The organism is Ktedonobacter sp. SOSP1-52, from assembly GCF_016587395.1.
Genome location: NZ_BNJH01000002.1, coordinates 57,672 through 288,357 on the forward strand (window position 1 = coordinate 57,672; position 230,686 = coordinate 288,357).

The 230,686-nt window shown below is 54.3% G+C and carries 207 protein-coding genes, 11 pseudogenes and 1 other annotated feature (1 of these 219 running past the window's edge); of the genes and pseudogenes, 87 read left to right on the forward strand and 131 right to left on the reverse strand.

Going from position 1 to position 230,686, the window contains the following annotated elements; all coding sequences use genetic code 11:
* Both JMJ16_RS15905 and JMJ16_RS15910 read right to left on the reverse strand, forming a co-directional pair.
* A protein-coding gene (locus JMJ16_RS15905) for a group II intron reverse transcriptase/maturase (protein WP_201383010.1) crosses the window boundary here: on the reverse strand, positions 1-495 show its 5' portion. The gene continues 1,353 nt to the left of window position 1, outside the view; only the first 495 of its 1,848 coding nucleotides appear in the window; its start codon is at positions 493-495; the stop codon falls past the left edge of the window.
* Between the two features lie 965 nt (positions 496-1,460).
* Positions 1,461-2,120 carry a hypothetical protein gene (locus JMJ16_RS15910; RefSeq protein ID WP_201383012.1) on the reverse strand — a complete coding sequence of 220 codons (660 nt, stop codon included), beginning with the start codon at positions 2,118-2,120 and terminating at the stop codon, positions 1,461-1,463.
* Positions 2,121-2,354: 234 nt separating this feature from the next.
* Here JMJ16_RS15910 and JMJ16_RS15915 point away from each other — a divergent pair, with 234 nt between their 5' ends.
* Positions 2,355-3,599 (forward strand): hypothetical protein, encoded by a 1,245-nt coding sequence (locus JMJ16_RS15915; protein ID WP_201383014.1) that lies wholly within the window; start codon positions 2,355-2,357, stop codon positions 3,597-3,599.
* 37 nt (positions 3,600-3,636) lie between these two features.
* Here JMJ16_RS15915 and JMJ16_RS15920 read toward each other — a convergent pair whose 3' ends face one another.
* Together JMJ16_RS15920 and JMJ16_RS15925 are read right to left on the reverse strand one after the other, a co-directional pair.
* Positions 3,637-4,035: an ankyrin repeat domain-containing protein gene (locus tag JMJ16_RS15920; RefSeq protein WP_201383016.1), complete on the reverse strand. Its 399-nt coding sequence runs from the start codon at positions 4,033-4,035 to the stop codon at positions 3,637-3,639.
* 89 nt (positions 4,036-4,124) lie between these two features.
* The gene (locus JMJ16_RS15925) at positions 4,125-4,970 is read right to left on the reverse strand and encodes an AraC family transcriptional regulator (RefSeq protein ID WP_201383018.1); all 846 of its coding nucleotides are present in this window, start codon (positions 4,968-4,970) and stop codon (positions 4,125-4,127) included.
* A 672-nt stretch (positions 4,971-5,642) separates the two neighbouring features.
* Between JMJ16_RS15925 and leuA the strand changes: the two genes are divergently transcribed.
* A complete protein-coding gene (leuA, locus tag JMJ16_RS15930) occupies positions 5,643-7,325 on the forward strand; it encodes a 2-isopropylmalate synthase (protein ID WP_374229070.1) in 1,683 nt (560 codons plus the stop codon).
* 16 nt (positions 7,326-7,341) lie between these two features.
* On the opposite strand, the gene JMJ16_RS15935 is transcribed toward leuA, so the two are convergent.
* From JMJ16_RS15935 to JMJ16_RS15955, 5 genes are all read right to left on the reverse strand, one after another.
* Positions 7,342-8,076, reverse strand: coding sequence for an HAD family hydrolase (locus JMJ16_RS15935; protein ID WP_201383022.1), 735 nt, complete (start codon positions 8,074-8,076; stop codon positions 7,342-7,344).
* A gap of 213 nt (positions 8,077-8,289) precedes the next feature.
* Complete coding sequence (locus tag JMJ16_RS15940) at positions 8,290-9,978, reverse strand: DEAD/DEAH box helicase (RefSeq protein WP_201383024.1); 1,689 nt, start codon at positions 9,976-9,978, stop codon at positions 8,290-8,292.
* Between the two features lie 488 nt (positions 9,979-10,466).
* On the reverse strand, positions 10,467-12,827 hold the full coding sequence (locus JMJ16_RS15945) for an LUD domain-containing protein (protein ID WP_201383025.1): 2,361 nt from the start codon (positions 12,825-12,827) through the stop codon (positions 10,467-10,469).
* A gap of 55 nt (positions 12,828-12,882) precedes the next feature.
* Entirely contained in the window at positions 12,883-13,455 is a 573-nt protein-coding gene (locus tag JMJ16_RS15950; protein WP_201383027.1) for a lactate utilization protein, read from the reverse strand.
* A 30-nt stretch (positions 13,456-13,485) separates the two neighbouring features.
* Positions 13,486-14,520 (reverse strand): Gfo/Idh/MocA family protein, encoded by a 1,035-nt coding sequence (locus tag JMJ16_RS15955; RefSeq protein ID WP_201383029.1) that lies wholly within the window; start codon positions 14,518-14,520, stop codon positions 13,486-13,488.
* A 154-nt stretch (positions 14,521-14,674) separates the two neighbouring features.
* Here JMJ16_RS15955 and JMJ16_RS15960 point away from each other — a divergent pair, with 154 nt between their 5' ends.
* A complete protein-coding gene (locus JMJ16_RS15960; protein WP_201383031.1) occupies positions 14,675-15,319 on the forward strand; it encodes a ThuA domain-containing protein in 645 nt (214 codons plus the stop codon).
* 143 nt (positions 15,320-15,462) lie between these two features.
* Entirely contained in the window at positions 15,463-16,110 is a 648-nt protein-coding gene (locus JMJ16_RS15965; protein ID WP_201383033.1) for a TetR/AcrR family transcriptional regulator, read from the forward strand.
* On the opposite strand, the gene JMJ16_RS15970 is transcribed toward JMJ16_RS15965, so the two are convergent.
* Positions 16,019-17,095 carry a zinc-binding dehydrogenase gene (locus JMJ16_RS15970; protein WP_201383035.1) on the reverse strand — a complete coding sequence of 359 codons (1,077 nt, stop codon included), beginning with the start codon at positions 17,093-17,095 and terminating at the stop codon, positions 16,019-16,021. The two genes, JMJ16_RS15965 and JMJ16_RS15970, sit on opposite strands and share 92 nt — an antisense overlap.
* Positions 17,096-17,388: 293 nt before the next feature.
* Here JMJ16_RS15970 and JMJ16_RS15975 point away from each other — a divergent pair, with 293 nt between their 5' ends.
* Positions 17,389-18,213 (forward strand): family 16 glycoside hydrolase, encoded by an 825-nt coding sequence (locus JMJ16_RS15975; protein WP_201383037.1) that lies wholly within the window; start codon positions 17,389-17,391, stop codon positions 18,211-18,213.
* A 507-nt stretch (positions 18,214-18,720) separates the two neighbouring features.
* On the opposite strand, the gene JMJ16_RS15980 is transcribed toward JMJ16_RS15975, so the two are convergent.
* Positions 18,721-18,882, reverse strand: a complete 162-nt coding sequence (locus JMJ16_RS15980) for a hypothetical protein (protein ID WP_201383039.1) — start codon at positions 18,880-18,882, stop codon at positions 18,721-18,723.
* Positions 18,883-19,009: 127 nt separating this feature from the next.
* The gene (locus tag JMJ16_RS15985) at positions 19,010-20,329 is read right to left on the reverse strand and encodes an MFS transporter (RefSeq protein WP_201383041.1); all 1,320 of its coding nucleotides are present in this window, start codon (positions 20,327-20,329) and stop codon (positions 19,010-19,012) included.
* Between the two features lie 600 nt (positions 20,330-20,929).
* On the opposite strand from JMJ16_RS15985, the gene JMJ16_RS57120 reads away from it, so the two are divergent.
* Both JMJ16_RS57120 and JMJ16_RS15995 read left to right on the forward strand, forming a co-directional pair.
* The gene (locus JMJ16_RS57120) at positions 20,930-21,307 is read left to right on the forward strand and encodes a hypothetical protein (protein WP_201383043.1); all 378 of its coding nucleotides are present in this window, start codon (positions 20,930-20,932) and stop codon (positions 21,305-21,307) included.
* Positions 21,308-21,578: 271 nt separating this feature from the next.
* Complete coding sequence (locus tag JMJ16_RS15995; protein ID WP_201383044.1) at positions 21,579-22,046, forward strand: CBS domain-containing protein; 468 nt, start codon at positions 21,579-21,581, stop codon at positions 22,044-22,046.
* Between the two features lie 172 nt (positions 22,047-22,218).
* Here the strand turns inward: JMJ16_RS15995 and JMJ16_RS16000 are convergent, their stop codons facing one another.
* The 13 genes from JMJ16_RS16000 to JMJ16_RS16060 form a co-directional block, all read right to left on the reverse strand.
* Positions 22,219-23,466, reverse strand: a complete 1,248-nt coding sequence (locus tag JMJ16_RS16000; protein ID WP_201383046.1) for an FAD-binding oxidoreductase — start codon at positions 23,464-23,466, stop codon at positions 22,219-22,221.
* A gap of 138 nt (positions 23,467-23,604) precedes the next feature.
* A complete protein-coding gene (locus tag JMJ16_RS16005) occupies positions 23,605-24,669 on the reverse strand; it encodes a S9 family peptidase (RefSeq protein ID WP_201383048.1) in 1,065 nt (354 codons plus the stop codon).
* Positions 24,670-24,705: 36 nt separating this feature from the next.
* Positions 24,706-25,428 (reverse strand): ABC transporter ATP-binding protein, encoded by a 723-nt coding sequence (locus JMJ16_RS16010; RefSeq protein ID WP_201383050.1) that lies wholly within the window; start codon positions 25,426-25,428, stop codon positions 24,706-24,708.
* Positions 25,429-25,432: 4 nt separating this feature from the next.
* On the reverse strand, positions 25,433-26,164 hold the full coding sequence (locus JMJ16_RS16015; RefSeq protein WP_201383052.1) for an ABC transporter ATP-binding protein: 732 nt from the start codon (positions 26,162-26,164) through the stop codon (positions 25,433-25,435).
* Entirely contained in the window at positions 26,161-27,222 is a 1,062-nt protein-coding gene (locus tag JMJ16_RS16020) for a branched-chain amino acid ABC transporter permease (protein WP_201383054.1), read from the reverse strand. Before JMJ16_RS16020 ends, JMJ16_RS16015 begins: the two co-directional genes overlap by 4 nt.
* Positions 27,149-28,096: a branched-chain amino acid ABC transporter permease gene (locus tag JMJ16_RS16025; RefSeq protein ID WP_201383056.1), complete on the reverse strand. Its 948-nt coding sequence runs from the start codon at positions 28,094-28,096 to the stop codon at positions 27,149-27,151. Before JMJ16_RS16025 ends, JMJ16_RS16020 begins: the two co-directional genes overlap by 74 nt.
* A gap of 171 nt (positions 28,097-28,267) precedes the next feature.
* Entirely contained in the window at positions 28,268-29,518 is a 1,251-nt protein-coding gene (locus tag JMJ16_RS16030; protein WP_201383058.1) for an amino acid ABC transporter substrate-binding protein, read from the reverse strand.
* 194 nt (positions 29,519-29,712) lie between these two features.
* On the reverse strand, positions 29,713-31,017 hold the full coding sequence (locus JMJ16_RS16035; protein WP_201383060.1) for a dihydrolipoamide acetyltransferase family protein: 1,305 nt from the start codon (positions 31,015-31,017) through the stop codon (positions 29,713-29,715).
* An 86-nt stretch (positions 31,018-31,103) separates the two neighbouring features.
* Entirely contained in the window at positions 31,104-32,405 is a 1,302-nt protein-coding gene (locus tag JMJ16_RS16040) for a Xaa-Pro peptidase family protein (RefSeq protein WP_201383062.1), read from the reverse strand.
* A 24-nt stretch (positions 32,406-32,429) separates the two neighbouring features.
* The gene (locus tag JMJ16_RS16045; protein WP_201383064.1) at positions 32,430-33,443 is read right to left on the reverse strand and encodes an alpha-ketoacid dehydrogenase subunit beta; all 1,014 of its coding nucleotides are present in this window, start codon (positions 33,441-33,443) and stop codon (positions 32,430-32,432) included.
* Complete coding sequence (locus JMJ16_RS16050; RefSeq protein WP_201383065.1) at positions 33,430-34,443, reverse strand: thiamine pyrophosphate-dependent dehydrogenase E1 component subunit alpha; 1,014 nt, start codon at positions 34,441-34,443, stop codon at positions 33,430-33,432. Before JMJ16_RS16050 ends, JMJ16_RS16045 begins: the two co-directional genes overlap by 14 nt.
* Before the next feature lie 18 nt (positions 34,444-34,461).
* Positions 34,462-35,343 (reverse strand): NAD(P)-dependent oxidoreductase, encoded by an 882-nt coding sequence (locus JMJ16_RS16055; protein ID WP_201383066.1) that lies wholly within the window; start codon positions 35,341-35,343, stop codon positions 34,462-34,464.
* 53 nt (positions 35,344-35,396) lie between these two features.
* Positions 35,397-36,095, reverse strand: coding sequence for a FadR/GntR family transcriptional regulator (locus JMJ16_RS16060; RefSeq protein WP_201383067.1), 699 nt, complete (start codon positions 36,093-36,095; stop codon positions 35,397-35,399).
* A 281-nt stretch (positions 36,096-36,376) separates the two neighbouring features.
* On the opposite strand from JMJ16_RS16060, the gene JMJ16_RS16065 reads away from it, so the two are divergent.
* The 4 genes from JMJ16_RS16065 to JMJ16_RS16080 all read left to right on the forward strand — a co-directional run bounded on the left by JMJ16_RS16065 (position 36,377) and on the right by JMJ16_RS16080 (position 44,587).
* Positions 36,377-38,752, forward strand: coding sequence for a xanthine dehydrogenase family protein molybdopterin-binding subunit (locus JMJ16_RS16065; RefSeq protein ID WP_201383068.1), 2,376 nt, complete (start codon positions 36,377-36,379; stop codon positions 38,750-38,752).
* Between the two features lie 443 nt (positions 38,753-39,195).
* The gene (locus JMJ16_RS16070; RefSeq protein ID WP_201383069.1) at positions 39,196-40,446 is read left to right on the forward strand and encodes an MFS transporter; all 1,251 of its coding nucleotides are present in this window, start codon (positions 39,196-39,198) and stop codon (positions 40,444-40,446) included.
* Between the two features lie 572 nt (positions 40,447-41,018).
* The gene (locus JMJ16_RS16075) at positions 41,019-42,812 is read left to right on the forward strand and encodes an ABC transporter ATP-binding protein (RefSeq protein ID WP_201383070.1); all 1,794 of its coding nucleotides are present in this window, start codon (positions 41,019-41,021) and stop codon (positions 42,810-42,812) included.
* Positions 42,809-44,587 (forward strand): ABC transporter ATP-binding protein, encoded by a 1,779-nt coding sequence (locus JMJ16_RS16080; protein ID WP_201383071.1) that lies wholly within the window; start codon positions 42,809-42,811, stop codon positions 44,585-44,587. Before JMJ16_RS16075 ends, JMJ16_RS16080 begins: the two co-directional genes overlap by 4 nt.
* Before the next feature lie 70 nt (positions 44,588-44,657).
* On the opposite strand, the gene infA is transcribed toward JMJ16_RS16080, so the two are convergent.
* From infA to JMJ16_RS16105, 5 genes are all read right to left on the reverse strand, one after another.
* Positions 44,658-44,897, reverse strand: a complete 240-nt coding sequence (gene infA, locus JMJ16_RS16085) for a translation initiation factor IF-1 (RefSeq protein ID WP_007903704.1) — start codon at positions 44,895-44,897, stop codon at positions 44,658-44,660.
* A gap of 21 nt (positions 44,898-44,918) precedes the next feature.
* Positions 44,919-45,338: a pentapeptide repeat-containing protein gene (locus tag JMJ16_RS16090; RefSeq protein WP_236601593.1), complete on the reverse strand. Its 420-nt coding sequence runs from the start codon at positions 45,336-45,338 to the stop codon at positions 44,919-44,921.
* Positions 45,339-45,913: 575 nt separating this feature from the next.
* On the reverse strand, positions 45,914-46,354 hold the full coding sequence (locus tag JMJ16_RS16095) for a GNAT family N-acetyltransferase (RefSeq protein ID WP_201376683.1): 441 nt from the start codon (positions 46,352-46,354) through the stop codon (positions 45,914-45,916).
* Between the two features lie 79 nt (positions 46,355-46,433).
* A complete protein-coding gene (locus tag JMJ16_RS16100; protein ID WP_201376682.1) occupies positions 46,434-46,958 on the reverse strand; it encodes a DinB family protein in 525 nt (174 codons plus the stop codon).
* A gap of 200 nt (positions 46,959-47,158) precedes the next feature.
* Complete coding sequence (locus tag JMJ16_RS16105; RefSeq protein WP_201383073.1) at positions 47,159-48,238, reverse strand: SIS domain-containing protein; 1,080 nt, start codon at positions 48,236-48,238, stop codon at positions 47,159-47,161.
* 145 nt (positions 48,239-48,383) lie between these two features.
* Here JMJ16_RS16105 and JMJ16_RS16110 point away from each other — a divergent pair, with 145 nt between their 5' ends.
* The 3 genes from JMJ16_RS16110 (at position 48,384) to JMJ16_RS16120 (ending at position 53,697) form a co-directional block, all read left to right on the forward strand.
* On the forward strand, positions 48,384-49,871 hold the full coding sequence (locus tag JMJ16_RS16110) for a PLP-dependent aminotransferase family protein (RefSeq protein ID WP_201383075.1): 1,488 nt from the start codon (positions 48,384-48,386) through the stop codon (positions 49,869-49,871).
* Between the two features lie 256 nt (positions 49,872-50,127).
* Positions 50,128-52,167 carry a prolyl oligopeptidase family protein gene (locus JMJ16_RS16115; RefSeq protein WP_201383077.1) on the forward strand — a complete coding sequence of 680 codons (2,040 nt, stop codon included), beginning with the start codon at positions 50,128-50,130 and terminating at the stop codon, positions 52,165-52,167.
* A gap of 234 nt (positions 52,168-52,401) precedes the next feature.
* On the forward strand, positions 52,402-53,697 hold the full coding sequence (locus JMJ16_RS16120) for an MFS transporter (protein ID WP_201383079.1): 1,296 nt from the start codon (positions 52,402-52,404) through the stop codon (positions 53,695-53,697).
* A 214-nt stretch (positions 53,698-53,911) separates the two neighbouring features.
* On the opposite strand, the gene JMJ16_RS16125 is transcribed toward JMJ16_RS16120, so the two are convergent.
* On the reverse strand, positions 53,912-54,652 hold the full coding sequence (locus JMJ16_RS16125; protein ID WP_201383080.1) for an SDR family NAD(P)-dependent oxidoreductase: 741 nt from the start codon (positions 54,650-54,652) through the stop codon (positions 53,912-53,914).
* Between the two features lie 304 nt (positions 54,653-54,956).
* Between JMJ16_RS16125 and JMJ16_RS16130 the strand changes: the two genes are divergently transcribed.
* Complete coding sequence (locus JMJ16_RS16130; RefSeq protein WP_201383083.1) at positions 54,957-55,364, forward strand: helix-turn-helix domain-containing protein; 408 nt, start codon at positions 54,957-54,959, stop codon at positions 55,362-55,364.
* A gap of 354 nt (positions 55,365-55,718) precedes the next feature.
* On the opposite strand, the gene fabF is transcribed toward JMJ16_RS16130, so the two are convergent.
* Both fabF and JMJ16_RS16140 read right to left on the reverse strand, forming a co-directional pair.
* Complete coding sequence (gene fabF / locus JMJ16_RS16135) at positions 55,719-56,957, reverse strand: beta-ketoacyl-ACP synthase II (protein ID WP_201383085.1); 1,239 nt, start codon at positions 56,955-56,957, stop codon at positions 55,719-55,721.
* Between the two features lie 104 nt (positions 56,958-57,061).
* A complete protein-coding gene (locus JMJ16_RS16140; protein ID WP_201383087.1) occupies positions 57,062-57,691 on the reverse strand; it encodes a TetR/AcrR family transcriptional regulator in 630 nt (209 codons plus the stop codon).
* Between the two features lie 542 nt (positions 57,692-58,233).
* Between JMJ16_RS16140 and JMJ16_RS16145 the strand changes: the two genes are divergently transcribed.
* Together JMJ16_RS16145 and JMJ16_RS16150 are read left to right on the forward strand one after the other, a co-directional pair.
* On the forward strand, positions 58,234-58,806 hold the full coding sequence (locus JMJ16_RS16145; RefSeq protein ID WP_201383089.1) for a transcriptional regulator: 573 nt from the start codon (positions 58,234-58,236) through the stop codon (positions 58,804-58,806).
* Entirely contained in the window at positions 58,803-60,026 is a 1,224-nt protein-coding gene (locus JMJ16_RS16150) for an MFS transporter (RefSeq protein WP_201383091.1), read from the forward strand. The genes JMJ16_RS16145 and JMJ16_RS16150 overlap by 4 nt, the downstream gene beginning before the upstream one ends.
* 99 nt (positions 60,027-60,125) lie before the next feature.
* On the opposite strand, the gene JMJ16_RS16155 is transcribed toward JMJ16_RS16150, so the two are convergent.
* The 4 genes from JMJ16_RS16155 to JMJ16_RS16170 form a co-directional block, all read right to left on the reverse strand.
* Positions 60,126-60,722: a GNAT family N-acetyltransferase gene (locus JMJ16_RS16155; RefSeq protein ID WP_201383093.1), complete on the reverse strand. Its 597-nt coding sequence runs from the start codon at positions 60,720-60,722 to the stop codon at positions 60,126-60,128.
* Between the two features lie 155 nt (positions 60,723-60,877).
* Complete coding sequence (locus tag JMJ16_RS16160; protein ID WP_201383095.1) at positions 60,878-61,852, reverse strand: ABC transporter substrate-binding protein; 975 nt, start codon at positions 61,850-61,852, stop codon at positions 60,878-60,880.
* Between the two features lie 31 nt (positions 61,853-61,883).
* Positions 61,884-63,194 carry an RNA-guided endonuclease IscB gene (gene iscB / locus JMJ16_RS16165; protein ID WP_201383097.1) on the reverse strand — a complete coding sequence of 437 codons (1,311 nt, stop codon included), beginning with the start codon at positions 63,192-63,194 and terminating at the stop codon, positions 61,884-61,886.
* Positions 63,195-63,470: 276 nt separating this feature from the next.
* The gene (locus tag JMJ16_RS16170) at positions 63,471-64,391 is read right to left on the reverse strand and encodes a sucrase ferredoxin (protein ID WP_201383099.1); all 921 of its coding nucleotides are present in this window, start codon (positions 64,389-64,391) and stop codon (positions 63,471-63,473) included.
* Between the two features lie 190 nt (positions 64,392-64,581).
* Between JMJ16_RS16170 and JMJ16_RS16175 the strand changes: the two genes are divergently transcribed.
* The 3 genes from JMJ16_RS16175 (at position 64,582) to JMJ16_RS16185 (ending at position 69,631) form a co-directional block, all read left to right on the forward strand.
* Entirely contained in the window at positions 64,582-65,211 is a 630-nt protein-coding gene (locus tag JMJ16_RS16175; RefSeq protein ID WP_201383101.1) for a TetR/AcrR family transcriptional regulator, read from the forward strand.
* 69 nt (positions 65,212-65,280) lie between these two features.
* Entirely contained in the window at positions 65,281-68,505 is a 3,225-nt protein-coding gene (locus JMJ16_RS16180; protein ID WP_201383103.1) for a bifunctional cytochrome P450/NADPH--P450 reductase, read from the forward strand.
* Between the two features lie 457 nt (positions 68,506-68,962).
* Positions 68,963-69,631 (forward strand): NUDIX hydrolase N-terminal domain-containing protein, encoded by a 669-nt coding sequence (locus tag JMJ16_RS16185; RefSeq protein WP_201383105.1) that lies wholly within the window; start codon positions 68,963-68,965, stop codon positions 69,629-69,631.
* Between the two features lie 15 nt (positions 69,632-69,646).
* On the opposite strand, the gene JMJ16_RS16190 is transcribed toward JMJ16_RS16185, so the two are convergent.
* Positions 69,647-70,381 (reverse strand): FadR/GntR family transcriptional regulator, encoded by a 735-nt coding sequence (locus JMJ16_RS16190; protein WP_201383107.1) that lies wholly within the window; start codon positions 70,379-70,381, stop codon positions 69,647-69,649.
* A 235-nt stretch (positions 70,382-70,616) separates the two neighbouring features.
* Here JMJ16_RS16190 and JMJ16_RS16195 point away from each other — a divergent pair, with 235 nt between their 5' ends.
* Complete coding sequence (locus tag JMJ16_RS16195) at positions 70,617-71,774, forward strand: mandelate racemase/muconate lactonizing enzyme family protein (RefSeq protein ID WP_201383109.1); 1,158 nt, start codon at positions 70,617-70,619, stop codon at positions 71,772-71,774.
* A 60-nt stretch (positions 71,775-71,834) separates the two neighbouring features.
* Here JMJ16_RS16195 and JMJ16_RS16200 read toward each other — a convergent pair whose 3' ends face one another.
* Positions 71,835-72,218: a zinc-ribbon domain-containing protein gene (locus tag JMJ16_RS16200; protein ID WP_201383111.1), complete on the reverse strand. Its 384-nt coding sequence runs from the start codon at positions 72,216-72,218 to the stop codon at positions 71,835-71,837.
* A gap of 2 nt (positions 72,219-72,220) precedes the next feature.
* Positions 72,221-72,487, reverse strand: a complete 267-nt coding sequence (locus tag JMJ16_RS16205) for a hypothetical protein (RefSeq protein WP_201383113.1) — start codon at positions 72,485-72,487, stop codon at positions 72,221-72,223.
* 596 nt (positions 72,488-73,083) lie between these two features.
* Here JMJ16_RS16205 and JMJ16_RS16210 point away from each other — a divergent pair.
* Positions 73,084-73,443, forward strand: a complete 360-nt coding sequence (locus tag JMJ16_RS16210; RefSeq protein ID WP_201377796.1) for an HU family DNA-binding protein — start codon at positions 73,084-73,086, stop codon at positions 73,441-73,443.
* A gap of 113 nt (positions 73,444-73,556) precedes the next feature.
* Here the strand turns inward: JMJ16_RS16210 and JMJ16_RS16215 are convergent, their stop codons facing one another.
* The 4 genes from JMJ16_RS16215 to JMJ16_RS16230 form a co-directional block, all read right to left on the reverse strand.
* Positions 73,557-74,363, reverse strand: a complete 807-nt coding sequence (locus tag JMJ16_RS16215; protein WP_201383116.1) for a hypothetical protein — start codon at positions 74,361-74,363, stop codon at positions 73,557-73,559.
* Positions 74,364-74,623: 260 nt separating this feature from the next.
* Positions 74,624-75,577, reverse strand: a complete 954-nt coding sequence (locus JMJ16_RS16220) for an RluA family pseudouridine synthase (protein WP_201383118.1) — start codon at positions 75,575-75,577, stop codon at positions 74,624-74,626.
* A gap of 40 nt (positions 75,578-75,617) precedes the next feature.
* A complete protein-coding gene (gene lspA / locus JMJ16_RS16225) occupies positions 75,618-76,172 on the reverse strand; it encodes a signal peptidase II (RefSeq protein WP_201383120.1) in 555 nt (184 codons plus the stop codon).
* A gap of 169 nt (positions 76,173-76,341) precedes the next feature.
* Positions 76,342-76,743, reverse strand: coding sequence for a TraR/DksA family transcriptional regulator (locus JMJ16_RS16230; RefSeq protein ID WP_201383122.1), 402 nt, complete (start codon positions 76,741-76,743; stop codon positions 76,342-76,344).
* Positions 76,744-77,031: 288 nt separating this feature from the next.
* On the opposite strand from JMJ16_RS16230, the gene glgB reads away from it, so the two are divergent.
* Entirely contained in the window at positions 77,032-79,023 is a 1,992-nt protein-coding gene (glgB, locus tag JMJ16_RS16235; RefSeq protein WP_201383124.1) for a 1,4-alpha-glucan branching protein GlgB, read from the forward strand.
* Positions 79,024-79,496: 473 nt separating this feature from the next.
* Here glgB and JMJ16_RS16240 read toward each other — a convergent pair whose 3' ends face one another.
* Complete coding sequence (locus JMJ16_RS16240) at positions 79,497-80,504, reverse strand: TIGR00730 family Rossman fold protein (protein WP_201383126.1); 1,008 nt, start codon at positions 80,502-80,504, stop codon at positions 79,497-79,499.
* 368 nt (positions 80,505-80,872) lie between these two features.
* Between JMJ16_RS16240 and JMJ16_RS16245 the strand changes: the two genes are divergently transcribed.
* Positions 80,873-81,502: a LysE family translocator gene (locus JMJ16_RS16245; protein ID WP_201383128.1), complete on the forward strand. Its 630-nt coding sequence runs from the start codon at positions 80,873-80,875 to the stop codon at positions 81,500-81,502.
* 77 nt (positions 81,503-81,579) lie between these two features.
* On the opposite strand, the gene JMJ16_RS16250 is transcribed toward JMJ16_RS16245, so the two are convergent.
* Together JMJ16_RS16250 and JMJ16_RS16255 are read right to left on the reverse strand one after the other, a co-directional pair.
* On the reverse strand, positions 81,580-82,509 hold the full coding sequence (locus JMJ16_RS16250) for a DMT family transporter (RefSeq protein ID WP_201383130.1): 930 nt from the start codon (positions 82,507-82,509) through the stop codon (positions 81,580-81,582).
* A gap of 23 nt (positions 82,510-82,532) precedes the next feature.
* Positions 82,533-83,669, reverse strand: a complete 1,137-nt coding sequence (locus JMJ16_RS16255; RefSeq protein WP_201383132.1) for a class II histone deacetylase — start codon at positions 83,667-83,669, stop codon at positions 82,533-82,535.
* Positions 83,670-84,162: 493 nt separating this feature from the next.
* Between JMJ16_RS16255 and JMJ16_RS16260 the strand changes: the two genes are divergently transcribed.
* Positions 84,163-85,800 carry a serine/threonine-protein kinase gene (locus JMJ16_RS16260; RefSeq protein ID WP_201383134.1) on the forward strand — a complete coding sequence of 546 codons (1,638 nt, stop codon included), beginning with the start codon at positions 84,163-84,165 and terminating at the stop codon, positions 85,798-85,800.
* A gap of 100 nt (positions 85,801-85,900) precedes the next feature.
* Here JMJ16_RS16260 and JMJ16_RS16265 read toward each other — a convergent pair whose 3' ends face one another.
* From JMJ16_RS16265 to JMJ16_RS16290, 6 genes are all read right to left on the reverse strand, one after another.
* On the reverse strand, positions 85,901-86,986 hold the full coding sequence (locus JMJ16_RS16265) for a phosphotransferase enzyme family protein (RefSeq protein ID WP_201383136.1): 1,086 nt from the start codon (positions 86,984-86,986) through the stop codon (positions 85,901-85,903).
* Positions 86,987-87,001: 15 nt separating this feature from the next.
* Positions 87,002-87,916 (reverse strand): sulfurtransferase, encoded by a 915-nt coding sequence (locus JMJ16_RS16270; protein ID WP_201383137.1) that lies wholly within the window; start codon positions 87,914-87,916, stop codon positions 87,002-87,004.
* A 17-nt stretch (positions 87,917-87,933) separates the two neighbouring features.
* Complete coding sequence (locus tag JMJ16_RS16275; RefSeq protein WP_201372290.1) at positions 87,934-88,476, reverse strand: DUF6391 domain-containing protein; 543 nt, start codon at positions 88,474-88,476, stop codon at positions 87,934-87,936.
* A gap of 27 nt (positions 88,477-88,503) precedes the next feature.
* Entirely contained in the window at positions 88,504-89,928 is a 1,425-nt protein-coding gene (locus tag JMJ16_RS16280) for an FHA domain-containing serine/threonine-protein kinase (RefSeq protein ID WP_201383139.1), read from the reverse strand.
* A 285-nt stretch (positions 89,929-90,213) separates the two neighbouring features.
* On the reverse strand, positions 90,214-91,506 hold the full coding sequence (gene odhB / locus JMJ16_RS16285; RefSeq protein ID WP_201383141.1) for a 2-oxoglutarate dehydrogenase complex dihydrolipoyllysine-residue succinyltransferase: 1,293 nt from the start codon (positions 91,504-91,506) through the stop codon (positions 90,214-90,216).
* Complete coding sequence (locus tag JMJ16_RS16290; protein ID WP_201383143.1) at positions 91,496-94,348, reverse strand: 2-oxoglutarate dehydrogenase E1 component; 2,853 nt, start codon at positions 94,346-94,348, stop codon at positions 91,496-91,498. The genes odhB and JMJ16_RS16290 overlap by 11 nt, the downstream gene beginning before the upstream one ends.
* A gap of 434 nt (positions 94,349-94,782) precedes the next feature.
* Positions 94,783-95,094, forward strand: a binding site (T-box leader).
* A gap of 51 nt (positions 95,095-95,145) precedes the next feature.
* Here JMJ16_RS16290 and JMJ16_RS16295 point away from each other — a divergent pair.
* From JMJ16_RS16295 to JMJ16_RS16305, 3 genes are all read left to right on the forward strand, one after another.
* Positions 95,146-95,871 (forward strand): alanyl-tRNA editing protein, encoded by a 726-nt coding sequence (locus JMJ16_RS16295; protein ID WP_201383145.1) that lies wholly within the window; start codon positions 95,146-95,148, stop codon positions 95,869-95,871.
* Positions 95,872-95,944: 73 nt separating this feature from the next.
* Positions 95,945-99,241: an isoleucine--tRNA ligase gene (ileS, locus tag JMJ16_RS16300; protein ID WP_201383147.1), complete on the forward strand. Its 3,297-nt coding sequence runs from the start codon at positions 95,945-95,947 to the stop codon at positions 99,239-99,241.
* 457 nt (positions 99,242-99,698) lie between these two features.
* Positions 99,699-100,205: a DinB family protein gene (locus tag JMJ16_RS16305; protein WP_201383149.1), complete on the forward strand. Its 507-nt coding sequence runs from the start codon at positions 99,699-99,701 to the stop codon at positions 100,203-100,205.
* A 165-nt stretch (positions 100,206-100,370) separates the two neighbouring features.
* Here JMJ16_RS16305 and JMJ16_RS16310 read toward each other — a convergent pair whose 3' ends face one another.
* The 5 genes from JMJ16_RS16310 to JMJ16_RS16330 form a co-directional block, all read right to left on the reverse strand.
* Positions 100,371-101,204 carry an HAD family hydrolase gene (locus JMJ16_RS16310; protein WP_201383151.1) on the reverse strand — a complete coding sequence of 278 codons (834 nt, stop codon included), beginning with the start codon at positions 101,202-101,204 and terminating at the stop codon, positions 100,371-100,373.
* 105 nt (positions 101,205-101,309) lie between these two features.
* Positions 101,310-102,047, reverse strand: coding sequence for an HAD family hydrolase (locus JMJ16_RS16315; protein WP_201383153.1), 738 nt, complete (start codon positions 102,045-102,047; stop codon positions 101,310-101,312).
* 1 nt (position 102,048) lies between these two features.
* Positions 102,049-102,609, reverse strand: coding sequence for a hypothetical protein (locus JMJ16_RS16320; RefSeq protein ID WP_201383155.1), 561 nt, complete (start codon positions 102,607-102,609; stop codon positions 102,049-102,051).
* A 906-nt stretch (positions 102,610-103,515) separates the two neighbouring features.
* Positions 103,516-104,457 (reverse strand): recombinase family protein, encoded by a 942-nt coding sequence (locus tag JMJ16_RS16325; RefSeq protein WP_201383157.1) that lies wholly within the window; start codon positions 104,455-104,457, stop codon positions 103,516-103,518.
* 395 nt (positions 104,458-104,852) lie between these two features.
* Entirely contained in the window at positions 104,853-104,996 is a 144-nt protein-coding gene (locus JMJ16_RS16330) for a hypothetical protein (protein ID WP_201383159.1), read from the reverse strand.
* Positions 104,997-105,030: 34 nt separating this feature from the next.
* Between JMJ16_RS16330 and JMJ16_RS16335 the strand changes: the two genes are divergently transcribed.
* Together JMJ16_RS16335 and JMJ16_RS16340 are read left to right on the forward strand one after the other, a co-directional pair.
* Positions 105,031-105,186 (forward strand): alpha-L-rhamnosidase N-terminal domain-containing protein, encoded by a 156-nt coding sequence (locus JMJ16_RS16335; protein WP_201386106.1) that lies wholly within the window; start codon positions 105,031-105,033, stop codon positions 105,184-105,186.
* 16 nt (positions 105,187-105,202) lie between these two features.
* Positions 105,203-106,873, forward strand: a pseudogene (locus JMJ16_RS16340) (family 78 glycoside hydrolase catalytic domain).
* A gap of 862 nt (positions 106,874-107,735) precedes the next feature.
* Here JMJ16_RS16340 and JMJ16_RS16350 read toward each other — a convergent pair.
* Positions 107,736-109,334, reverse strand: coding sequence for an ISL3 family transposase (locus JMJ16_RS16350; RefSeq protein WP_201383165.1), 1,599 nt, complete (start codon positions 109,332-109,334; stop codon positions 107,736-107,738).
* Positions 109,335-109,493: 159 nt separating this feature from the next.
* Here JMJ16_RS16350 and JMJ16_RS16355 point away from each other — a divergent pair, with 159 nt between their 5' ends.
* The 4 genes and pseudogenes from JMJ16_RS16355 to JMJ16_RS16370 form a co-directional block, all read left to right on the forward strand.
* Positions 109,494-109,988: a RidA family protein gene (locus JMJ16_RS16355; protein ID WP_201383167.1), complete on the forward strand. Its 495-nt coding sequence runs from the start codon at positions 109,494-109,496 to the stop codon at positions 109,986-109,988.
* A 125-nt stretch (positions 109,989-110,113) separates the two neighbouring features.
* Positions 110,114-110,977, forward strand: a complete 864-nt coding sequence (locus JMJ16_RS16360) for an alpha/beta fold hydrolase (RefSeq protein ID WP_201383169.1) — start codon at positions 110,114-110,116, stop codon at positions 110,975-110,977.
* 130 nt (positions 110,978-111,107) lie between these two features.
* A complete protein-coding gene (locus tag JMJ16_RS16365; protein ID WP_201383171.1) occupies positions 111,108-111,680 on the forward strand; it encodes a DinB family protein in 573 nt (190 codons plus the stop codon).
* A gap of 865 nt (positions 111,681-112,545) precedes the next feature.
* A pseudogene (locus tag JMJ16_RS16370) lies at positions 112,546-112,878 on the forward strand (DUF3224 domain-containing protein); the annotation flags it as partial.
* 147 nt (positions 112,879-113,025) lie between these two features.
* Here the strand turns inward: JMJ16_RS16370 and JMJ16_RS16375 are convergent.
* Positions 113,026-113,688 (reverse strand): helix-turn-helix domain-containing protein, encoded by a 663-nt coding sequence (locus JMJ16_RS16375; protein ID WP_201383174.1) that lies wholly within the window; start codon positions 113,686-113,688, stop codon positions 113,026-113,028.
* A 264-nt stretch (positions 113,689-113,952) separates the two neighbouring features.
* Here JMJ16_RS16375 and JMJ16_RS16380 point away from each other — a divergent pair, with 264 nt between their 5' ends.
* Both JMJ16_RS16380 and JMJ16_RS16385 read left to right on the forward strand, forming a co-directional pair.
* Complete coding sequence (locus JMJ16_RS16380) at positions 113,953-114,366, forward strand: hypothetical protein (protein WP_201383176.1); 414 nt, start codon at positions 113,953-113,955, stop codon at positions 114,364-114,366.
* A gap of 13 nt (positions 114,367-114,379) precedes the next feature.
* Positions 114,380-114,775: a plastocyanin/azurin family copper-binding protein gene (locus tag JMJ16_RS16385; RefSeq protein ID WP_201383178.1), complete on the forward strand. Its 396-nt coding sequence runs from the start codon at positions 114,380-114,382 to the stop codon at positions 114,773-114,775.
* A gap of 526 nt (positions 114,776-115,301) precedes the next feature.
* On the opposite strand, the gene JMJ16_RS16390 is transcribed toward JMJ16_RS16385, so the two are convergent.
* Positions 115,302-116,003, reverse strand: coding sequence for a helix-turn-helix transcriptional regulator (locus tag JMJ16_RS16390; protein WP_201383180.1), 702 nt, complete (start codon positions 116,001-116,003; stop codon positions 115,302-115,304).
* Between the two features lie 170 nt (positions 116,004-116,173).
* Between JMJ16_RS16390 and JMJ16_RS16395 the strand changes: the two genes are divergently transcribed.
* On the forward strand, positions 116,174-116,818 hold the full coding sequence (locus tag JMJ16_RS16395) for a flavin reductase family protein (protein ID WP_201383182.1): 645 nt from the start codon (positions 116,174-116,176) through the stop codon (positions 116,816-116,818).
* Positions 116,819-117,130: 312 nt separating this feature from the next.
* Here JMJ16_RS16395 and JMJ16_RS16400 read toward each other — a convergent pair whose 3' ends face one another.
* The 3 genes from JMJ16_RS16400 to JMJ16_RS16410 form a co-directional block, all read right to left on the reverse strand.
* The gene (locus JMJ16_RS16400; RefSeq protein ID WP_201383184.1) at positions 117,131-117,571 is read right to left on the reverse strand and encodes a DoxX family protein; all 441 of its coding nucleotides are present in this window, start codon (positions 117,569-117,571) and stop codon (positions 117,131-117,133) included.
* 30 nt (positions 117,572-117,601) lie between these two features.
* Positions 117,602-118,015 carry a hypothetical protein gene (locus tag JMJ16_RS16405; protein ID WP_201383186.1) on the reverse strand — a complete coding sequence of 138 codons (414 nt, stop codon included), beginning with the start codon at positions 118,013-118,015 and terminating at the stop codon, positions 117,602-117,604.
* Positions 118,016-118,124: 109 nt separating this feature from the next.
* Complete coding sequence (locus JMJ16_RS16410; protein WP_201383188.1) at positions 118,125-118,781, reverse strand: TetR/AcrR family transcriptional regulator; 657 nt, start codon at positions 118,779-118,781, stop codon at positions 118,125-118,127.
* Positions 118,782-119,030: 249 nt separating this feature from the next.
* Between JMJ16_RS16410 and JMJ16_RS16415 the strand changes: the two genes are divergently transcribed.
* Both JMJ16_RS16415 and JMJ16_RS16420 read left to right on the forward strand, forming a co-directional pair.
* Positions 119,031-120,176: a winged helix DNA-binding domain-containing protein gene (locus JMJ16_RS16415; protein WP_201383190.1), complete on the forward strand. Its 1,146-nt coding sequence runs from the start codon at positions 119,031-119,033 to the stop codon at positions 120,174-120,176.
* 3 nt (positions 120,177-120,179) lie between these two features.
* Positions 120,180-120,329, forward strand: coding sequence for a hypothetical protein (locus tag JMJ16_RS16420; protein WP_201383192.1), 150 nt, complete (start codon positions 120,180-120,182; stop codon positions 120,327-120,329).
* Positions 120,330-120,466: 137 nt separating this feature from the next.
* Here JMJ16_RS16420 and JMJ16_RS16425 read toward each other — a convergent pair whose 3' ends face one another.
* The 6 genes from JMJ16_RS16425 to JMJ16_RS16450 form a co-directional block, all read right to left on the reverse strand.
* The gene (locus JMJ16_RS16425) at positions 120,467-121,168 is read right to left on the reverse strand and encodes a type 1 glutamine amidotransferase domain-containing protein (RefSeq protein ID WP_201383194.1); all 702 of its coding nucleotides are present in this window, start codon (positions 121,166-121,168) and stop codon (positions 120,467-120,469) included.
* A gap of 217 nt (positions 121,169-121,385) precedes the next feature.
* A complete protein-coding gene (locus tag JMJ16_RS16430; protein ID WP_201383196.1) occupies positions 121,386-121,718 on the reverse strand; it encodes a hypothetical protein in 333 nt (110 codons plus the stop codon).
* Positions 121,715-122,065 (reverse strand): hypothetical protein, encoded by a 351-nt coding sequence (locus JMJ16_RS16435; RefSeq protein ID WP_307813168.1) that lies wholly within the window; start codon positions 122,063-122,065, stop codon positions 121,715-121,717. Before JMJ16_RS16435 ends, JMJ16_RS16430 begins: the two co-directional genes overlap by 4 nt.
* A 138-nt stretch (positions 122,066-122,203) precedes the next feature.
* On the reverse strand, positions 122,204-122,425 hold the full coding sequence (locus tag JMJ16_RS16440) for a hypothetical protein (protein ID WP_201383200.1): 222 nt from the start codon (positions 122,423-122,425) through the stop codon (positions 122,204-122,206).
* A gap of 166 nt (positions 122,426-122,591) precedes the next feature.
* Positions 122,592-123,143: a DUF3995 domain-containing protein gene (locus JMJ16_RS16445; protein ID WP_201383202.1), complete on the reverse strand. Its 552-nt coding sequence runs from the start codon at positions 123,141-123,143 to the stop codon at positions 122,592-122,594.
* 206 nt (positions 123,144-123,349) lie between these two features.
* Positions 123,350-123,676, reverse strand: a complete 327-nt coding sequence (locus JMJ16_RS16450; RefSeq protein ID WP_201383204.1) for a hypothetical protein — start codon at positions 123,674-123,676, stop codon at positions 123,350-123,352.
* A 57-nt stretch (positions 123,677-123,733) separates the two neighbouring features.
* Here JMJ16_RS16450 and JMJ16_RS56030 point away from each other — a divergent pair.
* Positions 123,734-123,878 (forward strand): annotated as a pseudogene (locus JMJ16_RS56030) (sigma factor); the annotation flags it as partial.
* 22 nt (positions 123,879-123,900) lie between these two features.
* Complete coding sequence (locus tag JMJ16_RS16460; RefSeq protein ID WP_236601685.1) at positions 123,901-124,179, forward strand: helix-turn-helix domain-containing protein; 279 nt, start codon at positions 123,901-123,903, stop codon at positions 124,177-124,179.
* Between the two features lie 229 nt (positions 124,180-124,408).
* On the opposite strand, the gene JMJ16_RS16465 is transcribed toward JMJ16_RS16460, so the two are convergent.
* Complete coding sequence (locus JMJ16_RS16465; RefSeq protein ID WP_201383205.1) at positions 124,409-125,389, reverse strand: hypothetical protein; 981 nt, start codon at positions 125,387-125,389, stop codon at positions 124,409-124,411.
* Positions 125,390-125,649: 260 nt separating this feature from the next.
* Positions 125,650-125,916: a hypothetical protein gene (locus JMJ16_RS16470; RefSeq protein WP_201383207.1), complete on the reverse strand. Its 267-nt coding sequence runs from the start codon at positions 125,914-125,916 to the stop codon at positions 125,650-125,652.
* A 495-nt stretch (positions 125,917-126,411) separates the two neighbouring features.
* Here JMJ16_RS16470 and JMJ16_RS16475 point away from each other — a divergent pair, with 495 nt between their 5' ends.
* Complete coding sequence (locus JMJ16_RS16475; RefSeq protein WP_201383209.1) at positions 126,412-126,951, forward strand: hypothetical protein; 540 nt, start codon at positions 126,412-126,414, stop codon at positions 126,949-126,951.
* Between the two features lie 86 nt (positions 126,952-127,037).
* Here JMJ16_RS16475 and JMJ16_RS16480 read toward each other — a convergent pair whose 3' ends face one another.
* Complete coding sequence (locus JMJ16_RS16480) at positions 127,038-127,553, reverse strand: transposase (RefSeq protein ID WP_201383211.1); 516 nt, start codon at positions 127,551-127,553, stop codon at positions 127,038-127,040.
* A gap of 23 nt (positions 127,554-127,576) precedes the next feature.
* On the reverse strand, positions 127,577-127,990 hold the full coding sequence (locus JMJ16_RS16485) for a hypothetical protein (protein WP_201383213.1): 414 nt from the start codon (positions 127,988-127,990) through the stop codon (positions 127,577-127,579).
* A gap of 610 nt (positions 127,991-128,600) precedes the next feature.
* On the opposite strand from JMJ16_RS16485, the gene JMJ16_RS16490 reads away from it, so the two are divergent.
* Together JMJ16_RS16490 and JMJ16_RS16495 are read left to right on the forward strand one after the other, a co-directional pair.
* Complete coding sequence (locus JMJ16_RS16490; protein ID WP_201383215.1) at positions 128,601-129,011, forward strand: MerR family transcriptional regulator; 411 nt, start codon at positions 128,601-128,603, stop codon at positions 129,009-129,011.
* 70 nt (positions 129,012-129,081) lie between these two features.
* Positions 129,082-129,858, forward strand: coding sequence for a dienelactone hydrolase family protein (locus JMJ16_RS16495; protein ID WP_201383217.1), 777 nt, complete (start codon positions 129,082-129,084; stop codon positions 129,856-129,858).
* A 375-nt stretch (positions 129,859-130,233) separates the two neighbouring features.
* Here JMJ16_RS16495 and JMJ16_RS56415 read toward each other — a convergent pair.
* The 9 genes and pseudogenes from JMJ16_RS56415 to JMJ16_RS16535 form a co-directional block, all read right to left on the reverse strand.
* Positions 130,234-130,437 (reverse strand): annotated as a pseudogene (locus tag JMJ16_RS56415) (RNA polymerase subunit sigma-70); the annotation flags it as partial.
* A complete protein-coding gene (locus JMJ16_RS16505) occupies positions 130,382-131,053 on the reverse strand; it encodes an SDR family NAD(P)-dependent oxidoreductase (RefSeq protein ID WP_201383219.1) in 672 nt (223 codons plus the stop codon). The gene JMJ16_RS16505 and the pseudogene JMJ16_RS56415, both read right to left, overlap by 56 nt.
* A 44-nt stretch (positions 131,054-131,097) precedes the next feature.
* On the reverse strand, positions 131,098-131,727 hold the full coding sequence (locus JMJ16_RS16510) for a DUF2182 domain-containing protein (RefSeq protein WP_201383221.1): 630 nt from the start codon (positions 131,725-131,727) through the stop codon (positions 131,098-131,100).
* A gap of 115 nt (positions 131,728-131,842) precedes the next feature.
* A pseudogene (locus tag JMJ16_RS57125) lies at positions 131,843-132,001 on the reverse strand (DUF899 family protein); the annotation flags it as partial.
* 37 nt (positions 132,002-132,038) lie between these two features.
* Positions 132,039-132,350 (reverse strand): annotated as a pseudogene (locus tag JMJ16_RS57130) (hypothetical protein); the annotation flags it as partial.
* 223 nt (positions 132,351-132,573) lie between these two features.
* On the reverse strand, positions 132,574-133,299 hold the full coding sequence (locus JMJ16_RS16520) for an SDR family NAD(P)-dependent oxidoreductase (protein WP_201383223.1): 726 nt from the start codon (positions 133,297-133,299) through the stop codon (positions 132,574-132,576).
* Positions 133,300-133,539: 240 nt separating this feature from the next.
* Positions 133,540-133,926 carry a helix-turn-helix transcriptional regulator gene (locus tag JMJ16_RS16525; RefSeq protein ID WP_201383225.1) on the reverse strand — a complete coding sequence of 129 codons (387 nt, stop codon included), beginning with the start codon at positions 133,924-133,926 and terminating at the stop codon, positions 133,540-133,542.
* Between the two features lie 76 nt (positions 133,927-134,002).
* Positions 134,003-134,464: an SRPBCC family protein gene (locus tag JMJ16_RS16530; protein ID WP_201383227.1), complete on the reverse strand. Its 462-nt coding sequence runs from the start codon at positions 134,462-134,464 to the stop codon at positions 134,003-134,005.
* 169 nt (positions 134,465-134,633) lie between these two features.
* Entirely contained in the window at positions 134,634-135,401 is a 768-nt protein-coding gene (locus JMJ16_RS16535) for an SDR family oxidoreductase (protein ID WP_201383229.1), read from the reverse strand.
* Positions 135,402-136,080: 679 nt separating this feature from the next.
* Between JMJ16_RS16535 and JMJ16_RS16540 the strand changes: the two genes are divergently transcribed.
* Complete coding sequence (locus tag JMJ16_RS16540) at positions 136,081-136,995, forward strand: AraC family transcriptional regulator (RefSeq protein WP_201383231.1); 915 nt, start codon at positions 136,081-136,083, stop codon at positions 136,993-136,995.
* A gap of 313 nt (positions 136,996-137,308) precedes the next feature.
* Here the strand turns inward: JMJ16_RS16540 and JMJ16_RS16545 are convergent, their stop codons facing one another.
* Both JMJ16_RS16545 and JMJ16_RS16550 read right to left on the reverse strand, forming a co-directional pair.
* Complete coding sequence (locus JMJ16_RS16545; RefSeq protein ID WP_201383233.1) at positions 137,309-138,829, reverse strand: ribulokinase; 1,521 nt, start codon at positions 138,827-138,829, stop codon at positions 137,309-137,311.
* 21 nt (positions 138,830-138,850) lie between these two features.
* The gene (locus JMJ16_RS16550) at positions 138,851-139,090 is read right to left on the reverse strand and encodes a hypothetical protein (RefSeq protein WP_201383235.1); all 240 of its coding nucleotides are present in this window, start codon (positions 139,088-139,090) and stop codon (positions 138,851-138,853) included.
* Between the two features lie 198 nt (positions 139,091-139,288).
* On the opposite strand from JMJ16_RS16550, the gene JMJ16_RS16555 reads away from it, so the two are divergent.
* Entirely contained in the window at positions 139,289-139,723 is a 435-nt protein-coding gene (locus JMJ16_RS16555; RefSeq protein ID WP_201383237.1) for a UPF0158 family protein, read from the forward strand.
* On the opposite strand, the gene JMJ16_RS54390 is transcribed toward JMJ16_RS16555, so the two are convergent.
* Entirely contained in the window at positions 139,720-139,992 is a 273-nt protein-coding gene (locus tag JMJ16_RS54390; RefSeq protein ID WP_236601594.1) for a hypothetical protein, read from the reverse strand. The genes JMJ16_RS16555 and JMJ16_RS54390 overlap by 4 nt on opposite strands.
* Between JMJ16_RS54390 and JMJ16_RS57135 the strand changes: the two genes are divergently transcribed.
* On the forward strand, positions 139,885-140,244 hold the full coding sequence (locus tag JMJ16_RS57135) for an SEC-C metal-binding domain-containing protein (protein WP_374229071.1): 360 nt from the start codon (positions 139,885-139,887) through the stop codon (positions 140,242-140,244). The two genes, JMJ16_RS54390 and JMJ16_RS57135, sit on opposite strands and share 108 nt — an antisense overlap.
* On the opposite strand, the gene JMJ16_RS16565 is transcribed toward JMJ16_RS57135, so the two are convergent.
* Entirely contained in the window at positions 140,135-140,557 is a 423-nt protein-coding gene (locus JMJ16_RS16565; RefSeq protein WP_255553219.1) for a helix-turn-helix domain-containing protein, read from the reverse strand. The two genes, JMJ16_RS57135 and JMJ16_RS16565, sit on opposite strands and share 110 nt — an antisense overlap.
* 51 nt (positions 140,558-140,608) lie before the next feature.
* On the opposite strand from JMJ16_RS16565, the pseudogene JMJ16_RS57140 reads away from it, so the two are divergent.
* A pseudogene (locus tag JMJ16_RS57140) lies at positions 140,609-140,912 on the forward strand (winged helix-turn-helix transcriptional regulator).
* A gap of 560 nt (positions 140,913-141,472) precedes the next feature.
* Here JMJ16_RS57140 and JMJ16_RS16575 read toward each other — a convergent pair.
* The 5 genes from JMJ16_RS16575 to JMJ16_RS16595 form a co-directional block, all read right to left on the reverse strand.
* Positions 141,473-144,094, reverse strand: a complete 2,622-nt coding sequence (locus JMJ16_RS16575; RefSeq protein WP_201383243.1) for a family 43 glycosylhydrolase — start codon at positions 144,092-144,094, stop codon at positions 141,473-141,475.
* A complete protein-coding gene (locus tag JMJ16_RS54400) occupies positions 144,073-144,618 on the reverse strand; it encodes a transposase (RefSeq protein WP_236601595.1) in 546 nt (181 codons plus the stop codon). Before JMJ16_RS54400 ends, JMJ16_RS16575 begins: the two co-directional genes overlap by 22 nt.
* Positions 144,536-144,862: a hypothetical protein gene (locus JMJ16_RS16585; protein WP_201383245.1), complete on the reverse strand. Its 327-nt coding sequence runs from the start codon at positions 144,860-144,862 to the stop codon at positions 144,536-144,538. The genes JMJ16_RS54400 and JMJ16_RS16585 overlap by 83 nt, the downstream gene beginning before the upstream one ends.
* 76 nt (positions 144,863-144,938) lie before the next feature.
* On the reverse strand, positions 144,939-148,184 hold the full coding sequence (locus tag JMJ16_RS16590) for a lantibiotic dehydratase (protein ID WP_201383247.1): 3,246 nt from the start codon (positions 148,182-148,184) through the stop codon (positions 144,939-144,941).
* Between the two features lie 148 nt (positions 148,185-148,332).
* The gene (locus JMJ16_RS16595) at positions 148,333-148,545 is read right to left on the reverse strand and encodes a hypothetical protein (protein ID WP_201383248.1); all 213 of its coding nucleotides are present in this window, start codon (positions 148,543-148,545) and stop codon (positions 148,333-148,335) included.
* Between the two features lie 211 nt (positions 148,546-148,756).
* Between JMJ16_RS16595 and JMJ16_RS16600 the strand changes: the two genes are divergently transcribed.
* Entirely contained in the window at positions 148,757-151,186 is a 2,430-nt protein-coding gene (locus tag JMJ16_RS16600; RefSeq protein ID WP_201383250.1) for a helix-turn-helix domain-containing protein, read from the forward strand.
* Positions 151,187-151,213: 27 nt separating this feature from the next.
* Here JMJ16_RS16600 and JMJ16_RS16605 read toward each other — a convergent pair whose 3' ends face one another.
* On the reverse strand, positions 151,214-151,357 hold the full coding sequence (locus tag JMJ16_RS16605; protein WP_236601596.1) for a helix-turn-helix domain-containing protein: 144 nt from the start codon (positions 151,355-151,357) through the stop codon (positions 151,214-151,216).
* Between the two features lie 353 nt (positions 151,358-151,710).
* Here JMJ16_RS16605 and JMJ16_RS16610 point away from each other — a divergent pair, with 353 nt between their 5' ends.
* Complete coding sequence (locus JMJ16_RS16610; protein ID WP_201383252.1) at positions 151,711-152,373, forward strand: class I SAM-dependent methyltransferase; 663 nt, start codon at positions 151,711-151,713, stop codon at positions 152,371-152,373.
* Positions 152,374-152,543: 170 nt separating this feature from the next.
* Positions 152,544-153,236: a class I SAM-dependent methyltransferase gene (locus tag JMJ16_RS16615; protein ID WP_201383254.1), complete on the forward strand. Its 693-nt coding sequence runs from the start codon at positions 152,544-152,546 to the stop codon at positions 153,234-153,236.
* A gap of 138 nt (positions 153,237-153,374) precedes the next feature.
* Here the strand turns inward: JMJ16_RS16615 and JMJ16_RS16620 are convergent, their stop codons facing one another.
* Positions 153,375-154,559, reverse strand: coding sequence for an MFS transporter (locus JMJ16_RS16620; protein WP_201383256.1), 1,185 nt, complete (start codon positions 154,557-154,559; stop codon positions 153,375-153,377).
* A 189-nt stretch (positions 154,560-154,748) separates the two neighbouring features.
* Positions 154,749-155,975, reverse strand: a complete 1,227-nt coding sequence (locus JMJ16_RS16625; RefSeq protein ID WP_255553220.1) for an MFS transporter — start codon at positions 155,973-155,975, stop codon at positions 154,749-154,751.
* 130 nt (positions 155,976-156,105) lie between these two features.
* Between JMJ16_RS16625 and JMJ16_RS16630 the strand changes: the two genes are divergently transcribed.
* The 7 genes from JMJ16_RS16630 (at position 156,106) to JMJ16_RS16660 (ending at position 162,533) form a co-directional block, all read left to right on the forward strand.
* The gene (locus tag JMJ16_RS16630) at positions 156,106-157,002 is read left to right on the forward strand and encodes a LysR family transcriptional regulator (RefSeq protein ID WP_201383260.1); all 897 of its coding nucleotides are present in this window, start codon (positions 156,106-156,108) and stop codon (positions 157,000-157,002) included.
* 790 nt (positions 157,003-157,792) lie between these two features.
* Positions 157,793-158,128, forward strand: coding sequence for a PadR family transcriptional regulator (locus JMJ16_RS16635; protein ID WP_201383262.1), 336 nt, complete (start codon positions 157,793-157,795; stop codon positions 158,126-158,128).
* Positions 158,129-158,168: 40 nt separating this feature from the next.
* Positions 158,169-158,504: a hypothetical protein gene (locus JMJ16_RS16640; RefSeq protein ID WP_201383265.1), complete on the forward strand. Its 336-nt coding sequence runs from the start codon at positions 158,169-158,171 to the stop codon at positions 158,502-158,504.
* A 159-nt stretch (positions 158,505-158,663) separates the two neighbouring features.
* Complete coding sequence (chrA, locus tag JMJ16_RS16645) at positions 158,664-159,896, forward strand: chromate efflux transporter (protein WP_201383267.1); 1,233 nt, start codon at positions 158,664-158,666, stop codon at positions 159,894-159,896.
* 546 nt (positions 159,897-160,442) lie between these two features.
* Positions 160,443-160,664: a hypothetical protein gene (locus JMJ16_RS16650; RefSeq protein WP_201383269.1), complete on the forward strand. Its 222-nt coding sequence runs from the start codon at positions 160,443-160,445 to the stop codon at positions 160,662-160,664.
* A 157-nt stretch (positions 160,665-160,821) separates the two neighbouring features.
* Entirely contained in the window at positions 160,822-161,277 is a 456-nt protein-coding gene (locus tag JMJ16_RS16655) for a DoxX family protein (protein ID WP_201383271.1), read from the forward strand.
* A gap of 263 nt (positions 161,278-161,540) precedes the next feature.
* The gene (locus tag JMJ16_RS16660) at positions 161,541-162,533 is read left to right on the forward strand and encodes a methyltransferase (protein ID WP_201383273.1); all 993 of its coding nucleotides are present in this window, start codon (positions 161,541-161,543) and stop codon (positions 162,531-162,533) included.
* A 385-nt stretch (positions 162,534-162,918) separates the two neighbouring features.
* Here JMJ16_RS16660 and JMJ16_RS16665 read toward each other — a convergent pair whose 3' ends face one another.
* From JMJ16_RS16665 to JMJ16_RS16680, 4 genes and pseudogenes are all read right to left on the reverse strand, one after another.
* Positions 162,919-163,638, reverse strand: a complete 720-nt coding sequence (locus JMJ16_RS16665; RefSeq protein WP_236601598.1) for an aquaporin — start codon at positions 163,636-163,638, stop codon at positions 162,919-162,921.
* 64 nt (positions 163,639-163,702) lie between these two features.
* Positions 163,703-164,128, reverse strand: coding sequence for an arsenate reductase ArsC (locus JMJ16_RS16670; protein ID WP_201383277.1), 426 nt, complete (start codon positions 164,126-164,128; stop codon positions 163,703-163,705).
* Positions 164,125-164,907 carry an ArsR family transcriptional regulator gene (locus JMJ16_RS16675; RefSeq protein ID WP_201383279.1) on the reverse strand — a complete coding sequence of 261 codons (783 nt, stop codon included), beginning with the start codon at positions 164,905-164,907 and terminating at the stop codon, positions 164,125-164,127. The genes JMJ16_RS16670 and JMJ16_RS16675 overlap by 4 nt, the downstream gene beginning before the upstream one ends.
* A 192-nt stretch (positions 164,908-165,099) precedes the next feature.
* Positions 165,100-165,282 (reverse strand): annotated as a pseudogene (locus JMJ16_RS16680) (zinc ribbon domain-containing protein); the annotation flags it as partial.
* A gap of 181 nt (positions 165,283-165,463) precedes the next feature.
* Between JMJ16_RS16680 and JMJ16_RS16685 the strand changes: the two are divergent.
* Complete coding sequence (locus JMJ16_RS16685; RefSeq protein ID WP_201383281.1) at positions 165,464-165,892, forward strand: VOC family protein; 429 nt, start codon at positions 165,464-165,466, stop codon at positions 165,890-165,892.
* A gap of 154 nt (positions 165,893-166,046) precedes the next feature.
* Positions 166,047-166,877: a hypothetical protein gene (locus tag JMJ16_RS16690; protein ID WP_201383283.1), complete on the forward strand. Its 831-nt coding sequence runs from the start codon at positions 166,047-166,049 to the stop codon at positions 166,875-166,877.
* Between the two features lie 99 nt (positions 166,878-166,976).
* Here the strand turns inward: JMJ16_RS16690 and JMJ16_RS16695 are convergent, their stop codons facing one another.
* The 3 genes from JMJ16_RS16695 to JMJ16_RS16705 all read right to left on the reverse strand — a co-directional run bounded on the left by JMJ16_RS16695 (position 166,977) and on the right by JMJ16_RS16705 (position 170,998).
* On the reverse strand, positions 166,977-167,489 hold the full coding sequence (locus tag JMJ16_RS16695; RefSeq protein ID WP_201383284.1) for a DUF6398 domain-containing protein: 513 nt from the start codon (positions 167,487-167,489) through the stop codon (positions 166,977-166,979).
* A 78-nt stretch (positions 167,490-167,567) separates the two neighbouring features.
* Complete coding sequence (locus JMJ16_RS16700; RefSeq protein ID WP_307813170.1) at positions 167,568-169,280, reverse strand: ISL3 family transposase; 1,713 nt, start codon at positions 169,278-169,280, stop codon at positions 167,568-167,570.
* Between the two features lie 593 nt (positions 169,281-169,873).
* A complete protein-coding gene (locus JMJ16_RS16705; protein WP_201383285.1) occupies positions 169,874-170,998 on the reverse strand; it encodes a pentapeptide repeat-containing protein in 1,125 nt (374 codons plus the stop codon).
* Positions 170,999-171,622: 624 nt separating this feature from the next.
* Here JMJ16_RS16705 and JMJ16_RS16710 point away from each other — a divergent pair.
* Positions 171,623-171,875 (forward strand): annotated as a pseudogene (locus JMJ16_RS16710) (DDE-type integrase/transposase/recombinase); the annotation flags it as partial.
* Between the two features lie 97 nt (positions 171,876-171,972).
* Here JMJ16_RS16710 and JMJ16_RS16715 read toward each other — a convergent pair.
* From JMJ16_RS16715 to JMJ16_RS16735, 5 genes are all read right to left on the reverse strand, one after another.
* A complete protein-coding gene (locus tag JMJ16_RS16715; RefSeq protein ID WP_201383286.1) occupies positions 171,973-172,488 on the reverse strand; it encodes a hypothetical protein in 516 nt (171 codons plus the stop codon).
* A gap of 56 nt (positions 172,489-172,544) precedes the next feature.
* Entirely contained in the window at positions 172,545-173,288 is a 744-nt protein-coding gene (gene aroF / locus JMJ16_RS16720; protein ID WP_201383287.1) for a 3-deoxy-7-phosphoheptulonate synthase, read from the reverse strand.
* A gap of 501 nt (positions 173,289-173,789) precedes the next feature.
* Entirely contained in the window at positions 173,790-174,386 is a 597-nt protein-coding gene (locus JMJ16_RS16725; RefSeq protein WP_255553221.1) for an IS701 family transposase, read from the reverse strand.
* 150 nt (positions 174,387-174,536) lie between these two features.
* A complete protein-coding gene (locus JMJ16_RS16730; protein ID WP_201383288.1) occupies positions 174,537-175,394 on the reverse strand; it encodes an SDR family NAD(P)-dependent oxidoreductase in 858 nt (285 codons plus the stop codon).
* Positions 175,395-175,425: 31 nt separating this feature from the next.
* Positions 175,426-176,337 (reverse strand): SDR family NAD(P)-dependent oxidoreductase, encoded by a 912-nt coding sequence (locus tag JMJ16_RS16735; RefSeq protein WP_201383289.1) that lies wholly within the window; start codon positions 176,335-176,337, stop codon positions 175,426-175,428.
* Positions 176,338-176,502: 165 nt separating this feature from the next.
* Here JMJ16_RS16735 and JMJ16_RS16740 point away from each other — a divergent pair, with 165 nt between their 5' ends.
* The 3 genes from JMJ16_RS16740 (at position 176,503) to JMJ16_RS54410 (ending at position 178,316) form a co-directional block, all read left to right on the forward strand.
* Positions 176,503-177,105 (forward strand): TetR/AcrR family transcriptional regulator, encoded by a 603-nt coding sequence (locus JMJ16_RS16740; RefSeq protein WP_201372686.1) that lies wholly within the window; start codon positions 176,503-176,505, stop codon positions 177,103-177,105.
* A gap of 204 nt (positions 177,106-177,309) precedes the next feature.
* Positions 177,310-177,801 (forward strand): winged helix-turn-helix domain-containing protein, encoded by a 492-nt coding sequence (locus JMJ16_RS54405; protein ID WP_236601427.1) that lies wholly within the window; start codon positions 177,310-177,312, stop codon positions 177,799-177,801.
* Positions 177,756-178,316, forward strand: a complete 561-nt coding sequence (locus JMJ16_RS54410) for an IS630 family transposase (protein ID WP_236601428.1) — start codon at positions 177,756-177,758, stop codon at positions 178,314-178,316. Before JMJ16_RS54405 ends, JMJ16_RS54410 begins: the two co-directional genes overlap by 46 nt.
* Here JMJ16_RS54410 and JMJ16_RS16750 read toward each other — a convergent pair.
* From JMJ16_RS16750 to JMJ16_RS16770, 5 genes and pseudogenes are all read right to left on the reverse strand, one after another.
* Positions 178,313-178,891 (reverse strand): hypothetical protein, encoded by a 579-nt coding sequence (locus tag JMJ16_RS16750; RefSeq protein WP_201383290.1) that lies wholly within the window; start codon positions 178,889-178,891, stop codon positions 178,313-178,315. The two genes, JMJ16_RS54410 and JMJ16_RS16750, sit on opposite strands and share 4 nt — an antisense overlap.
* 38 nt (positions 178,892-178,929) lie before the next feature.
* Positions 178,930-179,208, reverse strand: a pseudogene (locus JMJ16_RS16755) (alpha-hydroxy-acid oxidizing protein); the annotation flags it as partial.
* Entirely contained in the window at positions 179,204-179,539 is a 336-nt protein-coding gene (locus tag JMJ16_RS16760; protein WP_201383292.1) for a hypothetical protein, read from the reverse strand. The gene JMJ16_RS16760 and the pseudogene JMJ16_RS16755, both read right to left, overlap by 5 nt.
* Before the next feature lie 48 nt (positions 179,540-179,587).
* Positions 179,588-179,893 carry a hypothetical protein gene (locus JMJ16_RS16765; protein ID WP_201383294.1) on the reverse strand — a complete coding sequence of 102 codons (306 nt, stop codon included), beginning with the start codon at positions 179,891-179,893 and terminating at the stop codon, positions 179,588-179,590.
* A gap of 56 nt (positions 179,894-179,949) precedes the next feature.
* Complete coding sequence (locus JMJ16_RS16770; RefSeq protein ID WP_201383296.1) at positions 179,950-180,168, reverse strand: MbtH family protein; 219 nt, start codon at positions 180,166-180,168, stop codon at positions 179,950-179,952.
* A gap of 465 nt (positions 180,169-180,633) precedes the next feature.
* On the opposite strand from JMJ16_RS16770, the gene JMJ16_RS16775 reads away from it, so the two are divergent.
* The 5 genes from JMJ16_RS16775 to JMJ16_RS16795 all read left to right on the forward strand — a co-directional run bounded on the left by JMJ16_RS16775 (position 180,634) and on the right by JMJ16_RS16795 (position 186,517).
* Positions 180,634-180,804, forward strand: coding sequence for a hypothetical protein (locus tag JMJ16_RS16775; protein ID WP_201383298.1), 171 nt, complete (start codon positions 180,634-180,636; stop codon positions 180,802-180,804).
* Positions 180,805-180,968: 164 nt separating this feature from the next.
* Complete coding sequence (locus JMJ16_RS16780) at positions 180,969-181,742, forward strand: ABC transporter ATP-binding protein (protein ID WP_201383300.1); 774 nt, start codon at positions 180,969-180,971, stop codon at positions 181,740-181,742.
* A 29-nt stretch (positions 181,743-181,771) separates the two neighbouring features.
* The gene (locus JMJ16_RS16785) at positions 181,772-184,153 is read left to right on the forward strand and encodes an ABC transporter permease (RefSeq protein ID WP_201383302.1); all 2,382 of its coding nucleotides are present in this window, start codon (positions 181,772-181,774) and stop codon (positions 184,151-184,153) included.
* A gap of 167 nt (positions 184,154-184,320) precedes the next feature.
* Positions 184,321-185,850 carry a histidine kinase gene (locus JMJ16_RS16790; RefSeq protein WP_201383304.1) on the forward strand — a complete coding sequence of 510 codons (1,530 nt, stop codon included), beginning with the start codon at positions 184,321-184,323 and terminating at the stop codon, positions 185,848-185,850.
* Positions 185,851-185,866: 16 nt separating this feature from the next.
* Positions 185,867-186,517, forward strand: a complete 651-nt coding sequence (locus JMJ16_RS16795; protein WP_201383305.1) for a response regulator transcription factor — start codon at positions 185,867-185,869, stop codon at positions 186,515-186,517.
* Positions 186,518-186,526: 9 nt separating this feature from the next.
* Here the strand turns inward: JMJ16_RS16795 and JMJ16_RS16800 are convergent, their stop codons facing one another.
* Positions 186,527-186,706, reverse strand: coding sequence for a hypothetical protein (locus JMJ16_RS16800; RefSeq protein ID WP_201383307.1), 180 nt, complete (start codon positions 186,704-186,706; stop codon positions 186,527-186,529).
* A gap of 1,226 nt (positions 186,707-187,932) precedes the next feature.
* Positions 187,933-188,673: a metallophosphoesterase gene (locus JMJ16_RS16805; RefSeq protein WP_201383309.1), complete on the reverse strand. Its 741-nt coding sequence runs from the start codon at positions 188,671-188,673 to the stop codon at positions 187,933-187,935.
* Between the two features lie 432 nt (positions 188,674-189,105).
* On the opposite strand from JMJ16_RS16805, the gene JMJ16_RS16810 reads away from it, so the two are divergent.
* Both JMJ16_RS16810 and JMJ16_RS16815 read left to right on the forward strand, forming a co-directional pair.
* Positions 189,106-189,684 (forward strand): metalloregulator ArsR/SmtB family transcription factor, encoded by a 579-nt coding sequence (locus JMJ16_RS16810; RefSeq protein ID WP_201383311.1) that lies wholly within the window; start codon positions 189,106-189,108, stop codon positions 189,682-189,684.
* Between the two features lie 2 nt (positions 189,685-189,686).
* Positions 189,687-190,199, forward strand: a complete 513-nt coding sequence (locus JMJ16_RS16815) for a GNAT family N-acetyltransferase (protein WP_201383313.1) — start codon at positions 189,687-189,689, stop codon at positions 190,197-190,199.
* Positions 190,200-190,269: 70 nt separating this feature from the next.
* On the opposite strand, the gene JMJ16_RS16820 is transcribed toward JMJ16_RS16815, so the two are convergent.
* Positions 190,270-191,718 (reverse strand): NAD(P)/FAD-dependent oxidoreductase, encoded by a 1,449-nt coding sequence (locus tag JMJ16_RS16820; RefSeq protein WP_201383315.1) that lies wholly within the window; start codon positions 191,716-191,718, stop codon positions 190,270-190,272.
* A gap of 262 nt (positions 191,719-191,980) precedes the next feature.
* On the opposite strand from JMJ16_RS16820, the gene JMJ16_RS16825 reads away from it, so the two are divergent.
* Positions 191,981-192,481 carry an MFS transporter gene (locus JMJ16_RS16825; RefSeq protein ID WP_201383317.1) on the forward strand — a complete coding sequence of 167 codons (501 nt, stop codon included), beginning with the start codon at positions 191,981-191,983 and terminating at the stop codon, positions 192,479-192,481.
* Positions 192,482-192,673: 192 nt separating this feature from the next.
* On the opposite strand, the gene JMJ16_RS16830 is transcribed toward JMJ16_RS16825, so the two are convergent.
* Entirely contained in the window at positions 192,674-193,309 is a 636-nt protein-coding gene (locus JMJ16_RS16830; protein ID WP_201383319.1) for a nucleotidyltransferase domain-containing protein, read from the reverse strand.
* A 694-nt stretch (positions 193,310-194,003) separates the two neighbouring features.
* On the opposite strand from JMJ16_RS16830, the gene JMJ16_RS16835 reads away from it, so the two are divergent.
* Positions 194,004-195,155, forward strand: a complete 1,152-nt coding sequence (locus tag JMJ16_RS16835) for an aminotransferase class V-fold PLP-dependent enzyme (protein WP_201383321.1) — start codon at positions 194,004-194,006, stop codon at positions 195,153-195,155.
* A gap of 185 nt (positions 195,156-195,340) precedes the next feature.
* Here the strand turns inward: JMJ16_RS16835 and JMJ16_RS16840 are convergent, their stop codons facing one another.
* Both JMJ16_RS16840 and JMJ16_RS16845 read right to left on the reverse strand, forming a co-directional pair.
* A complete protein-coding gene (locus JMJ16_RS16840) occupies positions 195,341-195,808 on the reverse strand; it encodes a GNAT family N-acetyltransferase (protein ID WP_201383323.1) in 468 nt (155 codons plus the stop codon).
* 136 nt (positions 195,809-195,944) lie between these two features.
* Entirely contained in the window at positions 195,945-196,562 is a 618-nt protein-coding gene (locus tag JMJ16_RS16845) for a hydrolase (protein ID WP_201383325.1), read from the reverse strand.
* 228 nt (positions 196,563-196,790) lie between these two features.
* Here JMJ16_RS16845 and JMJ16_RS16850 point away from each other — a divergent pair, with 228 nt between their 5' ends.
* Complete coding sequence (locus tag JMJ16_RS16850; RefSeq protein WP_201383327.1) at positions 196,791-196,943, forward strand: hypothetical protein; 153 nt, start codon at positions 196,791-196,793, stop codon at positions 196,941-196,943.
* Between the two features lie 97 nt (positions 196,944-197,040).
* Here the strand turns inward: JMJ16_RS16850 and smc are convergent, their stop codons facing one another.
* Positions 197,041-200,814, reverse strand: coding sequence for a chromosome segregation protein SMC (smc, locus tag JMJ16_RS16855; protein WP_201383329.1), 3,774 nt, complete (start codon positions 200,812-200,814; stop codon positions 197,041-197,043).
* A 599-nt stretch (positions 200,815-201,413) separates the two neighbouring features.
* Between smc and JMJ16_RS16860 the strand changes: the two genes are divergently transcribed.
* Both JMJ16_RS16860 and JMJ16_RS16865 read left to right on the forward strand, forming a co-directional pair.
* Positions 201,414-203,021, forward strand: a complete 1,608-nt coding sequence (locus JMJ16_RS16860) for a glycosyltransferase family 39 protein (protein WP_201383331.1) — start codon at positions 201,414-201,416, stop codon at positions 203,019-203,021.
* Between the two features lie 178 nt (positions 203,022-203,199).
* Positions 203,200-203,928, forward strand: coding sequence for a GH25 family lysozyme (locus tag JMJ16_RS16865; protein ID WP_201383333.1), 729 nt, complete (start codon positions 203,200-203,202; stop codon positions 203,926-203,928).
* 148 nt (positions 203,929-204,076) lie between these two features.
* Here the strand turns inward: JMJ16_RS16865 and JMJ16_RS16870 are convergent, their stop codons facing one another.
* Entirely contained in the window at positions 204,077-204,793 is a 717-nt protein-coding gene (locus JMJ16_RS16870; RefSeq protein ID WP_201383334.1) for an MgtC/SapB family protein, read from the reverse strand.
* 329 nt (positions 204,794-205,122) lie between these two features.
* Here JMJ16_RS16870 and JMJ16_RS16875 point away from each other — a divergent pair, with 329 nt between their 5' ends.
* Positions 205,123-206,178 carry a Gfo/Idh/MocA family protein gene (locus tag JMJ16_RS16875; protein WP_201383336.1) on the forward strand — a complete coding sequence of 352 codons (1,056 nt, stop codon included), beginning with the start codon at positions 205,123-205,125 and terminating at the stop codon, positions 206,176-206,178.
* A complete protein-coding gene (locus JMJ16_RS16880; RefSeq protein ID WP_201383338.1) occupies positions 206,175-207,068 on the forward strand; it encodes a sugar phosphate isomerase/epimerase in 894 nt (297 codons plus the stop codon). The genes JMJ16_RS16875 and JMJ16_RS16880 overlap by 4 nt, the downstream gene beginning before the upstream one ends.
* A gap of 56 nt (positions 207,069-207,124) precedes the next feature.
* Here the strand turns inward: JMJ16_RS16880 and JMJ16_RS16885 are convergent, their stop codons facing one another.
* The 3 genes from JMJ16_RS16885 to JMJ16_RS16895 all read right to left on the reverse strand — a co-directional run bounded on the left by JMJ16_RS16885 (position 207,125) and on the right by JMJ16_RS16895 (position 210,584).
* Entirely contained in the window at positions 207,125-208,090 is a 966-nt protein-coding gene (locus JMJ16_RS16885; protein ID WP_201383340.1) for a TerC family protein, read from the reverse strand.
* Between the two features lie 192 nt (positions 208,091-208,282).
* On the reverse strand, positions 208,283-209,926 hold the full coding sequence (locus JMJ16_RS16890; RefSeq protein WP_201383342.1) for a cell wall metabolism sensor histidine kinase WalK: 1,644 nt from the start codon (positions 209,924-209,926) through the stop codon (positions 208,283-208,285).
* Positions 209,910-210,584: a response regulator transcription factor gene (locus JMJ16_RS16895; RefSeq protein WP_201383344.1), complete on the reverse strand. Its 675-nt coding sequence runs from the start codon at positions 210,582-210,584 to the stop codon at positions 209,910-209,912. The genes JMJ16_RS16890 and JMJ16_RS16895 overlap by 17 nt, the downstream gene beginning before the upstream one ends.
* Before the next feature lie 258 nt (positions 210,585-210,842).
* Between JMJ16_RS16895 and JMJ16_RS16900 the strand changes: the two genes are divergently transcribed.
* The 3 genes from JMJ16_RS16900 to JMJ16_RS16910 all read left to right on the forward strand — a co-directional run bounded on the left by JMJ16_RS16900 (position 210,843) and on the right by JMJ16_RS16910 (position 214,368).
* Entirely contained in the window at positions 210,843-211,937 is a 1,095-nt protein-coding gene (locus JMJ16_RS16900; protein ID WP_201383346.1) for a Gfo/Idh/MocA family protein, read from the forward strand.
* Between the two features lie 145 nt (positions 211,938-212,082).
* Complete coding sequence (locus JMJ16_RS16905) at positions 212,083-213,132, forward strand: sugar phosphate isomerase/epimerase (protein WP_201383348.1); 1,050 nt, start codon at positions 212,083-212,085, stop codon at positions 213,130-213,132.
* A 90-nt stretch (positions 213,133-213,222) separates the two neighbouring features.
* Entirely contained in the window at positions 213,223-214,368 is a 1,146-nt protein-coding gene (locus JMJ16_RS16910) for a Gfo/Idh/MocA family protein (RefSeq protein WP_201383350.1), read from the forward strand.
* Between the two features lie 323 nt (positions 214,369-214,691).
* Here JMJ16_RS16910 and JMJ16_RS16915 read toward each other — a convergent pair whose 3' ends face one another.
* Positions 214,692-215,117 (reverse strand): hotdog domain-containing protein, encoded by a 426-nt coding sequence (locus JMJ16_RS16915; protein WP_201383352.1) that lies wholly within the window; start codon positions 215,115-215,117, stop codon positions 214,692-214,694.
* Positions 215,118-215,390: 273 nt separating this feature from the next.
* Here JMJ16_RS16915 and JMJ16_RS16920 point away from each other — a divergent pair, with 273 nt between their 5' ends.
* Entirely contained in the window at positions 215,391-216,362 is a 972-nt protein-coding gene (locus JMJ16_RS16920) for a threonine/serine dehydratase (RefSeq protein WP_201383353.1), read from the forward strand.
* A 53-nt stretch (positions 216,363-216,415) separates the two neighbouring features.
* Here the strand turns inward: JMJ16_RS16920 and JMJ16_RS16925 are convergent, their stop codons facing one another.
* The 3 genes from JMJ16_RS16925 to JMJ16_RS16935 all read right to left on the reverse strand — a co-directional run bounded on the left by JMJ16_RS16925 (position 216,416) and on the right by JMJ16_RS16935 (position 219,961).
* Positions 216,416-217,693 carry a family 16 glycoside hydrolase gene (locus tag JMJ16_RS16925; protein ID WP_201383355.1) on the reverse strand — a complete coding sequence of 426 codons (1,278 nt, stop codon included), beginning with the start codon at positions 217,691-217,693 and terminating at the stop codon, positions 216,416-216,418.
* Between the two features lie 700 nt (positions 217,694-218,393).
* A complete protein-coding gene (locus tag JMJ16_RS16930) occupies positions 218,394-219,677 on the reverse strand; it encodes an ATP-grasp domain-containing protein (RefSeq protein WP_201383357.1) in 1,284 nt (427 codons plus the stop codon).
* Positions 219,678-219,682: 5 nt separating this feature from the next.
* Positions 219,683-219,961 (reverse strand): hypothetical protein, encoded by a 279-nt coding sequence (locus tag JMJ16_RS16935; protein ID WP_201376347.1) that lies wholly within the window; start codon positions 219,959-219,961, stop codon positions 219,683-219,685.
* A 191-nt stretch (positions 219,962-220,152) separates the two neighbouring features.
* Between JMJ16_RS16935 and JMJ16_RS16940 the strand changes: the two genes are divergently transcribed.
* Positions 220,153-220,824 carry an HAD family hydrolase gene (locus JMJ16_RS16940; protein ID WP_201383359.1) on the forward strand — a complete coding sequence of 224 codons (672 nt, stop codon included), beginning with the start codon at positions 220,153-220,155 and terminating at the stop codon, positions 220,822-220,824.
* A gap of 111 nt (positions 220,825-220,935) precedes the next feature.
* Here JMJ16_RS16940 and JMJ16_RS16945 read toward each other — a convergent pair whose 3' ends face one another.
* On the reverse strand, positions 220,936-224,073 hold the full coding sequence (locus JMJ16_RS16945) for an alpha-mannosidase (RefSeq protein WP_201383361.1): 3,138 nt from the start codon (positions 224,071-224,073) through the stop codon (positions 220,936-220,938).
* A 311-nt stretch (positions 224,074-224,384) separates the two neighbouring features.
* On the opposite strand from JMJ16_RS16945, the gene JMJ16_RS16950 reads away from it, so the two are divergent.
* On the forward strand, positions 224,385-224,855 hold the full coding sequence (locus tag JMJ16_RS16950) for a Mov34/MPN/PAD-1 family protein (RefSeq protein ID WP_201383363.1): 471 nt from the start codon (positions 224,385-224,387) through the stop codon (positions 224,853-224,855).
* 10 nt (positions 224,856-224,865) lie between these two features.
* On the opposite strand, the pseudogene JMJ16_RS57145 reads toward JMJ16_RS16950, so the two are convergent.
* Together JMJ16_RS57145 and JMJ16_RS16965 are read right to left on the reverse strand one after the other, a co-directional pair.
* Positions 224,866-225,893 (reverse strand): annotated as a pseudogene (locus JMJ16_RS57145) (acetylxylan esterase).
* A 357-nt stretch (positions 225,894-226,250) separates the two neighbouring features.
* The gene (locus JMJ16_RS16965; RefSeq protein WP_201383367.1) at positions 226,251-226,814 is read right to left on the reverse strand and encodes a GNAT family N-acetyltransferase; all 564 of its coding nucleotides are present in this window, start codon (positions 226,812-226,814) and stop codon (positions 226,251-226,253) included.
* A gap of 310 nt (positions 226,815-227,124) precedes the next feature.
* On the opposite strand from JMJ16_RS16965, the gene JMJ16_RS56045 reads away from it, so the two are divergent.
* Together JMJ16_RS56045 and JMJ16_RS16970 are read left to right on the forward strand one after the other, a co-directional pair.
* The gene (locus JMJ16_RS56045) at positions 227,125-227,256 is read left to right on the forward strand and encodes a hypothetical protein (protein ID WP_255553222.1); all 132 of its coding nucleotides are present in this window, start codon (positions 227,125-227,127) and stop codon (positions 227,254-227,256) included.
* Positions 227,257-227,482: 226 nt separating this feature from the next.
* Entirely contained in the window at positions 227,483-228,748 is a 1,266-nt protein-coding gene (locus JMJ16_RS16970; RefSeq protein ID WP_201383369.1) for a PD-(D/E)XK nuclease family protein, read from the forward strand.
* Here the strand turns inward: JMJ16_RS16970 and JMJ16_RS16975 are convergent.
* Positions 228,721-229,068 carry a hypothetical protein gene (locus tag JMJ16_RS16975; RefSeq protein ID WP_201383371.1) on the reverse strand — a complete coding sequence of 116 codons (348 nt, stop codon included), beginning with the start codon at positions 229,066-229,068 and terminating at the stop codon, positions 228,721-228,723. The genes JMJ16_RS16970 and JMJ16_RS16975 overlap by 28 nt on opposite strands.
* Before the next feature lie 278 nt (positions 229,069-229,346).
* On the opposite strand from JMJ16_RS16975, the gene JMJ16_RS56420 reads away from it, so the two are divergent.
* The gene (locus JMJ16_RS56420) at positions 229,347-230,633 is read left to right on the forward strand and encodes a zinc ribbon domain-containing protein (RefSeq protein ID WP_201383373.1); all 1,287 of its coding nucleotides are present in this window, start codon (positions 229,347-229,349) and stop codon (positions 230,631-230,633) included.
* Positions 230,634-230,686: the final 53 nt, after the last annotated feature.

Here is a 230,686-nt window from a genome sequence, read left to right on the forward strand (position 1 = left end):
GCGAATATCTCCTTCGATAAGCCAATTAGCGGCAGACCATTTCCGCCTAATTTCACGCAAAGCTGTGTGACAACTGTGGTTCTGTCTGAAGCCATGACTTGTCTCCCTGAAATAGGGTGTGTTCGGGCTGTCGTAAATCGTCGTAAGGATCAAATACATGACCTGTTGGACAATTTTGTCCCTTACACACGGAATACCCAACTTTCTCATCTTGCCATTCGCCTTTGGGATGAAGGTGATTCGCACAGGCTTGAATTGAAATTTTTCGGTCTTCATTTCCTGAATGATTTCTCGAATGGTTTCTAGAGAAAACCCATCGAGTGTTTCCTCATCTGTTCCAGGGGTCATGTTTCCAGGTTTCGACTTGATCTGTTCGTAGGCGAGAATATACAAGTCTTCTTTGTACATCAGCCTGTACAGATCGCGGTTTTTCCATTGTCTGTTACTGTTCAACGTCCGTAGGCGTTCCAGTCGCTCAAAGGTCTTGTAACTCATCCAAGTCAACCTCAATGAATGGAACTTCCTCTCTAGAACCCTTCCCCCTGTCTCAGGCATTGCCCTGAGCGTTTGGGTACTATGGTTCCTCCGTCGCCTTGCGCCTCACGGCGTGTAGGCGATCCCCAGGTTACACGAGAACTCTGGTTCGTCCTTAGGTACGCATTACGTCTCTTCCCATTCCCTATGGGCTGGTTCTGATGGAGAGTTCATACACCAGGAAACTTTTGGTTGTGACATCAGAAATCGGGCAGCGATACCATTTGCGCCCGATGGGCCGCGTTTTCCCACCAAGACTTGCGTTTAGGCAATCAGCTTTTACCATAGACGACCTACCTGACCGACATCTGGCCCGTGGTATTCGGGCTTCGCCGGCCTTTTGGCATCATGCTCCTGTCCACTCTCCCCTTTCGGTTCGAGGTAAGATGCTGGTTTAGCTACCTTCTCTCAGTAGCACCATCCTCCGATGGCAAGAGTTCTCGCGCCTCTCTGGGCGCACGGTTCCTCCGCGTGCTCGTGGCAACAGTCATTCATGCTGGACGCACCCCGATCAGCTTTGAGGTCGAACTGAGAGTATCAACGTGAGCACCGATCACTGACGCTCATCACCCCCATCAGTATAGTCCATTTTCATTCGCTTTCATGTCGCTCCGCGACATCACGCTTTGTGGGCAAAACTGACTCACATGGAAGGTCATTTACCAGCAACAAAAGATATTTTCTTCAATCATATAAGAATAGTAATTGCCAAACTCTTGTTTATTGATGAGTTTGTGGCGTTCTTCTGGGGTACACAAGAAATATCATCTCTCACTTGCTTACTCCAAAAATGCACAGCACACTCCAGTGCAAACTCAGCATACTCCAGCGCAAAGTCAGCATCACTCCAGTGCAAAATCAAAATCTACAGTTGTATTTTGCCCAAGTTATAAAGCTGGCCTTGGGCTTTAAGGCACTCAGGTTTACTATCCTTCCTCTCGCTCATAACAAGTCCCAAGAATACGCGTGCCCAATGTCTCCCAGGGCTGTGGTTCCAGAACTGGCAAACCCCAGCGCATTGCCTCATGCGCGAGCCACTGCCCATAGAGCCATTTTGCCCTGGCCTCTGTGCGCAATTCCTCCTCACTCATGCCAACAGTTCCCCTCCCCCGCTGCGTTATATTGATAGAAAGCTGCTTTTCGTCGGGTTCTTGGAGAAAAACAACCTGGAGTCGCCCCCTGTTCTTATACTGGTGCATCAATGGATTTTCTAGTAATGATGGAAGAATGCTGTCTCCCTCCAGGATCAAGGGGGCGTCAATGTCGATATGGTTGGCAATCACAATTTCCAGGGCGGGACGCAGTGTTGCTCCGACCGCGATCAGGGCCTGGCTGAGTGCTTCTGGTGAGCCGCGCCAGATCCCTGGCCGGGTGAAGAAGTACAGCGCATCGGTGTGGGCCTGTTTGGGGAAGGAGATGCGGCTATTTTGCAAGGCTAGGCGTAGATCGTCAACCTGGAGCCAGGATATTGCCAGCTGCGCCGCAAGCTGCCTGGCAATGCTGCTCTTACCTGTTCCAGATGAACCACCTATTAGGAGGACGCGCCAGCGCTGTTGCAGCTCTTGCCTTCGTTGAGAGGTAGACATATACTTGTATACTCCATAGCTTGAAGAACTAAAAGTACCAGCGTATCCGCCTTCTTAGCCATGCAATCGAGGACTTCGCCAATATCACAGATATACTGTATATTGCAAGAGGATTGGAGCAGGTATGGAGGCGAAACTACAATCTTGTACGCGTACAATGGCCTCTTGTGACTGTATTTCTACTTCGAGCTTCTTTGTGCGAAATGTGTTTTCCTATCTGAAGGATATAGACAAGTGACACACGATATGTTAGAGCATCCTGCTTTCGATACACAGGAACGCTATGTCGATGAACTGGTTGACGAGCACGACTACTGGCTCTCGCTTACTGATGCGGCGCGTGTGACACGCCGCCAGGATGTGACCATCCGTCGCTGGGTTAAGAGCGGTTTACTGCCCGTACGTCAACAGAATGTTGGCCTCAATCAGCGTACACGCCAGGTGCGAGCCAGCGACCTGGCTCAGTTGACGCCTATCATCGATAACTCCGCGGTCATTACTAGCGAGCAGGCTCAGTTAAACCTGACGAACATCTCCGGCGAGCAAGCGGCGCTTCGTGAATCGCACCAGCGTATTTTACAACAGCTTGAGGAGCTTCACCAGGAATTGGAGGCACAGGGTAAACAACACTCTCAGGCCCTGGCGGAACAAGCTCAGCAACAGCGACAGGCATTGAGCCTCTTTCATGACCAGGTAAAACAGCGCCTGGATACCCAGCAAGAAGAGATGCTGGGCCAGCTTGAAGAGCAGGCTCAGACACTGCGCCATGTTTTAGACAGCCAGAAGCAGCAGTTTGAACAGGTCCAGCAGCGTATCTCGGAGCAGACCCAGCGCCTGGACACTCAGGAGCAGTTCACGACCCAACTTCGGGAGACAGTGGAACAGTACCAGGCAACCTCCACTCAAACCCAGCAGGAACTAACACAGCAACAACAGGAGATCTTTCGCTTCCTAGAGGAACAACATACCCTGTTTACTGAGCTCGCCACACAGCAGAAGCAACTTGAGGAGCGTACGGGGCAACTTGACGAGGTGGTGCAAACGCTCTCCACCCAGATTGTCTGGCAGGGAGAACTGGTTCAGCAACAATATCAGAATCTGACCACGAGCCTGGCAACCTGGAGTGAGCAGGCCGATACCTGGCAGCAAGAGACCGCAACGCGCCTGGCACAACTGCAAAACGAGCTTCAGCAAGCGGCGCGCGCCCACGAGGACGCTCTGCAACAGCGGCAACAGGCCTTCGATGAAAGTGTTGCCTTGCTCCGCGAACAGGTCGTGGTCAGCCACCTTGAACTCGAACGTATTGTACAGGAGTTGACGGGGCGCTACGAGGAAGAGACAAAGCAGCACACGACGGAACAGCAGCACCTTCAGGAGACGCTGAATCAGCAACAGGCCGTCATCGCGAGCCTGAATGTACGCCTACAGCACCTGGAGGCACGCGTACGCCTGCAAGACAGACTGGAAGACCAGGAGTGAGGCCCGACGCTGCGAAAGCACGCGTCGGGCAAGGACGCTATTGCGAAAGAGATTGCAGGAACGTAAGAACGAGAGCTGCTTCTTCTCCTCCTGCTTTGGCATGGTCCAGGAGCGAGATACCATGTGGGCCTTTCTCCTGGACCATACCAGGGAAGGCCTGCAAGAGGGTTTGCACAATCTCTACCTGCCCAAGCATGGCCGCCGCGAAGATATCTATGCGCGCGCCATGCTTGAGCAGGTAGAGGGCAATATCTCTCCTGCCCATGTGGGACGCAGCTCCAAGGGCCGTCTCCCAGTCACCTCCACCCCAATCCCAGGCTGCATTCAACAATGCAGGTTCTTGCGCTAAGAGTTCCTGGACGCGCTGCAAATCACCATGTGCGTTCGCGACAAACTCATGCACCATCTCCGCGGACAATGCGGGCCTCTTCTCCATGCGTGCTTCTCCAATCATTTTCGATCTATTGATACCAATCAGGGTGAGGCTAGTATCTCATAACGAAGAGGCAGCATGCTTCTCCAAAATCACCTTTTTGCCTGGCGATAGGCGGATGGTGAGCAACCCAGGCGCTGGCGGAAGAGCCAGCTAAAGGACCCCAGGCTCTCAAAGCCCAGGGAGAAACAGATGTCAGTCACCTGGCGGTCGGTGTGGAGAAGCAGGTGCTGGGCACGCTCCAGGCGAACACCGATGAGGTATTGGTGTGGTGTCTGCTGGAAGACCTGTTTAAAGGTGCGCAGAAAATGCGTGGGGGAGAGGTTGACGACCGTGGCCAATTCTGTAATCTCCAGGGGACGATCAAAAAAGGCGTACATATACTCTCTGGCCAGGTAGAGGCGGCGATACAACTCCTCTCGCGTTGCTGAGCGTGCCGCAGGCAACGCCTCCATCTCCTTATAGACATTCATATGGACCTGGAGTAAGCTCACGGCCAGGTCGTACATCGCCTCGGCCAGGTCTATGGATACAAACTCATGATCTGAGGATGTAAGCCGCAAACGTGCCAGGGCAGAGGCTATTTGCGGATCACGGGTGTGCGTACGTTCAAAGAAGTGGAGTTTGCGATCAAGAGGCCAGGTTGGCTCATCAAGGAGCATCTTCATGGGAGTAACCAGGCCACGTTGGGCATCTTCCAAAAAACCTGGCTCAAAAAACACACACAACGACTCGACTGGTTGCTCCGCCTCGATGGCAATCGTATATGGCTGATCCTGATTGACGAGCAAATAACACGTATCATCGACGGCATAGTAGCCTTGCCCGAGCGTGTATAGAGCGCGCCCTGCGTAAAAGGATTTTAGTGATACATTCCCCTGCCCCTCCCAATAATACTCCCGCGCCTGTTCGTGCAAAAGGACACCAGGGAACGCCATAGAGTTACCCCCAGTCTGCCAGATACGCTTGACTATTAGCGAACAAACGTCCCAAACGCTCCTCATTATAGCACATCTATCCTCAGTGCTCTTTTTTTATTGACAAATGCTTGTGCTGGTGTTACAGTTAAAGCAAGAAAACAGACAGCGAAGGATTCTACTTTGCACATGACAGATGCTACACAACAATTAAAAGTACATGAGCTTACACTCCCTGGACTTGGCCTCCTCCTTATGCGGGTCGTCCAGGGTCATATGGTTCATCTGTCGTAAGTGGTTGCTTTAACCACTCCGTAGAATCAATCATATCCCAGGGCCGTGGACGACCAGAAAATTAAAGCGTCCACGGCTTTTTGTTGTTATACAAAGAGACGCAGAAACAGCCGTGATTGGTATCCATCACGGCTGTTTTTTTAGGCAGAGATCAGGTGAGTCAACGACGACTGACTGGTAATTCAAGGATGTTCTCCCTGCCTCCTAAAATCTTATTCCGAACCCCACCCCCCCCCCATTCGGGGATAAATGCTCAGGGGAGTCGGAGAAGAAGTAAACTTTTTTATGAGAAGCAGGTGCGCAAGCACGACACAATGTTTCATTTGGAGGCATACGATGATTTCGGATCAGATGCGTAACACACAGGCAACCAAAACCGCCGTCAACCGTCACGGGGGGATGCAGCAGGGTTCTGTCACGAAGTACCGCGCATTCCCTCCAATTGAACTACCCGAGCGTCAGTGGCCCTCGCGCTCCATCACCACCGCTCCCACCTGGTGTAGCGTTGATCTGCGCGATGGCAACCAGGCCCTACCCATTCCAATGAGCGTTGAAGAGAAGCTGAAACTGTTTGATCTCCTGGTCTCGGTTGGTTTTAAGGAGATTGAGGTTGGTTTTCCCTCCGCCTCGCAGATAGAATTCGACTTTATTCGCCGGCTCGTAGATGAAAATCGCATTCCCGATGATGTAACGGTGCAGGTGATCACCCAGGCACGCGAGGATTTGATTCGCCGCACCTTTGAGTCTATCCAGGGCATGAAAAAAGTCATTATCCATCTGTATAACTCCACCTCGCCCGCCCAGCGCCGCCTGGTCTTTGGCCTGGATAAAGCCGGTATTATCGATATCGCCACCCGTGGGACACAACTCATCAAGGATCTCGTACCCACCATTCCAGAGACGCAGGTGATCTTCCAATACTCACCCGAGAGCTTCGCGCTCACCGAGATCGACTTCTCGCTGGAGATCTGTGAGGCCGTGGTGGATATCTGGCAGCCCACGCCTGAAGCCAAAATCATTTTGAACCTGCCCGAGACGGTGCAGATCGCGACCCCCAATATCTATGCCGACCAGATTGAGTGGTTCTGCCGCCATATGCGCCACCGTGAGAGCGCTATCATCAGCCTGCACACCCATAATGATCGCGGTACAGGCGTCGCGACAACCGAGCTAGGTTTGATGGCTGGTGCGGAGCGCGTCGAGGGGACCCTCTTTGGCAATGGTGAGCGTACCGGCAACGTGGACATCATTACGGTTGCGCTCAATATGTATATGCAAGGCATCAACCCACACTTGAATTTTGGCGACATCGACGCGATTCGCGCGGTGTATGAGGAATGTACCCGCATGCAGGTTCCCGTACGCCATCCCTACTCTGGCGAACTGGTCTTCACGGCCTTCTCTGGCTCCCACCAGGACGCGATCCAGAAAGGCATGGCAGCCTGGGATGGTGCCCTGGATGCCGTGTGGGAGGTTCCCTACCTGCCCATCGATCCCAAGGATATCGGACGTACCTACGAGGCCATTATTCGCATTAATTCGCAGTCGGGCAAGGGCGGCGTCGCCTATGTGATGGAGAGCGAGTTTGGCTTCCAGTTGCCCAAGGCCATGCGTGTCGAGTTTGGCAAGATTATTAACGCCATCGCCGATGACCGGGGCGACGAGTTGACGCCCCAGCAGATCTATGATGCCTTCGAGCACGAGTATCTCCAGCGCACCAGCCCCTTCTCGCTCGAGGCCTTCCACGCGGAAAAGGCTGGGGCAAGCTCTCCCGACGAGGTGGTATGCCGCGCACGTGTGATCTTGAACGGCGAACTCTACGAGTTGAGCGGAAGCGGCAATGGACCCATCGATGCCTTTGTCCGTGCTTTGAACCAGGCTTCACTGGCCAACTTCACTGTACGCTCCTATACTGAGCACTCGCTCAATCATGGCTCGGATGCTCGCGCTGTCGCCTACCTCCAGATCGAGACCCCCTCTGGGCGTACCTTCTTCGGTGCTGCTATCGCAACCAATATCGAACAGGCTTCGATCAAGGCCGTCCTCAATGCCGTGAACCGCGTACAGGCAACGATGGGCTAGCTATTCAGCCGAAGAACTAGCTGGTGAGCTGACTCACCAGTTGTGGTAACGCGGCCAAATTATTGAGGCACATTGTTCTATCGAGCGCCTCCTGTTCAGGAGTGATGAGCACAGTCATCGCGCCGAAGTCTCTAGCCCAGGCAAGAACGCGTGGGGTGTCGTCAACGATCAAGACATCGCGGGGCACGATACCAGCGTTGGCGAAGAGGCGTTCGTAGTACTCTGGCGTCTCTTTGAGGATGCCGAGCAGGTCGGCGCCGTAGAGCCGTCCGAAGTAATCGCGCACGCCCATACCCGTCAGGTAACCATGGAGGTGAAGCGAGGATTCGCCTGACGCGGTATGCAGCGTGTATCCTTGAGCGTGTAGCTCGTGGAGAGCCTCGATCACACCAGGAAAGACAGAGCGCACCCGAGGAGTAATGTAGGTTTCGGCCTGGCAAGCCAGTTCGATACACGCTTCCTCTGATGGGACCGCCACATTGACGAGCCGACACATACCGCCCAGCCAGTCGCACCAGTAGGTACGCTCGAAGCTGGCATAATCGGTTGCAGCTTGTATTCGCGCCTGCCAGTTTGCCGGCCCAAAGATGTCCATCATCAAGACGCGGTTGGCCTCAGCCCAGGCGGCAGGTGTGCCTCCAAGCCGGGGCGCGAAAAATTCACCTACCAGGCGTTGCCACTGTGGGGCACGCAGGCGATTATCATTCATCACACCGCCGTCGTCCAACAAAATAATGGGTTTTGTTGCCATAGTTGCATCCTTTGCTGTACTACAGGTAGAGCTCTGCAAAGAAGCCTATGGTAGCATAGATAGACATGGGCTTTCAAGAGGTCGTTGGAAAAAGAGAGAGAGATCACACCAGCAAGGAGTCGATGAGCAAACGCATCGAACTGGTAGCAATACGCGTAAGCTGAGAATTTTTCTCAGCTTACGCGTATTGCTACCAGTTCGATGCTAGAAGGTTTACCGGCTAGAGATGCGGTCCCGCGTGCGGGCAGCGCCCCCGGATGTGCGTTTCCCCGGGCGTGTATCAAAGGAGGAAAACGCGGGCTTCCTGCCTTTGCCCTCACCTCTTCCAAAGCTCGAGGGCTTTCCTGTGCCTCTCTTGTACTCTCGCGTCTTGTCTGTGGATGGTTTCTCAAACGTCGCTGCGCGGCGCTCCTGTCTGCGAGCAGGAAGCTCAGGCTCAATAAAGAGTTCCGCGCGCTTGGCGCGGGCGTGTGCCTGTCCCTCGGTCTCTACAAACACTTCTGTATGTCGTACACGTGAGCGAGCAGGGCGCTCGGCGTCGGCAAAGGTGTCAGTGCTACGTTCTGGCTTACGCGCTGAGAACTCATTACGCATGCGCTCATACGGGCGTTTCCTCGGATAGGTTCTCTGTGTCTCCTGGAATCTGGAGCGCTCCCGCCTGGGACGCTCGTTCAACGTCACCACCTGAGTGTCCTCATCTTCCAGCAAGGCCTGCTCGCTATCGCGCTCCAGGTCGCGTGCCTGCTTTCCCTCTGACATTACCATAGGCCGGGCCAGAGCGGCCTCATCATTCAGAGCCATTTTTTGCACGGCAACGGGCTGCCCGAAGCTACGTGACATACGTCGCCATTTGCTCATATCGGCGGGCGCGAGGAGCGTGACGGCCTTGCCATAGCGTCCCATGCGTCCCGTACGGCCAATGCGGTGCGTAAAGAGTTCGTCGGAGTCGGGAAGCTCATAGTTGATGACCTGGGTAATGCCGCGAATATCGAGTCCACGCGCGGCAACGTCGGTGGCGAGCAGCATCTGCACCTGGCCCCGGCGGAAGGCCATCAATACATCTTCGCGGGCACGCTGACTCTTATCGCCATGGAAGGTCCCAACGGCAAAACCAAGATTACTGAGCTGTTCTCCCAGTCGTTCGACGCCCATCTTGGTACGGCCAAAGATCAGGCTGATCTCGCCCTGTGTGGAGCCCAGAAGTGTGCAGAGTGCCTCTACTTTCTTGCCCCGCGGCACCTGGTAGGCAATCTGTTCAATCGTGCTTTGCGTGCCTGCCTCCGGGGTAATCGTTACCTTGACGGGGTCTTTGAGAAACTTCTCCTGCAACTTCGCGATCCAGGTAGGCATAGTCGCTGAAAAGAGCGCCATCTGACGATCCTCAGGCGAGGTTTCCAGGATCTGCTCAATCTCGGGTCCAAAGCCGCTATCGAGCATCTGGTCAGCCTCGTCGAGCACACAGATGCGGATGTCGCGCAGGACCAGGTTGCCTTGCTCCAGGTGATCTTTGATACGCCCAGGGGTACCAATGATAATCTGCGCACCATAGCGGAGGGCGGAAATCTGTTTCTCATAGCGTCGGCCACCCACCAGCAAGGCCGTTGTCAGGCGCCGGGGCGCGGCAAATGTGCTGAGCACTGAATTGACCTGCACAGCCAGTTCGCGTGTGGGAACCAGCACAAGCGCCTGCGCGACGCGTTTATTTTTTGCCAGGCGTTCGATCAGGGGAATACCATAGGCAAGTGTCTTGCCGGAGCCAGTCGCGGATTGCCCTATTACATCCTTACCAGCCAGCAGGGCTGGAATCGCCTCGGCCTGAATAGGGGTCTGCTCTGTAATCTGCATTGATGCCAGCACCGCACGTGTTGCGGGCTGCAAAGGAAGGTCTTGAAAAGAAGGCATGTTTTATCCTTTCGGCCACTACGAAATCTCGTTACGAAATTGCGTAGTATACTCACTCAGGTCATGAAAAAAATGTTGTGAGAGGTCCCCACCTCGGCAGGAGGATCTACCTCCTGTGCCTTCCCCTGAGCCTGGTAATGCTCCACTTCGTGGGTGTTTCTAAACTCCCTGAAGTCACGGTGTCTTTAAAACGTACCAGGAGCGAGCCGTAGGATACAAAAGCAGGGCTGCTTGCTGATATCAAATCGAACGTGTGTGCAGGAAGAAAAATCTAAAGAGGATTGCGGAGAACTCTTCTGCGTCCTTGCTGGGGAACAGGATATACGAGCGGCCTGTCCCATCGCTATAGCCCTTGCAGTGTACCTCTTCTATCCTTATTCGTCAAGTCCAACAGCACATTCGTCCCAGTGCGAGAGCTGATTTATAAACAAAGGGTGGCACACATGCAGGGGTGAGAGCAGGCTAGCCTGTTCTCACCCCTGCATGTGTTACTCTTCTTGCAAACGCTCGGCAACGACTTCGGCCAGGTGTAGGACGCGCAGGCGTTTCCCCTTGGCGTCTGCCCCGCCACGCAGGTGCATCAGGCAGCCGGGGTTATCGGCGATGAGGATTGCAGCCCCCGTCTCTTCCGCATTCTGCAGTTTGTTGTTTAAGAGGCGTTCGGCAACCTCGGGCTGCTCAATTGAAGTCGTGCCGCCAAAGCCACAGCAGACATCTGACTGGGCCATCTCACGCAGGTCAACGTGCAGGAGATCCTGCAAGACGTGGCGTGCCTCAGAACGCAAGCCCAAACAGTTACACGATTGGCAGGAGTCATGATAGGTCACCACGACGTCACTTGCCTTCTCCTCGCGTACTGGAAGTTGCACGCCGCTGGGGATGACGACACGGTCCATGAAGCCTGCAAAGTCGATGACGCGATCCGCCAGGGCCTGGGTCCGTTTAAGCCAGGTTGTCTCGTGAAAGTCCTCGAAGAGGCGCAGGTAATCCTGAATGATGGTCACGACACAACTGGTCGAGCCACTGAGGATATAGTCGGCTCCGCTCTCCTCCAGCGATTGCTCCAGCGTGGTAATGGTCTGCTTGGCCATACGTAGTCCATTGCGCCGGTCGCCGGAGTTCAGCGCGGGCAGGCCACAACAGTTCTGCTGCTGGGGGAATACAACGTGCACGCCGATGCTCTCCAGGACCTTGATCACGGCCTCCCCCATTTCAGGATAGAGGCGGTCGGTCATACACCCCGCAAAGTAAGCCACCGTCACATGCAACTGACCCTGAGTAGCGAGGGGCTTGCCATGACTATAAGACTTGCTGCGGGCCTTGACCCGGTCACGCAGGGGGCGTGACGCCAGGGCTGGAAGGCTGCGCCAGCGCGCCTGATCCGCGATCCCCTTGAGGAAGGGCAGCTTGCCCAGGGGACCAAAGTAGCGCGAGCGCACAAAATGGCTACCCCAGGTCAGGGGCAACTGGCCCCAGCTCCCCAGGCGTGCTCCCAGGTTAAAGAGCCAGGGGCGCGCCATGGCCTCGAAGATGATCCTCTTTATCGGATGCAGGCCCTTTTCCTCTGCCACACGATGGCGCACATCCAGAATGAGGCTGGGCAAGGGAATTTCAACCGGGCAGACGGTTTCGCAGGCATTGCAGCTCACACAGAGGCTCTGTGGACCCGCCCCCGCTTCCAGGCTATGATGGAACGGGGTGACGACCAGGCCAATCGCGCCGCTGTAGATATGGCCAAAGGCATGTCCCCCTACCTGCTGGTACGGTGGACAAATATTAGCGCAGGCGGCACAGCGTATACAGCGCAGGGCATCTTTAAAGTGCGGGTCTGCGCGCATCTCGCTGCGTCCATTGTCCAGCAAGACGATATGCATTTCCTGGTTGGGAGCCGAGGGACCGGTGATAAAGGTTGAATAGCTGGTCATGGCCTGCCCGGTCGCGCTTCTGGCCAGTAGGCGCAGCTGGGTCATGGCGTCGGCGAAGGTCCCCAGGAGTTTATCGTAGCCGGCAATGACGACATGAACCGGCGGGAGCGAGGTCACCAGACGCCCATTGCCCTCGTTGGTCGTCATCATGACGGTTCCGTTTTCCGCGATGAGGGCGTTAGCTCCGCTCACCCCCATGCCCGCGGTCAGGAAGGACTTGCGATGCTCGGTGCGAATAACCGCGACCTGCTCAGCGACGTCATCACGCGAGATCTCACGCCCGGTGGCCCTGGTCAACGTCTCGCCTACCTGCTGGCGCGTCTTATGGATAATGGGCATGACCATGTGGGAGGGACGTTCGTGGTCGAGTTGCGCGACCCACTCCCCCAGGTCAGTCTCGATAGCCGTGATGCCTTGCTCTTCCAGGTAGGCGTTGAGTTCGATCTCCTCGCTGGCCATGGTCTTAGCTTTGACGACCAATTCAATGCCTTTACGCTGGCAGAGTCCGTAAATATAGCGGTTGGCGTCCTCGGCGGTGCGCGCCTGGTACACGATGGCGCCTGCGGCCTCGGCCTGGCTTGTAAAGCGTGCAAGCAGTTCTTCCTGGTGCTCGATGGCGTCGTCCTTGGCCTGGCGCAATTGTGTCCGCAGGTTCGCGAAACTAAACTCATCGCCATAGGCCTCTTGCTCTTGCTGGAAAACTTGCAGACGCGAGGCGCGCCAGTTGGGGGCAAAGCGCTTGAGCGCGCCCTGCAAGTTGGTGTCGTGCAGGGCATGGGTCAGGCGCGCTTCAAATGGCTGGTGTTCGTGAGTTGTGTTGGCCTGCTCCTCGGTCACGACCTGTTGCGGTGTGAGCGTCCCTGTCAGCGCGACCTGCGCGGGCTGAAGGGTATCATGTTGAGAAGACGATTGTGGCTGCTCCATAAAAAAACGCTACTCCGATCTGTGACCACTCACATCATTGTGGTAAAGACAATCGTTAGTTGCTCTCAACGAACAAAACATAAAATACTCTCGGTCCCTGAACACCTATTGTGAGGGTGCGCTCGATATCGGCTGTGCGGCTGGGGCCGGTGACCAGGGTCATATGATGTTGCTGCTCAGTTCCAGGCGTGGAGAGCTGGCGCAGGCGCTCACCCGCGCTCTCCAACATGGGATAAAGCTCTCGTGCTTGCACCAGTACAAAATGGGCGATGGTCAACATGGTCACGGCACGCGCCGCCAGGTTGTTCTCGGCGACCAGCACCGAACCGGTCTCGGCAATGGCCAGGTGGGCGTCTGAGAGCCCGGCGGGCGCATCAGCGATCTCGCGAGGTCCCTCCGCCTCTTCGAGAGTGATCCCTCGCGCTTCTAACAGAGGCAGGAGCGCTCCCCATGGCTCACGTTGTGCGAAGCCTGGAGGAAGCATGATGAGCTTCTCAGTCAGCGCGGGATGCTCCACGATCAGGCGGGCGGCCTCTTCGAGAGAGTCCGCATAGTGTGATTCGCCGCCTGCCGCGCGTAGGCGACGTTCAAATTGGCTGTAGAGAGTTCGTTGCTCTTGGATCTGCATGCGTTCCTCTTCTTTGACTACCTTCTTGCGCTACCAGGAAACGGCGACGCGCTTGCCGCTTTCAGCGCTTTCAATGGCGGCAAACACCATCGCCAGGCTTTTTATGTTATCTGTACCACTGGTCTGGGGCGCTCGTCCCTCGCGTACACAGGCGATAAAATCCCTGATCGCGCTGGAGTGTCCTTGTGTCCGCTCTGTGCGCTCTACAAGATCTGGCTCAACGTCGTCAAAGGTGGAGAGAAAGCCACCTGTCTCCTGGACCTGCTGAATCCGTATGTCCTCTCCTCCATCCCAGGTTATGCTTCCACGCTGGGCAATCAAACGCCAGTCGCTCTCCCAGGTGGTCGCCAGGCCCTCCGCGCACCAGCTCCCGCGATAGGTATACATCAATCCGCCTGTCATCTCAAAGATGGCAATTGCGGAGGCCTCATGATCGTACCAGGAACCAGCAGGATTCCACTCATGGCAGTAGACGGAGACAGGATCGGCCCCGGTCAGGAAGCGTGCCGCGTCAAAGGTATGGATGGCCATATCCAGGAGCAGGACATGGCGCATATGGTCGCGAAAGCCCCCGAAATGCGCGCCAATATAGAAATCGCTATTGACCGTCGTGAGCGCTCCCAACTTGCCCGAGGCCAGAGCGTGGTGTACGCGCAGGATATTCGCATCATAACGCCGATTCTGCATAACCGCGAAATATCTATCAACGCGTTGCGCGGCCGCTACCAGGGTGCGCGCTGCCTCTAGTGAGGCGGCCAGTGGCTTCTCACTCAGCACATGACAGCCTGCCTCTAGCGCCTGGAGGCTTGTTTGCAGATGAGCCTCTGGGATAGTGCAATTAAAGACAATATCGGGGCGTGTACGCTCCAGGACCTCGCCCAGATCCGTACCAATCATGACCTGTGTCAACTGCAACTCACGCGCCCTGGCATGCGCGGCCTCCTCATAAATATCGACCAGTCCCACGACCTCGACGCCAGCAAGCTCGGTCGCGGTCTGTAGCCAGGCACGACTCATGGCACCGCATCCAACCAGCACAATGCGCAACATATCTTTCTGCTCCATAAAGATTCCTTTCCTCCCTTTTGCTTGCAATTATATCCTCTCTACAGGTTGCTTGCCCAGGGGCTCTCGGGACATAATAGCAGTAACACGTCAAAATGTGGAGACTCTGATCTGTACCAGGTCAGAGTCCGGACCATAAGAAAGGACTTCTTTAATGAAATCAGCATTACTTGTCTGGGGCGGATGGGAAGGCCATGAGCCAGAGAAGGGCGCAGCCCTCTTCGCGCCCTTCCTGCGCGAGCAGGGATACGAGGTCGAGGTCTCCGACACGCTGGATGCATATTTAGACGAAGCCAAAATGCAGCAGCTCGATCTCATTGTACCTATCTGGACCATGGGCACGATTACTCCTGAACAGGAACAGGGCCTGTTGCGTGCCGTCCAGAGTGGCGTTGGTATCGCGGGCTGGCATGGCTGCATGGCCGATTCCTTCCGCAACAGCACAGAGTATCAATTTATGGTTGGTGGCCAGTGGGTCGCGCATCCCGGCAATATCATTGACTATGAAGTCAACATCACTCACCATGAGGACCCCATTACTGCCGGTTTGCAAGATTTTCACATGCATTCGGAACAGTACTATATGCACATTGATCCCATCAATGAAGTCCTGGCCACAACTACCTTTAGCGGCGAATATGCCCCCTGGATTGCGGGCAGCGTCGTGCCGGTGGTCTGGAAGAAACGCTGGGGCCAGGGACGCGTCTTCTACTCCTCGCTAGGACATGTCGTCAGTGATTTTGAGGTACCCGAGGTTCTCGAAATCATGAAACGCGGCATGCTCTGGGCCAGCCGCTAAAGCGGTAGTGCGCTACTGACGTACGCGCCTACGCCTCCGTGCCACATTGTAGACACCCAGCGTAGGCGCGTACGTCAGTAGCGCACCCAGGCCTTTTTCTGATACAATCACCCTGTAGCCGAAGAGGAAGAGAGGTGTTACCTATGCCAGTCGAAGGGCGCTCGATGCGCGAAAATATTCTCGCCGCTGCGGTCCAACTCTTTGCCGAGTATGGATATCACGCCGCACCCCTGCGCGATATTGCTCGCCTGGCGGGAATTCAGGCGGCCAGTATTTATCATCACTATCCCAATAAGCAATCGCTGCTGGTTGAGATTATGGAGACGTATATGAAGCGTCTGAACGGCCAGCTAGAGACGCTCCTGCGTACCTATGATGATCCCCGTGAGCGCTTGCGTGAGGCCATCGCCAATCATATCCGCCTGCATACCAGCAACAAGGCCGAATTCTTTATCATTGATACCGAACTTCGCTCCCTGGAGGGCGAGCAGCGCGCGCACATTGTCGAGCTACGCGATATCTATGATGGCCTGCTTCAGGGCATGCTCCAGGATGGGATGGAGCGCGGTGTCTTTCGCCCGAGTGATACCAAAGTTACATCCTATGCTGTTATCGCCATGTGTACACAGGTCTCGTCCTGGTTTCACCCTGGAGGACGCCTGAGCGTGCAACAGGTTATTGATATTTACTACCAGATCATCAGTCAGGGCTTACTGCTCCATCCAGAAGGGACGCGAAGGCCGGAGGAATCAGTGCATATTTTACCCCCTTCTTCTGCGTTAGGAGACTGATAGCCTCCAGGGCCGCATTCAGAGGCAGACGCCGGGTGACCAGAGCCTCCACATCTATCTGACGTTCAGCAATCAGGTGCAGTGCCTGAGCGTAGTAGCTTGGGGTATGATGAAAGACGCCCTTGATGGTAAGCTCGCTATAGTGCAGGGGACGCGTTTCCAAGGTCACCTGGGTGCCCGAGGCGCAGCCCCCAAAGAGGTTGACCAGGCCGCCAGGGCATGCCAGCTGGGCCGCCTGTTGCCAGGTCTCGGGCGTGCCAATGGCCTCGATGACCACGTCGGCACCTCGCCGCTTCTCCGTCTGGTCGCGTACCACTTCGTACTGCTCTTGCGGCGTCATGCCAGTGACATCAATCACACATGAGGCGCCAAAATAGGTTCCCAGGCGTAGGCGCTCCTCACCCCGGCCTGTGAGTACAACTCGCGCGCCACGTAGCGTCGCGGCGGCGGTGAGCAGGAGGCCAAGTGGACCTGAACCTAATACAATGACAGTATCTCCCGCGTGAATATCGCTGGCTCCAACGCCGTGGAGAGCACAGGCGAGGGGTTCAGCCAGGGCCGCCGCGATAAATGAAGTATCCGTTGGGAGAGGATAGAGGTTATGCTCGACGATGCGCGCGGGCACCAGCAGGTATTCGGCGTAGGTGCCATTGAGGAGTAGCAGGCCTTCGCAGAGGCTATAGCGGCCACGCTTACAATAGAAACACTGGTAGCAGGGGGCCGAGTTGGCCACCGCGACGGCGTCACCTTCACGCACCTTTGTCACACCGACGCCTGTTGCGGCGACTGTGCCAGAGACTTCGTGTCCAAAGCCGGCTGGCGTATGGCGAAAGAGCAGGGGATGTCCCCGGCGAAAGGTTTTAAGATCGGTACCACAGGTCGTGGCTGCCGCGACCTGGAGCAGGACCTCGCCTGGCCCTGGCTGCGGAATGGGACGCTCCTCCAGGCGTAGATCGCCTGGCGCGTAAAACATAGCTGCCAACATAGCTGTATCGCTCGACTTTCTTTGGCTCTTGATGAGAGGTGTATGTTTCTATCATATGGCGCCAGCATCTTCCATCTCAAGGGGGGAAGTGCATACGAAAAAATTACTACTAGCCAAAAATACGAAACAATCTGCGCTACAATACGTCTTTATATATGCACATTGAGAGAATTCCATGGACTGGAGCCAGTCCCCCCACCTGGCAAAGAGGCAAGCTACAAGATTGATGGAAAAGGAGTCGCGCAGTTTCCGGCGCGCAGTTTGTGAGTATGCCGTTACAGAGAGAGAGAGACATGATAGGCGAAGAAACTCAACAAGAGCAGACAGCGCACTCCAACACACGACGCAGACACATGTTCACTATCGTGGGTCTGATGGGTATCGTATGCCTGGCCCTGTTGCTTACCGTAGGTGGCCTGTATCTCTTTCCTGCAGGCAATCATACCCAGAGCGCGCCAACTCCGACCCCGACGCCCTCCCCCTCACAGGCCCAGCTCACTGCCACCGCAATGGCTTCACACCATTTATTTATCGATGATTTTACTGATAAAAACACATACAAAGACTGGTTCACAGGTTCGACGCAGGACTATGAGCGGCAAATTGGGCAACAGGGCTTGAGCCTGACCGCGCTCAATCACAAGGTCCTCATTGAAAGCCTGCCCCCCAGCCGCAATTTTGATGATTTCCAATTGACCACCGAGTTTACGTTTCAACAAGGGGACGCCGACGACAGCATCGGCATTTATTTGCGCGGTGATGGAAATCTAGATCATGATTATCGCATCGACATTCATGGGAATACCACCTATAGCATCGTCAAGGAATCCTGGGACACCAAAACCCAGAGCGCCCACAATGATTACCTGGTTCCAAACAAGGTAAGCCCTCACCTGCATCCCATGGGAAGCAAAAACACATTGACCGTCTCATTGCAAGGCTCTTCCCTCTCCCTGATACTCAATGGCAGCCAGGTGGAGCAGATTGAAGATGCAAGCTATGCCAAGGGGCAGATCGCGCTCTTCGTCCACAACGGCGCGACCTCGTCACAGGCGCGCGCCCTCTTTAGCAAGGTCGTCGTGGACCCCCTGCCACCCATCGCAACGCCCACTCCATAATCCCCACCGCGAAGCAAACGTTATGGGCGTGATTTGGGGCAGATGCCCCAAATCACGCCCATAACGTTTGCTTCGCCTCAAGCGCACAAGGTCATACCTGAAGCGAGCTTTTGAAAGGGGACGACCAGGCTCGCTCACGAAATGTCCATCCTGCCACGCATACTCCTGTTAACGCCATTTGTCTGTTTTCCTTATCGCTGCTGTACTTATTGATGTTGGGTGATCTGGTTGGATAATCGAGGATGAAGCCCCCAACTTCCCTTGAAGGAGGCATATAGGGCCTCTGAGTATTAATGGAACGTCATGCGCTGCTGGCGGAGCTCACCACTCCGCATGAAAATTACTAATGAGCTTTCTTGCGGTGTTTCAGAATATACTGTTGCTAAATTCGCTGGTCTAGCTTGACAAGAAAGTGCTGACCTTCTCAATGTGAGCTTGAACAACCTGCCCAAAAGGATGAGAAGTGAATTTAGCAACAGTATACATTAATACTCAGGGGCCTATGTTTTACCTGCGGTAATCTCGTGACCCCTCATTGACCTCGACGATGCATCTATCCGCATAGGCATGATGAAACACCATGCTTTGCATACGAAAGTGAGGAACTTCCTGAGCAAGAACCTGTTTCACCTCTGCTTCCGTGACGTGTTTCAAGAGCTTAAACATCATTTGACCTCCTTTGAAAAATGAGGAGATGTGCGCAAAAACAGATATGGATGCCGTTCTCCTGGCGACGTGCAGCGAGGTCCGATCACTCTTTAACCAGACCTTGCAGTGATCCTGCCTGATGCTGATCCTACCCAGGCTCTTTGCGTGCCAGCTCGCTCAGCGATGGAATGGCGCGCAATCGACGGTTCAAGGTGGTGAACAGCGCAATGAGAGCTTGAGGCACAAAGAGCAGCACAACCGTCTGACCCGGGCCAATCCATTGAATCAACAGCCCGGTGAGCGCGAGGCCCAGGGGCTGGCTGCCAAGAGAAAGGAGACGGAACACGCTCTGCACACGCCCCTGTAAATGGTCCGGGATCGCGATCATGCGATAGCTGAGCTGGACTGAGTAAAAGATGGGCACGACAATGAAGCTCACTCCGTTAGCGACCCCTAACACCCAGAGATTCGGCGCGGCGGCCAGGGCGAGCCAGGAAACGGCCCAGACCCAGGCTGAACCGATCGTTAACTGCCCAAAGGTAAAACGCTTCTGCAAGGGACTACTCAGCACTGCTCCGACAATGCTGCCCACACCGCCACTGGCGAAGAGCATGCCGATGGCAAGCGGCGTGGCATGCAGGTTCTGCGCCAGCACAATCAGGATCAGCGTAAAGCCAATCGTGGAGAAGACTAGGACCAGGGTCAGCAGGGCCAGGAAACGCAGGACGTGCTCGCGCCAGAGCCAGAGAAGCCCCTCGCCGATCTCGTGCCAGATTTTGCGCGGCTCCTCCGTGCGCTCCTCTTGAAAACGCGCGCGCATCAAAAAGATGCTGAGCACCGAACAAACGTAAGAGATCGCATCGGTCAAGAACGGGACAGCGTGCCCCATACCATAGAGAAAGCCGCCCAGAAATGGTCCCAGCGTCCAGGAGGTCGAGTTGATGGCCTGATTCTGCGCGCTGGCGGCGGTGATCTGCGCTTTGGGCACCACGTGCGGCAGGCAGGCAATCTCGGCCACCGAAAAGAAGGTCATCAGCGTCCCCTCGATCAGCGCGACCAGGCAAAGTTGGAGAAGGCCCAGGCGGCCCAACCAGAGCGCGACGGGAATGCTGCCCAGGGCAAGCGCGCGCCCGGTATCGCAGATCAGCATCACCCGCTTGCGATCCCAACGGTCGATGAGCGCGCCCGCGGGCAGGCAGAGCAGAGCAAAAGGCAAACTATCCAGCGCGCCAACCAGGCCGGCCTGAGTCGCTGAGTGTGTAATGCCCAGGACCAGCAGCGGAAAGGCCAGCAGCGAAACCTGGCTGCCGACGCTTGAGAGGAGTTGGCTGCTCCAGAGCAGCATAAAATCGCGGTTGCGCCAGAGCGACGGATAGCGCGGCGTCTCCGCCACTTCTGCTGGCGTTAAAATGAGTTCAGAAGAGCGCGAGCTTTCCACGCCGCCTGGTTGATCGTGTATTTGAGCCATATTCATTGCTCCATCAAAAAACGGGGAAACAGCAGTCACGCTCAGCACAAAGATTGACCTCGACAGCAAAGCGCCTCTCTTCCCATGTCTCTGTGACCCCAGCACCCCACGGCACCTGCGCTTTCCTCATCAGGCCAACAACTGCCTGACGAGCATAGACGACGCAGACGGCCAGTATATGCGGGAGCAGGAAGAGTTACAAGCGTTTTCCCCGCAACGATTGGGCAGACGATACCATCCCCATGAGGAATCAAAGTATGAACAGGCGTCTGCGCGAATCGCATATCTGATAGTGCTACCAGGATTGGCAGCTTTGAGGGGTCGCGAACATCACAACGAGCATGCACTATGCAACAAGGTACAGGAGCAACTACTGGAACAGATTGTCGTTCTCTGGCAAGAGCTGTTCTTTTTGCTCGATGAACGTCGCATATTCAGAAGTGACAGGCTCCCTCGCACATGAAGTCCTGTACGTGAGGATGAAGCGTTAGAAGACCTTCATCGCGAAGGTGGAGGTAGTAATCATGTTTGTTCCTTTCGCGTAGTAGGCCAAGCATAGCAAAGAAAATCCCATCAGTCAAGAGGCCGCCAGCCAAAACTGTGACGGATCGGCATACCCTATTTGCGGCCCGTCGGTACGATGCGAGGGAACACGCCAGTGTCGGCGAGCAGTTGGCTGTCCGGCAGACCGAGACGCAATTGGGGCGAGTGTTTGAGCGACTCCACATCACCTCGATTGCCGCGCGTTCTCCCCAAGCCAAGGGCCGCGTGGAGCGCTTGTGGGGGACGTTTCAAGATCGGTTGGTGAGCGAATTACGCTTGGCTGGGGCCTGCACGCTGGATGAGGCCAATGCGCTCCTCGTAAAGCCAGATGCCTTGACGAAACAAGGCGTTCACCGCGTCATCGACATTCACGCCGGTCGGAACCCCCTTTTCACGGGCAGCGGTACTGGGCACGCCTCGTGCCTGATGCGCTGACAAGGCTGCTTTCCTGGTATGAGGAGGGGGCGTTGACTCTACGGCGACCGCACATTGCGCTCCTGTCCAATGGTGGGAATATGCTCCAGCGCCTCGTAGATCATCAAATCCACGAGAAAATCGTGTTGGCTACCAGGATATGAGTATTGGCGCACCTGTCCGATAGGCAGAATGCTTCACTCTGACACGCCAGAAAAAACTCAACGGCATGTTACAATAGAAACAAGAGATGGCTGTTTCGCGATGGGTTACCAGAAGGAGACAAACATCGATGAAGGTTCGCAATGTAATGACTAAGGATGTCATTGTGGTCAATGAAGACCAGGCAATGCAACAGGCAGCTCACCTTTTGTCTGAATACAAAATCAGTGGGATGCCTGTGGTAAACAGCGACAACGTTATCGTAGGAATCGTTACGGAGTTTGATGTTATTGCCAGAAAAGGGCAACTGGTGCGCGATATCATGACGCGAAGCGTCATTACCGTCAGTGAGGAGACCGAGCTGGAAGAGGTCAGTCGTATTCTCGTCCATGAGCGCATTCGGCGCCTCCTGGTCGTGAGTCGAGGGCGGTTGGTGGGCATCATCAGTCGTGCTGACCTGGTCAAGGCCGTCGCGGCCCACTGGTTCTGCTCCATCTGTGGCGAGGTCATGCGCGCGCTTGAGCCACCCACAACCTGTATGCGCTGTGGCGCCCAGGCCTATGCCAGCATGACCGAACCAGTAGCACCCGGCTTTTAACGATTTCGAACGGCTTCGAAAAACTGAAGCTCATACGTTTCATCACGCCTTCATCGCGTCACAGCCACAAGCTATTGTTTACTATCAAACACATTCGTATTCAATGTACATAGAACGCATCTGTGGCGAAGGCTTTCGCCACAGATGCTCTTTTTTAATCCCATACCTTTGCTCAGGAGAGAAGCGTCGAGCGCTTCAGGCGGAAGGGCTCAAGGGCGGCGGCGCGCCGTGGCTGATCAAGCGACTCCGCAAGGAGTTGGCCCACGCGCATGGCAAAGGGCATACCATGTCCTGTAAAGCCACCTACACCCCAGACACAGGGCAGAGCCGGCTCTCGATCAATAATGGGGATGTAATCCGGGGTAAAGGCCATCGTTCCGCCCCAGCGCTGCGCCACGCGCAGGTGTGCCAGGTCAGGAAAGAGCGTGGGAATCACTTGCTCAAGGGTGCCCTGCACCTCAGACGATGTCGTCTGCTCGCGTATGTTCACATCACGTCCAGGTGCTATGGCCCGACAGCCTCCGATGACGATAGAGCCATCCAGGGTCTGCTGCCCATATTCCTCGCTTGGCGTGAACGCGGCAAAGATGCCTGATTCAAAAATGCGCTGGGGAAACGACTCATAGGCCAGCATCTGCCCGCGAACTGGTGTAATCAAGGGACGGAATGCGGGTAAGAGATCGCCCACCCAGGCGTTGGTCGCCACGACCACCTGCCGGGTACGTATGCTTCCCTGGGCCGCCCGTACCACGACGTCCTTACCCTCGCTCGCCAACTGCCCAACCTCGGCCTGCAGGAAGCGCGCCCCGTGGCGTTGTGCCGCTCGCGCCAGTTCATGCACCAGGCGCGCCGAATGCACCAGCCCGCCCTGCGCCCACAAGGTCCCGCCCAAAATACGCTCTCCCAGGCGTGTGTGGATACGTTCCTGCACCTCCTGGCGCGTCAATACCTGTACCTCGTAGCCATCGGCCTCCTTGGTGGCGGCGGCGTGTGCCAGGTGCTCCAGTTCCTGCTCACTCAATGCCAGCCCGATATGGCCAGTTTCGCGGTACTGGCAATCAAACTGCTCTTCGGCTATAACCTGGCGCAAGAGCGCCTGGTTCTCCAGGGTGAGGCGTAAGATCGCCTGCGCGACCTGGGCGCCATGGCGCTTGATGGCGGAGGGATAGCCTTCCGCGAGGCCGATGGCGACAATACCCCCATTGCGACCCGTCGCGCCGTAAGCCAGGTGCGCGCGCTCCAGCAACACTGGCGCTCTGCCTGCCCTTGCCAGCCAGTAGCTGAGCGCGACGCCCACGATGCCGCCTCCAATAATTACGATATCGGCCTTAGCAGGAAGCTGACTCTCAAGCGGCAGAGTCTCTACAGTTTGCTGCCAATAGGAAATAGATGTGTGTTCGGGGTCCACTGGGGTTTGCAAGCGGCCTACTCCTTCCTCATGAGCGCGAGCGGCTCTGACTCATCAACAGTTATCACGCCACAAGCATAGGGCACTAGCGTCCCCTCGTCAAGGGAAGGTGCAACCGATATGATGGATACCACTGTTCTATACGCCCCACTAACTCAACTGCTTCCGCATCCAGTCCGCCTGCTGTGGGCGATGCTTATAGGGGATGTTGTTGCAGACATGATTCCCATCTGCAAAGAACCAGAGTTCGGCGTTTGCTCCGGCCTCGGCCGCAATACGCTTTCCATGCTCTGGAGAAACCAGCCCATCCTGCCCTCCCTGAATGACGAGCAATGGGCCTTCCACGCATCCCGCAACTCCTTGCAGGGAGAACTGTTCCAGTCTTTTGACTGCCTCTTCCTCGCTTGTGGCCTTGAGACGAAAAACCATGGTATCGCGACTGAGCTGTGGGCGTCCGCGAAAGTTCTCAAGCTGATTGTAGGCACCACAATTTTCAATTGTGGCCTTGATGCGCTTTTCAAAGGCCGCGGCCCGCACAACGTAATGGCCTCCAAAACTTACTCCCATCAAGCCCACACGCCTGGCGTCTACATCCGGGCGACGCTCTAGGTAGTCAATCGCATAGCGAATGGGTACCTCATAGTCATGACGCATAGCGTGCTCAAACTCCATCTCGCCCTGACCAGGGCCGTCAATGGCGAGGACTGCCATTCCGCGTCGCAGGAAGTCCTCGCCGTAAACATGCAATTCCTCTTTTACTGAGTCTAGACCTGGTACCAGGATGACAACCGGGGGGCGAGGCGTATGCCAGGGTTTGCGCAAAATGCCATACATGGTGCTGCCCCCCTCATAGGGAATGGAGACTCGCTCGCCGGGAAAGAGAAAGTATGGTAATGCGCGCTGATAGTCACGCACCACATGCTCGTGGGCGTTCCGCAGTTGCCGCGGATCCTGGACAAAGAGATACTTACCAAAGTGATAGCACATGGCCGCGTGGAAATAGTGCTCACCCGCAGTCTCATAGTATCCGCTGGCTTCAGCGTCGGCACCCAATTGTTCGTGTATGGCGCCGCAGTCAGCCCATGTCTGACACCATGCATCCCATCTCTCAATACTGTTCGTGACCCGTGTGAAATCATTGACGTCAATGCCATTAGCAACAAAGCGAGGTGCCCAGTTTGTAATGGCACTTTGAACACGTGCGTCTCTCTCCATCTCACGCTCCTTTATGCGATTGCTTGCTCCGTCTGCTCAGGCATTCGAAAGAGTTCCGCCCAGGTACAAGCGCGCGATCTCGGGATTGTTCAGGACTTCGGTGTGTGTTCCCGTCAAACGCACTTGCCCGTTTTCCAGCACAATACCCTGATCCGCCAGGCTCAGGCCAGTGCGTGCATTCTGTTCCACCAGCACAATTGTCCTGCCGGTGCTCTGCAAGAGGCGAATTGTCTCAATGACGTGTTTGAAGGTATGGGGATCGAGACCCATTGATGGCTCATCTAGCAGGATTACGCGCGGATCAAGCATCAGGCAGCGCGCGAACTCAACAAGGCGTTGCTGCCCTCCCGATAAGGTCCCAGCCTTCTCACGCGCCCGCAGTTTGACGAGTGGAAACAACGCTTGAATTTCTTGCAGGCGACTCCTGATGAGCCGAGCATCCTTGAGCAGGTAGGCCCCAAGTTCGATGTTTTCATGCACGGTCATGCTGGGAAAGAGGCTATGGCTTTGCGGAACCTGTACGATACCTAGAGCCAGGATCTGGCGTGGCGAGAGGCCTACAAGCGAGCGCCCATCGAAGGAGATAGCGCCTTTCCGTGGCTTCAACAGGCCACTAAGTGCCCGCAAGACCGTCGATTTTCCTGCGCCATTTGGCCCGACGATACAGGTCGTGGTTCCTTGCGCTATGGCTATGTCAACCCCTTTGAGAATGTCTCCTCCATCGTAACCAGCATAGACATCACGAAGTTGTAGTAGCATCTCCTTAGTCTCCCAGGTAGGCTTGTAGGACGCCGGGATTGGCTCGCACCTCTGCTGGCGTTCCTTCGGCAATGCTGGTTCCACGATGCATGACCGTGACCCGGTGGCATAATTCCATCACAAACTCCATATTGTGCTCAACGATTAGAAAAGTCACCCCTCGTTGATTGAGGGTACGAATACGGTCGGCCAGGTAATTGACCATGGTGGGGTTGACTCCTCCTGCTGGCTCATCCAGGAGAATCACCTGCGGCTCAGCAATCAGGATAAAGGCGAACTCCAGTAATTTTCGCTGCCCAAAGGACAGATTGCCCGCGGGCAGATTCTTGAACGTGTGCAAGCCCACAAACTCCAGCAGTTCGAGCGCGCGTTGCCGCTCATGGGATGCGCTCCACCAGCGAAACATCCCCCTGAGATCTGTGCGTTGCACGGCCACGTGCATGTTTTCGAGCACCGTGAGACGCGGAAAGATACGCGTCAATTGAAAGGTGCGCCCTATCCCCAGGCGAAAGATTGTGTCAGGCGCTTTATTTGTGATATCCTGGGCCTGGAAACGTACCTGCCCACTATCTGCCCGCTCGTAGCCAGTAATAATATTAAACAGCGTGGTCTTGCCCGAGCCATTGGGACCAATCAGTCCGGTAATCGTCCCCTGCGCCATCGAGAGCGAGCACCTGTCCAGGGCCTGAATGCCGCCAAAGGCTTTGTGCACATCCTGGATTTCTAAGCAATTCATAGATTGGCTCCCTCTTTCGTTTCCACCTCCGGGCTTCCATCTTCCCCTGCTGTAGGCCTATGGCTCACCATGCTCATCGTGCGATCTCGTTCCTGCGCTCGCATAGCCTGAAATTTGCTCCACCTCACCTGTAGCGAGGGGACAATGCCCTGGGGTAAAAGCAGGATCACCACCAGGAAGAGTGCGCCATAGACGATTAGATAGTAGCCGTTTTGCCCGTACGCCAACGCAAAATATTGCTGTGTTGGTTCCAGGATCAAGGCCCCCAGGAGTGGACCTGTAATGGTGCCCAGCCCCCCGAGAAAAGCCATCAAGGCGATGGCAATATCGAATAAGGGATCAAAGGCCGTCGCGGGATAGACCGCTTCGACAAAATACGCCCAGATGGCGCCCGCCATCCCAACGATCAACGCGGCAAGCGCAAAGGCGAGTAGCTTGGATATGCCAGTCTTTACTCCAAGGCCAAGCGCGCGATCCTCGTCATCGCGAATTGCCAGCAGACCCAGCCCATATTTTGAGTGGCGTACTCCCCAGGAGACCGTCAACGTGAATAGGAGCAGCGCCAATGTCACATAGTAGAAGGGAATATTAAAGAAATCACCGCCCCAATCGAGAGGAATGGGGAGGCTGAGACCAGTAGAGCCTTTCGTAAGCCAGGAGAGATTATAGGCCAGTAATTGGATGATAAAAAACATGGCAATCGTGATCACCACAAAGGTATGGCGCCGTACCCGTAATGCAATCCAGCCCAGAGGGATGGCAATCAATGCCGCAATGAGCCCTGCCAGGGGAACCAGGAGAAAGGGTGCGTAACCACCAGCAATATGCCAATCCTGGCAGAGGATAGCCAGTGCATAGGCACCCAGGCCAAAGTAGGCGGCATGGCCTAGGGCAACATAGCCCGTATACCCGGCGAGAATATTCCACCCACTGGTTGCGACCGCGAAGATCAGCGTGAAGACCGCGATTGTGGTCACGGTAGGATCAGAGAAGAGGAGTGGGAAGGCGCAGGCAAAGACCAGGAGTATTCCTCCTCCCGCAAACGTGGCGATCCTCATTGTTTTCTTCCTTCCCTCCGTCCAAACAATCCCTGGGGCGCAGCACCAGGATGAGCACCAGCAAGAGAAAGAAGACGATATTGGCCCAAACTGGGGACCAGGTGACGGCGGTGACGTCCTCGATCACCAGCATGCCCACAGAGGCCGCAAGAGCACCGGTTAAACTTCCCATCCCTCCAAAGATGATAATCGCGAGCAGGCGTGAGATCAGGTCATAGGCGCTCCCGGCGTTGAAAGTATTGGTCGCGCCAAAGGCCATGCCCCCGGCGGCAGCTAGCGAGATCCCAATGCCAAAGGTAATCATCGAAACACGCTCGACATCGATGCCAATCAGTTCAGCCGCTGTCCGGTTCTCCATGGCCGCGCGCATACTGCGTCCAAAGCGTGTGCGATAGAGCAGCAGGTAGAGCGTTCCCAGCAGTAGCACCGCCAGTAGGAAGCAAAATACATAAATATAGGGAAGGTAGAAATTGGCTATACGAAACGACTCAGTTACATACCAGGCGTGTAACTGGATATAGTCCGCTGAGAAGAGTAGGTTGAGGATACCTTCGATGATGAGGGCAATGCCAAACGTTACTAGGATAGACAACATGGTGCGATCCCGCCTGATCGGGCGAATAAAGAACCACTCAATCAGCATGCCCAGGAGAAACAGGCAGGGCATCGTGATGAGCAGGCCCAGGAATAAATCGATGTGTAATTGTTGCTCCAAAACATAACTCAGGTACGCTCCCAGGATCACAAGCGCCCCCTGCCCGATATTGATAATATCCATCACGCCAAATATCAATGTCAGCCCTGATGCCATTAAGGCATACACGCCACCCGTTAAAATTCCCGTAATGATGGCCTCTATAATAATGCCAACCATACAGCCTCCTTCTATGGGCTGGAAGATAGGTAATCCCTCCCGATTAGCGCAAAGCGTTATCAGGGATAAAGCATCTGTAGAGATGAGCGCGCCTGCCATCTGTTCAGTACTCGGAAGATGGCAGGCACCACTCCTACCAAGCGCGTCGTTGTGTCTGGCAGAAACAGCATACTAGGGCCAGTTCGGTTTAGGATAGACAGGTTTCGCCGTGGCAATGCTAGCCGGATAGACGCGCTGCACGGAACCCCCCTGCCACTGGAAGGTAAAGCCCTTGCCATCGACGTTCTCGCCTACGTCGTTGAACTTTACATCCCCTTGCAGCGTCTGGAAGGTGTTGCCCGCGTGCAATGTGGCGAGCAATTGCTTATTGTCGATGCTATGAGCCTTGTTCACGGCTTGTGCCAGGACCTGCCCTGCCGCGTAGGCCTCCGCCGTATCGGCGCTGATCTGGTCAGCTGTCCCGCCATATTTAGCGATATAGTCTTGGACCATCTGCGCATTTTGATAGGTCGTCAGACCCGGAGCCCAGGCATTGGGAAAGAAGATGCCTTCCGCAACAGAGGCTCCTCCTATGGGGCCGGTAAATTGCGCTCCCTGGTCAGGCCCCGCGGAGGCAACAATAGCCTTGGGGTTAAAGTGCTGCTGCTTGAAGGCCTGCACATACGCGGTCGCGTCGGGGAGCATCGAACCTAACACGACGAGTTGCGCATTAGAGGCGATGATCTTCTGCGCGATGGGGGTGAAGTCGGTGGTTTCTGCCGGGTACATCTGGTATGAAGCGGTTTTTACGCCCCCCTGTTCCAGTAGCTGGCGCGCCCGGTCGATCATGGGCTGTGTAAAGGGATCGTCTTCCGTCGCATAGGCCACCGCCTGTGGCCGCTGGTCAGCTGGCAGCGAGAGGATATATTCGACAAAGCTATCCATCTGATTCACAATAGGGGCGGTGACATCAAAAATATTATGTAAGCCCTGGGTAAAGACTGAGGGACCGCCACCAGAACCTTCCAGCATGGCATAGCCATAGCGATTCGCTACCACGGATGCTGGCTTGGTTAAGAGCGTTGAATAGGGGCCAAAGACAAGGTCGTCATGGTTATTGGTAATCAGCTTCTGATAGTTGGTAACAACCTGGGTTGTATTGCTCCCATCAGAGAGAAAATCTAGCTTTACCTGGCGCCCGAGCAGCCCACCATTTTTATTCACGGTATCAGCCCATAGCTGATAGCCTTGCTCGGTCGCCTTGCCATCGGCGGAGAAGTCGCCTGAGAGCGAGACAGAGACGCCAATTTTGATGGGCGCCTGAGACTGGCCATTCGTGGCTGTATTATTCTGCGTGCAGGCGCTGCACATCAGCAACACTATCATCAAGAGCGCCAACAGTGGAAACCTGTTGCGTTGCCAGAAAGTGTGTCGTCCTACCACGGGTGTTCTCCTTAGTAATGCACAATAATCGTCAAAAGATTGCCAGGGGACACTAGCGCCTGGCCTGACATCGTGGGAGTTATCATGCGCAATTGGGATGTGCTATGAATGACAAGTGGTGCCTTGTATGTCCGCTTGTATGTCCGCTTGCTTTCCCTCCTTTCATGCCTCGCGAGCCTACGGTATGGGAATCACTACTGCAATAGCCCTAGCGGCTCCTCAATGAGATCCGCGAGCAGCGACAAAAATTTGGCTCCCAACGCGCCATCGACGGCGCGATGGTCGCATGAGAGAGTCAGCATCATCGTAGGTTGAACCATGGGCTGTTTCTGCACAGGCACCACGCGTTCCGCGATACGGCCCACTGCCAGAATCGCAACCTGTGGCGGCTGAATAATGGCGTTAAACGCGTCGATGTTGTACATCCCCAGGTTGCTAATCGTAAACGTTGCTTCACGCAGGTCTTCTGGTCGCAGTTTTCTGGCCAGGGCCTTGGCTACCAGGTCTCTGCGTCGCCGGGTAATCTCTTGCATACTCAATCTATCTGCCTGGTGAATGACGGGCACAACCAGCCCATGCTCGGTAGCCACGGCCAGACCTATATGGATAGCTTGCTCTAGATGCAACGTTCCTTCGCTCCATGAGGCATTGAGCCGTGGCGAGGTACGTAGCGCCAGCGCCACAATTTTTACCAGCAGATCGGTGTAGCTTGCCTGCTCGGCTGCGTGCTTGCGTCTATGGTGATACCAGGCCTCTAAGCGACTGGCATTGACCTCGCGCACCAGGTAAAAATGAGGCACGCTCGTCCAGCTCTGGGTTGTGCGCTCAGCCATGATACGCCAGATGGTGCTCAATGGCTGATCCTGCTTTTCATGTACTGCCGCAACTTGAGGCATAGATACGACATCTGCCGCCAGTACGGCCCCTCCTGGTCCGCTCCCTTTGATCTGCGCGAGATCTTTTCCCTGCTCTGCCGCTAATCGTCGTGCTTTGGGCGAGGCCATCGTCAAACGCGGTGTCGTCTGGGCTATTGGAGTGGTGGGTTGCTGCCTATGGGCTCCCTGCTGATTGCGCAAATAGGTCATGACGTCCGCCTTTTGAATGCGTTTGCCCTCGGCCTGAACAAGGCTCAGATCCAGGTTGTGCTCAGCGGCGATGCGCGACGCCAGGGGGCTGGCAGGCAGAGACGACGGCCGGAGCGTGTGTTCTCCCAGGGAAGGCAGCGAGGCATGTGTTGCCTCCCCGGCACTGGCTGCCTTTTCGCCTGGAGCAAGGATCGTGGCAATGACCTGCCCTACCGGAACCTCCTTGCCAGGCCCGGCTACGATCTGGTCGAGCACGCCATCGGCGGGAGCTCCGATCTCGACCGTGGCTTTGTCGGTCTCGATTTCTACCAGGGGTTCTCCCTTTGTGACCTGCTCGCCACTAGCTTTGAGCCAGGTAATGATCTTCCCCGTGTCTTGTGACATTCCCAATGCTGGTAAGATAACTGGTGTCATCACCATGGACCTCCTAGAAAGCGTGGGAAGCGAGGGCTTTATAGCCACATACACACCCTTTTCTTCTCACTGGACATCGCATGTGTTCACTGCTTCGACTGGGCATTGAGATTGGACTGGGATTCACGTATAGCAGCGAGGGGGCCTGTCGCAGTGTAGTAGTGCGCTCCAGCCACCAGCAATTGTTCCGCGGGGAAACGCGTAATGACCTCGCAGCCATCATGGGTCACTACCAGTTGCTCTTCGATGCGCGCCGCGGACCAGCCATCTGAAGCGGGCCAGAAGGTTTCCAGGGCAAAAACCATCCCTTCCTCAATGACCTCGGGATGCTCAAGCGAAACCAGGCGGCTAAAAATAGGCTTCTCCCAGATCGAGAGACCGACTCCATGCCCATATTGGAGTGCGAATGCAGCCTCTTCGTTGGGGAAACCGAACTCCTCGGCTTTGGGCCAGAGCTTGACGATATCAGCTGTGGTAACACCCGGCTTGATGGCATTGATGGCTCGATCCAGGATCTCTCGACACCGTTTATAGGCATCGACCTGGGCGTGGGAGGCGCTCCCCACGACAAAGGTGCGGTAGTAACAGGTGCGATACCCGTTGTAGCTATGCAAGATGTCAAAGTAGGCCGGATCGCCCGGTCTCAAGGCGCGATCCGTATAGACGTGCGGGTGGGGGCTGCATCGCTCGCCCGAGATGGCGTTAACGCCCTCGACATGCTCCGAACCCAGATCATAGAGCACTTTGCTGACCAATCCAACACACTCATTCTCGCGAATCCCCGGTTTTAGCGCTCGATAGAGCTCGTCATATGCCGCATCGACCATCATACAGGCCGTCGCCAGGAGCGTAATCTCATCTTCTGTCTTGATTAAGCGCGCCTGTTGCAGTAATTGCTGTCCATCGACCACCTGAATACCCTCGGCCTGCAAGGCGAAGAGCACCGGCAATTCGACCACATCCACTCCCAATGGCTCGTGGAGGAGCCCACGTTCCTCTAGCTCGATACGAATTTTGCGCGCGACATCTTCAGCGCGGCCAGACTCTGGCGACATGGCACCGCGTTGTGTGGAGATGCCCGCGCGCGAACGCTCACTTAGCCACGGCGCATATAGTTGGTGATGGCGCGCGGCTGAGCCGAAGTCCCACATGATCGGCTCATCGTCCTGGGGTAAAAGCGAGAAACGGGCCAGCTTATCCATGGCCCAGGTCCCAATGTGGGTTGCCGTAATGTAGCGAATGTTATTCATATCGAAGCAGAGAAGCGCCCCCATCTCCGATGCTTTCAGCAGGTGTTTGATCCGCGCAAGGCGCGCGGTACGTAAGCGCTCAAAATTCGCGCGCTCCTCCCAGTCTACGCCCATCAAGCCATAGGTTTTGATCGCCATATCTCTCTCCTTCGTTGGAAATGTCTAGACACGACCACATAACGTTTTGGCTACATCTACCACCGCAGCAGCGGTAGGGACTGTGAGGTCCTCCAGGACGGGAGAAAAGGGTACCGGCACATTCATGGCGCCCATGCGCCTGACCGGGGCATCCAGGTAGTAGAACGCGCCCTCGGCAATGACTGCGGCAAGTTCCGCGGTGACGCCATAGCGTTCGTACCCTTCATCGACTACAATCACACGACTGGTCTTTCTGGCTGAGTCGATCAAGGTCGCGCTATCCAGGGGAACAGTCGTACGTGGATCAACCACCTCCGCCCTTATCCCCAGCGCCTCAAGCTTCTCCGCCGCCTCAAGCGCGACCTGTACCATGCTGCTAGTCGCGACCAGGGTAATATCGGTTCCAGCGCGTTTGATATCCGCCACCCCAAAGGGAATGGTATAGTCGCCTTCGGGTACAGGGCCTTTCAACTGGTACATCATCTTGTCTTCGAAGAAGATGACGGGGTTCTCATCGCGAATGGCCGTCTTGAGCAACCCCTTCGCGTCGTATGGCGTGGATGGCAGGGCGACCTTTAAACCCGGAATATGACTCACCCAGGCGTGCAGGCTCTGACTATGCTGGGCTGCGGTGCGACGGGTCGCCCCCAGGGTCGTGCGCACGACCAGCGGGACCTTGAGCTTCCCCCCGGACATATAGTGAACCTTGGCCGCCTGGTTCACGATCTGGTCAAGGGCGAGGGTAATAAAGTCGCCAAACATAATGTCGATAATGGGGCGCATGCCTGTCATTGCGCCGCCGACTCCTATGCCTGTAATTCCAGCTTCCGAGATGGGAGTATCGATGACACGCGCGGGTCCAAACTCCTCAACGAGGCCTGAGAGGACTTTGAATGGCGTCCCGGCTTCGGCCACGTCTTCGCCCATGATGAAGACACGCGGATCTCGACGCATCTCCTCGGCCAGGGCCTCGCGAATCGCCTGCCCAAGCGTGGTCTCCTGGACCTTCTGGTTGGCTGTGGTGCTAAGCGTAGACATCTTGTTCCACCTCGCCTGGCTGGGGAAAAGGTGCCGAGAGTGCGAAGCGCTCGCCTTCCGCAACCTCGGCTCTCACACGCTGTTCGATCTGCGTAAACGTTTCATGCCCGGCGAAACCCTCTGTGCTCAACCATTCGGCGAGGAGCTTGAGGGGGTCGCGGTGTTGTATCCAGTGCTCCTCTTCTTCTTTCGCTCGGTAGTAGGAGCGCTGAATATCGCCGACATGGTGTCCAAAGTAGCGATAGGTATCACACAGGATGAAGGCAGGCCCCTCGCCCTGGCGCGCTCGCTCAACCACGCGGTGCGCGGCTGCGTAGACAACGCGCACATCCTGCCCATCAATCTCTTCAGTCAAAAGACCAAAGGCCCTGGCCCGGTTCGCCATCTCGCCTGCTGTGGTTTCAGCATTGTGTGTGTATTCGTTGTACTGGTTGTTTTCGCAGACATAGACCACGGGCAGATTCCATAAGGACGCCATATTCATGACTTCGTAGAGAAGTCCCTGCCCAAGCGCACCGTCGCCAAAGAAGCAGACCGCAACCTGGTCGCTCCCCCGCATCTTACTGGACATCGCAGCCCCGGTGGCAATGCCAGCACTTCCACCGACAATGGCGTTGGCGCCCAGATTCCCTGTGTCCTGGTCGGCGATATGCATGGACCCGCCCTTGCCCCGGCAATAGCCCGCCTCTTTACCCAGCAGTTCCGCAAACATGCGGTCGACTCTGGCCCCTTTGGCGAGACAATGACCATGCCCCCGATGTGTACTGGTGATGTAGTCATCGCGTCGTAAGGCCTGGCAGATGCCAACCGCTATCGCCTCCTCTCCACTATAGAGGTGCGCCAGGCCAGGCATTCTGGCGGTGCGATAGAGTTCGTTGACATGCTCTTCAAAGACGCGAATCTTGAGCATCTGTTCATACATAGCCAGCCAACGAGCCTGCCCCTCATCTCCTTGCGTGTACTCTGGATGGACAGAATTGGATGCCTCTGGCTGTAACATGGCGTTCTCCCATAGCTATTACAGATCGATGCCGGACATACGAGCCAAAACCTTGTAGACGATGGCGAAATCATGTTTGGCCAGGCCCTGGGCGCGGGCCGCCGTCAGTAACTGATTGCTGAGCGCAACACTGGGAAGCGCCACATCGAGTTGCCGCCCCAGTTCTTCCGCTAGCAACATATCTTTTTGCATCATGTTTACATCGAACCAGGCCTCTTCAGGCATGTTGAGGATAAAGGGAGTGCGATACTTGAGAGAGGGAGAGGCAACAACGCTATTGAGCATGACCTCAAGCGCCGTCTCCAGGGGGATACCTCCCTTTACGGCTAAGAGTAAGCCTTCATAGAAGCCCTCTATTTGCACCTGCAAATTCAGGTTAATAGCGATTTTCATCAAGACCGCCAGGCCATTTTCGCCGACGTAGTTGACGGTTGGGCCGATGTCCTGCAAGATCGGTAGCACCTGCTCAAAAATAGCTTTTTCGCCCCCAACCATCAGCGAGAGTTTCCCTTGCTCAAGCGTAATGACACTCCCAGACACGGGTGAGTCGAGCATATGCGCTTCCTTTGCGGCCACCTGGGTGGCCAGGTGACGCGAAGCCGAGGGGCTGACCGTACTCATATCAATGTAGATTTTTCCAGCGCTTAAGCCGGACAGAATGCCATCAGGACCATGAAATACCTGGTGTAATGCGTTAGTATTGGTGACCATAGTAAAGAGAATGTCTGCCGCCTCAGCCACCGCTCGCGGAGAGTCACCCCAGCGCATGCCAGCATCGAGAAGCCATTGTGCCTTCGACCGGGTGCGATTATACCCGGTCACCGTATGCCCGGCATCCAGAAGCCGTTTTGTGACACGGCCTCCCATTGCCCCTAGCCCGATAAAGCCAAGATGAGCCATAACGTCCTCCAAATGCAACACACAGCGTAAACAGGATCATACAAGACAAATTGCTATGCAGGATCAGCACTATCTTCGCGCACCTGGCGTAAATGCTCTCGCATGGCTGCACGCGCGGCCTCCGCATCACGCTTGATGACGCTATCAAAAATACGCTTATGATGAATTTGCCCGCGTTGAGGGCCTCCCGCAACGGAGAATATCTGTTTGCGTTGCTCACTCAGCAGGTTCACAATCGAGTTGGTCAGGAGTAGGATTAAAATATTTTGTGTGGCCTGTGCCAGGGCCTCGTGGAAACGATTGTCCGCGGCAATAAACGCGTTGACATCATGCATATGTGCATCCATGACTGCTATCGCTTCACGCATCGCTGTAATCTCTGTCTCTGTGGCACGCTCCGCGGCGATTGCAGCAATCTCCGTCTCCAGGATTTCGCGTACCTCCAAAAGATTCTCTGACCCTCCCATCTCCCCCAACTTCAACTTCATGACCAACCCAAGTGAGCTCTGGAGCGCAGTATGAGCGCCATCAATGACAATTGTTCCGCGCCCCGGTCGCGTATCCACCAGCCCTTTCTGGGCCAGCGTTTTCATGGCTTCACGCACAGCGGTTCGGCTGACATGAAACTGTTTCGCCAGCTCAAGCTCTGTCGGTAGCCGATCTCCGTTGCGCAATTCGCCATTGAGAATGCGCTGCTCAATTTGTTCAGCAATCTGCTTGAAAACTTTAGCCGTTTGAATTGGCTCATACATAAGTGCTATATTTCCTGAAAAGTTCCTAGAAATACATGCTACTCAAATCTACAGAGATAGGATGATATAATCATCATACTAACTATATAAATAAAAGTCAATGATAAACAGCGTCATATATTTTTTATATCCAATAAGTACATATGATTATAATCATATGTACTCTAAGCAAGCAAAGGATATTCTCTTTTTACAGTTCAATCATTATTTTGTGCTGAGTGATATGAAAATCTCCCTGATAATGACAGAGGCTACTTACCCACTAGGAAAGAGAGGGCGCTATGCAGAAACCTTTTCAACCATTTCAAGCGGGGCGCCGCAGAGAGGATTATGGGGCGCTAACGGGCAACGCCCGCTATGTTGATGACCTTAGATCACCTGCAGGGCGCCCTCCGGCGCTACACATGCTGGTGGTACGCAGTCCATACGCTCATGCCAGGATTGTGAGCATCCATTTAGATAAAGTTCGCTCATTGCCTGGGGTCGTGGGCGCTTTTACGGGCGCTGAACTGGTGCATGGGATGCCCACATTGCCTATCGGCCCAATGCCGGGTGTCTTCGATCCCGGGCGGCATCCATTGGCAGTAGAGCGAGCACACTACGTTGGCGACCCCGTTGCCGTTATCCTGGCTGAGACCCTGCCCATCGCAGAGGATGCGCGCGACCTCGTTGATGTGGAGTACGAGGTGCTGCCAGCCGTGGTTGATCTAGAGCAAGCCCTGGAGGCGGAGGCACCTCTCCTCTACGAGGGTCTTGGGTCGAATGTGGCCTTTGTGCATCACCTGCGTGGTGGGGAGAGCGAAGTCACCTTTGCACGAGCCGATCATGTCCTACACCTGCGTCTGGAGAATCAGCGGCTCGCGCCCAGTTCTCTTGAGTCGCGGGCCTGTATGTTTGACTTTGACCCGGGCAGTGGACAACTTTCAGCCTGGGTCTCGTCGCAAGCAATTTTTCGTGTCCGCGAGACGCTGGCCATGTTCCTGGGGCTGGATACCGGGAATATTCTCGTACACAATGCCGAGGTTGGAGGCGCCTTTGGAGCTAAGAATGTCTTTCTGGGTGAAGAAGTGGTTGCCGCCTACCTGGCGATGACGCACAAGCGCCCGGTCAAATGGATTGAGCAACGTGATGAAAATTTGCAGGCTCAGTCCCAGGGGCGTGGGCAGGTACACGATATTGAAGCCGCCTTTCAGGCAGATGGAATACTACTTGGCTTAAAGCTGCGCTCCCTGGCCGATCTGGGCGCCTTTCTCGTTGCAACTACAACAATGGTGCCTACACGTGTTCCGCTCATGCTATGCGGACCATACCAGGTACAGGCGGTTGAGAGCGAGGTAATCGGCGTATTTACGAACAAGGCCACCACTGCTCCCTACCGGGGAGCAGGCCGACCCGAGGCGACCTATATTGTGGAACGCGTCATGGATCGCATTGCACACGAACTGGATATCGATCCTGCGGAGGTGCGCCGTCGTAATTTTATCGCCCCCCAGGATTTTCCATATCGCACAGTCACAGATGTTATCTATGATAGCGGCAACTACCAGGCCATCCTTGAGCGTGTCCTGGAATTGGGCGATTACCCAGACTGGCGCGCTAGGCAACGAGCATATCGAGCGAGTGTACATCCCAGGCTGTTGGGCATCGGCCTCGCCTCCTTTATCGAACTGTCAGGCGATAGCGTGGCTTCTCCCGCCCATATGCCACGCGAAGCCGCCACTGTACGCGTCAGACGTGATGGTACCATCCTGGTACAATGCGGCGTGGCCCATAATGGTCAGGGCCACTTCACTACCCTTGCCCGTATCGCGGCTACTGTCTTCCAGCTGCCAGTTGAGCAGGTAGAGGTATATATGAATGATAGTAGCCTACCTGGCTATAGTGTGGGGACCTTTGGGAGCCGTATTACCCAGGTAACCGGCTCGGCTGTTCTGCTGGCTGCGGAAGCCGTTAGAGACAAAGCGCTTCACTGTGCCGCATGTCTCCTGGAGGCTTCCGCAGCCGACATGGTACTGGAGCAGGGGAGTATCAGTGTTCGTGGGACACCTGCGCGGGTTATCACACTTGGAGATGTGGCTCGCCAGGTTGAGGAACAGCCTGAACTGATCGAGCGTGAAGTCCCCAATCCCGCCAATGGGACAGCAATTGAGGGACTCGCCGCCTGGCGTGAGTATAGTCCCGCTGGTGCGGCCTATGCTTCGGGGGCGCATCTCGCTGTCGTGGAGATTGATCCTGATACTGGCGAGATACAGATACTCAACTATGTTGCCGTCGATGATTGTGGGCGTGTCCTCCAGCGTGAGCTGGCGGAGGCACAGATCCATGGCTCTCTAGCCCAGGGTATTGGGCAGGCGTTATATGAAGAAGTCGTCTATGATGAGGATGGACAGCTTCTCAGTGGTACGCTCCTGAATTACGCCTTGCCCCTTGCGCATATGCTCCCTGCCTTTATCACCGATTTCGTCGAGACGCCCTCGCCGTTTAATCCCCTGGGGGCTAAGGGCGTGGCTGAGTCAGGCTGTATTGGTGCGCCACCAGCTATCGTCAATGCCGTGCTGGATGCTCTCTTCCCTCTTGGTATTACCACCATTGACATGCCGCTTACACCAGAGAAGATCTGGGCATTGCTCCATATCAGGCGCCAGAGAGACGTATAAGTCCCGCCTTTCAGCAGTGGAGCTTGTTTGACTGCCAGGCAGAGATATGCTATCATTCGGCTTATCTCAATGCACGACTCCAGTAGCAAAGCAAAGAAAGGGATATTGATGGCTAGCGCGACGATACAGCCCACCAGTGCGTGGTGCTTTCGCTCTCGTTACGCGTGTGTTAACGCGTTTCGTGTCGCCCAGGGCCTCACTATGCCCTTTTCCAGGGAGCCATTGACACGAAGCTGGAGAGAAAGAAAATAGCCAGAACGTCAATTGCACAAGCCGTGGGCGACACACACAGGTCTCGCTCACGGCTTTTCACTTCCATCCCTCAGCGATAACAAGGCCATGGGCGAGCCATATGTCTTTGCCCACGGCCTTTTTCTATGCAGGGAACGCCCATATAAGGGTATCTCCCCTGCCCCAATATCGTGAGAATGGAGTTTTATTACATGCTCTCTCATAAAGAGAACGCGACCTCCACGCAGCCTCTCTGGCGCAATCGTGACTACCTGCTCTTGCTGAGTGGTCAGCTTGTTTCGTTTGTTGGCGATCAGCAACAATTTATCGCGCTCCCGCTGCTGATCTTAGCCCTCACTGGTTCGGCCCTCCAGGCTGGTATCGCCGTAAGCTTGAGCACCATAGCCATGCTGGTGGTCGGCCCCATCGCGGGCGTGCTTGTGGACACCTGGGACCGTAAACGCGTCATGCTGCTCTGCGACGTCGGGCGCATGCTCTTGATCCTGAGTATTCCCCTGGCCTTCTGGTTCCATGTGCTGACCATGCTCCACATCTATATCATGGTGACGCTGGCAGGCGTGCTCGGTACACTGTTTAGTGTCGCGAACGCGGCCTCGTTGCCCAATGTGGTGACACAGGAGCAGCTTCCTGCCGCTCTTTCCCAGTCCCAGGCGGCGTACTCGGGAATACGCACCTTTGGCTCGCTCCTTGGGGGAACACTCTATAGCCTGGGGAGCGCCTTCCCCTTCCTGGCGAATGCCCTTTCCTTTGGCGTGTCGGTCTTTTCATTGCGCCTTATGCGCGGAAATTTCCAGAGCAGTCAACAAGAGGGGACGCGGCTTCCATGGCACCAGTCCCTCGCCGAGGGCTTTTCCTGGCTGTGGCAACAGCCCTTGCTCAGATTTCTCACCCTCGTCAACGGCGCGGACAGCCTGCGCTATGGCGCCGGGTACCTGGTGATCCTTATCCTGGCGCAGGAGCTTCATACCTCTCCTGGCGGGATCGGGGCCATCTTCACAGCGGCAGCGATTGGAGCGGTGATCGGGAATCTCGCCAGCAACTGGATACGCCGACGCTTCTCCTTCGGCACTATCGCGATCAGTATGCTCTGGCTCGAAGCCTTGATGTTCCCCCTCTACGCAATCGCACCAAACGCCATTGTGATGGGTTGTATCGCTGCCGCGGAAGAACTGGTTGCTCCCATCTACTCCATCGCGCTTGACACGTACCGTCTCACAGCGACCCCCGATACAATGCGGGGCCGCATGAGCAGCACGGTGCAATTGATGACCCGGGGCGCGCAATCTCTGGGCGCCATTCTCGGTGGATTGCTTATTCAAAGCATGGGTGCCAAGGTGAGCGCATTGCTTCTGGGAGGCTGGCTGATTCTCCTTGCCATCGCGACCACTCTGAATAAGCGAGTTCGCCAGGCCTCACTACCTGTGCCTGACGCGGCTCAGTAGGAATGCAAACAGAGGTGATGCGCGACTGCGCATCACCTCTGCCTATGGCTGAATACTTGCAAAGCGCCGATGGTGATCGCTCCCTTGCAGAAAAACATCGCTATAATGGGTGAGTGTTTTGATCCACCGCTCAATTTCGACTTGACTTTCGAGTAAGCATGGGTTATTATGAGTTTATCTTATTTTTGGAGGTCCAATCTACCATGCACTTAATCACAGCTAAGGTGTTGCTAAACGAAGTGAGCTGTGTCTACAACTAGGTAAGGTCGTCTCTCCGCGAGTCATTGCGATGATTGCGCGCTTCAATATACGGCCATACCCTTCTTCGAGAAGCTACAGATAGTTTTCCGCTCTTCTGTAGACGTTCTTTTCACGCTTCAGAATCGGCCCACTTCGCCTCAGAGGGCTACTTTTGCTTGCCTGCGTATCGCACGCGGCTACACATTGTCTCCCCTTCAGCATCACCGCTTCCCCACCACACATAGCCTTACCTTGTCGTAGGCTATGCTCTTATGCTGCACACGTGTACCGTGTGTCCTCATGTTCCGCAATAGACAAAGGAAGAAACAAGTTTGATATACGTTCAGTTAAGACGCTACTGGCGCTTCCTGACCACTTACCTCTTTCATGCTCTCAATCGTTACTGGCGGCTGTTGGCCCGCTATCTGCGCCCCCAGTGGCCGCGCATGGCCCTGCTGGCTCTGATCCTGGTTGGCACCATTTCTGTACAGGTGATGACACCGCTGGTCGCAAGCTACTTTATCGATCAGGCCACCTCGGGCGGGGATCTGCATAATCTGATCGTTCTGGCACTGTTGACCATGGTCCTGGCCCTGGCGGGGCAGGGCCTGGCTGTCGCCGAAACCTATGTGGCCGAAAATGTGAGTTGGACGGCCACCAACGCGTTGCGCGCCGACCTTGTGGCTCACCTGCTCAGGCTGGATGCCTCTTTTCACACGGCCCATACGCCGGGCGAGTTAATCGAGCGCGTGGATGGTGATGTCGCCACCCTGGCGCGCTTCTTCTCTCGTTTTGTGGTGTATGTGCTCGGCAACGCCGTCTTGCTGATAGGCGTCCTCGGGTTACTCTATCACGTGGACTGGCGAGTAGGCCTGGGTATGAGCGTCTTTGTCGTACTGGCCCTGACGGGTATGCTGCGCATCCGCGCTGTTGCCACACCATCCTGGGCCGCGGAGCGCCAGGCCAGCGCTGATTTCTATGGTTTCCTGGGTGAATACCTGGCTGGCCTGCAAGATATCCGCTCCAGCGGGGCAGGCGCGTTTGTCCTGCGCCGCTGTGCCGAGGTGATGCGCTCATGGCTGGCCATCACACGTAAGGCACAGATGTGGGGCTATGGCCTGGGCGCTACCAGCCAGGGGTTGTTTGCCCTCGGCACGGCGGCCGCGCTCGCCCTAAGTGCAATGCTGTTTACATCCGGCACACTGACCATTGGCGCGGTCTACTTGATCTTTCAGTGTACCGAGATGCTGCGCCAGCCGACCGAACAGATCCGCAACGAAGTACAGGATCTACAACAGGCAGACGCCAGCATGGCACGTGTCGAAGCGCTCCTGAATACCAGGCCACGCGTGATCGATGGTCCTGGCGTGGTACTACCGTCAGGACCGCTGGCGGTGGAATTCGAGAAAGTTTCATTTAGTTATGCGGAGGATGCGCCAGTCCTGCGTGGCGTTAACGTGTCGCTTGCGCCAGGTCGTGTGCTGGGCGTGGTGGGACGCACGGGTAGCGGGAAGACAACGCTGACGCGGCTCCTCCTGCGCTTCTACGATCCTGTGGCGGGTGCAGTGCGCCTGGGAGGAGTGGACCTGCGGGAAGTTCATCTCTCGGCATTGCGCTCGCGCATTGGCCTGGTCACGCAGGAAGTAAACATTTTCCATGCCAGTGTACGCGACAATCTGACGCTCTTTGATGACAGTGTGCCTGATGAGCAAATTCGCGCCGCGTTGGATACTCTGGGTTTGGGGAACTGGCTACAGGAACTGGCGTGTGGGCTGGATACCCAGCTCTTGCCCGATGGGGCAGGGCTCTCCGCCGGGCAGGCTCAGGTGCTGGCATGCGCCCGTATCTTGCTGCTCGATCCAGACCTGGTCATCCTGGACGAGGCTTCCTCGCGTCTGGACCCGGCCACGGATCGGCTGGTGCATACAGCACTGGGGCGGTTACTTGAAGGCCGTACCGGCATCATCGTGGCCCACCGGCTGGCCACTATCGCATATGCTCACGACGTCCTGGTCCTGGAGGATGGGCAGGTACGCGAATACGGGCCACGGCTGGCTCTTGCTGCCGACCCCACTTCACGCTTTGCCGATTTGTTGAGCGTTGCCACTGAGGAGGTCTATCAATGAAGCAACTTCCAACCTGGCGTTACCTGATGCAAATGGTTCGCTATCGGCCCTGGCTCTACCTGCTGCACGCAACATTATGGGGCACCTTCGACATGTCGGCGCTGCTGGTAGGCCTGATTGCTCGCTCCTTCTTCGATACGCTCACCGGACAGGCTCACCTGCCTGGTGGGGTGGCGGGACTGATCATACTACTGGTAGTGATCGCCGTGTGCCGTGTGGCCTTGTGGCTCACCGCTGGTTTTGTTGAAATTATGATGCGCTTCACGATGAGTGGGCTACTACGCCGCAACCTGTTGCGACACATCCTGAAGCGGCCAGGAGCCAATGCGCTCCCCTACTCCATCGGCGAGACCATCAGTCGCTTTCGCGACGATGCCTATCAGGGTGAAGATGCTGTAGATTGGAGCGACGAGATTACGGTCTCGGGCCTGTTCGCCGTGGTGGCATTTCTAGTGCTCCTGCATATCGACGCCCGTATGGCCCTGATTACTACGCTGCCTCTCGTAGTCGTGACAATCGTCGCGCGCTGGGCGAGCAATAAGCTCGGCCGCTACCGTGAAGCCAGTAGCCAGGCCACCAGTCAGGTCACTGGCGCCCTCGGCGATATCCTGGCTGCGGTACAGACCGTGCAGGCCACAGGCGCCGAAGAGCGAATCCTGGCGCGCTTCCGCCGACTGAATGAGCAGCGCAGGACAGCGATGCTGGCAGATCGCCTGGCGACACAGGCCCTGGACGCCATCACCGAGAACACGGTGAGCATAGGCACAGGCCTGATCATGCTGCTGGCTGCTGGCAGCTTGCACGGTGGTAGTATGACAGTAGGTGACTTTGCCCTCTTTGTCGCCTACCTGAGCTTTATCGCCGGCTTTACCTCCAGCCTTGGCCGGTTTCTGGCCCATTATCAGCAGACCGGCGTCGCTTTCGCCCGCATGGGTGCTTTATTGGAGGATGCTTCGCCATCAGCTCTGGTAGAGCATACACCGTTGCACTTGCGCGGACCTTTGCCCGAGGTCCCGCCTCCAGCGCGCAGTGTGACTGATCGGTTATTCCTCGTGGAGGCGCGAGGACTAACCTATCGCCATCCGCAGTCGGAGCATGGTATCTCTGCGGTAGACCTCTGCCTGCCGCGTGGCACCCTGACGGTGGTGACGGGGCGCGTCGGCGCGGGCAAGACAACGCTTCTCCAGACACTCCTGGGCCTGCTGCCCAGTGAGGCAGGCGAGATCCGTTGGAACGGCGACATCGTGGAGGACGCGGCTACCTTCTTTGTGCCGCCTCGTGCGGCATACACGGCGCAGGTGCCACGCCTGTTCAGCGAGACGCTCAGGCAGAACATCCTTCTAGGGCTACCAGACGACTCTGCGGTCCTGACCGCTGCCGTACGGGGCGCTGTTTTAGAGCGCGATGTGCAGGCACTGGAGGAAGGTTTGGAGACACCAGTGGGTACTCGCGGCGTCAAGCTCTCGGGGGGACAGATGCAGCGCACGGCGGCGGCGCGTATGTTGGTGCGCGGCGCCGAGTTGCTGGTAATCGACGACCTCTCCAGCGCGCTGGATGTCGAAACTGAACGCACCCTCTGGGAACGCATCTTTGAGCGCGAAGATACGACCTGCCTGGTCGTCACGCACCGGCGCGCCACCCTGCAACGTGCCAATCACATCATTCTGCTCAAGGATGGCCATGTCGACGCTGAAGGAAGACTGGACGAACTGCTCGCAACCAGTGAGGAGATGAGGAGGCTCTGGCAAGAAGACGATGGGAAGGTATATGAATAACAAATAGGGACTAAGGAACCTGGCCAGGCTTTCGGATTTTTCTGAAAGCCTGGCCAGGTTCAGTTGTGTTTTAGCGGGGGCCACGACCTTCGTTGATGCGCCAGGTGATCCGGCCTCGTGTCAGGTCGTAGGGCGAGAGCGCAACTCGCACCTTATCGCCCGCCACAAGACGTATATTTGACAGCCGCAAACGTCCCGCAGGCACTGCCAGTACATGATGCTGCTCATCGATTTGGATTTTAAACAAGGCGTTGGGAAACACTTCAACCACTTCCCCAACGACCAGAATGTCATCTCTCTCTTTTGCCATATTATCCTTCCTTTGCCATGCTCAGTTCAGCACGGTCTCTTCAAGAACCGCCTTTTGCAGATTCGTCTCGCTGAGGTTCGCGTCGCGCAGGTTTGCTCGATACAGCAATGTCCCATTGAGGTCTGCCCCACACAGGTTCGCGCGACAAAGATGGGTGCCACTCAAGTCCGCGCCGCTGAGATTGGCTTGGCTGAGGTTGGCTCTGATCAAGTTGGCCCGATAGAGATCGGCCCAGGTGAAGTCTACGCCGCTGAGATCTACTCCGCTCAAGTCGGCATTGCTCAAACAAGCCCAGGCTAAATCGGAGCCGCTGAGATCAGGCCGAATATCCGAATGCTCTTGCCTCCACTGATTCCAGGTGTGGACACTCTGTTTGAGAAGGTCAAGATGTTGCTGATTCGCCAATTGGTTTACCTCCAAATGTGTCTCTGTTACACGCATGATGATCCATCCCATTCAGCTTGATTGGAATGTAACTCCTCTCCAGGCGAGCGAGCAAAAACACGCTCATTCTCCTCAAATCGAGCAAGAAGAACATCTTCAAGCGTTCGTTCGATCCGAAGAAAAGATGTGGCTCGCACGGAGTAAGAATAATCAGAAAGAGCACAGAGAGGTGGTGCAGCAAAAGAGGAAGATCGATAGTGGCTCTGTTACACGATACCCTGCTGGGTGTGCAAGACCAGGAGGCACATCGTGTATTGCTGCCCATGCTCTGAAACATGTGCTAACACAATTTGTCTCCTTTCCTAATTGGCTGAATGAGCATCCAGCCTGAAACAATACAAAGGCATCATTGGCTGAACAGGTAACTAGAGTATAGCAGCCATCAGCAAAATTTACAAGAGTTACTCCATGTGCATACGACCAGCCAGTAGGAAAGGTGTGCTTAGTATGTGCCATGCTCTTTAAAGAGGGCTCAGCTTATCTGTCTTGATTTTAAAGGATGTTGCCGCCTAGCATGAAGCGTAGGGTCCATGCCAACATAGACCCTACAAGGTAGCGCCTGTAAGGCTGCACTAACGCGGCAATTCGATCTGATACCGGATGAAGCCACGGTTCTCGGCCATCTTATCGTATAGATACCGTGCCGTGGTGTTGGATTCATGGGTAGTCCAGTATACACGGCAACAGCCATGAGCCCCAGCCCAATCGATGACAGCGGCGATCAACGCGCGAGCCACGCCTTTGCCGCGCGCATCCGAGGCGGTGAAGAGATCCTGTAAATAGCAGACATCTGGTCCCGACGTGCTGGGATGGACGAGGAAATGAGTAATACCGACAAGCCTGCCATCCAGCTTGGCACCGAAGGCGTGCAGGCTCGTATCTGCCTGGAATTCGCGCCACGCCCGGTCGTACATCTCGGGTGACTCAACTCGCTGATAGAAGTCGATATAGGCGCGGAATAGGACTTCCCAGGCAGCCCTATCGGAGGGCATGAGCTTATCAATACTGATCATGTAGTACTCTCCTGATTTATGAACAAAGGGAATCAAGCCCCAATAGGTAAGTGGGATCGCTAGCTTTTCGCGATCCCACTTACCTATTGGGAGCAACAATCTCGTGATCCTGGAAGAAGGCACGCCAGGGGCCACATCCAAGCATGAAGGGTTGTATAAGCGCTCGTTCCGCCTGGATCGTGTGATTCAAATCGTGAGCCGCCCATGTATGAAGGAACTGTGCCAGGGTGACCGTACCAAACTTCGGATGCTGGACAGTCCGCTCCAGATCCTCATCCTTCACTTGCTGAATCAGGACAAGACTTTCTTGACGATGCTGTGCAAACGCAATAGCAAGCTGTTCAAGTGTCTGTGCAGCAAGATCTGGGTGTGGCTCGTTGGGATCGAAATCGCTGAAGTCCTGGCCCGTCAGGAGAGCGCGGAAGCGCACAGGAAAGAGCGCACGTTCCGCATCCACCAAATGCTGTAAGCAACTGCGTGCCGACCACTCCCCTGCGGCTGGCGGATGTATCAGCAGATCATTGGGAAGTGTGCTGACCAATTGCTGCCAGCGCTCTGGAGTAGTAGAGAGGACCGCGTGTACACGCTCTAACATAGTATTCATGAGAACCTCCTTTACTTCCTTTGAGATTTTTTGCCGTTTCTCTGAGTACCTCTTTGGCATCCTCCACCAATTCCATCTTTTTGCTCCTGGAGCTTTTTTGCTTCAGTATATCATGCCTTCTGAGGAACAGTGGAACGCCTTCACTCCCTGCGTGTGCATTCGTTCCGCTGTTTTTCAAACAAAAGCCGACAGCAACTCTTCTACAACTGTACGAGTTTCATTGCTTGGGCGAAGTGGGGATCTTCCAGGCGAAACCCATCGGGATTAGTACCGCGTGCCAGCGCCAGGTGGTAACTAAAGAGTTGGAGCGGGATCAGGCAGGTAAGCGCAGTGAATGGTTCAGGGGCACATGGGATAGTGCACACACCCGCTGCATCCTGCTGGATGCTGATAGCTGTACCATCGCTGACCACGATGAAGGGGGCACCAACCGCCTTAATCATGGTGGCCAGTTCGAGGACACGGGCCTGGGCTGGACCGCCAGGGGCGATGAGAATGAAGAGGTCCTCTGGCTCGACACACTGGAATGGACCGTGCAGCATGACCTCAACCGGCATACCTTCGGCCTGGAGATACGAGGTCTCCTTGATCTTGAGCGCGATCTCCAGGGGCGTGATGCCAGATGGTCCGCCTCCTACGATCCAGATACGGCGGTGCTTCAGATGGGCGCTTGCCAACTCCGCCATCCGCGCATCTGTCTCCAGGCAGGCTCGCAAGATGGTGGGGAACTCTTCTTGCAGGAAGGTGGGCGCGTGGTGCTGCTGACCGAGTGCTTCAGCCAGGCAAGACAGCGCGGCGATGGTGCCAGTGTAGCTAACCGTGTGAGCCGAAGATTTATCCTGCTCGGTGGTCTTGAGAGTGATGTCGGCGTACTGCATGGTGCTGGGAGCGCCCTCGCCCGTGATAAGCAGCGTATAACAACCGGCTTCTCTGGCGCGTTTGATGGCCTCCAGGCTGTAGCGTTTGCCGCCGCGATGACTGATGACGATCACACAATCCCTGGCGCTCAGGTTGGGGCCGTAGAGGGCGAAATCGAACGCGTGCATCGTCTGGATGGGCACCGCTACACCATAATACCTGAACAGGTGATAGCCTACTTCGGCTGCGTGAAACGAGGTTCCGATGGCGACGATGAAGATGCGCTGAGCTTGCGCGAGCCTGGGAGCAATCTGCCCAGTCAGAGGACGAATACGCTGGATAATCGAAGCCCAAGCCTGGGGTTGAGCCATCACTGCGTCATACATGTGAAAGGGATGCTGGGTGCGAGGTTCGGCTGCCATGGGATGATCCTTTCTCTTGTCAGGAATACTCCTGATGTTGGTAAGAGTATGGTATCCTGAGATTGATCTCCCCACCAGGGCCATTTTGTGCTAAAGTGAGAGGACCAATGCAGCATCTGTACATACCACTAGGAAAGGAACGGCATTGACACAATCTGCCTCTATTGTCGCTTCTCTCTGTCTCGTATTGGATCGACAGTTGCCGACACCGCTCTTTCGCCAGCTCTACGCCGGCCTGCGCGAGGCCATCCTATCCGGGCATCTTGAAGGTGGGACGCGCCTGCCGCCGACGCGCGAACTAGCTGAGGAATTAGAGGTTTCGCGCAATACGGTGGTGAATGCTTTTGAGCAGTTGATCGCCGAAGGCTACCTGGAAGGCAAGGTTGGGGCAGGCACCTACGTGACCTCTATACTACCAGAAGATGTCTTCAAGACGAACATCGATGTGAGAAATGCCTCTAGTGGGGTTCCCATGTCTGGCGCGGCCATTTCGCGCTGGGGAGCTTCTCTTACGGCCAAATCGGTCGTGCCGATCCGCTATGCCCGCAATCCTCGTGCTTTCCAGCCAGGTGTGCCTGCAATCGATAGGTTTCCCTTTGATCTCTGGGCGAAGTTGACGGCCCGCTGTTGGCGCTATCCGGCGCGTGAGTTGCTCTCCTATGGCGATCCGCATGGCTACTGGCCCTTGCGTGAGGCGATCGCAGGCTACCTCAAGGCGTCCAGGGGTATGAAATGTGAACCTGAGCAAGTGATCATCATGGCGGGTTCCCAGCAGGCGCTAGATCTGACGGCCAGGGTGCTGCTGGACCCTGGTGATGCCATGTGGATCGAAGACCCTGGCTATCTAGGTGCGCGGCATGTCTTTGCTGGTCTGGGTGTGCGCCTGGTACCCGTTGAGGTCGATAAGGATGGCTTGAATGTGGAGGAGGGTATACGGCGTTACCCTAACGTGCGCATGGCCTATGTGACACCCTCGCACCAGTATCCGCTGGGAGTTACGATGAGTCTGGCCCGGCGGCTGGCGCTGCTTGAGTGGGCGACACGCACAGGAGCCTGGGTGCTGGAGGATGACTATGACAGCGAGTATCGCTATGAAGGACGGCCCCTGGCTGCTCTGCAGGGCTTAGACAATACGGGCCGGGTCATCTACATGGGCACCTTTAGCAAAGTGTTGCTGCCCGCGCTGCGCCTGGGTTACCTGGTTGTTCCGCTTGCACTCGTAGACACCTTCGTGCAGGCCCGCTCGATCGCCGACCGGCACTCCCCGTCGCTGGACCAGATGATCCTGACTGAGTTCATGAACAAGGGGCACTTTGCACGCCATATCCGGCGCATGAAGCACCTCTATGTCGAGCGCCAAGCGGTGTTGATCGAGGCAACCCGCCAGAAGCTAGACGGCCTGCTGCAGATCCAGCCCTCCACAACTGGCTTACACGTCGTGGGCTGGCTGCCGCCACGCTGGGACGATCGTCTCGCCAGCCAACATATTCAACGCCAGGGAGTCGATACTCCGCCGCTTTCGGCCTACCACCTCGCTCCTCAGCAACGTAGCGGCTTGGTCCTCGGCTACGCGGGCGTGGAACCGCAAGCCATACGCACGGCCGTCGAGCACATAGCAAGGGCGCTTAGCTAAGGCCCACTCGGGCGTTTAACCCATCCTCTCTTCTTCGTGTCCAAAAAGAAGCAAAAATTCCTTACTCAGCCGGAAGCATAATATGGTATCCTTTTCAGTGTCAGGAGGCATAGGATTGAAACGAGACATAGGCGTGAGGAACTCGTGGTAGGGGGTATGTCTGCCTTATTTCAGCGAGGCCAAAGAGGCAACAAGTAGCCCAATACACGCGTAATTCGATGTCACGAATGCGCTTTTCATGTAAAGGAGTACAACTTTGCAACCAGCTACTCGTCGTGAAGATACTGTTGAAGATTATCATGGAACCCTGGTCGCCGATCCGTATCGGTGGCTAGAGGAGGTATCGACTCAGGAAACACAGGCCTGGGTTCAGGAGCAGCACAGCGCTACCCGCACATACTTAGATGCTATTCTGGATAGAGACCAGATCAAGCAGCGCTACCGTGAACTCTTTAATTATCCTCGTTACTCAACTCCATACAAGAAGGGAAAGCGATACTTCTTCTCTAAGAACACGGGGTTGCAGAATCAAAATGTGCTCTATACGCAATCTGCTCTGCACACGGATATGCAGGTCGTGCTTGATCCCAATACCCTCAGCGCAGATGGCACAGTCGCCCTCACCAATCAAGCGATGAGCGAGGATGGAAAGTTACTGGCGTATGGAACATCGAAGAGTGGTAGTGACTGGCAGGAAATTCGCATTCGCCGTGTGGACGATGGTCGTGACTATGATGAAGTGATTCAATACTGTAAGTTCGCCTCGATCGCCTGGAAACATGACAGCACGGGCTTCTACTACAATCGATTGCCAGAGCCGGGGACAGTACCTGAAGAGGATCAGACCAACTATAGTAAAGTCTACTGGCACAAGGTTGGTACCCAGCAAGAAGAAGATCAACTCGTCTTTGAACGGCCAGAAGCCAAGGAGTTAAGCTTTTCACCCTTCATCTCAAACGATGGGGTCTATCTGCTTCTCAACGTGTGGTGTGGAACTGACCCGAAGAACCGCATCTATTACCGAGAGGTAACGAGCGATGAGCCCTTCATACGCTTGCTAGACGAGGCCGATGCAAGCTACAACTTTGTGGGAAACGATGGAGTGATATTTTACTTCCAAACAAACCTGGATGCACCTCGAGGAAGAATCATCGCAATTGATACCACAAAGCCAGAACGTACACAATGGCGTGAAATCGTATCTGAACAGAGTGACGTGATGGATTTTGCGTCGATCGTCAATCAGCAGTTTGTGCTCGGTTATATGCATGATGCGCACCACCAGGTGAAGCTCTACAACAAAACAGGCATATTCTTACGTGAAATCGAGCTTCCCACCCTCGGCTCAATCATGGGTGTAAGTGGTGAGCCAGATGACAATGAACTCTTTTTAAGCTTTACCTCGTTTCTCTACCCATCAACCGTCTTTCGTTATGACTTTGAACGCCACGAATTAAAACCGTTGTGGGAGACACCACATACATTTGATCCATCTGGATATGAGACCCGGCAGGTCTTTTTCACCTCAAAGGATGGCACGCGTATCCCCATGTTCCTTACCCATAAGAAGGGGCTTGTGCTTAATAACAATAATCCCGTTCTAATCTACGGCTATGGTGGTTTTGATATCAGTTTGACGCCCAGCTTTGGCATCACCCCACTGCTCTGGGTTGAGCGTGGAGGGATATACGCAACAGTAAACCTGCGCGGTGGCAACGAGTACGGCGAAGAGTGGCACAAGGCTGGAATGCTTGAGAAGAAACAGAACGTTTTCGATGATTTCATCGCGGCTGCTGAGTGGCTGATTGAGAACAAGTATAGCAATCCTACTCGCATCGCTATTGAAGGCGGGAGCAATGGAGGGCTCCTTGTCGCCGCGAGCATGGTCCAGCGCCCTGATTTGTATGGAGCGGTCATCTGCCGCGTGCCAGTCATTGATATGTTGCGCTACCACAAGTTCACGGTCGGGCGCTACTGGATCTCAGAGTATGGTGATGCCGAGCACAACCCAGAGCATTTTAAATTCATGTACGCGTACTCGCCATTGCACAACGTGAAGGAAGGGGTCGAATATCCTCCGACCTTGATCATGACAGCGGATACAGATGATCGCGTTGTCCCTGCCCACGCCTGGAAGTTTGCCGCGACACTCCAACACGCATACCAGGGAAAGAAACCGATCTTGCTGCGCTTTGAGCTGAAGGCTGGACATGGAATGGGGAAACCAACTGCGAAGATCATTGAAGAGGAGAGTGATATATTGGCCTTCTTATTCCAGACCTTTTCTATGCAATAGGGTTGCTACCCGTTGCAGAAAATTGGCAGTGGCACTCCGCCGGCAGTTGAAAATCATGCGGCTTCTTGCGGTTGTACGAGTAATAACATGCAGGAACCGTTTGCAAACGCCACTCTTCCAGTTGATTCAGCGTGTCCAATAGATCATACAGCCTGGTCACGCTGTGATAGCTCATTGCTGTCTGGTTGTTCTAAATTAAACGTTATTTAAAACAATATGGAAAGTTTTTATCGTATGTTCAACAAATTGGCTCTATCAGGGGAACGACTCTCCAGTGTGCTCGCTGGACCTTGGAGCATGAAACTCTTCTATCTTGGCTATTTTTCCGCAATGGGCATTTACCTGCCCTACCTCGGTCTCTATCTAGGGGCCGTTGGACTATCTGGTACACAGATAGGTTTGACCGCCTCGATGTTTCCTCTAGCGGGCGTGGTGATGCCACCAATATGGGGTTTGCTCAGCGATCGCTATAGTTGGCGTAAACAATTGTTGATCGTAACGCTACTGGGCGCGGTAATTACCTCGCTTCTGCTCTGGTTGATTGCTCATTCCTTTCTTGTGCTACTCCTATGTATTATTGTGTTGGCAATATCACTCAGTCCGGTAATTCCGCTGGCCGACGCTATTACACTTCAATGGATCGGCCAGCGTGGTGGCAGCTATGGAACGGTCCGCGTGTATGGTTCTATTGGTTTTCTCGTCGCGGCCATTGCGGCGGGGAGCTTTCTGAATGAAGTTGGCATCACTGCGCTGTTCCTGCTGCTAGCCGTCGTATTTTGTGGTCCTTTTCTCGCCAGCTTCTTCGTGCCCACACAGAGCAAGGTGAGCATGACACATGTAAAAAGGCGTGAGCTGGTAGTACTGCTTCATGATCGCACGCTGCTTCTGTTCCTGCTGCTCTGTATGGTAGGCTATGGCACCTTCGCAGCCTATAATACCTTCTTTGGCCTCTACCTGCGTGGGCTTGGAGTGAGCACCAGGGCCATCGGCCTGGCATCGGGAATGGCAAGCCTGAGCGAACTGCCGACCATGATGCTCTCCGGCATCATGATGAAACGATTAGGCGTTAAATGGCTGCTGCTGATCGGTTTGAGTGTGGCGGTTGTGCGCTGGCTAGCTTATGCGATCTTTACGGACTATAGCGTACTATTCGCCTTCACGCTACTACATGGCATCTCGTTTGCTAGCTTCTATACCGCCGCGGTGACCTTTATCGATCGGTACGTACCGATTCACCTGCGGACAACGGGGCAGACATTGTTCTATGGTACAAGCTTCGGACTGGGTACCTGGGCGAGCACCAACCTGTTTGGCACACTCTATGAACGACTACATGGCAGTGGAATATTTCTAGTGGCTGCAGCCCTCTGCGCCGCCTCTCTCCTCGGTCTGCTCCTGTTGATACCACGCAATCCTGCTCCTGTGAGCAGCGAAATAAGCCAGCGAAGTCGAACGTGTGCACGTGAAAAAGCAACCGCTCTTCCTCAAGAATACGAGCCAAAGGAGGAAAAAGTCGAAGGATCTCATTAACTCGTTGTACATCCCGTGGGTCTAATAATTCCAAGCAACACTTTTTTTGCTGTTCTGGAAGAGGTTATTTCTCTTATTGAAGCGTTTGTGGCACTTGTGTGGACTGGGGAAAAAGCGCGGCTTTTCTCCCCAGTCCACTTCTCGCACTTCTATAGATAGAAGTACGACTATATGAGTTTTCTCCCTGGCAGGAGACAGGAAACAGTGGACGTGTTTAGATGGCGATCCTTCCCCCATCCACCGGAAGGGTCGCTCCGTGGACAAAGTCCGCCTCATCGCTGGCAAGGTAGACGGCTGCGGCTGCTATCTCGGAAGCTTGGGCGACTCTTTTGGCAGGCAGGGCAGCGGCTAACTGATCCAGTCCTTCCGCCATGCCCTCTGTTGCGGGCGTATACGTCGGGCCTGGAGCGATGGCATTGACATTGACCCCCTTGGGTCCAAGCTCAGTGGCCCAGGCCTTGGTCAACAGCGTCAGTGCCGCTTTTGTTGAGCCATAGAGAGACATTGTTGGCTCTCCAACATGGGCAACCATGGTCGTAATGTTGATGATCTTTCCGCTTCCACGTTCCGCCATCTGAGGGGCCAAGGCGGCAGTCAGAAAAAATGGCCCTTTCACATTAATCGCGTAGGTATCGTCAAAGGTGGGTTCATCCACTTGCTCTAATGGAGCGAAGGAGAAGATTCCTGCATTATTGACCAGAATGTCGATCGGCCCAAACACGGCTGTCGCCTCTTTGGCTAAGCGGCGTACCCCCTCTACCGATGCCTGATCGGCGACAATAAAGTTCGCCTGACCTCCTTTGGCTCGAATGGCATCCACAACTGCTTGCCCACGTTGCTCGTTTCGACCGCTGACGACCACGCGTGCCCCTTCCCGAGCAAAGGCTTCCGCTATCGCTTGCCCAATCCCTGAAGTGCTCCCAGTCACCAAAGCCGTTTTTCCCTGTAAACGCATAAGTATCTCCTTTTCACATATATGCTTTCTCGATTTTTAGGCTCTTTCTCTTCAAGAAGACGCGCGCCACTCTTTCCTCTGGCTTCATGGCACCCAAAACTTTCAGCGTAAATGACATATCGTTTTCCGTATGTACGCTCTTGCTTATGTATAAGCCTCACCTTCGGGAAAGAGGCAACTGCCTTGATTGTTCACGCACGTCTCTGCCCTGAATAAGTGTAGTGGGATACATGCGCCCTGACAAGTACGCACAAAATTGTGGTATAGTAACGAAAAAGTAACTGATAAGAATGAGGAAGCAACCATGCGAGAGCCTATCTATACGAGAAACTATCAGTGCTTGATGGAAGCAACCGCTGATGTGATCGGAGGGAAATGGAAAACCCTCATTGTGTACTATCTGCTCGAAACCCCGAGGCGCTTCAACGAGCTCAAACGCCTCTTACCTGATGTGTCACAGCGCATACTGACCCAACAACTACGGGAACTGGAGACCGATGGTATTATCCATCGAGAGATTTACAAAGAAATTCCTCCGAAAGTCGAATACTCGTTAACGGATTTGGGAACCAGCTTGAGGCAGATTATCCTTCTGATGCTTACCTGGGGAGAGCAGTACATGGAGCATTTTGAAGGAACCAGGCCGTGGTGCCCAGGTTTGAAGCAGTCGAGTGAAATTGAGCACATGGAGGAGGGGGAAGCGCAGCAGTGACGAGGCACAGTATTTTTTTGCTGAGTTTGAACCAGACCATTCCTGGCAGGCTGTATGGTGCCCGACTCAACTCTGTGGTTTTGTTCTCCTGCGAGGGAAGAGACGTAAGCACAATCTCGTCGGTTTTATAATGAGTCACTCGCGCTGCGTGGGATTGACCATCCTCCTCCTGAAGGCTAAGGGCGGCAAATGTCCATAATGGCGTTACCACCCCAGAGGAAAGCCAGCCTCTCTTCCCTGCAAGCGTTCAGCTATCCCATGCGAGGTCGCTTACACGAAGCGGTTCAAGCCAACGAGCACTTCCTGTTGAGCCTTGGTTTGAGCAGCATGTCGCCCTCCCTTCATGAGAAAGAGCTACCGCTCATATCGTTTGAAAAGCAGACTGGTATTGTGCCCACCAAATCCCATCGAGTTGGATAGCGCTACCCTTACGTCACTCCGACGAGCCTGATGAGGCACATAATCTAAGTCACAAGCTGGATCTGGGTGGTTCAGGTTAATCGTTGGAGGGATCATCCCGTGAACAATACTCAGCACAGCAATCGCCGCCTCGATGGCTCCGGCAGCCCCAAATGTATGCCCCAGCATCGATTTGGTCGAACTAATAGCCACCTGGTAGGCATGAGCGCCGAAACACGTTTTGATGGCCTGGGTCTCCGTCGCATCATTGAGGAGCGTTGCTGTTCCATGTGCGTTAATATACTGCACCTCTTCAGGACGCAGACCGGCTCCCTGTAACGCGCTCTCCATGGCGCGCACCAACCCCTCACCGCTTGGTGCTGGTTCTGTAATATGGTACGCATCGGCCGTTGAGCCATATCCCACCAGCTCGGCGAGAATGGGTGCTTCACGTTCTAACGCAAAGTCGAGATCCTCCAGCAGCAGCATGCCCGCTCCTTCTCCCATCACAAAGCCATCACGTTCAGCGTCAAATGGGCGGCTGGCTCCTTGCGGATCTTCATTGCGCCGTGAGAGCGCATGCATATTTGCAAACGCAGCCATAGCCAGCGGGGTGACCGCTTTTTCCGCACCTCCTGCCAGCATGGCTCTGGCCGCTCCGCGCCGAATGGTTTCCCAGGCTTCGCCAAGCGCGTTTCCACCGGTTGCGCAGGCAGAAACCGCAGCCCACGCTGGTCCCTGTGCACCAGTGAGGAGTGAGACCATTCCTGGCGCGGCGTTGATCATCATCATAGGCACAAGGAAAGGGCTCACGCGCTTCGGCCCTTTCTCATGCAAGACAGAGAATTGCTCGTGGAGCGTCATCAATCCACCAACACCACTGCCAATGCATACCCCGATGTGGGGAGCCAGGTGTTCAGTAATCGAAAGCCGCGCTTGCTCTAGCGCTTGCCGAGATGCAGCCACAGCCAGATGTGTGAAAGCGTCGTTCCTGCGGATGTCCTTGCGCTCCAAATAATGGCTGGGATCAAAATTTCTGACTTCTCCGGCAAACCTGACCAGGTATTCGCTTGCATCAAACTGAGAGATCGGCCCGATGCCCGAACGTCCCTGGCAGAGTGCCTCCCACGTTTCTTCAACGGTGTGCCCCAAGGCTGTGACCAGCCCCATACCAGTAATGACGACGCGTTTCATTGCTCCTACTCCTTCAAAAAATGTCCGGTCAGTTCTCTTGCTACCTGTGAGGAAAACCACCGGGATGTTGTGAACTATTTAGTCCAGAACAATGGCAAAAAAAATTACGCTTCCGTAGCCCGCGCCTCTTGATCTCCTTGATACTGCATCAAGGCAAGCACCCCCATCCGCAACGTGGCAATTAACGAGGGATTATTGCAACCCTTCGCTAAGAGCATGACACCCTCAAAGTAGGCAAGCAGTTCCTGCGCAGTGAGAGTGGTATCCAGTGTTGCGGGAACGATCCTTTGCTCTTTGGCTTCGTCCAGCATCTGTTCAAAGTAGGTGAGCCATTTCCGAAAAAACTGCTCTACCCGTGTCCGAATCAGTTCATCCTGCGCGCTCATTTCCAGCGTCAGGTTGCCTGCAGGACATCCACGCATATGACCGGTGGCCTGTTGCTGCTCCTGCTGCCTCTCCAATGACAAGTCAAAAAAACGCAAAATCTGTGCCTGCGGAGGCAGGTGAGCAGAGAACGTTGGTGCCAGGACACTCTGTTCAAACCACTGCCACTGACTGTCAATAGCCGTGAGAACGAGTTCCTGTTTGGAAGAGAAAAAATGATAAAAACTGCTTTTATTCACGCCTGCTGCTGTACACAGCTCATCCACACTCACTCCTTCATAGCTGTGCGTGAAAACGACATTTTTCGCCGCCTCGATCAATCGCAGCTTCGCATCACTTGGTCGCCCCATTGCTGGATATCTCCTTATCTCTCTTTCCATTCTGAACTACATAGTTCAAAATACCATAAGGATGAGAAAAAGTAAAGAGGGAGTTGCCAGGAGCAGCATCGCATTTTAGCGTTTGCCGCAATGAACGTACCGAGAACATTCTTTTTCGCTTGCTACGTTGCTAAAAACAACTTCGTGAGAAGCATTTCCACTTGTTGATGGGTTTGTGGCGTTTGACTGGAGCAGGGAGAAAAAGCGCGGCTTTTCTCCCTGCTCCACTGCAAAATTTGCTGGTCCAGTGGAAAGTCAGCGCCGCTCCAGTGGAAAAACAACACTTACATCTGTTGTAAGTGTTGTTTTTCCACTGGGCTGGTTGCGGTAATGTTTTGGACTGGCTGATCTTTATTCAGTCCTCAAACTACGCAGTCCGTTATTTTCAGTTTCAGCCTTTCCCTCCCCACAAGCTTCCTTGACAAAACTCCTTCCATCATTATACTTATCCTTATCAATTAAAATAAACTTTATCAATTTATATAGAGCTGATCATAGAAAGGGAGCCACCAATGCGAGACGAGCTTGTCCTAGAGACGCCCGAGCAGATTCGCGCCCTCGCCCATCCGCTACGGCAGCGCGTACTTGGCCTGTTAACCAACGCACCTTACACCAACAAACAGCTCGCTAATCTGCTACAGGTCTCGCCGCCGCGCCTGCACTTCCATGTGCGCGAGTTGCAGGCGGCGGGGCTGATTGAGATTGTCTCCCAGCAGCCAAAAGGCGGCGTAATCGAGAAATATTACCGCGCCGTGGCGCGCGTAGTACGCCTCGCGCCAGAGACAAAAGAAACAGCTAGAGATCAGGAACTGGTGGAAAGCACGCTGGAGGCGCTGAGCCAGGAGTACATCAGGGCGAACACGTTCTTTAACGGGCACATACCAGAGATGCGGTTCGCGCACGAGCTGGTACGGCTCCCCGCGGATCGGTTGGCGCGTATCCAGGAATTGCTCGACGCTGTGGGTCGCGAAATCTACCAGGCTCTGGAAGATCCGGAGCGGGATACCTATGAACAGTTCGTCGCTGTCAGCTACCTGCTTCACAGGCTGCCACCAGTAAGCATGGAGCGAGAGATGCTGCGATGAAACGGTTAAGTCTTACCCGTATGATCGGCCCTTTGAGTGACCGGGACTTCCGCCTGCTGTGGATTGGGCAGACAATCTCCGCGTTGGGCAACTCCTTCCAGGTGATCGCCGTGACTTGGCTGGTGCTGCAGCAGTTGAAGGGCTCGCCGCTCGATCTGGCGCTGGCAATGCTGGCCCTGTCGATCCCCAGAATTCCGCTGACCCTCGCCGGGGGGATCATTACCGATCGGCTCGACCCACGCACGGTGATGCTCTGGTCCGATGCCACGCGCGTAGCAACCTCGGGCGCGCTTGGTCTGCTGGCGGTTACCGGTTACGCGCCGCTCTGGCTGCTCTGCATGCTTCTCAGCGCGCACAGTGTGGCAACAGGCATCTTCGACCCGGCAGCAGGCAGCATTCCCCCTCACTTGGTACCTCGCGAGCAGCTTGATGGCGCGAATTCGCTGATGGCTCTAATCTCGCAGTTGGGCACCTTGATCGGCGCGCTGCCTGCAGGTTTGGTCGTGGCGACACTTGGTACAGCGGCGGCCTTCGTCATCAACGCCCTCTCTTTCGCCGTCGCGGTACTGGCAGCGCTGCTGATGGCCCCGCTGGCCCGCGCTCTACGGGAGACAAAAAAGTCGTTGCTCCATGATGCGCGCGATGGGGTGCGCTACGTCATGAGCTTCCCCTGGCTGATCGCACTGCTGCTGATCGACACCTGCGCAGCATTGGCAGCGATCGGCCCGACCTCAGTCGGGCTGCCGCTGATTGCGCGGGATGTGCTGCACGTTGGCGCTGAGGGCTACAGCCTACTGCTCTGGAGCTTTGGCCTCGGTTCGGTGCTTGGGTTCATTCTGTCCGGCGTCTACAGCCCGACTCGGGCACGAGGGCGCTTCTTCTGCCTGATACAGATTCTGGAGGCACCGCTGCTGGCCGGGGTAGCCTTCACACCGCTGCCCCTGATGATGTTCTGCCTGGCAGGTGTGGGCCTGCTCAACGGGATGCTGCTCGTGCTTTTCCTCTCGCTCATCCAGGCCAACGTAGCAAAGGAGATGCTGGGCAGGGTGATGAGCTTCGTCATGCTAGCGAGCGTCGGCTTTGTGCCCCTCTCACTTTACGGCTCGGGCGCGATCGCCGGCACCTGGGGAACTCGGATATTGTTTCTTGTTGCGGGTGCGCTCACCCTGGTGAGTGCCACAGCAGGCTTATTCGTCAGGTGCCTGCGCAGACTGGACTAGGGAGAAAAAGCGCGGCTTTTCTCGCCAGTCCAGTGGAAAGTCAGCGCCGCTCCAGTGGAAATACAACATCTACAACAACTTACACGTGCAAAGTGCGTATTAGCGCTGCATCATCTGCTCCAGGCGAGTTTTGACGGAGGGCCATTCGCTATCGATTACACTGTAGTAGACCGAGTGGCGCAGGTAGCCATCTGGCATGATGACGTGGTTGCGCAAGATGCCCTCTTTCACACCGCCGATGCGTTCAATGGCCCGTTGTGATTGCTCGTTGCGGCTATCGGTCTTGAGCTGCACACGAATGGCGCCCAAGGTTTCGAAGGCATGCCGTAGGAGAAGATATTTACATTCTGTATTGATGCCGGTACGCTGTACGCCCGGAGTGAGCCAGGTCCAACCAATCTCCAGACCACGATCCTTGGGGATAATATTTAAATAGCGTGTCGATCCCACTGCCTTGTCTGTTTCCCGACTGACAATGGCAAAGGGCAGTTCATGACCTGCTACCTGGGCCTGCTGAGCGGTCTCGATCCACTGCGCCATGGCTGCAAGTGAGACGCCTGGATTGGTGGACATATAGCGCCAGATCCGCGCCTCCTGGCCAGCGGCATAAAGATCGGTTGCGTGTTTCAGCTGAAGTGGTTCGAGTCTGGCGACCTTCCCTTCAAGGGTGATCGATACGACGTGCATATGCGACATGGGCGTGTTGCTCCTCCGCTACTTTATTTCTGCCTCTATTCTACGGGGCGATTGGATACAAGACAAGTGCCACTTCGCGCTTCTTTTTCATACCACTTTCTTGCTACCTATCTCCAATGCCTGTTTTCGCCATCGCTCACCCCCCCATGCCTACTTTACTGTGCAGGCGCCAGGTCTTTTGTGAGGTCGGCAATAACATGGGTGGCCGCGCCTATCCCCAGGCCTTCCATCCAGGTATCGTCATCAACCTGGTAGACTTTCTTGTCTTTGACGGCGTTTAACTGTTGCCAGTCGGGCTGATTTGTGAGCGCTTTGAGCTGATCATTGCTTCTATCATAGAGCGTCATGAAGATGACATCTCCATCCATCTGGGCGATATTATCGTAGGTGTTGTCCTGGGAGAATTTCTTCTGCTGGTCCTGCCCCACTGGACGGGGAAGCCCGGCATCCTGCAAGATACGACCAATAAAGGTATCCTGCATATAGATACGAACGCGGTCAGGCATAATCCGCAGAACTGAGACATGGGTCTTGCCCAGGCTCTCGCCCTCCTGGGTTTTCAGCACTGTAATGCTCTGCTGATACTGCCGCAGGAGGAGCGTGCCCTCTTGCTCTTTATTTAAAGCTTTGGCATAGAGGGTCAGGTTCTCCTTCCAGGTTGAGCCAACCGTCTCGGTGTAGATCGCGGGCGAGATCAGCGAGAGCTTATCATAAATATCCTCGTGATACTCCTTGCTGCCAAGGATGAGATCGGGTTTGAGCTTTGTAATAGCTTGCAGGTCGGGCTGTGCGGTGGTTCCGACCGTGGGAATCTGGTGGCTCGCCCTCTGGAGATAGTCTGGATAGGACGCGCCTTGTTCGGGTATGACGGCTCCCACAGGAGTAATACCCAGGGCTAGACTATCATCCAGCGCCTCTGTATCGAGCACGACCACGCGTTGGGGTTGAATGGGTATCTGGGTCGTCCCCATGGCGTGCGTGAGTGGGTGAGTACTGATCATGGTCGCGGTCGGCGTACGAGACGCCGTGGGAGGAGTCGATGTATCAGTACAGGCAGTTAGCAAATAGAGCAGAGCCAGGAGCAGCGGCCAGGAGCCTGCCCAGAAGCGACGCGAGACACGTGTATCCATCACACATATGCGTGCAGGAAGCCCCGCGCCTTTAGGCCGGGGAGGAATGCACGCCTCCTTTCTGGTAACTGTATCCATCCGATCGATGCAACGGCGTAAAAAAGCGCACATCCAGCCCTTTGATACGTCCAGCCCTCGTGGTCAGATCAAAGGAACCGCTTGCACGCACCAGCACCCGTCCGCTATACACGCCCTGCTTCTTTCCCGTCGTGACATGTGCTCGAGAGATATCTCCCGTCTGGAATCCGCGCACCTTCTTAGCCCTCTTAGGGGCCGAACAGGGAAAGCCATGGGCATTGACATTGCGCACTCGCCGACACCCGTGCCCCTGCGCACGGATCAGCAGCGGGACCACCCCGCTCATCTGCAGAAGCGTTGGCGTGGAGTGGCCCACACAGGCGGCATCGAGCCAGTGCGTCTTTGGCAGCCCTCGCAGCAAGCGGTTGTATTTGGTGAGCCCCCCCGATCCCACTTCCACGGGCAGCCCCATCGTTCTCAGACGTTCGAAGAGCGCCCAGCGCGTCGCGTTCACCGCGGCGGCATCCTTCAAGGGGGCTTTCGCCTGGGCCTGGATCTGCTTGAGACGCTCCGGTTTCTTCTTGAGGAAATCTTCGAGGTCTTTGTTCCCTTTGGCCTGGTTGCAGGACTCGCAGGCCAGCGTCAAGTTGCTCAGGCGGTTGGTCCCCCCCTTGGCACGGGGCAGGATGTGATCGATCTGCAGCGGGAGGTTGCTCTTGCCACAGTAGGCGCAGCGTCGCTCCCATTTTTCCAGCAGGTACTCCCTCGCCTCGTATCCCGCCAGCGTCCCTTGCTGATACTCCTTCCCCTGGATGGAGGGGTTCTCCAGCAGTTGCATGTCGAAACGCACCAGCTCCTGGCTGATGCAGGTCACCGGCGCGTAGCGACAGAGGCGCTGCACCCAGGTCAGGATGTTGCTCAGGCGGCTCTCCAGCGAGGGTGGCAACCACCCTTTGGGGCGCCTGCGATTGTGGAAGCGAGGTTTGCGGTACCTCGTCTTGCGGGCTCGTCTCCCCCTTCGGGCTCCTCGACGGGTATCCAGGGCTTCCTTGACCTGTTGCCCGCGATGGCTCACCTCAGCGGCAAAGACGATCTTGCCCGAGGTATCATGGACCAGGGCGATGCCAGTGGTACGGCTGCCTGGATCGATCTTGAGACGCAAGGGCTCGGTCTGGGGCTGCTTGGCCTCTTGCTTGAGGATGATGGTGAAAGGGAAACGACGCCACACGGCGGCCTTCCCCTGCTTGAGGAAGCGTCGCGCTTGACCCGGATGTACGGGATCCAGCGGCTGGTGAGAGCTATCCATGACAAACACCTTGGACATTCAAGAATCCTTTCGGATCTCTGCTTGCGCAGGTAAGGTTGGCCTCGACAAGGTTCAGCGACGGTTTGACGCGATGAGCACTGGCTTGACCCCTCTGCCTGTTTAACCCACCACCGTAGAGCAGCGGGCTGGCCTCGCACCCGCTGGTACCTATTTCGTCGCGAACGGAGCTCGGGGCAATCCCCGAACTGAGTCTGCTCATGAGGGCCTGCTCAGCGGCGAACCGTCGAGCAAGCCCCGGTTTTTCAAACCGGGGTTCATGACCAACATCATCCTTTATGAGAGGGCGACGAGTGGGGCATAGCTATAGTGACGCAAGTGGTAATAGGTAATGGTATGCCTCCAGGTCCCCTTGCAGGTGCTATAGCTGGTGACCTCGCGTGGCTCGCATGCGAGCGTAAGTGTATGCCTGCTCTCGTCGCCAGTAGCTTGAAAAACAACGGAGAAGAGCAAGCTCTCGCCCTCCTGGCGTGCTTCAACCAGGCGAAATGCCTGGAGGTTGTTATCGTGACACGCCCGGCGGAGAAAATAATCAGCGGCCTGCTCAACCGCATTATAACAGCTCTGTCCACGATATTTTGCAAGATAGATCTGCTCTTGACGATATGCCTCGACAATGCGCGACACATCGGAGCGAGTGACCTGTCCGTAGTAAATAGCATGCGGGAAACAGACCACGTTGGCAGCAAATTTATCGCCCCCCAGGTGCGAGGCCTGCCAGGCCTGCTCCCCTACCAAGGCATGCAGCTCATTATAAATAGGCAAGCCGAATTTAGCACAGCACTGATCGTGCTTCCCATGCGTACAGACAAGATAGAGTGACTCATCGGTGCGATGGGCCTGGTAGCGTTGAGGATAGCGCGCGATATCTGCCATGTCGAGGGCGAGCAGATCCTCATACTGGCGCAGCTGAAAGCTATAGAGCAGGAAGTGCCCCTCGCGGGCGACGGCCAGAAAACACCTGGGCGCGGCGACCGGCTGATTATGCTGCTTGATTAACTGTACGCGCAGGCACGGTAGCCCTTGACGTTGAGCTGCCACCCACTCATTGATGCTCTCGGGCAGGGTGCTCTCTTCCAGGGCTTTATGATGCCAGGTACCTGTATATTCCAGAAGCAGCCAGGTATCCGCGTGCGTGGCGCTGCCAATGATGGGCTCTTCACGACAAACCTGGGCGCAGAATGTCCTCTCTGTCACGTTCCACAACTTCCAATCCAATAGTGCTTTGTGTACAAAACCTAGTGTACTAGTCGGATATTAGCATAGCCTAATGTCTCCCGTCAAGGTTTCTCTTCCTGGCTCGCAAGCTTGGGCGCCGTAGGCGCGAAGGCCTAAAGATCCTCCCAGATCCTTGACATATCAAAGATAGTGAATTATAATTCAGTTTATGAATGGCAATTCAGTTACACCACACAGCCGAGAGGAAAAACGCGGCTCCCGACGTCGGGCGCGCACCAGGGCCGATATTCTGGCGGCTGCACGCCAGGTTTTCGCGGCTCGTGGCTATCATGCCACGAGCATAGCTGAAATTGCCGAGCGTGCGGATATTGGCGTAGGGACCTTCTACCTGCACTTTCATGACAAGGACGAGGCCTTTACCACCCTCCTGCATGAGTGCTTTAGTGAGACGCGCCAACGCGTCCAGCAGGCCGTCGAGGAGGAGGGACAATCGCTCCTGGTGGTCCTGCAGGCGATTTTCCGCTACGCCCATGCACAGCGCGATCTCTTTCGGATCGCCTTCCACGCGGATATGCAATATGCCCGCATCTCTCGCGTGCAGACGGCCATCGCCGAGATCTTAACGTCGATTCTGACCGCCGCACATGAGAAGGAGCCACTGGTGGGCTACGATTTTTCCATGCAAATTTGCTTTGTAACAGGGATGATTACGCAAGGTATTGCGCAGTGGCTAGAGCATGAGGAGGCCGATCCCGACAAAATTGTGGCGCAAATGCTGTTTCTATTGCGCCACGGGCTTCCTGAACAGGTGCTGACTGGCAACAAGCCGGAGGCGTAAAGCTTCCTGCCTGCTACGTACTACCTTGATCTGGTAACCCTCTACTGCTGAGAGGATTTATATAGACTTATGCAAATAGAAGAAAAGACACTCGCACCTATTCCCCAACCACCCAAAAAACCACTCGTGGGGAACCTGTACTCTCTTGACCATGCGCTTCCCACACTGAGCATGATGGACCTGGCTCGCGAGTTGGGACCTATCTATCAGCTAGAAATCCCCGGTCGCCGCACCATCATCGTCTCAGGCTTTGAGTTAGCCGACGAACTCAGCGATGAGACACGCTTCGATAAACGCGTCTGGCGTCCCCTACAAAATGTGCGCACCTTCGCGGGCGATGGACTCTTCACCGCCTATACCCAGGAGGCGAACTGGCACAAAGCCCATAATATTCTGCTGCCAAACTTCAGTATGCGTGCCATGCAGGGCTACATTCCCATGATGCAGGACATCGCGGAACAGTTGCTAGGCAAATGGGAGCGCATGAATGCTAACGAGGAGATCGACGTAGTCAGCGATATGACTCGCCTGACCCTCGACACCATTGGCCTGTGCGGTTTTGACTATCGCTTCAACTCGTTCTATCGCGAAGATCTCCACCCCTTCATCCAGAGTATGGGTAATGCCCTGGGCGAGTCGATGGCGCGTGGCCGCCGCCTGGCGCTGCAAGAGAAGTTGATGGTCAATAAGCATCGCCAGTTCCAGGCCGATGTGGATTTCATGAATAATCTGGTGGACCAGGTTATTCGTGAGCGCAAGGCCGGTGGCGAGAACGCGCAGAAGAAAGACCTGCTCAGCTATATGCTCAGCGGCGTTGATAAGCAGTCGGGCGAGGGTCTCGACGATGTCAATATCCGCTACCAGATCATTACCTTCCTGATCGCGGGACATGAGACTACGAGCGGCCTGCTCTCCTTCTCGCTCTACTTCCTGCTCAAGCACCCCGAAGTATTGGCGAAGGCCTATGACGAGGTGGATCGCGTGCTAGGACCCGATACCTCGGCCAAACCCACGTTCCAGCAGATCAATAAATTGCAATATGTCTCGCAGATCCTTAAGGAGAGCCTGCGCCTCTGGCCGACCGCGCCCCTCTTCTCGGTCTATCCCTATGAGGAGACGGTCGTTGGCGACAAGTATCGCATGGATAAAGATAGCGAATGGGCCATCCTTATTCCGATGCTCCACCGCGACAAGAGCGTTTGGGGCGAGGACGCCGACGAGTTTAACCCGGATCACTTTAGCCACGAGGCCGAGGCCATCCGCCCAGCTAATGCCTATAAGCCCTTCGGCAATGGCGAACGTGCCTGCATCGGACGCCAGTTCGCCATGCAGGAGGCCACCCTGGTCCTGGGACAGATCCTCCAGCGCTTCAGCCTGCTTGATCCCCATAACTATGAGCTCAAAATCAAGCAGACGCTGACCCTCAAGCCCGAGGGCTTCACGATGAAGGTGCGCAAACGCAGTGATGCCGAGCGCAACCTCCAGGGCTTCGTCAAGCCAGTCGAGGTGACCAATACCAGGGAGGAGAAGAAGGCGCAGGTGGTCGCTAACCAGCATCACACGCCGCTGCTTGTCCTACATGGCTCGAACATGGGGACCTCAGAGGAGTTGGCGCACACGATCATGGAAGATGGCAAGCTGCGCGGCTTCGACGCCCAGGTGGCCTCGCTGGACGACTATACACGTAAGCTCCCCACCGAGGGTGTGGTCGTCGTCGTCACTTCGTCCTATAACGGGACCCCGCCAGATAACGCTGCTGCATTCTGCGCCTGGCTCCAGGAGGATATGGCTGCCAACGCACTCAAGGGTATCAAATACACCGTCTTTGGCAGTGGCAACCATGACTGGTTCGCGACCTTTCAGGCCATTCCGCGCCTCGTCGATAGCCGCCTGGAGCAGTGTGGCGCGCAGCGCGTCTATCCGCGCGGCGAGGGCGATGCCGCCGATGACTTCGATGGCCAGTTCCAGGCCTGGTACCAGTCGCTCTGGAGCGAGCTGGGACAGACGCTCAACCTGGACCTCGGCGCCAGCGATGCGACCACGGGTCCTCGCTACGAGGTAGAGGTCCTGACCGAGACGGAGGCTCCCAATCCCTTTGTCGCCTCGTTCGGCGCGCACGGCATGCGTGTTGTGGCCAATCGCGAGTTGAATAGCAAAGAGGCGGAGCGCTCTACGCGTCACGTAGAGCTAGCGCTCCCCATGGGTAGTGCCTATCGCGCGGGTGACCACCTGGGCATTGTCGCGCGCAACACACCGGAGATGGTCAAGCGTGTCGCAGCCCACTTCCACTTCGCGGAAGATGCCAAGATTCGCCTGCGCCAGGGCGATGAGCGCCGCACGCACTTGCCTATTAATGAGCCGGTGCGCGTCTTCGACCTGCTCGCAGACTATGTCGAGCTTCAGGAGGTCGCAACCCGCACACAGATCAAAGTCCTGGCCGAGCGGACCGAGTGTCCGCCGGAAAAGATGCGCCTGTTGGCCCTCTGTGGCGATGACGAGGCCTGCGCGGCCCGCTATCGTGAAGAGGTCCTGGCCAAGCGCAAGACCCTGATCGACCTCCTGGAGGAGAATCCAGCCAGCGAGCTACCCTTCCACATGTACCTGGAGATGTTGCCGCCGATTCGGCCACGCTACTACTCCATCTCGTCGTCGCCCCTCAAGGACACCGAGCAGTGCAGTATTACTGTGGGCGTCATCGACGAGCCAGCCTGGTCGGGGCATGGTGCGTACCAGGGCGTCTGCTCCAACTACCTGAAAAACCTGGAGCCGGGCCAGATCGCCTACGCCTTCGTGCGCGACACCAAGTCTACTTTCCGCCTGCCAGAGGACGCGCGCACTCCCTTGATCATGGTTGGCCCCGGCACCGGCCTGGCTCCCTTCCGTGGCTTCTTGCAGGAGCGCGCCGCCCTGCGCGAGGCAGGTCAGCCGGTTGGTCCCAGCCTGCTCTTCTTCGGCTGCCGCCATTCGCGCCAGGATTTCCTCTATGAGGACGAACTGAAGGCCTTTGAGCAACAGGGCGTGACAGAGCTGCATACCGCGTTCTCCCGCGAGCAGGAGCGGAAAGTCTATGTCCAGCACCAGCTTTGGGAGCAGCGCGCGCGTGTATGGGAACTACTGGAGCAGGGAGCCATCATCTACGTCTGTGGCGATGCCAGCCAGATGGCACCTGACGTGCAAGCGACCTTCGCCCGTATCTACCACGAGCAGACCGGCAAGGACGCCTCAGAGGCGCAGCAGTGGCTCCAGGAGCTGGTAGATCGCAATCGCTACTTGGTGGATGTCTGGGGCAACTAATATCGATAGACACCTATCGCCCCTATTGTTCACCACCGTTCACCGTGAGGGGTGCATGCGCCATGGCGCATGCACCCCTCATTTTCTTACGCGGAAATAGCCCCTACTGTCTACTCAGCACTTTTCCATTCTTGAAAAACAGTTCTTTTCGAAGGTGAGTGCAGCGGGCAGGATATGAGGAGCGCGCTTCAGAAGCACCGAGGCAACTGTTTATCCTTGCGGTCTGCGATAGATAGTCAGTTCTACAGACGCGAAAGTTTGTTTTCGAAGAGAGCATCAAGAATTAAAAAGCCCTGGAGAGACAGAAGTCCCCCTTTCCATCTTTTGTTTGCATTCCTCATGAAAACTTGGCTATAGTGCACATAAGCACATCATGTTAGGGACTGTCTTTTTTTCAATTGGCCTCCACTTGACCGAATAGTGGAGTCCTATCCCAGGAACGATGTAGAGAATAACCTTGACTACAACCAGCAATGACACGCAGAATACAGCGCAGAAACTATCTCTCTGGGCTGATATTCTACTTACCCGTGCCAATAATGGCCTGCATTTTGCCTCCAACATCTATGATCAGGAACACTACCGCAAGGTACGCGAAATTGCGCTAGAACTGCTGGCACTTGCCTCCGCAAAATCGGTAGAAGATTTTGAGCCATTGCACACTGACCTTTTCGCGCATCACGCACCCATTCCGGTGAGTGACGCCGCGATTATCGATGAGCAAGGGCGCATTCTACTGATTCGTCGGGCCGATAATTTGCGCTGGGCGATGCCGGGTGGTGGATTAGATGTGGGAGAAACTCCGGTTCAGGGCGCGGTTCGCGAGGCGCTGGAGGAGACTGGCCTGGCCTGCGAGCCTGTCGCCCTGGTCGGAGTACATGACTCTCGTCTCTGTGGCACAGTATCAAATGCTCAACTCTACCACTTCCTCTTTCTCTGTCGTCTCAAACCCGGCGTTGAGCGCATTGATCCTCCCACGCATGCTAACGAGATAAAAGAAATGGGCTGGTTCGCCGAGGATGTTTTGCCTGATGATCTTGATCCGGGTCATGCGACGCGTATCCCGGAAGCGTTTCGTGTCTGGCGTGGTGACTCCCGGGCATATTTTGATCCTCACGGCTCATAAAATAAAAATTTTGCTTCATTCGCGTGCTAGCTCGCCCTCCAGGACGCGGGAAATATCTTGCATAGTGAGCTCGATCAGGGTGCGGGCGGCTAGCTCGGCGGCGGCCCCGTCGCGCTGCTGGATGGCCTGTACAATGTTGGTATGTAGCGGCATGGCCTCGCGGTTTCCGCCGGGAATCTGGGCGGTGACCAGGCGGCTGGCGCGCATGGCCTGCGAGAGGGTCTGCATAATGCTGCGCAGGAGCTCATTATGGGCGGCGTCGCAGATGAGCAGGTGGAAGTGTAGATCGATGACGATGTATTTCTCAGCGTCGTCTGTGACCGCTGCCATCTCCTGGCAGCAACTCACAATCTCCGCTATCTCCTCTTCGGTGGCACGCTCTGCCGCCAGGCGTGCCGCCATTGGCTCTAGCATCAGACGCACCTCGGAGAGGGCGCGCAGGAATTCGGTGTCGGGTCCCGCCTCGTAATGCCAGGCCAGGATCTCGGGATCAAGGAGATTCCAGCGCGCACGCGGCAGCACACGGGTGCCGATCTTGGGCCGCGCTTCTACCAGACCCTTGGCGCTCAACGTCTTCAAGGCCTCGCGCAAGACGGTTCGGCTCACATTGAGTTGTACGCTTAGCTCCGGCTCGCTCGCCAGCGCCTCGCCCGGTAGATAGTCCCGGCGTATAATGCTCAGCCCAATCTGGCGCGCCACCTGCTTATATAAACTCGCGCGCTCCAGCGCGGGAAATTCTTTTGCCATCATAGCCTCATTTGTCATACAATAATACATAAGCACTATACCCTGTTGGCAAGGCTCTGTCAATGCGTGGGTTACGCGACCGTTCTTGCCAATGCCAGAGAGATTTCTCTGGCATCATACCAGATTCAGGTGCTGAAATGTTATACGCGAGCACAAATAGCTTGCTTCTTTCGCCAGGAGAGAAGGAGATCAAGGATGAAAGCAGTCCCAGTCGTCCATGAAGAGAAAGGAACAATCAATGAAGATTAGCGGTATTCAAACCCATGTTGTCGGTAGCCCCTGGCGCAATATTACCATTGTGCGTGTAAAGACAGACGAAGGCCTTGAGGGCCTGGGCGAGGTACGTATGCTCAACCATACGGATGCCTTGCTGGGCTATTTGAACGAGGCCGCGACCAACCATATCCTGGGGCATGATCCCTTTAATATTGAGGACCTGGTCCAGCGCATGTACCGCCATGACTTTGCCCGGGCGGGCGAGATCGCCATGTCCGCGATTTCGACGATTGAGATGGCCTGCTGGGATATCGTGGGTAAGGCACTCAATAAGCCCGTGTATCAGCTCCTGGGGGGAGCGGTTCGCGAGCAGATCAAGGCTTATGCCAATGGCTGGTATACCGTCGAGCGCACGCCTGAGGAGTTTCATGCCGCGGCCAAACGTGTAGTGGCGAAAGGCTACCGCGCACTAAAATTTGATCCCTTTGGTGCGGGCTTCTATGAGCTGGAGCGCGAGGAGCGCCTGCGCTCACTCTCCCTGGTTGAGGCCGTGCGCGATGCCGTGGGTCCCGAGGTAGAGATTCTGATCGAGATGCATGGACGCTTCAATCCCACCACCGCCATCGCCATCGCCCGCGAGCTGGAGCGCTTTGAGCCATCCTGGGTTGAGGAGCCAGTACCACCCGAGAACGCCGCAGCCTTGAAGAAGGCGGCAGAGCAGATTAATATCCCGGTAGCCACGGGCGAGCGCATCCATACACGCTTTGACTTCCGCGAGGTCATCGAACTCCAGGCCGCCGACTACCTCCAGGCCGATATTACCCACTTTGGCGGCATTCTGGAAACCAAGAAGCTGGCTGCCTGGGCCGAGAACTACTATATGCTCATGGCGCCGCATAACGTCGGCGGGCCCGTCTCGACGGCGGCGGCACTACACTTCGCGGCCTCGACACCAAACTTCAAGATTCAGGAACACTTCAATGACTTCTCTGATGAGTGGGTAAAGTCGGTCGCGCCCGGCAATCCCGAGGTGATCGATGGCTATTTTGCCCTGCCCCAGGGTCGGGGCCTGGGCGTCACCCTGGATGAAGAGGCAGTTGCGCAGCATCCCCGCCAGGAGGTCTTCTTCGACCTCTTCGCCGACAACTGGCAACGACGCCAGGCGTTGCGCCAATCGTAAATTGATGATGTGGCGTTCCCTGGCAGTCGCCAGCCACAGGGAATGCCACATCATCAACTATTATTGCCTGGATTCCTCGCGTGCGACAGCGTGGCCGCATTTCGCGCAGAAGGCGGCGTCTGGCTTGAGCTGGGCGCCGCACTGCTCGCATTGTTTGGGCGCCTGGGGTTGCGCTTGCTGGAGGGACTTGCCACAATAGGAGCAGAAGGCATCTTCTGCATCATTGAGGGCCTGGCACTGGGGGCAGGGAACCTGCTGGGGTTGCGCTGGTCGTGCAGAGGGTTGTGGTGCCCCCTGGCGCTGCTGTGCCCCCTGAGGCTGGGGACCACGGCCGGTCTGGTGGTAGACCGCGGCATCGAGCGCGTTATAGATCTGGGTCTCCAGGCCCGCCTGGCGAATGAGTCCGGCGCCCGCGGTGATCATCAGGGGCCAGAGGAAGAACATACCTATCGCGCCGACCGCGGCCTTATCAAGCCATTGATGCTCCCGATAGAGGCGGTAACGCCTCCCTGCACTCTTTGCAGCGAGACGGTAAGTGCGGCCTGGAGGCCGACCAGCCCCTCAATTTCTCCCCCCTTGCGGATCTGGACGGCGACCTGCTCGCGTGTGCCAAAGTGCTGCACCTGGTATCCCTGGTGCGAAAACTGGCCTTCCAGGTCACGCGCCAGGCGCTCAAGATCAAGCTGGGGAAGCGGGTAGAAACGATTCTCCATATTTTATTCATTCCTCTTTTCGGCAAAATCTTCTTGCAAACTTCTCAGCGCCCGCGGCGCTTCGCGGAGTTCATAGTGGTCGTGGTTAGCGGCGCGGCCGCGCCGCTAACCACGACCACCAGAAAACAGAAGCATAGTACATACTACATCTTCAATGCTGTGAAGTAGACCACAGCCGCGTAGCTACATATATGCCTTCCTCTTCTATGTACGTTGTATCGGGCAAGAAGTTGCTGATAGTGCGCTGGTAGGTACATGTGCCACAAGGCGGAAAGTTTGCGTCATCATCCAGGTTTGAGGGAAATGTTTCACCTGTATGCAGGCTTGCACGTAGTGTGAATGAGCTTGCATGCCCAGGAAGACAGGTAGGGAATTCGTTGAAGGGATATCTGCTTTTTCTTATGTTACCCATAGCATTTGGTGGGCCTTTGTATAGTGGTAGTGGAAGGTAGCACCATTCCAACGCGCAAAGAAGAAACGTTGTCTGTCACTTTTTACGAGACGGTGACAGACCCGACAGTTGAGCGCGTTGTCGTAATGAGCAGAGGCTCAGCTATGCCCTGCACAAACAACACAGTAGAAGGAGTGACATACAAATGAAAAGCACATCCAAGGAACATACCGTGATTGGTAAAGATGAACTGATTCACCAGGTCGCCGCGAAGGCTGGCATGAATTTGAAGGAGACCAGCAAGATTATTGATGCCTTCACCGACGTGGTGCGCGAGGATGTCGCCCAGGGACACGAAGTACGCTTGATGGGCTTTGGCACCTGGAACCTGCGCGATGTCGCCCCCCGCAAAGTGAAGTCCATTCGCGGTGGCGATCAGATCACCATCCCCGCGCGCAAGCGCGTTGGCTTCTCCGTTGGTGCCGTACTCTCGCAGGCTGCTCAGGGTGAGCACGCCCGCAGCAAGGTTACCACCGCCGAGAAGACCATGAAGAAGAACAAGTAGCACCCGTGGCCCACGCCACATTGCTGCTTCATACTCTGACGTAGAGCCGAGGCGCCCGCTGTGTTATGATGAGACTATCTCACAGCGGGTGCATCGCTTTTTTGGCGTTTGTGTTAAGTTCCAAGCGTATGCAAAGCCTGCTCTATCTGTGGCTCTTCGGCGGGCTGGACCTGGCGGAAGCCCTGGCCGTCATTGAGGAAGACAATCTGCGTTTGCTGGAAGGAGACAATCATATCAGATTTGCGGTCGTTATTGAGGTCGGCGAAGCGCAACGTGACGGGGACAAGGTCGTCACTGGCACCATAGAGCTGGGGTCCCATGTAGATGCGCGCCTTCGCAGCATCGCCTCCCTGTAACTCAATAATTTGAATACGTCGATTGAGATTGATAGCGATAAAATGGCTAGGATGGCCAGTCTGCTCGTTGTGTCCCACCCAGGCATCCGTTTGAAAGGTGCGGGGGCGTCCATAATGCCAGTCGTCCAGAAAGATTGTATACCAGTTCAAGGCCGCGTTCAGTACCATCCAGAGCAACAGCATAGCAAACATGCCCAGCCCTAGATAGAGCAACGGCGATGCAGGCCCCTGCGGGCGTAAACGTTGCCAGGGGGAGAGGCGCCTCGTACTCTTTGGCGGCTGTTTCCGCACAAGCATGCGTGACTTGTCGTTTCTCGCGCCAGCCTGGGTGAAGGGTGTGACGTCTTCGGTTTCTGCTTCGGGCTGCGTGACGGAGTTCTCGGTTGTGGGAACGTCCTGTGTACGAGAGGCTCGTAGGGAAGGAGGTGTCGGTGGCGGTGGTTGAGCGCTCGACGTAGTCTTGCGTTTCTTTGCTGTTTTGTTCTCTGTATGTAGAATAGGCCGGTGCCGCACCAGGCTCCGTGGAGTAATATCCAATTCGTCATCTCTGGCTAAGACTGGCATAAGCGCGTTCTCCTCTCCTCGCGAACGAAAGCTACGTTTTCCTGGCGAAATGCATAGGCAAAAAATATTCTCTCGCCGTAGGGTAAAGTTACCCATAGAAGATAGAGCTTGCGAACCGTCTGTTGAGGAAAAATACTAATTGAGTGAATGTATTGTATTATGAAGTGTCAGGAAAGAGGCACTACAAGAAGATAGGTTGCGTACAGCATTTACTACTACGCAACCTAGTATATCACGATTAACTGGATTTTTCCAGTCGCCTATAAGACAGCCCCGTTATCTAGTACTTTTTGGAGGTCCGCGGGCAGGGGAGCCTCGATATGCAGGGATTCGCCACTGCGGGGATGGGTGAGTTCGAGCTGGTAGGCGTGGAGAAACTGGCGCTCGAGCTTGACGTTGGGGAGGCGATGGCCCGACCCATAGGTCTGATCGCCGGCGACGGGGTGTTTAATGGCCTGAAAATGCACACGGATCTGGTGCGTGCGCCCGGTGACGATCTGGACCAGGACCAGGGTATGTTTTCTGAAGCGCTGCAAGACGCGGAAATGCGTCACGGCGTCGCGTCCCTCCGTGAGCGTCACGGCCATCATTTGCCGGTTGCGCGTATCGCGACCAATGGGCGCATCGATACTTCCCTGGTCCAGCTCGACATTCCCCTCGACCAGGGCCAGGTAGCGCTTAATAATCTTATGCTGCTTCATCTGCTCGATGAGGGCAGCCTGAGATTGGGTATTCTTCGCGACCATCAGCAGGCCGGAGGTATCTTTGTCCAGGCGGTGAATGATGCCCGGGCGCATGTCGCTCTCATCCTGCTGCAATTCGGGATAGTGCGCGACCAACGCGTTGACCAGAGTCCCCTCGTAGTTACCCGGGGCAGGATGCACCACCATGCCAGCGGCCTTATTTACAACCAGGAGGTCGTCATCCTCGAATACGACTTCCAGCGGCAGGTTCTGGGGCGTCACCTGTTTCATTTGCGAGACAGGTGTGGCACGCAGAGCGGTGACCCTATCCTTGAGGCGCAACACATAGCCAGGCTTGCTGGCCTTGTCATTGACCAGGACCAGGTCATCGGCAATGAGTTGCTGAACGCCAGAGCGCGAAACGCCGTCCAGCACCGAGACCAGGAAACGGTCCAGGCGCTGGCCCACCTGCTCACTCTCTATATCCCAATGTAAGAAATTCTCGGTTGTCGTATCTTGACTCGCGGACATGGTTGGCTTTCATCCTTCAATGTACTGGGGAAGCGTCCCCTTATTTCTTTACAACTTCAGTCTGCTGCTGCTCTGTTGTCTTCTGTTCGCCCTCGTTTTGTCGCCACCCACCCAGCAGGACCAGGAAGAAGAGTAAAACGACGCTGACGGAAATGAAAGCATCCGCGACGTTAAAAATAGCGAAGCGGTAGTTAATCTGAGGAATACGGAAGGCCAGGAAATCGACCACATAGCCGCTATGGCGCGCGCGGTCAACCAGGTTGCCCACGGCTCCGCCGACAATTAAGCCCAGAATAATCTTGTAGATTGCTGGACCCGTGTTGATCAGGCGGGCATACATATACACAACCACGGCAATGGCCGCCGAGATCAAGATGATCAACAGCGTGCTATTGGCGAAGAGACTAAAGGCGGCTCCATTGTTCTGAATATATTGAACCACCAGGTAAGGACCGAGTAGCGATATGTCGGGCTTACTTCCAGGAGGGCTGAGGTTCTCCATCACGAGAGCCTTCGTCCACTGATCGAGGCCAATAACGATAAGTGCGGCAAGGAGCGCGCATACATCGTGGAGGCGGGCATGTTTGGCAACCACGTTTTTGTTCTTCCTTTCCCCAACAGAGATGACCAGATGTGTTGATTATTGTACCATAGTCGCTCCCTGCCGCCTACCCATCACACCTTACCCAAGGACTTGAGAAGAGAGTAGGGTATGGTGGCATGATGCATGGGCCACAGACCCATACACCACGCCACCATACCCTTTAGAATTCGCGCCGGTCGCCGTAGAGTTCTTCGCGGCTGAGGTTCTGCTTCTCGATTCTCTCCGCGTCCTGGACGCAGCGTGATGCCCAGGGAATGGCTTGCAGACGCTTTTCGGGAATAGACTGCCCACAGTCGATACAGCGACCATAAGTACCATCCTCAATGCGTTTGAGGGCATCTCTGACTTCTTGGAGCAGGGCCTGCTGGTTTACCATGATCGACTGCTCCTGCTGCGTCTCCAGGAAATCTACCGCGATCTCTTCAAAGTCCTGCGGCCCCTCACTGGCCTGGATGGGATCGACCGGTTCCGGATAGGCCTCTGTCAAACCCGCGATGCTCTCTTGAAGCTCCTTCTCTTTTGCCTGAAGTTGCTCTTTTATATGTTGTAGATCAAGTGTCATCTTCAATCAACCTTTCAGCCAGATTTGGGGCATATGGCCCCCTCTTGCTCTCAACACGTGGAACCAAGGTGAACGGTCTCACCTGCCACTTTTTTTACCAGGGGACGTGATATGATATAGTAATTAAGAAGGATGCTACTCGCCTTTTCTCTCTCCAGGTGCAATTTAATCGTGTAGTAGATATCGAGAACCACTATTTCGGCTTGGATAGACACAATGAGCTTGTCCTATCTGTTATGCTAAACATGTGTATGTCGTCAAGATGCAACTTCATAAGGATTTTCGTGTATGTCGGTATCACAAACGCCTCAAAAACCGGGAGAGTCAGAGCGTCCCTCCCAACCCATAAAGCCTATGCCGGATGTGCCTTCTCTCTTTAGCGACTTTGACTTGTACCTCTTTGGTCAGGGAAAAGACTATCGCATCTATGAGAAAATGGGCGCCCATCCACGCACCGTGAATGGGGTCACGGGTGTCAATTTCGCCCTTTGGGCGCCCAATGCGCGCGCTGTCTCCATCATTGGCGATTTCAATCAGTGGGATCGCAAAGCCACCCCTATGCAGCTACGCCATGGCGACCTGGGAGTCTGGGAATGCTTTGTGCCTGGATTGGAGCCCGGCACGCTCTACAAGTATGCTATCTGCTCGCGCTTTAATAATTACCACGCCGATAAGTCGGACCCCTATGGCTTCCAGTTCGAGCTGCGCCCCAACACCGCCTCAGTTGTCGCTGATATCTCACAGTACCAGTGGCGCGACCAGGAGTGGCTGGAGCAGCGTCCCCAGCGGCAACAGCTGAACTCTCCCATGTCGATCTACGAGGTCCACCTGGGCTCCTGGCGCCATATTCCTGAGCGCCACCAGGAAGGCGCGGTGGAAGAGGACCGCTTTATGACCTATCGTGAGCTGGCTGAGTCGCTCGCGACCTACGTTAAGAAGCTGGGCTTTACGCATATCGAGTTGCTGCCCATTACTGAGTTTCCCTTCGATGGCTCCTGGGGCTACCAGGTGACTGGCTTCTATGCTCCCACCAGCCGCTTTGGTCCACCCGAGGACTTCAAATACTTCGTCGATTATATGCATGAGCAGGGGATTGGCGTGATCCTGGACTGGGTCCCGTCACACTTCCCCAAAGATGGCCATGCCCTGAGCTACTTCGACGGCACCCACCTCTATGAATACTCCGATTCGCGCAAGGGCGAGCATAAGGGTTGGGGCACCTACGTCTTTGACTATGGACGGAGCGAGGTACGCAACTTCCTGATTGGCAGCGCCCTCTTCTGGTTGCGTGAGTATCATATTGATGGTCTGCGTGTCGACGCGGTCGCCTCGATGCTCTATCTCGACTATATGCGCCCATCGGGCGAGTGGAGTCCCAATCACTATGGCGGTCGTGAGCACCTGGAGGCCGTCGACTTCCTGCGCCAGTTTAATGAGGCCGTCTATGACCAGGCTCCAGGCGCGGTGACAATCGCGGAGGAGTCTACGGCTTGGCCGCTGGTGACGCGCCCGACCTATGTGGGTGGCCTGGGCTTCACCTTTAAATGGAATATGGGCTGGATGCATGATATGCTGGAATATATGCACCTTGATCCTATCCATCGCCGCTATCACCACAATAACATCACCTTTGCCCTGATGTACGCCTATAGCGAGAACTTTATTCTGCCCCTCTCCCACGATGAGGTCGTCCACCTGAAGGGCTCAATGTCTACGAAGATGCCAGGCGATCTCTGGCAGCGCTTCGCGAATCTGCGCTCGCTCTATGGCTTTATGTGGGGCCATCCCGGCAAGAAGTTGCTCTTCATGGGTGGCGAGTTTGGCCAGTGGCATGAGTGGAACTTTAAGGAAAGCCTGGACTGGCACCTGCTGGATGCTCCCAGCGATCCCCATCACGCGCAGTTGCAGGACTTTGTGCGCGATCTCAATACGCTTTATAAGCAAGAACCTGCACTGACCACGCGCGATTACGAGGGTGAGGGCTTCTCCTGGATCGACTGCCACGACTCAGATAATAGCGTGATCTCCTTTATGCGGCGTGCCTACAAGGACGAGGAGACCCTGATCTTTGTCTCCAACTTCACGCCCGTACCGCGCTATGGTTACCGCATCGGCGTGCCCTATCCTGGCGTCTATAACGAAGTCATCAACAGCGATGACCTGCGCTATGGCGGCAGCGGCGTTATCAATAACCAGTATATGCCAAGCGTTCCCCGCAACTGGCAGTCCTGCCCGCACTCCATTCTGCTGACCCTGCCCCACTCAGCACGATTGTCTTAAAGTGGCGCCCCTTCGGGGAACATGAAATGCCGCAACCGGAGCTCCCCACCACCTCCGAGACTGAAAGCTAGCATCGGCGACAAGACAAAGAGAGCGATGGGAGTGTTCCCGTCGCCCTCTTTGTCTTTCTTTGTTCTTCTATGTCTTATGTAATCAGGCGAGCAAGTAGCTTCATTGTGACAAGAGAAGATGGTTCTCCCTCCCTTTGCCAGGCCAGATAAGCATAAGAAAGTGGTGGGGAAGTACTGCCTGGTACACTTGGCATAGTAGAGGTACCGCTGGACACGCGCTTCGCCTGGCTGCCAGATGAGAGCAGGGACGCTACACACGTCAGACGAAATTGAACGCGATCCGTAAACTCCAGGAGGGAGGCGCGGCAGCCTCTACAAACGTTTTTGTCAGCAATGCCTCCAGGAGACAAGTACGAGGGGCGAAGACAGTGCCTTCGCCCCTCGTGTTTATTGAATATTGCTCTAACGGATAGATTTCTCCCGGTTGGGATCTTCTTTCTCAAGCTCCTGGTTGCGCTCGTATGCTTCACGGACCAGGTGAGCGATCTCCTCGGGGTTGTCCAAGAGACGCAACAGGTCAAGATCTTCAGGTGAGACCTTACCATCGGGAAGCATTGTCTCGCGAATCCAATGTATCAGTCCACTCCAGTAGCGAGAGCCATAGAGGATCACGGGGAAGTTGCTGACCTTCTTCGTCTGAATGAGGGTCAATGCCTCAAAGAGCTCGTCCATCGTCCCAAAGCCACCTGGAAAGATGATAAAGGCATTAGAGTACTTGATAAACATCGTCTTGCGTACAAAGAAGTAGCGAAAGTCCAGGTCGATATCTAGGTATTGATTGGATGATTGCTCAAAGGGTAGCTCGATATTACAGCCAATAGAGACGTTCTCGCCTTCCTGTGCCCCTTTATTGGCAGCCTCCATCACTCCTGGACCACCACCTGTAATAATGCCGAAGCCAGCCCGTGCAAGCAAGCGCGCCGTTTCAGAGGCAGCCTTATAGACGGGATCATCGGGCCTGGTGCGCGCGGAGCCGAAGATGGCTACTGAAGGCGGAATATGTGCCAGGGCATCGAAGCCATTGATAAACTCGCTTGTAATGCGCATGACGCGCCAGGGATCGGTAATGGTGAAATCAAAATTGAGTGCGCGCTCAGTGGCATGCTCCTCCTGACGCACATGTTCGCTGGGAACTGGTTCAGTGGGTTTGACCAGTGGCTGCGTGGGGCGCCTGAGGAGCCGCTCATCCTCAGTTTCAGGGCGTCCCTTCTTCCTACGTAGCGAGCGGTAATTATCGTTGCCTCTTCGTTGTTGCATTGTATTGCGGGGATACTCGCGTGTGGGTGTCTCCTGTGGACGATGATGGTTTTGCCTGTGTATAACCTGGCCGCCATCACCATTTGAGCTATTATATGCGTGGTGGCTATTGCCCTCATCTGCGTGCTGTGAGGAAAACTCATTGTTACTCATAAGACGTTCTCAATCTCTGGCTATCCTGTATACGTTAACTCTTCAGTTATGGGTGGGCCTATACAGTATAGCATGAAACACGTAGAAAAACGATGCTACTATATCCGGATTTCCCTGTAAGAATTAGCTTATCACCTCCCCTACGCGTCAGGACAGACCTATAAACACATGCATAAGTAGGCGTAGACGGCATTTGAGTATTTCTGTTTTTTCCCATCTACCATACCTAGCATAAATCCGCTCTGTTATATATACGTTAAACGGAAACAAAAAAGTACTTTTTCGCTAGGCCTGGCGCAGCACGGTCATCCATTTCATCGATTATAATCTATATAATATTGGCGTAATTTTTTGCGAAAGGCAGATATATGTTTTATGTACCACAACTGGCACTGCTCATGGGGGTATGGGCGATTGCTGTCATCAGTCCGGGACCCGACTTTGTCGCGACTGTGCATTCGGCGGTATCACGCTCACGGCGCGAAGGTATCCTGGTTGGCCTGGGCGTGACCAGTGGCATCGCGCTCTGGATCATCGCGAGCATGGCTGGTCTGAGTGTGCTCTTTGCCCAGGTAAGCTGGCTGGTCGATCTCTTTCGCCTGCTGGGCGCGCTCTACCTGCTCTACCTGGGCGTGCGCACCCTCTGGAGCGCATATCGTCCTCAACCCTCGGGGGAAATGCTGGACAACGAACCACAATCGCCCAGGCGCGGCTCCTCCTGGCGCATTGGCTTTCTGACGAACGTGGGCAATCCCAAAGCGCTGGCCTTCTTTGGTAGCATCTTCGCCGTCCTGCTGCCCGCGCACCCTCCGCTCTGGTTTCAGTGTGTCTGCGTCCTGCTGATGCTGGGTATGGCGGCAGCCTGGTTTAGCGCCGTGGCCTGCCTCTTCTCTTTCGGCCCAGTTGCGCGCGGCTACCAGCGCTTAAAACGCTGGCTGGACCTGGTCACCGGTGGACTCTTCGTCGTGCTGGGACTACGCCTGGCCCTCTCCAGGTAACGGCTACCCTCCAGGCCCAAGACATGCTCGGACCTGGAGGATATATACAAAGGATCACGACATACGAGAAGTAGGTGCTAATTCGTGCTAGGTGCCGCAATCTCAGGTGCCGCGTCATATTGCAGAACAACCAGGCCAACCAGGACGAGCACACAGCCAATAATCTGCGGCAGGTCCAGCAATTGCCCAAGCCAGAAATAGGCGATGATAGAGCCTGCAACCAGTTCCAGCGTGGTCACAATGCCAATCCGTGTCGCCTCCACATGCCGTAAGGCTCCCAATTCCAGTGCGAAGGGGATGGCCATTCCCGCGATGCCAACCACTGCCATCAGCAAGAGGTTCTGCCAGCTCCAGGTGGCGGCAGGAATCGCCCAGGGTGGCTGGACGCAGAGCCAGAAGACGGCGGCGACAAGCGCTCCATAGGACGTCGCGGGCAGCGAGGGCACATCGCGTCCCACGCGCTTGCCCAGCAGGAGGTAGGCGATAAAGGAGAGCAGCGCCAGAACCGCGAAGAGAAGGCCCAGAGGGTTCAGTCCATTCAAGTTGAGGTGCCAGGCCCCGGTGAGGAGCAACAGGCCGCCCAGCGTACACAGCAGGGCCAGCAGCACCGACCTGGTAGGCAGTTTGCGCCGCCAGAGCGCCTCTCCCAGGGCCATCCAGGCGGCGGCACTAAACTGAATAATCAGGGCCACGGCAATGGGAAGCAGGCTGATGGCCATAAAATAAGTGTAGGTGACCAGGGCCAGGGTCAGGCCAAAGGCGATGATCCAGCCCCACTGGCGGGTATACCACTTCAGGCCCTGCCGCCATCCGACCAGCATCAAGGCCAGCAGGCAGAGTCCCCCAATAAGCATACGAAATTCGACTAGAGTCACCGGGGTAATGCCACCATCAAAGAGCAGGCGCGAGAGATTCCCGTTAAAGCCAAAGAGCAGTGAGGCGCTCGCAGCCATGGCATAGCCCATGGCCTGCCTGGATGAGCCTCCCTGCCGGGAACGTTTGATCATAGAGAGTGAGCTTTCTTTTTCTGCTAGATGTGCCACCATTGGCGATGCCAGGCGCGGGCGGCGTTGAGTGCCTCTCGCGTCTCCTGTGAGAAGCTGTGCTGACACTCCTCAAGCTCGGGGGCGCCAGCGTAGAGGTCAACGATCCCCAGGTCGACGCCGAGCAAGGGCTCAAGGGCGGCGGCAGTGCAGTAGGGGACATAGGCCGAGCTATAGCCACCTGCCTGGAGCATGACCAGGCGCCCGCCGCAGACCTCTTCAGCCAGGTCGACCAGCGATTGTGAGATCGCACGAAACCCGTCCATGCTCATCATCAGCGTGGTCAGGGGATCAAGCCAGCTGGCATCTTGCCCGGCGGTGACAAGAATCAATTCTGGCTGAAACTGGCGTCCAATCGGCACGACGAGCTGCTCAAACAGCTCGCGGTAGCCTCGGTCACCAGTCCCAGGTGGCAGAGGAATGTTGACGGTATAGCCCACGCCCACGCCGCTCCCAACCTGCTCCAGGGTCCCAGAGTCTTTCGGGAACCAGTTCTGCTGGTGCATGGAGAGGAAGAGCACGCCTGGATCATCATAAAATGCCTCTTGAGTGCCATTGCCATGGTGGGCATCCCAGTCAACGATCAGGATGCGCTTAAGTCCAAAGACATTACGTGCATAGTGGGCCGCCAGTGCCGTGTTATTAAAGACACAGAAGCCCAGGGCCTTGTTGCTTGTGGCATGATGGCAGGGAGGACGCAGCAGCCCATAGCAGTTGCGAACTGTGCCATCCATGACGGCCTGTACGGCATTGAGCGCACCACCCGCCGCGTAGAGCGCAGCCTCAAAGGAGCCAGGGCTGAGCTTCGTCTCTTCATCCACTTTGCCCCAGGGACCGTGATCAGGGCCGCCCTGAGAGAAGGCACGTATCCCTTCAATATACGCGGGTGTATGAAAGGCTGTCAGTTCTTCCCGCGTGGCAGGACGCGCCGTGACGGGATGCATCTGCGCGCTTAGGCCCGAGCCATCCAGAAATTCCTTGATTCGTCGCGTAATAAACGCTGACGAAGGATGTGGTTCGGGTGAGAACTCGAACGATCCTTCGCGTAGGTGCACAACTGATTCTGTGCCTGTATCATGCGCGAGGAAGCGTGTATCAAAAACCAGGCCACTACGCTGCGTCATAAGTTGCTTGACCTTTCCCGCGTTTGCTTTTCCTGTCCGTTGTTGTGAACCAGAATACCCAATGCATCTCTCCCCAGGTACGCTTCTACGTGTCACTAAGGAGAGGGCCTCAACGTGATATCCTTTCAGGGGAGTCCCATCTATTTGAGAGAGGCTTAAGACATAGAAACAACGCAAAATATATAGGCATATTTTGTAGATCTAGAGCGTCTTTCTTAAGTAAAGCACATTTTGGGGGTACGCTTCCAAACTTCCCAACGGCCGAACGGCCGAACAGTCGAATGGCTTAAAATTACCATGCTGCCGACAATAACGCAAACATCCCAGAAGCTCTCTTCAGCGTGTACATCAGTCTGGAACTGGTGTATAATGCGATTGCACCTTGGCCAGACAATATGGTAAGCGGAGCAGGCAAACTTTTGGGGACCACGCCTACCTCTAAGTGCTTACAAGGCAGGTACTGTTCGGCAGACATCGGGGGAGACTATTTGTTATGATAGAAACAGTTCCATCAGGTTCCATACTCCACGGACGGTACCGTATTGAGCGCGTTCTGGGGAGTGGTGGTTTCGGACACGTCTACCTGGGAACCAATATTACCAACACCAATCTCTGTGCGGTCAAAGAATACCTGGTTACTGGCGCGAGTGGCCAGGAACAGTTGCGCCACGAAGCCGCGGTGCTCAGCCAGCTGCATCATCCCAATCTGCCTGCCTTCCTGGACGCCTTTATGGAGCGCGGACGCTACTATATCGTCCTCAACTACATTGAAGGAAGCGATTTAACCGACCTGGTCCGCCTGACGCGTCAGCGCGGCGAGGTGATCCCTATCGCACGTGTTACTGGTTGGCTGCTTGCCATCTGTGACGCGGTACATTTTCTCCATAACCAGCGTCCGCCGATCATCCATCGCGATATCAAGCCTGATAATATTCGCATTATGCCCGATGGGACGGCGATCCTGGTCGACCTGGGCAACGCCAAGGCCTCCGCTGACGGAGCGCGTACGCTCTTCTTTATTCGCCACCAGGGTACGCCCGGTTATGCGCCACCAGAACAATATCCGGGTGGTACAGGCACTGATGTCCGCTCCGATACCTATGCCCTGGGGGGCACGCTCTTCTTCGCGCTGACGACGCATGAGCCACCCAGCGTCTCTATTCGCAACCAGTCGATCCAGCAGGGGCGTCCTGATCTCCCTTCGCTGCAAGAGGTTCTGGCCAATAATCCACCTGAAGAGAGCGCTGAAGCGCAGGCCGCGCGCCAGTTTCGCCTGGGCGTCTCCCAACCGGGCAAGCCCGCCCCCCGCCACTCGCGGCATGTGGCGCAACTTGGCGCCCTCCCCCCGCAACTGCTCCAGCAGTTGAATCGGGTGATTCAACGCGCCATGGCGATGCGCCCCAAGGATCGCTATCAGTCGGTTGCGGAGTTCGCGCATGACCTGCAAATGGTGATGTCTCACCTGCCAACGCCGCCTCCCATGCCCGTGAAGCAGGCAACACCGAATCCACATACCACCCAGCCTGACCTGGATGACGTCTATGATCAGATGGTGGCTGATGGCCGTATTCCAGCCGCACCGGATCAGGCGGGACCAGCATCCACGCCACAGCCACAGACACAGTCTCGCTCCTGCACCCACTGCGGTAGTCTGCTACCCACAGGCGCGGCAACCTGTCCCAACTGTGGAGCATCAGTTATCCCAGCCCAGACCAGTAGGGCCAGCGTCAACTCCGTGAGTACTGCCCAGGCGAGGCAGCAAGCAGGGGGGCAAGGTTCCTTTGCGCCCAATAATACGATGCTCAAGCAGGCCGTCTCGAATCCATCTCTGCCACCGATTGCGCAGACGCCCGCACCTGCCAGCACAGAGACACCCAGGCCTGCGCCCTCACAGCAGGGAGTCTATGCCCCACAGCAGCAACAGCAGAGTATGGCGCCACAGACGCGCCCACAACCACACCCTCAGGTGCCCCAGCGTCTAGCCGCTCCCCCTGTCCAGGGGCCACCACCTGCCACAGGAGGCTCCAACGAGCCACAACTGAACCTGCGCATTCTCTTGCCTGTCTTGCTTGGCGCGCTCATCCTGCTCGCCCTCATTACCGTCTTTGTCATAAGCAATACCCACCACTAGACAGCATATATTTTTAGATACAGCGTGCAAGATGGGGACGAAACGTCATGTGCCGCGTTCATCAGCGGTGCATGACATTTCGTCCCCATCTTTGAATCTTTTATGCCCACATTTCCTGGAGTGCCGGGCGGATGCGGTTGAGCCAGGCGGGTAGGGAATTGGCCCACTCCAGGCGCTCCATCAGGCCTTCAATCCGCGTGTCGCTGAACTCCTCCTGCGCGAAGAAGAGATCCTCCAGCGGCCCATTGATCGTCACGATGGGCGCGACAATCGTCAGCGCGTCCGCTAAGAGGGCAGCCTCGCCCTTCACAGGCGGGAAGATCTCACCGTAGGCCTCGAGAAACTGGCGGGCGCGCTCCGGATCAAAGCCGCGCTTCACCAGGGGTGGCGTCAGGATCTCTCCTGGATGCCAGGAGAGGGCGCAGAAGTAGAACAAGGCGTAGGCGACCTCGAAGATGCGCTTCTCCCAGCGCGAGGCCTCCAATCCCATAACAGAGGTGACCCCCTGTGGATCGAAGCGTAGGTTGAGCGCGTGATAGTCACCGTGAATATGGAACTCGGGCAGATCCTTGCCTGCGCCAATCGCCATCATCGAGGCGGGCAGAATCTTCTCCCACTGCTCAGCCCAGGTGGTCAGTGCCATGGCGATGGCCTGGTTATCATATGTGTCCGCACGCTCACGTGCCAGGCCCAGCCAATTCTGGACCATCGCGCCAATATGCGCCTCCGCTGGCCAGCGATACTGCGCGCCCGGATACCGGCTGGATGCCTGGTGTAGACGTCCCAGCATGGCAGCCGCGGACCCGCACCATTGAAAGCTGCGTGGATTGAGCGTGCTAAAGAGCTCGCCTTCAGGCCACTCCTGTAGCTCAAAGCAATCCTCGCCTACGGCAACAAAGGGCGCCCCCTCTGGCGTCTGGTGCAGTGCGGGCAAGGGAATGCCCTGCTCACGCAGGTAACGCTGAAAGGCGTAGCGGTGCCCTTCATCCTGTCCCATCGGACTCTCGGGGCGCTCGCGTAATATGTAGCGCCTTCCTTCGATTCCGACCAGCAGGCCCAGGCTTGTGTCGTTGGAGAACTCGGCCGGGCCGAGGTTTTCCCATGTATGAATGCCAAAGGCCTGCATGACGCCCTGTACGTCAAGCAGGTCCTCGGCAGTGTTCTGCGTTCTCTCTTGCTCTTCCATTGTTGTTTGTGGTCTCTAGATTTCTGTGGGCAAGTCGGCCCGACTGCCCCATTCGTTCCAGGAGCCATCGTAGTTGGTCAGCCGTGGATAGCCAAGCATGGCCAGGCTAAACAGGACCGTGGTGGCCGCTACCCCGCCATTGCAATAAGCAACGACGTGTTGCTCCGGCACCACGCCAGCCGAGGTAAAGATCTGCTGTAGCTCCTCGTTGCTGCGGAACGTCCTTGTCTGCGGATCGATGAGCTCCTCGCGGGGTAGGCTGAGCGCTCCTGGAATATGTCCAGCCCGTCCCTCACCACGTCTCACCTGGCCGCTATACTGACCCGTATCGCGTGCGTCAACCAGGGTCATCCCCTGCTGTCCAAGCATCGCGAGCAACTCTTGCGCCGTCGCGCGCAACTGCGGCTGTGTCACGGGGGTAAAACTCGTTGGCTCATAGGTGTGGACCGTTGAGGTAAGTGGGCGCTGCTCACGTTTCCACTTGGGGAGGCCACCATTGAGCACCACGACCTGGGTGTGACCATAGTAGTTCAACGCCCACCACAGGCGGGTCGCAAACTGCGAGGCCGGGTGCGTATCATAGGCAATTACCAGATGTTGATCCCCGATCCCCAGGCGCCCCAGCACCTCGGCGAAGCGCTCTGCCGGAGCCACTTGAGCCTCTACCGCGTCATCCGGGTCAACGATGTCGCTACTCCAATCAATATACACCGCGCCCGGAATATGCTCCTGCTCATACTCATCACGCGCGCCGACATAGTGCGCGTCCTGAACCTTTGTCCCATCAGGGCCCTCGCGCTCAATGTTGCGGACATAGCCACGCATATCGACGATGCGCAGATGCGGATCATGCAGATGCTCTGCCAGCCAGTCCGTCTCGACCAGAAAATTATGACGCTGTGTCTCCGTCTTCAGGCTCTCCTGCTGCAACGTTTTTTTCTTCCTCTCTATGAGAACAACCTGGCGGCCTCTGGATTATCGGTACTCACAAAATGCGCGGGCGCTCCCAGCACAGTGGTTGGCTTGATTTCCAGAATGCGCATCGAACCATTGGGCGTCTGTGTTGTCACATGGCGCTGGACGACCAGGCCCAGGGGACGAGCCAGGACCAAGGCGGCCGTTGAAGCCAGAATAGCGTTGTTGGCCGTACTATAAGGACGGCGCATCTTGGAAACCATCATCGCCGAGAGGCCCGTCAGCATACCCGCGACCGCCAGATTGGTACCACAGCGTTCATGCACCGCCAATTCGGGCTGAGTGGTACGCAAGAGCTGGAGGGCCTCCTGGGCGGCGGGTAGGATGGCCTCGGTGGGGAGGTCACCAAAAACAAAGAAACCGGCGGCAAAGGAGATGCCAGAGAGACGCACTTCAGGAAACTTACGAGACAGTAAGACAATCGTGGCATGTTCAAGCGCGTGATTCTGACGCACAGCGGGACCCAACGTCAATTGTTGCGCGACTTGAATCAGTGGATTGATCGACGTCATCATATCTTCCTTCCTGCTTATGGCAGCAAACTACGGCCCATATGTTATATTAAACACCACGCCTTCATCCCCAAAATGGATGACATCTCCATCATTTAAGACCACCGGCTGTTGAATCCGTATGTTATTAACCGTGGTGCCATTGACGCTGTTGAGATCGGCCAGAAACCAGCGTCCCTCGGCGAACCAGAGGCGTGCGTGATGACGTGAGACCGTGCGCCCCGAGATGACCAGGTCGCAGCCATTGGTGCGCCCAATCTTGGTCACATCCTGGTGGAAACGGTAGGAGCGCCCAGCCAGGGGACCGCTTTGGAGCGTCAAGCGTGCCAGCACTGGCCGCCCGCTCGCATCTGTATAGCGATCCATGATAGCGCGCTTATTCGTCAGGTCGTCGCCACACGTCGTACAGAAGAGGCGCGCCGCGGGATTCTGCGCGCCACAGCGAAAACACGTCACCGTCTGAGCTGGGCTATTCGCGGCAGGCGTAGAGACCAGCTGTCCCGAGTTCGGCGTCTGCACGAAGCTCTGATCTGGCGAGGACATAGGACCAGAGAGCCGCCGAGAACGAGAGAGCGACAGGTTTGAGGACGCCATGGTGCTGGTCAACGCGGAGATAAAGTCATCCGCCGACTGATAGCGGTCACTGGGCGACTTGGCACACATCTTCTGGATGACCTGAATGATCCCGGGAGGTACATTCTCGGCCTGCAAACGCTCGATGGGCAGAGGATCATTCACATGCTTGAGCGTGATTGAGAGCGGGTTCTCCGCCGAAAATGGAACCTTCCCGGTCAGGCAGTGAAAGAAGACGACGCCCAGCGAGTAGATATCGCTCCGGCGATCAACGGCCTGGCCCGTTCCCTGCTCAGGCGACATATATTGCGGGGTGCCAATGCCTGTCCCCACGCGAGTCAGGTTGGTCGTGCCTTCGAGAATCTTGGCGATGCCAAAGTCAGAGAGCAGGAGGTGTCCATCCTTGCGCAGGAGCATATTGGCTGGCTTGACATCACGGTGAATAATCCCATTGCGATGCGCACAGTCGAGGCCCTCAGCAGCCTGAATCATAAAATCTGCTGCCTCGGCCACAGGTATGGGACCCTTGAGGCGGTCCTTGAGCGTGCCGCTTTCTACGTACTCCATGACGATGAAAGTGATGTTCTCAAGCTCGCCAAAGTCATGAATCTGCACGATGTTAGGATGCGCCAGTTTCGCCACTGAGCGCGCCTCCTGCACAAAGCGCTTGACAAAGATCGGGTCGCGCGCGTGATAGGCGGGCAAGACCTTGATGGCTACATAGCGATCCAGGGTGGACTGATATGCCTTGAAGACTGCCGCCATTCCGCCAGCACCGATGCGCTCTACAATGCGGAATTGGCCTAGTGTTTTTCCAATGAGTGCTCCCGCATCTTCGTTACGACCAGCAGGCTGGCGTGGAGACATATTCTCTGGTTGCATACCCCTGACAACTCCGTTATCCGAAACTTGATGCCTGGTGTGGGTTCCCTCTACGCCAGAAAGATCAGCGCACAAGAACCTGGCATCCCTCGACAGAAAACGCCCATTGTGTTTTCTCTGTCGAAACAGTCTTTCGCTCGTTTTGAAGCGTTCCTGTTTCTCCTTGATTATACAGATAGAAACGTACTCTGTCGAGAGAAATCCAACAAGGTCTGATCCGAAAACCCTGAGCGCGAAGCGCTAGACACACAAGTGACGTTGGGTTTCGGAATAAGATCTAAAACCTTACCCTTCCAACAGAAGTGCTTCTGGGTCTTCTACCAGTTCCTTTACTTTGACCAGGAAGCGCACCGCTTCACTTCCATCAACGATACGATGGTCATAGGAGAGCGCGACATACATCATGGGGCGAATGACCACCTGCCCATCGATGGCAACGGGGCGCTGCTCAATCTTGTGCATGCCCAGGATGCCTACCTGTGGTCCATTGAGGATAGGGGTGGAGAGCATGGAGCCGAAAGTTCCACCATTGGTAATCGTAAACGTGCCGCCTTGTAGTTCCGCCAGCGAAAGCGTATTCGTGCGGGCACGCTTAGCCAGGTCCCCAATCTCCCGCTCAATGGCGGCGAAGGACTTGCGGTCCGCGTCACGAACCACGGGCACTACCAGGCCCTCTTCCGCGCCTACAGCGATCCCAATATCATAATAGTGCTTGAGCACCATTTCATTGCCCTGAATCTCGGCATTGAGGCGAGGGAAGGCTTTGAGCGCGCCCACGACGGCCTTGGTAAAGAAGGACATAAAGCCAAGCGAGACATTATGGCGCTCCTTAAAGGCCTCCTTGCGGCGGCTACGCACATCCATGACTGCACTCATGTCGATCTCATTGAAGGTAGTCAGCATGGCCGCCGTATGTTGGGCCTCGACCAGGCGCTGGGCAATGGTCTGGCGACGGCGCGACATGCGCACGCGCTCCTCACGACGTGAGGCATCCGCTGCGGGCGGTGCCGGAGGTAACACAGGCTGTGCCGCCTGCGGGCGAGCCGCGGGTGTCGTCTGTGGGGCTATCGCTGTTGTGGCTGGAACGGCCTGGCTGGAGCTCTCCTCCAGGTAGCTCATGACATCTTCTTTGGTAACCCGGCCATGCGGGCTACTGCCCCTGACCTGGGAAATATCGACGTTATGCTCGGCGGCGATTCGGCGGGCCAGTGGCGATGGTGGGCGCTGCGACTCGCCTGCGGATGTTAAAGGCTGCGAGGTCGTGCGCTTGATCTCTTCGCTTTGTGGCGCGGGAGCCGTGGCAATGGCACCATTGCTGCTCCCCTTACCACTGACCTGGGCCTCCTGTCCAAGGAACGCGATCACTTCATCCACCTGGACGGTCTCACCCTCGCGCTTGAGAATTTTATGAATCACGCCATCTTGCTCGGCGTTGACTTCGACATTGACTTTATCAGTCTCTAGCTCGGCCAATGTTTCACCCTGGTGGACAGCATCGCCCTCTTTCTTGAGCCAGGTTGCGATGGTGGCATCGACAATCGACTCTCCCAGGATTGGCACACGAATCTCATCGGACATGTTTCCCTCCGGTCTCTTTTTGTGATACTGATACGCCCGCGGCTTCTTTAATGATCTGCTCTTGTTCAGCAGCATGGATGTCCCAGAAACCGGCAGCCGGGCTTGAGCGCTCGGGGCGCGCGATCACACGTAGCGTGGCCTTGCCTCCCAACAACTGTTGTATACGCGGAGCAATGTATTCCCAGGCCCCCATGTTGCGCGGTTCTTCTTGCACCCAGATGAACTCGCTGGCATTGGTATACCCCTCAAGGACTCGCTTCAATGAGCGCTTGGGGAAGGGATACAACAGCTCTACACGCACAATCGCGGTGTCTTCATTATGCATGCGACTCTCGTGTGAAAGCAAGTCAATCGCGATCTTGCCACTACAGAAGACAACCCGGCGCACAGCTTTGGGATCCTGACTGGCGCGTGGATCATTGATGACCGATTGGAACGACCCCTCAACCAGGTCGCTTAAGCGCGATGAGGCAAGAGGATGACGCAAGAGACTCTTCGGCGTCATGATGATCAGCGGACGCGGATAGCTTGGGAGGAGATAGGCCTGCAAGCGTAAGAGGTGGAAGTACTGCGCCGCCGTCGAGCAATTGGCGATACGCCAGTTATCCTCGGCAGCCAGGTGCAGGTACCGCTCCAGGCGTGCGCTCGAGTGCTCTGGCCCATTTCCCTCATAGCCATGCGGCAAGAGCATCACCACGGAGGAGTCCTGGCGCCATTTCGCACGCCCCGAGGCCAGAAACTGATCTATAATGACCTGGGCAACATTGGCGAAGTCGCCATACTGCGCCTCCCACAGGACCAGCGAATCGGGCGCCTGTACACTATACCCATACTCAAAGCCCAGGGGCGCGGTCTCGCTCAGAGGGCTATTATACACCGTAAACGAGGAGCGAGCCTCGGGAAATTTCTGTAGCGGAAGGAAGGTCATGTGGCCCTCCCTACTGTGCAGGACGGCATGGCGATGATTAAAGGTGCCACGCTCACTATCCTGGCCGGTCAGGCGAATCGGCGTTCCACTTGCCAAGATGGTCGCGAAGGCTAGCGCCTCGGCATGGCCCCAGTCGATGCCACCTTCTGGTCCAAGCGCATTGGCACGGCGCTGCATCACGCGCTCCAGCTTAGGATGCGGATGAAAACTCTTTGGCCAGTTTAGGAGCTCCTCGTTGTAGCGTTGCAGCACCTCAGCGGTAACGGGAGGGACCGAGAAATCGATGGGATAGTGGGCCATATCGCCTTGATCAACGACACGCTCAACTTTAATGGCCCCGCTATCGGCTTCGCGCTTCGCCTGCTCTAGCTCATGAATGGCCTGATCCCAGATCTGCTGCGCCTCATCCTGTGTCAGGATCTGGCGCTCGACCAGGCGTTGCGCAAACAGCTCGCGTGCGGTCGGATGGCTGCGAATAATTTCATACATCTGTGGCTGGGTGAAGGCTGGCTCATCGCCCTCATTGTGTCCCCAACGCCGGTAGCCCACCAGGTCGACCAGCACATCCTTATGGAAGCGGTCGCGATAAGCGTGGGCAATGCGTACAGCAGTCAAGCAGGCATAGGGATCATCCGCGTTGACATGAATAATAGGGATGCCAAAGCCCTTGGCCACGTCACTGGCGAAATGAGTTGAGCGCGAGGAATCGGGATCGGTGGTAAAGCCAAGCTGGTTGTTCACAATGATATGGATTGAGCCACCAACCCAGTAGCCGCGCAGGTGCCACATATTTAGCGTCTCGGAGACCACGCCCTCTCCGGGGAAGGCCGCGTCACCATGAATCTGAATGGCCAGCGTGTGGTCGACATCGAGCAGTGGTGAGCCAGAAACGGTGCGAATCTCTTGTGAGGCGCGTGCCATACCGCTTACCACCGGATTGACGAACTCCAGGTGGCTAGGATTGGGAGCCAGGATGACCTTTAGATCAACTGATGCCCCTTCATCCAGGACGTGTTCCGCCCCCAGGTGATACTTCACGTCACCCGTCCACCCATACCCAAAGCTATCGGTAAGGGGCGTACCTTCTTCGTGACGCGCATGGGTAAACTCGGAGAAGATGCTTGCATATGGCTTGTTAAGCACATGCGCCATCACGTTCAGGCGGCCACGGTGGGCCATCCCAATCATTACATTCTTGGTTTCGGAATCAATCGCTGCAGAGATAATCTCATCCAACATCGGCACCAGGATATCGGTGCCCTCAATGGAGAAGCGTTTCTGTGCGGTAAATGCCTGGTGCAAGTAGCGCTCGAAGGCTTCTACCTGCGTCATCCGTTTGAGCAGTTTGCGCGCATCCGCGCCCGAGGGTTCGCGATGGTAGAGATGCAAGCCCACCGCATCGCGCAACCAGCCACGCTCGTCAGGGCTTTTTACCTGGTCGAACTCGTAACTAATTGATCCTGAATACATCGCCCGCAGAGCATTGATCGCCTCTAATGCATTGGCGGCTCCCTCCGCGGAGTGACCGCCAATGATGTTTGGTGGCAATTGCGCCAGGTCATATTCGCTTAACCTATAGGTCTCGAGCATCAAAGCAGGATCTCCTGGCGGCTCATTCCCTAATGGGTCAAGGTGTGCCCCTAGATGCCCGCGCTCACGGATCGCGTGCGCCAGGTTATTGGCGGCCACAATATGAGCCACATTTCTGCCTTGATCTTGAGGAGCGGGAGCACGTGTTTCCACGGGTGCGGTCGTCACAGGCTGCTCAGTAGAAGACCAGGAATCAAAAATGGCCCGTGTGGCCTCATCTATTGCTGCTGGATTCTGTTGATAACGTTCATATAATTCAAGGACATATCCAGCATTTGGTCCAAAAAAACGTTTCCAGGTCGTGCATGGAAGTTCCCTTTTCATTGACACAACGAACCAGGCTGCGTGCCTCTTTGTACTGCGTCTCGTCGTTGAGTGGGTTCCTTGTGTCTGAGTTTTCTGCTATTGTTTTTCTACCATCCCCTATGGTATCATAGCTTTACAATACTTCAAAGTATTTGAGATTAGTTCTCCTTGTGCTATAGTCTGGTCTTAGTCTCGCAAAAATGGGATGACTAAAAACAGTAAAACCCCGAATATATCCGGGGCGAGTCGCCGCAACGAAGGAAAGTACGATGGCTCGTTACTCTTTCTACGAATGAGCATACCGCATCGTCACTTTTTCTCCCTATTTACTGGTAATAAGCCACTTTTCTGGCTGTATTCCTACCAGGATGACTCATGCAAGGGGATGTGCTACCCTCAAGTGGATATACTATCACTATATCTTGTTCACACACTCGCATGAGGCGAGTTACACGAAGGCTTTGACGGAGCCAGTACGCGACCAGATCCTGTTACAGAGAGCCTGAGCTTGCTGCAAATCAGGTACAGAGTGGGTCGCCGAAGATCACTCCTGAGCTGTCTGCCAACGAGAGCCCTCTCTTCACAGGGGACCCTCCAGGCCAGGCCGGTCCCTTCCCGTTATCGTGAAGGACGTAATCCCGCTTGCCACTCACTGTTGAGCGTCGGCCAGGGAATACGAAGAACCGAGTGAGTCAGCACGTCTCTGTCGTACTGTCGTCTGACTAATAAGGGTGGTACCACGGGAGGCTCCTCTCGTCCCTGGCAGGACGAGGGGATTTTTTATTGGGCTTTTGCAACTGAAGGAGCGCAAACGGGTGAAGACGAAGCTACTGTACCAAACAAATAGCTATACGTACGAGTGCTCGGCTAAGGTCGTCGCTGTGAGTGGCGATGAGGTTGCGCTGGATGCCACCATCTTCTATCCCGGTGGGGGTGGACAGATGGCGGATCGAGGCCTGCTGAGCTGGAACCAGGGCGCCAATCAAGCGCACGTGATCTCCATCAGTAATCGCAATGGAACGGTCTGGCATACGCTCGACTATATTCCACCCAAACCAGAGACCGAGGTCATCGAGTCCATCGATTGGAACTTTCGCTATCGCTCCATGCGCACCCATACTGCCTTTCTGCTGCTCTGCAGTGTGATCTGGAGGGAGTTTGGCATTCAGGTCACCGGCGGGCAGATCTATCCCGACCGTGCGCGCATGGATTTCGCCCTGGAATACCTGGAGAAGGACCGCATCGCCGAGATGGAGCAGCAGGTGAACACGCTTATCGCGGCTGACTACCCAATTCATACCTACATGCTGCCCAGGGAGAAGGCCCTCTCGCTCTCGGCCCTGGTACGCGCCAGGATCAACCAGCTTCCTCCCCACCTGGACGAGGTCCGCATGGCCGAGGTCGTCGGCTTTGATGTGCAGGTCGATGGTGGTACCCTGGTCAATCACACACGTGAAATCGGTGGTATTCAGATCATACGCAGCGAGAACAAGGGGAGAATCAATAAACGCCTGGAGATTGTGCTCAAGGAAGCGCTTTAGCCCTCTCCAGGGAAGGTGCCAATATCTTTTTATCTGGTCTTATCTTTTGTTGTAAGACGAGGAGGAGGTTGTCGTGTCTGTGTCATCAACCGTTTTTCGCCCGGTCCCCGATGCCGACCGCGTCGATTATCCAGCCCTGGAACGTTCCATCCAGCAGTGGTGGGATGAGCATCAGGTTCGCCAGCAGTATCTTACGCGTAACGCGCAGAGTGAGAAGAAGTATTCATTCCTGGATGGTCCCATTACCGCCAATAATCCCATGGGGGTCCATCATGCCTGGGGTCGTACCTACAAGGATATCTACCAGCGCTTTAAGACCATGCAGGGCTATAAACAGCGCTATCAAAATGGTTTCGACTGCCAGGGGCTCTGGGTCGAGGTCGAGGTCGAGAAGTCCCTGGGCCTGCAAACTAAGCGCGATATCGAGGCCTATGGGATCGCCGAGTTTGTCGAGCGCTGTAAAGAGCGCGTCTTTAAATTCGCGCAGGTCCAGAGCGAGCAGTCAATTCGCCTGGGCTACTGGATGGACTGGGGTAACGACTACTTTACCCTCTCCGATGAGAATAACTATACCATCTGGCACTTCCTCAAGAAATGCCATGAGCGCGGCCTGATCTACAAAGGGCGCGATGTGATGCCCTGGTGCCCACGCTGCGCGACCGGGCTCTCCAATATGGAGATGGAGTCTGAGGGCTATAAAGAGCTGACGCACCTGAGCCTCTATGTGCGCTTCCCCCTCGTCGAGAAGCCCGGCGAATACCTCCTGGCCTGGACCACCACGCCCTGGACCCTGGCAGCCAACGTCGCTGCGGCAGTGCATCCCGACCTGAACTATGTCCGCGTGGAGCAGGATGGGGAATATTACTACCTGGCGGAGCAGTTGCTGCCCGTCCTCAAGGCTCTCAAGGGCCATGATAAGGGCGACTATCGCGTGACGGAGACCCTCAAGGGCCATAACATGGTAGGCTGGACCTATCGCGGCCCCTTCGATGAGCTACCTGCGGCCAAAGGCATTGTTCACCGTGTCGTCCCCGGAAAAGATGTGAACGCCACTGAGGGTACGGGCATTGTGCATACTGCTCCCGGCTGTGGTCGCGAGGACTTCTTGCTGGCCAAAGAGTTCAACCTAGAGGTCATCGCGCCCGTCGATGAGTTTGGCGTCTATATCGAGGGCTTCGACTGGTTGACAGGCCAGAGCACGGCCAGCGTGGGGCAGCAGGTCGCCGACCACCTGGCACAGAAGGGCCTGCTCTACCGCACCCAGAATTATAAACATCGCTACCCCACCTGCTGGCGCTGTAAGACGGAACTGATCTTCCGCCTGGTCGATGAGTGGTTTATCTCTATGGACCAGTTGCGCCATGAGATCATGGAGGTGGTCAAGCAGATCACCTGGCTGCCATCCTGGGGCTATGAGCGCGAGATGGACTGGTTGCGCAATATGGATGATTGGATGATCTCCAAGAAGCGCTACTGGGGCCTGGCCCTGCCCATCTTTGATTGCCCCGCCTGCGGCCATTTCGAGGTTATCGGCAGCAAGGAAGAGCTCAAGGCACGCGCCGTCTCCGGCTGGGAAGAGTTTGATGGCCATACACCACACCGCCCCTACGTTGACGCGGTCAAGATCCACTGCGCTCAGTGTGGCGCTGAGGTTTCACGCATCAAGGATGTGGGCAATCCCTGGCTCGATGCCGGTATCGTCCCCTACTCCACCTTGCATTACCTGACGGATCATGCCAGCTGGCAGGAATGGTTTCCGGCCGACTTTGTGACCGAGTCATTCCCCGGCCAGTTCCGCAACTGGTTCTACTCCATGCTGGTCATGAGTACAGTACTAGAGCAGACCGCACCTTTTAAGACCCTTCTGGGCTACGCCACCGTCTATGGCGAAGATGGCACTCCTATGCATAAGTCCAAGGGGAACCTGGTGGTCTTCGATGAGGCTGCGGACCGGATCGGGGCGGATACCATGCGCTGGCTCTATAGCAATCATGTCTCCGAGCAGAACCTGAACTTCCCCAATATTCCCACGCCAGAGGAGATGGAGAAGTCCCAGCTTACCGGGCAGCCTATACACCTGAGTGAGAAGTGGATGCTGGTGCGCCGGACCATGGATAAGCTCTGGAATGTCTATGGCTTCTTTATCAAATATGCCAACATCGATAACTTTGATCCGACCAAGCACCAGTTGCCCGTTGCCGAGCGCGATGCGCTGGATCGCTGGATCATCTCCGAGCTTCAGCAGACGATCCAGTCTGTAACCCAGGGTCTGGAGCAATACGATACGACCAAACCTGCCGAGGCCGTGCAATCCTTTCTGGATGACCTCTCCAACTGGTATCTCCGCCGTAGCCGTGACCGTGTGTGGGGTGCTGAACTCGATAAGGATAAGCTCGCCACCTACTTGACACTGTATGAGTGCCTGACGACACTGGCGACCCTGTTGGCGCCATTCATGCCCTTCCTGGCCGAAGAACTCTACCAGAATCTGGTGCGCAACATCAATCCCCAGGCGCCTCTTAGTGTGCACCTCTGTGGTTGGCCGGTGCCCCAACCAGAGCTGATCGATGAGCTGCTTGTACGCGATACTCACCTAGTCATGCAGATCGTGAGCCTGGGGCGTGCCGCCCGTGCCAAGGCACAGATCAAGGTACGCCAGCCGCTCCAGACCATCCATGTCCGTGTGCCGAGCGCGCAGGAGGAAGAAGCTATCCAGCGCCTGCGTGAGCAAGTGCTTGAGGAACTCAATATCGAATATCTGCGTCTCATGCGCCGCGATAGCCGTATGCTGGCCTATACCCTCAAGCCACAATTTAAGATCCTGGGGGCCAAATATGGACCCGTAGTGCAAAAGATCCTGGCTTACTTTAAGACGCTGACGGAGGACGAGGCCCAAGCTGCCGCCGAACACCTCAATACACAAGGCAAGCTTGATCTGACCTTTGGTGAAACCCATGTCTCGCTCACGTCTGAAGAGGTTCAGGTGGTCTCTACGGCTCGCCCCGGCTACGTCGCCGCGGAGGAGCGTGGCTACGTAGCCGCCATCGATACTACGATCACCCAGGAGCTACGTGAGAAGGGCTGGATGCGCGACCTCGTCCACTATGTACAGGATATGCGCAAAAAGGCCGGCCTCAACATCGAGGATCATATCGGGCTGGCGCTCTACACTGATAGCGAACTGGCAGATGTCATTCTTGACTTTGGCCAGGGCATCCGCGCCAATACGCTGGCCGATAACCTGCTTATCTCCATCAGCGAGGAGAAGGATAAACCCGCGTTCGCAGAACTCTACCGCGAGTCCATCTCGCCAACTTCCGCCAAGAAGCTGGACAAATACACCATCGAGGTCGTGATCGGTAAGATGTAGTGCGCTTTCAGCGTAAGGGGACGTCTCTGGTGAGACGTCCCCTTACGCTGAAAGCGCAGGAACGAGGCTGCTTCCTGAACCATTGCAGAGCACATCACTAACACACAGTTGAGCTTTTTGAAAGGCTTGACGGGCTCATCGATACACGTGTATAACGCGGATACATTTACATATTTTTTCGGAGGTTCTACTTCTATGCCAGTGTGCCGCTAACTTCATCCTGTTTCCTGTTCAGTCAGTGAAACAGATCCCACCATTCTTGCCCCTATCGTTCATGCGCCATCTTATCGTGAATGAGCGCTGAATTTTTCTATGCCTGGATGACACGTGGTGTGATTCTTGCGCAACACACTCTCTGGTTTTGCCAGAGAGAGATGTCATATGGGGAAGCAAACAGCAAGATGGGGGAAAAGCCTGATGTTGTTAGAAGGTAAATCATAGAAAGAGAACTATAATCATGACGACGGGACTCCCCGACTTTTTCAAATATAACCTCTGGGCCAACCTGCGTTTGCTCGATGCGTGTGCCCAACTCTCCGATGCCCAACTGGATGCCACTATGATAGGGACATATGGCAGCGTGCGCGAGACCCTCTTCCATATGCTTGGCTCTGAAGAAGGCTATGCACATCACGTCATGGGAACAGCCCCTACTCCTCGCCTAAAGGAACTCACCGCTTTCCCGGGCTTCGACGAGCTACGGCGACGTGCGCAGTTATCAGGTAAAGCCTTAATCACATTTGCTGAACAGGGAGAGCTAAATAGACTCCTGTCTCTTGATGAGGGAACCTACGAGGCTCCTATCATGATTGTATTGATTCAGGCTATCAATCACACTGTCGATCATCGCTCGCAGATAGCTACGCTGTTGAGTCAACAGGGGATCGAGGCACCCGGCCTTGATGGCTGGTCCTATAACGATGCCATGTATGCAGCGCAAGGCAAAAGTAGCCATATCGAGTAATACACTTTAGCTAAGGCAAGAAGAGCGCGGGAGGGTACTTGTCCTCCCGCGCTCTTCTTTCTTTTGCCCTATCTTGTAGGGTCCCTGCTGACATGGACTAAAAAACAGATGAAAGCAGTGTGCCAGCCGCAATGAGAATAGCCCATGCCAGCAGGGACCTTACAACTAGTTCGTCTGCTCCCAGGCTTCCAGATGCTCCAGCAGTTCTGTGAGGGTCTTGATAGTGGCTGAAGGCTTTACGTCTTCGGGTTTGGGCCAGGGATACTCGTTATAGCGCCACACACCGCGCATGCCTGCTCGCTGGGCGCCTCGCACATCGTCGACCATGCGATCTCCAACCATCACACATGCGTTGACTGCGACACCAAGCCGGCGTGCGGCCTCCTGGAAGACATAGGGATGGGGTTTGGAGTAGGGTAAGTCGGACGTATACATGATGACATCCAGTAGCGAAGTTAGGCCATGAGCCGCCAGGTCGGCGTCATGCCAGGCCCCCGCCCACCAGGTGTTCGAGAGCAAACCCAGGCGATAGCCACGCTTGCGCAACTCCAGCAACGTTTCGACCGTTTCCGGGAAAATTGTGGCCCACCCGATGATGGCGTTAGCATAGCCATCCAGGGCCGTCATTAAAGCTTCTTTGCTCACTTCACAATTGAGGCGTTGGAAGCCATCAAGCAACACGACATCAGGGGTATTACTGGTATGCTGCTCGTTAACTCGTTGCCAGTGGGCCTTCTCAGCCTCGCGCATAGCACGCACGTACGCCTCTTTCGTCGGCCACTCCCGCTCGTTGGAGCGTGCAACCAGATGCTCGTAGGAGAGCCCCCAGCGTCGCTCGATATCTTCATCCCAGTCGGGCCAGTCAATTAGTGTTCCGCCCAGGTCGAAGACTATGGCCTGGATGACTCCCTGTCGTGTGGGCAGATTCTCTTCTTGGCCCTCTCCGTTGTGCAGTTGTTCTTGTGGACTGGCCACCGCGTCTTCGCTATGCTCAGGCATGTGTAACCACCCGTTTTAATCTCACATTTCTCATTTTCTTCTTTGTATACGCCTCTTAAGGGGAGGACTGGCATTATATCCTCTCCACCTCGCTTTGTCCAGCAATCAAAGCTCTTCCACCCTGACACCGTCCAGGTGCGCCAGTAGGCCCTTAATACTCTCGATGCGTGCTCCACGCCATGTGCGCGCCTCATGGCAGCGCGGATTATGCTCTTCAGCATAGGGCACACGAATAAGCATTGCCTCTATGCCAATGGCCTGGGCGCCAGCCAGCTCGTTGCTCTCGCCATTCGCGATAAAGAGGCACCGTTCAGGGGCAATCTCCAGGCTTTCGCATGCCAGGTGATAGATACGTGGATCTGGTTTCTTTAACTTTACTGAGCAGGAGAAAATGGGGGCATCAATGTATGCTGCCAGAGGTGTGGTTCTCCAGAGCAGGGGCACTTCGCTACTGCAATCGCTGATGAGCCCTAGTTTATAGCCTGCTGTGCGTAGTGCCTCTAGCGTTTCCAGCGCGTCATGCCGTGGCTTCAACGATTGTCGCGTCAGTTCCAGGCGTCGGTGGACTGCGCGCTGAATTTGCTCTGGCTTTGGCGTAATTCCAAGCTCTGTGCAAATATAGAGAATATTCGCTTCCACGTCGGGGAGATGGCCCGCAGCGCGTAGTGGCCAGGTATCATGCATCCACATCTGGAGGAAGATATCGCGTGGTGCGCCGATGAAACTCGCCATTTCCTCTAGAGTTTGGGTAAAAGGTTCTGTGAGTAGATCATCGACCAGTGTGCCAAAAAGATCGAAGATAATGGCATCGTATGGCAGGTTCGTCCTTGCTTGCCCTACCATACTACTGCACCAGCCCTTTTCTGCGCATCTGTCCCAGGTCGAACTCCGCTGGAGCCAGGGGATCTACGCCCGCGGCCGCGCAGGCCCAGCCAATCAACATAAAACCAATGGTCAGTCCCCTGGAAATAGTCTCTGGCTGATCTGAGGCTACCATACGCGTACACTCTTCGCGCAGTTCTATAACCCGGCTGTCGTTATAACGCCCGTGATAGCCCTCTAGTAAGGCCTGGTGTGGCTCAAAGTCTGGGTAGGGGATGCTGCAACCTGCCGCCAACAGGAAGAGCCAGTACCCAACCTGGCTGCCCTCCAGGACGGTGTCCGACTGGCGCCCACTATGCACATGCTCCCCACTCTGTACCTCCGCCAGTTCCTCCAACTCATCTCCCAACCGCGAGGCGAGATAGCTCTGGCTGCGCTCCTGCAAGAGCCGCGAGGTGTTAGATTCCTCGCTCAGGTCATGATCGCGCAGGTAGATGTACACTCCATATAATTGACGTAATGTATCCTGTAGCTTCTGCTCTGTCTCCACGGAACTCCGAGTTAGCCACTTGTCCTTCTCCATATTGTTTGTATGCCTCCATCACTTTCATGTCTTCAAAACAGTACGTACGAGACTCTTCGTTTCTCAATTTTGTAGAGCTAAATGGTCCTTTGGTAGACAAGCCAAGCGTTCTAATCCGCCTATTGATAACCCATGGAGAGCGCACAGGCAACGCTTGTAGTGTTTCATCTACGCTTGCGTTCTTCTCTAAGCGCTCACGTAAAATCTCGTCTTCCTCGGGCGTCCAAGGCAACTGTGCTGCTCTGGGTCGCTCAATAGCCAATACGGTTGTGCCCCACGCGGGTACCTTCCACTCTATTGCTACTTTGTAGAAGCGAGGCGATAGAGGGTCCAGGTACACTTTGCGGATAGTCGCACGGCAAAGCTCTTGTTGCACATGAGTAGACAGACTTTCCCATGAGTCACGCGCACGTACGAGCAATTGCGATAGAGTGTAGTAGTCACCAGCTTCGGTACCACTCTGCAACGGTGTCGATAAGTCACGTATCTCCTTGCTAATCGCCGTGTGTTTCTCCTTGTACGAATCAAGCAGATCCTTATCCTCGGGGTTGGTAGGGTCAAGTAACGTCATTTGCGTGATAAGGTTCTTCTTTTGCTTTTCGGCCTTCGCCAACAACGTCTTGCGCCGCTTCTCCGCTTCCGTGTAAGATTTCCTGGCTGCTTCCATCTGATCGAACTTCTCCCCTGGCGTAGATAGACGGTAAACCCCTCTTGGTACGTGGCGAGCAGGCGCTTGAGCATACTTTCCTCACCACTTGGCGACTGGGAAAAACGTGTTTGCTTGCCACACTCTTCATTCACGCTCCCATTAAGATTATACGGGCTAAGTTTGCGGAACGCAGGCCAAAACAGTTCTTCCTCCACTATTGGTTCGTGGTTGTGCTCTATAACCTTCCCCTCAAATACTCACGTGCCTATATACGTAGGGTTACACAGGAGACTCTCAAGTCCCGCTCTATGTAGAGTATACCCAACAATCTCTGCGCCTTGCCGAGACTCTTTCGATACACCGAGGGCAGTACCATCTTTCGTTACGGGTGTGACGCGAAGCTTGCCCCTTAACAGGTCTGATGCGGTGTCATCGAGAAGCGGAAACAAAATATACTTTTTCTCCCATATCTCTTTCGCCAACGCAAGCACATCAAGCTGTAGCTCATTATACCGCTCAAATAGCCAGCGAACCACTTCCGCATGAGGGCGATAGGGTATAAACTTGCGGTATGTTGGTGAGTCAGGTTTCTTGTCTACATCATACCCCACTGGTGGGCTACCCAGGCCAGCGTAGTACCCTCTCTGCTGTAAATACTTGCGTGGGTACTGTAGGCGGCTACGCACCTGGAATTTTAGATACATGGCAGTTCTACGGCAGTTAAAAACAAAAATCTCCCTGTGATCCTCGCGCTTGAAGTTGGAAATAAAGTCAGGTGTGATAACAATGACATCGTGCTCATAGCACAGCTCCATGAACGTCGTGTACTGGCTCCCCCATTCATCGCGGAAAAAGCGGTCAACGTCTACTGCCAGCACTGCCTTGACTCGCCCGTTTGTGATATCGTCAATCATGCGGCTAAAGCCAAGACGTTCGTACATTTTCTTGCGGCCAGAGACAACAATATCTTCTTTATAGACGACAATGTGTTCATCCGTCCAGCCAAGTTTTTTGGCAATCTCAACACACTCAGATTGGATAGCTGTAGACACATTTCCGTGCTGTGACGCGCCAGACTGCCGAGGATAAACCCCGACAGCCGCTTGCAGAGGTAGATTATTGCTGTTGGATACAGTAAATGACCACAGGTCACCTTCTGGCTCTTGCCCGATGGCCCTCTCGTACTTGTTTCGTCCCATTCTCAAGCTCCTTTAGCTCTTTCGCTAATTCACACAGTGCCTTGCATATATGACGGTCAACCTGTTCTTTGGTCATGTGCTTTCCTCTTTCATTGTTGTAGGGCGCCCTTACAAGAGACTCCTTATCACGCCACCTTGCTATTGAGGAAAGTATCTCAAAATGACTCACAAGCTGTCCAGAACATTATGTGTCAGCTTCTCATCACTTTTGATGGGTTTCTCTAGGCATATTGGTTTACTTCATCCTCCCCGAAAGACTAAATCCCATTCCTAGCATCTCTAAATCCTCTCCGATTGTTTCATCAAAAATCGCATCCTGACGGGGTTTTGTTTTTAAGATCGCCTCTGCTGGCTTCTCTTGTGAAGGGGGCAGGGATTTTTGATCCCCATAGGCATTAAGTTAAGAGCCAATCGAGACCATCGAGCAGCAACTGAGCCAAGCAGGGTTCAGTCGAGTGAGGATTGACCCGACAGCCCGACTGCATCATTCGAGAGAGGTGATCGACCAGCAGGCGCAAACGGCAGAAGCCACAGAGCACTTCCAATCCCTATGCTGACGGGAGCGAGCAGGTCATTGTTTCCGATGAACGGTGGCGAGCCACGACCGGGCCAATTCTCTCCTCAGACTTGAAAGCAGGCGAAGTCTACGATGCACGCATGGAAATACTAGGCTGGGATCAACCAGGTTTCGACGAAAGCCGTTGGCGTGGTGTACGGGTTGCCGAATAAAGATGGGAATTTCACGATGGATCACCTGGGGATCGAACCGCTCTTTCCAGCGCCGTCTCAGACCGTCTCGTATACGCTGCGAGGTGGAGGTGAAGAGGCCTACACGCCGTTTTTCACGGTTCACGGCTTCCGGTATGTGAATGTTGAGGGCTTTCCCGGCACACCAACCCCGGAGAACTTTACAGGCATCGCGCTCTATTCTGATCTGCCGACAACTGGCACCTTCACCTGCTCAGATCCGCGTCTCAATCAGCTTCAGAGCAACATTCTCTGGAGCCAGAAGAGCATTTTTTTGGAGATCCCTACTGATTGCCCAACGCGTGAGCGGGCTGGTTGGACTGGTGATGCACAGATTTATGCTCCCACTGGTTCCTTCCTGATGCAAACTGCCAGGTTCTTTATGAAATGGTTGCGCGATCTGGCAACTGAACAGGAGCCTAATGGTAGAGTACCTTTGATTATCCCCTCAACTGAAGGCGCGGAGAGCAGTTTGCCGAAGCCTGTTACCTTGCTCAAAGGCTCGGCTGGCTGGGGCGATGCTGCGGTGATGCTCCCCTGGACCCTCTATCAGGTCTATGGTGATCAGCGCATTTTAGAGGAGCAGTACGCGAGTATGAAAGCCTGGGTTGACTATCTGCGGCAACAGGCGCAGGACAAGTCTAATCCTCAAGGTCATACCGCGCCACGTTATCGGGAGCGCGAGCCGCTGGAGTACGAACGTTATCTGTGGGATACCAATTATCACTGGGGCGAATGGTTCGAACCCGATGACCCGGTACCAGGCCTTCTCTTCAGGGAGTGGACCCCAGAAGCGGCGCAGATCATTAGCGCGCCACATATTGCGACGGCCTATTTTGCCTATTCTACCCGCTTGTTAGCACAGACGGCATGCGTCCTGGGCAACAAGGAGGACGCACGAGTATATAGCACGCTCTTTGAGAAGATCCGGCAGGCATTTATCACCGAGTTTGTAGGAGAGAATGGCCAGATGACGCCGGACAAACAGTCGAGCTATGTTCGCGCGCTGGCCTTTGACTTGCTACCTGAGCACCTCTAACCAGCGGCGACGCAACGTCTGGTCGAGTTGATCCAGGAAGCTAGTATGCACCTGGGCACCGGTTTCCTCTCAACTCCCTATCTCTGTCCAGTTTTAGGGAACAACGGTCATCTCGATCTCGCCTATGCCTTGCTCATGCAGGACACGCCGCCATCCTGGCTGTATGCCGTCAAAAAGGGGGCAAAGACGATCTGGGAATCCTGGGATGGCATCGATGAAGAAGGAAACCCGCATAACTCCCTGAACCACTATTCCTATGGGGCTATTGGCAACTGGCTCTACCAGGTTGTCGCGGGCATGGCGCCGGGCACGCCAGGGTATCGGCATATGATTTTCCAGCCACAGCCAGGAGGAGGATTGACCTTCGCATCCGCGACCTATCAATCGCTCTATGGCGAGATTGCCACCAGATGGCAGATCGATGGCGAGCGATTTCATCTCACCGTGACCGTCCCGACGAACACGGCCGCAACTGTGGTCATCCCTATGCGACTGGGCAGAGAGATCACCGAAGGAGGAGTGGCTCTGGAGTCTGCTGTGGGTGTGCGTGGAGTGAGGCGTGAGCAGGAGGCAACATTCATTGAGATTAGCTCTGGCATGTATACGTTTACTGCTATCTCTCATAGTTGAGTTTCTTCAAGGATAGTGTGTATGTGCTATCCCTCAGAAGAGCCGGTGTCGTACTCTCCTCTGCCGAACTGCCGTGGGTATGAAGACTACCCCTTTAAAATCCAGTGGAAAATGGGGGCCTTGTCGCTTGCCGCCACTACCCGGGTGGAAAACGATGTAATCCATAAAAATGAACGACGATGAGGAGAAGCATTACAATCTCAGATACAACAGCACATGTGTTTGTCGTACCTGAGGAAAGATTTCTTCTGATACACGCCCTGAGGTTGGTGCATTTTTGGAGCGCGATTCTATAAGTAATGGAATTACCAAACTTTGGTAATTTCGGGTTTCTTATGAGCGAAGAGCATCATGCCCTTATTCTTGAACATGCTCATCAGTACACCCCATTGCAAACAAGGTAGGATTTGTGCATGAAAGCCACCTAGCTCTGCACTTCAGGTGTCTCTCCGGACTCCTTCCCCAGCCCCTATCGGTAACAACGCAAGAATCTGGTGCTCTTGCGCAAGAATCTGGGCACCTCTCTCCTCGTGCGCGTGCTAGAGTAAGCAGAGAACCGTTCGTTCCTGCTCCTCTTTCAGCGAACTTTTGAGGAGAGGGCGGCAATCGTGGGCTCACGAAAGTGGACCAGACACACAAGTCTCTTTCGCTGCCGTTCCAGGCGGGTCTGCCCAGGAACCGATATGGCGGGTGAGGAACGCTGACTGTGTCATCAGATCGTGCTTCACGCGTCACCTTCTGGCCGCTTTCCGGAGGAGTGGAACGAAAAACGGTTCTGACGCAAAGTTAGTGGTAAGCCTGTCAATAACAATCACTTTCAGCCGAGTGGTACCCATCCAACACACCTGTCTCTTCATGATGGTCAAGCAGCACAAAGGACACGTGTGCGAAGCAGATCAAAATTCGCACGTCCATACATGCTTCGTTTGATGAATTTGAGCCGATTGACGTTCCCCTCCACAGAACCCTGGCTCCACTTCAAGCTCAACCCTGCTCTCACTGCCGCTTCATCGCGCTGTAACCCTTTCGCAAAGCTGATTAATTCTTCAATCCCACTGTTTTGAACCTCCTTGAACCACGGCGTCAGTCCTCGATCAGTCTGCTCATGAAGCAAATGAACGAACGCCTGCGCGAGGCGATAGAGGACGGCAAATCTTGTTGCACCCTGACAGAGCTTCTCGAGTTGTGTCAGCTGCTTCTTCTTGAGGCGCTCGACAGGAAGAAGGAAGCACCACTGCAATGGGCCTGGGGCTGGAAGCGTGGCTTTCAGTGGCTTGGGTTGTCTGCTTTGCTTCCTTCCTGTCATCGCTTTCATGCCTGCCTGCTGACGCAATTGCGTGACGTAGTTCGTGACCACTGAACAACAGCCATCATAGCCACGTGTCCGAATTTCTCGATACAGCTGTGAGGAATTATCACATCCCTCTTCCGTAAAACGATGGGTGAGGTAAGGGATATATGGCAGAAGCTTCGTGGGACGAGATTTATACACAGGTGGATGAGGCGGTCCTTGCAGGAGTTGCCTCACCTTCTTGCGGCTCATGCAAAGTTCTGTGGCAATATCACCCTGGTTGTACCCTTGCTGGGAAAGCGAGATGACTCGCTCGTACACGGTCATTCTGCGTTGCTGGCTCATGTGTTTGTCTGCTTCGTGTCGTTGCAGCGGAAGTGAGCGATCAGGTTGCTGCAGGCGTTGAGCTGTCCCACCGAAGATCTGCTCGATGGTCGGATACTCTCGACGCAGGATACGTTCGAGCGTCTCTCCCAAGTTCTGAGAAAGGTGAAATCGATCAGCAATCTGGGTAGCAAGAGGTGCCGCTTCTCGGGCTGCCTCGGCATAGGTTCCTCCACGGTCACGACTAATGACATCGACTCCCGGATGGGCCTTGAGCCAGGCTGTAACGGTCGCCTTTTCCCTATCCGGTAACAGATCAACCACCTGCCGTTGTTCAAGGTCGACGAGAATCGTGCCGTAGATTTGGCCTTTACGCAGAGCAAAATCGTCGATTCCAAGCACCTGAGGCGTTGCCCGTTCGGGAACCTCAAGTGCTCGAACAAGCCGCAGGAGCGTATCAGAACTCACAGGCAATCCCATACGTTTTGCCAAGAGTGCACCGGCATTTCCTCCGAGCAGGAGACCAATGGTTTGCAAACGAGAAGCGTAGCGGTTGGTCTTACGAGCATACGCTTTGATCGGATCTCCAAGCCGTTCCGCAAACGTACGTCGGGCACACATCGTATTGGAGCAAACGAAGCGGCGCACGTGTAATTTCAGTTGGACCTGGAAGTCAGCCCAACAGAGATCGGTGACAGTACGTGTGTAATAGCAATGGACCTGCCGCGAGGCAGTCTGACAGACAGGGCAACAAACAACTGGGCTTGTGCTCCTCACCATGAGCATGAGTTGTTGATCATGAACATGAAGCTGAGTCAATTTCAGGCCGGGGCAGGATGGTAACAAAAAATCTAGCTCGATTTGAATAACAAAATCCTCCTCACTTCCTCATCATCATAGAAGGCTACTCTATTTACGCATGAGTGCTGAAGATGTTACCACTAACTTTGCGTCAGAACCCGAAAAACAACGCGAAGGAAGCGAAGCTCTGAAAAGGAGAATTCTATGAACACCCCTGTATCTTCTCACATCGTGCAGGCTGGCGCAGAACAGCGGTTGCATGACCACATCATGCAGCTTCCCCCAGTTCCCACACCATTGGGCGCGTATGTGGAGGTCGTGCAAACCGGCAACCTGCTCTTTCTCAGCGGAATGTTGCCGGTAGCGGGCGGCAAGCCCGCCTATCTTGGGCGGCTTGGCGCGGAACTGACCGTAGAGGATGGTCGAAAAGCCGCCGCCATAGCCTGCCTGAATGTGCTATCGGCGGCACGCGGCCACTTAGGCTCGCTCGACAAGGTGAGCCGCGTGGTCAGGCTTGGCGTGTCGATTGCCACGGATGGCGATTTCCGGGAGCATCCGTACGTGGCCGATGCAGCTTCGGAAATACTGGGACACGTTTTCGGGGAAGAGAAACTATCGACCCGGATCGTGCTCGGCGTGGCAAGTCTGCCGCTCGGGATGCCGATCGAGTTGGAAGTGATTTTTGAAGTCACTCCGTAAATGCGAAGGATCATTCCCTTCGGGGCAACCAGGAAAACAGCCATCCTTCTCGTCGCGGCGGTGCTTTTCCTTGCATTGCGGCTCCAGGCCGGGTTCTGGCTCAAGACAATCAAAAGGAGAAACTGATGAAAAATCCCGTGTTTTATCGCAGCGTGCAGGTCGATGGCCTGTCCATTTTCTACCGGGAGGCCGGGCCCAAAGACGCCCCTGTCCTGCTGTTGCTTCACGGCCTACCCTCCTCTTCGCGGATGTATGAGCCGCTGTTGCAGCGCCTGTCCGATCGTTATCACCTGATCGCCCCAGATTATCCAGGGTTTGGTCATAGCGATTGGCCTGATCCTACCACATTCGCCTATACCTTCGACAACATTGCGACCGTGATGGAGCATTTTACCGAGATGCTCGGTCTGACGCAGTACACTCTCTACATGCAAGACTACGGTGGGCCAGTGGGCTTTCGCCTGACTCTTGCTCACCCGGAACGCGTGCAATCGCTGATCGTTCAGGATGCTGTGGCCCATGATACCGGCCTCGGGGAAAACTGGAACCTCCGCCGCGCTTTTTGGGCCAACCGCGCAGCGCATGAGGAGACCTTGCGTACAAATCTGCTCTCGCTTGCAACCACGCGCACGCGGCATGTGGGCAACGATCCCCAGATCGAGCGCTACGATCCTGACCTTTGGACGGATGAATTCCGTTTCCTGAACCAGCCAGGCCAGGCCAACATCCAAAGCGATTTGTTTTACGATTACCAATCCAACGTCGCTGCCTACCCCAAATGGCAGGAATGGATGCGGAAAACCCAGCCTCACCTGCTCGTTCTTTGGGGAAAGTATGAACTCTCGTTCGATGATTCCGAACCGGAAGCATTCCGCTGCGATGTCCCGCAAGCGCAAGTACACAGAGTCGATGGCGGTCACTTCGCGCTGGATACGGCAGCAGATGAAATTTCCGATCTGGTTGACTGCTTCCTGACTGGTTCGAGGTAAATCCCAAAATGAAACTGGCCGCTTTCACAATTGCGGTGTTTCTGCTAATGAAGTAGACAAATCTTCCTTTATTGTAGGAACGTACGTTGTAGCCAGTGCTCCTGACTACAAGAGAATGGAGAGATTTCCTATGCTCGATTTTAGCTCGGTGAAGAACGGCTCCAAAACATTCGCGGAGCTGGCGGCAGGCCTGACCAAAGCTGATCTCTATTGGCTGACCGACGAAATGGTTGATACCATGCAAGAGAGTATCGCCGACGCAGTGAACGCGGATGTGATATTTGTGCCCGATGACCCGCAGGCCAATGATGCCTTTGGCAAGCCTGAAGAGGTTCATCTGCCGTGGACGCTCGGCCACGTCATCGTACACGCCACGGCTTCCTCTGAGGAGGCCGCAGCGCTGGCCCTGGTGCTGGCTCGTGGTCTGCCGGTCGAAGGTCGCTCGCGCTACGAGGTCTATTGGGAGACTGTCAAGAGCGTCGCGCAGATTCGCCAGCGCCTGGAAGAAAGTCGGCGCATGTGCAAAGCCATGCTCGACGCTTGGCCCGACGAGCCGCACCTTGATGTCACCTTCACGCATTCCCGCGTTGGCGAACTCAACGCCATTGGGCGCTTCCTCTTCGGCCTCTCCCACAACGCCGATCACCTCGGCCAGCTCCGTGAAATCATGCGCCAGAGTCGCGAACTTCATCCCCGCGCCTGAAGCTTTTTCAGAGAAGACATGAGTCGTCCCAGACTTTAGGGATAGGCTTGTGAAGGAAGCGGGCATTTCTTGCACAGAAATGGAAGAATGCCCGCTTCGGTGATGTGTGGGAAAAGCAAGCAAAGCGGTGAAGCGATCACAGGTTGCAAGGAGAATGTTTTCCGGGGAAAGAGAGAACAGAAGGAAGACAGAAGCCAAGCACCTTGAGATTTGAATCGATTTGTGGCAACGTCGAAATCGATATGGGCTCCCGACATTTTCTCCCCTCGATTTCCCCCCTCTAAGCAAGAGAGGAAGTCAGCAATTTGAGGAGCATCTGAGGCGAAAATAGAACGCTTGCAAGCATCTTGAAATCACCAGGAAACAGAGAGAAGCGATGTTCCACGAAAATCGGAGGACTCCGGCGAGCTTCGCGGGTCTCTCGAACCAACTTCTCTCCTGAAATCCTCCATCCTCATCTTATGCAAGAATTACACTTACTTAGAGAGGAAAAAGGAAGGAGCCCAATAGTCGCAAAGGAGATACATGCGACATCGTTTTCGTCTAGAACGATTCAGACGTGTCCATCAGATGCGCAAGCTTGGAAGCCGTAACCTGTCACCTATGCAGAGATGACCCAGCAGAGGCTCGAATGGCTGGGAGCAGCATCGGAGGGTAATCCAGCTCATAGGCAGCAGGATCAAGGAGTGATGCGGGCAAATGTATGGCGAAGATCGTATCATGCTCATGGATTTCCCATCTCGCGGGCGTGATATTCTACTTTGTCACATAAAATTACGTACTTGTGTATGTTCTCTTTCTCTTGTACATTTCCTGTATGAACTTTTGGAGATGAAGTTCAAATACATCTTGAAAAGAGGATATTGTGACACAAGCAAATACTACTCGTTCAGTCAAGGACTGGCACCGGAAAACATGGCATGATAAAACAGAGGCTCCAGGCACGAACCTCTTCCGCGTGGAGATCCTTCATCGCTATGAGGGCATCATTGAAGGCGAAGGCAGTATCCAGTATCTCATTGCCGAGAACAAGAATCTTACAGGCAGCACAATTGCACTGGAAAAGGTAACAGGCAGTGTTGGTGGAAGATCGGGCAGCTTTGTCTTCCAACAAATCGGCACGTTTGATCATGGAAAGCTCAAGATGACCTTGACAGTGGTCCCTGGATCAGGCACCGATCAACTGAGTGGTCTATGCGGACAGGCAACGCTTGAAAGCGAACTCCATCAGGAAGTCTATTCTATACCATTCGATTATACGTTTGAAGAGACAAAATAACCTGATGAATGCGCAAGGAAACTGTGACCCTGGGCCTCTTCCCAGCCCAGGGTCACAGTTTCCTTGCTAGCTTGCGCGCGCCACTGGTTCATCCAGCACTGGCCAATCGTAGTCCAGGTCAAGCTGCTCACAAATCCACCTGCCCCAGGCATAGAACTGACGCAGGATCGGCTCTGAGTTTCGTCCCAATTCTGTAAGCGCGTATGCTCCCTTTGTCAATTCCCCAGAAGAGGCATGTCGGTAGAGCACTCCCATCTGTTCCAATTTCCGCAGTTCCAGGGTGAGTACCTGCCGGCTGATCTCGGGAAGCAGCTTCTGCAACTCGCTAAAGCTTTTGGGGCCACTGAACAAATGATACCAGAGCCAAAACGTCCATTTGCCTCCCAGGCTGACCATCCAATCAAACTCCAGATGAACCTGCTCGCCATACCACCTGCCCCAGGCTTCGAGTTGGCGCACCACCGGTTCTGCTTGCCATCCCAATTCCGTAAGCGAGTACTCCACCTTGGGAGGGACCTGTACATACACCTTTCGGCGCAGCACTCCTACCTGCTCTAATTCCCGTAACTCCTGGGTCAGCATCTGTCGGCTGGCTCCCGGGATGAGCCGCTGTAATTCGCCGAAGCGTTTGGTTCCGCTGAGCAGATGATACCAGATCCAGAACATCCATTTGCCTCCCACTCCTACTCCTCCAATCGGGCATGCAGCAGTCTTTTTTACACGTGTCATAAAGAAGTGACTCCATTTTCGTGGGTGAGCATGTGATGGGCGCATCTCCGTCACATAAAATTGCGTACTTGCTCCCCTCTTCCTCTTCCTATACATTCTCATTGTAGCAAATGAGAATGCCAATGACAAAACATGGTCACATAAAAGCAGGGCATTCCAATTTTAGAGGAATTTTGGAGGAAAGCGGGAGGAGAAAAGTGAAAGGCTCTGACATGGGAGAGCGGAGAACAGTTTTCCTCGGCTTTGACAGAAAGGCATAGTTCTATGAAAACAACGGTACATATCTTGCATTGGGTAGGAGGCATAGCAGGCTTGGGAGTGCTGGTGCTCGGGCTCTTCATCTGGATTACCGGAATGAGTACGACCATGCTTCAAATCGTTCACGCGTTGTTTGGTTTGACCTTCGTTCTCGCGCTATTGACGCTTGGGATTATAGCGGTTCTCAATAGAGGAACAAGGCTCCTGGGCGCTGTGAGCCTCGTTTATGCGCCCCTCGTGCCTGTCTTTGGGGTAATCCAGATGACGCTGCTTGTTGGCGATCTCCACTGGCTGATCAGAACCGCCCATCTGCTGGTTGGCTTGGGCGCGCTCGTGTTGTTCGGTACCACCGGTATGCGTTACCTGCGTCTCAAGCAAACAGCCAGTGAGGTAAGCAGGCAGCCGCAGCTTGTACGATAAGGAAGGAGATCCCATGCTGATAAAGAGGCTGCTTCCTTTTCTGGTATTGAGCTGTTTGCTCGTCTCCATCCTGGCGGCTTGCGGGACAGACGGGGCTTCTGCTCACGCTGCGCCGGGGACGGAAGTGCACATGGATAGCGCCAATTTTGTCCAGGCAGAGATCACCATTCAGAAAGGGCAAAGCGTGACGCTGATCAACGACGATCCGCTTACGCCCCACATCATTGCAAATGGAACGTGGGAGAATGGCACCGCAAAATCAGTCAGAGAGCCAAACGCGCCAGAGGTGAATAATATGCAGATCAACGGAAACGCACAAGCCACGATTGGCCCTTTTCCCACCGCTGGGACATTCAGGCTCTATTGTACGATCCACCTTAACATGAACTTGACGGTCAGGATCCAATAAAAAGAAAGTGAGCTCTGCCATGGGAAAACCCTAAAGAAACATACGTCGTGTAGACGGAAAGAAGGAAAACCACTCTCTAGGAGTCCCAGTGTTCATAAAGGGGGATGCCATGACAGTATTGATGGCATCCCCTAAACGCAGCAGTACGGTCCTGATAAGACAAGAACCACTTCCTGCCCCCCTGGATACGACGCATTGTCACTTCTCTCCTTTGTGGAGACATTGGCTTTTTACGCGAGCGTTTGGCAAAGACAGGGAAAATGTCGATTAATTGATTTCCACATTAGGAGGGCACCCCTCGTATGGCGAATTCTCAGGTAACCATCCAGATTACTCCCACTTCTCTGCCCTCAATCCCATCCTGGCTGGGAGAAGAGGAAAAAAGGCTGGAGGTACAGAGAGATTGGTGAGAGTTGTGGCTATGCCGCTTGCTTGACCCCAGTCACCTCATCCCACGCCTGAAATCGGCTCTGTAAAATGGCACGGTCTTCCCTTGCACACAGGAAGAACTCACCTTCTTTCTGCCCTAAAATTGAAGATCGAGCTCTTGCGATAGACCTCTTTGCCCGGCCTCAGAGAGACGGATTGCCCGGCTCCTTGGTACTCGTAAGATCCATCCTTGCTTGAGCAAGTGGGAAGCAAGACTCGCACCAAGCGCCCCCGCAAGATGATGGCGTCTTTCGCTCCAATCCAGACAAGGGACTGCAAATGCTCTTCGCTTCTGTCTCGTCGCAGGCAGATCAATGCCCAGGTGAGTAAACCACTGCTCTCCTTCCGTGGTGAGCACATAGTTGTTGTCGGCTTCTCTGAGGTAGCCGTGTTGGAGCATGGCGTGTGTGATGCGTACGCCAAGTGTTCCAGCCAGATGGTCATAACAGGTGCGTGCAAGGCAGAGCGCTCTGGCTTCTTCAGATTGTCGCAAAGAACGGACCGGGGGACGAGGAGCAATCACCTGAAAGGCTTCGAGCGCCTGTCCGACTTCAGCACTGGCAAGCCGATAGTAGCGATGTCGCCCACGAGGTTCGACCACAAGAAGCCCTCCGGCAACCAGCTTCGCCAAATGTGCGCTCACAGTTTGCTGTGTCAGTTGACATCGGGAGCCCAGTTCGCTTGCTGGCAGAGACACGCCCCCAAGCAGTGCTGTGAGGATCGTGGCACGTGTTGGCTCGCCAATGAGAAAAGCAATGGAAGCAATATCGGGTTGTGTATCCATATTTCGATGGTACACGATATATTCCTGTTTTACAATAGGCACGTACCAACAAGGCGTGAAGGAAGGCAGTTGCCCTGGCGAACATGCAAGGAATCAAGGCCCTCACCAACGCTCCCTTTTTTGAGACAGGAAACAATGATGCTCCCTCATCGCTGTTCAAACGCTTTTTCTCTCTGGAGGATATTATGAAAAATCAGTACATCTCTTTAGAACAAGACCTTGCTCTGAGCTCTGATCATTTTCATGCTATTACGCCATCTATTCTATACTTTGGGACGCCTGTTGTTCTCATCAGTACTCTCAATGAGAATGGGAGTGTGAATCTCGCGCCGATGTCCTCAGCCTGGGCGCTCGGCTATACGGTAGTCCTGGGTCTGGGGGCCACAGGGAAGACCATCGATAATTTGAAACGTACGAAAGAATGTGTCCTGAATTTTCCTACCGACCAATTATGGCAAACAGTAGAGCGCCTAGCTCCCTTAACGGGAAAAAACCCGGTCCCGGCAGCCAAAGCAGCGCAATTCCGCTATGAGCAGGAAAAATTTGCCGCGGCAGGCTTAACTCCTCACCAGTCCGAATGCGTCGCGCCTCCCAGAGTTGCAGAATGCCCGCTGCAGTTTGAGGCAAGCGTTCGCGATATTCGTCCTTTACAGCAGCAAGAAACCGCGTTTCTCGTTGAAGCGGAAGTGCTTCGTATTCATGCTCACGAGAGCATCATTGAGGGTGAGCGACATATCAATCCTGAGGCATGGCACCCCCTCATCTATAATTTCCGCCATTACTTTGGTCTGGGAACAGAACTGGGGAAAACATTCAGAGCGGAGATCTAGTTCCTCATTGCTCATTGTACTGCTGCTGGGCACTGCTATCTTTTTTTAAAAGGAGAACTGCCAGCAGCATCCCCTCCTCTTTTCTTCTACAAAACCGGGCCAATAACAATACGTTTACTTTCATCAATGGAAGAGTATTAGCCTTACAGAAAACAGCCCAGAAAGCCTCATCACAGCGTTTCCAAGCTCACTTTGTAAAATGTGGGTAAAAGACAGGCCTGGGGTGACTGACTACAAAAAATACAAGGCACGTGATTCATGGCAACCAGAAGGATCATCCCAAACCACATGCCTTTCAGATCGGACGACAAGCTATATCAGCGCAGCCCACAGTGCTAGAGCGATGAAGAGCACCTGCATTGGGACGCGTAACCAGAGAGGCATCACCGGTTGGCCCGACAGCGAAATAGCATTGAGCGCAGCGTTGATGTTCGCTGGCAACACAGCGACGAAGAGGATCGCCAGGCAGATGCCAGCTGCCGTTCGGGTAAAAGGGATCAGCAGTCCGATGGCGCCCAGTATCTCCAGGATGCCAGTGACCAGCACGATCTGGCGTGGATAGAGGATTTGCCGCGGTACCATCTTGATGAGATCTTCTTTCCTGGTAGTAAAATGTGCGCTGGCAGTCAAGAGCAGCATCACAGCCAGAGCCCAGAGCGAGGCACCATGCCAGGTTTGGAAAAGAGGCACACCCAGCACGCCCAGGCCACGGAACACCAGTGTAGCAATAATCAGTACCATGAATACAAACATATTGATCTTCCTTGATAGAGGCACAACATTTTAGTTCGAGACAGGAAGCACCGCCAGGCCATAGGCGAGCAAGAGGATACTGGAAGCCAGCAGTAACGCCCCCAACGTGGTCATCAGGTAACCAAAAGAGAGGCGACCACGCTTCTCAACAAGCATATCAATGAAGAATCCTCCCGATTGAGCCAGGGCGCCAAGGACATAGACAAAACAGGCAATGAGCTTCACGGTGCTAGAGAAGCTGGTCTGAGCCAGATAGGTATAGTAGAGCAAAGAGAGTACCAGGAGCGCTCCCGCATGCGCATGTCCAGCGCGAAAAGTGGCCAGGCGTTTAGGCGTGAGCCAGGGATTCGCGCGCACCAGCAGGCTCAGGAGTGAATAGCCACCAAGCATCACGGTTGGCAGAAGTACCCAGGAGATAATGGCGAAGATTCTGGTTGGGTCCATATATGCTTCCTTTCATCTTTTGACCAGCTTTATATACAAGAACAGGTCTCTCGCTATACTGAGATGTGCTCATTAAATTAACACCGTTACTTTATACTCAAAAAAAGACCTACCCCCGATGCAGACCGCGCTCGATCAGCAACCGGGACTCGGCCAGAGCTTGCTGCAGGCGAGTGGCATCGAAGAGTGGCACGCTTATTGAGAGCGAGACCAGGCCATGCATCAGTGCCCAGAGCAAATCGCTGTAGGCTTGAGCACTGCCTGGATGAAGCCTGCCTGCATCTAGAGCCTGCTGCACACCCTCTTTGAGAATATTAAAGGCCTGGATACGCGGCGTGCTTGCGCCCTGTGGGGTCTGCATCAAAAAATCGCTCCGTTGCATAAACATCAACTCATAGTACATGGGATGCTGGATGCCGAAGCTCACATACGCACGACCAAGCGCGAGCAGGCGCTCCCAGGGATCAGCCGTGCTCTGAGCTGCAATCATAAGTTGTTGGCAAAACTGCTCAAACCCCTCATCGATAATTGTAAAGAGCAGATCATCTTTATCTCGAAAGTAGAGATAGATGGTCGTTGGCGAATACCCAATGCGCTCGGCCACTTTCCGCATAGAGAAGCGATCGTAGCCTTGTTCAAGGAACAGTTGGCCCGCAGCGGTCAGGATCGCCTGGCGCAATTCCTGTTTCTCATGCTCTTGCCGACGGCGCATGGCCTGACGGATCCGCTCGCTCTGTGTATCAGGCTGCGTTTTTTGTCTTTTCATAACGGTGCTCCTTAAAATAACACCGTTATTTTAACTTCCTGAAAGGGATTGTCAAGAGGTATTTCAGCGAGTTCTCGTACAAGAAAGGGGAGGCCCTCCACCCAAGGATTGTCGCAAAAATCTTGACGGCACGAAAGTAGCAAGCAAGGAATTGCGCTATGAATGAGGGCGGATTGTGTCTCCCTTTTGAAATATCCTTTGCTTGTACGTAGAAACCAGGCAAGAGAGCAAGGCGAAAAGGAGAGACTGATGGGTGAACGCATCCTCACGCTGCGAGAGCTCAATCGCGCCACTTTGGCGAGGCAGCTTTTGCTGGAGCGGGCGAGTATCACTCCCCTGGCTGCAATCAGACAGGTGGCAGGCTTGCAGGGCCAACTCGCTAATCCGCCATATATGGGGCTATGGAGTCGTTTGCGGGCCTTCCAGAGAGAGGATCTGACAAACTTGCTGGAGCGGCGCGAGGTAGTGAGGACGTCGATGATGCGCCGCACACTGCACCTGACAACTACCGAGGATTATGTGAATTTCCGGCCTGCGCTGGCAACGCTGCATACGCGCCAACTGGAGCGCTTTTTTGGTCAGCCGCTCGCCAACGGTCTCACAAGAGAGCGTCTGCTGGCCGAGATGCAGGGCTTTCTGCGTGAGAAGCCACGCACCAATGTCGAACTGCGTACTCGCCTGGCCGAACTGGTACCGCAAATGGATGAGCGCCTGCTTTACGCTGTGCGCGCAGCTCTCTCACTGATCCAGGTCTTCCCCGGTGGCGCCTGGGGCGTCGGTGGTAGCCCTGCCTATGCCGAGGCTCAGGCCTGGTTAGGGCGCTCATTTGTTCCTCCCGCAGAAGGCCTGCATGCGCTCATTCGCAGCTACCTCTCCGCCTTTGGCCCAGCCAGCACCAAGGATCTGCAAATCTGGTCTGGCCTCAATCACCTCCAGTCAGCAGTCGAGATTCTGCGTCCAGAGCTCACGACCTTCCGTGACGAGCAGGGTCGCGAACTCTTCGACCTACCCGGCGCGCTCTTGCCATCTGCGCATACTCCTACCCCCGTACGTTTTATCCCCGATTTCGACAATCTCATTCTGGCCTACAACGACCGCCAGCGCATCATTCCTGAGCACTACCGCTCCTATGTCACCCCTGGCAGATCCCTTGTCCTGCCTACCTTTCTCGTCGATGGCTTCGTCAGTGGCATCTGGTATATCGAGCGCACCCGGACTATAGCCAGGCTCATTCTCCAGTCCTTTGAGCCTCTTCCGTTGAACATATCGCAGGAATTGCAGGCAGAAGGCCAACGCCTGCTAGCCTGGGCCGCAGAGAAGATTGACACGTTTGAGATTGTGGTCAGCGTATACGATGGAAGCGGAGGCAAACAGAATATGTGGGGACGCTTATAAGCGGTGCCCAATACGTCCCGTCATCCAACCAGTCCCACTGGTGGTCAGAACACCGTCGCTTTCTCCTCGCTAACGACCGACCGCTTCCGTATCCGGTTCGATCATCAGAGCGGTGGTAAATATTCGGGCGTCACTGAGGTGCAATGGTCCTGATGGAGAAATAGAAGAGAGGGGTTTGCTTTGCATAGCCCCATGCGCATTAAGTGAAGAGCCAATTGAGGCCACCTCTTGATGGCCTCAATTGGCTCTTCACTTAATGCGCATGGGATGGATGAGGAGATGCCCCAGCTTTACGCCGTCGCTTCGGATTGACCAGAGCGAAGTAACTGCAATAACGCTTCCGCAGCGGGACCCGAAGATGCTGGGTTCTGACCCGTTACCAGTTTGCCATCAATCTGCACATAAGGCGCAAAAGGTCTGGCTTTGCTATAGATGCCGCCTCTCTCCTTGAGCTTATCCTCTAGCAGAAATGGTACTACTGTAGTCAGGCCCATAGCTTCTTCTTCCTCATTGGTAAATCCTGTCACGTGCTTGCCTCTGACTAGGGGCTGACCATTAGCATCATGTGCATTTATGAACGCGACAGGTGCGTGACAGACGGCTGAAACCGGCTTATTGGCTTTCACTAGGGCCTCAATTAGCGCGATGGAGTGCGGGTTGTCTGGCATATCCCACATCGGACCATGCCCGCCGGGATAGAAAACGGCATCGAAATCGTTCGCCGATATATCAACGAGCTTCCTGGTATGGGCAAGTTCTGTTGCCGCCGCAGAATCGGCGCGGAAGCGTTTCGTCGTTTCCGTCTGGTTTTCGGGCAGGTCGCTTTTCGGATCGAGTGGTGGCTGTCCGCCTTTTGGTGAAGTGAGTGTTATTGTGACGCCAGCATCTTTCAGGACATAATAGGGTGCGGCAAACTCTTCCAGCCAGAAGCCTGTTTTCTTGCCAGTGTCGCCGAGCTGATCATGGGAGGTAAGGACCATCAAAACCTTCATTGCAATCCCCCTTAACTAGGAAACGCTATTAATCTTCTGTATTGTGTACATCATCGCAATAGAGCAGATGTTCGATGATACACAGCCGTATGTGGACGGCGAGCGGATCAACTCGCTTCAAATGAACTGATCCGCTCACTTGAAGCGAGAGCGGGACATTGGTGCTCTGTGCAAGACACCTGATGTTGGGTAGGCTAGACCCAGTGGGGACGATAGCCTAGTAGTGCGCGCCCACGCCTCCCATTGCCTGGAGGACAGGATGGCCTTCTAAGGACTCAACCTGGGCACCCGTATTTGCGGTCCAGCGCACAAGCTCGCTGCGTTGCTTCTCGTCCAGCAGGATATCGTTCGCCAGTATCAGGATATCGGCCTGCCCATGTTCGCGCGCGCCAAGCATTTCCTGCATCCTACTTACCGCCAGCCCGTTCGAGCGCACTCCTTCCACAAGGATGTCGGCCTGATTATGCGACGCCTCCCTTTCCATGTACTGCATCACTGGCTTGATCTCGTCATGAACCTCGTGGCGAGGCGTGCGAATATCGAGATTCAATACCTTTCATGTACCAGTGGCTCTACCGTGCTGGAAAGCTCTTGATGCGGAAGGGGAATGGCTACGGGATCGCCGGCCAGAATGACGCACTGAGTTCCCTCCTGCTGTACAAGGTCTTCAATAGCTGAAGTAGCCTCGCGCGCGAACTCTTTGCGTTTATTCTCAACCCGCCGGTGGTATCGTGCCCGGTTTAAGCATGTGGCGTTCCGTTTGCCATAGCCGGCCGGTGAGTCGTCAGGTCCAGCCACATCTTCAAGGAAGCCCAGGCGTGTCACAAAGAGGCGCGTTGTGTTGGTATCGACCACTGCGGTCACTACCGTCTTCTGCTCGTCAAGCAGGTGAGCCAGTTAAAACAGATCGGGATAGGGTTCAAATGCTATCTGGTTCTGAAATACTGCGCCAGTTTCCAGGGTCTCAAAGAGCCCATGCGCGTCACAGGTGAAGATGGCAACCCATTGTAATCAGGGCTCGGCGTGGTTTTCAAGTTAACGTTGAACTTTTTCCGCATCCTTGCGAAAGCCATCTAGCGCGGGATGACGAGGCAACACTGTTCTCTCAATCTCGCGTAACCTGTTCCTGAGTACAGGGGTAGATGTGCGCCCCCATGGCTGTTTCCCCGACATATGCGGACTCATATCCAGGTAGACACTTAACACCTGCGCTCCATCGGGTTCAAAGGCAGCGAGTTTGTGAAAACAATCTTGCATTCACCACTTTCCTCCCTCCAAACGTTAAACGCTTGCCATTAACGGAATGTAACTCTACCGCATCCTTAACTATTGCTTCTGCAATGTGACACTGATTTAGCCTATGTTGATTATTTTGTCCTATTTGGGGTCAGCTCATCCAAACCTGTGATCATATTGGCCTTCCTTAATGAGATTTTTTACGAAATCGATGTCGATTATGCCAGGCAGCCAGGCCATAAAGTATTCCGCCAAGCAGAAAATAGGCATCTATAGCCGCGCTTGACCAAAGCATATACGCTGTCACGTGGTCATCACCAAAGATCTGCGCATATGTTAAGCCTGTAATCCCATTTGGGAGCAGACCTGTGAAGCGGACCAGGTCGTCCATGTAGGAGGCAAGTGCGCGGAGCGTCAGGATTGCGGAACCAAACCAGCATGCAGAGAGCAAGAGCCAGCCGGGTATAACTCGTCCCCACGCTTGCACTATGGCGAGAGGAACCAGTGTGCCGCCCATGAACAGCGCGTAAACGACGCACGCGTAGATCCATTCAACTCCATTTGTCGGGGCGGGAGGAATCGAATGAGATGCATCTCCAAACCCCAAACGCCCGCCATAGGCCCAATAGATGTGAAATGCAATAAAGACGACAACCCAGAGAAACGCAGCATACCCGGCCCACGCTCTGTGTGCCTGGACTGGCGATCCATAAAAGGATCTTTTTTGATGGGAAACCATTTGTCGCAAATACCTTTCTCAGTAGCTCTTTGTGTTTGGCCTCTGAGGTGTAGAAGAACGAAAATGCACGTTTAGGAGGAAATGACCTTAGCAGAAGTCGAATTTCTGGGTTTTAGAGAGCATTAGCAGAAATAAAACAGATAAATTGGTTGGGTTTATTTCTGCTAATAGAACTTTGAAGAAATGAGAACGTGCTCAAAAGTTCCTTAACGTGCGATATTGTTCCGTTGTTCCTCAGAGACCTTTCTTGTCTTTTGTACATCTTGATGTACATCTTGAAATGAACCGGTTCTGGCCCACTTTCGGTGAAGGATGAGGTTGTTTAGAGAAATGCTCCTCTCCTTTGAGCGCAGAGAAAGGCGTGGTTCTTTCCCTACACAAGAGTTTTCACCAAGATTGTGCCAGAACCGATAAACTGCTGATTTCTTGGCAATTCTTCTGTTGAAAGTATCTCCCCTTCTTTCGCCATCGCGGTTCATCGATGCCTGGGTCGCCCAGTCGGCGGTGAAGGCGGGAATGAGCCTCCCTGTCACATCGGCCAGGTTTCCTTTGTCATTCCTATGACAAAACGAAACGAGAAAATGTGACCGATGATAGAGACACACAACTGGCTGGCGGAGCAATTCGAGGCAGAGCGTCCTCGCCTGCGAGCGATGGCCTATCGCATGCTCGGCTCACTCGCCGAGGCAGAGGATGCCGTCCAGGAGGCCTGGCTGCATCTCTTCCGTTCTGACACGAGGCGTTTGACACCTATAGAATGTGCGCTGCTGTTCACGCTTATGCGCGAAGGGGAAAAGTGCTCTCGCATCAGTCGTTGCTCCACACCGTCTGGGGCACAGGGTATCATGAGGAAGTGGATTATATCCGTGTCTACCTGCATACCCTGCGCCTCAAGTTGGAAGACGATCCCAGGCATCCTACGTATCTCGAAACGATCACGGGAGGTAGGATATTGGTTCCGCCAACCATGCATTCCCATTTTTTCTGGTTGATCCAATATGGAAGAGCCTACGACACGGAATTTCGCCACCTTTGAGCTTCGCAGGTGCTGTTGAAACAACCTGGATATGCGAGAGAGGAATGGCTTTCCTTCTTGTTTGCGGTCTTCTCAGTCGGACATTTTCCCCCTCTTACAGAGAACGAGGCGAGAAAGCCCCGAGCATGAATGACCGGGGCTTTCTCGCCTCGTTCTCTGTAAATTGGAAGTTGCAAAAAGAAAAGGGATCGCCTATCCTGGCGATCCCCTAGGTACACTAAGATCCGTATTAGGGATAGGAAATGACACACCCACCAGCGTTGTTATTAAACGCGTTACTCCAGAGCGACTGGACAGGAAATGTTCCTGTGCTCAAGGTAATGTTGGCTGAGGCCCCCTGACCGGAGCTAATCCAGGCACATTTGTCCCCGTTCTCGCTCCCACTGCCGTCGATCCAGCCAGTACTGGGATAGATATCGGTTTCAGTCTCGGCAAACTCATGACCACCGACAATGGTGATACCGTCGGTCAAGCCCGCGCTCCCCGAGTTCACGAAGTTGGCACCACAGCTCGCCCCCGCGTCAGTAATGTAGGGCATGTTGGTATAAGCAATATTGCCATAGCTCGAACTCGTCGAACTGTGCCAGGCGCAGTATTGGGTTCCAAAACCACTCGCGTTATTGTGCGTCGCGGTATTGATCACATACTGAACCGTTTTATTGGAAGACGCAGTCGTATTGCCAAAATGCGCTGCTGCCTTGACCGCTTCACTGGCCAGTTGCGACTGACTGGGTTTAGAGGGAGCCGCAGATGCATTGTCATACCAGATGCCGGCGAATACACCGGTGGGGTTTGTGGCATGTGTGCCCGATGAGCCACAGGTAACCGTGCCGGAGGAAACGCCTTCACAATATTGCGTCACCGAGTTGTTCCAACTTGAGCCACCTACGCCTTTAAAGAAATTCTGCTGAATGGCCGCCTCGCCAGATGGATCGTTGTTGTTCCATTGCGATCCCCAGTAGATCAGATATACCTTGTCCGCTCCGGTTTCCACGCCCACGCCGCCTGTACCGCCATGGTAGCTCAGGTTATTGCTCCCGGCGCAATTGCGACAGGCGGCGGCAGTGTTTTTCACTCGCATGCTGCGTATGGAGTGAAGGACTTCACTGTTTGAGCTTGCATGAGCAGGACTCGTAGAGCTAGCGAGGGAGATCGAGATGGAGAGCGCGAAGGCCAGCGTGGCCGCCACGATTAAATAGATGCGCTTCAATATTGTACTTCTCCTCTTTTTAGGGGCGAGTCAGGCGAATGCCGTTGTATTCGCCTTTATTTAGATAAGTATAAATATATCGATTCACTGGTGCTTTCTTGCAATTTCACGTGAACAATCCTCTGAAAAGACAGAGCAAAGGACTTGCCGCTGCTCAAACGGTACGAAAGCAGCATGCCATTTGCGTGCAGTTTAGGGTCTCTTCTCTAAGGAAGCTTCTCCGATTCTTATGTAAGACCTCTCAGGCTTGCCAGTCCACCTTAAAACGAGGCATAGCAACAGATGCTGTGTTGAGGATCTACAGCAGGTGGCCTGCACACGCGTAACGCGCTTTGCACGCTCGTCCATAGACCAGTGAGACTAGTATCAGGTGATGTTTCAAGGTGTTCGATAAGTATCTCCTCGATGGCGGTGGCGAGCGCGGTGACCGCTGGGTACTCGAAGGAGAGGCGCAAAGGGATCTCGACGCCAAGCATTTTGGTAATGAGCAAAGGGGCGCCACCCAAACTGAAAGGTGGCTGCCACATCGGCTACACCTTGAGCTATATGGTTGGCCGGATGATGTATTAACTGCTCAACCGTCTAACTCAGAGCTGTAGAGATCTTCACTGAGAGCAAGAGCAGATAAGGAACGGAATTCAGACTCTGCTCGCGGTGAGGGTGGGAACCTCTTTGACTTCTCCACCGCTTTGGGTCATATGCAGGTAACCGTGCAGAAAGAGGGAAAAGGCGACCAAGTACCCAATATCCCAGATGCTTCTTGACAAAAGAAGAAGGGCGATGCCATTCTGAATACAGAATCGCATCTCACAGGAGTTTTTGACGGCCATGAATGACGAATGCGTACCGGTGACAGATCTAGACGTTTGCCGCCTGGAGGTCGTTTCCTGACAGACAAATCGTAAACGCCACATCCCTTGACTTCACACCACGTTCCCCTGGTGTTTTTTCTTGAGCCCGCGCACCTCCATGCTGCCCCTCTTCCCTGGTTTTCCCAGACCTTTGCCCGGGAAAAGGTTGATGTGTGTCCACGTCTTTTTTACCCCGTTTGGAGATCAGAGCTATGCGTTTTCTTCTGCCAACGCGCCTTACGGCTGTGGGAGGGAGCCACGGCGCGGCTGCTCTTTACGGCCCATCCGCGCGCCTTCATCACCAGCACCGTAGGGACGCTAATTGAACCGCTCCTTTACCCGGCCTTGCTGTTGATTTTGCATCAGATGCTGCAGGCCATCAATGAACTGGTGGGAACCGCGCAGATGACCGGGGCAGTTACCGCATCTGGAATCGCCCTGATCGGGCTACTGCTGATCCAGCGCCTGGCGATTATCATTCGCGATGGCTCCTCGAATATTTTGCGCCAGCAAGCCTGGGTGCTGATCAGCACCCGTATCATGCACAAATTACCCTCAGTTCCCTATTCGCTCTTTGAGAACAATGCCTTTCAAGCGCGCTACGGGCTGGTCATTCGCGAAGCAGCGCAGCGCTCCATTACCCTGGTTGACTCGCTGCTCTCTACGCTGCCAATCTTACAGAGAACGCGGCAAGAAAGCCCCGGTCATTGATGACTCTGTTGGGAAATTTTGTTCAGACATTTGGGCAAATTGGTCGAGCCACCTCTTTGAGACAAGCAAAGGGCGAGGCTCGACGTTCAGGGTGAAAAGAGTTTCCTTGAACGTGCGCATGAAGAGAGGTAACGATCCGCAGCACATTGATCCCAGCCGCAATCTGTACATGATGCAGATGCGTTTTCCGCTCTCCACGATAGGGGCGCACGCCGCATTCTTGTCTGACGAACCACTTGTGAGATCGTTCCTTCGACACCAGCTCGTAGCGCGTATTTCTCCTTGAAAGCAGGCGTGTGTTGCTCCTCCCGGCGCTTCTCTAACGCCTGATACGCTTCTTGCAGTAACAGTTTGAGAATACGTCCCTTGGCTCCAGTGGTACAGTGCTCTCGTGCCACACACGCCTGACACATCTTAGGAGGAAAACGGACCTCAATCTTCTCTGTGCCGTGCCGGTCAAAGAAGGGAGCCCATCGCTGGCTCAGATGCCCTTGTGGGCAGCGTATGCGTTGGTGAGGCCAATCTACTTCAAAGTCGTAGAGCCCATATCCCTCCCCGGCCTGCGCCTGCCAACTGGTTGACTCCTGAAGAGGGCCGATCATCTATGTTCCTTGCTTCGCTTGCTCTACAAGAGAGAGGTCGCACTAGTGTAGCCTTGATCCACTAACAGGATTGAAGGAGCCATCTCGCGGTCGCGCTGATCCTGCAAGATCGGTTCCACAACCACACTATCAGCAACGGTCGCTGCGACCGTGTGAACCTGGACAATCAGATGAGGCTTTTGAGGGTCTTGATCACAGGTCTCTGTCAGATGCACTTTGTATCCTAAGCAGACCAGTTCTCGTTTGCGGACCGAGCGTGCCTGTTCATCGTAGGGCGAAACCATCCGATCCTCGTTATTCACCGCAGGCCCATCACGCCATCGCACTCCAGCCTGTCCACATTCGTAATGCTGCTCAAAGACCTGTCGGAGCCGGATGACAGAGGGCAAGAGACGCAGAGTGGAGGGCGTCTCTTGCTGGTCTATACAATCTCGCAATACGTGACACATCCTCTCCAACTTGCTTGCGCAGGGCCTGTTGTTTGCTCTCCTGCTTGGGAAAACGCGTCATCTCAATGCGTTGGACATAGCGGTCAAACCAGTCGGGATCCACATGCGAGAGCAGCTTGGCATCTTGCTTGTCTGTCTTCGTTCGCCCTCCTCCCGAAAGGCGCGCAAGCTACGACACGGGCTGGATTGACGATGTTTACGGTATGGCCAGCTTGATACAAGAAGAGCGCGAGGGCGTCTCCGTAGGTTCCAGTAGCTTCCATATAGGTATGGACCCAGTCGATCCCTCGCTGATTGAGCTAGCGCACTGCTCAGGAGTGAGGTGATCTGAGGTCATCAACTCCACTGTAGCGCGGGAAAGAATGTGCTCACGACCGTACCGGCCTTTGTTGAGCATCATGCGGCTAAAGGCAAAATAGTCATCGATCGTCAAGACGAGCCCGCCTCCACCCGATTCGAAAGGCGCCTCAGACCGCTAGGCACGCTTTGCCGCATCGTCAAACACCTCCAATGTGTTCGTCTGATGATTGAAAAATTGAGAAAAAACTCTCTGATGCCCTCTTGACCTGGAGTGCACTTCAGGTTGTATAGTTCGTGCATGGAAGCAGAATTCTCGATCCAACAGGTTGCGGACATAACAGGGCTCTCCATCGATACCCTGCGCTATTATGAGCGCATTGGACTGCTTGAGCCGGTGAGCCGCGCATCAAGCGGCCATCGTCGCTACAAACAAAAGGACATTGACTGGATTGGCCTGGTTATCAACTTACGCGAAACGGGGATGCCTCTCGCGCAGATTCACCACTTTGCCGAGCTTCGCCGCCAGGGAGAGGCCACGGCAACTGAGCGCCTGCACATCCTTGAACAACACCAGCACGCTCTCAAGCAGCAAATGCAGAGGCTGGAGCAGCACATGACGGCGTTGCAACACAAGATCGCACATAAAAAGGCGTTCCTGGCTCAGCGTGACGCTCCACCTCATCCCGCTTCTGAATCTCACGCAGAGTGAATAGGAAACGACGACCCTCCCTTCAAGGGAAAGAGAGCAAGCAGCACAAACGAGGAAAGAGGGAAATTTCATGCCTCAAGCTACCGAGACACATTCCATCACGACGGGATATGTTGATATCATTGTAGATGAGGGGTCCAGCTCATCTACTATGGACGCCTATATGGCGCGCCCCCAAGCTCCGGGCAGCTATCCTGGGGTGATCGTCGGCTTTGAACTTTTTGGAGTGACCGGCTATATCCGAACTATGGTCGATCGGATTGCCCAACTTGGATATGTGGCGCTCTCCCCTGATTTTTATCACCGTTCTTCACCCGGCATAGAGCTGGAAGCGACTGCCGAGGGTCGAGCTCGCGGCTTTGAATTGTTGCATCAGTTCACCCGACAGCACGCAATCAGCGATGTGCACGCCGCAATGACGTACTTGCGCGATGAGGGGAAAAGCTCGAAGATCGGTATGGTCGGTTTCAGCGTTGGTGGACACATTGCCTACCTTGCCGCGACCCAATTCGACCTCAAGGTAACGGTGGCCTTTTATCCAGGTTGGCTCACAACGCAGGATATCCCGCTGAGCAGACCGACCCCCACGCTGTCCCTGACACCCGGAATAGTTGATCATGATGGCTATCTGTTGTTCCTTGCCGGTGAGCAAGATAGCCTCATCTCAGCTAAACAACGTGAAGCCATTGCCAGGGAACTGCGAGCGGCCAATGTCAGACATGAACTGGTGACCTACGCAGATACCCCACATCGCTTCTTTTGCGAAGAAGGAGAGAGTTATCGCCAGGTTGCAGCAGATGATGCCTGGCGCCGCGTTCGCGAAGTGCTCGCCGCTGAACTGGCTTGAGCCGGAGGTGAGTGAGACTTCCCAGGTCGGGGAATCTCACTCCGCCAACACGCACGTCCTCTGACAGGGGTTCGCTTCAATCGGTTCGAAGGCGAGAAACTGCTCATGAAACCGTACAATAGCATCATTGTGCAAGGTGAAGGCAAAGAGTTCTTACACGTACATACTACCGACGTTCCATACAGGCACTGCCACATTTCTCCAGGGGGAATTTACGTGAGCAAATATTCTATAAATAATAGAATGCGAATTTTTGGTAATTTCGCACCCCGGAAAGGGCCGGGAGCAGCGTGCAGCCTTCGTTCACGTACGTGTTCATAGGGTTTGCAATATGAAAGCCCCGTGTCTTAAAACCTGACAGGCCACCATGGGTGGAGGCGCGATCTCGTCGAAGGGCACGGCGAAGATGTCGTGCAGGACAAAGGCGATGCGCTCGGCGGGAGCAAGCATATCGAGCACCACCAGCAGCGCCAGACCCACCGAATCAGCCAGTTCCATCTCTTGCGCCGGGTCGATCTCTCTTTCACCGCCCGTCACTGCTTGAGGCACCGACGCTTCCAGGGGCTCCTCGCGCCGCGCGTGCCAGGCGTTCCTGCATCTTCTCTGGGCTCAATCCAGCTTGCTGGTAAATCGGGGTCAGGATTGGACCTGGGCTGACCACGTTGACTCGAATGCCTCGTGGAGCCAATTCAACCGCCGCCGTCTGTGTCACTGCCCGTAACGCTGCTTTGGCTGCACTATAGGCACTCGTCCCTGGCCGACGCCAGGGGGGAGTGATGGGAGCCAAAGCGATCAGGATGATCGAAGCCCCGTCATTGAGAGAGGGGATCGCTTTCGTGAGTGTGAAGTATGCGCCCTTCGTATTGATCGCGAACAGTTCGTCATACAAGCTCTCCGACGTGTCTATGAGCGCAGCAAACTTACCCACGCCGGCATTGACGAACAGCACGTCAATGCGGCCAAGTTCCCGCGTGACCGTTTGATATAGCCGATCAATCTCCGAGAGCTTCGCCACATCGACCTGCACAGCAAGCACCTCATCGCCAATTGTCCTGGCGGCTTCTTCAAGCGTGTGTGTGTTGCGTCCCACGATGGCAAGTCTAGCTCCTTCTTCGTGAAGCCGTTTCGCTGTGGCAAGCCCGATGCCGCTATTGCCTCCCGTCACCACCGCCACTTTGTTTTCAAATCTCTTCATCACAAGCCTCCTTCATCTGTTCCTTTGGTGTTCCCTGTTTCCTATCAGAAGATCAGGATCGAAAGCCCCATCATGGCTGCAATGTTCATGATCCCCAGGAAAAAAAGAAGGACGAAGAGCAACCAGTAACTTGCCAGGCAATAGATGCCATACTTCAACCCCATCCGAAAAGAGGCGGAGTATCCTTCCCCGAGGATGAAATCCTGAGGTGCGCGGCATTTCGCCAGGCAGGCACGCTTGAGGGATGTCATCTGGTAGATTCCAGCCAGTACAAGAATGCCACCACCGATGCGGGCTGCGTTCATCATGATCCAGGGAACCTGCTGGGCCAGCTCTGATGCGACGAGAGCGCCGAGATACGCGAGCCCTCCGAAGAGCGTCCAGACCAGCATGTACGCGCCAACGAAGACCCACAGGGGCGCAAAGGCAGCTCTCTCGCTTCCCGTGTCACGCTGGACTCGTGCAACGGCCAGGATCACGGGGAGAGCTGAAGGAACCATCATGGCTGCCATCATCACGACCCAGATCGCCAGGAACGGCGCGGCCTCCATGCCCATGGTCAATCCGCCGTCCATCCCCTGTGTTGTCCAGGACTGCCAGATCAGGATCGCCCACGATGCGACAACCAGGGCCAGCAGCGTGAGGATAACAGTACGTTCTCGTTGCAATCTCACATTCCCTTTCCTCAAAGGAACGCTGTCGCACCTTAATGCACTTTAAAAATGGAATCAGGGGTCATTTGTGTATGAACATAAGGACGCGGCAGCTCCCAAACCAGTGTCTATGTGTTCAGCTCTTGTATCTGTCGTGGTATCGAACCCAGGCTTGTGTGAATTCCAGGCCCTCCTCATCTCGCCCTTTCGGAACCAGATCGAGATAGTTGTAAGCAGCGTTTAGCATATCGATTCCCCGCGCGTGGCACGAGTAGGTGTGAAAGATCGCGCCGCTGCCGGCTCAATTCATCCCGCAACCTGGTGAGCTCCTTTTCTCTGGCAAGCAGAGCTTTTCGCGCGGAAAGCCATTCCTCGTGTGAAACGATGAGATGATTTTTTATGTCGTCTGAATTGTTTTTCATGTCCTCGCCTTCTCTTGTTCGTGTCTGTCTTCTGTTCAGAAACAACGCCCCGGGCTCTCCAGGGGCCTGTTCTGAACCATGCCCCTGGATCAACCTTTCATTTCTGATGACCGAAAAAACGCTGCTCACCGCAATAACGAGCATACAACCGTATTTCAATACGTTCAGTCTATATGATGAACACTCGAGCGAAGTGGCGCACCTTATGCAGATGCGTTGCATCAGGGAGACAGATCACGAGTTCCTGGCTATCAGCGGCCTCATAGGCGGCTAGACGCTGGCCGATGGTCTCCACGCCATATGACCCACTATCTCCAGGGAAAACGTCACCCGCCCATCCTGAGATCTGAGTCCTGGCCCGCTCATCGGTCTCACCAATGATACAGAGTGTCAGGGCTGTCCGATGAATGCTCTCATCGTCTCGCCGGGCGGGCTGGCAATTTGCTCATGACTTGTCCCCCTCTGCAGCTACGAGGGTCGCATTCTGGCGCTCAAGCTCCTTGACCGCACCGCTGCGCCAGCTCTCTGCCAAGGACTCAGACATGGGGTCGGGAAAGATTTCTTCCTCTCCCTTCTCCACTCCGTCGAAGATAGCTCGCGCGACGGACTCTGGAGGGGCCTTCGGTATGTCCAGGGATCGGGACATCTCGGTATCTATGGGTCCAGGTAGGACGGCTTGAACGCTTACGCCCTGCCCAGCCAACAAAGCGCGTAGCGATTGTGTCAGGTTGAACGCGGCTGCCTTTGCGATTGAGTAGGGCGGAACGACCGGCAAGGCTGCCAAGGCTGCCACGGATAGGACATTGACGATGGCTCCCCGAGAACGAGTGAGAAGCGGCAGGAAGGCCTGGGTCATGTCGTATGTGCCGAAGAAGACGACGGCGAGATGCTGTTCGATCGCGGTCCGATCGCTCAAGTCGTCAGACAGCGCAATACTGGCATTGTTGATGAGGATATCAAGAGATTTGACCTTCTCGACAACTTCCTGAATCTGGGCCGCATTCGTTATGTCCAGGGTCAAAGGCGTGACGCGCTTATCTGAATGTTCCATTGGTACACGCGCACTGGCATACACCTGCTTCGCGCCTCTCCTCAAGGCTTCCTCAACCAGTGCCTTCCCAAGGCCGCGATTGGTGCCTGTTATCAACATTGTTTTGCCTGTGATGTTCATAAGATTTTTACTCCTTCTTTCCTCTCCCTCTTGAATACGGGATGACTCATAGTTCTCTCCTTGCAAGTTGCAACGAGATCTATTCTCTTGGCAGAGAAAGAAAAAACTTCTCCGACCTTGCTCTTTTCCAGGTACAAATGAGATCGTTCTATGTTGTCATCCTGTGATAATGGTGTGTTGTAAAACAAGGGTTCTTCCCTGCCCGAAAAGCTTGCAACAAGCTGATTGAGCAATCTTCCATTACGACATCTCCTTTTGGGTATTCGCTCTGGCATTGGTTTCTTGCTCCTGCGCGGAGGATGTGCCTGGTTCCTCAAGCAGATAGCTCCGCAGAGCAGCAAGACGCTGATCCCATTGGGCTTCAATAGCCCCAATCCAGGTCGTGACGGCCTGCAATCCCTCTGGCCGTGGCACATACCGCCGCTCCCGACCCGTCTCGCGGGCCGTCACGAGACCAGCCTGCTCTAAGGCCACCAGGTGCTTGATGATGGCTTGACGCGTGATGGGCAAACGGGTGGCAAAGCTCGCTGCTGTCCCTGAGCCTTCTTCGCATAAGTGTTGAAGCAAGAGACGACGCGTGGGATCAGCCAGACCCAGAAAGACTCGCTGCGTCTGTGAATCGCTCATTACCTGTTTCTCCTCTCCGTCTTCGCGAGATGCTCTTCCGCATCACCTACAACAAGTAAGCACCTTCGGACCAGGACTATACGACTTCCTGGCTCTGGAGGTAGGCATGCAACCCGTTCAGGCACTCTTGCCAGCCATCAGAGTTGTCGCGATAGGCTTCCTTTGCTGGGACAGGCTGAGGCAGGGAAGCAAACCCCGACTCGACCAGCGTCAAGAGGGTCCCTTCGGTCCGTTCTTCCAGGGTAATTTCCACCAACGTACTGGGTGCGGTGGCAAACGTGATCCTGGGATGGCTAACAGCATAGGAAGGCCAACGAAAGGCAAAACGCTGCTCTGGCTCAATGACCTCGATCACGCCAGGATAGGGGCATGGTTCATTTTCCCAGGTAAATTGGATGGCACCGCCTACGCGAAAGTCCATATCACTCACTACCCCAAACCAACGGGCAAGCTGTTCTGGTTTCGTGACGGCATCCCAGACACGCTCACGTGGGACAGGCAAAAGCATGGTTCGTTCAATACGATCAGAAAGGGTCATTGGATCTCCTCTCAGGTGACGCAAAATGCGCAGTCTTTTTTTATATATGCAACCATAAGGTTGCGTATCAGGGAGTATACCAGAAAAAACCACAGTAGGCAACCCCAAAGTTGCGTTTTTTAGGGATATCAGAAACAAGAGCAAGAGTCGAGAAGTGGTGGAAGCGGACCTACGATACCAGCTTGACCTCTGCACCAGAAACCAGGAACGCCTTTCCTGCTCTCTCTTGCGGATCGCTTGCACACTCGACCACCGCACGGGCGACGTCCTCTGTTGTCGGCGCCGCTCTCATGTTTTTGATAAAGTCGGCTGGTGAAATGCCCAGAGAGGAAGCGTAGGCTTCGACCCCCACTCTTCCCAGTTCGGTCGTAGGCATCATCCCTCCGGGCACCAGCGCCAGAAACCACAAACCAGGATGCAAGCGATCGGCTTCCTTCTGAGCATACTTCGCCAGAAACATCTGCATGCGCTTGGCTCCTGCATAGCCGCCTGAAAGCGGCGAATCCCCCATGGCCGCGCCGCTGGAAATGAGGATCACGGTCACCCCCGCAGGCAGCGGTGAGGTCAAGGCGGCCTGAGAGAAGAGCAAGGACAGCTTCACATCGCTATTCCAGTTGCGGGAAAACTGCTCCCATGTTTGCTCCACCAGGGGTGCCATATGAGGGATAGCATCCGCGCAAATGATGAGGACATCTGGCGCAAGCGCCTCAAACACCTTTGCAGGAGCACCCTTCTCCGTCGCGTCCAGCGCGAGGACTTGTACACCCGGAAATGCCGCGGCAAGTTGCTTGAGCGGCTCGACCTTTCGCGCAACGGCAAGCACCCGCGCGCCCTCAGCGTACACCGCAGCCACAATGCTGCGCCCCAGCCCCCTGCTGCCTCCGATGACGATCACATTCTTGTCCAGTAAACGCCGTGTCTGACTTGATTCATTCATAGCACACTCCTTTTGAACCTCCTGGTATCCTTTCGTAAAAAACACGTATGGGCTTATTATCCTTTCTCTCCCGGAGCCTCGCTCCTCTCGCTTGAGACGAGCGTCAGACCGAGCCGGGTTCTCTGACAGAGCACCCCATGCAGCGCAGCCTAAACGGGCCTCGATCCAGAAAGCAAGGTCGTTCCAGCAGCCTGATGCTCCATCAAGCGTCTATGGCCCCGACTTCACGACTCAACTACGTCAAATTCCGAAAAGCCCTCTTTTTGAGCCATTCCCTACGCTCCTTCGAAGTGGCCCGATTCCCCGCGAAAATCGGCGGCATGGCGATGCGCAAACTCGCGAATCACGGCAGATCCGCTCAAGCCATTTACACCAGTAACAAGAATCATGATATCCTCCTCGCCAGCAGGGTTCGCATGGTCTAGGAAGAGAGAAGTGCCTCTGTGATTCGCCCTCTCATGTGAACTATGCTCCCCTGCTACGCTCTACTCTTGAAGAAGTAACCAGGTCACTGTTTTCTCTGCGCTGAGCCACAGTCTCATGATCAGATCCCAAAGGTAGCAACTCTTGCCGGGTCAAGTGATCTTCTCGATAGGCAGAGTATATCCTTGAACGCTGAGGCAATCTATGCTAAATTGTCTTGAATAGTTGTCTGATCGTCTCAAAAGAGGAGAATGGCATGGATGTGCTCACCGATGTGCTGGGTGTACTCGAATTGAAAGGGTGGATCTCTGCGCGCAGAGAGCTTACTCCTCCCTGGCGCTATGACTTTGAGGCCAGTCAAGATATGATCCTTCACTTGCTCGGCTCTGGGAGTGGCTATCTCTCTTTCAAAGGGGACCCTACGCCTCTGCGAGTCGAAGAGGGAGCTGTCCTGCTCTTCCCTTTCGGGCACGCGCACTCGATCTGTGACGAACTGACTTCACCACTGACACAAGTCCTGCATGTGGACTATGACGAGCAACGCGAGTATCAGGGCTTTGCAGGTGCGTCCGATGAGTCAAAGATGAGTGTCCTCTGTGGCGCGTTCCATGTGGAGCATCCCGGAGCTTTTCCCTTGCTCCACAGCTTGCCCCAAGTGATTCATATTCCCGCAGAACAGGGCCGCACGGTGCAGGGCTTCACCGAGATTGTGCAGTTGATCGCACGCGAAGCGACCACGCCTCGGCTGGGCACGCAGGTGATGCTCAGGCGCTTAACCGAACTGCTCTTCATTCACATGATCCGGGTCTGGGTTGAGCAACAAGCGGCATCGACGCCCGGATGGGTAGCGGCGCTCCGCGATCCGTCTATCAACACAGCACTTGGCCTGATTCATCAATCGCCCGAACAGAGGTGGACGGTCGAGGAACTGGCAGAGGCAGTGGCCCTCTCCCGCTCAGTCTTCTCCGCTCGCTTTACCCGTCTTGTGGGTGAGCCCCCTATCACGTATCTCACTCGTTGGCGCATGAGCAGAGCAACCCGCTTGCTCAAGGACAACGTCGAGATAGAAAAGATCGCGGAGCTTCTCGGCTATGAATCGGCAGTAGCCTTTCACAAAGCCTTCAAGCGAGAAGTCGGCAAGACACCGGCCAGGTATCGAAAGCTCGGGTAACTAGTCGTAACGCCCGCCTCGATCCCACTCCCGCGCGAAGCTTTCGCTTGATCGGCCCCAGATACGCAAGCGTGTCACCACGCACAGGTGTTCGCGTTCATTGAGGATGTATGGGAGCGTCCTCTTTGTGACACCATCCTCTGGATGGATGCGGGTCATGGACGTCTTGGAGGGTGTTCATCTCGCCGCTCTTCTCCATCCTTCATGATTTATGTGTAAGTGTCAGTGCTTTAGCGCAGTATTTTCCTCGTTTTCATACATTTTTGATAACTGTCGAATTCGCCCCTTGATTTTGGGCGATGCCGCTATCCTATCATCCCTGCTGAAATAGAGGCGCAAGCGCGGCGTAGGTTGCGCGGTAGCGCGCATAGCCCTCGTCATAGATGGCGCGCACGCCGGGATTGGGTTCGACGGCCTGTCCGGGATGGACCATGGCCTGGCTGGCGGAACGCAGATCGGTGAACGCGCCCGCGCCAACCGCCACGCAGATGGCACTGCCGAGAGCGACGGCATCAGGAACCGTAGTCAGAGTAATCGGTAGGCCAGCGACATCAGCCAGGACTTGCAACCAGAGCGAACTACGTGTGCCTCCGCCGCAGGCCACAATCTGCCGGGTTGCTACTCCCAGTTCGTTCAGTTTATCGAGAATATGGCGATTGCCGTAGGCGGTGCCCTCGTAGACTGCGCGCAAAAGATGGCCGGGGCCATGAGCGGGCGTCAGGCCCCAGATAGTTCCCCTGGCACGCGGATCTTTAATCGGCGTGCGGCTGCCCTGCCAGAAGTCCAGCAGAACCAACCCTTCCGCGCCGGGCGAGATCGCCGATGCGGCGGCATCGGCGGCAGCATAGCGCTCCTCGCCAACTGGTAGAGCGCCGCCCAGAGTGTCGAGCAACCAGCGCACGGTACCCCCGGTGCTTGCCTGGCCCGCCTCCAGCGTCCATTCTCCAGTCACTACCGCATCCTGAAATGGGCCCCATAGGCCGTTGTCGAAGACTGGCCGAGCAGATTGCGCGAGTTGGCAGGTTGAAGTACCGGTGATCAGCGCCAGCTTACCCGGCGCCAGCACATTCAAACCAAGCATACCGGCATGCGCGTCAATTCCGCTCATAGCCACAGCAATACCTGCGGGCAAACCCAGTTCACCGGCGGCCTGCCGCGTCAGCTCGCCGGCCTTCGCGCCCATAGCAAGTAGTTGACCGGGAACTTTTTCAGGCAAATCCTCCAGACCAACCTCCACTAGCAGGCGCTCTGGCCAGCCGGTGGGAGAGTCCGCGTCGTCGGCGGTGCGATAGTGCCACTTGGCGGCGGCGCTATTCAGCGGAATCGCCAGGACGCCGGTCAAGCGATGGGTCAACCAGCTCATTTGTTCGACCAGGTAAGCAGCCTGCTCCCAGGATTTGAATTGCTGTTGTTTGAGCCAGAGAGCCTTGGGAACCGGCCACTCGGCAGGCACATCGCCGCCGCAATAGCGCAGCACTGGATCGCCGGTCATACTCAGCATCTGAACCTGGGCTGTGGCACGCAAATCCATCCAGATCAGGCTCGCGCTCAGTGGTTCGCCGTTCTGATCGGTGAAGAGAATATTGCATGGAGCATCGACCGCCAGGCCGATGACCTGCTCTGGCCTGGCCTGGCTAATTTCCAGGCAGCCGCGCACCGCCTGAACCAGCGCCCTCCACCAGTCGGACGGCTGCTGTTCCGCCCAGCCCGGCTGTGGATACCTCGTGGGATAGCTCTGATCGCAAAAGCCGCGCGGCTGACCTCGCAGATTAAAGAGGCCAGCGCGCATGCTAGCCGTCCCGGCGTCAATACCGATCACCAAGTCCTCGCTCATCTAGCAGTTCCTTTCATTCTATTACGCCTTTTCTCCATAGACACGTGCTTCGATGCATAATTGCTCTGCAACCTCGCGCAATTCGTCTATCCAGTCGCCATCGACTGCGTGGATGTGATTACTGGCATAGGTTGCTAAGAACGCGTCAGCAAAGCAGGTATAACGAGCAAAGGCGTGGGACCACTCCAGTGTTGTCTGCTTCATCAGTTCCATGTTCTTCTCGTCAGTGTAGCGCACAAATTCGCTGCACAGGATTGCCATAGCTGCCCTACTGCATCCAGCCCTGGTCAAAAATTACATTCTTAGTGCTGATGCGATGCACACCCCAAAAGAACAAGTATACATGCTGAATACTCGATCCCAAATGTTGCCACCTGTGATTCTCACATTAACACGCAGTTGGCATTCATTCAGTGTGGGCAACGAAAAAAGAAAAAATAAGAGGAGGAGCTCTCTGCTATGACGACCCTTCCTAATGGAAAGCCTATCGATATGGAGATGCTTGAGGTGGCGATGGAAGACTCCAACCTGGGCAACACATACTACCTCAATACCCAGACTGGAGAAGTGCTCTTCTTATCGGAAGGTGATGATATGAATGAACAAGAACAGCTGGCAGAAGAAATCGAGGGGAGCAACGACTATGTACGCATTGAGTGTATCCCATCCTCTGAAGCATATCACTGGATGAGCAATTTTGTAGATGAGGTAGTTGCTCCCAAAGATCAACGCGCCGCTCAGAAATTATCCACTGCCTTACATGGGAAAGGTGTATTTAGACGCTTTAAAGATACATTATACACAACAGGAGAGCAGTGGACGCAGACCTGGTATGACTGGCGAGACCAACGACTCAAAGAAGCAATGGAGGCATGGCTACGGGAGGTACTCTAACCAATGAGACGTTTGAGACCTATGACCTGCGCCAACTTGATCCCAATGGAGGCGTCCTGACCACGATCACGCATTGGCAACCAGGCATGAAGGATCCTGGCCCCGACCATCCGGGAGAGAAAGCCACCGCCCTCAGCTATCTGCCGACGAAGGCCGAGGCAATTTGCCCTTGCGGGAGTGGTCGCGCGTTTGCTGACTGCTGTCACCCCCTGCCCTACTGGCGTTCCGTCTGCCCCAATCCCGACATGCAAGGATATAGACTGCTGCACCTACAGGGTGCCCGCTTTACCCCTGTCGATACGCAGAGGGTGCATGCCTTTTTGCAAGCTGATGAGCGGCTCTATTGTGTGGAGGAGACGCCCCAACGAGTATTCTGGGTCTATTGGGAGACCCGGCCTACGATGCGCCCCCTTAGGCACCATCTGTTTTGGCGATCTCGAACGCTAGGAGCCCGAAAATCGGGGATATCTTCGCGCATTGGGGGTGGATCGTCTCCCCAATGCGCGAAGATATCCTGCTAGCACGCACTTCCGCCTCATTCATCATCGGCCAATCATACTCCAAGCCAAGCCGCTCGCATATCCACCGCCCCCACGCATAGAGTTGGCGCAGGATTGGCTCGGAGTTTCGTCCCAGTTTTGTGAGCGCGTATTCCCTCGTTGTCAATCTCAACTCAGAGGCTTGACGCTGAAGCACCCCCATCTGTTCTAATTCCCGTAGTTCCAGGGTAAGCACTTGCTGACTGATCGAGGGAAGAAGCTTCTGCAATTCGCCGAAGCGTTTGGGTCCACTGAGCAGCTGATACCAGATCCAAAACATCCATTTGCCTCCCACCCCCAAGAATCTGATAAAGTCAGGAAAATCATACTATCAGGAGGCACGAGGATGAAGCAGGTAGAAACGATCATCTGCCCGGTCGAGGTGACGCTCTCGATTGTGGGAGGCAAATGGAAGCCGATCATTGTCTGGTATTTGCTCAGTAGCACCAAACGCTTCGGCCAACTGCGACGGCTGACTCCGGGGGCCACCCAGCAAATGCTCACCCAGCAATTGCGCGAGTTAAGACAGGCGGAAGTCCTACATCGGCAAATCTATACGCAGGTGCCCCCCGAAGGTGGAATATTCGCTGACAGCCCTGGGACGAAGCTTAGAGCTGGTGATCTGCCAGTTGGCAGAGTGGGGAGAGTGATACTGTGCCCAAACGAGTAGAGAGCGTCGCCCCATGAATGATCTCCGCCAAGAGGCTGTGCGGCTTGTAGTCTCCGAAGGGTGCCTCGACAAGGCAGATCACCTCTCTCCTCCATGAGATGGATCGACAACGGCAGCTATAATACACTTCACAGATGAAAGCCATCTGACTGCCCCCTTCTGACACCATTGGCGCATGGTTTTGTAGATCAGCGCGATTCCTCGTTCAGCCATGATCTCCTCAACGTCACGATAGCTGAGGGAAAAATGGAAAGAGAGCCAGATACAGTGGCTGATCATTTCAGAGTGAAATCGATACCCTTTCTAGTGGGGGGGTGGATAGTTGTGTTTTCATACCGCCACTATGCCAGAAGGACACTGCTACATATCTCCTTTGGGCAAGTTGACAGTACCACTTTAACTATGCTGCCGAAATATCACGTCGTCACGCAATAGGTGGTTCTGTGTACACTGCAAAGCGTATCCATCCTTTATCAACAAAACCGGAGAAGTCTGGTCATTCCGACTTCTCCGGTTTATATCATTTGGGGTCAGGGCTAACTAGGGTTGACTATAGACGTGGACATAATCAAAGTATGCGGGAATGGTATTGACAGGTCCAGAAGAGAAGCCAAACAGGCCAATCTTGATGGGGTATGCTGACGATACCGGGTCAAGATCCCATGCATTTCCTCTGATCCAGTGAACGCCATCCACGCTGCTATAGGGCGTATAGGCATTCCCATTACGATAGACACGCAACCAGGTGGTTACAGTCGGCTTTGTCGCCGTACTACCATTCTGGGTCGGATGGGGATTTGAGAGGTAATCCCAACTCTCGCCTTCCAGCGGACATTGCTGTGTGGTATAGGTCTTGACTGCAATGTTGCTGGTGGGTGATGGCTGTACATCGCAGGTCTTTTGATCGCCTGGAGCGGGGTCCAGCGTTTCATGCCCAGCGATGACTTTGTTTAACGATTCATGGTGCGTCACGCCAACTTTAATATAGTGATCATCATCACTATATATGAGCAAGCCTGCTTGCTGGTAATTCGTATTTGGATCAAACGTGAGTTTGGTTTCCATCATATAGTTACCGGCAGGCTGATTCTCTAGCAGAAGATTGGTTGCACTGTTTTGATTGCGATAAAGATCACCATTGATAGTGATTGAGAGTTGTCCATTGACGAACGAGTGCCGGGTTGCATCTTCATGTGCCCATGACCACTGCGCTCCCAGTTTTCCGTTGAACTCGTCAGAGTACGGTGAGAGCAGAGTACCAGCCTGTGGCGCTTGCTGTGGTGGCGCGACATGATGATTCAAGGGTGCGGTAGCAATATTGTCGAAGTCGGCCTGCGCATTCTCAGTGATAAAGCCAACCTTACCATCATTCACACGGAAGGAAGCAGGTAGCGTTCGCTCCTGTACCGCAAGCGGATCGCGCTGCGTGTCAGAGAGCGTAAAACGGAAGCGCGCCTGATCTAACTGGCCGCTTTCATCATCGATGATCAGGTGATGCCAGTCTGAGGGATCGAAATTGGCAGGCAGCGGCGTGGCCTGCTCACCCTGGATAGGGTGTCCATTCTGATAGGGAACGGTCACCAGCGTATTGTGAACGGGATCAATGAAGGCCGCAATAAAGGCAGAATTGTTGTCCCCTTCCTCGCGATAGGAGACTACTCCTCCATAGCGCCCGACAGGTCCAGCTTTTTCCAGACGGAGATCTAGCTCTGTACGGTATCCCTGGGGAATCGTCATCTGGCTGACGAGCAAGCCTTGGCCATTCTGCCCTGTTTGCGTGGCAAAACCGCCAGTAGTGGCATCTCCGGCATTGCTCTGCCAGTTTCCGCTCAGCCTATTCCAGTTCACATTCAAAGAGCTGTTCGTCACATTAAAGTTATCACCAAAGGTTGGCGTGGTAACTGGAGCAACATTGGTGAGCGATGGCCCCTTGCCATCGTTAACAATCGGCCAGCCATCCGCCGTCCAGTCCACGCGATCCATAAACAACTGACGGAATGAAATGCCTGAGCCTTTTACCCAGCCATCATTCTCATCGACACCATGATAGATGATCCAATCCTGCCCGGAGAGGTCCGTAATCATGGCGTTATGTCCGATACCTCGCCACTTGTTACCATTCTGCTTGAGCGTGGGGTAGCCACCACCCTGCGCTCCACTGTTGACGCCAGCGGGATCAGTAGAAGGGCGCTGAGTCGGTACAGGCTGTATGGATGGCGTCTCCATAGGATAGCCGTTCTGATCGACAAACGGTCCTAACGGCGAGGTGGCGCGGCTAACTACGACGCTATAGGGGCTTTCGGGGCCATTGCAACAATTGCCCGAGGAAGAGAAGTTGTAGTAATACGCCTTGCCGTTGACATCATGGCGTATCACATAGGTACCCTCATAGCGGTCCCAATGTCCAATCTGGTACGAAGACCCGGTCACTTGCAACCCGTCAGGTGCTAATTTCTGGACCAGGGTGCCGCCGAAAAAGCTGCCATAGTACATATAACGCTGACCATCGTGGTCGGTAAAGATGGCGGGATCGATAGTCCAGTAGTAGCAGTTAGGGTCGGTATTGAAGACACAGGCACGTGGGGGAACAATCGGCCCGTGCTGGAAACTTCCACCAGCCGAAGGGCCCGCGTCCTGCCATGGCCCAGCTGGGCTATCAGCCACCGCGACGCCTATCGAGCTGGGACCAGCCGTCGTGCCATACTTGGGCAAAGCCTTAGTATTCGACACAGTATAGTACATATAGTACTTATGATTAAAATACTGGATATCAGGCGCCCAGAGGCCAGCAGTGGGATCAACCCAATCGGGCCGAGTCGGGAAGGCATCGCCCACAAATTGCCAGTGAACGAGGTCCGTTGAGCGCTGGATGGGAAGAATGTGGAACGAACCATCGGACCAGAGATCCGAGGTCGCAACAACATAGTAATATCCATCAAGTCCCTTGGTAATCGTTGGGTCTGCGGCTGTCTGAGCAATGATCGGATTGCTATAGGTATTGTCTACCTGCTTATTTGCTTGTGCCTGGGCGCTACGCGTTACGGAAGCGGCCTGGACACTGGCAGAAAGCGGAAACAACAGCAGCATGATCAGCAGAGCAATGCTATAGCGGGGGAAACGTTTAAATAGCGACGATTTCGCTATTGCAAATAATCGTGGCATGTGCAACTCCTTTGCCTGAGGATGCCTCCTTGCAAGTTTATCGTCTCCGTTTTACAACGTTGTAAACAAATGTAACATGCAAAATTTACTTTTGTCAATATATGTAGGAAGATATCCCAGGGCTTTTTGAAAAGTCGAGGGAGGTAAAAAAAGATCGATTTGTTCAAACCAGATTTCGCGCTCGCCCCATTCGGGAGAGACTTGCCTGTCTCTTCGTCTTGCTTGGGTCTGGCTCTTCGAGAGAGAGTGGTAGGGGCAATGCCCTCAAAGACAATCGTTTCGTAGGTCTCCACCAGACGACGCGACCATTGATGCAAGTAGTCATTGGGCTGATTCCTTACCCTCCTGTGCAGACGAGCCACACGCTGCACGGCCTTCTTGCGCCTCTTGGAACCCCGCTTTTTACGAGACAAGGCTTGCTGCGCCTTCGCTAGACGCTTTTCAGCATGAAGGAACGGCCCTTCTATCCCTATGGCTAAAGCCAAGGGTTTTACAGGCCGGTTTGATAAACATGGAAATTCCATGCTTAAGCCTGATGATGAAATTCTCGCGTGTAGTTTCCACAGCTTCTTTCATGACCACTTGCAACTCGTTAGCGACTAAAATATGTTCCACCTGTATCATGAGATAATCGATTAAGCGCGGATTACCTCTGGTGATGCACAGAATTGCTGCAATGGCTTCCTGGTCGGTGAAATCGTCCGAATAGGCAGATACTCGATGACTCCAGTGTTGGTCGAGAAAAAAGCGCGTCTCGTCATCGGGCAAATGGGTCCATCTGCCTCCACAAATTTGCCCTGGTGCGCAGATTGGCTGCCTCAACCAGATACGAAAATGCAAGCGTTCAAGGAGTGGCTGGAGCCTGCTCTAAACCTTCATATGTACGCAGGAGGAGTCCAATGACTTCCTCTTCTGCGAGACGATTGAGGCCGAGGAGCCGATTACAATGCATATGTACATAGCTACTATAAAGTGATGTGAATGACTGAGAGAGGGCCTCTTGCGCATGGAGGACGGTCAGTTGTTCAGCAACAGGAAGTACCTCTTCACGACGCTTCCCTAGTACCAGAAGCACCTCCCGACCACCTGCAAGCGTCGCCAGAAATGATGCTGGATCATTGAGCAACGAGCGCAATGACACACGTTTTTGCCGGTACGTTTTTCCCACCTGCTTCCTCTCTTTCACTCTTTGGCGATACCACTGCAGCCTCATTGGACCGGAGACTCCCAGGCTGGCGAGCAGATCATCAACACTAAGAGCGGCCAGTAGATCTTTTTCCAGTTCTAACGTGTGCGCCTGACTGAGGAGAGCCACAAGGTCTGCGGCGGCGCGGCTATCAGCGCCGAAGAGGCGCTCGGCAAGTCCGATGCCTGACAAACCACCATAGCGCTCGATTTCTCGGTCATAGGTATCGAAAGCAAAATGCAAACACGTGCCTCTCATCATGAGCGAGGAACTCCATTGGCAGACCAGGGGTAGTAATCTCTCTCTCAATATCCTGGGGTCGCCAGAGAAGCGCAGGCGAATATGGGGATCGGGATCGCTATAGCGAATGAAGAACCAGTCCTGAGCAAGATCTTCCTTAAGTGCGTCATAGGCAAAGGAGCGCAGTGGCCCAGCAATCAGGTCTTCTTGCAGGTTGAGGCCCACGTAGAGCTTCACAAACAGCCATTCACTGCCAGGCGCTTTGAGGCGCTGTTCGCGTGGTATCAGATTTTTTGACGCAGCAGAGCCGGTGGAGGCCGCTGTGCTGTGGCTGGTATTTGGCTTTTCGCGCCTGATTAAGGGAACCACGCACTCGGTGATATAGTGCCCATCTGGACCGTGGACCCATGCCTGATCCAGCGCAGGAAAGACTTCTTGCAAGATGAGGGCACCGTCTGGAGGCAGGCTCTGTAGTTCTGTACGGAGTTCATCGCATTGCTTCAGACTTTCAAGATCAAGCAAGAGGCGATTATCCATCATGCTCAGATAGACATAACGAGGAACGTTCCAGCAAGCACGCCAGGTGGTGAGTGCCGCTCGAAACGTCTCGAGCGAGGAGGAAGAGAGTTCTCGATCACGCATATCAGTACTGATACGCCACCGGGCCAGCGAGAGTATCAGGCGATCCACCTGCACTCTGGGCAGAAAAGGAAAGGTAGCCGCGCCACCCCAATTGAAAGGCGTAAGCAAAGGGGTTCCATCAAGACCAATGCTCGTGAGGAGACGAATAAGAGGCGGCGCACCCGTCGAGGTGAGCATATGACTCACGCGTGGAAGGACCTCAACGTTCTTCTGTGGCCAGCGCAGAAAGAACGTGTCGTTACGAAGCCCAACGACCAGCTCATCGAGGGGAATCGTGCGCTCAAAAGCCGTTCCAGGAGAAGTTGCATAACAGAGCTCATGGGAATAGACGTTTGGACGAATGGCAACATTGCTTGCACGGCCCTGCTCTGGAAGATAGACCATCTCGGCCAGCAGTTTTCCTGAGGTTAACTGACTCACGCGCGTCGCCGTCTCACGAAGAATTTGCACCCCCTCGTGCCCTAGCAGCGTCGCAAAGCGACCAAAATTGCTCCCTCCCTGTCTCCCTCCAATATTTGGGCCAAGCACAAGTTGATAGCGTCCGGCATCAATATCAGCAGCAGATGCCGCGCCCACGAAGATGTTGAGGTCAAGGGAGAAGGGCGCAGTGTCAAAGGTTGGGTTCCAGGTTTGCAGCCGCTCAATTGTTGCTTCATTGAGTTCTACCACCAGTTGCTGCTTGTGGAGTGCGAGCAGAGCCATCTCAATCAAGGCCTGATTGCGCCTGGCAGAATGTTGCTCTTCCTCGTGTGGAGCAGCCGTTGCCGGGGGAGCACCGAGCCCAAAATTTGGATCAATCAGTTCGACCAGTGGCACCTCCTGGTCTTGTTGGTAGCGTTGCCGAAAGGCTTGACGATAGCTCTCCAAATCAATGGGGCCGTGAGGGAAAGGCGTGAGACGCAGCAGGAGTTCAGCCATACGAGCCGCATCGATCCCAATCTGCTTTGAGAGGGTATGGCCCCGCAGGTCCATCCCCATATTCACCTGAAGAAGTTCGGGGAACTGATTTCCCTCCATCTTCTGTGTTCGCTCGATGCCTGCCTTTGGAGGCGGCAAGCTATGGAATGAGTGAGCCGTGGCACCGAACATTGCTTCAGCGGTGTGGAGAACGTCTTTGATCTGTTGAAGCAGTGCATGATACTGCTCAAGGTCGAAGTCTAGCGGAGCCATTTCCCAGATGTGAATCTGCTCAAGAAGGGCTGCCAGTTGCTCGGCCAGGGCGGTCGTTGGGGGAAGAGTTGCGAGGCGGCGCTGGAGATAGGAGGCTGGGTGAACATCCCCTGTGAGAGGAGGACGCAGATCGGTGAGGAGCAGCGTCTGTTGCCATAAGAGCGTGAGGAGCGCTTCTACTTTCTCCTCGGTCGCCTCTGGGATGGATGCTAGTAAACGTGCTGTGAGATCGGGGTAAGTAATAGGATGGCGTGCTACTTCAAGCGTATGTTTCACGACGCGTGTCGCGCGCAAAGAAACTTCGTGCATCTCGTCTGAGGCATCAGCGGTCGCTCGCTCATGCAGAAATACTCTCCCGCTACGGAAGTAGGCAGCAGAATTGGCGAAGACACGCAAATGGCGGCGCACTTGTGGGCTCGCCTCTAGTCTCCAGATGAGAGGCATTAGCCACCCCATATCCAGGCCTACTTGGAGACGCGCCATGGGATGAGCAATGGACAGATCCGTCGCAGCCCCCCAGTCTCCTAGGGCCACGCCAGCAAAGAGTCCGTAGGGAGTAGGACGGGTAGACATGCGAATAAGATAGCGTAGGAGCTTTTTGTCTCGCCGTAAGGTAGCACGAGGATTGAGGTTCTGGCGTTCAATGGCATCGAAGAGCGAGCGGCTTGCCACGCCGAGAGCCAGCCGTACATGCGGATTGAGCACAGAGAGTCCGCTGGACGTCTCTGCCGCAATTGTATGAAGTTGCGTATAGGCTTCGAGAGGAAAGAGAGGAGCACGCAGCATGAAGAAACTCAAAGGTTCAAAGAGTGGCTCTGGGCGCTTGTGATGGTGTGATCCTCGCGACTGCATGGCGTGCTCTTTCTCTTATTCAGCGGCGGTGTCCTCTCGATTTCTGCAGCCAGATCTCCAGAAGGAGGGAAGCTTGGAAATCGCTCTGGCCGCAGCGTTTTGTGGATGATACAGAGAAGGGAGAGGAGGCTGGTTCATTTCCAGGCTCTTAGCAACACTGTGTATCGGGGTGGTGTATCCCCAATCCAACTGCGACTCCCAGGACGACCAGAGGCACGACCGGGTTGCCTGGTTGCGTTAACCACTCGACCGCCTGGTGAGCGTAGACCCGCAGGTCTAGCTCAAAGCCATCGTCGCTTTGATCGAGATCCACGTTGAATGCATCACGATCATCACGCAGATCCTTGTTCTTCAACGTCATACTCACTTCCTGCCTTTCTGTAGAGAAACTGACGAACATATACTATCTCAAGTGTACGGGGAAAGGGCGGTTTTGACCAGGACAAGAGGAGGACACTTTTGGACATTTTGCCCCAGGAGCTTTACGTGCCGATTTCCTTTGCTTATACTGTAGTAGTAGTCTTGAGTGTTGTCAGCCCATGCTGCCTATATAGAAGGATGGACACGTATCCATGCACTTCGGGAATCGATTGCGCCAGGAGCGCTTGCGCCTTCACTTATCACAAGAAGCTCTGGCGGAGGCTCTGGCTATCTCTGCCAGAAGTGTACGTCGCTGGGAACAAGGACAGGCGCTTCCTCAGGCGTCGGTCCGACTCCAACTCAGTCGCTTTTTTGGCCTGCGCCCCGAAGCGCTTTTTGAGGATGAGGAGACGCAGGGCCCGAGCAAGCCTCTCTGGAACGTTCCTTATCCGCGCAACCCCTTCTTCACGGGTCGAGAAGAGATCCTCACGACGCTCCATACGTTCCTCTCCGCCAATGAGTTGGTTGCATCCGCTCAGGTGTATGCCCTCCAGGGGCTTGGCGGAGTTGGCAAAACACAAATTGCACTGGAATATGCCTATCGCTACGCACAAGAGTACCGGGCGGTCTTCTGGATCGGAGCAGAGACCACAGAGAGCATCATCTTCGGTCTGCTACGTATTGCCGAGTCCCTTCAGGTACCTGGACGAGACGATAAGGACCAGCAGCAGGTAATCACAGCAGTCCACCACTGGTTCACAATCCATGATCGATGGCTGCTGATCTGCGATAATGTGGAAGACCTGGGCATGTTGAATCGCTTTCTCCCGCCCGTACGGCAAGGAGCAATCCTGTTCACGACACGCTTGCGGACGCTGGGAACACATGCGGAAGGCATAAACCTGTTGCCCATGGAGCAAGAGGAAGGAACACTCTTCCTCTTGCGTCGCGCTAAAGTGGTTCAAGCGCAAGCCACCGGCGAACAGGTGCGTCAGCTCTCTACACAAAAGTCGCTTCAGTATGCGGCAGCAGCAGAACTGGTCAAAGCCACAGGAGGATTGCCCCTGGCACTTGATCAGGCGGGGGCCTACCTGGAAGAAACGCAGTGTGGTCTGCCAGCCTACCTGGATCTCTTCCGCACACGGTGTGCCATTTTGCTCCAACAACGAGGCGAGGGGGCGCTTGATCATCCGGCGTCCGTTTCCACCACGTTTACGCTAGCAATCACGGCAACGGCTCAACGCCACCCTGTGGTATGGGATCTTTTGCGAGTCTGCGCGCTGCTCCAGCCAGACGCCATTCCCGATGAACTCTTCCGTCAGGGAGCGAAGCATCTTGGGGCAATGCTGGAGGCCGCCTGTGGAGACCCACTGGACTGGAACCAGGTAGTTGCCATCGCATGTTCCTACTCCTTGCTGTCGCGCCAACCAGAGGCGCGGGCATTATCCATCCATCGGCTCGTGCAGGTGGTCCTCCTAGATGCCATGACGGAGGCGGAGCGGAAAGAGTGGGCCGCGCGCGTTGTTGAAGCGCTCGACGCGGTGTTTCCCGAAGAGCGACCGATGACAGAGTATGCTGCCTGGAAGAAGCAGTGTGATCGATTGGTGTCGCATGTGCTGCTCTGTTTACATCGAGCTGGAGATGCTGAAGACTCCCTCGCTCTGGCTTCCCTAGCCTACAAGACAGCTCAGTATTTGCGAGAACGTGGGCAATATGGAGAGGCAAAGCCATATTATCAGCGCGCATTGCATATCCGGGAGCAGATACTAGGGCCAGATCACCATGAAACAGCCCACGTGCTCAATAATCTGGCGGTCCTCTATTGGAGGATGGGTATGTATGCGGAGGCGGAGCCGCTCCTTCAGCGTGCATTGCTCATCAGGGGAAAGACCCTGGGTATTGATCATCCTGATGTGGCCACGACGCTGAATTATCTGGCACTTCTCTATTGGAAGATGGGCAAGTATGCGAAGGCGGAACCGCTCCTTCAGCGCGCGCTGCATATCTGGGAGCAGACGCTAAGTTCTGATCACCCCTATATTGCTCACCCACTCAATAACCTTGCTATCCTCTATGCGGAACAGGGCAAATTTGCAGAAGCAGAAACGTTCTTTCGACGTGCATTGCACATCTTTGAGCAGACGCTGCCTCATGATCATCCTGATCTCGCTCAGGGACTCCATAATCTGGCTGAACTGTCTCAAGAGCAGGGGAAGTATGAGGAAGCGGAGTCACTCTATCAACGGGTCCTTAACTTTCGTGTACAGGCTCTTGGCTCTGATCATCCTGACGTCGCTGAAACACTTAATAGCCTGGCTACACTCTATGCGGAACAGGGCAAATTTGCAGAAGCGAAAGCCTTCTATCAGCAGGCGCTCTCCATCCGAGAGCAGCAGCTTGGGCAGCAGCATCCAGAGACGGCACAAACATTGCATGACATGGCCCTCTTCTCGCAGAAGCAAGGCAACCTGGATGAAGCACTCTCCCTTGCTGAACGGACGCTGACGCTTCGCTCCCAGGCTTTGGGATATGATCACCCGAAAACGAAGACTACACACGCACTCTATACTCAACTTGTGCAGGAACAGGGAGGCGCAGAGCAAGACCCGCCCTCCCCAGAAACGAGCAAAATGAATAGCTGACATACACACGAGTATTTCAAACGCATGTCAAGCAGTGGTCGACCACCTCGCGATGAAGCCCCCAGCCTGATCTAACTCGCGCAATTGCATCGTGAGCATTTGCTGGGTCGCCCCAGGAATGAGCCGCCGTAATTCCCCGAACCGTTTGGTACCGCTGAGCAAATACCACACAATCAGCGGTTTCCATTTTTTTCGATGGTCGCGAGCGTCACGTCCATCGGGCCCACTGCTCTCTGTTGTTGCAGCTTCATCAAGCGCCCCTCTCCATTAGTATGATTTTTCATACTACGTCAGATTATTTTGCGTACTTGTTTCTCTTACATGTATCATGTATATTTATTGCATATGAAGTTCTAGAGTGATGCAATGCTCATCAGGCCATTTGGGCTTAAGGACTTTCTGCCTCCATATGAGAGAAGAAAAGCACGGTTCCTATGCTGCCCTATTGCTCTCCTCTCACCGGGCGCTTTTTCTCTCCAGATAAGAGGATACTCGTCATTGTGACAGGAACAAAGGAAAAGAACATGGATAGGAATACCATGAAACACCGATCTGAGCCAGTCAACCCCGCCATTCGCCAGCCTTTTACCGATCCTTCGACCTGGTATGAAGCTGTCTATAGCAGTGCCGAAAACGATATCAACAAGGTTCCCTGGGCCAAGAGTGCCGACCACTCTCTCCTGACCCATTGGCTCTCTGAGCAGCATCAGACGTTTGCGAACCGGCGAGCACTGGTGGTTGGCTGCGGTCTTGGAGATCATGCCGAAATGTTTGCTCGGCTTGGTTTTCAGGTGACCGCTTTCGACATTGCACCACGGGCCATCGACTGGTGTCGCCAACGGTTCCCTACCTCTACCGTCGTGTATCAGGTTGCCGATCTATTCCAGCTTCCCGAGGCCTGGCAATCCGCCTTTGACCTGGTTTTTGATGCCTTTACCATCCAATCGCTCCCACCGGATCTGCACGCCAGAGCCATCGCAGTCATCGCCGATGCTGTCGCGAAAGCGGGCACACTGCTCATCATGTGCCATGGCCGCGAGTCGGGCGAGCCAACTGATGGGCCTCCCTGGGCCCTTGCGCACACCGAACTGGATCTCTTCCTTCACTCTGGCCTTCAAGAAGTCCGTTTTCAGGATCAGGAGAGCGCAGGAGTACGCTGCTTCCTTGTGGAATACAGGAAACCATAAGAAGCTCTGGCGAGCAGCGGCGCAATAGCCGACGATCATGACGTGCGTAGGGTTCGCGCCTCTCCTTGATGAGTGAAAGGAGCAAAAGAACAGGCGATTGTTCCCTTTCGCATACACACAAATAATGGATCTCTAAACGAGGAAAGATTTCTCTCAAAGGAGCAAGATATATGCATTCGTTCGCGCATCACCACCACAGGAAATCGGGCGAGGAACAGGCAGGTGTAACACGAGGGCACGTCATAAACTGGGGCTGGCGCTATGATCTGATGCTGTGGTGGAGCAATCTCATGCTGCACGGTAAGTGGCAGGTGCTTCAGCAGATGATCGTCGATCTCGCCCAGTTTCACGCCGGAGAAGCAGTCCTGGACGTGGGGTGTGGCACCGGAACGCTCGCGCTGGAAGCGTACGCGTGCATTCGTCCAACGGGCCACGTGGCTGGCATTGATCCAGGGCCCAAGCAGATCGCTCGTGCCCGTTCCAAAGCGAAGCGAGCAGGTCTCCCTATCGACTTCCAGATCGGGGTGATCGAGCAGCTCGTCTTCCCTGACCAATCGTTCGATGTCGTGCTGAGTACCTTCATGATGCACGTCTTACCTGACGATCTCAAGCGTCAGGGACTCTCTGAAATTGCTCGCGTCCTCAAACCGGGAGGGCGCCTGCTGGTTGTCGATACCAGGCGCCCCGAGGAGCACGACCAATCTGGGCGGCTCGTTCATACCGGTCCCTGGAACAGTGGCGTCCAGGATCAGCCGCACTTGCTGCAAGAAGCGGGATTCTCGCAGATTGAAAGCGGGAAGGTAGAAACTGGGGAGACACGGCTCCCCGAAATCGGCTTTGTATTGGCAAGGCGGCTTTCATGAGAATGGTCCAGCACTTCCTCTCTCTTTTCGGCAGACCAGCTTCTGTCTTTCTTTTAGGAGCGCCTTCCTCGAAGCCGCAGTTCAGCGTTTGCAGCCTCTCACAAGTTCAATAGGAAGCGACTAGACGGTGCGCAGGGCCTAACGGGCCGCGCGCCTACGGCGCGCGTTGCCCAGAACAACGTAGCCGAGTGCGATCAGCAGACCCGCGGCAAGGCAGCATTGCCAGAAGAATGGAGCACCCAGATATTGAAGTACGAAGCCGCCCAGCGCAGGCGCGATTACAGTTGACAGGGCGCGTATGGTCTGAAAGACGCCTTGATACGTACCACGCAGGTGCTTCGGCGAGATGCTGGCAATGATGGCGGACGAAATGGGATAATTCAGGATCTCTCCCACTGTCCAGATCACGACGCCCACGAGATAGCCGGGATAGGAATGCCACCAGCTAAACACGCTCATACCCATCCCCAGGAAAAGGGCCGAAATCGCCAGTGAGGTATTCGGCGAATGCCGATTGAAGAATGCAGTGAGGGGCAGGCTGATAATGACCACCTGGACGGCGTTGATCGCCATAACCGACCCATAGACAAGTGGACCCAGGCCATGTGCTTGCATGTCAAGCGGCATCGCGGTCCAATGCTGGAAATACACCATGTCGAAGATCAACCCCAGCAGCGCGTAGCTCCAAAGCCAGGGATCAGTCAGGGTGATGCGTAAGTACTCTGGCCGCTCTATGCTCTGCTCACGCTTGACCTTGCGCGAGAGGCGCGTCTCAGGGACCCCAAACCAGATCAGGACACCGAAGCAACAGGTGGTAAGCGCGTCGCCTACGAAGAGCAGCAGATAGGAGACCGGAGCGAGCACGCCCGCGAGAATTGGGCCAATAGCTGAACCGAGATTGTTCGCCCAGTACGGCAGACTATATGCCTGTGCCAGCTTATCGCGCGGCGTCATATCAGCAATTGCCGCCGAGATCGCAGGTCCCGCGAGATCACTCAACTGTTTATAGAGGATCGCCAGGACCACAATCAACGAGATGTTCTGCGCGAAGCCCAGAGCGAGCATCAGCACCGCCGATGTCAACAAGCTGACCAGGATCGTGACCCGACGACCGAGAACATCGGCCAGCATCCCACCACCTACCCCCGCCGCCAGCGAACCCAGACCCATCAGCGAGATGATCAACGTGGCCTCGCTCATGGACAGATATCGGCGCGAAGTCAGGTAGAGCGCGAAGAAGGGGAGAACAAAGTTCCCGGCGCGGTTGATAAAAGAACCTGTGACAAGGAACCAGAAGGGACGCGAGAATTGGAAACGCTTCAAAGAGGCTCTCCATCTATAGACAGGTGAGAACAAAAGAAAATCCTTCCTAGTAGCGGCCTTTGAGGCCCAACGACGAAATGGACAAGCGTTTTGGATGCGTACGGAAATCATCCGACGTCATGACGCCTGAATCCAGCCCTGCTCTTGCTTCTTGTGAGAGACGACGAGAAGCAAGAACTTCTTCCATGGTCACACATGGCGCCTTACTAGGAACAGCCCGGTGATACCTACCACCAGGATCAAACTCGAGCAGAGGGCCATCGCATCGCGAAGAGTCAGCACCCGAAAGAGGGGGACTGACAGGAGTTGACCAAGCGCTAGACCAGCAATACTGATCAGCATACGCATGCTGTACACTTTGCCAATGTGTTCAGGAGGAAACTCCGTCTGGATCATCCTGAGTAGGATCATATCGGCCATCGGGCTCCCGAAGGCTGCGATGAGCGCCCCACACAGAGCCAGTGTCAACGTGGATGCAAAGCTGAGCAGCAGAAAGCCGAGACTCAAAATCACTTGCCCAATATACATCACACGCAGCGTAGAGTGACGCGTTGGACCGCCAACCACAAACAGGCTCACGATGCTCCCAACGCCATAGGCGCTGACCAGCAGGCCATAAGCGCCCGCATCTCCTTTGAGTACCAGACTCACAAGCAGAGGTGCCCCGACCATAAACACGGCACTCCAGGCGATATTTCCCAACCCCAAGCTGAGCAAGGCCCACATCAGACGTCGATGCTCCTTGAGAAGCCCGAACATCTGTACGAGGTCTGAACTCAGGCTCCAACGCACCGCCGCAGATTCTACCTTCACTGCCGGTTTCATCACGAAGCGGGACCCAAGCAGAAACAAGGCACATGCAGAGATGCCAAAGCTGAAGGCATCCAACGTAAAGAGGTTGGGCAACGGCACCAGTGATAGGATTAGTCCCGTCAGGCCGGGACCAAGGAGGCGTGCGAGGCGCCGTGTAGCGTCCATCAACGCATTGGTCGCTGTGAGCACTTTGAGATCGCCCGCAAAGAGAGGGAGACTTGCCTGCAGCGCTGGATTAAACAGCGCACTGGCAGCCTCAACAGTGATCGTGACACCCATCAAGATCCAGAAAGAGCCCCTCCCTACTGTGCTCGTCTCCATCAGGAGCAGCGGCAAAAGCGCGATGGCCAAAGCACGTATGATATCAGTTCCCACAAGCGTCCAGCGCCGATTCCACCGATCGGCCAGGATGCCTCCAAGCAGACTGCAGAGCAAGGTTGTCAACGAGCCAACAGCAATGAGAACACCGGCGGCCGAGCCAACGAACTTGATAGCCATCCAGACCAGGGCGACGCTGTAAAACTGATCTCCTATGGCGGACACCAATTGGCTGCTCCATAACACCAAAATATGCCTTTTCCGCAATATTCCTAAAAAACTCATAGGTGTATCCAATCCTTTCACCGCAATGATGTCGAGGCTATGGAGAAAGCATACGAGATACCTCCTTATCAAACAAGCCTATAACGACTATAATCATTATTAAATTTACCTATAACAAAAAGGAGCAAGCATGGACATCAGCCAACTCCAGGCATTTGACCAAATTGTCCGTCTGGGAAGTTTTAGCAAAGCCGCTCGTGCGCTTAACGTCAGTCAACCAACCATCAGCGTGCGCATCCAGGGGTTGGAGCAGGCCGTCGGCTGCGCACTGTTTGTGCGAGGAGGGAGCCGATTAGAACTCACCGAGCAAGGCCTGCATTTCCTTCCTTATGCTCGTCAAGCGCTCGAGGCCTTAATCACTGGCATAGAGGTCACCCATCAGTCGATACAAGGCAAACACGGAAGCATCGTCATCGGAACGTTGCCTTCGCTCACCACCAGTTTCTTCTCCTCCACGCTGGTACGCCTGCATGCCACTCACCCCAATCTGGATATTACTATCCACACTGCCCATACCCAACAGATCGTGGAAATGCTGCTCGATGGTGCCATCAAGCTTGGTTTTCTGGTCTGGCCTTTTTTTAGCCCCGAGGTGACTGTTTTACTCCATATTCACGAGCCATTGCTCATTGTGACCCGTGCAGATCATCCTCTGGCACAGCGGCCATCTATCGCGGTCTCGGAACTAGAAACACTGGCCAATCCCTTTGTGTATGTTCACTGGAATGACGAGGTGAAACACTGGCAAAGCCTGCAGAGAGCGGCAGGCAAAGTGGGCCTGGATGTTCCTCCGCAGACGGCCTATGACCTGGTCCAGCAGGGTATCGGGGCAACACTGCTCACCCATACGCTCGTCGCCAACGACCTCAAGGAAGGGAGGCTGGTGGAAGTGGAAGTGCAGGGACTTCCATCGTTCAGACGCGAAAGTGTGCTAGTCAAGCATAAACGCGATGAAAAGATGCCGCTCCATATCAAGGAGTTTATCCGCATTTTCCGTGAGGAAGCGAGGATCTATTGCAAATTATAAGCGGAGTTCCCCTTTCTCAGCGATTTACCACAGCTGATACTCGCATGAAACTGAGCCAATTGTATCCGACGCTTGTCGCTGGCTCTTGAACCTGAACGGACCCGAATACCACGCTAAGCGCTTAGCGTGGTATTCGGGTCCGTTCAGGTTCAAGAGCCTTTGTCGCCGGAAAAGGAGCAAGAAAACGACTGTTTTGGTTTTCCTCCCTGCTGACCCATCTTAGCGGGGGGAAAGCAAGCTCAAATCGCCTCAAAAATCCCTTAGCGGGGATTTCCGGGGGGAAAAAATGTCGTGACCCCCACACTGCACATAGAAGGTTGTATCAGTCAACCTTGCGACAATCGGCTCCACAGGAACGCGTGAGGGGGTTTGGCTCAAAGTATCTAGAATGCTTTCTCTCATCGGAGGATACTCGTCGTTGAGGGCTTCAAGCAGCGATCCAAGCGGAAGTTTGTCCTCAAACCATTGTGCTAAGGAAATGCCCCTTGTCATCATCGTTCCAGCGATGCTATGATCATGTCACGAAACGATATCGGCAAACGTTTCTTTCCTGCAGGCGGAGCGATTGCAGGGAGCCTCCAACATTGGTGTGTTCTTGCAACCAACTTGCAAGAAAGAAGAGAAGAAACAAAGAAAAGCAATACTAATGCTGACTGGTGATCACCGTTTGCATAGGAGCTTTGTTTCCCTTCACAAACATGCTCGTGGATTGGGCACTATGCTAGAAAGCATATTGAAGAAAAGCGCGTCTCTCCGGTAATATCAAAGTGCGATATCGAGGAATGATACGATGTTGCGAGACTTTTTTTTAGGCTTTATCAAAATTCATGTGTTGCATCACGCGGCCCAGGAACCCATCTATGGGGTTGCCATGATCGCGGAACTGGCCCGTCACGGCTACAATCTCTCACCTGGGACCCTCTATCCGCTGCTGCATAGCCTGACAGAGCAGGGCTATCTGACGCGGACGGAAAGGATTGTCGATGGCCGTATACGCAAGTATTACATCATTACGGACGAGGGGCGTGTTGCCCTGCACGAAGCGAAGCGCAAAATTGCGGAGTTGGTTCAGGAAGTGCTGGAAGACGAGCAGGGGGGAGGACCTTCTCCCACGCCACCTATGTAAGCCAGAGGAAGGTCATTGGCAAGCGAAGGGAACAGCGCTGATGCACCACCGTGAAGCCAGTGCAGACAGGAGTGTTTTTGCTGATGGAGGCGCTCGCGTGTGTTTCTCGTTTGTCCATCTGGCGTCAGTGGTCCCTGTTGCCTCTTCCTATCCCATCGCAGGGTATTTCTGGATCGCGCTCTACCGGAACCAAAGCGATGCCGAGAAAGGGAAAGCGCTGGCCCATTTGCTCTGGTGGATGGTGCATCAGGGGCGAGCGTATGCGAAGCCGCTTTCGTATGCGCCGCTCCCAGCCGTGATGGTCAGCCACGACGAAAGACAAATTCGCGAACTGACTTGTGGAAGCACCCATCAGTCCTGTTATCAGGGAACGTGAACCACCAATGACTGCACGCGCTGCGCTTCCTCTCTTTCCTGAAAAGAGGAGCGGGGAAGCACGGCGCATGGGCTCCCCAGCTAATGTCAGTAGGCGTCACCTCCCACGAGTAAGACCTCTCTTGAGAGGAAAAATCTAGAGAAAATGGAAAAAACGTTTATGGAAACACCAACAACAAACCCAGCCGCCCCTCCCCAGCCGACCCCTTCCTATCACGAACTCAGGGAAGTCCTCTGGCTCTTTTTGCGCCTGGGCTTTACCGCCTTTGGAGGACCTGCTGCTCATATCGCCATGATGCGTGAGGAGGTTGTCCGGCGGCGCCATTGGATCAGTAATGAACGATTCGTCGATCTGATCGGTGTGACGAACCTTATTCCTGGTCCCTCGTCCACGGAACTGGCGATCTACCTGGGCTACCTACAAGCGGGATGGCCTGGCTTGCTGGTAGCCGGAGTCTGCTTTATCGGTCCAGCTATGCTGATTGTGCTCGCTTTGGCCTGGGCCTATGTTACTTATGGAGCCTTGCCTCAGATCGGCTGGCTCTTTTATGGTATTCAGCCGGTCGTTGTGGCTATTGTCGCACAAGCGATCTGGAATCTGGGACGAACAATTTTCACAGGGCCACTTGCGGTGGGCCTCGCGCTTGTGGTGCTAGTCTGTTATTTCCTGGGCGTCAATGTACTGATCTTGTTGCTCGGAGGGGCCGCGCTCTACGGTGTGCTTCGTTTGCTCATCTCGCGCAGGCGCACAAAAACGCCTGTTGTGAGTGTAGCGGTCCCATTGCTGGCTACAAACCTGCGAGCTGATCTACAGCCGCTCATTGCTCGGCTTGGTGCCGGAGCCGTTGCCGCAGCCCCCTCCGTCAGTTTAGGCCTGGTCTTTCTGACCTTTCTCAAACTTGGATCAGTGGTGTATGGAAGTGGCTATACCTTGCTGGCGTTCCTGCGTACTGATCTGGTGCAAAACCTCCATTGGTTGACGGACAAGCAGTTGCTCGATGCGATTTCCATCGGGCAGTTTACACCAGGCCCGGTTTTCACAACGGCAACCTTTATTGGGTATGTCATCGGTGGGTGGCCCGCAGCCCTGCTGGCAACGCTGGCGATGTTTCTGCCTTCGTTTGCCTTGATTGCCCTCATTCATCCCGTGGCTTCGCGTTTACGCCAGGCGACCTGGACCGCCACACTGCTTGATGGGGTCAATGCTGCCGCGCTGGCGTTAATGACTGGTGTGCTTGTTCAACTGGGACAACATGCACTCACCGATATCTTGACGGTAGCGATCGCCATCCTCGCCTTTGTGATTCTGCTGCGTTTCAAGCTCAATTCCGTGTGGCTGATTCTGGCAGGAGCCGTCATCGGTCTGCTCCGGTTCTGGATTGTAGGGATGTGAAGAGAAGGGAGCCAGGGCTGAAGAAAAGGTGGGAAGCAACCCAGAGAGGTTGGCTTCCCACCTTTTCTTCGGTCAGCACTGCAATGACCTTGGCCTGCTTCGAGCCTTGCATCAAAAAAGGATGCCAATGTACAAGGGAGGGGTGGGAGAAGCAAGATCGGGATCGATTGCTCAGACACGGTACTCACCTGATCTCCATTTCAGGGCATATACGCCGTCCCTTTCATCACAAAACGAACAGGTATGGGTTCTCCAACAAGTTGGGTGAAATGAGTTGAGAGCAGCCAGGTTGACCCAGTGGCCTCCTTCATAGTGCTGAGCCAGAAAATACTGTAACGGTTTCCGATATCGTCTCGTGTTTCTTACGAAGAGACAACGTATGGACAAAAGAGGTGCTTCTAGACGCGTATCATCGTGAGATACTACAGTCAGATGTGCTCAAGGTGAGAAGGTGTACAATTTTACTCACCTTCGTCCTCAAAAAGAGACAGCTTCTGGAAGCGTTGAGAGAAGTACCTGTTCTTCTTCACAGCAAAGGAGTCGCTTATGCAAGGCAATGAATCACATATGACCCCCCAACAGCATGCCCAACATATTGATCAGCTCTTGCAACAAGCTCAACAAGAGTGTCGCGCTGATATTGAACGGATTCAGGACCCTAAGGCGCAGGCGCTCTTTGAGACAGTTGCTGAAGTGATTAGTGGGACGCGTAAAGCGCTGAACGACTATCAGCAAGGTAGTGAGAGCATTTGGCAATCTGAGCGGTAGGAACCCTACGCCTTTGCCTTTCCCCACGGGAGAAGCGTCTCAAAGAAGGTATTGTGTGGAGGAAAGGTGCATGGTGTTTGCGTGCCTCTGCCTCTTTGCTGGTCCAGTCTCGCCATCCTCCTTGCGCTGTCACTGATCAAGAAAGGATGTGCAGGTTTTGCAGTGGTTTCACCGTATCCTCTTCAGTAGAGCACCGGCTGCAATGGTTCTCGTACGGCTGGCAATAGGTAGCATCTTTCTCTCTGAGGGGCTTCAGAAATTTCTGTTTCCTGCGGAGCTTGGCGTCGGACGCTTCACCCATATCGGCATTCCCTATCCAGCATTCACCGCACCCTTTGTTGGCGTCGTCGAGATCGGCTGTGGACTCCTTTTTCTGCTCGGTTTCCTCGTGAGACTGGCTGCCATTCCTTTAATCCTTGATATGCTGGTTGCTATCGCCACAACCAAAATCCCTCTCCTCCTGGAGAACGGATTTTGGAAGATGGCCCATGAAGCGCGCGTTGATGTGAGTATGCTTCTCGGCTCTCTCTTCTGTCTGATTGTTGGAGCAGGTGCCTGGTCTCTCGATGCACTGCTCCATGCGTTGCTCACACGCAATCATCCTGTCTCCTAAGCGCGAGACGGTGGAACTGGTTGACTACAACTGAGGTAAGAACAGCCTGATACAATGAACCTGTTACGACCCTCGATAGGGTACTGTGCTCTGGTCAGAGCAAAACAGGCAAGAGAAGTAACTCTGGCTCCCTACAAGGAGGTGCGCCCATGAAAAGATGGTTCAGTCTTATGATCCTATCGTGTTGCCTCTCACTGCTCATCGTATGGAGCGGGACAACAAGCATACCAGCAACATACACGTTGTAACGAGAGAATCAGACCATGACAATGCATAACCCTGTCACACCTGATGCCATTTTCCAGATTGCGAGTGGTTTTATGGCGTCGAAACATCTGTTTGCCGCCAGCGAGCTCGGACTTTTTGAGCACCTGGCTGAGGGCCCCATGACCTTAGAGCTTCTGGCGCAAAGGATAGGGATTGCCTGCCCAAGACTACGTATCATCACTGATGCAATGGTGGCTCTGGGTTTGGTCGAATGCCACAATCAGTGGTATCAGAATAGTCCAGTGGCTACTGCCTTTCTCAGTGGAGATTCCTCTCCTGATCTCCGCCCATTCCTGCGCTTCTGGAACCAGATTAGTTACCCGGCATGGCAGCAGTTTGAAGCACGTCTTCGTACCGGTCAGGGCACATTTGAACCTGCAGACGAAGAGCGAATCAGAATGTTCTCGGAAGGGGTGGAGGCCATCACCAGTGGGGCTGCCCAGGCACTCGTCTGCACCTATGACTTTGGTTGCCATCGCCAGGTGCTCGATCTTGGCGGAGGAAACGGATCGTTTCTGCTGGCGCTCTTAGGCCAGTACCCTGCCCTCAAGACCACCCTCTTTGAGCTTCCACGTGTGGCAAGACTGGCACGCAAGCGCCTGGAGACGGCCCCTGTGGTTGAGCAGATTACCATAGTTGAGGGAGATTTCTTTCAAGATCCCCTTCCACCTGATCATGATTGTGTTCTTCTTGCCCATGCTGTGCATATGTTCTCACCAGAAAGAAATCTGACCTTGCTCCAGCGCATCCATGCCGCTGTTTCTTCTGGTACGCGCCTGTTGCTGGTCGATTTCTGGACCGATACCACCCATACCCATCCCCTGTTTGCCACGCTCATCGCTGGCGAGTTTCTAGTTGCCACTGGCGAAGGCGATGTGTATAGCGAGGAAGAGGTACGTACATGGCTGCGGCAAAGCGGCTGGTGCTACCTGACGCATCTGCCTCTCTCGGGAGCCTCCAGCCTCATCGTTGCCGAAGCACAACAATGAGTGGACCTGAGAAGAGCAACAGGTAAGCAGGACCTTGGGATACAACGTTCTCCTACACATCTAGGATGGGACTGCTTGATTCCTCCGAGCAGAAGCCTGTCTCTTTGTCTTTTTCCCTCTCGAGGCTCTCGAAAAGAGGCCTCTTTAAGAGAGAAGAATATCGAGAAACGAACAAAACTCCCCTATCTCGCCGTGATTATCGGAGCTGACCCGGTGGGCTGGGCCGCAGCGGCGCACCTGATGCGCAAAGGAGAAACACCCCTGCCATAGCCATGGTCCACGTCTCATCAGAAGGACATCGCTCAGTGCGTATCACTCTCTACGATGTGCCTCCTTCCCAGAGAGGAGATTTCCTCCTCGCCACAATGCTCCGCGTTTCCAGCTCTTATTCTTCTATGCGAAGCGCCTCTGGTTCTGGTTGAGGGACAGATGGCGCCAGGGAGGTCGTCATCGGCAAGCGCAACCACTGGTAGAGGATAGCCCCTAGACAGACACCAAGGAGAGGACCAAGCCAATACACCCAGTGTCCGTTCCAGGCACCGGAGAGGAGCGCTGGGCCAAAGGAGCGAGCAGGGTTCATCGACGCCCCGCTGATAGGACCTCCCCACATGGCATCGAGGGCAACGGTGGCGCCAATGGCGAGCGCGGCTAATTGACCCACGGCTCGGGTATCGGTCGCAACGGAAATGATGACCACCATCAGCACGGCAGACAGCAAGATCTCCAGACCAAAGGACTGCCACACGCTCCCATGGGGAAGCGTGGCACCAAGATCGGCCACCGGACCAAAGAGCAGACGGAGGGTTCCAGCTCCCAGGATCGCCCCCAGGAGTTGCCCACCAATATAAGCGGGAACCTCTTTCCAGGCGAAGTGACGGGTCAGGGCAAAGGCAACAGTCACAGCAGAATTGAAGTGTGCGCCGGAAAGATGGCCCATCGCAGCAATCATCACGGTGATGATGAGTCCAAAGGTGAGCGCTACCCCAACATGGGTCAACGCGCCTGTGAGGCGATCCACCATGATAGCACCACAGCCAGCGGTCACCAGGGCATAGGTGCCAAGCAATTCTGCGCTGGCGCGACGTAGTAGCGATGTTGTCTTCATACACATACATCCTTTTGCAAAATAATAAGAGGAAAACCTCTCATCCCGTCTCCAGTTTCGCCTGTTACGAAGCGGAACGGGCTGCAAGCAATTCTTCTTCGATGTGTTTGCGGAGAGCATCACGTACCTGACGATAGACGGCAAGTTGCTCCTCGTGGCTGCCAGTAGCTTGCAAAGGGTCTGGCAAGGGCCAGTGGCGTCGGTGCCTGGCATAGGGAAAGAACGGGCAGGTTTCAGCGGCGGCATCACAGACCGTAATCACCTCGTCAAATGACTCCTGCACATAGCGATCGAGCCTTTTGGAAGACTGGCCTGAAATATCGATGCCCAGTTCAGCCATGGCTTTTATCGCGAGCGGGCGCACAGCCGTTGCCTCTGTTCCCGCGCTATGGGCCTCGAACTGCTCCTGCCCCAATGCCCTGAGCAGTCCTTCGGCCATCTGAGAACGGGCCGAGTTATGGGTACACAGAAATAAGACACGTCGAGTCATGGGAGTACCAGTCCTTTCTCTCGTTCAAGAAGGGGAAGAAGGAAACGGAGACGGGTTGTCAGTTGCAGCGCGGTCTGCTCGAAGGCGGCGCGCACCTGTTCTTCGGTCCCTTGCGTCCTGGCAGGATCAGGAACGCTCCAATGAATACGCTCTGGATCTCCTGGAAACGTCGGGCACACTTCATGGAGAGAGTCGCAAACGGTAATGATGGCATCAAAGCGCTCACTCTGAAAGAGGTCAAGGTGCTTTGGAACTGCCAGGCTCATATCAATGCCCATCCTCTCCATACACTGCCGAGCCTGGGGGTGAATTTGCTCAGCAGGGGTGCTCCCAACGCTGAATGCTTCCACCATTCCGTGACTCAAGTGACGCAGGAGGGCCTCGGCCATCTGGGAGCGAGCGCTGTTTTCCGTACAGAGAAACAGGATACGCAATGGCTGGTGTGGTCTCTGCTTCTTTTTTGTGAGTGCTTGCTCTGGCGAAAGGGTGATCGCTGGATGCAGCATATCTCCAGCTTGCCAATACAGCTGCTGAAGTTGCTCAACCTCTAAGCGATAAAAGACTTCACGTTCGTCAGCACTACTATGGCGTTCACGCACCAGTTGTCCCTGGCGAAGCAGCTTTAGATGATACGAGATCAGATTTTGTGGCAGCTGTAATCTGTCCACAAGATCTTGCACACGATAGTCGCTACGAGCAAGGCAGCGGAGGAGATTCCAACGAACTTCATGAGCCACCAGTTTGAGCAGAGAGGGAGGTGGGGCCAAAGCATTTTCCATGCATTCTTCCTTTTATTGCATCAATATTATTTAAATCAAAATGGATTGATGCAATCATAACAGAGAAAAGGAGGAAATTACAAGCGATTTGCCACTCCCCCGGATAAATCCAGGGGGATTCTTCTTTCACCCAAGCGACTTACTGACTCCCATTACTGAGAGTCAGTAGCGGTCTTCCTGTCCAGAAGCGTTTCATGCACTCACTGGTGCATCAGTTCCCATATGCCCTATGGTACTGAGCGCTTTTTGCAATATGTTCAGCGCCGCATTGTGGTCCCTATCGAGCACCACGCCACAGCTAGTACAACTATGTGTGCGTATGCTCAACGTTTTTTTGATGAGCATGCTACACGCTGAACAGTTTTGACTCGTGTGGCCCACGGGATGCGCAACGAGCTTTTTAGCTGAACGATAATACGGTTTCAAACGTCCATGAGACTTTCCCTCTCTGGACAGTCCTCATGGCAGAAACCCCTGAGAACCCCCGAGAGGCTGGGAACGCTGGCAATCACTGTTTTGTGATATATTTAATAGAAAATATTTTCGAGAGGTGTTTATGCCAACGCAGAGTCGTTTCACAGGTCTCACCCAACAGGTGAAGGTACCAGATATCGAGGCGGGAAGGGATTTTTATGCACGTTTGTTTGGTCGCGACCCCGATGTTGAGCCGCACGAGGATTTCAAGGAGTGGGAACTCGTCCCCACGAGCTGGCTCCAACTTGCGGAAGGAACACCCGAACCGGCAGGCAGACTGCGTCTGGGAGTGGAAGATCTCGCAAGCGAGCGGATACGAGTCCAAAGGGAGCTGGGTATCACTTGTAGTCCCATCGAGCGCATCCCAGGATTAGCCGCATGGTTCAATTTTGAAGATCCTTGGGGCAATCGCCTGGGCTTCTTTCAAGATCTGGCGGTCAATGGTGAGCCCTTTCTTCCTGGCGGGAGCGTGCATGACGCTTTTGCAGAAACGCTGGGAGAAGAAGCATAGCTGCTCTGGAAACGTCGTTCATCGCCTGGAGCGTTTGAAACCCTATTCGTGTTCAGTTAAAACATCGTTGCCCGTCCCGTGGATGTAGCGAACAAGGGTAAAAATGTGCCTCTTTGATGAGGAAGCACGAAAACTTTCTTACAAAGGAGGCCACATGAACAACATCACCGGTGAATCAATGATCATCCTGACTTCTTCACAGTCTGTTCCAGCAATCCCCTCGTGGTTTGGCGAGGTCACTCTGATCACAGCATATCTGCTCAAGCTCGGCATTCTGACCAAGATCGGTGAGCAGATGCGCTTTGCACGCAGGCGCTTCGGGTGCTATGAAGTGATTGACTTTGTGGCGGTTCTCTTTGGCTACGCTATACGACTGCCCCGAGGTTCCAGCGGGGCCAGAGGGTTTCCCTTGTCGCGTTGTGGTGGCGACCCATCCGGAGGGCAAGACCAAAAGCCGGGTAGGCAAAACGCGGGAAGGGTCGTCTATGAACTCTTTTTCACGCGTTTGCCACAGGAGGCGTTCACAGCCAGTGACGTGGTCGAGTTGTATCTTCATCGGGAAGCCTTCGAACCAACACTTGCCGATGAAGATGAAGAGCTTGACCCCGACCGTTGGTGCTCTCATTCGCCTTGCGGCCAGGAGTGCTGGCAGATCGCCTCGCAATGGATCTGGAATCTGCGCATGGAATTGGGCCATCAGCTCTCCCCTACCTTGATGCGGACCACCGAGTTTGCTCCAGCAGCCGACCAGAATCCACAGCCACAGGGTTACAGACCGCCTGTCATCGGTGGAGCCTGGAAGGCCAGGCGCTTTGCGGGAGAAGCCTTTGCCCTCCAGCCTAATGGAACGGTGCGCTGTCCAGCAGGTAAGCTGCTCTTGCCCTGTGAACGGCGTCGTGAACAGGGAGGCAGCCTGCGCATCGTCTATGCCGCTTGCATCGGCGATTGTCGCCCCTGTCCTCAGACGTATGGAATCATTCGATAGGTGAGATTATTGTGGATTCTCACGATAAAATTCGTTTTTCGATCGATAACGGCTCTGGGACATATTCGGTGTGCCTACCTGACTTTGGGAAGCTACTGATCAGGCATCGGGGATGTAGGGGATCAACCCTTTACGGAATGCTGCCTCCTGGATTTCCCTGGGGGCCTGGCGCACATCGATGATGAGTCCATTCACCTCAAGCATCCAGATCAAAGGGTTCTTGTCAACCATGGAGGGGATCGACCAATCTGGGTTCATGGGATACATGCCCAGCAGGTCACGGATTTGTTTGGATTTCGCCTGCATCGTGCTCGAACTGAGATCGAAATACTCCCAGATCTGGCTTGCTGTAATGTGGGGAGTCTGGGAGGAATCAAAGAGAAAGTTGACCATGCCCAGCGCATGAATGATCCCACAAGCCCACGTAGGAGCCTTGCCTCGTGCCAATGGTGAAGGACGTTTCCGGCACAGGGTCGCTGTCAGTTCACGACAGAGTTGGAGATACTCGTCATTTAAGTAGGTCTGGCTGAAGGTATCCGTGAGCAGGGTGATCTCCTCGAAGTGCTTCTGCATCTCTTTGGGAACTTGTTGTGATGTACTCCGTTTGGCCATATCTTCCTCCTTCACGTCTTCATTGTAGCGTATCACCACGAGGGATGACCAGCGAATCGCCCATCCGTCAAGCACCGACTATGCAGCTGCGATGGCTGCCGGTGTGGACCCAGTGCCATGTGTCCCAAGAGTGGCAGGAACCGCCACCTGCGAGGAGCGTCTACGCTGCTCTTTACGCAATGATTCCCCTGCTGCTGGGTGGAGCAGAACACGGCGTTGCAGGAGCGCAAATCCGGCTTGTCCATAGGAACTACGCTTGATCCATTTTACTTTATTGACAAAGCCTTCGACCACTCTGTTGCTCCATGTCAGGCTGCATCCGTTGGTAACCGCCTCCGCATCATCGGCTAGTCCATCAACAAAAGCGATCAGTTCCGCGATCCCACTGGCTTGGACAGCGGCTTTCCATTGTTCCAGATGTGTTCGTCCCTCGTGTTTTCGTAGGAGGTAGCCAAAGTCCTGCGCAAGCTTGAACACGAGAGCGATGGTCTCGTTGCTCTGGATGAGCTGATCCAGATAGGCCGCTTGCTCTCTCGTGCGGTTTTGTGCTGGCCTCACCATCATGAGCGCAACACCTCTGGACGAAGGAGGCTTGTCCCAGATGATTGTCTGCTTAGAGACGGGGCGTGCGACGTTCTGACGAAAAGGACGAAGCCGCATCTGAAGCGTGCGCTGCGTCCCAGTATATCCTTGAGTGACAATTTCCTCGTACAGCTTGGCCACGTTGTGGCACCCCTGGTTCCATCGCAAAGTGAGGTAGGAAAGGTAGGGATCAACGATGGAAGAAGAGCGAGATCGTCGTCGCGGAGGCGGAGGTGTCTCCTGTTCGAGGGTACGGTAGACTTTGCTTGAACTGACGCCAACGAGCTGGGCAATCTGCCCTTTGTGGTAGCCTTGCCGATACAGTTTCCAGATCCACTTATGAAGTTTGACTTGTTGGCGATGACGCTCCTGCCGCTCTTGTGCGACTTTTTCAGGGACTGCCGTCCTCGTAGCTAGACGCGTTTTGCCTGTGCTCCCTTGTGTTGCCTTTTTGAGTGCACGTTCTTGCGTGCGAAAGAACTTCTCCAGGGCTTCGGCAAAATTCTTTTGCAAGTGAAAGCGATCGACCACCTGTTTGGCCTGAGGCGCGCCCTCAGTGGCAGCTTCTCGGAAGATTTTGCCACGATCACGTGAGACCAAATCAATTTCGGGATGCGTGCACAACCATGCTTTACTCGTTTCGGCGGAACGCTCTGCTAACAACTGCACGATCCGCCGCTTTTCTAGGTCCACGAGAATGGTCCCATAGCGCTGGCCTTTTTTCCATGCCCACTCGTCTATTCCCACCTTCACTACCTCGCCTTCACTGGGCAAGGGAAGCTGCAAGACGCGACGGATGATGGTTTTGACAGTGGTGGGCATGCCAAGGGACGAGGCGATCCGCGCTGCATCGGCCCCATTGGTGGTCACTCCTAGTGCCTGAAGCGCCTTGACGAGCCGATCCGTCATTCGTGCATAGCGCTGGACCAACTCTGGGAAGCGCTCGGCAAAGATGTGTTGGGGACAGGATGCCTCGTGACAGATCCACTTGCGCACTCGTAACTTGAGCACAAGGCACCGGCCGCCAAACGCAACATCGGCAATGGTGCGCTGATAGTGGCTATGGACTCGAGAGCCAGGCGTCCCACATCGTGGGCAAAGAGCTCTTGACGAGGTTGCATGAAGATGGACGATGATTATCTGATTCTGGACCTCAATGGTCTCAAGACGTATCGTTGAAGGAAATGCAAAAACAGGGGAAAGATCGATGGAAGCGCCTCCAGATGACTTAAATGATTGGAACTGACGCTATTATACCACAAAGCCAAGTCAGTAGGCACACCGAATATGTCCCAGAGCCTCGATAACTTTTCGAGAGATTTCTCTGTGTCGGCCCCTAGAGCCGAAGGATAGAAGAGTCTACTCACTGTATCTCTCGCATAAATTTTCCTCACTTCATCTTGAAAAAGAAACGAAGGGAAATACTGAAAGTCGGAAGCAAGATTCTCACATAACTATTCGTTTACGGATGTAGATCCCAAAATTCAGCGGGAAATTTCTGCATAATGAAGTGGGTGGCTCTTTGTCTCAGAAACTCATTACGAGTCAGCCAGTTTTGAGACGATTTTTTGAGATGGGTTTTGAGATATGGCGCTGAGCTTAGACAGATAGTTATTTCATATGGATGAGGTCGTCTCAGCAAACGAGCGATTTTGAAACTGCCGAGCCACCCACTTCATTATGCAGAAATTTCCTGCTGAATTTTGGGATCTACACCCTGCTCATCCCGTCCCGACGCCAGTGGCAAGCAACGCTGCGGGCGCTTTGGGCGGAACTCCAGGCTCGCAGGCGTCCTGCTCCGCTCAAGGCTCGCGTTTGAGCACCTCACCAGAGCCTATTGTGCCCAATTGTTCGTCTGTTACCTTTGCCTCGCGCAGATCGGCCATCTCGAAGATTGCCAGGGTGAGCCTCGCCCCGCTGAGGTCAGCCTGGCGCAAGTTTGCGCCAATGAGGGTCGCCTTGCTAAGATTTGCCTCTGTCAGGTTGGCTCCCTCTATATTCGCCTCCGTGAGAGTCGTCTCCGTGAGGTTCGCGCCGCTGAGGTCGGCCCCTTGCAAAATCGCTCTATAGAAATACGCCCTCGAGAGGTCCGCGCCGCGCAGATTTGCTTGGCTGAGGTCAACGCCGCTGAGATAGGATCCTCGCATCTTTGCGCCAACGAGTTGCGCATGGGAGAGATATGCTTGCAGATCGGGACGGCGGGCGCTCCCTCTCTCGCCTTGAGAGCCAGGAGCGTCATGGCTTCCCTTCGCCTCCCCGAAGCTCGAACCACTCAGGTCAGCACCCGTGAGATCGGTACCGCGCAAATCGACCCCCCTCAGGTCGGCGCCCTTCAGCGTCGCGTGCGAGAGGTTGGCCCCGGAGAGGTCGGCGCGATTGAGGTTCGCGCCGCTGAGATCGGACCCTTGCAAATTCGCCTCCCTGAAGTTCACACGCCTCAGATCCATCTGGGCTAAATTGATCTGCGGCAGCACTATCTTCTGGAGATCAGCCCCGACCAGGGCTTTGCTTCCCTGCAAGCCATCGCCGATAAAGGTCGCGGGCAAGCCGTTGTGACTGAAAAACTTCAGCATGCTCAACTGCTGGTCGCCCTCTAAGGTTTTCAACACCTGGCCCAGGCGTTGCTGCGCCATCTGCGAGACCTCTGGCCTGTCGGCGAGTACGCCAAGGAAGTAGGTCTGGAAGACCAGTTCTTGCAGCATCGTCATCCATTGTTTGCCGGTCCTCTCCTGGCTATAGACCTGCCAGGCCGAGAGGCTCAAACTGAACAACATCGCGAAGACAAGCGCCGTCAAGATCATCTGCGAGGTTTGGCCGCCACTGATAAGATTGATGAGCAAGCCGATGATCGCGCCAAAAAGACCTGAGAACACCGCCAGCGTCGAGGGATGGAATAAGACCTGGCTTATACTAAAAGAACGCTTCACGCCGTTCGTGGCTCCTTCCTTTCCGACCTCAGACCTTTTCTCTCAGTATAGCTGCAGATCCCAAAATTCAGCAGGAAAAATTGGATAATGAACAATCTCAACTGAGTTGAAAACGACTCATCCTGGGCTTTTAGCCGCACATATGGCCATTCTGTATCTACTCGCTCGCCAGGCTCGGGCCATCGCAGATCCTGTCCCCATTCGAGCAACGTAGTTTCCCTATTCCAATTGAAACCAAAGTCTGAAGGTAACATCGAACGCTCTCATGAAACGTTTCTTCTTCGCGACAAGGAACAATGGTTTCGATTGAGACATTTCCAGCCATTTTCTCTCCTCATGAGGAATGCTCTTATGATTACCTGACTTGGTAACATTTTCTTGAAGCGTAGCATAGAGGCTCGTGGTGTACAAAATATCTTGGTCCTTTGTAGTACTTGTGGCCAACCTTTTGGGTAATCGGCAAGACAGTGTTCATGAACAAAGATGAACCGGGGGAAGAGAGGGAAAGGTTATGTGAGAGGTACCTCATTTTTGCATCTAAAGAGTCATAATGCAGGGAAATTTTTTCTGAGAATAAAGAAAAGTATTCTAAGAAACGTCAATTAACGCGAGATCCCGCCTGGTGTGGAGCATCGTCAGCACAAACGCTTGAACAATCGAGCAGAAAACTCACACCAACCCACCCTACTGCGTGAAAGGAAGATGAGACGCTTCAAATCAACCCGCACAGGTCCAACGCTTTCTCTCCGTCTTCGGCCCCATTGCTGGGCATTTTCAACCGCGACGGCACCGTTTGCGTGCCGGAGAATATCGTACCATGTTCCAGGACCGCTTCCAGCAATGGAATGAGGTGGCTGGAGTCAAGCAGATTGCATAACGATCTATCTTCCCCAGTATTTCACTGCCTTGCCGTATTTTTCTCCTTTATAGCTCAAACAATACACTGCATTCCTACAAGCAAGTTGACAATACCCTCAAAAGAGGTTCATTATCCTGTCCATGACGTCGCCGGAGGCCAGTTCGCTATCACAGATTCTCAGGGCAGGCGACGCGGGAATGAGCCGGCAATGGGCGCGTTTGTGTTCCCACCCGCCACCTGTAACGTTTAAAAGGACAACGGCACATATATAGGCAAACGCGGACGCCGTGTTTCCCGCGGAGGATACCACCAGTACATCGTCAAATCCTTCTGGTAAGCGCGATAAAACAGTATATGCTTCCAATTCCTTAAAGGTTGTCTTCTCTAGTTTTACGCCTTTCTCAGGCCAGTACCCGTTAAAGGATATCCAGAGAAAGGGCAAGCCTGTTAGCTGGCTCAGGCTCTTACTTTGATACGTGACGGTCCCACTCGATCCCGATATATGCTTGACTATCGGAAGCCAGGAGTGGTACCGATACATGCCAGGCGCTTGCGAATCTACGGTAAATGTATCTGCGGCATACTCTGCGATTAGAAGAGAGGCCTGATGTTCGCCATCACAATCAAGCATAAATCCATCATCCTCAAAGGTTTTATCATGTGAGAGTCTTACTTGCTCATATCAATTTATACGGCGGTGCTACTGTAGCGAGCGGGACGAATAAACTGGCGGTTACATGCCTGCGCTACCATAACCGCTTGAGGCATGAGGTCTTGAAATTGCTCTATCCTCAACGATTGCGCACCATCCTTTAAGGCTTCTTCTGGATTAGGATGGACTTCGATCAATAATCCATCGACTCCACTTGCAATCGCGGCTAAAGACATCGCGCCAACAATATCGCGTCTGCCTGTCCCCTGGCTGGGGTCCGCGATAATTGGTAAATGCGAAAGCTTCTTTACGAGCGGGATCGCGCTAATATCCATGGTGTTTCGCGTGGCTTTCTCAAATGTGCGGATTCCACGCTCACACAGCATAACATGAGGATTCCCTTGCGCTAATATATATTCCGCGGCCAGTAACCACTCCTCTAACGTGGCGGACATACCACGCTTTAACATAATTGGCTTAGAACCACGGCCAACTTCATCGAGGAGCATATAGTTTTGCATGTTCCGCGTGCCAATCTGCAAAATATCAGCATATTCAGATACAAGCGCGACATCCGCGGGCGTAAGCACCTCCGTCACAATCGCCATACCAAACTCGTCCCGCGCCTTCGTCAACAGCTTCAGCCCCTCCTCACCCATGCCACGAAAACCGTAGGGCGATGTGGATGGCTTAAAGGCTCCCCCCGTAAAATAACAGCCCCGGCCTCGCGCACAGCTTGCGCTGCCGTCATCAATTGGACCTCGGTTTCCACCGTACACGGTCCAGCCATCATTACAACGTCTTCCCCGCCGATTTTGACTGTGCCTGAGTCTACACAGGCGGCGGAAATTTCGATCACAGTATTTTCAGGATGGAACTCGCGGCTGGCAAGTTTATATGGCTTGGAAACACGGAACACATCCTCAACGCCAGCTAAGCCTATCAACGTATCTTCTATGGCCGAGTCAATACTACCTGCAATTCCCGCGTAACCCGCTGGAACAGGGGAGCCTAAAACTCCAATAACAGTTCGTTCGATTCCTCTTGAAAGGTGCCCCTCTAGTCCTTTGTCAAAGTTGATTGGAAAGGTGGGGAGTGCAGAGGGGCGTCAGCCCCTCTGCGTCTACCCCCTTGCCGCCGCAGGCGGCGTGAAACCTTTCGGATGAAGATTGACAGAGCACTAGATGATGCTTATGTAGAAAGGCAAAGACGTTCTCGATGTCACTATCGCTGCATGAGGCATTCATGATCACAATCATACTAAATACGTTATCCTTTCTCTACTCTAAAGTGCGCCAGAGCATTTGCGCGGCCAATTCTGGTTTCGTCGCAAAGGTCACCGAAGCAGGCACATGAGCTTCTCGACAACGCTCCTGATTACCAGTCCAGCTTTTGGGCAGATACAATTCTCGGTCGAGCAACGTGTGTCCACGCGAACTCGCATAGGAAAGAAACACGCCTACCTGACAGTTTTCGATGCGTCCAGCCGTGCCGCTGTACTGCCGTTGCACTCCTACCGATTTGCGTCCCTTTTTGAGAAAGCCTGTTTCATCAATCACCAACACCGCATAGGGCTCCGCAAGCGTTTCCCAGACATACATACGCAACGCATTTCGCAGCCCATCGCAATCCCACTTGGCCCGATCCAACAAATGTTGCATGGCATACGGAGTGGTCTCTCCTACCGCTTCCGCTACTTGCCATCCGTTTTTTCGTCCCATAGGACTCATCAATGCCTGCATGTAGGTAAGTGCTCGTTGGTGAGGTTCTGGTCGTACGAAATGCTGCCTGATCCGTTGGCCCAGTTCATTGAAGGTCGTTGTCCACACCTCTTCCGCTCTTGAAGGGGGATAAGCTGTAGAAGCAAATGGGGACATAGATGGTCCTCCTTTGTTGCCAGACGGCAGATGAGGCATACGAACAAAGACGCAAACCAGGGAGAGAAGAGTTGTCTCTCCCGAGGGGTGAATGGATTACCCGGCTCGTATTTGTCCGCACACCTCCACTGCTAATGTTGGGGAAGGGACTTAACTTGTTTGCGAGGCTTTCTCATCGGACAACCCGGTCAGTTGTTCACTGATCTGTCGGAGAAGGCTTCGTGCGAGAGGATCATACGCTTGAGGGTGCGCGCGTGCCTGCTGCTGCTGATCAAAGTATTGGCCTGTCACATTGTCTAGCGTCGGCGATGTTGCCAGGTACATCACGGAACGAACACCTTCTTCGACCGTGGTCTGGGTAAAAGGGATCGTCTCGCGAACCATTTTGGTGTTCATCAGCGAGGCTGGATGCACACAGTTGACAGTAACATGTTCTCCTGTCAATAGGTCAGCCAGATCAATGGTAAACATCGCCAGCGCGAGCTTACTGCGGCGATAAGCATCATAGCCATTATAGCGGCGTTCAAACATGACATTGTCAAAATCAATCGGAAGCTGCCCGACTGATCCCACGTGAATAATGCGGGCTGGCGGGCTTATGCGCAGACTGGGTAACAGGAGATGTGTGAGTAAGAAAGGCGCGAGATAGTTCACTGCAAAACGAAGCTCATATCCATCTCGACTGAGTTCGCGTTTGCCTCCCAGGAGCTTTCCGCTCCCCACACCGGCGTTGTTAATGAGCATGTCAAGCTGAGGATGTTGGGTTTGCACACGCTCGGCCAGACTGCGTACCTCTGAAAGATCGGCCAGGTCCGCCAGATAGGTCCCCAGGTTCCTATTTCCTGTTGCGTCTTGAATTTCTCGCAGCGTCTTCTCCAATCGCTGTTGATTACGCCCATGAAGCAGCACGATTGCGCCTTGTCTGGCCAATGCAAGCGCGGTCTGTTTTCCAAGTCCATCGGTTGATCCGGTGATCAGGATTGTTTGTTGCGCAAGAGGTTTCATCATTTGTTCTCTTTTCAAGCATGATGTTTTCTGTTTACGAGGATGCTCTGCTCTGCGTCGCGCTCATCTGTGAGACGGGTTGGGCGTTTGCAAGGCCCAATGCTCTTAGCAGCAGTCCATCACGTGTACGGTCAGGCAACAAGCGTAGGACAGCAATTATTCTGAGCCCTCGTCCAGCGAAATAGCGCGTTTTGGGACTGCGGGAGGTCAGCGCCTGAACAATGGCAGCTACGACGACATCAGGGTTCTCCAGTGGCTGGCTGGCTGAAGCTTTAGCTACTGCGGCAAGTGCTGGCGCATACAGTTGCACAAGTTCGCCAGGCAACTGCTCCCTGGCCTGTTGGGCCGAGGCTTTCGACTTTTGAAAGATCTCTGTCTGCATAGCCGCCGGTTCAACGATAGAGACAGCTATCCCCCAAGGGCGAAGCTCGCTCCGCAGCGCATCGGTTACCGATTCTAGCGCGGCTTTCGAGGCCGAGAGCACCCCCAGATAGGGAATTGACACCAATCCAGTCGGCGCTCCAATATTAATGATACGTCCCCGCGCTTTCCGTAGCAGAGGCAGAAAAGCTTGTGTGACCGCAATATGTCCGATGACATTCACCTCGAATTGTTTGCGTACCTCCTCGATAGGAACCAATTCAACCGGACCCTCAACGATCATACCGGCATTATTCACCAACCCAACCAGTCCTGCATTCCCACTTATCCTGGTAACGGTTTCCGCTGCTTGAGCAACGGAGACGGAATCAGTGATGTCGAGCAAAACAGGAGTAATCCGGGCAGAGATATCGCGTTGGAGCTTCTCCCCATCAGAGGATCTTCGTACACCTGCAAAGACCTGAAATCCTGATGCATCGAGCCGGCGTGCAGTTGCCGCACCAATACCACCCGCTGCTCCCGTAATCAAAACGGCTCCACTCCGTGCCTGAGTCGTTGTAGCCATAGAGATCATATTCCTTTCGCTGAAAGAAGAGAACAGCTAGTCTCTCCATCCAGCTTCTGCTATAATAAACGAAACGTAGCGTGTCACTCATTGACTGGTTATAAATATAAACGAAACGTATCGTATCTGTCAAGAGATATTCCAGAAGTGGAGAGGAACACCAAGATGACTCAGCAGGCGAAGAAACTGGAGTCCTTCACGCCTGGTCGTCGGCGCAGTGATCAGGCGCATCGGGCGATTTTGCAAGCGGCCAGGGAGGTGCTGGAGCAGGTGGGCTATCGGGCGATGACCATTGAAGCGATTGCGGAGAGAGCTGGTGTGGGAAAAAAGACCATTTATCGCTGGTGGCCTTCCAAAGCTGCAGTAGCGCTTGAAGCCCTGACCTCGCATACCGAGGTGCAGGTGCTTTTTTCCGACACAGGTTCTCTAGAGGGGGACTTACTCGCCTACTTTGAGCTTTCTTTTTCAGGCTTGCGGGGGAAATCAGGAACGGTGTTGAGCGGGCTCGCTGCTGAAGCGCAGTTGGACCCGGAATTTGCGCGGGAATTTCAGCGGACGTTCATTGTGCCACGCAAGCAAGAGCTGGTTGCTCTCTTGCAACGCGGCGTACAACGAGGTGAACTGGCCCCTGATACCAATCTCGAGGTCCTGGCGGACTTGATTTATGGAGCCAAATGGTACCGCTTTCTCTTATATCCTGCGCCATTGGATGATGCATTCGCCAGAGAAATTGTCAAGCTGATCCTACGCTTGAGATCAGAAGCGTAGCGCTCGTATTTGCTGATGAAAAACGTTCGCCTCCGTTTGCATCTTTGCCAAAAAGCCGCCAACAAGAGGAGAGATTTCAGCTCTCAACAATATCTACAACTGTAGGATTATCCTGGATAAGCTTGTGGAAATAGCTTTCCAGGTACTTATTGAGCTCGTGAGAGAGAGCTAAAGTTTGGAAGCAACCCGCCGAGAGAAAAAGGTATGGGAGCACCAAAGAAAGCCGATTGGCGAGAAGAACGGCGCAAACGCGCCTGGGAACTGAAACAAAGAGGATGGAAACAAAAAGACATCGCAGTGGCGCTGGGGGTGACAGAAGGAGCAATCAGCCAATGGATGAAAAGCGGACGAGAGAAAGGAGAAGAGGGTCTCAAAGCCCATCCAGCCAAAGGAGCCACACCCCGTCTGACAGCAGAGCAACAAGCGCGCCTCCCAGAGGTGCTGGCGAAAGGAGCAGTAGCCTATGGATTTCCGGGAGACGTGTGGACGAGCCGGAGGCTGGCAGTGGCCATCAAGCGAGAGTTCGGGGTCAGCTACCATCCCGATCACTGTGGGTACCTGGTCCGTAAGATGGGTCTGAGCTTGCAGAAGCCAGTGGTGCGAGCCAGCCAGCGCAATGAGCAAGCCATTGCCCACTGGAAAAACCAGCAGTGGCCTCAGCTCAAAAAAAAGCCGAACAAGAAAAGCGCACAATAGTCTTTGTCGATGAAGCGGGCTTTTACCTGTTACCGATGGTGGTACGGACGTATGCCCCGCGCGGCCAACCCCCGGTACTACGAGTCCCACTGACCCGCGATCACATCTCTGCCATTGGAGGCATCACCCCCAACGGGCGGATCTTCATGCAAACGCAAGAGCGAGCGTACAAAGCAGTGGATGTGGTCCGGTTTTTGCAGGTGCTCCTGCGCAAGATTCCTGGTCGCTTGCTCGTCATTTGGGATGGCTCACCCATTCATCGAGCGAACGTGATCAAGCAGTTTCTTGCCAGTCCGATGGGGAAACGAGTGCATTTGGAACGCTTACCCGGCTATGCGCCGGAGCTCAATCCACAAGAAGGGGTATGGAACTTACTCAAACGTCGTGAACTCAAAAACCTCTGTTGCCGGGACCTTGCTCACCTGCGCCAGGAACTAGTCCACGCCAAAGAGCGCCTGCGCCATCGGCGGACCATCCTGCAGCATTGTTTCTCCCATGCTCTTGCTGAGGTTTAGTTGCCAGTCACGAAATCAATAATGTCATTCATATCGCCGCGAAAATAGCCGCTGGTCACGTCTCCAAATGTATCAGACCATACCTCCAGCTTCCGCAACAATTCTCGATCATCCACCGGTATCCCCAGAACATGGGCAATGGTAAAGAGCGAGACGGGCGAGGCAAATTCACTCACGGCATCCATTTCTCTGGCCGCTTGCGCTGAGAGAAGGGCTTCCCTGGCAAATCTCCTGATATCATCCGGCATTTGCTTTACTTGATGTGCTAGTGTACGCGACATAACATTTTGCGCGTCGTGGTGTGCGTCCCCATCCATAAACACCATTTGCTTGCTCACCGCCGCCATTTGCGCGGGCGCGGCTCCACTTGCGAGCGAACTGAGGCTGGAGAGGAAGCGCTTATCATCTAAAATAGCGGTGGCGAGCTTATGGCTGGTCACAAGCCAGGACTGACTCGTCTCGTCAAAATAGAGACCATCCTGGGCGCGCAAGGCGTTATAGTGTTCATGTGGATTCGTGTAATGTCGCCGTAGTGACAACAAGTTCAATTTCAGTTTGCCTGCTCTTTGCTGCATTCTCTTATCCTCTTCTCAGCGACTTACCAATGCCAGCACTACACGTTTCTCACGAGAGAGCTATGGATAGCTTGAAGCGTGGGGCAGCCTGCAAGGCTCATTGCTAGCTCAAGTTCCTCCCGCAATAAGTGCAGGACATGCCGCGCTCCCTCTTCCCCATCGACGGTCAGGCCCCAGAGTACCGGTCGGCCCACAAAAACAGCCCTGGCTCCTAAGGCGAGCGCTTTCAAGACATCAGTTCCTCGGCGAATACCACCGTCGCAATAGACTTCGCAGCGCTCATCAACGGCTTCAACCTTCCTACGTATCACCTTAGGGGTGAACCTCTTCCAATGCGACGAGATGTCCGGTTCCATCTAATGTCTTCAGGTCAATGTCGGCAACACAACGAACTTTAACATAGTTAAGCGTCAGTGACCCCTCAACATGAGCGATCCCTGTCTGCTGCTCAAAGTTGGCGCGACTAAGATCCGTAGCGCTTTTATCGACTCTTACACCAAGATCGGTGCCGCCACGCGTATCCGTAAATTTAATGAAGACATAACCCATGTCCTCTACGCGCTTCTTGAATTCTTCCAGGGATGGTTTCGGGCCACCAACTATGATAGCATGATCCCCCTGCGCGAGACGTTGTACGAGATCGTCCATTGTTTCACTCCTTCACACTGAACGTACTGTAGAGCAAGTTTACCTGAACTATACAGTAGCTTCACTCGCCTCGACAACCTGCTCCTCCGAGTTCTGCTCATAGGCATAACGCAGGTCCTCAGGGATCTCAAATTTGAGCGTTCCGTGACAGAAATCCTGCCACTCTGGCGTTACATTATCAAAGATAAGCCCCTTATTAGGGATAATAGGGCTACGGACAACCGTAAAATCATCCCATAGGTATACGACATCCTCATCCGTGAGGTCCGGCTCGTTCTCTTCTTTCTTTTCAGCCCAGTCTGTATATTGCCGAAGGTCCTTCAGGTGATATGCTTTACAATATTTCCTGATCATATGCTTGTCCTCTCCCTAATGTAAAAACACTTGACGTATTCTGTTGACGCTTCTATCTATGCCTCTAACTCCGCCATGCGTTTACGCAGGCTTAAAGGCCTCATATCCGTCCAGACTTCTTTGATAAACTCCAGACATTCAGCCTTAAGATCCGATTTACCGGCATCATTCCAACCAAGAGGATTGTCACGGTCGGCAGGCCAGATAGAATACTGCTCCTCGTGATTCACAACTACTTTAGAAAAAGTTTTACCCTCTTCTTCATCTCTCGGCATAGCAAATCCTCCTTGCATAACAAATCCCTAAACGTAATGGCGCATTGTTTTGCACACAACCCAATGCAAAACAGACGAAAGCTGCATGCATTCGCCTAGAAAGTTTTGAGGAAAGTGTCTTAGACAGAAAGTGGAGTACATATTAGATAGAAACTATAAGGCGCAAGCTCCGCCATTCCAACCTGGAGAAATGTTGGCAACGTCCCAATTAAACTGTTTTCCTGGAGCCTTCGCTACGAACGGGCATAACACATATCCATCATTGCACACAGCAACGTTGAATAGTGCCATAGCAGGTGACAGGATTCCAGAAGCGGCTAAAAACAATACATTTGCTACTTCTTTCATGCTAACACGCTAATAGTATAAACAAAGGATTTACAACAGCACAATACGTTAATGAGGTATTTCCTCTTCCTCCCTTGAAGTAAATCTGAGATGAGGGAATAATCCCCAGAAGGTGGCTTGGCGTACCCTATTCTGCATTGGACGGCTTCAACACGATTACCTAGCCTCTCATCAGGGCGCGCCAGCCAACTCGTACGATCATCCCTGTTGCCAGTAGCGATTGTCGCTACCGGCAACAGGGCGCGCCACGCGCAACCACCGGTCATCCTCGACGCCATCGCGAAATAATCTAACCTGAGATAGAGGCATAATCCAACCTGAGATAGGCCCGTTTGATCACGCCCTCGGTTATACTCTCCGAAGACAACACAAAAACAATAAATCAGGCAAAACACACGATAGCGAAACGCATTCTTTACACGGCTTTATTATCCTTAGAAAGGATCAAACTCATGTCCATTGTCGATAATGGCTCTACTAGTTATCATTTACCTGATTCACCGTTAATACAGATTGAGCACCTTACGCGCATCATTATCAATCGTACACAAAAGACGACCCTTCTTCATGATGTTACGTTCGCAGTGCCAGCCCAAAAACTCTTAACCATTAATGGCCCATCGGGAAGCGGCAAGTCTACCCTGCTGAATATGCTCACCGGTATTGATAAACCAACCGAAGGGCGCGTGGTCTTTTCCGGACAGGAATTAAAAGCCCAGGGTGAAAATGCCCTGGCCCGCTGGCGTGGCCGCAACGTGGGTATCATCTTCCAATTCTTCCAACTCATCTCAACACTTACTGCCTTTGAGAATGTCCTACTCGCTCTGGAATTGGGTGGAGGTGGCGGGCTACCTCGTAATGCCTGGCGTAAGCGCGCACAGGACTGCCTGGAGATCGTGGATCTCGGCTCATTTGCCCATCGCTTACCCAGTGAACTCTCTGGCGGCCAGCAGCAACGCGTGGCCATCGCCCGCGCGTTAGCCAACAATCCGCCCGTGCTCATTGCTGATGAGCCAACCGGTAATCTGGACTCTAAAACGGCATACTCCGTCTTCAATATCCTGGCTGGACTCACCGGGCAGGGAAAGACCGTGATCTATGTCACCCACGATTCCCAACTCGCTTCATACGCCGATGCTCGCATTAATCTGCTCGATGGTCGTATTGTCAGCGCGCACGGAACCCAGGCCATCGTTACGGCCAAACAGGAAGAGGTGCATTCATGAGCGCAGGCATGAAGAAGATCATAGCTGACATGAAAATGAGGAAAGGCCGCACGCTGCTCGTTATCATAGGCATTCTCATTGGCGTCTTCGGCCTGACGGGCATCAATTTCACGCAGGATACGCTCTTCTCGGCATTTTCCTACACCATCGAAAGCCATGATACACAGCCCGATATCACGATGATTGTGGACAAATTAGATCCCACACTCGTGCCCGCCTTGAAGGATGTGCCGAATATAAAAGCGGTACAAACTGAGACACGCGTTTCTACCCTATGGCGCATTAATAAGGCACTAGGATACACGACAATTAAAATCGTTAGCTATCCAAATTTACAGACTCCCTCGCTCGCTCCATTCGAAATTGTCAGCGGTCGCTATCCTCAAGCGGGCGAAATCGTAATGGAATACGGCGATATTGCCCTGGCGGATGTCAAAATTGGCGATACGGTCAAGCTTGACACAACACATGGGCAGGTACCACTACGCGTCGTGGGTATGGCTCGGACCGCTGGTGTCGATCCCGCGACCTCAGGCAAAGCGCAGGCCTATATGAGTGACGAGGGCGTCCGTCAATTGGATGTGCTTACCAACACTAACGAACCGAATCATCCAGCGCGCCAATTCATGATCCACTATAAAGTGAATCGCATCGGCCAGGTTGACACAACCGCCAAAGCGCTACAGAAAGTGCTAAAAGACAAACACATACAGATCTTCGCGACAGCCTTTCCTGGTCCAGGCATCGTCCCCCTGCAACAAATCAGTGGTATCTTTGCGCTACTCATAGTGCTGGTCTTTATGGCGGTACTCATGAGCGCCATCCTCATTTTCAATACGGTCACGACCCTGATTACAGAGCAAACGGCTGTCATTGGCACCATGAAAACGCTAGGAGGCACGCAGTGGCAGATCATGCGCAGTTACCTGATCTTTGTACTCATTTGTAGCTCGCTTGCGACTATCCCTGGCCTGATACTGGGCATTGCGGGCGGATATATAGTGGCCTCGACGCTGGCTCCAACCATTCCGCTGGCCTTGGGACCATTCACCCTGCCACTAAATCTGATTCTTCTCGGCTTGCTCGTTGGCTTTGGTGTACCCCTACTCGCGGCTCTCCTCCCATTGTGGAATGGCACGCGCATCACCATTCGCGAAGCCCTTTCCGCCTATGGCATCAGTACGGGAAGAAGAAATACGGCGCTCACTCGCTTCGCCCAGCGGATCACCTGGGTTTCGCAGACCGTATGGCTGGGACTGCGCAGTTTCTTCCGCAAGAAATGGCGAGCCGCCTTAACCATTTTCATGCTTAGCATTGCAGGCGCAAGCTTCTTAATCGTACAAACCCTCACCGCCTCGGTGAATTCTACAGTAAGCTCGGTCTTTACAAACTTTGGGGCCGATGTAGAGGTTGACCTCGGCCCGCAAATGAAGTTGAGTCAAATTAAGATGGACCTGAGTACCATCAAGGACATTAACGTCCTTGAGCGGTATGGACAGGGTGGGGCAAATACGCAGTGGGGGCGCCTGGCTCTCTGGGGTATCGAGCCTCAAACCAAAATCTACCACTACCACATGGTCAGTGGGCACTGGTTCCAACCAGGTGACACCAATGTCGTGCTCATTAGTAGCCATTTCGCGGAGAAGACAGGGCTGCAAATAGGCAATAACCTCGAAGTCAACAATACCAACAACCAGCCCACAACCTGGCGCATCATCGGCATTATTGATGAGAATGTCAATGGCCTGGGTCAAATGGGAGCCGCCGTCGTCCCCGTGAATACCCTCTATCAGTTTCAGGGCATACCTGAGAATGCCGTACAAGATGCCGCGACACGTGTCCTACTGCAAGCAAAGGACCACTCGGCGGCGACCACGCAAACAATCGTACAGCAAATAGGCAAAATCGCCCTCGACGCAACCACGAGTGGTTCAGTGGAGCGTGGTGGAGGCATTGTCAATACCTATATGGTACAGGACGAGGTGCTTCGTCACCAGCGTAGCTGGTTTGTCTCCTACATATTACTCTATAGCGTCGCGATCATTATCGGTATCGCCGCTATTATCGGGCTGGCTAATGAACTAACAGCCTCAGTCCTCGAACGTCGCCGTGAAATTGGCATGTTACGAGCAATGGGGGCGAGCTCCTGGCGTGTGGCGCAGGTCTTCTGGGTCCAGGGGCAATCGCTAGGTCTTATCGCCTGGCTGCTTGGTGCCATTCTGGGACTCCCCCTGGCGTATGCCTTCCTACGCCTCTTCAGCCAGTTTGTGATGCCAGTTGATTTCGTCATAGACCCTCTCGCCTTCGTAGTGATGCTCCTGGCGCTGCTGGGAATCGCGACACTCGCCAGTATTACGCCGGCGCAAAACGCGGCCCGCTTACGCATTGCAGACTTGATGCGCTACGAATAACCCTACACCCGTCCCTCTGGAAGAAGAAAGGATTTCATAGCATGAAAATAGCACCTGGTTCGTCGATACTAAATAACGCCAGTTCTCACTGACAACATACGCGGAACAAGCATATAATGGAACAACAATACAACACTGTATACTCACCGTAAGGAGCTAGACACCCCATGCAGGCAATCCGTTGGCGCGTTGGTGGCCTCTTCTGGCGACTCACCATGTCGTACGTGATGGTCACCCTCATCGCTGCCCTGGCAATTGAGTGCGCGATCACCCTCATTCCATTATTGAGGGATCTTCAGCAAGCCAACGTGTCGCCACTGCAAACAGTAGAGAAACAGGGAGCTACACGAATAGCTCCCTATATGGACAATATATCAACCACATCGGATGCGCAAGCCCTCCGCTACGCGCTTGCCATCCCGCTTTTTGATGAGATAAGCCATGATGATCCCCGGCTGACGTTCGTTGCTATTCTCAATCAAGCTGGACAGCCTCTCACTTCAACATCTTGCGCAAGCTCCCAATTGCTTTCTCTGGGCACGCAAAAGTGCGCGCAACAAACGCAGCAGAAGCTCACCACGCTGCAATCCGACGAAACAACGCAGCGCACAATACGTGAAATAACCAGCCCCAATCGTTCTTCAACTCAGGTCATTCATAGCCTTCCAACTGGCGAGTCTCTTATTGCCGTCTCCATACAGAGCCACGGCAAGCAAGCAACAGTCACACTCCTCATCGTGATCAATGGTCCCGTCGTCACGCAAAGCACACGTACCATACAACTACAACAGGTCATTTCTACATTATGGAATTACTGGCAGCCCACGGGCTTTTACTTCATCTTCTTATCTACCGCCCTGGGCACAAGCGCCGGCATACTTATCTCGCATAATCTTACCCGTCGCTTGCGTCGTATCGCTCAGGCAACAAAAGAGTGGAGCCGGGGAGAATTTCAGATGACCATCCATGATCACTCTCGCGATGAGGTAGGGCAATTAAGCAAAGACCTCAATAATATGGCAGAACAACTTCAAATGCTACTTCTGACCCGGCGCAAACTGGCTATCATGGAGGAGCGCACACGTTTAAAACGGGACTTACATGACGCGGTTAAGCAGCACCTGTTCGCGGTCCAGATGCAGCTATCAGCGGTACGAGTACTCTTTCCGAAAGACGCGAATACCTCTTATCGTCACCTCATTGAGGCTGAAAAGCTGGCCCTACTGGCCCAACAAGAGTTAGCCACGCTGATTGAAGAGCTACGTCCAGCGGGGCTGGCAAATAAGAACCTTGCTCTTGCTATTGAGGAGATGAGTCATGATTGGTCACGCCGCGCGGCCATCGCTATCTACGTGCGTATTGAGCAAGAACATCCTCTCCCGGTCGAAATTGAGCAGGCACTCTTTCGTGTCACGCAGGAGGCTCTTTCCAATATCGCCCGGCATAGCGGAGCACGTACCGTGAACCTTGAGCTGCTAGGCCAAGCACACGCGATCACCCTTACCATAAAAGACGATGGACGCGGCTTCAACCTCTCCGTTGCTCGTCAGCAGAAACACAGCATAGGACTACGAAGCATGTATGAACGCATTGAAGGCATCCATGGTATATTCTCCCTTGAGAGTACAGCTAACGGAACGTCTATCAAAGCCTATGTTCCAATACCAGCGACATCGGTAGCAACAGCATCAGAATAAGAAAGAGAAAAATACCATGAAAGAGGTAATTCGGGTGTGTATTGTGGATGATCATATCGTAGTTCGCCAGGGGGTGCAGGCTTTCTTAGCAACACAGCCCGATATTGAGGTGGTGGGGGAGGCAGGTTCGGGCGAGGAGGCTATTCAATTGGTCAGAGAGCTGGCACCAGACGTTCTTCTCCTCGATCTTGCCATGCCAGGATTAGATGGTGTGGAGACGACGCGCCGCGTGAAGCAGGTCAGCCCCCAAACACATGTTGTGGTTCTCACCTCGTATGTACAGGATGAGTATATCTTCCCTGCCATCCGCGCTGGCGCGCTTTCATACCTACTCAAAGAATCCGGTGGGGAAGAGATTGTTAACGCGATCCATAAATCCGCTCGTGGTGAAGCTATTCTCCATCCACGTATCGCTTCACGCGTAGTACAGGAGTTGCAAGGAAAACGTCAGACAGAGATCAACCCATTTAGCGAACTCAGTGAGCGCGAGATGGAAGTGCTGCACTTGATTGCCAACGGATTCAATAACGCGGCAATCGCCGAACGCCTGGTTATCAGCGAGGGGACCGTGAAGAGTCACGTCAACAACATCCTGAGCAAACTCCACCTCGCTGACCGAACACAGGCCGCGATCTTTGCCTGGCGCGAAGGCATCGTCAGAAAGTAATGATGAACTTTAGAAGGAGGAAAGAATGCGCTCCACCCCTGCGAAGTCGTGGACAAGATGCGATGAAGGTTGTTCAGGCACCAGGTATTGCGGCTGCTTCAATCCGCTCCCTGTAATGTAGAGGACAACCTCGTCATCTGGCGTAATAAGCCCGCTAGCAAGGGCGGGTTTCAGACAAGCAGATATCATAATGCTCCTTTCGGGATTTACAATGGACTAAGTACCAGGCTGTACTACTCTGAGGGGTTTCACAAAACTCAGGCATGACAAAGTACATCCTCTCATCGCATAGCTAGTTTTGCTCTTGTAACGTCAGGAGGGGCTGCGGTCAATGATGTTGGAAAAGGTTGTAGGAGGGGGTAAACAGCTTTATAAAACGTTTGGAAAAGCTCCGCTACCTCAACACGTAAACGTGTTGATACTTGATAATGCTTTCAAAGCCTTGATGGAGCTTAGGCTACAACACACAAAGCTTTTTCTTTGCTCTTGAATACTTCAGTAGAAGTACAAGCGGTAATACATATTCACATGTTAGTATGTAGATAATGCATATTTTTATGCATATTATCTTCACACATAAGTAGTTTGCTTGCTGGAATATAATAATCCAATAATAACATACTAAAATTATTATTCTCTATTATATCCATTAAGCACATGCACATTGTAAAATACTGGTAGATGTTTTAGCAATCAGCTTGAGGAGTATTTTTTTCAGGGCAGAAGGTAGCTTTATAAAAGCACGGCTATAGTATAAATAATACATCTGGGTAGAAAGCTTTACTCTTCAGGCCTAAAGAAGCTGCCCACATTCCTGTATGAAGCTGGGAGAAAACGGCGAGGAAAGGAAGAGTTCGCACTGCCTGGGGAGCCTGTCGAACGCGAGGGCTACATCCAGTAGTGATATGGTAGCGCACCTCAGCAAAGGCTCGAGTGGGGCACACACTTGTTGGCATCCCCAGACCATCACGGGTTGATGAGCCGAGAGCATGCGATCTCTCGCCAGAGCTTGTATCGCTGGAAACAGCAAGCTGAGCATGCCTTGTGTGCGGTGTTCCTACCCAAGCCAGAGCCATCTCAGACACAGCTCCAATGATGGCGGCTGACCCTTTTGATTGAAAGTCATGCTAGCTTGCGAATGTTGGCAATCAATGCCTTCGCTCTCACCTCACCTAAGAAGCCATTTCTACCCTTGAAATAGGTGGCAAAGAAAGGCGTACGATGGATACGGCCATTTCCTGGGTCCCCCCTTTTTGGCCGCTCCATCGTACGCGTTCCTTCGTCTTCCCAGGCGCTTTATGCAAGGCAACCCGATGTAAAAACATCCCCCTTCGAGTTTGACGGTAGTTGGAAGATGCGGCTATTCTGGATCTTCCACACATTCCGTGCGTAGGGAAATAGCATCCTTCGATCTGCTATGCTTTCGCCTGGTACAACGCCAGAGATGTTTCGGGATGAGGTCTGCCGCTGGCCTTGATAAGCTCGATAAGGCTCCTGACGTCAAATGGGACATGAAGAAATTCTATATTGTTCCGCCCGCCTTCAGAGGTGACAATAGCATACTCAGCCCAGGGATCGGCATGAAAGGTGTCAGCCGGAAGCATCCAGTTATACGCCAGACCAACACTACCAGGATTGACATACCAGGCATCTCCCAGCCGCCTCAATTGCTGGGTATGGGTGTGTCCTCCGCTGAAAAGGGCCGCCTCAAAACCTCCCAGGAGTGTTTGCAAAGCCTCTTCAGAAGTATTCGGCAAAATAAGATCGTCAAACGAACGAGGAGAGCCATGGAAACAGAGCAACTTTTTGTCAGCCTCCAGCGCGATCTCCACGGTGGGGGCGAACTGGTCGATAAATACCCGGTCGTCCTCTGATAATTGCGCCAGGGACCACTCCCTGACAGCCATCTGTTGAGAAGAAACCTGTTCATGCGGGCTGGTTTCTTCACCTGTGAGCAGCCAGGCATCTGCGTTGCCCATAACCACCGGACAAGCCAACTCGCGCAAACGTTGGAGCGTCTCGGCTGGCTGAGGTCCTCCCTGGATAGCATCTCCCAGGCAAACAATCTGATCAATAGAACGCAGACGAAGATCTTCCAGGACAGCATCAAATGCAAGACAGTTCCCGTGGATATCGGAAATAATGGCAATACGCATGGCATCTCCCTTTCTTACTCAGGAAACCGTTGGAGCTTCAGAAATAACATAGAGGGAAACACTTCCCGGTTGCCCTCCCGAAGCACTGTGGTTATTGCATCTAGCTGAATGATAAAAGAGGGTACCTGGCCCTTCTCGCCCAAAGTAGGCGAGTCAAAGCGGTGCTGTGAGGATCTGGCTTCCATACCATCATATTGCATGTGTCAAGAAATGCGCATCGTCCATTGTGCCGATGTTTTTTCGTTTCTGCTAGGGTATGCTCTGCATATCTTCTGTTTCTACCGACTCTTTCTGGTCAAAGGAAATGCGCATGCATATACCATTTCATGCCTATGCTCATCTATTACATACCTCTCTTGACATAATTTTCGCATCTCAGTATACTTCTACTTAGCTAATTCGACATACATCAAAATAGTGAGTGAGAGAAGGATGGGACAGGAAGAACTCAAGAGAATGCTCGATTTCTTTAAAGGGCTGGCAGACGAGAATCGGCTCAAAATGTTAGGGCTGCTCGCCAATCAGGAATACAGTGTGGACGAGTTGGCGACGCTCCTGAATTTAAAGCCCCCAACCGTTTCACACCACCTGACGAAACTGAAGACATTGGAACTCGTCGAGATGCAGGCCGAGGGGAATACGCATTTCTACCGCCTCAACACCTCCGCATTAAGTGCGGTTAATAAACTGCTTCTCACTCAGGAGAGAATGGCCTCTCTGGTTGATGGTATCGAGGGTGAGGAGTGGGAGAAGAGAGTCATTCGAGACCTGTTTGATGGAGCGCGCCTGAAGGCTGTTCCTACGAACACGAAGAAGCGGGCCGTCGTTCTGAAGTGGTTCGCCAGCCAGTTTGAGTATGGGGTGCGCTACCAGGAAGCTGAAGTCAACGAGATCATTAAGCGTCATCACCCAGACTGGGCCTTCTGGCGCCGTGAATTAGTAGGCGCTCGGCTCCTGGCGCGTGAGAAAGGCGTCTATTGGCGCATACCGGAGGAAGGGAGCGAGTCTTAAGCATGAATCTTCTGGGAAATAATCTTACGCTTATCTCTGCGGGTGTCGAGTCAGCGGAGGAACTCCTCCCGGCTTTTAATGGCGATGCGCAGTTTCTCCGTTGGAGTGGGTATTCGTCCGGAATGATGTCACTTTCCCAGGTGCGAGACGATATTCAGGAAACGTCTGCCTTGCCAGGTGGAACCACCTGGCGCATTGCTGATCGAGAGGGAAGGCTTATCGGCGTCGCTGAGACAGCTTTTCATCCTTCAGCGAATGTAGGTTGGATTGCTTTACTGATTATTCGGCGCGAATTTCAGGGACGCGGATATGGACGTGAGGTCGCTGCCCTGCTGAAAGACTACCTCTTTTCCTTCCCGGAGGTGACAGAGATTGGGTTAGGAGTGCTGGTACAGAATACTCCGGCCCAGGCTTTCTGGAAGAGCTGCGGCTATGTCCGCAACGCACGTCACCGCGATGCCCATGGTAATGACTGCTACATGTACCGCTTCCTTCGTACTACAGCTGTAACATAGCTCATACGTAGATGAAGCCAAGCGATAACTCGGCATATTCATGTGACAATATCTCATAGCAGCACAGCTTTCAGCCCCCTCTGTCAAGTGGACTCTTGCCAACCCGAGCTTCGCGGGTAGCAATCTTTGCGCGTTCGTAGACCTCGGCCTCGGTCCGTAATTGACCGATATCACGACCAAGGATAGCAGAAAGCACCCAGTCTACCACGAGACGTATACGCTTCACCCATGATGGATTGCGCACTAGGTACGTGAGGTGCCACAAGAGAAACGCCACGACGCCATCAAAAGTCCAGGGACCAAGTTCAGCAACGCCTTTGTAGTGACCGAGCAAAGCCAGGTGCCCAAGCGTGGTATAGCGGAAGGCAGGCGCAGGCTTCCCGGATTCTTCCAGGGTGATAGCCTTACCTACATAATCTCCCTGGTGAGAGGCTGCCTGAGCCGTGGCTGGAATCGGAGCACCCGTGGTTGAGTCATAGGCCCAGGAGGAATCGCCGATCACATAGACCTCTGGATAGCCAGGAATACGTAGGAAATTATCGACCTTAATCGCACCATTCCTCGCTTGCGGCACGGCCAGTTGACGTACCACCTCTGGAGCAGTGATGCCTGCCGCCCAGAAGAGGATGCGAGCAGGAATGGTTTCGTGAGTTGTCTCTACCGCCTTTTCGCTTGCCGCCGTAATCGAACGTCCGGTCAGTACAGTGATGCCTTCCTGTTCAAGTACAAAGTGAACCAGATTGGAGGTCTGGGGCTTACTGGTGGGAAGAACACGTTCTGAACGCCCAACGACAACAATACGTACTGAGGCATCGACAAGCCAGGGATATTCTCTAAACAATCCAGCATGCAGGTAGTCATGAATAATCGCCGCTAGCTCTACCCCGGTATCTCCCGCCCCTCCAACGACAAAGGTGAGCCAGGACTGACGCTCAAAGGGGTCAATGGTGCGATGAGCAGCCTCTACTGCATCCACCAGGCGATTGCGCAATAGTAAGGCATCTGAGGGGGTGTAGAATGAAATCGCATGGGCGCGTAAGCCAGGCAAATCAGGCACAGAGGTAGAACTGCCCAGAGCAATCACAAGCCTATCATAAGGACGAATACCAGCGGAGGTGTGCACCTCTTTGCGTTGAAGATCGATGCGCTCAATTTCTGCATGCAGAACATGAAATCGCCTGCCCCGCTGAAAATCTCGAATGGGGACCACCACATTGTTAGGACTGATGCGACCATTGGCCACTAACCACAGAAGCGGCGTAAAAAGCATATCATTGTCACGATCCACGACCAGAACACTACACATATCTTGTTGTCCAAGTTCCCTATCAAGCCGAAGAGCGGTCGAGAGTCCACCAAAACCACTTCCCAGTATGAGGATGCGCAGACGTGCCTGGCGATAAGCATCCTCCGTCTCACTTACATGGATACGTTGATTTTTACCATGTCTCCTCCAATATCTGCCCGCGAAAACTGCTCCAGCGGTTATAGCTGCAATGAGATTTAGATATTTTCGCATTTTCAACTCCTCAGCATACACTCAGCAGATGTCTATTCCAGCTTTCATCTTACGTTTACGCCACGCCACAAGCTGAAGTGAGACGATGGTGTGATCATGGCCCATCTTTGTGGAGTTGATCAAGAGAGACAAAGGAGCGGAGGCAACTCGCAAGTTTGCCTATGCTTTGAGCATAGAATTTGCCTTGTAAGTTATGCAGAGAGCAGTTTATTCTAAAGAGGAAACAACACGCTTTTGTGATATCTGAAATCAGGGGAATTTCATGCCTGCTCGTTCTTCTGTCGTCGAATCACGCACTAATAACGGTGACTTCGGGAAATTCTGGACGGGACAAACGATCTCGACCTTGGGAAGTTCGTTTACCAGCTCCGCTTTACCTTTGCTGATTTTCAAGCTCACTGGTTCTTCTCTTTTCCTCGCCTTAACACTCACTGCCACTACTCTCCCGTATCTTCTCTTCGGTCTGATTATCGGGGCCTGGGCGGATCGAATTGACCGCAAACGCTTGATGGTAGTGACAGATATCATTCGTGCACTCGTGGTTGCTTCTCTTCCGTTTGGTGCTCTCCTGGGATTCCTCTCCGTTTGGTGGATCTATGTCGTCGCGTTTCTCCAATCTACCATGAGCATCTGCTTTGATGCCGCAAATTTTGCCGCGATCCCGAGTCTCGTTTCTCAAGAGGATCTTGTGACAGCGAATGGACGTATTCAAGCTGGATACTCGACAGCCAAAGTTATCGGACCGCTTTGGGGGGTCTGTTGATTGTTGTTGTTGTTCCTCTTCCTCTACTCTTCTGCATTGATGCCGCATCGTTCCTTCTCTCTGCCGGTTCTCTTTTGCTCATCCACACCAGTTTTCAGAGCAGTCCTAGTGAGCAGAAACCTCCAACAAGTCTACGCCAGGACGCGATCGAGGGTCTACACTACGTGTTGAAACACCCAATCTTATCCCGGATCACATGATAGAGGGAGGATTGACAGCTCTGACGGCTCTGACACACTCATATTGGGCCTTACTGCTGTTATGGACATTGCGTGGCGGTGCAGACATTCTCTTTCTGAGCTTGCGATATTTGGCATAACGAGTCGCTCCAATGGCGTATCCATAGAGTAGGCTCAATGTTGCTTCCATCTGTGGAGCTTGATATGTAGATGGATAGGAAACATATTCCTGCGGATTGCGGTAAATGCACGTTCCCTGTGCCGCAACAGGCGGGGTGAGAGTATCAAGAATGGTGATATCGAGTCGGTTGTAGAGAGGATAGTCCCTGAAAAGGACAGCGTAGCCGGTATTGCCGGATTGAGGATGGAATGGATACCAGACGAAAGGCTCTCCAATCATATTCATGATTGAGGCAAGGTCTTTCATGGTTGTATCAAAATCAGTTAAAACGACATGCATGTCAATATCAGAATAGCCATCATGCTTATTCTGTTCCATTGAGCCAAATATATACACCTTTTGTATCTCTGGACGCTGTATAAATGCTTGAAGAGTCGCGGCATATAAATCTTGAAGAGAGTTGTGCATCAAGTTCTCCATTCTTTTAACATGAGTGAGCGCCGCCAGGATAATCGAGAAAACCGCCATTATCTAAACTTCTCTTTTTAAACAGTCTGTTGCAAAGAGGCGAGATAAGCAGCCAGGGTAGCGACTCCCTGCCCGATTGGGGGAGATAGTGGGTAAGTCAGTAACTGGCTCAACCATATGATGAGAAATGTGCGATGGATTGCCCAGATGACCCCAAAAGAGAGATGTCGATAACGTATTATGCCAATCGAGAAAAAGACATTTTAAACGCTTCATGTTTCCTTACTGTAGCTTCTTCATCAAGAGAACTTTTTTGTTAGTCTATCTTGTTCTTCACATGTTCGCAAGGTTATACTGGAGGGGCGACGGTCGCAGATGTAGGTGTGGGCGGTGGTCATTATAGCAAGCTTCTAGCCAGCCGTTATATCGGGCAAAAGTAGAAGGAGAGCAGAGCCAGGGAAAGATAATCCAGCGCTGTCGGGCTGCCTTTCCCTGGCTAATAAAGAAACGGATTGGTATAGACTCATCAGGCTTGCAAGGCGAATCTAAGGGGTTAAGTATTTTAAAACCTGTGACTATGCGATATACTGAAGTATCAATGCATGCAAATGTTTGATTATGGAGTAGCCGCGTACGCAAGGAGCGAGCTCGCTCCTTGCGTACGCGGCTACTCCATACCAGAGCGAGCGCCGCAGGCGCGAGAAGTCACGTACAGTATGTGCATATCGCATTATCTATCCAAGGAGCGAAAACGTTGGCAGACCTATCTCACATTCAGCGCATCCGCGAGCAGTTGCCCGCGACATCAAGCAATATTTATCTTAATACTGGCACCTTTGGTCCCCTGCCCACTCTGTGTATCCAGGCCGTTCAGGACCACTTTGAGCGCGAGTTGCGGGAGGGACGTATTGGAACCAAAAGCTTTGAGAATACGGGCAACACCTATAAGCGGGCGCGCCAGAATATCGCGCGCCTGCTCAATGCCGGTGAAGAAGAGATCGCTCTGACCGATAACACTGGTGAGGGCCTCAACATCGTCGCCAATGGCATTAACTGGAAGGCGGGCGACGAGGTCATCACCACCGATCACGAGCATATCAGCGCCCTGGCCCCACTCTACCAGCTCCGCGACCGCTATGGCATTACCATTCGCTTCGCAGAACTGGGCCTGCGCGCCGACCGCCCAGTCGACGAGGCTATCGCACCGCTCATCAACGAGCACACACGCCTGATCCTCATCTCACATGTGACCTGGACCACGGGTGCCGTGCTCGATGTACGCGCCGTCAATCGCCTGGGGCACGAACACAATATTCCCGTGCTCATCGATGGCGCGCAATCTGCCGGGGCCATTCCCCTGGATATGAAAGGACTTGAGGCCGATTTCTACGCCATTCCCATGCAGAAGTGGCTCTGCGGTCCCGAGGGCACGGGCGGGCTCTTCGCCAGCCGTGAGGCGCTCAAGCATATCACCTCGACCTACGTCGGCTACTGGTCGGCCAAGAACTTCCACGGCGATTGGGCCTTGATCGAGAGTGCGCAGCGCTTCGAGCTGGGTGGCAGGCAGACAGCAGCTATCGCGGGCCAGAACGCCTCCCTGGAGTGGTTTGAGCGTGAAGTCGGGCATCAGTGGATGTTCGAGCGCATCAGCCAGCTCAACAGCTACGCGGGCCAGGCCCTGCAAAGCGTCCCCGGCCTGATCCTGCTCACACCCACGCCCGGCGCCAGCGGTCTCCTCTCCTTCACTATCGAAGGCAAGTCCGACGAAGAGATCGTCACCGCCCTGCGCGAGCGCAACATCTTGATCCGCAACATCCCCGAAACCCGGTCCCTGCGCATCTCCACCGGCTTCTACAACACCGAAGAGGAGATCGACACACTGGTTAAAGCGTTGCTGGAGCTGTAGAAGGGCGCTACTGACGTACGCACCCTACGCCATTGTTGCCTGGTGAATGGGGGGATCTCCCATACCTGGGGTCCCGCCAACATGTTAACGAAAATATACGCTAAGCCCTGAATCGAGTCCGGCTTGGCGTTTTTTCTTACTCCAAGCTGAAACAGAGCGAAAATTCCACTTTAGGGAGAGCAATATTACATTCCTTCGACGGTTCTGGAATTTTCCTCTACTTTCACAGACATGTAAACATCTATGAGATCCTCACTTTCAACTTTAAAACCAAACCGTTCATAAAGACGTCTAGCAGAACTTCCTTGTAAGACATTTAATGTTACACGTTTTCCTTTTACATAATTTTGTTCAAGCAGATTTTTTAATACTTGACTACCGACCCCTTTACCTTGGTAATTGGGATGAATATAAAAATGTTCCAATAAATAACCATCTAACGTCGGTTTAAAAGCTATGCAGCCAACAAAAGAAGAATCTGCCTCAATGATCCAAGTATGAATTGAGTCAAATGTATTACGGAAGCGTTGACGAACCTTCTCTTCATCAAATCGCCCTAATCTAGTTAAATCATTATATAGTACAATTGCCCGTAAATTAGCAATTGTCTCAACATCGGAATTTTGGGATTGACGAAGAGTAATTTGTTTCATCTGACGTAACAGCTCCTTATTCTTTTTTTAAGATAACAGAAGGGTTGAACCCCCTTAAAATCATTGAAATAATTTATTCTTACCTCTGGTGAAATCCAGCATAGAGGCGTACGTCGGTAGGATCCGGCTCACCAATTCAGACCTGATCGCGTGATGCCTTTGGTTCGCCAGATACTGCTGCTACAATTTCGTCAGTTGAGCGAATGCGACCCATTCTCGGCAAGATATAGGTACAAGTATGCCTATGTTCTTCTTCTGAATACGCATTCATAGCATCGGTTGCAAATACCTGGTTGTAGCCATGCTGATAGGCTTCACGAGCGGTGGTCTCAACGCCAATATTGGTCGAGATACCACAGAGGACAATCGTATCGATATTCCGACGACGGAGCTGAAGATCCAGGTCGGTACCAAAGAATGCTCCCCATTGATGTTTCGTCACCAGATGGTCCAATGGGTGAGATCCCAGCGCTGGAAGAATATCTGACCAGTCCTCCGGTTCTTCAGCCAGTGCATGGGGAAGTAGTGTGCTGAGTAGAGGATCAGTAATCGGATCTAAAAAATCTTTACCATCAACTGAAGCAACACGCACAAGAACGACAAAACTTTCTGCCTGTCGAAATGCATTGACCAAACGCGTTGTTTGACTCACTACTTCCTGGATGGGATGGGGCTGGCTTTCCCAGGAGAACACTCGTTTCATTATATCAATGACAACCAATGCTGTCCTGTTCGGGTCTAGCTCAAAAGACATGGGAAAATCTCCTTCGCGTTTCTTCGAGACCGATTGCGTCGGCCTCGAACTCTTGTATTGTAACATGAAAGAGAGAGCATTATGGATTAAGGTAAGGGCTAAAACTTACCATTTCTAACACCTAGAACGTCAGATGGGACATTTCAATGAGTGAAGTTGCTTTTTTTCAGACCGCCATCACCAGGATAATATGAACACGAAGCCCTATTAGAGGCTGTTCGTTTCAGCGTGGCCTGGCGGCTTGCCTGGTTCTTCTCGCTCCTGGCAAAAGACACGACAAACGAATGGGTTCAGGGTGCCTTGAGACGCTGGCAGCGCTGGTATGCCATTAGTGAAGACATTGCACGCCTGGCCCATGAAACAATAGGCCGGAGTGGTTAGCAGATTTCGTACAAAGTATTTCTGGTTTAAGGTGTGGGACGTCCTGCCAGCCCGCGGGCTGGCAGGACGTCCCACACCTTAAACCAGAACAGGTTATTTACCGTTCGTGGACGGCGACAGCCTCTTCGAGGCGGATGGAGAGCATGCGCGAGACGCTGTCGCGCATGGAGACGCCGTAGATGACCTGGGCCGCGGTCATGGTGACGCGGTTGTGCGTGATGACGATAAACTGAGTCTTCTGCGCCAGTTGCCTGAGAATGTCGCAGAAGCGCGCGACATTGGATTCGTCGAGTGCGGCATCGACCTCGTCGAGGAGACAGAAAGGCGGCGGATTGATCTCCAGAAGGGAGAAGAGCAGCGCCGCCGAGACCAGCGCGCGCTCACCACCCGAGAGCAGCGAGAGGTCTTGCACCTTCTTTCCAGGTGGCTGGACAATTACCTCGACACCAGCGGGCATGCTCGTGGGCGGGGCCGAGCTAATGCCCTCCTCTTCGCTGCCCTTGGCACTGATCAACTCCAGGCGGGCGCTGCCACCGTTGAAGAGGGTGGTAAAATGCTCGCGGAAGCGGGCGTTGACAGCCTGGAAGGTGGCCTCAAACTGCCGGGCCATGGTGGCGTCAAGCTGATCAATGATGGTGCGGAGCTGGAGCGCGGCTTGGTCGAGGTCCGTGATCTGCGAGGTCAGGAACTCGTAGCGCGTCTTCGTCTCCTCGTAGAGTTGAGGGGCATTCTCGTCACAGCCGCCCATGGATTTGAGACGGCTGCGCAGGGCGTCTACGCGCCGCCGTAGCTTGCGCAGGTGCGCCTCCTCCTCTTCGGTGAGACTCCCATCTGCCTCTGGCGCGGCGGGATGGTTCCCGTTGGTGCCTGGCGTAGACTCGCTCTCGATACGCTCGGCCTGCCGCGCCAGTTCCTGGGGATCTTCGATGCCCATCTCGTCACGCAACTGTTCGAGTAAGGTCTCGATGGCATCGCGCGCCTTCTGGCTGTCGAGCAGGGCCTTACGATAGACGCCCTCTTGCTCACTCATCTCGCGCTGCATACGATTGCGCTGCTGCTCGATACTGGCGATCTGTTGCTCAACCTGGGCCAGTTGTCCCTCGACCTCATGTAGCTGCGTCCGCTGCGCCTTGGCCTGGATACGGGCCTGCTCCAACTGCTGGCGCTGGTCCTCGATGCTCTCATGCAACTGCTGCTGGCGTTGCTCAAGCTCTTTGGCGCGCGCCACCTGTTGGCCAATCTGCGCCTTGAGATCCTGGGCCTGTGTGTTCTGCTGCGCGAGCTGCTGGCGCAGGGCCTTGGCCTCCTGGCGCTTGACCGCGAGGGCTGTGCGCGCCCGGCCTAGCTCATCCTGCTGGCGACGATAGGAGGTGGCCCGCTCCTCCATCTCGTACTGCAACTCCTCCACCAGGCCAGACATCTCACGCTGCTTCTTCTCATGCAATTGAACACGTTCCTGGCCCGCCACGACCTCTTGCTCCAGACCCGCGACTTCGGCGGCGAGCTGCTGCTCAATGGAGGCTGAGAGCCTGATCTCTGTCTGTGAGCGCTCCTGATCGCGCTGGGTATTCGTCACAATCTTATTCTGCTCATTAGCACGAGCTGAGAGCTTCTGGAGCTGCTTATCGAGGGCGTTCTGCTCGACACGTCGCCCCTCCTGGGCGCGCTGCACCTCGCTGAGCGAAGCATTAAGGCCATCGAGCTGCTCCTTCTGCTCTTCGAGTTGCTGGGGAAGCTCGCGCAATTCGCGCTCATAGGCAAGTAGCCCTTGCTGCGCGCCGCCCTTGCTCGCGCCACCGGAGAGCCAGCCATCCACGTGCAGGACATCGCCCTTCAGCGTGACAATGGAGGTGAAAGGAAGGTCACTGACGGAGGAGAGACTCAGGGGGAGCGCCCAATCCAGAAGTTCGCGCGCGGCATCGAGGTCCTGCGCTATGACGACGCCACGCAGCAAACGCGCAAAGAGGGGCTGGTAGCGTGCCTCACATTGGACCAGTTTCGCCGCGAAGCCCTTGACGCGCGCTTGCAACTCGGGCTTCTGCGCCAAAAAGCGCTGTAAAACAGCCTCTTCGACCTGGCCCTGGATGCCGCTGACCTCCAGGCCTCCCTCGTCTTCACCATCACGCTCCAACCAGACGATCATGGCCTTACCACTATTAGAGCTTTGTAGGTACTGCTGGCACCCCAGAGCATTATCTAATGTCTCCACCACAACGGCCTGCATGTAGGGTCCCAAAGCGGCCTCCAGGGCCTGCTCCATCCCCTCGGGGACAACGCCCAGTTGCGGCACCGGGCCAAGCATGCCATTGAGCTTACCAACGGGGGCGCGCAGGAGGGCGCGGACGCCATCGCTATAGCCACTCAGGCTCTGGCGCCAATTCTTAAGCATGTTCAGGCGGTCGGAGATCGTGCGGCGCTTGCGCTCGGCGTCCGCGATCAAGCCTTTGAGCCGCTCCATCTCCTGCTGCCCCTCGGCGATGGATTTGGCGATGCTCTGCTTCTGCTGCTGGACCTGCTGCTCTTCGTCACGTACGGCCTGCAGACGCGCCCGCTCCTCGACGAGCTTTCCTTCAAGAGTTCGCAGCGTCTGCTGGGCCTCGGCGATGGTATTGCGCCGGGCGGCCAGGGTCCGGTTGCGCTCGCCCACTTGCTTCTGTAAGCGTCCTAGCTCGGTCTGGCTGGAGCCCAGGCGTGCCTGGACCTGGACGAGATCGTTCTGTGCAGCCCTCAGACGGCGCTCATCCAGCTCATACTCCTTCTGCGCACGCGAGACCTTCATCTCCAGGTCGGCCAGTTTCGCCGAACCCTCGTCAACCGCCTCGTCGGCCAGGTCGCACTGCTCCTCCAGGTCGATAAGCTGCTTTTGCAGGGCGATCAGGCGCTCACGCAGGCGGCGCTCCTCCTGCTGCATATCGCCACGCTGGCGCTCCAGGCCCCCGATACGTTCCTCATTGACTGCCAGGTCTCGCTCACCACGCTGGACGACCTCGTTGGCCTCGTTCCAGGCCCGGCGCAGTTCCGCGATGCGGACCTGCGTCTGCTGGCGCGTGGCACGATAGCCCATACCCTGGTCAACAACTAACTGCAAGGCCAGCTCCAGCTCGCGTACCTTGCGCGCCTGCTCCAGTTCTAGACGCTCAGTGCGCTCGCTGTTGACGCGCAGGCGCCGCCACTGCAAGGTATACCAGGCCAACAGCACCTCTTGCAGTTCGGCACTGACCTGCTTATACTCCACGGCGCGCTTCGCCTGAATCTCCAGTGGCCCCAGGCGCGGCTCAATCTCGCTAACGATGTCGCGCACCCGATCCAGGTTCATCTCCGTCTGCTTGAGGCGGTTATCGGCGTCGGTGCGCTGCACCTGAAAGGGGCGAATACCTGCCGCGTTCTCAAAGAGTCCACGCCGCTCCTCGGCGCGCAGGCTCAGCGCGGCATCGATCAGACCCTGGCCGATAACGGTATAGGAATCGTGTCCGATGCGGGCCTGGGCCAACAGTAAGAGGACATCCTTGAGACGTACCTTCTGTTTATTAATTAAATACTCGCTCTCGCCCGAACGAAACGAACGGCGCGTGACCGTAATCTCACTATAATCTGAGGGCACCCAGCCCGTGCTGTTATCAATGGTTAGTGATACCTCGGCCATACCCAGCGCCGCCTTCCCCTGTCCACCCACAAAAATAATATCGTCGCTCTTCTTTCCACGCAGCTGGCGCATATTCTGCTCGCCAAGCACCCAGCGCATCGCGTCGGCGACGTTCGACTTGCCCGACCCATTGGGTCCCACCACCGCCGTAATCCCTGGACTAAACTCCAGAACCGTACGCGAGGCAAAACTCTTGAAGCCAAGCATTTCCAAGCGTTTTAAATACACAACGCGATCCCTTCCTCCAAGAAAAGACTCTGAGAATTCACGTCGATCATACCATAGCCCGTCTATTACCGCCAAGTGTTCAAAAAATACCAGAAAGAGAGAAGAGGCGGGAGATCTTCTCTCTTTCTGGCATTCGCGGAAAGTGAGGCAAACAGTCACAGTACATGAGTGATGGGCAGGTCATCTATTGCATACCCTTACATAGCAAGCATACCCCTCCAACTAAATCATTCATCTACCTCTATACATACTGCCTGTATACTCAGTAGCGCCTCCATCAAACACAACATATTCCTGATTGATCACACTCTTCGCGACATCGTCATCTTAGATTCTAAGCCTGTCATCATAATCTTTTCCATATTACTCTGATGTTACTACTATTTTAAAGCAACCAAATAGATCCTTGATATTTGCCTTTTACGTGAGGCTGGCATATGTGGGGAAGGCTCCTTTCCAGCAGAAGCACATTGGTAAGGAAGATGAAGAGAATGGTACAATTATGGGGAAAGACGGGCTGGGACGTGGTTGGAGGAGAGAGCTTGTGAGGTGGATTTACACAGTTGCTTGACGTCTTTTTCGCGAAAGGATCTTTTCTCATGGGACTCACACTGAGAGGCGGTTCTCAATCGGCAAAAGTGGTTGCCATGCGCGCTGCTTCATCCCTACGTGCCAGCATCACCACCCTCCTTCGCCGTGCTGACCTCGCTCCCGCCGTGCTGATCATCGCTGGCATCTCGTTTCTGGCTCATATCCTGGTCGGCAACAATTACGGATATTTCCGGGATGAACTCTATGTTCTGGCAATGAGCCAACATCCCGCTTTTGGCTATGTGGATGTCCCGCCGCTAGTTCCCTGGATCACGCTGATTCCCCGCTTGCTCACCGGCAATGCCCTCTGGGCCATCCATGTGATCTCGGCCCTGGTCTGCGCCGCGACAATCATCCTGACCGGACTGATGGCCCGGCTCCTCGGCGGCACGAGGTGGGTCCAGGGACTCGCTGCCCTGGGATCGGCGACGGCCCTCGTCCTGATGGCAAACGGCTCAATCTACACTTACGATGTCTTCGATGCATTCTGGTGGTCGGCTTCTGCCACTATCCTCATCGTCCTGCTGCGCGATGAACGCCCCCGCGACTTCATCGCGTTCGGCCTGGTCGCGGGCCTGGGATTATTGACGAAGGAGACCATCCTCTTCTGGGGGTTCGCACTGATCCTCGGATTGCTGCTAACTCGACAACGCCGCCTGCTGTTCACTCGCTGGACGGTGTTTGGGGGCCTGATTGCCTTCGCTCTCGTCTTGCCATTCCTGATCTGGAATGCCACGAATGGCTGGGCGTCGGTGCAGTATTGGGCGGGCTATTCCAAAAATCATAGTGCAGGTGGGTCGCCCCTCGATTTCCTGATCAACCAGCTCCTCGGCATGAATCCCCTCTCGGTGCTCTTGTGGGGGGCAGGACTGTGGTACTTCTTCTCCGCACGCGGTGCGCGCTTTCGGGTCTTCGGGTGGGCGTATCTCATCCTCTTCGTTCTCTTCAGCGCGATTCAGGGGAAAACCTATTTTCTGGCACCAGCCTACCCGCCATTGTATGCTGCTGGCGCGGTACTGCTCGGTCAGTGGCGGGTGCGCTGGCCCAGGTGGATCGCGGCCTATCCTGTGCTGCTGGTCGTGAGTGCCGTGCTGCTGGCCCCTGCGGTGATGCCAGTGTTGCCGCCCGCCGTGTATGGACATATTTATGGCAAGGGTGGCAATGCAGGGTCGCAGCAGGATGCTGGTGATATCGACGGCTTGCCACAAGCCCTGGCGGATCGCTTTGGCTGGGGGGAACAGATCGCGTTGATTGCTCAGGTATATCACAGCCTACCAATGGATGAGCAGCGGGTTGCCTGCATCTTTACCTCCAATTATGGTGAGGCTGGTGCGCTCGTGCAATTCGGTGGGCGCTATCATCTGCCACCACCGATCAGCGGACACAACGCTTTCTATCTCTGGGGGCCGCAAGGGTGTACCGGCCAGGTCGTCATCACGATCAATATTTCTCCCCAGGACGCTGCACAAGGGTTCAACTCGGTGATGCTGGCCGCCAGGACTTCCTGCGATGATTGTGTGGACTTTGAGAATCATGCTCCTATCCTGATCTTGCGGCAGCCGAAGGCGAAGGTACCATTCGCGGTACTCTGGGCACAGGCGAAGCATTACGATTGAGGTTAGGCAGGGTTGAGGGCACGACAGTTTTCCCCGCGCACATCCAGGCTTCAGTGGAGTTACTTTCCTGGCAATAAGCCGTGCGCGAGCGCTATGGCTACCTGACCCAGAAGATGCGTGTAGAGTATAGTGGTCGTATGGTATGATGCATAATATATGCAATTATTGGAGGTCGGCTGTGCAGAACATCTTGAAGTACCGCCAACGCATCATCCTTCTTCTCATCCTCCCATTTCTCTGCCTACTTTCGCTGGGTCTCTTGCTCTATACAGGTCTGCTCTGGCCAAACGCTCTCTTCGCGTCCAGTTACCAGGTGCGGGGCTTAGATGTCTCAAGCTATCAGCAAAAGATTGACTGGAAACTCGTGTCACAGACTGGCACCTATACATTTGTGTTTATGAAGGCGACCGAGGGCAAATATTATAAAGACCCATTCTTTCAAGCCAACTGGCAAGGCGCCAGGACATACGGCATCCTTCGAGGTGCCTATCACTACTATACCGAGTATCGAACTGGTGCTGAGCAGGCTGATAACTATATCAGCATGGTGCCTAAAGAGGCAGATATGCTTCCACCTGTGCTGGACCTGGAGGTACCTGGCCCAGATCACGCGATTATGCTGAAGGAAATCAAGGTCTTTCTGGATCGTATAGAGGCCTACTACGGGGTCAAGCCCATTATCTATACCGATCACACTCGCTACGACGAGTATATCAAAGGCAACTTTACGAAATATGCCATCTGGATACGCGATATCCTTATGCCAGCCCAGTGGAGCCAGAAGAATGGTTGGACCTTCTGGCAGTATAGTAGTCGCGGGCATATTCCCGGCGTCCCCGGCTTTGTTGATCTCAACGTCTTCTTTGGCGATAAGGCTAAACTGCAAGAACTCACCAGCAAAAAATGACAAAAAGCCGCTAGGAGAGGCCGAAGAGCGAGGATATGATTGCTGGTAACGAGTGTTGAAAGCGCCTGTTCTTCCATACTGCGTCCGTCTTCCTCCCTCTTCGTGATGCTCCTACCCAAAAAGTATAGCAGAGAACAGAGGTTCTTATCTACGTGGGTGCATGTTTCTCAGCTCGATCCAGAATCATGGTTACCTCCTGGACGTGAGGCATAGCCCGCAATTGATCCAGCGCCTTTGTCATATGCAGCGTCCCTGGTGCAATGCATTCCAGGTGTACCTGCTGGCTTGCTTGTTGCTGCTGAAGATGGAACATCTTCAGTTCTATCTTCTGGTGAGCACAGATAGTATGAATAGCGTTTGCCAGATTGGAGGTATCGGCCTGGGCGGAGAACGTCATATCAACGGTGTAGGTTAAAGGTGCCAGGCCCAGAAGATGTGTTCGCTCCAGGTAGCGCAGCGCAATCAAGACAAATAAGGCAATAACGGTTGCCACAAGGGCTTCCCAGAGCATCCCCGCACCACAGGCCATGCCAATCGCGGCGACTACCCAGATTGCGGCGGCGGATGTCAGCCCTTTGACATGTTGATGATCCCTACTAATATAGATCGCGCCGCCACCCAGAAAACCGATGCCCGCGACCACGTAGGAAGCGATACGCGTTGGGTCTAGCTGGATATGTTGTCTATTCAGCTGATCATAAAAGCCATAGCCAGAAATAATGGTAAAAAGGGCACAACCCAGCCCAACCAGGGCATTCGTGCGCATCCCGGCAGCCTGACCTCGATTCTCGCGCTCCCAGCCGATAGTGGCTCCCAGGAGCAAGGCCACGCAGAGGCGTAAGATGATGAGAGGGAATGGAAGCATAGACTGTTTCCCTCCTTTTCTAGCAACCAACTATCGTACTATTCCCTATGGATAGGTGCATTGCGCTCTTTACTATAGAACAATTCTCAGAGAATGCAAACTGCACAATTTCCGTTTCACCCCGAGCGCATTGCCATACCCTTTCTTGTATATATACACGATTGAGAGCGAGCGAGCGATGAAGTCCGGACGACAATTGTGATATGCTACCCGTAACGGACAGGTGTCGGCGCAGAATGAGAAGAAGATCGCCAGTTATCAAGCCTGAAAGTTCCCTCATTGGGGAATGAGGGTCGTTATTGTGTTTTTGGAAGAGGAGATGAGAACTCATGGAACGTTTGCGGTTCGGCATTATTGGCTGCGGTGTGATTGGACAGATGCATGCAGAAGCCATTGCCTCCTTGCCCGACGCGCAGTTAGTAGCGGTCGCGGACACCATTGTCGCGAGTGCGGAGAAGCTCGGAGCAAAATATGGGGCGACCCCCTATGCCGAGTACCAGCAGATGCTGGCAGAGGCGCCCATCGACGCGGTGTGTATTTGTACACCTAGTGGGCAACATGGACAGCCCGCCTGCGAGGCCATGCGGGCTGGAAAACATGTGGTGGTAGAGAAGCCCATGGAGATACAACTTGAGCGTATTCAGGAAATGCTAGCAGTCCAGCGCGAAACCGGACGCAAGCTGACGGTTATTAGCCAGCATCGCTTTGATGCCGCGTCTCAGCAGGTGCATCAACTGGTCGAGGAGGGTGCGTTTGGACGTCTAGTGCTTGGCAATGCAGCGATTCCCTGGTGGCGCTCGCAAGCCTATTATGATAGTGGTGCCTGGCGCGGCACCTGGGAGTTGGATGGGGGTGGGGTCTTGATGAATCAGTCTATTCACTCTATCGACCTCCTTCAATGGTTTATGGGGCCAGTCAAGAGTCTGCAGGCCTATACCGATACCCTGGCCCATACGATGGAGACCGAGGACGTTGCCGTGGCTATTTTGCGCTTCGCCAATGGCGCGCTAGGTACTATTAACGCGACCACGGGTGCCTATCCTGGTGTAACCACGCGTATCGAAGTATTTGGCGACCGGGGTTCGGCCGTCATTGAGAATGACAAGCTGCGCTTCCTACGCCTGGCTCGCGACGAAAAGGAAGAGGTTGGTGCCTATGGGAGCGCAGGGTCAAGCAATCCGGAGCCAGAGGATAATGGCGCCGGGGCCTCCGATCCTACCAATATCCAGACCTCAACCCATGCCGCGCAGATCGCGGACTTTATCAACGCCATCCGCGAAGATCGGACGCCTGCTATTGATGGGTATGCCGCGCGCCATCCCGTGGAGATTATTCTGGGTATCTATGAATCGGCGCGTACCAAAAAGGAGGTCTCCTTCTCATGATTCGTCTCTCAGCCTTTGCCGATGAAATCTCGCCCGACCTGGGAGAGCAGATCGCGGTTCTCCAGGAAGAGCAGATTCACTTCATTGATTTGCGTGGAGCCTGGAATAGCAATGTGCTCGACCTGAGCGATCAGCAGCTCCATGAAGTCAAGCAGGCGCTTGAAACGGCTGGTATTGGGGTCGCGGCGATTGGCTCGCCGATTGGAAAAGTTCCGATTACCGGCAATTTTGTTGAGCACATGCAGCGCTTTGAGCGTGCTCTGTATGTGGCAGAGTACCTGGGATCACCCTATGTACGTATCTTTTCCTTTTATCCGCCTACTCTAGGCGAGGCCCTCCACCAGGATCAACATAAGTCCCAAGAAAGCGGCAACCCGCTTTCGGGAGAAACCGAGCCTGGAATCGATGCCTACAGAGCAGATGTGCTCCAACGGCTGGCAGCGCTCACTGAAAAAGCAGCCAAAGCTGGTATCACACTGGTGCATGAGAATGAGAAGATGATTTATGGAGATACGATTGCGCGCAACGTTGATCTCCTGCAAAGCGTCAATCATCCACGCCTGCGCGCGGTCTTTGATCCCGCGAACTACCTTGAGTGTCAGCAGGTGCCATATCCCCAGGCCTATGATGCGATCAAGCCCTGGCTGGAATACGTGCATGTGAAGGATGTGAACGCCCAGGGAACGCTCGTGGTCGCTGGCGAGGGAGAGGCCCGCTGGCCAGACATCTTGCAGCGGCTGCGTAGCGATGGGTATGATGGCTTTCTCTCGCTTGAGCCGCACCTGGCGGCCGCGGGCCAGTTCCAGGGGTTCAGCGGGGCAGATCGTTTTCGCCAGGCCTCCCAGGCGCTCCAGCGTCTGCTGCGCGAGATCAACTGGGAATATGCATAAGTAGATACAAACAAAAAGGTGCTCGGGTCTTACCCCCGAGCACCTTTTTGTTTTGCTTACCGAGAAGCAGTGGGTTCTTTTTGCTTGTTTCCAGTCTCTCCTCCACTCTTGCGCACACGGAGCACCGAGGCTCCAATGGCCAGGGCCAGAACGATGGCGATAACTAAAAGCGAGAGCGCGGTTGGAATATGGAAGATATCCGCTAGCAGCATCTTCACGCCGACGTAGGTCAAAATGACGGCCAGCCCTGCTTTCAGGTAATAAAACTTATGAATCACGTTGGCAAAAACGAAGTAGAGCGAACGTAGGCCCAGAATAGCAAAGATGTTTGAGGTATAGACAATAAACGGGTCATTGGTAACCGCGAAAATGGCGGGGATGGAATCAACCGCGAAAACGAGGTCGGTTGTCTCTACCACAATAAGCACAAGCAGCAATGGTGTCGCGAGAAGCCGTCCATTGTGGCGGGTAAAGAAGCGGCCTTCATCATAGTCCTGTGAGACGGGGAGAATGCGTCGCAGAAGCTTAAGCACGGGATTACGCTCCGGATGCACCGCCTCATCTTTCTGTAGGCCCATACGAATACCTGTAAAGACCAGGAAGGCACCAAAGAGGTAGATGATCCAGTGGAATGTCTCTAACAACACTGTGCCAACGCCAATCAGCAGGCCGCGCATTATGAGTGCGCCTAACACACCCCAGAAGAGAATACGATGTTGATGCCTGGGAGCAACGGCAAAGTAGGTAAACAGTAGGACGAAGACGAATATGTTATCGACGCTCAACGACTTCTCGATGAGATAGCCAGTCAAAAATTGCAAGGCGAGGTCTGGCCCCTGAAAGATGTAGATACCCAGGTTGAAGGCCAGAGCCAGGCCAATCCAGATCGCGCTCCAGATCAATGCCTCTCTGGTTGAGACCGTGTGTGAGTGACGATGAAAGACGCCTAGATCTAATGCCAAAAGCACCACAACAAAGGCGTTAAACAACACCCATGGCCAGATTCCCTGTGTAAAGAACATGCTTCTCTCCCTCTCCCTAATTAACTCATATATAGCTTTGTGCGTGACTTCTCGCGCCTGGGTAGTGAGTGTGGTGGATGCTGGCTGCCTGCGGCAGCCAGCATCCACCACACTCACTACCAAAAAACAACGTAACATATGGGCCTAAGGTGGGGCTGTGAGGAGACTGAATCGCAGGTAAGAAGCTTGGATCTACACAGCGAGTGGGAGCCAGACATAGAATGTGCTGCCCTCTCCGGGCTGGCTCTCAGCGGTAATGCGCCCATTCAGCTGCTCTACCAGGGTGTATGCTATCGCCAGGCCTAAGCCAGTGCCCTCCCGAGAGCGGGCGCGATCCGCGCGATAGAAGCGCTCGAAGATATGGGGGAGATCGCCAGCTTCAATACCAATCCCGTTATCTCTTACCTGGAGAAGGGCTTCCTGGCCTTTACGCTCTAACGAGACGGTAATGATACCACCATGCCCATTTTCCTGGGCAGGTGCATATTTGAGCGCGTTATCAAGCAGGATCAGCATGATGCGGCGGAGATTCTCTTCATTGCCATAGACGCGCACAGGCTCGATATGGCTCACTTTGAGCTGGAAACTCGACCGATCCATAGCCAGTCGTCCACGCAGTTGGCGAACCAGTTGCAAGAGGGAATGATCCAACTCGACTGGTTGCTCACGGAGGTTTCCGCGTGGCGCTGCCACCGCCAGTTTCTGTTCCTGCTCAATAGGAGGAGGCGGGACGATGGTATCGGCGCTTACGTCGGCGCGTGCCAGCAGGAGCAGTTCGTCGACAAGGCGCGCGAGACGCAGGGTTTCGCTATGCGCATCCATGAGCATTGTTTTGCGCTCCTCGGCGGGCAGTTCATCGCTATGCCGCTGGAGAAAGGCCAGGTTTCCCTGGATGGTCGTTAGTGGGGCACGCAACTCGTGTGAAGCGTCTGCAATAAAGCGATGTTGGGCCGTGGCAGCCTTCTCCAGGGCGGCCAGCATCTCATTAAAGGTATCTACGACCTCGACCATTTCATCATGCCCCTTCGGACGTTGGACCCGCTGGTGCAAATTGCCCACATGCACGCCACGGGACTCATTCGCGATATCACGCGCGGTCTTCACCATATCGGAGAGCGGGTGCAAGACATTGGTCGTAATCCCCCAGCCGATGCCTAGCGCAGTGATCAGCACCAACGCTCCCGTGGTACAGAGGAGAAAGAGCAATTGGGTTTTGGTGGCCTCCTCTGGACTGAGCGACCTGGCCACCAGGAGCATGCCAATCACGGGACCTGGCTGGCCCCCTGGGGCGACCTGGGGTTTATGAATTGGCTCAACCAGAATGCGCAGAGGTTCCTTATTCGGGCCAGATACCGTATATGGTTGGGGATCGCCTGCATTTTGCAGGGCGCGCTGATACATCTCTGCTGTAGGCGTGATATTAAGAGGCTCGTTCTTCGAGGCATATTGTAAGTGATGCGCCTGGTCAAAGACCTTGACGGTGATCCCTAGCGTATCTTTAGAGAGGCTATGGGTATCGATCACACTCAACGAGAGGGGAGTGGGCCAATCGCTGTCTGCATGCAAACGTTGATGGCGCAGGAGTTCAGCACGAATGTTGGCCTGGGCAGTTCCTGCCTCGGCACGCAGTGATGCATCCACGCTATTGGAGAGCGACTGTGAGGTTAACAGGAAAACGAGCACACCAAAAAAGAGGAGTGAAACCGCGACCAGTCCTCCATACCAGGTAATCAAGCGCAGGCGTAACAGCCGAGGACGCTTGTTGGGAAAAGGAGAGACAGTGTCCTCACTCTGCTGCTTCTGGCGTAGCGATGGGTTATTATTCTCTAAAGACATAGCCAATACCACGAATGGTGTGAATCAGGCGCGCCTCGCCATCTGCTTCGAGCATGTTTCGCAGATAGCCGATATAGACCTCAAGCACATTGGATGACCCCTCGAAGTCCAGTCCCCAGACACGATCCATGATGACATCCCTTGTCAATACCTGGCGTGGACGACGCAAGAAGAGCGCCAGAAGCTCATATTCCGTAGGTGAGAGCTCTATTTCACGGGGTCCACGGTGAGCGACACGTGTTCCTGTATCGAGTTGCACATCGGCATAGTGCAAGATCTCGTGTCGCTCAACCTGATTTCTTCTCAGCAAGGCCTTGATACGCGCCACCAGTTCTTCGGGGGCAAACGGTTTGACGACATAGTCATCAGCGCCAATCTCAAACCCCTTCACACGGTCCGCGACGTTATCTCGTGCCGTAAGCAGTAAGATAGGTACATTATCTCCTGCTACGCGTAAACGCTGTACGACCTCCAGACCATTGAGTCCTGGAAGCATGACATCTAAGACGATAAGATCCGGCGCGCGCTCTAATGTTCTCTTGAGCGCATCATCACCACTGGTAGCGACGGCAACACTGTATCCTTCATAGGCCAGAATTCGTCGCAATAAGTCGGTAATGCGTGGGTCATCATCAACAACCAGTAAATGTGCTTTCATGTTGTATTCTCTTCTCCAGTTTGCAAAGGGGTATCGCCACAGTAGTATATCACTGCACACTGATACCTGACTAAGAGAAGTCTGAGATCAGACTGAGAAGTTTTCCCCCTTCCATCAAGGCAAGGCTATGTTGTAGACTTAAAAGGCAAAGGGGGGAGAAGTTCTCATATGCCATGGGGCATGAAGAGCCCACCTTGTTCACTCGTATCAAGCCGAAGATACGCGTATGACTGTAACATACATGACGGAGGTCCGTTCTTGGGAAAAGTAAATGTAGGCATTATTGGTTGTGGCGCGATTAGTTCTATCTATCTTGAGGCGCCAGAGAAATTTGATATTTTAAACATCACTGCATGCGCAGATATCGATCTTGAACGTGCCCAGGCCCAGGCCGCGAAATACCATGTGCCCAAGGTCTATACGGTCGAGGAATTACTGGCGGATCCAGAGATCGATATTGTACTCAACCTGACGATTCCCAAAGTCCATGCGGAGATCGCACGGGCGGCCATCGCAGCAGGGAAATCGACCTATAGCGAAAAACCGTTAGGCATCAACCGCACAGAGGCGGCGGCGCTGTTAGAAGAGGCGCGCGAGAAGAAGTTGCTTGTGGGGTGCGCTCCAGATACCTTCCTCGGTGGGGGACTTCAAACATGTATTAAACTGATTGATGATGGAGCTATCGGTGCGCCTATCGCGTCCACTGCCTTTATGCTGGGTCATGGTCCGGAGAACTGGCATCCCAATCCAGATTTTTATTATCAACTGGGTGGTGGTCCTATGTTTGATATGGGTCCATACTACCTGACCGCCCTCATTGCCATGATGGGACCTGTGCGCCGCGTCACTGGCTCCACTCGCATCACCTTCCCAGAGCGCAAGATTACCAGCAAGCCCTTCTATGGACAGACGATCACTGTTAATACGCCTACCCATGTGACGGGAACGCTGGACTTTGCCAGCGGCGCGATTGGCACGATTATTACCAGCTTTGATGTCTGGTCGCATCGCCTGCCCCTGATTGAAATCTATGGGACAGAGGGGACACTGAGCGTTCCTGATCCAAATACATTCGGTGGCCCCGTTCGCGTACGTCGCTTTGATGATAATGAGTGGAGAGACGTCGAGCTAACGCATGGCAATACTGTAAACTCCCGGGGTATCGGTATTGCCGACATGGCGCATGCGCTCCAGTCTGGTAGCTTCCCGCATCGCGCGAGTGGCGAACTGGCCTATCACGTACTTGACATCATGCAAGCCATTCATGATTCCTCTAATGAGGGGAAACACATTGAGCTTAGCAGCCAGTGTGAGCGTCCTCTGCCCTTGCCAGTTGGACCCAAACTCTGGTAATAAAGGCTATCCATTCTATCCATCATTGTAGAGTTCTTATTCCGAAACCCAACATCACTCTCGTGGCTAACGCTTCCCCCATTCGGGGACAAGCGCGCTCAGGTTTTCGGAGAAGAAGATAGTAACCAATGGAGGGAAATGATCAATGTCACAGATCAAAGGACCTGCGATATTTCTTGCCCAGTTTGCCCAGGATACGGCGCCTTATAATACTCTGGCAAACATCAGCCAGTGGGCAAAGGGCCTGGGCTACGCAGGCGTCCAGATTCCAGCCTGGGATGCGCATTTTATTGACCTGGACAAAGCCGCCGAGTCAAAGCAATATTGTGAGGATCTCAAGGGTCAGACCAATGGCTTAGCGATTACCGAGCTGGCGACCCACTTAATTGGGCAACTGGTCGCGGTTCACCCTGCCTTCGATATCATGTTTGATGCCTTTGCCCCTGCCGAGCTGCATAACAATCCAAAGGAGCGTCAGAAGTGGGCAACCGGGCAGATGATCAAAGCCATCAAGGCCTCGCGCAACCTGGGCCTGGATGTCCTGCCAACCTTCTCCGGCGCGTTGCTCTGGCATACCATGTATCCCTGGCCACAGCGTCCCCAGGGCCTGGTGGAGCTAGGCTTTAAAGAGCTGGCGAAGCTTTGGGAGCCAATCCTCAATGTCGCCGATGAGTATGGCATCGATCTCGCCTATGAAATCCATCCCGGCGAGGATCTCCATGACGGCGTCACTTTTGAGCGCTTCCTGGCCGCGACGGGGAATCATTCCCGTGTGCATATTCTGTATGATCCCTCACACTTCGTGCTCCAGCAGCTCGATTACATCGGTTACATTGAGTACTATAAGGACCATATCAAGGCCTTCCATGTCAAAGACGCCGAGTTTAATTCCTCGCCCCGCTCGGGTGTCTACGGTGGTTACCAGGACTGGCAGGATCGCCCTGGCCGCTTCCGCAGCCTGGGGGATGGCCAGGTTGACTTCAAGCGCGTCTTCTCCCAGCTCACACAGATTGGCTACTCCAGTTGGGCTGTGCTTGAATGGGAGTGCTGCATTAAGGACTCTGAGCAGGGGGCACGTGAGGGCGCGGAGTTCATCAAGAGCATGCTGATCGATACTCCCACCAGGGCCTTCGACGACTTCGCTGGTGGCGCGGCCGATGACGCGACCAATCGTCGTATCCTGGGTCTTGACTAGGTTCTTATTCCGAAATCCAATGTCACGCTCGTGACGAGCGCCCAGCGCTCAGGATTTCGGATAAGTAGTAGGTAGAAGGAGAGAGAAACGATGGCTAGAGAGGTTGCCAATCGCAGGCTACGAGCCGGTATCGTTGGCGGGGGCCAGGGGTCCTTCATCGGCGCGGTCCATCGTATCGCCGCCGAGCTTGACGGACAGGCCGAGGTCATCGCGGGTGCGATGTCGACTAATCCTGAGCGCGCCCGTGCCTCTGCGGCAAGCTGGTACCTGCAACGTTCATACGATAGCTATGAAGAGATGGCACGCACAGAGGCGCAGCGCGCCGACGGCATCGATTTCGCGATTGTTGCCACGCCGAACCATATGCACTTTCCCGTAGTGAAAGCCTTCCTTGAGCAGGGCATTCACGTCGTCTGTGATAAGCCTATGACCTTTAGCCTGGAGGAGGCGCAACAGCTCGTCTCCCTAGTAGAGGGGAAGCAACTGGTCTTCGCTCTCACCCATAATTATACCGGGTATCCTACCGTGCGTCATGCGCGTGACCTGGTACGCCAGGGGGCGCTAGGTGAGGTGCGCAAGGTGCTCGTTGAGTATGTCCAGGACTGGCTGCTCGACGCACTCGAAAAAGAGGGGAACAAGCAGGCTTCCTGGCGCACGGATCCAACGAAATCGGGTATTGCGGGTAGCGTCGGTGATATTGGAACGCATGCCGAGAACCTGCTGGAGTTCGTCACCGGGTTAAAGATCACCTCGCTCTGTGCCGACCTGACCACCTTTGTGGAGGGGCGTGCCCTCGACGATGATGCCAACATGCTCCTACGCCTGGAGAATGGTGGCAAGGGCTTCCTGACCTGCTCGCAGATCGCGGCTGGTGAGGAAAATAACCTGACGCTTCGCGTCTATGGCACAAAAGCGGGCCTGGAATGGCACCAGCAGGAGCCGAATACGCTCATCTTCAAGCCGCATGGTCAACCGCAGCAGATCCTGCGTACCAACCAGGGGTATATGAGTGATGAGTCCAAAGCACTCTCGCGCCTTCCTGGCGGACATCCCGAGGGCTTCTACGAAGCCTTCGCCAACATCTACCGCCTGGCAATCGCCGACATCCGCCGGGTCGAGTCAGGTGAGCAGACGCAGGGTGGCTACCCCAACGTCTATGATGGCCTGCGGGGCCTGAACTTCATCGTGAAAGCGGTGGAGAGCTCACAAAAGGGTGCTGTCTGGGTCGAACTGTAGAGTAAATACTCGATAGGCACTATAGACATAGGCATCCAAAGGGTCTGGATGAAGCGTTTCAACGGGGCGTTTTATCCAGGCCCTTTCTCTTTTATTGCCTGCTTAGCCAGGTAGTGGTACAAATTGTGGGTGAAATTAGCGTGGATGCGAAACGTTGATACCTGGTTCTCGCCTGAAATCGTAAAAGGAAAAGCATCCATTACATTTACTCTCTACAATCTTGACGACAAATCTGTTTCATGCGATCTCCTCTTATGGGAAATAGACGATTTCCCTCTAAAAGTAGGAGACTAAAAGTAGGAGAAATTTATTGGCTATAAGAATCAGTGTTTCTCCTGGGCAACATGATGAGATAGCCTCTGCCTCTCTGTTTTGACGACGGTTGTGCCCACCGCCCTCCCTACTAATAGAGGTTCCGCGAGCACATCTGCCGCTGAGGCACCGATGTCGGGGCGTGCCGCGATCACTTTATACGCCTCAAACTCCAGGCGGCGAGATGTCTTGCCGATATGCGATACACGCCCTTTCACCTCGATAAAATCTCCTGCATAGAGCGGCGCGAGAAATTCCACATGCTCATAACTTACCAATAATCCCTCGTCCCCATCACAGAGGATGGCCAGTTCCGTCGCAGCATCGCCAAACAAAGATAGCATGTACGCTCCATTTACCAGCTGTCCCCCGTAATGGGCATCATGGGCGCTTAAACGCACACGCAGCAGTGAAGTATACTCAGACGTGACAACCATGGATGGCTCCCTTCACAATGTACCTAACAAACGTTTGTTAGCATCTAGGTCCAATATACCTCAGCAAGAAAAAGTATTTTTACATGGCTACTGTCCATTATGGACAAAATTTGCTTAAAAAAACAAGCTTTTACAAGATACTCCTTTTGTTTCTTTGCACCTGCGGTGCTCAGCATACCCTACTTAGTATTCATACTGCAACTCTTTTAAGACTATAGGAAAATACGTATATGATACAATACAGAGGAATACTTTTATTTGGGAGTTATGCTTATGCTAACCTATACTCATGCGCCACAGCTTACGGGCGCCTATCTTGGCGAGGTCTGGGAACGCCTCCCTCCTGCTCTACGCCCCACCCTCTTTTTGGCCGATCCCACGCTCTCGCAGCAACTTCGCTGCGAAGTGACAGTTGTGAGCGAAACCTTTCAGTACACGGGCAGCTTTAAGTTTCGTGCGGCCTATAACCTACTCGCCAGTATTCCTCATCAGCATGTGATTACGGCCTCGTCAGGCAATTTTGGACAGGCGGTCGCCTACGCAAGCAAGTTGCTTGGAAAAACCTGTACCGTTGTTATGCCGACAACTTCAGCTCAGGTGAAGATTGAGGCTGTACGCGCCTATGGCGGGACCGTTGATCTTGTGGACGTGCGCCAGGTCAGCCGGGCCAAGCGTGTGGCTCAGTTAATGCAACAACATCCAGAGGCCTTCCAGGCCCCCGCCTATGATGATTACCGCGTCGTTGCAGGCAACTCGACGCTCGGGATGGAGATCTTTGCGGCCCTTGATCCCGATGTTATCCTGATACCCGTTGGCGGCGGCGGACTGAGTTCTGGCCTGGTGATTGCTCGGGACTATTTGCAGAAAGAAACGGAGATTCTGGGGGCTGAACCCTTATTAGGCAACGATGCCGCGCGCTCACTACGTCAGGGGACGCTTATAAGCAATACAGATGAACCCACGACGGTGGCCGATGGAGCACGCACACTTAGCCTGGGCCAACTTAACTGGGAAATCTTGCGCCAGGGCATGAGTGACATCCTTGAGGTGCCAGATGCTGCGATCCTGGCAGGACTCCGCCATAGCTTCCGTTACCTAAATCTGAAGGTGGAACCCACAGGCGCACTCTCCTTGGGGGCACTCTTAAACGAGTCAGGGCGCTTTGAGGGGAAACGCGTCTGCTGCGTCGTGAGTGGTGGCAATGTTGATCCGCGACTCTATGCTCAGTATCTCACTGCAGAATAAAGAGGAGGGGCGCGATTTTTTCGCGCCCCTCCTCTTTTTCTGCGTCTCGCCTCCTATTGAGGAGGAAAGATTGCGAGATTCGTAAATCGTGCCTCAGCCCCTGGTTTTGTCTTGGGCAGGTTCGAGACAAAGAACGCGACAGAACCACTTAAGTAGCTGTTATCAGAGATCGTTTTAATGGTCTGTCCATTCACAATGAAAGTCATCGTGGATCCCTTGGCCTTCACCACAATCTGATTGGTCTTACCCATCGGTTGAATAGCCGGATTCGCGGCATTAGGCACAAGCGTTTGAGCCTCAAGTACCGTCGTCTTAGCCGCGTCAGACTGGCCCTTGAAAATGGTATAGGTGCCATCGCCATACAGCTCAAGGCGATAGAAGGTCGCCAGTGAGCCGTTTTGCGCCGCAGCGGCGCGAATAACCACACCATAGCCACCACCACCCGACTGTGGATTCGGGTCGCCTTTGCTAAGCGTTGCATTCACAAACAACTGGAAATCCCCATATGACTTACTATCGGGTAGTGTCTCGGTGAAGAGCTTATTATCGTTGTCGTTCAGAGTAAGCGCGCCGTTGCTCAGAGACGTTGAAAACGCGCCTTTGGCGTCCTTTTCCAGGTGCCAGCCATTATTATTGTTTGCAAACGTGTCGGCAAACAATGGCTTACCGGTCGGGGTGGGTAATGGCTTGAGTGTATTGACCGTCGCAGTACTCTTGTTTGTACCGGTATTGCCCCCATGTGAGAAAATGAACACGCCACCAACACTTGCGATAATCACAACCAATACCAGCACAACTGCGCTAATAATCATACCCCAGCGAGGGCGTTTCTTCTGCTCCGAGAGCGCAAAGGGATCAAGAGCGGGCGAGAAAGGAATCGCGTTCCCGGTATGACGCTCACTGCCTTGATTCCCAGCGAAAGGAGAACCGCTCTCCATGCCGTTCTGTCCCCACTGGGTCCCAGTGCTAACGTTAGGAGTCTGAGGCTGTCCCCATTGTCCGGAGCCCATTGGCGTTTGGGGTTGGTTCCACTGCATCCCAGAACCTGTTTGGGGCTGCGCCTGGTTCCATTGTGTGCCTGAACCGGGCGCAGCGTTAGCAGGTGCTCCCCATGGCGCATTTGCATTCGCTGGTTCCTGCGCCGGGGCTGATTGTCCCCATTGAGGGGGCGCAAATTGTCCCCACTGGGGACGCGAGGCCCCGCTCTCTGGCAGTGAAGCGGGTGCATTTGTCGGTTGATTCCAACCCGGGCTACCTCCCTGGTTGAGTCCAGGCATTGAAGGAGTAAAATTATTTCCAAATGGCGACCCACTATTCCCTTGATTTCCCATTGCAGGTCCCGATTCAAAGAGCAATCCGCAATTTCGACAACGCCCCTCATTCATAGGCGATGCCGCGCCGCAGCGTGGACATTGACGTCCTTGTATATTAAATACCGACGAGGACATGGAAACCTCCAATAACAACCGACATGCTTAACGCTGAGTATCGCATAGATCTACAAGAAAGTCCAACACACTCCTGAAAGATGGTATCTTTAGGTCGATTGGCGAATTCTATACATCTTTTTTGCATTGATCTGCTTCATAAAGAACGTACATACATTGAGAAACACATGAGAAAGCCAAAGAAGTGTGTATGCTCACCAGAGATAAGCGCGCAACGAGCGTAGGTTATACTTATAGCAATGCGGTCGATACTACAAAAATCGTACGAAATATCCCTTTAACACAGGAAATACAACGATCCTCCGTAAAACATTCTTCCCACTAGAAATATATCGCAAAGGCAGCCAGATATATCACAAATCTAGGAGAAAAGGCACAGTAGCTGGACACACGACACTAATCAGTTTTTTTGCTTGGGATTATAGTATCATAAAGTCAGCAATAAGTGGTATCTTTTCGCCAAAAAAGTGGGGTGAGAGTGGGACGACGCTGCTCAAGTACGCGTCTACATATGCGCGTCATATGTAGACGCGTGCTTGAGCAGCATCGCACCTTCCTGCACTTACCGCTAATTGCTTGCGTCCTAGCGCATACTGAGCACGGGTATCTCTCGGCGGATCTCAAAATGGAGACAGCGATGCGCCTGCCGCAGTGCCTCCTCCACCTGGACTGGAGTTTCACCGCGCGCGAAGATAAACCCCAGGTAGCTGGCCCCCTCTGGCAATGGCACCAGGGGATGATGCACCTTTGCCGTGATCTCGACGCCTGTAATCAGGGGAACAGCAGCCGCTGCCTCCACGCCTGTCACCCCTTTGAGTATGCCCGCGGAGGGAATAGGAATCATCATCACGCCGGTCGCGTGTGTGTCACGTTCAAGCGTTTGAATTTCTTCGCCAATGGCATGCCGCAAAATTAGCTCTTCAAGGCACATGCCTGAACCAAACTCAAGGATGGTCGAACAGAGACCCCCTATCGAGCGGCCAGCAATTTCGAGCATCCAGGGTCCGGACTCATTGACACGAAGCTCGGCATGCACCGGCCCATGGCGCAATCCCAATGAAGATGCAGCCGTCGAGACACAGTCTGCGATGGCTTGCTGTACCTCCTGAGACAGACGCGAGGGCGTGGTATAGATCGTCTCCTCGAAGAAAGGACCATCCAGGGGATCTGGCTTATCAAAGAGTGTCAGGACTTTGAGCGCCCCATGCGTCAGGATACCTTCAAGCGCGACCTCAACCCCGGGGATAAAGTCCTCCACCAGGAAGGTCGTCTCTTCCTCTGCATATCCCTCGCTCAGCACGATCCGCTTCAGGCGATAAAAGGCCTGGAGAAACTCCGCTGGATTATTGGCACGTATCACCCCACGGCTACCGGAGAGGCGACGTGGCTTCAATACACAGGGATAACTTACGCGTTGCGCGATCTCTTCCGGTGCTTCCTGCAAACTAAAATCGCGGAACACCGGGCAGGGCGCCCCCCCCTCCGACATCAGGCGTCGCATCAAGAGTTTATCACGCGCGGCTTCTGCCGCGCCGGGCGAGTTATGAGGAAGCCCCAGGGCGGCACAGGCTTGAGCGGCCAGTTCGCTGGCGCTATCATCCACTGAGAGTATGGCGGTGATAGGGTGCTCCCGCGCATAGTCCATAATGGTACGTACCGATGTTGGAGTATCGGAGAAATCAATCCCCAGCGGCACATGCCAGTAGTCCGCCAGCGATTCAGGAAGATCGATCCCTACAACCACCTCCAGTTGTAACTGTTGCGCAGCACTCAAAAACGCACCAGCGCGATAGGTTGAGGGAGACATAAGCAAGAGAACACGCTTTGGGGCCTCTTCACTTGCATGCATACTACGTACATTGCTCATAGACGTTACTCATCCTGCTCTACATCTACAACAAGACCCTTTGATTTCAAGGCAGCCGCCAGCCCGAAGAGACGCGCATCGCCGCGCACCGTCCAGAGAAGTTCCTGGGAGGACAACGCCGATTTCTGGCTCTCCTCCCAATGACATTCATAGGCCCCCTGCCAGTTCCTATGCTGCACACGTCCCTGGTAGTGCCAGGGCGCGGTCATCGGACGACGATGGTTAAAACCCAGGCCAGCACCATCAATGCTGGCAAAATCTTTACTGCGAAAGATGACCTTCATGCTTCCAAACCTCGTGCGGATTCCTATGCTTAGCTTATCATAGCAGCAACCAGCTCTTATGAAAACAATTTCGCGCGCCAAAAGCTGTCATCTACACACCACATTATTACATTTTCGTAGTAGAATACATCAGAGAAAGGCGAATGATTAGCTTAATACCATAACAACTATAAGAAACGAAAGAGATTTCCATGTCTACACTTACATTCTGGATAGATGTTGATAATACCCTCATTGATAATGACAGGGTCAAACAAGATCTTTTTGATCAGCTACAAAATCTTCTCGGCGAGAAGCTCAACACACGCTTCTGGGAAGTCTATGAAGAGGTGCGCGAGGAGAAAAGCGTCGTTGATATCCCGCTTACACTGGAGCGCCTGCGTGAAGAGATACCTCTTACAGAGATGAACGCCGAAACCTATAAACGCGCACATGCCATATTTGACGACTATCCCTTTGACGAGCGGCTCTATCCTCATACGTTGGAGACGCTGACCCATCTGGGCTCCCTGGGAACAACGGTCATCGTCTCAGATGGCGACCAGGTGTTTCAAGATAATAAGATTCACCAGAGCGGGCTGGCCCAGGCCGTCGAAGGACGAGTCCTCATCTATGGGCATAAACAGAGGCACCTCGACGAAATCATTGCACGCTATCCGGCGGACCACTTTGTGATGATCGATGACAAGCCTCAGATCCTGCATGAAACGAAGGCCATTCTAGGCCAGCGCCTGACGACCGTCTTCGTCAGGCAAGGCAAGTATGCACATGCCAACCCACCCGAGGGCTTTACACCAACCATCACGGTCTCCACCATCGCCGACCTACGCACCTACACTACAGAACAATTCCTGAAAAACTAGGTAGGGTCCATGCTAGCATGGACTCCGAGGCCCGCAGGCCGACACCCAGGCGTGGGGGAGTCGCTTCGCTCGGAGTCCATGCTAGGCTAGCATGGACCCTACAATGGAGTTCTAGATCTCTTCCGAGGCCAGGTGGACACGGAAGGTTTTAATCTCGAAGGGGCGCACGGCGAAGGACAGAGTCTTGCCTTCATACTGTGCCTCTCCCTGTGGCTTCTCCAGCAGATTACACTCCTGCGCGGAGACGATGGAGGAGGCAAAGCGCAAAGTGGCCTTTCCACGCCGATTGTGCGCTTCATAAAGACGCACGATGAGACCATCGCCATCCTCGGCAGGTTTGACCGTCTCCACAATAATATGTGGGCAGTCGGTTTGCAAGAATGAAGCCGACGACGTTGCTCTGGCAGCAATGGGCTGGGTCGTCCCCTGCGCCAGCAGCACCGGAACATTTAGCTCATACGCGCGGCGCTCCACACCCGCTTCGCGCCAATCTCCCTGGTGTGGCAAGAGGCTATAGGTGAAGCGATGCAACCCCTGGTCAGCCTCTGGATCTGGACTGACGCCAGACTTCAAGAGCGTCAGGCGCATGACATTATCATGCACATCATGGCCATACTTGCTATCGTTCAGCAGGCTCACGCCATAGCCACTCTCGCTGAGATCAATCCAGCGATGGGCGCAGACCTCGAAGCGCGCCATATCCCACGAAGTATTGCGATGCGTCGGTCGCTGAATATGCCCAAACTGGATCTCATACGTCGCCTGGGCACTGTTAATCGCCACGGGGAAGGCGGCTTTCAGGACGGTCTGGTGTTCATGCCAATCAATCTCTGTCACGAAATCGATACGCGCCGAGTGACGCCAGAGAGAGATGCGCTGGGTGACACGTGAGGCCATGAAGGGACGCACCACCTCAACCGTCGCCCGGATGGGACCCTCCTCGATCACGCGCACGCTCGCCGCCTCCAACAAGGGATAAGGCTTCTCTTCATAGAAGAGATCGATATCCCAGGCATCAAAGTTCAAAGGACGATCTTCAAAAGCAATCAACTGATTGCCCGTTTGCCCCGGCGCCAGCACATCGCGCTCAGCCAGTTTATCATAGAGGCGCTCAATCTCGCCGTTTGCCGTCAAGTTCAGCTCATAGTAGGCGTTCTGGAGGGTAATCTGTCCATTGGCATCCACAGAAGCCCGGCAGGCACTCTCCGATGCCCCAGTTTCAGCGGCCTCAAGCGTGGCAAAGCCCATTGAAGGGACCTTAACCGTATCGAATAAGAGATACTTCTGGCCGTCCCAGTCTTCCACCTGCTGTCCCTCTGGCAGCGTCTCCGCGTCGACAGCAGTCAGCGCGATCTGGACGGGATCGGTGCGCTCCCAGGGAAGCGTATTCAGTAAGCCTGGTTGTGCCGCCCTCCAGCCCAGGGAACTGGCCAGGTGGGCAATAGCCTCGTCGCGTACCTCGGAGGCAATGGCGTGTGCCTCCTGATAGAGGCGCAAGGCGTCCTCATAGACCTCGGCAATCGACGAGCCGGGCAGGACATCATGAAACTGATTCAGTAGCACCAGTTTCCAGGCCTCATTCACGCGCTCCTGGCGCGTTTGCATGCCATAGAGGCTTCCCCAGGCATTGAGCAGTTCAACCTCGCGCAGATAGAGTTCGGCCCGGCGATTGCCCTGCTTGGTGCGTGCCTGCGAGGTGTAGGTTCCCCGGTGATATTCCAGGTAGAGCTCGCCCACCCAATTTGGCAATTCGGGATGCTCCCAGACGCGCTCATAGAGATCATCGAAGTAGCGATCCACGCGTCCCATCTCCACCGTGGGGAAGCCTGGCAAGTCACGAAGTACAAGCGAGCGCTCAAGCTGATGCTCTTCGGGACCACCACCACCATCACCCCAACCACAGAGGTAGAGCAATTCGTCATTGATCTGCTGCTGGCGATAATTCTTCCAGGTTCCCCAGATATCCGAGGCGCGGAAGGGACCATTATAGGTATAGTAGGTGCTGACCGTTGAGACGTCGGGCGCGGTCACAAAGTGCGTGAGCACCTCTGTCCCATCGATGCCACGCCAGCGGAAGGTATCGCATGGCATACGATTAAATTGGTTCCAACTGATCTTCGTGGTCATAAAGACCGGGATATCACAGCCGCGCATGATCTGAGGCATAGCCGCGCTATAGCCAAAGACATCCGGCAGCCAGATATAGCGTGGCGCATAACCAAATTCCGCTTCCATAAAGCGCATGCCGTGCAGCACCTGGCGTACCAGCGATTCGCCCGAAGTCAGGTTACAATCGGCCTCAACCCACATGGCGCCCACCAGTTCGATGCGCCCCTCCGCAATACGCTGCTTCACCCGCTCATAGAGCTCAGGCAGATCTTCTTTGACCCATTGCAACGCCTGGGGCTGACTATGGGCATAATAGTAGTCGGGATAGCGCTCCATCAAGCTCAGCACATTAGCGAGCGTATGGGAGATCTTCTGGTGCGAGCGCCAGTACGGCCATTGCCAGGCCAGGTCCAGGTGCGCGTGTCCCGTAACAATCATATGGGGGCGCGTCCCCGCGTTCAAGCCGTCCGCGAGTTGCTCCTGGAGAAGCTTTAAGGCCGATTGAGCCGATTGAATGAAACGCGCGCTCGCATACCCTTCGCGGAGATCAAGCAGCGTATGCGCCTGATTTAAGCGTTCAATGAAGGTGTGGCGCACAAGGTCATTTTCGTCAAGCGACAGTGCCGCTTCAAAGACTGTGTGCAGCGTATGATAGAGTTGCCATACCGTTTCATTGCGCGCATGCAACGTCAAACCCTCAAAAAGTAGCGGGATATAGGTATAGACCTGGATCATGAGCTGATGCGCTTGCCCATCACCTACCTGCACCGGCAGCAGCAACTGTCGGTGGCGCCAGTCAAAGGCGCCGATGGCCTGCCCATCCAGAAAGACCGTCGCTTCGAGGCGCAGTAACAGAGCATCATCCTCCGACTGCGGCCAATGCAACTGTAGCACGAGGGCCTGGCCTTGCCACGAGTCAGGAGCCTGCACGGAGGTCTGTAGCCAGGTTGTCGCGTGTTTACGTCCCCACACCTGGCCGAGTTCTAAAGGTTGCCACGCCGCATCATCTGGAGGGGGAGGCGGCGTCATTGGACCAGTAGCCGGAGCATGCAGAATAGGTTGGAGTTGACGGCGAGGTCCCTCCATCGCTTGAGCCATACGCTTAATCGCAGCCCTTAGCTTTTTCTCGGTAAGCGGCATAAATGTTTTCTATCCTCTCTTTCCCATTACTTCCTTTCGAAAACCTGAGCGTTTATCCCCCAAATGGGGACGGAGCGCTAGCCACGACAGTGGCGCTGTGCCCCCGAATGTGGGTTGGTTTTCGCGTAAGAAGGATTTGGGGTTCGTGTGCGAATATTGTAGCATCGAGTCCCGCAAGGCAGCAATCAACGCTTGGTCGATATGCTATAGTATCTGTGCTATTGCCTTTAAAAGGACAAAGCTTTCATCAAACGGATATGCGCTCGCTATGTGGCATTTGCTATTAGAAAAGTAGTAGAATCAACACCATCATGAAAAAGCAGCAACCTTCTTCCCATACCCATATCATCCTCAGCCAGGAGGCTCGGGAGGAGATATATCAAGATGTGCATCAGCGCGCACATATTGAAGCCTGTGGTGCCCTCCTGGGGATCATGGATGAGGAGGGCAACTGGTGTATAGAACACGCGCATCCACTGGCCAATACCGCAAACTCGCCTGTCTACTTCGAGTTTGACCCTCAAGAACTCTTAACAGTAGAGATGAGCTATCCGGGACGACTCATTGGGGTCTACCACAGTCACCCAACAGGCTATGCTCAGGCCAGCAGTACGGATAGCGACAACATGCGCCGCGTCAACGCTGAACAGGGCATTCCCTGGGCCTGGCTGATTGTCTGCGGACCCTTCAACCAGACCCAGGAGTTGGCGAACGAGAAGTTGCTAGGCTATTTTCACTATGAGCGCGAGGGCCTGCAACGCCTGGAGATCATTTTCCAATAACAAAGCATGCTTATGCGAGCTGGAACATCTTGCGCGCAAAGCGATATTTCTCTTCATCGTGAATGACGCTCCCGCCCTCATGGCCATTAAACGGGTAGACTTTGAGCTCTTTCTCACCACCAAGATGGTTATAGACGGCGAACCCGCTTGAGGGTGGGCAGATCGTATCCAGCAGGGCAATGGAGAGTAAGACCGGGCAAGTGATGCGCGGCGCAAAGTTCATTCCATCGAAATAGCTCAATGTTTGATAACTCACTTCGACCGTGTGGGGGCGTCGCTTCCAGAGGTCCACAAGTTCGTGATAGGGACCCGCGCCAAACACCTCGATAGAGCGCTGGAAGTGGCAGAGGAAAGGCACATCGGGCATAGCCGCGACAATTCCTTTGTTGTGAGCCAGCGCCGCCACTGCCAGGGTCAGGCCGCCCCCTGACTTCCACCCGTGATGATAATGTCGCCAGTCTCGGGGAGCGAACGCACAACATCAATAGCACGTACACAATCGATATATGCATGCCGGTAGTAGTACTCGCGCGGATCGCTGAGACCCTTGGTCATAAAACCAACGAAGCCACCGCCAGAATAGGGGTAGTTATCGGGCGTCTGGCCGTCCTGGCCACGCGTATCAACCGTCAATACCGCGTAGCCCTGTAAGGCCCAGTGTAGATATGACGCGATATGTCCCCGGCCGCCTGAATACCCATGATACTGCACAATCGTCGGGATTTTGCCATCTTTCTCCAGGCGATAGCCTTCGTTCGGCACAATGTACCATCCCGCGACACGCGTCCGCTCATCATACGCGTTGTAACGCACATCATAGACCGTTACCCGGTCGACAACATAGGGCTGGACTTCAAACTGGGCGTCCAGGGGTCGGGCATCGCTTTCGGCCAGCGTCGCCTGCCAGAAGGCATCAAAATCGGCTGAGGCGGTGAGCGCGGGACGGTACTGCTCAAGTTCCGCGAGAGGCATATCAACGATCATGTAAAGATCTCCCTCTAACAAGATACTATGTGGGCATGACACAGATGCCTGCATCGATGACAGGCAAACATTTTTCCAGTATACAATACCTGGAAGGCCTTATGGCGTGCGGCGTTGCCTTTGGCGTATTCATTCTTAAGCTATGCTGGTAATTTGGCTGAATGTTTCGACGATTTTTAAGCCGAAATGTGGGAATTGGGCGCGAATGTTGGGAATCAAGCATTGGTCGCCTGAATACATGACTCAAGCAGCGGATCACAGCACTCGTCATTTGTAAATTCAGGGGCTTGATGATCGGGAAATTCCCGCCTTTTCTGACAGAAGAAGGGCCGAAGGATTGAATACGCATGCCAATTGTCGAACCTTCAGACTGCTGTCTTGTCACCCTATACTTGTAAATCAAGGGGAAATTTACCCGTCCACGTTGTTCGTGTTGATGAGCGCAAATATTATTTCGTCAACGAACTGGTTGTTGGCATATTGACGATCACGGAGGCGTCCCTCTTCCTGAAAGCCGAGCTTTTCGAGCAGGCGTGCGGAAGCGAGATTGGGATATGCAACCTGCGCTTCAATGCGATGCAAGTGGATGTGTTCGAAGCCGAACTGAATAATCGCGGTCAGGGCCTCTGTCATGATCCCTTTATTCCAGTAGTGTTTTGAGAGAATATAGCTCAGAACTGCATGTCGATTATCGACATCCCATGAATATCCACAATTGCCGATGACCCTGTTCTCACCCTTCAATGTGACGCCCCAGCGTAGTGCTTCATGTTGAGCAAAACGCCTTCGATGACGTTCAATACTCTTTTCTACTTGCTCGAGCTGTGTCATCGGGGCTGGATCGTAGTAGCGCATAGTCTCTTCATCGGACAGAAAGAGGAAGGAATCCTGCGCATCCGTTGCTGCGAGTTGCCGTAAGATCAGGCGTTCTGTTTCTAAGATCGGAAAGGTGTGCAGGTGGATATTTAAGCCCATGATGATTATACTCTCCTCAAGCGTATTCGATATAAACATGCGAATAGTATACGCTATTCTTTTTTCTCCTTCCAAAAGCATGTGGTGGTAATGCGTGAGATACGCAGCGCGCTGGCCTCCCGAATTTACAAAAACGGTGTGAAACAATCCGCCTCTGGAGCGGTTTCTCCAGATCCTCAATGGTCGATTCCTATGTTTCGCGCCAATTTCCTATGTTTCGCATCAAAAATCGTCGAACCTTCGCGCTATTGACCAGCTATCTCCCGTACCATAAATAAAGGATGAAAAGCAAAAAGGGAGACGCTTGCCTATGGAGACTCGATTAGTAGGCCTGGAACAGGTCCCTTCTATCACTGAGGTAGCCAGTCATGGTAACGAACTGCTTGGCAAAGAAGTTCCTGGCGATCCTGGCTATATCGTTGTCAAGGACATCATTACCTAAAAAAACAATGGGTCCACAACAAAAGCAGAGAACTCGGACACCAAAAAGCCTTTACAGCACAATTTCTCTAGAATTTCGCGATTTCATGTATTAGAATCTCATATTTTTTCTTGCACTATCTAGTTGAGATGGTTGACAAACTGAATAAATAAATGTATACAATATATATGAGAAATATATTGTAGTGTATCCTGGTATCGTCCCTCTAGATTCTACTGGGCGAGGCATGAAGCACACTACCAATACACTAAGCATTCTCACGGCTTCTCAGGCTGCAACGCAGCCTATTCCACAATATGTAAGTCTCAATTATGCGGATTTGTTTAAGATCCAACATATCCGCAATCCCTTCGTTCTCAATCCCGTCAGCTATTCAACCCTGGCCTCTTACCTGGAGTGTCCTTGCTGCTCCCTCGAACAGCGTCGTAAACGGCGGCCTAAAGAGCCTAGGCAGTTTACCATGGTCCGCCAGCAAGGCCTTTTTTCAGGTGGCGAACCTGATCCCCGCCTGGTTGGTACCCTTCTCCATACACTCATCAACCTGCTCCATGAACCCAAAGGCACACTCTCTGAAGAACAACAAGCCTCCCTCCTCACCCACCCCTCCGAACTCGTTGATTTTCTCCATACCGAGGCGCTCAGCGCGCTACAGGCAGCGGGCAAGCTCCGCCTGGCCATGTTTTATGCAGAGCTTTGCGCGCATGAAGGGCGCTTCTATACCCTTATCATCCATCCCCTTTTACTCTATCAACGCGAACTCGCGATCACTGGCGCCACCGTTCTGGCGACTTCGGAACGCTTCCAGCTAAAACTGCTCTCAACCAGGCATACCTTCGAGGGCCATACAGATTGGGGAGGCCATGTAGGGCTGGTCGGCGAGTTCGACCAGGTACGCATGCAATGCCTGGAACAGGGCGGATCTGTAAGCCAGAGACCCGCCATCATTGAGTTTAAGAAGGGACTGGGGGTGCGCAAGCGAAAAGACGAGCCGCTACCAGGCCTCTTTGCGGGCCTGGCTGAGAAGCAAGAGCGAGACGAGAAATACGCCGCGAACGCGCAGCCAAACGAGTTTCATGCCATGCAATTGATGGTCTACTGGCTCGCATTCCAGACCCGCTGGAATGTGCTTGACTATATCAAGACCGAGAAAGGCATGCTTGAGGATATTCGAATGTCCTTGCATCAGGAACTAGATCTCATCATTTATAATCTCAATGATAGTTGCCAGTACCGTCTCTGTCCAACAAACTTTCAAAGCGCGTTGCAAGCCATGACCAATTGCATTTTCTATCTCGACTGGGCGCTTAAAAGCGGCTATGCTGTGCAAGCGCCAGATCATGACTGCGCCAAAACAAGCCCGTTGGCGGTCCCCAACCCTCGCATACAGGTTGGGAACGCCATGCTCACCTCGGAAGAATGCTACACGCATGCCCGGGCCTCGTTCGCCGCCTTCAAAAATACCATTCAGTGGGAGACGTCTTCATTCAGATAGAGCTTCTTTATGGCCTTCTCGCCTACAAAATAGTCTGGATAACGCAGGCGTAAGGCGTCTTCAGCCAGCTTTGCGCTGAGCTCTTCTTCAATCCAGGGATAGAGCTGGGGCTGCTCATAAAACACCACCATCATGGCATGCTCTTGCTCGAAAGCGAGAAAGTCATTCCAGGGCATCCCAATACGACATGCCCTGGTACTGAGCAACGCTTGTGCACGCTCCTTCTCTATCAGGAGACCACCATGTATCGCCGTTGTAACCCAGTATACGCCCTCATCAAGCTGCTGTTTTGTCTGGGCTTTTCCCCATGGAGTGTGCATTGCATCTTTCCCTCATCAACAAATAAATAACATCTTACAGTCTTCGCGCCCTTCATCATAAACCTTGCAAGTAAGCTGTATTTAGATAGCAAACAGAAATAAGACCATAAAAAGCGTCTTACGCAAAGAACGGGGGAACTGCTCTATAGTCTAGCATATCCAGCACAGTGTTTGTTACTAGCAACAATGCCATTGTACAGATGAAAGCAAATACGCTATAATGAGCTCCAAGAATACCCGGTCCAAATTCAGAGAATTCCAGGAGCGAGGATATCATCATGAGATGTTCCAGGTGTGGCAATGAGGTAAGCCAGGAGGAGGTCTATTGTGGACAGTGCGGGGCAGCAGTAAGGTCCAGCGCGACAAGATTGACAAATTCCAATCCCTCGCATGCAAACCATGATACCTACCACACACAACTGCCATTTGAATCAAACCCCTCCCAACCGTTGCGTTCGGGATTACTCTCGCAGTCCGGTCTACGGCCCACACCACTACCATCAACACCGAATTCAGCCTCTGAATCCGGCATTCCATATCCCCCTGGAACCGGGGCGCTACCATCGCCAGGACAACAGCAGCAGACGGGCTTCTATCGTGATGCCACGGAAGCCATGTCAGCGCTTCCGGGGCAGGAGTACCAACAGCCCGTTCCCCACACACCAATGTTCTTAAGTGGGCAGCCAGCAGCCCCAAACCCTACTCAGTCCTATCCTGGCTCTCACCCATCTCAGTTTCGCCAGCAAAACTCCACTCATCTAGGGGGTACGAGCAGTCCCGGAGGCTATCCAGAGCCGCGGAGTGGCGGTTCCTATGGAAATCAGACGCAGTTCAATCCAACGCCAGCGCTGCCCCCACGCACGGGTAACAACAATACTCCGCTATTCATCGCCCTGGCCTGCGCGGGACTGGTACTTGTCTGCATTGTTGGGCTTATAGCCGTTTTTGCCAACCAGGGCGCGCATCCAGGCCCAAGCGCACAGGTAACAGCAACGGCGACAAAGGCGCCCACGCCCAAACCCACGCCGTCCCCTACACCCAGCCCGATGCCCAGTCCCACACCTGCGGTGACGGTCACACCACCGCCCAACCCGGGCTTTGCCTGGTGCGACGCGCAGTGTAAAGCCTTTAGCTTCGCGACCCAGTACCCCGCGGGCTGGTCTGTCACTCCCGCCGCCAATGCAGCGGGCATACAGTTCACCAATCCAGGAGCGCCAGATCAGTTCACGTCTTATAAGTCGGCCCAGGCTACAGCGTCTTCGGCCAGTGACATGGCTGGCGCCGATCTCCAGACCAATTTTGGCGCCAAGGCGGGGTATACGCCACCATCGAGCATTAGCGCGACCACCATTGGCGGAGAGACCTGGGTCCAGGCCATAGCCTATTATCAATCAGATCAGAATCCAGCCGCGCGCGAACGCGTGGTTGTCTACTCCACCAATCACAACGGCAAAAATTATATTATCGAACAACAAGCACAGGACGACCTGTTTGATGCCCTCAATGGCCAGGCCTTCGCTCCCATGCTCAGTACATTCCAGTTCGCCAATCCACCTGCGGCATAGTAAGATCTTATTCCGAAACCCAACCCCCATTCGGAGGCACGCGTCACTTGTGT

What these genes read in the sequence shown, in the direction of transcription:
- JMJ16_RS16860 (WP_201383331.1), top strand. Translation starts at nt 201,414, where the DNA reads ATGGGACTCACACTGAGAGGCGGTTCTCAATCGGCAAAAGTGGTTGCC.
- JMJ16_RS15975 (WP_201383037.1), top strand. Translation starts at nt 17,389, where the DNA reads ATGATAGGCGAAGAAACTCAACAAGAGCAGACAGCGCACTCCAACACA.
- JMJ16_RS16180 (WP_201383103.1), top strand. Translation starts at nt 65,281, where the DNA reads ATGCAAATAGAAGAAAAGACACTCGCACCTATTCCCCAACCACCCAAA.
- JMJ16_RS16575 (WP_201383243.1), bottom strand. Translation starts at nt 144,094, where the DNA reads ATGCCACGATTATTTGCAATAGCGAAATCGTCGCTATTTAAACGTTTC.
- JMJ16_RS15920 (WP_201383016.1), bottom strand. Translation starts at nt 4,035, where the DNA reads ATGGAGAAGAGGCCCGCATTGTCCGCGGAGATGGTGCATGAGTTTGTC.
- JMJ16_RS16940 (WP_201383359.1), top strand. Translation starts at nt 220,153, where the DNA reads ATGTCTACACTTACATTCTGGATAGATGTTGATAATACCCTCATTGAT.
- JMJ16_RS15935 (WP_201383022.1), bottom strand. Translation starts at nt 8,076, where the DNA reads ATGGCAACAAAACCCATTATTTTGTTGGACGACGGCGGTGTGATGAAT.
- JMJ16_RS16945 (WP_201383361.1), bottom strand. Translation starts at nt 224,073, where the DNA reads ATGCCGCTTACCGAGAAAAAGCTAAGGGCTGCGATTAAGCGTATGGCT.
- JMJ16_RS16360 (WP_201383169.1), top strand. Translation starts at nt 110,114, where the DNA reads ATGAAAAATCCCGTGTTTTATCGCAGCGTGCAGGTCGATGGCCTGTCC.
- JMJ16_RS16205 (WP_201383113.1), bottom strand. Translation starts at nt 72,487, where the DNA reads ATGGAGAATCGTTTCTACCCGCTTCCCCAGCTTGATCTTGAGCGCCTG.
- JMJ16_RS16425 (WP_201383194.1), bottom strand. Translation starts at nt 121,168, where the DNA reads ATGAAGGTTTTGATGGTCCTTACCTCCCATGATCAGCTCGGCGACACT.
- JMJ16_RS16260 (WP_201383134.1), top strand. Translation starts at nt 84,163, where the DNA reads ATGATAGAAACAGTTCCATCAGGTTCCATACTCCACGGACGGTACCGT.
- JMJ16_RS16540 (WP_201383231.1), top strand. Translation starts at nt 136,081, where the DNA reads ATGGATGTGCTCACCGATGTGCTGGGTGTACTCGAATTGAAAGGGTGG.
- JMJ16_RS16410 (WP_201383188.1), bottom strand. Translation starts at nt 118,781, where the DNA reads ATGAAAAGACAAAAAACGCAGCCTGATACACAGAGCGAGCGGATCCGT.
- JMJ16_RS16195 (WP_201383109.1), top strand. Translation starts at nt 70,617, where the DNA reads ATGAAGATTAGCGGTATTCAAACCCATGTTGTCGGTAGCCCCTGGCGC.
- glgB (WP_201383124.1), top strand. Translation starts at nt 77,032, where the DNA reads ATGTCGGTATCACAAACGCCTCAAAAACCGGGAGAGTCAGAGCGTCCC.
- fabF (WP_201383085.1), bottom strand. Translation starts at nt 56,957, where the DNA reads ATGAAACGCGTCGTCATTACTGGTATGGGGCTGGTCACAGCCTTGGGG.
- JMJ16_RS16020 (WP_201383054.1), bottom strand. Translation starts at nt 27,222, where the DNA reads ATGAGGATCGCCACGTTTGCGGGAGGAGGAATACTCCTGGTCTTTGCC.
- JMJ16_RS16545 (WP_201383233.1), bottom strand. Translation starts at nt 138,829, where the DNA reads ATGAGCGAGGACTTGGTGATCGGTATTGACGCCGGGACGGCTAGCATG.
- JMJ16_RS16630 (WP_201383260.1), top strand. Translation starts at nt 156,106, where the DNA reads ATGGACATCAGCCAACTCCAGGCATTTGACCAAATTGTCCGTCTGGGA.
- JMJ16_RS16220 (WP_201383118.1), bottom strand. Translation starts at nt 75,577, where the DNA reads ATGTCCGCGAGTCAAGATACGACAACCGAGAATTTCTTACATTGGGAT.
- JMJ16_RS16275 (WP_201372290.1), bottom strand. Translation starts at nt 88,476, where the DNA reads ATGATGACGTCGATCAATCCACTGATTCAAGTCGCGCAACAATTGACG.
- JMJ16_RS16290 (WP_201383143.1), bottom strand. Translation starts at nt 94,348, where the DNA reads ATGAAAAGGGAACTTCCATGCACGACCTGGAAACGTTTTTTTGGACCA.
- JMJ16_RS16265 (WP_201383136.1), bottom strand. Translation starts at nt 86,986, where the DNA reads ATGGAAGAGCAAGAGAGAACGCAGAACACTGCCGAGGACCTGCTTGAC.
- JMJ16_RS16415 (WP_201383190.1), top strand. Translation starts at nt 119,031, where the DNA reads ATGGGTGAACGCATCCTCACGCTGCGAGAGCTCAATCGCGCCACTTTG.
- JMJ16_RS16395 (WP_201383182.1), top strand. Translation starts at nt 116,174, where the DNA reads ATGAAAAATCAGTACATCTCTTTAGAACAAGACCTTGCTCTGAGCTCT.
- JMJ16_RS16005 (WP_201383048.1), bottom strand. Translation starts at nt 24,669, where the DNA reads ATGGAGAGAGACGCACGTGTTCAAAGTGCCATTACAAACTGGGCACCT.
- JMJ16_RS16810 (WP_201383311.1), top strand. Translation starts at nt 189,106, where the DNA reads ATGGGACAGGAAGAACTCAAGAGAATGCTCGATTTCTTTAAAGGGCTG.
- JMJ16_RS16690 (WP_201383283.1), top strand. Translation starts at nt 166,047, where the DNA reads ATGAACAACATCACCGGTGAATCAATGATCATCCTGACTTCTTCACAG.
- JMJ16_RS16530 (WP_201383227.1), bottom strand. Translation starts at nt 134,464, where the DNA reads ATGACCCTTTCTGATCGTATTGAACGAACCATGCTTTTGCCTGTCCCA.
- JMJ16_RS16795 (WP_201383305.1), top strand. Translation starts at nt 185,867, where the DNA reads ATGAAAGAGGTAATTCGGGTGTGTATTGTGGATGATCATATCGTAGTT.
- JMJ16_RS16725 (WP_255553221.1), bottom strand. Translation starts at nt 174,386, where the DNA reads ATGTCCCCATTTGCTTCTACAGCTTATCCCCCTTCAAGAGCGGAAGAG.
- odhB (WP_201383141.1), bottom strand. Translation starts at nt 91,506, where the DNA reads ATGTCCGATGAGATTCGTGTGCCAATCCTGGGAGAGTCGATTGTCGAT.
- JMJ16_RS16830 (WP_201383319.1), bottom strand. Translation starts at nt 193,309, where the DNA reads ATGGCGGTTTTCTCGATTATCCTGGCGGCGCTCACTCATGTTAAAAGA.
- JMJ16_RS16230 (WP_201383122.1), bottom strand. Translation starts at nt 76,743, where the DNA reads ATGACACTTGATCTACAACATATAAAAGAGCAACTTCAGGCAAAAGAG.
- JMJ16_RS16905 (WP_201383348.1), top strand. Translation starts at nt 212,083, where the DNA reads ATGTCACAGATCAAAGGACCTGCGATATTTCTTGCCCAGTTTGCCCAG.
- JMJ16_RS16910 (WP_201383350.1), top strand. Translation starts at nt 213,223, where the DNA reads ATGGCTAGAGAGGTTGCCAATCGCAGGCTACGAGCCGGTATCGTTGGC.
- JMJ16_RS16255 (WP_201383132.1), bottom strand. Translation starts at nt 83,669, where the DNA reads ATGACGCAGCGTAGTGGCCTGGTTTTTGATACACGCTTCCTCGCGCAT.
- chrA (WP_201383267.1), top strand. Translation starts at nt 158,664, where the DNA reads ATGGAAACACCAACAACAAACCCAGCCGCCCCTCCCCAGCCGACCCCT.
- JMJ16_RS16895 (WP_201383344.1), bottom strand. Translation starts at nt 210,584, where the DNA reads ATGAAAGCACATTTACTGGTTGTTGATGATGACCCACGCATTACCGAC.
- JMJ16_RS16145 (WP_201383089.1), top strand. Translation starts at nt 58,234, where the DNA reads ATGCGAGACGAGCTTGTCCTAGAGACGCCCGAGCAGATTCGCGCCCTC.
- infA (WP_007903704.1), bottom strand. Translation starts at nt 44,897, where the DNA reads ATGGCAAAAGAGAGAGATGACATTCTGGTCGTTGGGGAAGTGGTTGAA.
- JMJ16_RS16460 (WP_236601685.1), top strand. Translation starts at nt 123,901, where the DNA reads ATGTGCGCTGCTGTTCACGCTTATGCGCGAAGGGGAAAAGTGCTCTCG.
- JMJ16_RS16730 (WP_201383288.1), bottom strand. Translation starts at nt 175,394, where the DNA reads ATGATGAAACCTCTTGCGCAACAAACAATCCTGATCACCGGATCAACC.
- leuA (WP_374229070.1), top strand. Translation starts at nt 5,643, where the DNA reads ATGCAGCAGGGTTCTGTCACGAAGTACCGCGCATTCCCTCCAATTGAA.
- JMJ16_RS15965 (WP_201383033.1), top strand. Translation starts at nt 15,463, where the DNA reads ATGCCAGTCGAAGGGCGCTCGATGCGCGAAAATATTCTCGCCGCTGCG.
- JMJ16_RS16780 (WP_201383300.1), top strand. Translation starts at nt 180,969, where the DNA reads ATGTCCATTGTCGATAATGGCTCTACTAGTTATCATTTACCTGATTCA.
- JMJ16_RS16675 (WP_201383279.1), bottom strand. Translation starts at nt 164,907, where the DNA reads ATGGAAAATGCTTTGGCCCCACCTCCCTCTCTGCTCAAACTGGTGGCT.
- JMJ16_RS16600 (WP_201383250.1), top strand. Translation starts at nt 148,757, where the DNA reads ATGCACTTCGGGAATCGATTGCGCCAGGAGCGCTTGCGCCTTCACTTA.
- JMJ16_RS56045 (WP_255553222.1), top strand. Translation starts at nt 227,125, where the DNA reads ATGGAGACTCGATTAGTAGGCCTGGAACAGGTCCCTTCTATCACTGAG.
- JMJ16_RS15945 (WP_201383025.1), bottom strand. Translation starts at nt 12,827, where the DNA reads ATGGAGCAGCCACAATCGTCTTCTCAACATGATACCCTTCAGCCCGCG.
- JMJ16_RS16240 (WP_201383126.1), bottom strand. Translation starts at nt 80,504, where the DNA reads ATGAGTAACAATGAGTTTTCCTCACAGCACGCAGATGAGGGCAATAGC.
- JMJ16_RS16610 (WP_201383252.1), top strand. Translation starts at nt 151,711, where the DNA reads ATGGATAGGAATACCATGAAACACCGATCTGAGCCAGTCAACCCCGCC.
- JMJ16_RS16065 (WP_201383068.1), top strand. Translation starts at nt 36,377, where the DNA reads ATGCAGAAACCTTTTCAACCATTTCAAGCGGGGCGCCGCAGAGAGGAT.
- JMJ16_RS16925 (WP_201383355.1), bottom strand. Translation starts at nt 217,693, where the DNA reads ATGGGAAATCAAGGGAATAGTGGGTCGCCATTTGGAAATAATTTTACT.
- JMJ16_RS16800 (WP_201383307.1), bottom strand. Translation starts at nt 186,706, where the DNA reads ATGATATCTGCTTGTCTGAAACCCGCCCTTGCTAGCGGGCTTATTACG.
- JMJ16_RS16840 (WP_201383323.1), bottom strand. Translation starts at nt 195,808, where the DNA reads ATGAAACAAATTACTCTTCGTCAATCCCAAAATTCCGATGTTGAGACA.
- JMJ16_RS16200 (WP_201383111.1), bottom strand. Translation starts at nt 72,218, where the DNA reads ATGTTCTTCCTCTGGCCCCTGATGATCACCGCGGGCGCCGGACTCATT.
- JMJ16_RS16790 (WP_201383304.1), top strand. Translation starts at nt 184,321, where the DNA reads ATGCAGGCAATCCGTTGGCGCGTTGGTGGCCTCTTCTGGCGACTCACC.
- JMJ16_RS15960 (WP_201383031.1), top strand. Translation starts at nt 14,675, where the DNA reads ATGAAATCAGCATTACTTGTCTGGGGCGGATGGGAAGGCCATGAGCCA.
- JMJ16_RS56420 (WP_201383373.1), top strand. Translation starts at nt 229,347, where the DNA reads ATGAGATGTTCCAGGTGTGGCAATGAGGTAAGCCAGGAGGAGGTCTAT.
- JMJ16_RS16120 (WP_201383079.1), top strand. Translation starts at nt 52,402, where the DNA reads ATGTTCAACAAATTGGCTCTATCAGGGGAACGACTCTCCAGTGTGCTC.
- JMJ16_RS16625 (WP_255553220.1), bottom strand. Translation starts at nt 155,975, where the DNA reads ATGAGTTTTTTAGGAATATTGCGGAAAAGGCATATTTTGGTGTTATGG.
- JMJ16_RS16920 (WP_201383353.1), top strand. Translation starts at nt 215,391, where the DNA reads ATGCTAACCTATACTCATGCGCCACAGCTTACGGGCGCCTATCTTGGC.
- JMJ16_RS16140 (WP_201383087.1), bottom strand. Translation starts at nt 57,691, where the DNA reads ATGGGGCGACCAAGTGATGCGAAGCTGCGATTGATCGAGGCGGCGAAA.
- JMJ16_RS16305 (WP_201383149.1), top strand. Translation starts at nt 99,699, where the DNA reads ATGACGACGGGACTCCCCGACTTTTTCAAATATAACCTCTGGGCCAAC.
- JMJ16_RS16495 (WP_201383217.1), top strand. Translation starts at nt 129,082, where the DNA reads ATGCCTCAAGCTACCGAGACACATTCCATCACGACGGGATATGTTGAT.
- JMJ16_RS16250 (WP_201383130.1), bottom strand. Translation starts at nt 82,509, where the DNA reads ATGATCAAACGTTCCCGGCAGGGAGGCTCATCCAGGCAGGCCATGGGC.
- JMJ16_RS16315 (WP_201383153.1), bottom strand. Translation starts at nt 102,047, where the DNA reads ATGGTAGGGCAAGCAAGGACGAACCTGCCATACGATGCCATTATCTTC.
- JMJ16_RS16470 (WP_201383207.1), bottom strand. Translation starts at nt 125,916, where the DNA reads ATGTGGCAGCCACCTTTCAGTTTGGGTGGCGCCCCTTTGCTCATTACC.
- JMJ16_RS16760 (WP_201383292.1), bottom strand. Translation starts at nt 179,539, where the DNA reads ATGGACGATCTCGTACAACGTCTCGCGCAGGGGGATCATGCTATCATA.
- JMJ16_RS16785 (WP_201383302.1), top strand. Translation starts at nt 181,772, where the DNA reads ATGAAAATGAGGAAAGGCCGCACGCTGCTCGTTATCATAGGCATTCTC.
- JMJ16_RS16105 (WP_201383073.1), bottom strand. Translation starts at nt 48,238, where the DNA reads ATGGCAGCCGAACCTCGCACCCAGCATCCCTTTCACATGTATGACGCA.
- JMJ16_RS16010 (WP_201383050.1), bottom strand. Translation starts at nt 25,428, where the DNA reads ATGCTACTACAACTTCGTGATGTCTATGCTGGTTACGATGGAGGAGAC.
- JMJ16_RS16975 (WP_201383371.1), bottom strand. Translation starts at nt 229,068, where the DNA reads ATGCACACTCCATGGGGAAAAGCCCAGACAAAACAGCAGCTTGATGAG.
- JMJ16_RS15940 (WP_201383024.1), bottom strand. Translation starts at nt 9,978, where the DNA reads ATGCCTTCTTTTCAAGACCTTCCTTTGCAGCCCGCAACACGTGCGGTG.
- JMJ16_RS15955 (WP_201383029.1), bottom strand. Translation starts at nt 14,520, where the DNA reads ATGGAGCAGAAAGATATGTTGCGCATTGTGCTGGTTGGATGCGGTGCC.
- JMJ16_RS16385 (WP_201383178.1), top strand. Translation starts at nt 114,380, where the DNA reads ATGCTGATAAAGAGGCTGCTTCCTTTTCTGGTATTGAGCTGTTTGCTC.
- JMJ16_RS16555 (WP_201383237.1), top strand. Translation starts at nt 139,289, where the DNA reads ATGACGACCCTTCCTAATGGAAAGCCTATCGATATGGAGATGCTTGAG.
- JMJ16_RS16970 (WP_201383369.1), top strand. Translation starts at nt 227,483, where the DNA reads ATGAAGCACACTACCAATACACTAAGCATTCTCACGGCTTCTCAGGCT.
- JMJ16_RS16100 (WP_201376682.1), bottom strand. Translation starts at nt 46,958, where the DNA reads ATGAATACTATGTTAGAGCGTGTACACGCGGTCCTCTCTACTACTCCA.
- JMJ16_RS16735 (WP_201383289.1), bottom strand. Translation starts at nt 176,337, where the DNA reads ATGGCTACAACGACTCAGGCACGGAGTGGAGCCGTTTTGATTACGGGA.
- JMJ16_RS54400 (WP_236601595.1), bottom strand. Translation starts at nt 144,618, where the DNA reads ATGGAATTTCCATGTTTATCAAACCGGCCTGTAAAACCCTTGGCTTTA.
- JMJ16_RS16870 (WP_201383334.1), bottom strand. Translation starts at nt 204,793, where the DNA reads ATGCTTCCATTCCCTCTCATCATCTTACGCCTCTGCGTGGCCTTGCTC.
- JMJ16_RS16245 (WP_201383128.1), top strand. Translation starts at nt 80,873, where the DNA reads ATGTTTTATGTACCACAACTGGCACTGCTCATGGGGGTATGGGCGATT.
- JMJ16_RS16660 (WP_201383273.1), top strand. Translation starts at nt 161,541, where the DNA reads ATGACAATGCATAACCCTGTCACACCTGATGCCATTTTCCAGATTGCG.
- JMJ16_RS16055 (WP_201383066.1), bottom strand. Translation starts at nt 35,343, where the DNA reads ATGGCTCATCTTGGCTTTATCGGGCTAGGGGCAATGGGAGGCCGTGTC.
- JMJ16_RS16090 (WP_236601593.1), bottom strand. Translation starts at nt 45,338, where the DNA reads ATGCGTGTAACAGAGACACATTTGGAGGTAAACCAATTGGCGAATCAG.
- JMJ16_RS16505 (WP_201383219.1), bottom strand. Translation starts at nt 131,053, where the DNA reads ATGAAGAGATTTGAAAACAAAGTGGCGGTGGTGACGGGAGGCAATAGC.
- JMJ16_RS16770 (WP_201383296.1), bottom strand. Translation starts at nt 180,168, where the DNA reads ATGCCGAGAGATGAAGAAGAGGGTAAAACTTTTTCTAAAGTAGTTGTG.
- JMJ16_RS15910 (WP_201383012.1), bottom strand. Translation starts at nt 2,120, where the DNA reads ATGTCTACCTCTCAACGAAGGCAAGAGCTGCAACAGCGCTGGCGCGTC.
- JMJ16_RS16950 (WP_201383363.1), top strand. Translation starts at nt 224,385, where the DNA reads ATGAAAAAGCAGCAACCTTCTTCCCATACCCATATCATCCTCAGCCAG.
- JMJ16_RS16890 (WP_201383342.1), bottom strand. Translation starts at nt 209,926, where the DNA reads ATGTCTTTAGAGAATAATAACCCATCGCTACGCCAGAAGCAGCAGAGT.
- JMJ16_RS16070 (WP_201383069.1), top strand. Translation starts at nt 39,196, where the DNA reads ATGCTCTCTCATAAAGAGAACGCGACCTCCACGCAGCCTCTCTGGCGC.
- JMJ16_RS16060 (WP_201383067.1), bottom strand. Translation starts at nt 36,095, where the DNA reads ATGTATGAGCCAATTCAAACGGCTAAAGTTTTCAAGCAGATTGCTGAA.
- JMJ16_RS54405 (WP_236601427.1), top strand. Translation starts at nt 177,310, where the DNA reads ATGGGAGCACCAAAGAAAGCCGATTGGCGAGAAGAACGGCGCAAACGC.
- JMJ16_RS16045 (WP_201383064.1), bottom strand. Translation starts at nt 33,443, where the DNA reads ATGTCTACGCTTAGCACCACAGCCAACCAGAAGGTCCAGGAGACCACG.
- JMJ16_RS15995 (WP_201383044.1), top strand. Translation starts at nt 21,579, where the DNA reads ATGAAGGTTCGCAATGTAATGACTAAGGATGTCATTGTGGTCAATGAA.
- JMJ16_RS16525 (WP_201383225.1), bottom strand. Translation starts at nt 133,926, where the DNA reads ATGAGCGATTCACAGACGCAGCGAGTCTTTCTGGGTCTGGCTGATCCC.
- JMJ16_RS16740 (WP_201372686.1), top strand. Translation starts at nt 176,503, where the DNA reads ATGACTCAGCAGGCGAAGAAACTGGAGTCCTTCACGCCTGGTCGTCGG.
- JMJ16_RS16650 (WP_201383269.1), top strand. Translation starts at nt 160,443, where the DNA reads ATGCAAGGCAATGAATCACATATGACCCCCCAACAGCATGCCCAACAT.
- JMJ16_RS16935 (WP_201376347.1), bottom strand. Translation starts at nt 219,961, where the DNA reads ATGAAGGTCATCTTTCGCAGTAAAGATTTTGCCAGCATTGATGGTGCT.
- JMJ16_RS16640 (WP_201383265.1), top strand. Translation starts at nt 158,169, where the DNA reads ATGCACCACCGTGAAGCCAGTGCAGACAGGAGTGTTTTTGCTGATGGA.
- JMJ16_RS16845 (WP_201383325.1), bottom strand. Translation starts at nt 196,562, where the DNA reads ATGTCTTTTGAGCTAGACCCGAACAGGACAGCATTGGTTGTCATTGAT.
- JMJ16_RS16015 (WP_201383052.1), bottom strand. Translation starts at nt 26,164, where the DNA reads ATGAATTGCTTAGAAATCCAGGATGTGCACAAAGCCTTTGGCGGCATT.
- JMJ16_RS16490 (WP_201383215.1), top strand. Translation starts at nt 128,601, where the DNA reads ATGGAAGCAGAATTCTCGATCCAACAGGTTGCGGACATAACAGGGCTC.
- JMJ16_RS15970 (WP_201383035.1), bottom strand. Translation starts at nt 17,095, where the DNA reads ATGTTGGCAGCTATGTTTTACGCGCCAGGCGATCTACGCCTGGAGGAG.
- JMJ16_RS16635 (WP_201383262.1), top strand. Translation starts at nt 157,793, where the DNA reads ATGTTGCGAGACTTTTTTTTAGGCTTTATCAAAATTCATGTGTTGCAT.
- JMJ16_RS16695 (WP_201383284.1), bottom strand. Translation starts at nt 167,489, where the DNA reads ATGGCCAAACGGAGTACATCACAACAAGTTCCCAAAGAGATGCAGAAG.
- JMJ16_RS16670 (WP_201383277.1), bottom strand. Translation starts at nt 164,128, where the DNA reads ATGACTCGACGTGTCTTATTTCTGTGTACCCATAACTCGGCCCGTTCT.
- JMJ16_RS16405 (WP_201383186.1), bottom strand. Translation starts at nt 118,015, where the DNA reads ATGGACCCAACCAGAATCTTCGCCATTATCTCCTGGGTACTTCTGCCA.
- JMJ16_RS16130 (WP_201383083.1), top strand. Translation starts at nt 54,957, where the DNA reads ATGCGAGAGCCTATCTATACGAGAAACTATCAGTGCTTGATGGAAGCA.
- JMJ16_RS16825 (WP_201383317.1), top strand. Translation starts at nt 191,981, where the DNA reads ATGCCTGCTCGTTCTTCTGTCGTCGAATCACGCACTAATAACGGTGAC.
- JMJ16_RS16590 (WP_201383247.1), bottom strand. Translation starts at nt 148,184, where the DNA reads ATGCAGTCGCGAGGATCACACCATCACAAGCGCCCAGAGCCACTCTTT.
- JMJ16_RS16765 (WP_201383294.1), bottom strand. Translation starts at nt 179,893, where the DNA reads ATGATCAGGAAATATTGTAAAGCATATCACCTGAAGGACCTTCGGCAA.
- JMJ16_RS16820 (WP_201383315.1), bottom strand. Translation starts at nt 191,718, where the DNA reads ATGCGAAAATATCTAAATCTCATTGCAGCTATAACCGCTGGAGCAGTT.
- JMJ16_RS16050 (WP_201383065.1), bottom strand. Translation starts at nt 34,443, where the DNA reads ATGTTACAGCCAGAGGCATCCAATTCTGTCCATCCAGAGTACACGCAA.
- JMJ16_RS16365 (WP_201383171.1), top strand. Translation starts at nt 111,108, where the DNA reads ATGCTCGATTTTAGCTCGGTGAAGAACGGCTCCAAAACATTCGCGGAG.
- JMJ16_RS16095 (WP_201376683.1), bottom strand. Translation starts at nt 46,354, where the DNA reads ATGATCAGTATTGATAAGCTCATGCCCTCCGATAGGGCTGCCTGGGAA.
- JMJ16_RS16280 (WP_201383139.1), bottom strand. Translation starts at nt 89,928, where the DNA reads ATGCAACCAGAGAATATGTCTCCACGCCAGCCTGCTGGTCGTAACGAA.
- JMJ16_RS16875 (WP_201383336.1), top strand. Translation starts at nt 205,123, where the DNA reads ATGGAACGTTTGCGGTTCGGCATTATTGGCTGCGGTGTGATTGGACAG.
- iscB (WP_201383097.1), bottom strand. Translation starts at nt 63,194, where the DNA reads ATGTCCAAGGTGTTTGTCATGGATAGCTCTCACCAGCCGCTGGATCCC.
- JMJ16_RS16380 (WP_201383176.1), top strand. Translation starts at nt 113,953, where the DNA reads ATGAAAACAACGGTACATATCTTGCATTGGGTAGGAGGCATAGCAGGC.
- JMJ16_RS15925 (WP_201383018.1), bottom strand. Translation starts at nt 4,970, where the DNA reads ATGGCGTTCCCTGGTGTCCTTTTGCACGAACAGGCGCGGGAGTATTAT.
- JMJ16_RS16550 (WP_201383235.1), bottom strand. Translation starts at nt 139,090, where the DNA reads ATGGCAATCCTGTGCAGCGAATTTGTGCGCTACACTGACGAGAAGAAC.
- JMJ16_RS15985 (WP_201383041.1), bottom strand. Translation starts at nt 20,329, where the DNA reads ATGGCTCAAATACACGATCAACCAGGCGGCGTGGAAAGCTCGCGCTCT.
- JMJ16_RS16215 (WP_201383116.1), bottom strand. Translation starts at nt 74,363, where the DNA reads ATGCCAGTCTTAGCCAGAGATGACGAATTGGATATTACTCCACGGAGC.
- JMJ16_RS16155 (WP_201383093.1), bottom strand. Translation starts at nt 60,722, where the DNA reads ATGTCGCATATGCACGTCGTATCGATCACCCTTGAAGGGAAGGTCGCC.
- JMJ16_RS16080 (WP_201383071.1), top strand. Translation starts at nt 42,809, where the DNA reads ATGAAGCAACTTCCAACCTGGCGTTACCTGATGCAAATGGTTCGCTAT.
- JMJ16_RS16150 (WP_201383091.1), top strand. Translation starts at nt 58,803, where the DNA reads ATGAAACGGTTAAGTCTTACCCGTATGATCGGCCCTTTGAGTGACCGG.
- JMJ16_RS16480 (WP_201383211.1), bottom strand. Translation starts at nt 127,553, where the DNA reads ATGATCGGCCCTCTTCAGGAGTCAACCAGTTGGCAGGCGCAGGCCGGG.
- JMJ16_RS16815 (WP_201383313.1), top strand. Translation starts at nt 189,687, where the DNA reads ATGAATCTTCTGGGAAATAATCTTACGCTTATCTCTGCGGGTGTCGAG.
- JMJ16_RS16595 (WP_201383248.1), bottom strand. Translation starts at nt 148,545, where the DNA reads ATGACGTTGAAGAACAAGGATCTGCGTGATGATCGTGATGCATTCAAC.
- JMJ16_RS15950 (WP_201383027.1), bottom strand. Translation starts at nt 13,455, where the DNA reads ATGCAGATCCAAGAGCAACGAACTCTCTACAGCCAATTTGAACGTCGC.
- JMJ16_RS16310 (WP_201383151.1), bottom strand. Translation starts at nt 101,204, where the DNA reads ATGCCTGAGCATAGCGAAGACGCGGTGGCCAGTCCACAAGAACAACTG.
- JMJ16_RS16965 (WP_201383367.1), bottom strand. Translation starts at nt 226,814, where the DNA reads ATGGGCTTAAATATCCACCTGCACACCTTTCCGATCTTAGAAACAGAA.
- JMJ16_RS16035 (WP_201383060.1), bottom strand. Translation starts at nt 31,017, where the DNA reads ATGACACCAGTTATCTTACCAGCATTGGGAATGTCACAAGACACGGGG.
- JMJ16_RS16400 (WP_201383184.1), bottom strand. Translation starts at nt 117,571, where the DNA reads ATGTTTGTATTCATGGTACTGATTATTGCTACACTGGTGTTCCGTGGC.
- JMJ16_RS16805 (WP_201383309.1), bottom strand. Translation starts at nt 188,673, where the DNA reads ATGCGTATTGCCATTATTTCCGATATCCACGGGAACTGTCTTGCATTT.
- JMJ16_RS16325 (WP_201383157.1), bottom strand. Translation starts at nt 104,457, where the DNA reads ATGGGACGAAACAAGTACGAGAGGGCCATCGGGCAAGAGCCAGAAGGT.
- JMJ16_RS16535 (WP_201383229.1), bottom strand. Translation starts at nt 135,401, where the DNA reads ATGAATGAATCAAGTCAGACACGGCGTTTACTGGACAAGAATGTGATC.
- JMJ16_RS16930 (WP_201383357.1), bottom strand. Translation starts at nt 219,677, where the DNA reads ATGAGCAATGTACGTAGTATGCATGCAAGTGAAGAGGCCCCAAAGCGT.
- JMJ16_RS16210 (WP_201377796.1), top strand. Translation starts at nt 73,084, where the DNA reads ATGAAAAGCACATCCAAGGAACATACCGTGATTGGTAAAGATGAACTG.
- JMJ16_RS16320 (WP_201383155.1), bottom strand. Translation starts at nt 102,609, where the DNA reads ATGGAGAAGGACAAGTGGCTAACTCGGAGTTCCGTGGAGACAGAGCAG.
- JMJ16_RS16125 (WP_201383080.1), bottom strand. Translation starts at nt 54,652, where the DNA reads ATGCGTTTACAGGGAAAAACGGCTTTGGTGACTGGGAGCACTTCAGGG.
- JMJ16_RS16880 (WP_201383338.1), top strand. Translation starts at nt 206,175, where the DNA reads ATGATTCGTCTCTCAGCCTTTGCCGATGAAATCTCGCCCGACCTGGGA.
- JMJ16_RS16025 (WP_201383056.1), bottom strand. Translation starts at nt 28,096, where the DNA reads ATGGTTGGCATTATTATAGAGGCCATCATTACGGGAATTTTAACGGGT.
- JMJ16_RS16520 (WP_201383223.1), bottom strand. Translation starts at nt 133,299, where the DNA reads ATGAACATCACAGGCAAAACAATGTTGATAACAGGCACCAATCGCGGC.
- JMJ16_RS16615 (WP_201383254.1), top strand. Translation starts at nt 152,544, where the DNA reads ATGCATTCGTTCGCGCATCACCACCACAGGAAATCGGGCGAGGAACAG.
- JMJ16_RS16445 (WP_201383202.1), bottom strand. Translation starts at nt 123,143, where the DNA reads ATGGTTTCCCATCAAAAAAGATCCTTTTATGGATCGCCAGTCCAGGCA.
- JMJ16_RS16665 (WP_236601598.1), bottom strand. Translation starts at nt 163,638, where the DNA reads ATGAAGACAACATCGCTACTACGTCGCGCCAGCGCAGAATTGCTTGGC.
- JMJ16_RS16750 (WP_201383290.1), bottom strand. Translation starts at nt 178,891, where the DNA reads ATGCAGCAAAGAGCAGGCAAACTGAAATTGAACTTGTTGTCACTACGG.
- JMJ16_RS16440 (WP_201383200.1), bottom strand. Translation starts at nt 122,425, where the DNA reads ATGCAAGATTGTTTTCACAAACTCGCTGCCTTTGAACCCGATGGAGCG.
- JMJ16_RS16160 (WP_201383095.1), bottom strand. Translation starts at nt 61,852, where the DNA reads ATGGATACACGTGTCTCGCGTCGCTTCTGGGCAGGCTCCTGGCCGCTG.
- JMJ16_RS16040 (WP_201383062.1), bottom strand. Translation starts at nt 32,405, where the DNA reads ATGGCGATCAAAACCTATGGCTTGATGGGCGTAGACTGGGAGGAGCGC.
- JMJ16_RS16715 (WP_201383286.1), bottom strand. Translation starts at nt 172,488, where the DNA reads ATGCTTGATTGTGATGGCGAACATCAGGCCTCTCTTCTAATCGCAGAG.
- JMJ16_RS16915 (WP_201383352.1), bottom strand. Translation starts at nt 215,117, where the DNA reads ATGGTTGTCACGTCTGAGTATACTTCACTGCTGCGTGTGCGTTTAAGC.
- JMJ16_RS16885 (WP_201383340.1), bottom strand. Translation starts at nt 208,090, where the DNA reads ATGTTCTTTACACAGGGAATCTGGCCATGGGTGTTGTTTAACGCCTTT.
- JMJ16_RS16355 (WP_201383167.1), top strand. Translation starts at nt 109,494, where the DNA reads ATGAACACCCCTGTATCTTCTCACATCGTGCAGGCTGGCGCAGAACAG.
- JMJ16_RS16685 (WP_201383281.1), top strand. Translation starts at nt 165,464, where the DNA reads ATGCCAACGCAGAGTCGTTTCACAGGTCTCACCCAACAGGTGAAGGTA.
- JMJ16_RS16190 (WP_201383107.1), bottom strand. Translation starts at nt 70,381, where the DNA reads ATGATGGCAAAAGAATTTCCCGCGCTGGAGCGCGCGAGTTTATATAAG.
- JMJ16_RS15980 (WP_201383039.1), bottom strand. Translation starts at nt 18,882, where the DNA reads ATGATGTTTAAGCTCTTGAAACACGTCACGGAAGCAGAGGTGAAACAG.
- JMJ16_RS16375 (WP_201383174.1), bottom strand. Translation starts at nt 113,688, where the DNA reads ATGACACGTGTAAAAAAGACTGCTGCATGCCCGATTGGAGGAGTAGGA.
- JMJ16_RS16175 (WP_201383101.1), top strand. Translation starts at nt 64,582, where the DNA reads ATGAATGGCAATTCAGTTACACCACACAGCCGAGAGGAAAAACGCGGC.